Origin of the sequence: Rhodococcus sp. RCBS9, from assembly GCF_029457415.1 — a bacterium.
Lineage (GTDB): Bacteria > Actinomycetota > Actinomycetes > Mycobacteriales > Mycobacteriaceae > Rhodococcus_F > Rhodococcus_F qingshengii.
The window spans coordinates 1,994,782-2,224,846 of sequence record NZ_CP120422.1 but is presented as its reverse complement, the minus strand read 5'-3'; the positions used below and the strand labels follow the sequence as shown (position 1 = coordinate 2,224,846).

The following is a 230,065-nucleotide window of genomic DNA, read 5'->3' as shown; positions in this document are numbered from 1 at the left end:
TGTACGCGTCGATCACCCATTGCAGGGCGCTGACTCCGGTATCGAGATCGGATGCGATCGACGGCAGGGCGGTGTTGACGACGGCGATGTCGAGCATGAGCATTGCGGTGCTCACGCATACTGCCAGCAGAGTGGCTCGTCTTACTGCGGTGTTCTTCGGGGTGATCGGTGCGGTCATGGCCCGTCCTGATGGTCGAAGGGGTGTGGACTCGGAACACCCTGCGCCCCGACGCTTGGGACATATCGGGCGAAATGCTTGGAACCCGCATGGTTGATAACTGCCGTGTTACTCGGAATCCGTCACCACCTGCTCGGTCGAATACGCACTCTCCCAACGGTTAATCTCTGGTCATGGAGACCAGCCAGTGGGTGCGACGGGTGTTGGTGGTGGAAGACCAACCACTGATGCGTGCGCTCGTCGGTGACACGCTCACACACGCCGGGTTCGTGGTCCATACGGCCGGATCGGCGGTCGAAGCGCTCACGGAGTTCGACGGATTCGATCCTGACCTCTTGGTCACGGACATCGACCTTGGCGTGCGGCCGAACGGCGTCGATCTCGCGAACATCGTCACCGTGAAGGCTCCGCATTGCGCGATCGTGTTCCTGACGAACTACCCCAACGCATCGACAGCGCCAGGTTCTGCGGGTGTGCCGCCGAAATCGCTGTTCGTGGACAAGGCGGCTGTCCAGTCGGCGGATCAGTTGATCGGCGTAGTGGAGGCCGCGTTGACGGAAACCGAGCCACCGGCGCTCGGGAGTGATCCGGACTCCGCCTTGTCGAGCCTCACCAGATCACAGCTCGATCTTCTGCGTTACATCTCGCTCGGGTGGTCGAACAGCGCAATCGCAGCGCATCGTGGGTCCTCGATCCGAGGTGTGGAGAAGCTCATCGCGCGCACTCTCGAGAGCCTGGGATTGACGCACGATTCGTCCACCAATCCGCGAGTGCTTGCTGCGAGTATCTTCATCCGCCATTTCGGTGTGCCCGAAGTGACCGACTCGGTGTGAACCCGCGCGAGTGGTGGCTTCGACTCGGTGATCGGAACATCGTCACCAAGTGGTCCTGGATTCTGACGCTGCCGTTCGCGGTGACCGTGATGGCCAACTACTACCTGTGTACCGGGGTGCGCGAAGTAGGCGTGATGGCAGTCGGCGCCTTCGCGACCCACTGCGTTGTCGGGGTGATGCTGCTGATGGCGAGGGCTGTTCTTGCAGCACACCGATCGCAGCTCGCAGCCCTGGCCCTGTTCGCAGTGATCGGCGCGATCCGCCCGTTCGTCCTCGACGCGATCACCCGCGCGCTCGAACTCCCCGTCGACCCCAGACCGATGCTCGTCCGGGTGGCACTCAACGTCGCGTGCAGCGTTGTCTTCTTGTCGTTGACCGCCGTACTGGTAAGCGCTCTCCGTGACCGCCTCGCGCTGCAACGGAGTTTGAAGGTTGCCGGGGCCGCCGTCCAACTCCAGCAGACCCGGGATCGATTCCGCCTCGACCAAACCCGTGCGCAGTGTCGGCGAGAGCTCGAGCGCAGTATCGAGACAGTCATGCACGCGGTTGCTGAAACGGAACTCGAGGGAGTACGAGGAGCAGCGCTCTTGAAGCGAATCTCCGACGACGTGGTTCGCCCGATGAGTCATCGACTGTTCCGGGAGATTCCCCCGATCGAATCACCGACGCCGACTGTGCGGCTGACGGCGAGAGATCGACTGATCGGCGTCGTACGCAGCGTTGAACCGGCGCCACTGTACGTACCGGTGTTCGCGTACACGGCACTGGTGACCGTCTACCTGCTCACGACTTACGGCGTGACGTTCACGGCGGTCCAGCTCGGCGTCGGTTTCTGGCTCTTCGTCGGTGGCAATGCGTGCGCTCGCCGAGTTGTCAGCAGCGGAGACGGCCCTCTGAGACGGATCGCGACTCTTTCTGCGGTGTACTGCTCGAGTGCGCTGATCAGCAGTACCGCGACGTGGCTGCTCCTGACGGTGTTCGGCCGTACCCCGACTTTCTATCTCTCGTCGATGGCCGTCTACCCGTTGGTTGCGCTGTCCGTCTGCCTGATCAGGGCTGCGGATACGCAGCGTCAGGACGAGGAGCGTCAACTCCGCAGTGCCCTGAGCCGGCAAGCGCTCGATGCAGCTCGTATCCATGCCGAGCTCATGCACACCCGACGTGGACTGGCCAGGTTGTTGCACTCGTCGGTGCAGGGCGAACTCGTAGCGGCCGCATGGTCTTCGGGCGCCGTTGCCGGTCGCCCAGTCGATGTTGCGGCAACCATTGCCCACATTCTCGACGGCTTGGAAAGCGACCTGTCTGCGTCATCCGATCAGCCGGCTGACTCCGATGCCCGAAAGCGTATCGATGATCTTGTCACGGTGTGGCGCTACGCAATTCCGGTCGTAAGTCACGTCGACGACGAAGTCTGGGCGGTGATCGGTTCCGGCTCCGCTCGGCTCGACAGCGTGGTGGAGATCCTGTCGGAGGGACTGACCAACGCCGTGAAACACGGTGCAGGAGGGCCCGTCTTCCTCGAGGTGACACTCGCCGATGCTCGGGCGGTAGTAGTGCGGATCAGTTCGCCGGGTCGGATGCCGGTGGCACGGGACTCAGGGATCGGGCTTGAATCGCTCGCCGGTACGGTAACGTCCCTCGAACTTGTCGAAGAGGAAGACCGGGTGGTCCTCACAGCCGTGCTTCTGTGACACCGTGAGTGGCGATGTCGTGGAGGCCGAACGTTTCGCCAATGGCCGGATTGGCCGCTTGTACGGTCGCAGAAATGGAATCGATTACTGCGCAGCTCATCCCACTCGCCACCGGCGTCGTCATCAGCCCGATTCCTCTGGTTGCGATCATCGCGATCCTGCTGTCCACTCGGGCGAAGGCAAATGCATTCGCGTACACCGCGAGCATCGTGCTGGCCGCGGCAGCGATTACAGCAGCGACGGCACTCTCGACCACCGGAGTGGAATCGAAGTCCAGCGGCAGCGCGCATACCGTCCAGACGGTGTTCGCCGTCGTGTTCACTGTCGGTTTTCTGGCGCTCGCGTACTCGAGTTGGCGTGGCCGTCCGAAAGACGATGCCGAGCCGGCGATGCCGTCGTGGCTGGCGCAGATCGACTCGATGCAACCGGCCAAAGCTGCGGTTCTGGGACTGTTGTTGACCGTACCCAACGCGAAGAACCTGCCGCTCGAACTCAAGGCAGGTTCGATCATCGGTGGCGGGCACCTCGGCTGGGTATCAGTGATCGCGTACTCCGTTCTGTTCGCGTTAGCGGCGTCCATCGCTTTGATCGTGCTGTCAGCATTGGCTGCCGTGCCCTCGGCGAAGGTGACCGATGCACTGAGCGCCACCAAAAGCACTCTGATCCGCCACAATGCAGCAATCATGACCGTTTTGTTCCTGATGCTGGCAGCATTGGAACTCTCGCACGTTGTCGAAGCCCTGTCGAAGTAGCAACTTGTTTTCGAGGAGAAATCGAATGACGATCACACCCAGCGAAGCGCCGGTAGTCGAGACAACGTACGGGCCGGTTCGAGGATCGACGGAAGGCTCGGTGTCGAGTTGGAAGGGGATTCGTTACGCGGCACCTCCGGTCGGTCCGCTGCGATTTCGCGCGCCGGTTCCGCCGAAGCCATGGACCGAGGTCCAGGACGCAACAGAATTCGGGCCGTGTGAGCCGCAAAGTCGACTCGCGATGATCCCGCTCGGTGAGAACGTTCCGATGGACGAAGACTGCCTGTTCCTCAACGTGTGGGCACCGGGCCCCGTCGGTTCTGATGCGCCGGGTAAACCGGTGATGGTCTGGATTCACGGCGGAGCGTATTTCCGCGGAGCGTCCAGCCAACCACTTTTCGACGCAACCACATTGGCTGAGAACGGCGACGTTGTCGTCGTCTCGATCAACTACCGCATCGGTGTGTTCGGCTTCGTCGATTTCTCGTCCTTCAATTCGAGTGAACATACCTTCGAGCCCAATGTCGCTCTCCGCGACATGATTGCAGCGCTGCAATGGGTTCAAGGCAACATCGCGGCTTTCGGTGGCGATCCCGACAAAGTGACGTTGTTCGGCGAGTCGGCAGGTGGCGGCGCGGTGACGACGCTGATGACCGTCCCGTCCGCTCGCGGCCTGTTTCATCGCGCTATTGCCGAAAGTTCGCCCGCCACTTCGGTGTACGGTAGTGAACGTGGTGAGATCGTCGCGAAGCTGTTTCTCGAGATCTTCAGCGGCGGAAGCGATCTGGGTCTGTTGCGGTCCACGTCTGCCGAAGACTTGATCGGGCCGTCAGACGAACTGTTTGCTCGCGTCCCCCAGGAGACGCCTGGCACTTTGGCGTTCGCGCCGATCGTCGACGGTGATCTGCTCCCTGACTACCCGGTGCGCGCGTTCCGTCACGGCAATGCACACCCGATTCCGCTGATCATCGGAACCAACAAGGACGAATCTTCGCTCTTCCGGATGATGAAGTCGCCGTTGATGCCGATCGATCCCGTCGTGATCACGTCGATGTTCGCGGAGATCGCCGACGAGCATCCAGGACTCGAGCTACCGGATCATTCTCAAATCGAAGGCGCGTATTCGGGACTGTCCAAGCTGGGCGCCGGTCTCGGTTTGACCCGTGATTTCGGATTCCGGCTGCCTACGTTGTGGATCGCCGAGGCGCACAGCAAGGTTGCGCCGACGTGGTTGTATCGCTTCGACTACGCGCCGCCGATGCTCAAGGCGCTGAAGATCGGTGCGACCCACGGCACCGAACTTGCCTACGTCTTCGGCAACATCAACCACGGGGCACGAGACATTACCTACAAGTTGGGTGGCTTGAGCGCGGCGCGTCATGTCTCTGAGCGCATGCAGGCGAGGTGGTTGGACTTTGCCAGAGCTGCAGGCGATTACGACGCCGGGGACGATCGCGAACTGGGTGCGGACCCGGGGTGGCCCACTTACGACACCGACACACGCTCGACACTGTTGATCGACAAACGCGATGCCGTCGTCGCTGATCTCGACCGCGAGATCCGGGAGGCGTGGGGTGAGACGGTGATTGCATTCACCTGACGGTTCAGCCCTGCTCCAATTCGGCCAGGTAGTGCGAGACGGGTCCCACGGTGAGCATTCCGCTTCCGGCGCCGGCTATTTCGGCGGCGGCAGGTAGGAGCGCCGCTCGCGCACGCTCCTTGACTCGACGGTCGCCGACTGCAGTCGCCGCTGCGGCAGTCAAGCACCACAGTGCCTCGGAGAGTAGGTCTTCGGGCGGGTCCGGCAATGCCTCGACGGCCTTCGCTGCTTCGTTCGTCTGCCCCTGTGCGATGAGCAGGTGTGGCCGGGCCCAGGGTTCGTAGGGGCCCCACTGCGTGGTCGGGTCGAAAATCGCCGGCAGTCCCCGCCATACGCGGAGGGCGAGAATTGCGAGAGGGAGTATGCCGTCCGCGAGACCCGGCATGCCGGCATCGGAAAGATTGACCGCCGCAGCTTCGTACAGCTTCTCGCAGTGCGCGGCCTCCGCGCCGGCAGCGGCAGTACGCATAGCGCGAAACCAGGTGGTGAACACCGCTGCCAACGGGCGTTCGTGACGTCCGGCCAATCGATCAACCGTCTCGGAATGTAGCTCGGCTGCATCGAATTGCCCAAGGGCGCTGAGGGCTTGCATGCGGATCAGATGGCCGAGGATCTCGAAGGTAGCCAGGCCGTGTCGAATGGCGAGGTCGACCAGTTCACGGCCGATGTCGTCGCGCTCGGAGGCCAGACCGTTAGTCCAGAACGTCTGCATGAACAATCCGTTCAGAGCGAAGGCCAGGAGCCCTGGATCGTCGAGAGCGCGACCGATCTGTACTGCGGCACGGGCACATTCGAGACCGTGATGACCGGGCAGTCCGCGCGATTCGAGTGCGATTGTCGCCAACAGTCTCGCCCGAGCGGGTTCGTTGCCGGCCGGAAGTCGATCGAGAGTGCGCTGAGCGGTCTCGACGATCTGCGTAGCCTGCCGAGGATCGTCGGATCGCGTCCAGATCCCGGGCACGTCGTAATTGCCGATGATCCGCGCGGTGAGTTCGACGTCGTCCAATTGTTCAGCGGCGCCGATGATTGTCAGTCGTTGGTTTCGGGCAGTCTCGAGTCCGCTTCCGCCCGCAACTGCCAAACTTCGGAGGAGGCCGACGGTTGACTCCAATCTCGATTTCGATCCTGCCGCTACGGTCCGGTCGTACGCTGCCGAAACCTGACTGAAGATCTGTTCTGCCCCTACAGGATCCAGGCGGGTTTCCCGGCGGAGAATGTCGGACTCGAGGTCGTTCAGTCGTGGACCAGGGTCGATGCCCAACTCTTCGGCGAGTAACTTCCGTGCGCGACGTAGGACTGCCAGAGCATCGCCTTGACGATCGGACCGGTACAGCGCCAGAGCGAGTAGTCGCCAACCCTCCTCGCGCCAAGGGTGTTCCGTCACGTGGGCATCCAGATCGGGAATCGCTTCGGCAGCTCGCCCGAGATCGAGCTGCGCGGATGCCAAGCGTTCGACGGCAGTCAGACGCAGTTCCTCCAAGCGTGATCGCTCCGTTCGGGCCCAAGGCTCGTCGGCGAACTCCGCGTAGGCCGGCCCTCTCCACAGCTGCAGCGCGGTTCGGAGCAGTTCGAGTGATTGCGCCGGCGTCGAATCTGCGGCTTCTCGCACCAGTCTTTCGAATTCCCAAGCGTCGACCGCGTCGGGTGCTGCATGAAAGGCGTAACCGGGCCCTTCGGTGACAATGACTTTCGGCTTCTTTCGCGGCGCGCGATCCGGTTCGAGCGCACGCCTCAAAGCGGAAACGAACGTACGTATTGCGCTGGTAGCGCCGGACGGAGGATCGACCCAGAGGTCGTCGACAATCACGTCCACGGGAACAACACGTCCGCGGGCGACGACGAGACGAGCGAGGACCGCTCGGTGTCGTGGACCCTTCAGATCGATCTGGTGTGAAGACTCGTTCCACGCGACCACGGGTCCGAGCACTCCGAAAGCCGGGGCTTCAAATGTGTGGTCTCGCATTTCCCCACGCTATCGCGCTCATCGAACGCTCATCGACTGCGGCGAAGCTGATTGCCATCACCCCGACCTGCCATCACCCCGACTAACGAGAGCGATCGATGACTATCACCATTCCAGGCTTCGACTACCAGCAGATTTCCACAGCAGACGGAGTGCGGCTCAACGTCGCGGTCGGCGGAAGCGGAACACCACTCGTCCTTCTGCACGGCTTCCCTCAGACTCACCTCATGTGGCGTCACGTAGCCACTGCCTTGGCGTCGGATCACACCGTCATCTGCCCGGATCTACGCGGATACGGAGCCAGCGACAAACCGGTCGAGGAAAACCCGGACACCTACTCCAAACGAACAATGGCTGCCGACATCGTCGAGGTGGCCAGGAAATTGGGACACGAGAAGTTTGCCCTCGTCGGCCACGATCGTGGCGCACTGGTTGCCGTCAGAGCGGGGCTGGATCATCCGGATGTGATCACGCAACTCGGCTCGCTGGACGTGCTCCCCACCCTGGATATGTGGGACATCCTGCATGGATCGAATGCTGCTGTGGCGTTCCATCTCTATCTCATGGCTCAGCCACCTGGTCTTCCCGAGCAGATGATCAGCGCCAGCGCCGATGCGTTCTTCGAGTACTTTCTCGACGTGTGGACGCAGAACCGCGAAGCGATTCCGGTAGACGTGCGGGCGGAATACCTGCGCGCCTCACGGGAGGCGGTGCCGTCGATCGTTGCCGATTACCGGGCGTCGGCAGGCATCGACATCGAACACGATCAGTCCGATCGGGAGGCGGGCAACCAACTGCACATGCCGGTCACGGTCATTCAGCAGGACTGGGGCTCGATGCTCGGCTACGACGCCGAGGCCCTGTGGAAAGCGTGGGCGCCCGATCTCGAGCACCGCACGCTGTCCGCAGGTCACTTCATGGCAGAAGAGGCGCCTGCCGAAGTGGTCGAGGCGATCCGGACCCTACTCGAGAGGTAGTTTTGACGCTTCTCGGCTGTCGAGGTACTGGCGAGCGCATCACGTGCGTCGCGAATGGACGAGGGGGATCGATGGGTTTCTCGCTGCACTTCATGCGGGTGACGAAGGACGTGCAACTCGATGTTGATCGGGCGGCGGTCGCCGCTTTCCTCGATCAGCACGGGCTGCGCGTGGTCGAGAGCCCGTACGGAGGCGAGATCGTCGACCGTGACGACAGGGCATTGACGATCGACGGGGCCTTCTCCGACCTTCATCTCGACTCGCTCGAGCAGAGCGATCCACTCAGTGGTGGAATCTTCCACGCGACGCTGTCGCCTGCCGAGTGCGCGTTCGTCTACGACCTCTGCGCGGCGGCTGGGTTCCTGATCGTCAACCCTCAGGGTGACCCGACGTTTCTCGTTCCCCAGCGCAATCACGAGCCCGACGACGTTTCCGAGTTGGAGGACGTCGTCTGGGTCGACAGCGCCGAGGAACTGGCGCGGGCGCTCACCGGTGGTTTCCAAGCGTTCCGCGAGTTTCGGGACCGCGTGACAGGACGAGCCGCCGGTGCCGAATGATCGGGGCCCCGTCGGGTCGACGAAGGTCGGGTTCTACCGCTTGACCCCGGCCGCCAAGTCGTCGACGAGAACCTTGGCGGTCAAGGCGTATCCCGCGGCCTTGTAGTAGTCGAAGGGAATCACTCGACCAGCCTGCGCGGCGGGCAGACGCTGCCACGTCGGCGAGGTGTACACGCTGCCGGAGGCGCTGCGATCCAAGGCGAAGATGACGTCGGCTTCTTCGAGACGGTTGAACTGCTCCGATCCGAGCATCACGCGAAGGTCGGGGCCTTCACGGAGCACCTCGAATCCCAGGTCCTCGGCGACGGCGGTGCGGAAATCGTTCTGGAACCACGCGATCTGATCCTCCGCGGCGGCGACGAAGGCAACCTTCTTGCCGGCCATCAGCGGTTCGACGGTCGGGCGGACCTGAGCTACATGGGCGTCGTACTCGGCGAGTACTTCTTCGGCGCGATCGCTGCGCCCGATGCCGGTGAGGAAGTCCGACATGACCTTCCGCCACTCCGGGGTGAAGTCCTTGCCGACGGGCAGGACCGGTGCGATCTGCTGCATCCGGTCGTTGCCGTACGACCCGGTGTCCCACCAGCCGGCGCTGAGGACGAGAAGGTCGGCGCCGAGAGTCGAGATGTATTCGAAGTTGGGATCCGAAGCACCTTCGGCGAAGATCTCGACACCCGTGGCATCCGGGACCTCACGGCGCAGGTGATCGGCGGCGCCGGTCGGGTAAGCGGTCACCGGGTATCCGGCGAGGATCGACAATTCGAGGCCGTCCCGCGGGTCGAGGGCAACGACGTTCTGTGGGTCCGTCGGAATGATCAGCTTCTCGTCGCCGCGCGTGAACTCGAAGGTCTCCGCGTTCTCGGGCGTCGAACTTTCCGTGCTGCCGCACGCGGCGAGAAACGCGGCCGCAGCGACGCCCGCGCCGACGCCGAAGAAACCGCGTCGCGTCAGGTTGTCCACGATCGCCCAGTAGTCGCGATCGGTCGTGGAGGGAGAAAGGAGTCGAGTCATGCTTGTTAGGTTAGCCTTAGGGGCTGTCTTCGGGAATGCTGAAACAGCTCCCGCGAACGCCAAGAAATACGGCGAACACGCCAGCACAGAGAGTGTTGTCCGCGTCACCGGCAGGTCTGATTCACAACCCACTTTCGACCTCTGACGTGCATGACGTCACAACCGGCCGCCTCCTCGATCGCGATTTGGCCCTGATCGCGCCGACTATGCTGAGTTGACCAGCAGTACGATTTCGGAGGTTGCAATGCAGATCACCAGCGTCGGCCACGCAGGATTTCACATCCAGACCGAGGCCGGATCCATACTGTGTGATCCATGGGTGACCCCGACGTATTTTGCGTCCTGGGTGCCGTTCCCCGACAACACAGAGTTGGACTGGGACGCGCTGGGCAACTGCGACTACCTCTACGTCTCGCACCTGCACAAGGACCACTTCGATCCGAAGAATCTGATCGCGCACGTCAACAAGGACGCCACAGTCCTGCTCCCCGATTACCCGGTGCCGGACCTCAAGCGTGAACTCGAGAAGCTCGGCTTCCACAAGTTCTTCGAGACGGAAGACTCCGTCAAGCACACCGTCAGCGGTCCCAAGGGCGATCTCGACATCATGATCATCGCTCTGCGCGCTCCCGCGGACGGTCCGATCGGTGACTCGGGCCTCGTCGTCTCGGACGGGGAAACCACCTGTTTCAACATGAATGACGCCAGGCCCGTCGACCTGGACCCGCTGACCGACGCCTTCGGGAAGGTCGACATCCATCTGCTGCAGTACTCGGGCGCGATCTGGTACCCGATGGTCTACGACATCCCGAAGGGCACCAAGCGCAACTTCGGCAAGCAGAAGCGTCAGCGCGGCATGGACCGCTGCCGCAACTACATCTCCCAGGTCGACGCTGCCTGGGTTGTTCCGTCGGCCGGCCCGCCGGTCTTCCTCGACGACGACCTGCGTTACCTCAACGACGATCACGGCGACGAGGGAAACATCTTCCCCGACCAGATCACGTTCCTCGAGCAGATGCGCATCAACGGCAACGATCGTGGTCTGCTGATGATCCCCGGCTCGGCCGTCGAACTTCGCGGAAGCGAGAAGGTCGCGCTGACGCATCCCATCCCGGACGCAGACGTCGACAAGATCTTCTCCAACAAGGCCGAGTACATCGAGAAGATGGCGCAGAAGATGGCACCGGTCATCGCCGCGCAGAAGGCCACGTGGGCTCCGGCCGAAGGCGAGCCGCTGCTCGACGGTCTCAAGGCCAAGTTCGAGCCGATCATGGCTCAGTCCGATCTGATCTGCGACGGAATCGGCTACCCCGTCGGACTCGTGATGGGAGAGGAGACGGTCGTCCTCGACTTCCCGAAGCGGATCGTTCGTGAGCCCATCGACGGAGAAGGTAAGTACCGCTACGGCTTCCGCATCGCTCCCGAACTGGTTCGCACCGTTCTGCGTGACGACGAGCCCGACTGGGTCAACACCATCTTCCTGTCGACACGCTTCACGGCGTGGCGCATCGGTGGGTACAACGAATTCCTCTACACGTTCTTCAAGTGCCTCACCGACGAGCGCATCGCGTACGCCGACGGCTGGTTCGCCGAGGCCCACGACGACAGCGCGTCTATCGAGTTGGGCGGGTACGAGATTCAGCGTCGTTGCCCCCACCTCAAGGCGGACCTGTCGAAGTTCGGTGTCGTCGACGGCACCAACCTCACCTGCGATCTGCACGGCTGGCAGTGGGATCTCGAGACCGGCCGCTGCAAGACGTCCAAGGGCCACGAGCTGCGCACCAGCAAGCTGAGCTGAACCGAGCTCGTCGGGTGACGGGATACAGCAGGTCGCTGATCGGCCTGGCGACAGCGCTCGCCGGGTTGGCCGGTTACGTCGACGCGCTCGGATTCATCACGCTCGGTGGGCCTTTCGTTTCGTTCATGAGCGGCAACATGACGCAGGCGAGCGTCGCATTTGCCGACGGGGTGTGGTCGACCGCGAGAGTTGCCGGCGGAATCATCGTGCTCTTCCTCCTGGGAATCGCGCTGGGAACCGTCGTCACCCACTTCACGGAGCGCTATTCGGTCCGGGCTCGCAAGGTCACGGTGCTCGCGGTTGTAGCCGGGCTGCTGTCCATCGGTTCGGTGATGAGCAGCCTCGACGTCACCCCCGGCGCGATCTCGGCGATGGCTTTGGCGATGGGAGCCGTCAACTCGGTGTTCCAGCGCGACGGCGAGGTGACGATCGGTGTCACGTACATGACCGGTGCGCTGGTCAAGATGGGCCAGCGTCTGACCGGTGCCTTTCTGGGTGGCCCGAAGTGGGCGTGGCTGCAGCACTTCGGGATGTGTGCCGGGTTGATCGCGGGCGCGGTGGTCGGTGCGTTGGTTCACCGATGGATCGGTCTTCACGCTCTGTGGCCCGCATCGGCGTTCACGGTTGTTCTGATCGCCGTTGCCTGGCAGGTCTCGCCCCCGTCTCCGGCAAAGGTGTAGAAAGAGCCAGACACAAATCCGGGGTACAGGGGGAAGCAGTGGATGCTCTGATCATCGTGGTGCTCGGACTGCTCGGAATCGTCGCGGCCTCGACGCTCGGAGCGCGGATCGGAGTCGCAGCACCGTTGATTCTGGTGATGGCCGGGATCGTTGTCAGCCTCTTACCATTTGTCCCAGCAGTGGACATCGACCCGGAATGGATTCTGGCAGGCGTGCTTCCGCCACTGCTGTACTCCGCCTCGGTCTCGATGCCGTCGATGGAGTTTCGGCGTGAGTTCGGTGCCATCGGTGGGCTTTCCGTTCTGCTCGTTGTCGTGAGTGCGCTTGTTCTCGGCGTGTTCTTCTCCTGGGTGATACCAGGACTCGGTATCTGGTGGGGCATTGCACTCGGCGCGATCGTGAGTCCGACGGATGCCGTCGCCACGTCCATCGTCAAGAAACTCCCGGTCTCACCGCGTGTGGTGTCGATCCTCGAAGGCGAAAGCCTGCTCAACGACGCCACCGCTCTGGTTCTGTTGCGTACTGCCATCGCCGGGGCCGCCGCATCGGTGTCGCTGTGGAGTGTGTTGGGCAAGTTCGCTTTTGCCGTCGTCGTGGCCGCGGTCATCGGAGTTGTCGTCGGCAAGGTCAACCTGATGGTTCGCGCCCGTGTCACCGATTCGACGGTCAACACGGTCATCTCGTTCACGGTGCCGTTTCTGGCGGCGATCCCCGCCGAAGAGTTGGGTGCGTCAGGGTTGGTTGCTGCAGTCGTGGCCGGGCTCGTCACCGGCTACGACGCTCCTCGGAAGCTGTCACCGCGACACCGGTTGTCCGACTCCCAGAACTGGCGCACAGTCGAATTGGTCCTCGAAGGTGCGATCTTCCTGGTGATGGGCCTTGAACTCTCGTCGATAGTCGACGATGTCCGGGTCGACCACGAGGGCATATCCACGGCGGTCTTCGTGGCGGCGGGTGCACTGTTCCTCACGATCTTGGTGCGGGCTCTGTACGTGGCCCCGCTCCTGCGAGCGCTCCAAGCGCGGGCGAATTTTCGTGAACGCATGAAACCCAGACTCTCCGACATCGCGAATCGCCTCGACAATCCCGAGGATTACCCGCCAGACGAACGACGCAGCAGGCGCCGGGCACCTTCGGCGAATCAGATGGAAAGGTTCAAGGTTCGGGTTCGGCGGACGGTTGCCGATATCGACTACTACCTTGCTGCGCCGTTGGGATGGCGTGAAGGCACGATCGTCATCTGGGCCGGCATGCGCGGGGCGGTCACTCTGGCTGCAGCGCAGACTCTGCCGGAAGACACCCCGAGTCGATCGCTCCTGATCTTGGTTGCGTTCCTGGTGGCAGCAGGCTCGTTGATCCTTCAGGGAGGAACGTTGAAGCGCGTCGTAGTGGCGACCGGTCCGGCAGCGCAGGACCTCACCGAATCCGAACTAGACGAGCATCGCAGGTTGCTCGACCTCCTCGAAGATGCTGCTGCGAGTGTCGTTCCGCCAGAGGGTCGGTCGAAGAAGAGGATCCGCCTCGACGTGATCGACGCGCAGCGTCAGGCACTGCTCGACGCACGTGACGATGGCGTGTTCGACGCACGGATGCTCGGATCGGCACTTGCCGCGCTGGATGCCGATCAGATCAGCCTCGAACTCAAGGGCGGTCCGGACGGTTGATCACGTGCACAGTCTCTTTCGAGCGGACGTCATCATTGTCCGCGTGATCACGCCGTGCAGTACCTGAACGGGTGCGAAGTAGATTCGGCCCGCGCGGTTCTTCAGCTCCACGGCGGTGACGACGTGCAGGAGGCCGGCGTCGTTGTCGGCCTGAACCGAGGCGACGAATCGTAGGTGTTTCTCGTCCGCTTCGATGAGGGCCTCGCCGTCGGCGATCTTGTCGACGGCAAAGGTGTCGGAGCGTCCCTTGGCGATGCCGAGCAGTCCGACTATCCGCTCCCTGAGCCAGAACATCGCGAGGACGGGTGCGGGGACATTCCTGACGTCGAAGACTGCCTGCGCCCACTCCTCGGATGTATGGGTCGGAACAGCCGGGATGGTGATCGTGGTGGCTTCTGCCCAGTCCGGTGCAGGCATTGCCTTGAAAGCGAGTGTCATTTCGTCCTCCGTACGGTGCCGTATGGAACTTACCCATACGGTACCGTACGGAGGTGACGAATGCCCGCGCCCGACTCTCTCGCGACCAGTGGATCGATGCAGCTTTCCAGGCTCTGACAAGCCATGGGCCTGATGCAGTTGCAGTGGAAAAGGTGGCGCGCACGCTCGGGTCGACCAAGGGTTCCTTTTATTGGCACTTCGCCAACCGCGACGAATTGCTGCAAGCTGCGCTCGGCCGGTGGGAAGTTTTGGCAACCGAGAGACTGATCTCCTCCGTCGAGTCCTCTGGTGAACCGGCGGAGGTGAGGTTGCGTCGTCTGGTGGATTCGGTCACGACCGGATTGGCCGGTCGCCGTGCGGAGTTGGAACTGCTTGCCGGGATCGGCCATCCTTTGGTTTCGGCGGCGGTTCGACGTGTCACCGAGCGTCGAGTTACCTACATCGTGACGTTGTTGGTCGATCTGGGGATGGACAGGCAGAAAGCGGAACATCGTGGCGTACTTGCCTATTCGATGTACCTGGGGCAGATGCAATTGGTACACAGTGCGCCCGATGTGGTTCCTGGCAGCGGTGCGGACGCTCAGGCGCTCGCCGACGAGTTCGTGAACATGGTTCTGGCCAGGTAAGTCCGCCGTCGAACGCAGCGTGATCTGCGCATCACCCTGCGCTTTCAGGTGAGGGACCACACATTGCGCGTAACCCATAGTTACAGATACTTTGAGGTCAGCTGAAGTGGGGTGCCGGATATGTCGACATTTCCTGGAGGCGCAAAACCGTTTCACGACAGGAAGAAAGGTGACTCACCATGAGCGTTGTGCTTATTTCGTTGCTGGTCGCCGCTGGACTCACCGTGCTGGCCACCAGTGACGGTGCCGGTCTGGACTTCGGGAGTCGGCAGCTGAACCGCCAGTTGAAGACCCGCACGCACCGGTAACCCCGGAAATCGGCCGGCTCCACGCGATACGTCGCGGAGCCGGCCGATTGCGTTGCTCCGGTCAGTTCACTCCGAGATCTACCAGCCAGGCCCGGGTGCTGCGGGCGACGATGCCCAAGGCAACGGCAGAACCCGTCGCGGAGTCGAACGCGACGCTGTCGGCAGATTCGAGTCCCGTGTAGAGCTGGGAAACCCCGGCTGCTGCGCCCCCTCCGATGATCGGCGCAATCGACGCACCGAAGGCATCGGGCGTCACGGCTTCGAAAGTTACCGCGCGCGAGAAGTGTTCGGCGAATGCCTCGGCGAGTTCGATGCCGGTGATCGCCGGAATCTGTCCGATGTCGACCGCGTCCGGTGCTACGTCGAGAGTCAGGGCCGCAACGGCTGCATCAGCGACGTCGAGATGTGAACTCCATGCGACCGCGAGATCGGCACGCAGTGGGTAACGCAGGACCCCTTCGTCTTTCACCCCCGACAGCACGGTGGGCAGAAGAAGATTCTCGAGGAACAAACGCGGGGTCAGGACGGTCACCGCGATACCTTCGGCGCGGAGTCCGTCGACGAGCTCGGAGAGAACGGGTGTGTTGGGACCGGCAAGCGGCGAAGTAGCGTCGCCGGTCACCGTGCCGCTGGTAGAGATCACGAACCGCGAAGGACCTGTCACTCTTGCTGCTGCCAGAACGTTGTGGGCGTAACCGGCTAGCGTCTCGGTGTCACCGGCGAGTGGCAGGTGAAAGAACACCCCGTCTACCCCGCGATAAGCGTCGGCGAGAGAGTCGACTGACGCATTGTCCGCGACGACGGTGTTCGCACCCTCGAACGTCTGATCGGGGTTGCGGGTGATTGCTCGGACTTCGGCACCTGTCGATCCGGCGAGAGCCGCGACCAATCCCGCGAGAACGGGAGAACCCTGTGCGCCGGTGGCGCCATGCACTGTGTAAGTCATGACGCCTATAGTTCAGATTGGGAACCAGTTACTTCAAGTGAACTAATGGGGAATCGATGAGTGAATCAGGTCACGTGCTTCCGGAGTGCGGCGTCGCGCGCTTTCTGCTGGTTCTGGACGGACCGTGGGCAACGCTGATCGTTCGTGAGCTCACGCACGGCCCGATGCGCTTCACGGAACTACGACGCGCATTGCCCGGCATCAGTCCCAGGACACTTTCCGCCAGGCTCAAGCGATTCGAGGAGTTCGATCTGGTGACCCGGACTGCCTACGCCGAGGTGCCGCCGCGAGTGGAGTACGAACTCACCGCGACGGGGATGGAACTGCGCTCCGTGCTCGAAGCGATGGTCGAGTGGGCGGATCTGGCACTCCCCGTTTCGTGACCCTGCCCTCAGTGCGGGCCCGAAAGTCCAACCCGCAGAGCGTCGCAGGCCTCGAACATCGCATCTTGACCGGTATGGCCGACACCGGTGGTGTTGACGAAGGCATGGATCAATCCACTGTGACGCCTGAGTGCAACCGGGACTCCGGCCTCTCGCAGCCGGTTCGCGTATTCCTCGCCCTCGTCGCGTAGTGGGTCGAAACCGGCGACGGCAACGTACGCGGGCGGTAGGCCGGCCAGGTCCGGAGTGAGCAGCGGTGAGACTCGCGGGTCGAGAGCCGAAGCGCCGCCCGACAGGTAATGGGCTGCATACCAGTCGAGTTGGGCGTCGGTGAGAAAGAAGTCGGTGCCGAACATCTTGTGCGAAGGGCGCTTCGACGAAAGGTCCACCCAGGGGAAGAAGAGCAGTTGGAATACTGGTTTGACGTCGTCTTCGGTCGTGGACTGCGCGACGACGGCAGCCAGGTTCCCACCCGCGCTGTCTCCGCCTACCGCAATGGATTTCGGATCTGCACCCAGCTCGGTGGCATGCTCGACGCAGTACCGGAATGCGGCGACGGCGTCATCGACCCCGGCGGGGAACGGGAACTCCGGTGCTAACCGGTAGTCCACCGACAACACACTGACCTCGCCGTGGCGGGCCAGGAAGCGGCACACACTGTCGCCGCTCTCGAGGCTGCCGAGGACGAACCCGCCGCCGTGGAAGTACACCAAAAGTGGAGCGGGCGTTGAGACTCCGGCCGGGCGATACAGCCGAGCCGGAATCGCGTGATCCCCGGCCGGGATCTCGAGGTCACGTACCGTCTCGATGTCGATGGGCGTACCGCCGAACAGTCGCGATTCGGCGTCGATCTGAGCCCGTCCCTCTTCGACCGGAAGATGCTCGAAGCTCGTACCTTCGACCGCTGAGAGCAATCTCAGCGCAAGCTGGATCTCGGGGTGCAGAGTCTGCCCGTCGATCTCCTTCGGCTTGCCACCGAGAATGCGCTGCGCGCCGGTCGGTAAGGCGCCGACGACATCGAGCAGCACCCGCGCAACACGATCTTGGACAGACATCTTCTCCGTGGACATACTCGCCTTCCGTCGGCTGATCACCCGTCGCTTGTACGTTACGAAAGAACTGGACAAATATCCAGGAATCTCGACGCCCGCGATCAGCTTGCCGGCGTCACCGTGACCGTGACGGGGCCCGCGTCGTCCGCGGTTTCCACTGTGAGAAGACGGCTTTGGGGGTTCCAGTTCACGATGTCGGCGCCCGCGACGTCGACGCCGCCGGGAAAGCCGCTTTCGGGTAGGTAGATCTCGGTCGGTGCCGTTACCGCGGGGTTCGGGGTGAACGTCAGCTGAAGGCGGTCAACGGTCGAGGACCATTCGGTGGGTGTGCCCGCGACGGCACGCGGATACGGCTTGTTCAGGGTGTCGACGAGGAGTGTCTGCGATCCGTCCGGCAGGTACGGGCCCCAAGGACCTGGATCACTGGACCAGTAGGAGACACCCGCGCCGAGTTCTCGGGCGGTCGTGTAGACGCGGTCGATGTAGTCGGTTGCGCCGGGCAGTGTTGTGTCGAGCCCGAATTCGCCGAGAATGATCGGAACGCCGCCGAGTACGTTGCCTGCGATGTGTTCGACGCTGTCGCGCCAGGTGTCGATGGTCGCGTCGGTGAGTGTGCGTGAGAGACCGGAGTATCCGTCACCGAGGTCGAGGGGCAGCGGGTACAGGTGTGGGCAGTAGGCGATTCGCTGTTCGCCGGCTCGTGGGTCGTTGATCTTCGTGAGTCCGCTGGGGACACCTTGGTTGACGCCGACGGCCTGCGGGGCCACACACACCCAGCTGTCCTGATCAACTTCCCTGATGGCGTTGGTGGTTCGCTGATACAGGGCAGCGAGGGGCCCACCTTCGAAGGCGGGGCCTTGGAGGGAACCGCCCCACGGCTCGTTCATCAGGTCGTATGCCACGACGGTGTCATTGCCTGCAAAACGTTCGGCCACCGCCTGCCAGGCGTTCGCGTAGTGCTCGACCAGTTCGGGGTGTTGGCCGGTGGTGTTCCAGAAGTTGTCGAATGCGCGCATCACGCCGGGTTGGACGTAGTACAGCTCCCAGCGGTCTTGAGGGCTGACCGGAAGGCCGTCCATGTAGGTCGCCCAGGCCGGTGCGCCGTTGCCGATGTTGCCGGCGCCGTTGCCGCTGTTGCCCTCTGGTGTGATCGCGCCGGAGTAGACGTCCTGATGCATGTCGAGCATGACCTTGTACCCGCGTTCGGCGTACCAGCTGACCCGGTCCTCGACGCGGTCCAGATATTTCTGGTCGTACTGTCCCGGCTCTGGCTCCACCGAACGCCAGGAGATCAGGAAACGCACGAAATTTGTTCCCATGTCGGCATGTTCGCGCTCGAGATCGGCTTCGGTGAACTTCGGCATGCCGTCGGGTGCGCTTTTTGCGCTCGACGCCGTGTTGAACCCTCGCAGGATCAAGGAGCGCCCGGCGTCGTCGGTCAGGTACGACGGTGGCACCGACGTGCCATCGGCGCTCCCCGACGTGGGCAGGCTGCCCTGAGCCGCGGCAATTCCGCCGCCCAGTATCAGTGAGCCCGCGACTATCAGTGCTGAGAGCGGGATACGACGCACGGAAACTCCTTCTGGGTGTGTGGATGGATTGACTTGTCCGAATGGGGATTCGGCCCTGGGCTTGAACGCTCGGTGTCGATTCACGTCGGTTGGCTTACGCTGGTCCGCCCGTTTTCGATGTGTCCGACGAGCACGCGCTTGAATTCAGGATCTTCGTCGACCGTCACGGCGGCCTGATACCAGCCGTCCACCGAACGCACCGTCCACCGAGAGTGTGCACCGGCAGCGAGTTTGCGTCGGTTTCCGTCCACATTGACCGTCAGTGCACGACTTCCGGAATTGGTCGCCGTCAGTACAAGCGTGCGCGTCCCTGCGTCGACAGTTGTCGAGACGTCGAGCGAGGCTGCCGCACTGTCTGTAGCTCCGCTGAACTCGCGCCTGAAACCGTTGGGACCCAACAGGGTCAGGCTGTAAACGCGATCACTGAGCGCAACGGTGTCATCGACCTCACCCAGGAGGTCGTAATGCCGTGGCTCGTCGAACTCACCTGCGTACGGGTACAAGGCCAGGTGCGTTGATGCGGCGCCGGTATTGGCCAGATGGACCGCCAACGAGCCGGTTTCCGGGTTCACCGTCGTGTAGGCGTCGGGCTGATAGGGAAGGGCCCGTGCTGGTCGAGTGCCGCTTTCCTGCAGAGGCATTCTCTGTTCGGTGGGAGGTGTTGGCGTCCATCGCGGTTCCAGCGGTGGTGTGGGTTGCGGGCGCGCCAACGTCGGCCGGCTACGCGGGTTGGCGAAGTCGAACGCCGACGTCAGGTCGCCACTCACCGTGCGTCGCCACGGGTCGATTTCCGGTTGCGTGATTCCGAACCGCTTTTCCAGGAACTGCGTGACGGACGTGTGGTCGAACACTTGTGAACAAACGAAACCGCCAACAGTCCACGGCGAGATGATCGTCATCGGCACCCGCGGGCCGAGACCGAGCGGCTGATTACCGACCCATTCGGCTTCGACCCAGCGCGGTGGTCGAGGTGGCGGTACATGGTCGAAGTACCCGTCGTTCTCGTCGAAGTTGACGATCACGGCCGTCTTCGCCCACAGATCCGGATCGGACGCGATGGCGTCGAGTACTTGATAGAGCAGTGTTGCGCTCGCCGCAGGTGACGAACCCGATGGATGCTCCGAATCCACCTCGGACGGAACGAGATAACTGACTTGCGGCAGTCGGCCCGACTCGACGTCCTTCCTGAACTCGGCGGCCAGTGTGCCGGGCCGGGATCGGTACAGCGCGCGATCGTAGAGTTGGCGATCAGCAGGCGACAGTTGGTCTGCGGCATTCGCGAGGGCCAGTACCGCTGCGTCCTGGACCGGCGCCGGCATCGACGGCAGGGCGAGATAGAACCCGGCCAAGGTCTGCAGTTCGTAGGGGAGCAGGCTTGGCCGACCAAGCAGTCCTGCCGCCACTTTCTTGAAGGCAGTGAAGTATTCGAGGTTGTTGTCTCCGAAGTTGTCCCACTCCTGGTAGGTCTTCCAGGAAATGCCGGCGGACTGCAACCGCTCGGGAACCGTCGTCCATCCGTAGCCGGCGTGCCAGGGGTTATAGGCCGCATTGGTTACAGCTCTTCCCTCGGGGCCGGGCGGATCCGAAGGCAAGACCGACTCGGTCGGATTAGGCGAAAGTGGCTCGTATCCGGTGTATCCAGAGACCCAATAGTTCCGGTTGGGGCTCGTCGATGTCGGTACGGAGCAGTGGTAGGCGTCGCAGATCGTGAACGCGTCCGCCAGTTCGTAATGGAACGGGATGTCTTGCCGGTCGTAGTACGCCATTGTCGTACTGGTTTTTGCCGCGATCCAACCGTCGTGCCAGCCGTCGGCGAGTGCGGCATGTCCGCCCGCCCAGCTGTGGTCGAGTCCGGTCACGTTCTGGGTGTCCATGCGTTGTGCCGCAGCGGAATCGCGGATGGGGAAGGGGAGCACAGGACCGGTAGGACCGGGTTGTTCGAAGACGCTGTGGCCGCCGCGCAGACGCAGCGCATTCGGATCCCCGAATCCGCGAACACCCCTCAGTGCGCCGTAGTAGTGATCGAAAGATCGGTTCTCCTGCATGACGAGGACAACATGCTCGATCGAATCGAGCCCGCCGGAGTTGACGGGTGTCGCCAGTACACGCTGAAGCGACGGCGGGAGAAGGGAAGTAGCGGCGACTGCAGTTGCACCGACCCCGGCGGCGAGAAACGACCGTCGAGAAAGAGAATTCCTGGACACTTGTGCTCCATCGATAAATCAATCAGTTCTATGACCACGGCCGCAACAGGCTGCTGCCGCTGCTCCGAATCGGTGCAGCGGCAACAGCGTCGAGAAGAATTCGATCAGGAACCGAAGAGACCGCCCAGTGAACCGAGGCTGCCCGAACCGCCGTTCCCGCCGTCGTCAGGCGCAGCAGAAACCTTGACGACGGATTCGTCCGACGCGGACTGTGTGAATCCACTTCGCCCGGCGTATGCCGCCTTGATCCGATGATCGCCCGTCGATGCGAAAGTGTGCGTCAGTCGCGCCACTCCGTCGACTCCGACGACAACGGGCTGTCCGATGGGTTGGTCGCCGTCGTAGAACTGAACCGAGCCCCCGCCGGGGTTGGGGGTGACCGTCGCGGACAGTTCTGCCGCGACATTCTGCTTGGTCGTCGCGGGAGCTGCCAGTGAGGTCGAGGTGGTGACATCGGACGGTGCGGGATCAGACACGGTGACCGTTTGAGCGGGTGCCATCGACGGCATGAATCCTGTTGCGCCGGAGTAGTAGGCCGAGACGGCATGAGATCCAGCCGAGGTGAAGGCATGTTCCAGAGTGGCTTTGCCGTCAGTGCCCACCGGGACCGGAGCGCCGATATCTGCAGCGCCGTCCTTGAACTGGAGAGTGCCACCGGTGGGTGTCGGCGTGACCTGCGCCCTCAGCGACACCGAAACGCCCGTCTTAGCATCGGTGGGAACGTTCACGGCCGTGTCGGTCTGCTTGACGACAGGTGCGGCAGTCACCGTCACCATCGCCTCGGTCGAGTTGGAACTCTGGAATCCGTTGACGCCCTGGAACGTTGCGGAGACTCGCGCGGTTCCGGCGGTGAAGAAGGTATGCGGTAGCCGGGCAGTGCCGTCGGCACCGGGCGTGACCGGTGTACCGACGTCGGCGCCGTCCACCCTGAACTGCACGTTTCCGTTGACCGGGGCCGGATCCACCTTTGCGACAAGCTCGGTCGGTGTGCTGGCTTGGATCGAGCCGGGCATCTGGATTGTGGTGGTTGTCGGTTGGCTGACGTAGATGGTGGTCAGGGCCTGGCCGCCGGCGTTGAGGCCGGAGTTCCTGTTGTCCCGCGGGGAGCAGTTGTAGCGCTCCCAGTAGTTGACTCCGAAGACATCCTTTTCGCGCTGGACGAATGTGAGCGCATTTCGGTCGTCGTCGTAGTTGGCGGAACCGGGATCGGAAACCCTCAGCGAAGGCTTGATCTCGGTACCGGCCGCACCAGCTTTGACCGTGACGTCGACTGCGGGGAGTCGGAACTTGGTGTTGGCACCGACGATGATGCCGTCACTCGATCGAACTGCGGAGGACGGACCGTTTCCGGTGGTCCGATTCGATCCGGAGATACGCAGGTGCGTACCGGATGCCGATGGATTACCGCCGTCGTCGATCCGTGTGACTGTCGGAGTGGCACTGTCGGATCCGAGGCCGTACGCACTGTCCGCCACAAGCTGGGAACTCACGAATTCGACGCCGGACGGGATGTCGAAGTCGTACTTGATCCGGGCCCAATGCACGACTCCACGGCTGGCATGGCCGCCGCTGTTTGCCTTCATCTCGTTCGGCTGCACGCGGTAGGTGACGGTCTCACCTGGTGCCGCGGTGGTCGGCGCGGTGATGGTGACTCCCGAGCCGAGTGTCTCGTTGAACGTGATCGGGCTTGCCACACCGTCCATCTCGCGCACATGGCATGCAGTTGTGAAGGCCACGCTCTTGGTCTCGGGGGCAGCAGAGGCGATCCCGCCGCCGACGATGGAGAACAAGCCGCCGGCCAGTACCGAGACGGTTGCAATCGCAGAGCCGCGTAGGAGTTTCGAGTTCATCGTCGAATCCTGGTTTCTGTTCACAGTTTTCACGACCCGAATCCGGGGGTACCAAGGCTACCGGTGCCAGGCTCGGGCTCGGACGGTTCGACGACGTTGATCGTCACGGCGCCCGACATCGACTCCATGAAACCGGCCGATCCCGTGTAGTACGCCGTGATGTTGTGGTCGCCCGCTGTTGTCATCGTGCGGTTGGCCTTTGCGACGCCGTTGACGACGGCCACCGGAGCGCCGAGGTCGACCCCTCCGTCACGGAACTGCACTGTTCCTCCCGACGGCCACGGAGTGACCGTTGCCGTCAGTTCCACGGAGTCACCGACGACGGCCTTACCGGGTGCGTCGATTCGCGTCTGTGTCTGAGCGAGGCTGGAGTCGACGTTGATCACGGCGAGCGGCCGGCCGCCGGCGTTCAATCCGGCCGAACGATTGTCGCGTGGTGAGCAATTGGTGGTCAGCCAGTATTTGACGCCGCCGAGCAGGGTCTCCTGCTGCAGGAAGGTCAGGTAGTTGGCGGCACTGTCGTAGGAACCCGAGTTGGAATCGGACACGCGCAGCATGGGCTTGATCTGGGTGCCGACAGCCCCTGACGTGACGGTGACGTCGACTGCCGGGAGCTGGAACGTCTTTCCTCCACCGACCTCGATTCCGCCGCCGCCGTTGTCGTCGGTGTTGGGTCCGTTGCCCGCCGTGATGTTGTTGCCGGAGATACGAAGATGCGTCCCACTCGGATCGGGTGAACCGGCATCGTTCACCCGCGTGATCGTCGGGGCGACCCCACCCAGATTCGAGCTGGTGCCGGCCACGATCTGCGCCCCCACGTAGGAGGTGCCTGCAGGGATGTCGAAATCGAACTTGAGACGCGTCCAGTTCACGACGGACCTGAGGTCGTAACCGTCCTTGGGGACCGTCATCGGCTTGGGCGCGAGGCGGTATGTGAAGGTGGAGTTCGGCGGGACCACGGCCGGCGCACTGATCGTGACGCCGGAATCACGCGTCTCGTTGTGTGTGATCGGTCCGGGGAACTGCCACCCGTGGCACGATGCCGTGAACGGAAGGTCCACATCAGCGGCGGACGAGACTCCGGCTCCGCCGATCACGAGGGCAACGCATCCGGTCAACGACGCGGCCACCCCCACTCCTCGGCGCATCAACGTCGACACCATTCACATTCTCCTTGAGTAGCGCTCGACAAGATCGAGCTCTCGGCTTGAAGCCGGGTCCGGGAACCGGCCTCGAGCTGACAGAGAATCGAATACGTCTCGTCGTTTGCTCACTACCAGCTCAAACCCTGGAGAGGAGTAGAACACAGAGCGAGCCGCAAAATATGCGATTCGGACAAATTGTTGGACAAACGTCCAACCGGTGAAATTTCTCCACTTCTCCGACCGCTCTGCACTGCTTTAACGTGGCGTGAAGTGGGCCCGGTAAACGGTCAGGCGATCGCGCGGCGCATCAGTTCTGCCGTCTCCTTGTTGAATGCCACCAGTGTGACCGTCTCGACCTCGGTCTTCGCCGCGCGAATCGCTGAAACGGCCTGTCGGACGGCATCTTCCTTCGGCCAGCCGTAGACCCCTGCCGAGATCAACGGAAAGGCGGCGGTTCGCGCGTCGATCGAGTCGGCCACGGCGAGGCTGCGGGTGTACGCCGACCGAAGCAATCCGGATCGGTCCTCGGAGCGCGAATACCTCGGGCCGACGGTGTGAATCACGGCCTTGGCGTGCAGCTTTCCCGCGGTGGTGGCCACGGCCGCACCCACCGGCAGGCCGTCGGGAAGGCTGGTGTTGCGCAATACCTCGCAGGCCTTCAGGATCTCCGGTCCTCCGGCTCGGTGGATCGCGCCGTCGACACCGCCACCACCGAGGAGCCTGGAGTTGGCCGCATTGACGATGGCGTCGACCGTCAGCGTCGTGATGTCACCTTCGACGACTGTAATAGCGGGCATGGATCCTCCTGGGTACCCGACGGCTGTGTGTCCGACGGCCGCGTTTCCGACTGCCGTGTTCCAGAGTTCACGCTTCGGGCGAGCCCACGGCATAGCCGAGCGTACGTCGTAGGGATCACGTCCGATCAACATCGAGTATCGCGCTGCAACCGACGGCGTGCGACTGTGCGCCTGAACGCAATGGAGGAGTACGCGCTTTCCCTCGGCCCGCAACGCCTGGACGGTGCGCGCTGCGTCGTCGAGAACGAACTCGAGGTTGGCGTTGGAATCGTGACCGTCGTCGACCAACCAGAACTCGACGTGATCAGGGGCGACCTGTCGTGTTCCCATGCGGCACAGGCTGACCACGGCGTCGTAGTCTGCAGTGGACACCGCATCGACGCCGCCGAGCATGACGCCGTCGTCGTGCGGGTGCGTCGTCAGGTGGTGGGTTCCGCGAAACCTCGAGTAGTCGAGTTCTGCCGTCGACGGCCATCCGTTCTTGTCGTCGGTACCGCCGCGAGCAGTCTTTATTGCCAGGCGAATCAGATCGGAGGAACGGTATCCCGGCCAGCCATGCATGATTCGGCGCCAACGGGCGGGAACCGCCGACGCTCCCCAGCGGGCGCCGAGGAGGCCACCCGCGATGGCCGCCGTCGTGTCGGTGTCCCCGCCGGCTCTTACTGCTGCTTCCAATGCGTACTGGAGGTGGCGAGCATCGCCATTGTCCGTGGAAGTGATTGCCCACCAAGCAGTCTGAAGTGCATGCACCACCCAACCGTTCTTGGAGAAGTCCTGCGGGTTCCCGGTTTCGGCCTGATCGAGCAGCGGGCCCCAGTATTCGGCGACGTCCTGATCGGCAACGGAGAGGAAGCCGCGAACACCGTCGAAGTTGCCGGAGACAACGGCATGGCGGATGGCATGGGTCCACAACTCGCACGCCTGTCCGGCACGCGGGTCGTCGTGCGTGAGTGAACTGATCCGGTGCGCTGCCGACCTGGCACCTTCTGCATCGTCCAAGTAGGAGAGGGCGACGGGAGCAGTCCGCATGAGCGAGCCGTTGCCGGCTTTGCGGCCGCTGATCGCCCGCGCACGATCCGCCATCGCCGCTGCGCTTTCGGAGCGGACGGACAACACTGCTCGCGTCTGGTTGCCGATGTCCGCGGGCTTCGAGTCGTACCACCGGATGAACTGTGCTGCAATGGCATCGAGACCGTCAGCGCTTCCGATGTCGATTCCGGTAGCGGCCACCTCGGCGATCGCAACTGCCATCGAGGCGTCGTCGGTCCATTCTCCCGGCGCCCAGTCGAACGGGCCGCCACCGATCATGTCGATCGTGACCTCGGCCTTCGGGTAGGTGAATTCGTAGCCGGCGCCGAGCGCGTCTCCTGCTGCGGTGCCGAGCAGAACGCCGGCCGCTCGATCGGACTGCTGTGCGGTGAGTTTCATAGCCACCTCTTCGGTTCGCGATGATCGTTTGATCAACTTTGCGCTAACCATAGATCATGTTTGAGATAACATGCAAGGGTGAATAAATGGACAGACACGAGCGGCAAGGGATTGACGGACTATCCGCGTCCGTCTGTGGCAGTGGACGTCGCGGTGCTGACGTACAGCGGTGGATCTCTGAAAGTTCTGGTGGTTCGGCACCGTCTCGGTGCGCTGGCGCTACCGGGAACATTTCTGCACGAACGCGAATTGCTCACGGCCGCAGCCGATCGTGCCCTGTCGGTCAAGGCAGAGTTGGCCCAGACGAGCTTCCACCAGTTGGCGATCTTCGACCGACCGGACCGCGACGACCGTGGATGGGTTTTGTCGGTCGCACACACGGCTTGCCTACCGGAATCGGCACTGCCCGATTCGGCGCTTCTCGTCGATGTGTACGACGACGAGGCAGTGAGCGGACTCGCATTCGATCACGCCGACATGGTGCGACTCGCGGTCACGGACCTACGCACGAGGTATGCGTCGTACGTGGATCCGGACGGATTGTCGGGCGGGACGTTCACCGTCGCCGAACTTCGGGGACTCTACGAGGTGATCTTCGATCGTCCGTTCCAGAAGGACAGCTTCCGCCGGCAGGTGTTCGACGCGCTCGAAAGTACCGGCGAGATGAGCAGACCAGGTAACGGCCGACCCGCCGAGACGTACCGGAGGCGGGGTGACGGCGCACTGACTGCGCAGGCAATGGCATTTTTGACCGGATGAAGTGAAACGAATTCTTGCAGTTCTGCTGACCTGACGCGCTGAGCTGGGTAATGTCCGATTGATGGGTGCAGTTTCGAATGAAGCCGAGTCCAAGATTCCGACTGTCGTGTGGGGTACCGGCAACGTCGGGCGTGCATCGATTCGCGCTGTGACAGCCAATCCGGCCCTCGAACTTGTCGGCGTCATCGTTGCGAACCCCGAGAAGGTCGGGCGCGACGCCGGTGACCTCGCCGATCTGGGAGTGCACCTGGGCGTCGCGGCTACCGACGACGCCGATGCCGTGCTCGCAGCGTCTCCCGGCGCGGTGGTCTACGCGGCGTCCGGCGACATTCGGCCCGACGACGCGGTTGCCGACATCACGCGGGTACTGGCCGCCGGAGCTGTGGTGGTCACGCCGTCGGTATATGCGCTGTACGACCCGAAATCTGCGCCTCCCGAACTTCGTGATCCCGTCGAAGCTGCTGCTAAGGCGGGCGGCGGCGCTCTGTTCGTCTCCGGTATCGACCCAGGCTGGGGCAACGACATCCTGCCGATTCTCGTCAGCGGGCTCGCGGGGACAATCGACCAGATCCGGTGTCAGGAAATCTTCGACTACACGACCTACGAACAGCCGGATTCTGTCCGCTACCTGATCGGGATGGGTCAGCCGATGGACTACGAACCTCCCATGGTCGCGCCGACCGTACCCACCATGGTCTGGGGCGGGCAGATTCGGCTCATCGCCCGGGCACTCGGGGTGGAACTCGACGAGATCCGCGAGACCTTGCTGCGCCGCCCGCTCGAGGAAACCGTGTCGACCGAACATATGGGGGAGTTCGCGGTCGGCACCCAAGGCGCACTGCGATTCGAGGTTCAGGGAATCGTCGGCGGGGAACCCCTGATCGTGATCGAACACGTCACGCGTATTCATCCGTTCTGTGCCCGCGACTGGCCGCTCCCGCCAGACGGAGGCGACGGCGCGCACAAGGTGATCGTCGAAGGACGACCACGAATCGAGATCAACGTCGAAGCCACCGATGAAGGTGGAAATCGCGCGGCCGGTGGAAATGCCACGGCCGTAGGACGTCTCGTCAACGCAATTCCCTGGCTACGTCAGGCTGAACCCGGTCTCTACGACGCGCTGGACGTTCCGCTCACACCCGGCGTCGGCAAGCTCGGTGCCCGAAACTCGGAGGTACTCACATGAATATCGACATACCCGAAGGCAAGAATCCGATCGGCTACGTGTGGGGAGAGATGGTCCCCGGCATCGGACCCGCGGCCGCCGGGTTCTCCCAAAAGGTCTACACAGACGGAACTCTCGGCCTCCGTGAGTTCGAGGCGGCCAGGCTTCGGATCGCTCAGATCAACGGGTGCATCTTCTGTCAGGACTGGCGCACCGAGCGTGACGGCGAGACTGTGGAGTCGACGTTCGATCAGTCTGTCACCGACTGGCGCACCACCGATGCCTTCGACGACAGGACGCGCCTCGCTGCCGAATACGCCGAGAGATACGCCCTCGACCACCACGGACTCGACGACGAGTTCTGGGAACGTATGACCGCTCACTATTCCCAGCGAGAAATCGTCGAGTTGAGCATGTGCCTCGGATCGTGGTTGGCCTTCGGCAGGCTCAACCACGTCCTCGGCCTCGATACTCAATGTGTGTTGCCCGGCAACTGAACTAGTTGCCCAGCGTCGTCAGATCCGGGTAGTTCGAGACCTCCCAGCCGCCGTCGACGACCAGACTGGTTCCGGTGATGTACGAGGCGTCGTCGCTGGCGAGATAGAGGCAGGGGCCCGCGATCTCGTCGGGAGTTGCTGCTCGGGACATGGGGATTCGGCTGAGAAACATGTCGCGGGCGGGTTCGTAGTTCATGACCGGCGCGACCAGTGGCGTGTCGACCAGGCCGGGTAGAACGGCATTGACCCGGATCCCCGACGCAGCCAGTTCGATCGCGGCATTCTTGCTGAACATCTCGACTCCGGCTTTGCCTGTCGCGTATGCGCTCCCGTAGGGGCTCGGCACGTGCGCGTTCAATGAGGACACGTTGACTATCGCACCACCGCGACCATGCTCTCGGATATGCCGCGCTTCATGTTTGGTGCAGAGGAAGACGCCCTTCTGCACCAGGTCGATGGTGAAGTCCCAGTCGGCCTCGTCGAGGTCGACGATCTGCCCCACCCTCGACGCACCGGCAACGTTGAAAGCCAGATCGATACCGCCGAATTCCGCCGCCGCCGCGGCAAGGGCCTCGGCAACATCGGATTCCTTGGTGACGTCAGTGGGAACGGCGAGGAAGGCCCCGCCGTGCTGGGAGGCTATCTCTTTCAAACCCTCTGCAGCGATGTCGATTCCAGCTACCTGTGCGCCTTCGTCGATAAGCCTTAGTGCGATGGCTGCACCGATACCTGATGCTGCTCCAGTGACGACTGCTGTTTTCCCGGCAAATCTGGACGTGTTAATGGGCACCTGCTTTCAAGAACTTTCCGGTTCGGCGGTTGCCGAGAACGGGTGCTGCTTCTCCGTCGCCGAAGACGTACTCGCCGCCGACGAACACTGCGGTGACGGTCTGGTCGTTGCGATTGACCATGCGGGAGAGGTTGTCGTACTCCACAACCGGGCTTTCCGCGTACGCGTCGAGCGAATCGTCGAGATGAGCGGGATCGATCACAACCAGGTCGGCGCGATCACCTAATCGAAGGTGCCCGGCATCGACGTCGTACCACTCGGCGAGTTCACCGGTGAGACGATGCACCGCTGCCTCGACGGTCATGAACGGACGGCCGACCTTTTGGGCATCGTGGACACGTCGTAGTAGGCGTAAGCCGAAGTTGTAGAACGCCATGTTGCGCAAATGCGCTCCGGCGTCGGAGAACCCGAGTTGGACGCCATTGTCCTGGGCGAACTTGTCCAGAACCTCCGGCCGGTGGTTCGAGATGGTTGTGCGCCAACGCACTTTCGTGCCGTGTTCGAGGACCAGATCCAGGAATGCATCGACAGGGTGGAGGCCGCCACGTTCGACGCCGACCTGCCCGAAGCTCTTGCCGACCAGGGATTCGTCGGGGCAGGACACGATCTCGGCGTCGAAGAAATCGCGATGCCAAACTTTGACACCGAACTTCTGGTCGTAGTCCTTGCGGAATTGTCGACGGTAATCCTCGCTCTGCATGAGGACGTTGCGTTCCATCTCGTCGGTCAGATGCAGTGCTGCAGCGCCGGATCCGAACTCCTCGAAGACAACCAGGTCGATGCCGTCGGCATATACCTCGAAGGGAACTGGCAGGTGCTGCCAGCGCAGGTCGCCGCCGAGTCGATTGACCAAGTGTGCCAGTGGGCCGAGTATCACCACGGCCAACTTGTTGGACTTGATGTCGGCCGCCGAAAGCATGCTCGTCTTGAGTCGCTTACGCCAGATACCCGCGCTGGAGAACGCCATCGCTCCGGTACTCATCGGGTTGGAGAGGTCAGGTCCGGCCTGAAATACCCGTCCCCGACGGCGCAGGATCGCATTGAGTCGGCGTCGTTCTTTCGTGGTTGCATACGTCGACGGCAGCGTGCGTGAGCGGCAGGTCTCGCCGTCGAGTTTGTCGAACAACAATTGCTGACTGGACATCCCGACGAATCCTGCGTCGAGAGCTTCGGTCAACTGTGCTTCCATCGACGCGAGTTCGGCGTCCGTGGGATGGACGTCCTTCCTGGTAGCACGATCCAGTCCCATCTCGGCGGCCCGCATATCGGAGTGTCCGATGAAGGCTGCAACGTTGGGACCTAGCGGAAGCGCCTCTAGTGCAGCAACATACTCGCTCGCAGAGTTCCAGGTCTTGGCACGGTTGAGTGCGTCGACGACGTGCTTACGCGGAATTGCCTCTACTCTGCCGAAGAGATCACCCGCGTCGGAGGGGCTGGCGTGAATGGTGGACAGGGAACACGATCCGACAAAGATCGACGTGACCCCGTGTCTGAGAGATTCGCTCAGCGCCGGGCCTTCGAGGATCTCGACGTCGTAGTGAGTGTGGATGTCCACGATGCCCGGGATCACCCACTTGCGCCTGGCGTCGATGACACGGGGACAGTCGGTTTCGTCGAGTGGATCGAGGGAGATGGCAGTAACCAACCCATCGCGGATACCCAGATTGCGGACAGCTGGTTTGGCCCCGGTGCCGTCGAACCACAGACCGTTGTTGATCACGGCGTCGTAGGTCATGAGAGAACCACCTTTGCACGTATCGTTTTTCCGGTTGCATTGCGGGGCAGAGGAGTTGTGCTCAGTTTCCACTTCACCGGCACCTTGAAGTAAGCCAGTCGTTCGGCGACGTAGTCGCGTAGTTCTTCTTCGCCGGCGGCTCCCTCACTCCGCAAAACGACGACGGCTGCAACTTCTTGGCCGAGGTCTGCCGAATCAATGCCGATCACAGCGCATTCGAGTACGGCGGGATGCGCGTCGATGGTCTGCTCGATTTCGAGAGGGTAGACGTTCTCGCCGCCGCGCAGGATCAGGTCGGATCGGCGACCCGTCAGGCGGAGTCGGCCGTCCTCGAATACTCCGAAGTCGCCGGTTCGGAGCCATCGATCAGGACCGATAGCGGCTGCAGTCGCGGTCTCGTCGTTCCAGTACCCCAACATCACATAGGCGCTGCGCGCACAGATCTCACCTTCCTCGCCGTCGGGGACTGCAACACCGAAGGGGTCGCGCACCTCCACGCTCACCCCGATGATCGGCCGGCCGAGAGTTCCGGGGAACGCGGCAAGTTCCGGTGGTGTGGCAACTGAAATGCCGGTGGAGGATTCGGTGAGCCCGTAGCTGTCGACCAAGGTGTGCTGCGCAAAAGGCAGTCGTGCGCGCAGTCGGTCCTGCAAGGCCGGAGATGACGGCGCAGACGCGAGCGCAAAGGCGCTCAGTGAGGTCAGGTCGTACTTCTCGAGACTGCCGTACTCGAGGAGACGGGTTGCCATGGTGGGGACCACCGCCCAGTTTGTGACCTTCTCGCGTTCGACGAGGGAAAGGACTTCGTCGACGTCGAAGGCGCCCTGATGGATGACCACCGCTCCGCCCGTCGCGAGTCGTGGGATCGCCAGGTTATGCAGGCTTGCAATGTGAAACAGCGGCGCGGTCAGCAGATACCGCAAGTCACTCGGTCGGCCGTCGCTGGGTTTGCCGGTGAACGCCGCAGCGAGGCGATCGCTGTAGCGGTGGTAGTCGATGACGGCCAACACGTTTCGATGAGTGTGAACAGCGCCCTTGGGGCGGCCGCTGGTTCCGCTCGTGTACAGGATGACGGCCGGATCGTCCTCGTCGACGGACGTGCGGGGCAGTGCAGAACCCGAATACTTCTCCATCAAGGTAGGTAGATCTTCTTCCATCGTGAGCACGGGAACATCGGTGTTCAGTTCGGAAAGAATCTGCGCGCGTTTGGCGTCGGCGATCACCACTGTGGGGGTGGTGTGATCGATGCCGTACGCCACCTCGCGGGCCACCCACCACGAGTTGAATCCGACGGCGATGGCACCGAGGGACTGAGCCGCCCAGAAGGTCATCACCCATTCCGGCGTATTGGCAGCAAGTATGCCGACCCGATCACCCTTGCGGACGCCGTACCGCTCGCGCAGCGCCGTCGCCAATGCTGCTACGGCCTCGCCGTGCTCGAGGTAGCTGAAGCGTCGGTCCTTGGTCACCAGATAGTCGCGTGATCCGTAGTCGAAGGATGCAGCGAGCACGTCGCCGAGTGCCTTGTCGCGGTTCTTCATGACGGGCATCGAACTGCCCAGTACATCCTCGACTTGCATCTCGAAAGGACCACCGGGGCCGGTCAGCCCGGCCATGACGGACGCGATGAATGCTTGTGTATCAGCGGAAGTAGTCACGTGAAGTGCCTTTCGAAGATTAGGGTACGAGCACTGCGCGTCCGGTGACCTTGCCGTGTTCGAGACGGTCGAGTGCGTCGCGGGCATCAGCGAGGTCGAAGCGGGCTACTTCTACCGTTACCAGACCGGCCTGTGCCAGGGCGATGGAATCGACGAGGTCGTTTCTGGTGCCGCCGTACGACTTCCGGATCGATGCGCCCCACGGCCAGCCTGGTCCGCCGGCAGCTTCGGCAGTGATTCCGGGGTTTCCGCCTCCGAGACCTACCATGCGATACGCGCCGTTCGGCGCAACCGCTTGAACGGACATCTGTGCAGTTGCGTCGATACCGACGAAGTCGAAGATGACTTCTGCGCCTCTGGCCGATGTGAGGTCGAGGATGTGCTGCGCGGTGTCCGGTCCCGATTCGAGCGTGATGTCGGCGCCGCAACGTTTGGCGAGATCGAGTTGATCCTGTCCGACATCGACGGCGATGATGCGCACGGCACTGATTGCGCGAAGTATCTGTACTGCAACGTGACCGAGTCCGCCGACGCCGATCACGACGGCGGTGGCACCGGGCTGGAGATGTTCGCGGGCACCGCGAATGGCGTGGTAGCTCGTCAGTGCCGCATCGGCGAGAGGTGCGGCCTGCAGGAAGTCGAGGTCTCCGATGGGTACGAATGAGCGAGCCGGGATCTTGACGTACTCGGCCATCCCGCCTTCGGGACCAAGCCCGGGGCAGGGCGGCATCGCGGTGCGTCCAGCGGCGAGGCACATATTCTCGTTGCCGCTCACGCATTCTCGGCACTGTCCACATGACCAACAGAGGTAGACGACGCCACGCTCTCCGACGGAACGGCCGTCGACGCCACTCCCGACGGCTTCGATCGTTCCGGCAATTTCGTGGCCGATAGTCAGCGGTTCTTCGCGCATCTTGTACGGAAAGTGCAGGAGATGGAGATCGGAGTGGCAGATTCCCGCTGCGCCCACCCGAATCAGTAGTTCCGACGGGCCGATCTCCGGGACCGGCACGTCGTTGATTTCCAGGAGCCCGGGCCCCATGAGCTGGGCTGCCTTCATGAGCTGACCTCGGAGTTGTATGCGGCGCTCAGGTACGCGTTGCTGCGGTCGGATCCGATCAGGCCCGGTGCCATCTTGTTCATGACGTAGGCGAAGGTCATCCGTCGGTCCAGATCGTTGACCAGCATCGAGCCGCCGATACCTGCCCACCAGCAGGTGCGTCCGTCGGGAATCAGTGGCGCGGTAACCGGATGTGGCAGTCCGTAGCCGATGCCGAACTTGAGTGGTGTCATGATCCCGAGATCGATACCGTCGGCTTGGACCTCGAAGATCAGGTCGATGGTGCTCTGCGAGAGCAGCTTCCGGCCGTCGAGCACACCACCGTTCGAGATCAGGGATTGGACCCGAGCGATAGAACGTGCGTTGCCGTGGCCGTTGACTGCGCCGATCTCGGCTTCCCGCCAGGGTGCGGTGTTGACCTCGGGGTAGTCGAGCAGTGGGCAGGTCAGGGTCTTGATGAAGATGCTGTCCTGGTCGAGCGTGGACAGGTCGAACTCCAACGCGGGCGGCGGAACCATGGTGGCGATTCGACCGAAATGCTCTGCGGACGTGCCGATATGGAAGTCGGCTCCCAGTGGACCGGAAAGCTCTTCGGCAAAGAACCTGCCGAGAGTTCGCCCGTCGATGCGACGAATGACCTCACCGACGAGATGGCCGTAGTTGATCGCGTGATAGCCCGACGCCGTACCCGGGGTCCACCAAGGCTTCTGGGTAGCGAGGCGAGCGGTGGACGCCTCGAGGTCGTAGATGTCCGTCAGTTCGATCGGGCGCTCCCAACCGGAGACGCCAGACGTATGCGACAGGAGGTGGCGAACTTCGATGTCTTCCTTACCGTTTGCCGCAAATTCGGGCCAGTAGTGAGCAACTTTCTGGTACACGTCCAATTGGCCGCGTTCGACCAGCAGGAGCGCACACAGGGCCGTCATGGTCTTGGTGATGGAGAACGTGTTGACGATGGTGTCGCTGCCCCATGGAGTGGTACGGGATTCGTCGGCGTACCCGCCCCAGAGATCGACCACGGATTCTCCGTCGACGGTGATGGCAACGGAGCCGCCGAGTTCTTCACCGGATTCGAGTTGAGCCTCGAAAGCCGCTCGGACGGCGTCGAACTCGTTGTCGCAGTGACCGTTCACCACACTCATGCGCGATCCGCCTTCTCGAGTTCGTGTGCTGCTGCACGCGCGGCAACAGGTAGCTTGTTTCCGGAGGCCGCAGCACGCTTGGTGCCCTTGGCGATTTCCTTGTTCATGTTGCGGACGTAGGGATCGAACTCGAGCTGAATCGTGTGGCGTGGTGACTTGTAATAGGGGGCGAGGAAGTACGCCTCGTCGGCTTTGGTGATCTCCTGCATCTCGTTCGCGGACGGCAGTTGGTATTTACCGGTGAGGTAGGCCGCGACGAGCTTGCTCTGCTGCTCGGCGAAGTTGACGAGCGTCGGCATGGGCTGCGCGAGTCCCATGAAGAAGAGGTTGTCGATTCCGGGCTTCATCATTCGTTTGAACAGTGGGAATCGGTTGTCTTTGTCCGGCAGCAGATTCGGATCACTGAAGAAGGGGAAGCTGATGTTGTAGCCGGTGGCGCAGATGACCACGTCGACGTCCTCGGCGGTGCCGTCCGCGAAGTGAACCTGCTTTCCGTCGAGTTTGGTGATGGCAGGCTTGAAGGTTATGTCGCCTGACCCGGCGCGTCCGAGGAACTCGCCGCTGGCCGAGGGGTGGGCCTCGAAGGGGCGGTGGTCCGGCTTCGGCAGACCGTAGCCTTCCATCGTTCCCAGATTCTTGCCGAGGAATCGACGACTCAGGAACAGTCGTAGACCACGCGGCATCCAGGGCGGGGTGATCAGTTTGTCGCCGGGTACACCGCCGAGATATTTCGGCAGTACCCAGACTCCACGGCGAGCCGACACGATGAGCTTGTCGGCGAGGTATCTCTGGCCCAGTTCGGAGGCAATATCCAAGCCGGAGTTGCCCATTCCGACCACGACTACCTTTTTGCCGCGCATGTCGACCGGGTCGAACGGGTCGTTGTAGCTGTGGCTGTGCATGAGGACCCCGTCGAACTCACCTGGGTAGTCCGGGATGTTGGGATCCCAATGATGTCCGTTGCAGACCATCAGGACGTCGTAGGTGCGAACTTCGCCGTCCGAGCGCGTGATGGTCCACAGCCCGTCTGTATCACGTTCTGCTGCAACAACACTGGTGTTGAAGATGATCGACTCACGCAGTCCGAAGTGCTCGACGTAGTCCTTGAAGTACTGGAAGAGTTCGGAGTGGTGCGGGAAGTCGGGAAGGTCAGCGGAGACCGGGAAGTCCTCGAATGCCAAGCGCCACTTCGACGTGTCGATGTGCAGGCTCTGGTAGCAGGCCGACATCCCGTTGGGATTCTTGTAGTACCAGTTTCCGCCGACCTCGTCGGACGCTTCGTAGCAGTCGAAGGGTATTCCGAATTCCTTCATTCGCTTGGCCGTCGTGATTCCGGTAGGCCCGGCGCCGATGATGCACACGCTCGGCAAGGGGGAGGGGCTCATTCGCCATCGCTTTCTGTTCTGTCTCGGGCGTGCGAGAAGAAGAATCGAAGCCCGAGAAGTGACTTGAGTCATAGTGCGTCATTCGCTGACGTTGTGTCAATGAATGACGCAATGTTTTTTGGTGACGGCGAGTCGGTGATTTGCCAGGAGGTTGAAATGCGAGCAAGGTGGGCGACGTGAGCACGACTACGGACGGCCCGAAGAACAGGCGGGGAACACTTCGCGACGAGCAGAAACGCGCGACGCGGGCCAAACTCGTGGACGCCGCACGCACTCTGTTCGAGGAACGGGGATACGCGGCTGTCACGGTCGACGACATCGCCTCGGTCGTCGGATGCAGTCGAGCCACGTTCTACGTGCATTTCGCCAGCAAGGTGGAGATGCTCAAGACGATCGGCGCGGCCGGGATGGCGGCGAGTGCGTTCGCTTTCTACATCGATCTCGATCGGGTTCTCGACACGAACTCTCGCGTGGAATTCACGGCTTGGCTGGAGCGTGCCTTCGACTGGTTCGACGAGAACAAACGCCTGCTGCCGGCCTGGGACGAGGCCGTGGCACTCGAACCGGAGTTCCGCGAGACAGCGCGAGACGGTATGACCCAACTACCGAATGCCATGCCCAAGTACCTGAGCCGTTGGCCGGAGGAACAGCACGACGAGGCACGGTTGCGCGTCGAACTGCTCGTGAGTCAGTTGGAGCGATTCTTCACACGCTGGGCCGTGCAGGGGACAATCGATGTGACGCGGATTCAGGCCGCCGAAGTTCTGACCGACATCTGGTTCCCGGCTCTGTCTCCGGAATCGAAGGGCGTCGGCGAGCGGTAGAGGCTAGCTCGGATCGATCTCCACACTGATCGCGCCGGTGAGCAGTTCTCTGGCTCGTTCGATGGGGATCGAGCCGCTCAGCCAGCGCTCACTCAAACCCTCGACCAGGGCGGTGAGTCGCTCGGCGGCGTCGGCCGGGCTTGCCTTCGGGTCAGCGAGTCCGGCGTCCTGCGCTTGGCGGATCAAGGATTCGACGTCGTCTGCCCACTCTTGCGTCGTGGTGCTTAGGGGTTCGCGCAGCTCGTCGGCGAAGACTGCGCTTGCTCGGAGTTCACCCCAGGCGATGCTGTTCTCTCGAATCTTCGGGGCATTCTGAAACTCCAGCAGGAGCATCTGCTCGAGCTGCGCACGAGGGTCTGTCTCCGTGAAGGCGCTTTCGGTGTACAGCGCGGCGCGATCGTTGATGTGATCGAGGGCCCGGCGCAGCACACCTGCACGGTTCTGGAAGTGGTAGTAGATGAGTGCCGTCGACACTCCGGCCTCGGCAGCGAGCGTCTCCACCCTCAGCCCGCGTACGCCGTGTTGGGCAATGACGCGGACTGCTGCTTCCAAGATTTGCGTTTGGCGGTTCGACACGAGTCCGAATTCTACGAGGGTGGTCGGGACAGGTTTCTAGTCCGCGGGTTCCTGCTGGGTGGTGCAGTGAATGCCGCCACCACCCGCGGCGATGGCGTCGATGTTGATCTGCACGACACGGCGGTCGGGGAAGAGTCGCTCCAATTCACTTCTGGCGGCCTGGTCGGCCTCGGGGTCACCGAACTCGGGTGCGATGACCGCCCCATTGCATACGTAGAAGTTGATATATCCGGCTGCGAAATCGTCCGATTCGAAGTCGGGCCTGATCGCGACCGGCGCCTCGAGGACCACCACTTCCAGCTTCCGTCCCTGTGCGTCGGTCGCGTTCTGGAGAATCTCGAGGTGACGTGCGGTCACGTCGTGGTCGAACGACTCCGGGTCTGTGTCGAGGCCTGCGACCACGACACCTGGGCGCGCGAAACGGGCGTAGAAGTCCGTGTGGCCGTCCGTGATGTCCTTGCCGGCGATTCCCGGTAGCCAGATGATCTTGTCGAGACCGAGCAGGGGGCCGAGTTCGGCTTCGACGTCCGACTTCGACCATCCCGGGTTGCGGTTGTTGTTGAGTACACAGCTTTCGGTGATGATGGCTGTGCCTTCGCCGTCGACCTCGATGCCGCCGCCTTCGAGGATCAGGTCGGTAGGCAATGATTCGACTCCCGCACGGGCGGCAACGAAAGCTGCGACCTGGACGTCCTTATCAAAATCCTGCTTCTCGCCCCAACCGTTGAAGTTGAAATCGATACCCGCTTTGGTCCCGTTGCCTTTCACGAATACAGGGCCGGTGTCGCGCATCCAGAGGTCGTCGAGAGGCGCGGCGATCAGTTCGACCGATGGGCCGACGAGGGAGCGAGCCAAGTCCAGTTCCTCGGAACGAACAAGCATCGAGACGGGCTCGAACTGCGCGATGGTCTGCGCGATCGTCGCGAGGTTGCGCTGGACTTCGGGCAGGAGGGCTGCTCCCCAGATCGCTTCGCTGGCACCGAACGCCATCCAGGTGCGCTTGTGCGGATCCCCCTCTTCCGGCATCACCCACTCGCGAAGATCGTCGTCTCCATTGCTCCCGCCCGAGGCTGAGTCGGAATCGCCGCAGCCTGCCAAAAAGAGGCCACTGAGCGCAGCGGCGCCTGCCTGAATGAACCGACGTCTTTGCATTGCGGTGACTCCTTGTGCTGTGTGCGTGCGCGCCCGGTCCGCGTCCTGCTTGCATGGAGCGTAAACCTTGACTGAAAATTTAGTCAAGGAAGTAGTGCCAGTTCGAGACCGTTTCGGCGGGCGACACGACGGATCGAAGGACTCATCCGTCGGAAGGTCACGAGTCGATGAGTCCTTCGACCGTTCCCCGCCATCCGCGGCGCTGGTAGTCCCGGGGCGACATGCCGTGGGCACCGATGAAGACCTTGGTGAATCCGGACGCGTGCGCGTAGCCGAGTCGACGGGCGGTCTCTCCGGCCGAGAAGCCCTCCTCGAGATAAGCGCGGGCGAGGGTCATCCGCAACTGACCGCGCCAGCGCGGGAAGCTCTGGCCGGTGGCCGCTACGAAGCGTTTGTGGAGCAGGCCCTCGTCGACGCCGAGTCGAGCGCTCCACTCCGGCAGCGTGCGCGAATCGGTGGGGTCCGCGCGGAGTGCGGTAAGGATCGTTTCGACAGGATCGGTTCGGCCGCCGGGTGTCCGCGTCGCCGCGCTGTTTCGGATCAGCCTCGAGATCCTCGCTGGGTCATGGATTTCGGGGCGCAGAAGGGTGTAATTCGCAACGACCGTGTGCAACAGATACGCCTCCGCTTCGCGCGCGAAGTGCAGCACTCGTGGCGGCGGTGCAGTGACGGGAGAGTCGCCAGGCTGGGATCCGAGCGGAAGTAGAAGCGAACCCTCCGCGATCTCGACGCTGTTGCGTACTCCCGCGGGAAGCCACATCGCGTCGCCCCGCCTCAGATTCCAGGTTCGGTCGCCGAAAGTGACCCGGGCGGAGCCTCGGTAGATCCAGACGACGACGTGAAAGTTGTTGACCCTGGCCCACGTTCCGCTTGCGGGAATCGTCGGCGGTATCGGCGCCGAGCCTGAGTGGGCGCCTTCCTCGGACAAGAGTGCGACGCTCTGTGCCAAGGTCTCGTTCTCATGGATCGGCGCTGAGCCTTGGTTTGCACGTGTGTAGTCACTGGGTGTCACACCGGTGTGTTCACGGAAGGCACGGGTGAATCCCGCGGGCGTCGCGAATCCGACCTGCCCACCCGTCCATCCGATTTCGCGGCCGGAGTTCAGGTATGCGATTGCTGCCGCGATCCGGGCCGAGGTGCGCCAACGCGCGAAAGGCAACCCCGTCTCCTCCGTGAATCGGCGCTGCAGGGTGCGGACGCCGATCTTGAGTTGCCGGGCGAACTGGGAAAGCTCCGTGTCGTCGGCTGGCGTCCGTAGAAGCGTGCGAGCGATCTCGAGGGTCTCGGCCGAGCGTGGCAAATTCGGTGGGGCGTACGACACCGAAGCGTCGGCGTCGTTGGAATGGGCCCCCGCGACAAGCTCGAGTAGTCCGGCCCCCACAGTCGCCCCACCGCGCAGAAATCCCAAGTTGTGCGCGAACTGGTGGACGAGCCAGTCCTGCCAGGCTGCCGGGATCTCGAAATCGATGATCCGGTTCAACGTGGGCGGCAGGTCGGCAGCGGGCATCGGAATGGGAAACGCGACCGCTCCCGGGTCGACTCGGATGCTGTAGGCGATTCCCGCGGGCACCCAGGTTGCCGCCCCAGCGGTCACGCTGCGGGTGCGGTCGCCAATCTGTAGTTCCGCGTGTCCGGTGTGTACCCAGAAGAGCAGTGGCTCACGTGCATTCGCGATCAAGGAGAGTCGGGACGCGGGGATCTCGGGGACTTCGCCCGCGGAGAACACCAACCGTGGTCCCACGTATGCCCTCCCGATTCAGATGCTTTCTCACGCAGCCACCGATGAGTGTAAGAAGTCGGCACGCACGGATAACCGTAGCCGATTAGGGGAGGCTAGCTTTATTCAATGGCCCTTCCGCCGTGATCGAGCGTGGGTCGAACCCCCCCGTCTGTGCGCTTCCGAGGAGTCTTTCCGTGCCCCGAAACACCCGTCCGACAACGGCGTACTCAGTCACCTTGCGTGAACTCGAGGTACGTCGGGTGACAGACGTGACGCCGGGCATGCGGAGAGTGACGCTCACCGGAGCGCAGCTCGACACCTTCACAAACGCCGACGGCTTTGCCGAGCCCGCCTTCGTCAGCACCGGCTTCGACGACGACCTCCGATTGTTGTTCGCCTATCCTGGCGAAACCGATCCGGTCTTGCCGGTGATAGTCGACGGCACTGTGACTTTCGCAGCGGGACGCCGTCCACTTGCCCGCGCGTACACCGTGCGCCGTTACGATCCGCGAACAAGTGAACTCGACGTCGATTTCGTCGTTCACGGCGGTGGAGTTGCTACCACCTGGGCGCGCGACGCCGGCCCGGGCGACCGAATGCACATCGCGGGTCCCTCTGTATCGCAGGGACTCCCGGAAGATTGCGAGTATCTGCTCGTCGTCGGTGACGAGACGGCGCTACCTGCGATCGCACGTCTGCTCGAGGAATTGCCTGCCGATGCCAGGGGGCATGTGTTCGTCGAAATTGCGGACTCGGCTCACATTCAATCGGTGCGCGAGTTGCCCGGGGTGAGTGTCACGTGGTTGCCACGCGAGGGGGCGGAGCCCGGCACTAATTCTTTGTTGCTCGACGCGGTCAGTGCAGTCGAATGGCCTGACGGACGCGTATTCGCTTGGCTTGCAGGCGAACAGGCGACGATTCGCTCGCTTCGGCGTCATTTGATTCGTGATCGAGGAATTGCGAAGACCGACATCGATTTCACCGGCTACTGGAAACGCAGCGACACAGTGCGCACAGATTCCTGACCCGGCTCCATCGCTCGGTAAGACCGAAGCGCTCGATAACACCGAAAGGCAGAAATGACAGTCCTGCGCACCAGACGATCACGGATCATCGGACTGATCGGGGCCGCGCTCGCCGCAGCGCTCCTTGTGTCCGGGTGCTCGGCCTCGGCCGAAGACTCGAAAACGGCGTCCACTCCCGGTTCGGAGGGGAACGCCCTTCCCGCTGCGGAAGGAACGACTACTTACCCGCTGACCCTGGAATCGCCATACGGTACAAGTATTCTCGAGAAGCGCCCGGAGCGGGTTGCCGCAATCGTCCCCAATGCCGTCGACACGGAAATGCTCCTCGCGCTCGGCGTCAAACCCGTTCTCTCCTCGTCGATGGTCAAGGAGTCGGCTTCGCAGTCGTACTTGCTGCCTTACGGCGCAGAGGATCTCGACACCTTCGAGTTCGCGATGGGCGGCACACTTCCCGTCGAAGCGATCGCCGCGAGCGAACCTGACCTCATCGTCGCCGTCGGCTGGGCCGACGGCCTGGGTGGTTTGTCGATGGGCGATTACTACGAACGTTTGTCCTCCATCGCACCGGTGGTGACGAGCCCCGACACGAAGTCGCGGATGCTCGTGCCGTGGAAGGAATCGATCCGCGTACTCGGCGAGACACTCGACCTCTCGAAGGCAGCCGAAAAGATCGTGACCGACCATGATCAATACTTTGCGAAGGTGCGTCAGGAGAACCCTGAACTCACTGGCTTGACTGCAACCTGGGCGATCTTCTACGGAACCGGCAACGGGTTGCAGTACCTTTCAGCTCCCGGCTCGGCGCCGGCAACTTTCTTGGGTGAGCTCGGTTTTGCCGAGAATCCGCGTGCACAGGAGTTCGTCACCCAAAGCACTGTCGGCGAGGAACTTCTCGAGAACATCGATGCGGACTTCCTGCTGATCGGCCGCAGTGCCGCCGGAAGCGAGGAGGATTTCGACAAGCTGACCGGCGGGAAGCTCTTCCAAGCGCTGGGAGCGGTGTCCTCCGGTCGTTGGGTCGCTCTGCCTCCTCGCACCGCCGACGGTGGCGACGTTCTGTGGGCAATCACCAGCGGTGGCCCGATCGGAACGATGTGGGCGGCTGAACATATCGTGCCGCTCATCAGCGCGAAGCTGTAGGCGTACAACTGGAGAACGGAAAGCCCTCACCCGTCGCCACACGATTGTGTGGCGACGGGTCGTTCGTACAGCAGGTGTCCCGGGTTTGAGGGTTGCCTATGGGACGAAGAAGGTTGCGAAACCCGGGGTGACAGGTCCGGCGGCAGGCAATATGGCGACGGCAACTTGCCCGGCTCCAGTCTGCAGGGTTGCCTCTCCCGGGGTTCCTTGGTTGTCGCCAGAAAGCCGACCGGTGCCGGAGGCTCCTGTCGAGAGGTTCATCCAGCGCACTTCCGTCGAAAGCATGCAACCCCACCGCTCGTCTTTGGCGCCGGTGATCGTCACCGTGCCAGGTTGTTCGCCGACTACCGCCACACAGTGGACAGGGGGTGCGTCGAAGCTGCCGTTTGGGTTCCCGAACGGCGCCGGGTTGATTTGGAACGGAACGGTGACCGCAGCGGAGGCAACGGCTGCGGGCGCGAGAACCGATACGGCCACTATGGATACGCAGGCAGATAGTCGGCGTACGAGATTCGTCACGGTAACCTCCGGTAATCGAAGACGGTGTGGTGCCCATGCTCTACCCGGAGCGCAATTACCGCAAGGGGATCCAGTTTTCGAGCCAGCGGCGGTTCATGAATCGCTGAGTGCGTGACCGTTTGTAGAATCGTTGTCCTGCAACGCGTATCGGTATACGAAGCCTGTATTGGGCGGTGAACAGCCCAATCGTGCTGGGCTCCACCGAAAGTACTAACTTTCCAGCCATCGGCCAGCCGGCTTGCGGTGTAGCTCGACAAAGCTGGTGTTGTTCGCAAGGCGGGCTGAACGATTTCTCAGGGAAGGCAATGGATATGGATGATGCGCTCGTTCCGCTCGAAGATGCACTCCCGCAGCTGTTCTCGCATCTTTCGCGGTTTCACGCTGGCGTGAGGGGTCTGCGGCGTGGGCAGCCAAGCCGCGTTTGGGGGTCGAGCCTCTAACTGTCGAATGATTGCGACAGCAGTGGATTTCGTTGGATAGAAGTGCGGAGACCAATCCTGTGGTGGTGGCTGCGGGTCTCGAAATCACGTTTCATCTACTAAACAAATGCTTGATCGCTAGAGTGTGTGCGACATCGAAAGCCCGACAAAGTTCGATTTCGAAGGAGTTCGTATGGTTGCACCTCAGGCTTATGTCGTCGATGCGCTCCGCACTCCGGTGGGTAAACGGCACGGCTCGCTCGCAGGAGAGCACCCAGCGGACATGGGGGCCCACGTGATCACATCGATTCTCGACCGCACTCGACTGGACCCGATGGCCGTCGACGATGTGATCTTCGGTTGTGTCGACGCTATCGGGCCGCAATCGGGCAACATTGCCCGCACCGCCTGGCTTTCAGCAGGCCTACCGTTGGACATCCCAGGAACGACAGTCGACAGACAATGCGGATCTTCACAGCAAGCCGTCCACTTCGCAGCGCAAGCGGTCATGAGCGGGACCCAAGATGTGGTGCTTGTCGGCGGTGTGCAGAACATGTCCTCGATTCCTATCTCGGCGGCGATGCGTGCCGGCAACGAGTACGGATTCGACACGCCCTTCAGCAAGTCCCGGGGGTGGGCAGCACGATTCGGCGAGGCCGAAATCTCACAGTTCGTCGGCGCCGACCTGATTGCCAAGAAATGGGGTATCAGCCGTGAAGACATGGAGGAGTGGGCACTGCAATCGCATCAGCGTGCCCGTGCTGCCATCACAGACGGCCGATTCGAGCGTGAGACAGTGTCATTGGGCCAATGCGTCGTTGACGAATGCCCACGAGAGACATCCATGGAGCAGATGGCTGCACTGCCCGCATTGAGGGATGGCTCGTTGCTGACGGCTGCTGTGGCTTCGCAGATCTGTGACGGCGCATCAGCGGCCCTGATTGTCTCCGAGAAGGCGCTCGAGGTTCATGGATTGAAGCCACGTGCGCGCATTCATCATATGAGCGTGCGCGGCGACGATCCGATGCTGCAGCTCTCGGCGCCGATACCCGCGACGAAGTATGCACTGGCGAAATCCGGCATGGCGATCGGCCAGATGGATACCGTAGAAATGAACGAGGCATTCGCTTCGGTAGTTCTGAGCTGGTTGATCGAGACGGGTGCAGATCCCTCCCGGGTCAATCCCAACGGTGGTGGAATCGCATTGGGCCACCCTCTTGGGGCCACTGGCACCAAGTTGTTCGCCACGATGTTGCACGAGTTGGACCGCATTGATGGACGGTACGGACTCCAAACCATGTGTGAGGGTGGCGGGACCGCGAACGTCACCATCATCGAGCGGCTGAGCTGAAATCGCCGACTGCGGTCATCACCTGGGTGCGACGGGACCGGCAATGTATCCACGCGTGTAAGACAAGCGATGTCAGAGGGTGATCGTGCGGGTGGGCTCCCAGATGGCGGGGTCGCGGTGGGTGACGACGAAGACGGTGGCCGCCAATTCCCGCACGGCGCCGGCGATACGGCGCTCGGTGGCCTCGTCGAGGGCCGAGGTGGCTTCGTCGAGAACCAGGACGGGAGCGTCTTTGAGGAAGGCGCGAGCGATCGCCACCCGCTGACGTTCGCCGCCGGAGAGAGCGGCACCCTGGTGTCCGATGTCCTGATGAATGCCGAGCGTCGAGCGGTCGAGAACGGCGCCGAGGGCAGCGCGCCTGGCGGCGTCCTCGATCTCGATTTCGGTAGTGCCCGGTCTCCCCAGTCCGATGTTCTCGCCGAGGGTGCCCGAGAACACGAGTGGGTCCTGCGGCACGTAGCCGATATGTGCCGCCAGAGCGTCGTAGGGCAAGTCGCGCAATGAAACTCCGCCCAGAGTGACGCTGCCTTCGTCCGGGTCGTCGAAGCGCATGAGCAGCCCGAGAAGGGTGCTCTTCCCCGTACCTGAGCGCCCTGCGACGAGAACACGCTCCCCGGCGGGGATCTCCGCGTTGATACCGCGCAGAACCGGAGCGTGGTCCACTCCTACGACCTTGATGCCAGTTCCAACAGGGCGCGCGGCGTCCTGGGACGCGGGCTCGGGTAGTGCGGGAGCCGAAGTCGCGGCCCGATAATCGCGAACCGTTGCACGCAGTTCATTGACTCCGATTCCGGCCAGAGCGAGTTCGTCGAGCGGCGCAGCGGCGCGAGCGGTGAGGATGACGAGCGCGAGAGCGGCTGCGGGATCGTCGAATCCGGTGGCGGCGAGGAAAATCACTGCACCTGCCAGCGGCACAATGGTGGCGATCGCCGAGATGAATGTCGCTGGTGCCGCGGCGAGATTGGTCCGTGCAAGCGCGGCTTCCTGATTCCGCCAGCTTCGCTCGATTCGTTCGACGGAACGTGTGGGACCGGCTGCCGTACGCAGTAATTCGAGGTGGTCGGTGAGCTCGAGTGTCGACTGAGTTGCTGCGAGCTCGGCTTCGTGTCGGCGCTCGTCCGCTCGGCTGAGCGCACGTTGGGCCAGCGTCTGAGCGACGAGCGACACGGCGAGCAGTCCACCGACGAGCAGCATGACACCTGTCCCCGCGACGACCGCGATCCCAGGAAGCAGGAGCAGCGGGATCAGCGGTGCAACCAGGAAGGTCTGAAGTTGGTGCGCGGGAACACTCATCAGCGACGGGATTCCGCGCCCGGCGACGGTGGCGAGCAGTGCCCGGTTGTCGTCGGTGAACCAGGACAGTTTCGCACGGGCGAAGGCATCGCCGAGAGCGTCGTAGAGATCGCCGACGAGTCGAGCCCCGGTGAAGTAACCGCCCCGCGAGACCAGGACGGTCACGAATAGAGCGATGGTGGCCGTGGCCAGGACGAGAACCGGCGACCGGTGATCAGCGATCGAGAGCGCGAGGGTGGTGTACGCGATCGCTTCGAGGACAGCGACGGACACCCAACCGAGTCCGATGGTGATCAAGCGTCGTCGGGCTGCATTGGCGCTGTTCATTATTCGGCTCCAGTCAGGGCTGCATTGTGCGACGCGGCGTCGTTCACGTTTCGACCGCCGAGGTCGAGTCGATCGTCGGCATCGTCTGCAAGAGCGGGGTCGTGGGTGACGATCACGACCGTCTTTCCTTCGTCGTGCGCGAGGTACCGTAATTCTTTCAGCAGTTCTGCCGCTGTCCGATCGTCGAGTGCACTGGTCGGCTCGTCGAGCAGCAGTACTGCTGCGGGCGAGAGGAACACCCGAGCGATCCCGACTCGCTGACGTTCTCCGCCGGAGAGTGAAGCTGCGTGGGCGTCGAGGCTGACGTCGATCTGTGCCCGGCGTAGTGCGGCGGTGTATTCCGCGTCCGTTGCATCGGGGGCGGCCAGCGCGATGTTCTCGCGCACCGTGGCAGGTAACACGTCTGCGCCCTGGGGTGTGAGCAGAACGGACTGTGGCCGCAGGTTCTCGTCGATCGCGGTGATGCTACGACCTGCGTAGCGGACGGTACCCAGTTCCGGGATCTCGAAGCCGGCCAATGCTTTCAGGAGCGTCGACTTGCCCGCTCCACTCGGTCCCGTGATCGCAGTGATCGCGGCTGGGCGGAATGCATGCGTGACGCCGTCGACGACTCTGCGGTCCGCGATCGTGACAGTCAGGTCGACGATCTCCAGGTGGTCGGACGGACTCGCCGCCGGAACGGTGAGTGCTTCACCGGCAGGGAGAGTGGGTTCGTTCAGGGTAGTGGCGAGCCGGACCGCAGCAGAGCGTCCAGCCGCGACGTAGTCGAGGCCGTGCCCGAGTCGCAGGGCCGGTGTCACGATTGCGAGGCTGAAGAGAATGGTGGCGGCCAACGTCGTTGCATCCCAGTGATATCCGACGGCATAGGCGATCGCGAACGTCGCCGTCGCCTGCATGAGGGCAACGGCGACGGCCGCAGGGGTAGCCACGAGTCGAACGCGCTCCTGCATTCCCCGGGTGAACCGTGCTGTCGATTCTGCATAGTCGGTGGCAGCGCCGGTCTGCGCGCCGTAGATCCGGCAGACGCGGATGCCGCGGGCATAGTCGTCCACGGCAGTCACGATGTCGCCCATGACATCTGCACTTTCGGCGCTGTGCCGAGCGGCCATTCGGGGGATCACGACCAGGTAGAACAGAGCTGCCACGATGCCGGGAGCCAGAGCGAGAAGCGCCACGGGGCCGGCTGAGGCAACCAACGCCGCGATCGTGACCGCGGGGACCACGATGAGTGTGGCGAACTCGGCCGGTAGGTGCGCAGTCATATGGTGCAGCGCCGAGATGTCGTCCGAAACGAGCCTCCTCAGCGCGTCTCCGCTGTAGCGGGACAGCGTGCTTGCCGGTAGGCGAACGAGGTGGGCTGCGAGTTGGCGGCGAACCCTTGCCTCGAAAAGCGATTCCGCGTGGTGCGAGAGCCACGACGATGTGGCAGCGAGCGCGACGCCCACGAGCCATAGCGCACATGCCCACCCGGCCCAGCTCATCGACGGTTCACCGATGAGTTGCACGACGCACCAGAGCGCCCCGAGCATCGCGACCCCCGACGCTGCGGCCGCGACGACCCCGGCAGCCAATGCAGGCAGCGCCGGGCGCAAGGCCGGGACCAGCGACGGTTCGACGAGAGGGCGGGGCATGGATAACTCCTTGAATCAGCTTCAGGGTGCAGGCACGACAAATGACCGAGACCTAAGGTTAGGGGTCGATGGCTCCATGTGGTTATCGCCGTACGCCGATTTCTTACACTTGCCCAGCATCCGTCGGTGTCAGGATGCGGCCGAGATGGAACTCATGACGTCTTCCCACACGCCCATGACTGCGGGTTCGGTTGGACCCGTTTGGGTGAAGACTGCCACGCATTTGCGGCGGAAGTCGTACATCTCGATCGAGCTGGTCAGGCCGTGAACGCCGTGGGTGAGGGTCAGCCAGCACTCCGAGACACCATTCAGGTCGATCATCGTCCGGCAGGTGTCGGACGCCAAAGTCAGCGTCCCCCCGAACATGGCTGCGGCGTCGAGGTCACCACGGTGGATCTGCAGGCATCCGTTCCCGGCGACGACGGTCGTGACGGGCAGTTGGTAGTAGGACAGGTGCTCCATCCCGGCAGCCATGAGGTGAGGATCGACTCGCCGGTAACCGAGGGCGCCCAGAGCGACCAGGCCGCTACGACGTTCGCTGCCGCCGTCCGCGAGGATGAAGTCGAGCTGTGTCAGCTGATCGGCCTGGGCCCAGAATGCGGGCGTATTCGACGTCTGGATGGGAGGGCTTGTTTCCCTCGCAGTGCTCGGCGCAGTTCGCATCGCTTCGAAGGCGAGACGATCCGAGGCCGGGGTCAAATACGTGGTGTGTGAACTTGATCCGTGGATGTCGAACATGCGGAGCGTCGGCGGTAGGTGCTGCTCTGCTTCCGTGGTCACCACCGAGCCGAGGGAGGCAACGTTCAAACGCAGAGAGACGAGCCCGGGCGCGCAGACCAACGGATCGCCGGGAACTGTCGGAACGGAGTACTTGCCCGAGTCGTTGACAGCCACCGGGCCTGCGACGGTGATTGCTACCGTGTCGTCCAAGAGCGGCAACATTTTGCCGACTACGTCAGGTGCGGTGTCGATCAGTCCACCACGGAACCCCGGACGCGCAAGCAGTGCGTCCAGGTCCGACATGCGTGCCAAAGCTGCGCAACGACATTCGCCACGGTGCGGGCACATCTCAGTAGACATCCCTTAGGTACCGCTTCGATCGTTTGAGGTTGTTGACGTAATCCTCGGCGGCGTCCGCATCCAACCCACCGTGCTCGGCGACGACCTCGTGCAATGCGTCGTCGACGTCCTTTGCCATCCGAGTGGCGTCGCCGCAGACGTACACGTGCGCACCGTTTTCGAGCCAGTCGAACAAGTCTCGGCCCTGCTCGCGCATACGAGTCTGGACGTAGATCTTCTCGGACTGATCGCGCGAGAAGGCCAGATCGAGGCGAGTCAGGACACCGTCACGGGTCAGCCCGTTCAACTCGTCCTCGTAGATGAAGTCGCTCGACTGATGCTGATCGCCGAAGAAGAGCCAATTCTGCCCCGACGCGTTGCGCGCGCGACGCTCGTGCAGGAAAGCGCGGAAGGGTGCGATGCCGGTTCCGGGGCCGATCATCACGACGGGAACAGCGTCATCGGCGGGTAGGCGGAACGAATTGTTCTTGGAGACAAAAACTCCGACCCGATCGCCCTCTCCGACGCGGTCCGCCAGGTACGTCGAGCAGACGCCGCCGCGGTCCCGCTCGCCCGAGCGGTAGCGCACACTCGCTACCGTCAGATGGACGGTGCCGTCGTGGGCCAGCGGGCTGGAGGAGATCGAATAGACCCGATGTTGCAGCGGGCGAAGAAGTGTAAGCAGATCCTCGGGATTCAGGCGAATGCTGTTGTCCAACTGGAGGAGATCGAGAACGTCCTTGCCCCACAGCCACGCATCGAGCGCTTCCCGATCTTCCGTGTCGAGAATATGCTGCAGTTCGGCGTCGCCGCTGCGTCGGGCGATGTCTTCGATCAAATCGCGCGAGGGAATGGAGATCTCGTAGTCGCTGGTCAACACCTGGTCCAACAGTGCGGACGAGCCGTCTTTCGCGGTAACCACGTAATCGCCGCTGACACCGAGCTGATGGATGATCGCCTCGACGAGGGCGGGGTCGTTGATCGGGCGGATGCCCAATCCATCTCCGGCCTCGTAGTCCAGACCGTCCTCGCCGAGCGCAAAGGTGAAGTGGCGGACTTCCTTGGCTGAGTCCTCGCCGGACAACAGCCGGTTGGCGAGGACGGTTGCAGGATAGGGGTTCTTGCGAGTCCACTGGGACTTGGTCTTCGTCTGAGCGGGCGCAACCGGCGAGGCAGCGGCCCCCGCATCACCGTCGACACCGGCCACCGCAGCGACGGCCCGAACGATCCACTCGGCCGCCGGATCCTCGTAGTCGACGTCGCAATCGGTGCGGTCGACAACCCGGGTCCCGCCGAGCGCTTCGAAGCGGGCGTCGATGTTCTTTCCCGACTGGCAGTACCCGTCGTAGCTGGTGTCACCGAGTGCGAGTACTCCGAAGTAGAGACCCTCCAGCCGGGGCGCACTCTCGGATTCGACTGCATCCCAGAACAGCTGCGCGTTGTCGGGCATCTCGCCCTCGCCGTAGGTGGAGGTGATGACGAGCACCCGGCGCATGGCGGAAAGTGCATTGATATCCACGGTGTCCAGACCCGCGACAAGTGGTTCGAGACCGTGGGCACGAGCAGCTGCGGCTACGTCTTCAGCCAAGGACTCCGCGTTGCCGGTCTGACTTCCGTAAAGGATGTGCACGGCTGCGCCGGCAGCTCTCTCCACTGTCGCTGTTGCAGTACCGGTTTGACCGGACATGACAGTTCGCGAGTGTAGACCGGCCAGGAATCCGGAAAGCCACGCGCGCTGGTCGCCGGTGAACGGTGCGTATTCGGGGATGTACGGGATTTCCATGATTTGAAGCTCACCTACTTTCGGGGGAGGAGGTCAGGACACCAGGTCGGGGATCGTGCGCGAAGCGAACAGTTCGTCGAAGTTCGGCAGTGATCCGAGCTTGTCCCGATTCTTGTTGTCTTGAAACAGAATCCACCCGTACGTCGCCGGGCTGTCCATGGCCAACACGTTGCGTAGGCTCAGCGCCTGCTTGTAGTCGTCGACCCGCTTGGCTGCAATCAGCGCAGCCAACTGTTCGTCGTCGTAGTCGGCCAGAATCTCTTTCGAGTACTTGACCAAGTGCTGGACGAGGGCGAAGTCCTCGGTCAGCACCAGGTTTCGGGCCGCTTTCTGCACTGCTGGATCGTCGGGTCCGGATGCACCCGGCGTGCGGGCGGTGGCGAGTTGTTGCGCGAAGTGAAGCACGGTGTACTCACTGAGCAGCGCATACATCGTCGCCGTATCGGTCTCGCCGTAGGCAGGGACTGCTCCGTTCAGTGCGGGGCGCCCGTCGCGCACTGCGAGTTTGAAGGTGCGGACCTGACGTGCTGCGATGGCGGACGCCAATTCTTCGAGGAGCTCTTTGTGCGACTTCGCAGCCAGGATTGCATCACTGTCCTGGTAGAGCATCAGTGCCTTGGGCATCGCGTAGACGAACGAGTGCTGTTCGACTTCCCAGTTCTCGAGCAGTCGGGTGCCGAGCGCGGATCCCGTTGCCTCCACATGCAGTTCGAGCAGGAGTTGTACTGCGTGGTTGTGGACGGCGGCAAGAGGGTCGGTCGCAGCGGTGATCGAACCCAGCAGTACGGAATCGGTACTTGCTCGCAGTGCCAATTCGCCACGAGGGTCGTACTGGTAGAAGAAGCCACCACTCATGCCGTTGCCGACACCCTTGCCGAACTCGCCGAGATTCACGACAGCACCGTTAGTCATGTACTCGCCGGCGAAGTCTCCGACACCTTCGACGACAGCACTGGCGCCGGAGTTGCGAACTGCGAAGCGATCGCCTGCTTCACCTTCGACGAACACTCGTCCACCGGTGGCGCCGAAGAGCGCGAAGTTGCCGATCAACACGTTTCCACCGGCGTCACTGGAGCCGCCGCCTGGGCTGCGCACGGCAATCACGCCGCCGCTCATGCTCTTTCCTACGCCGTCGTTACATGTCCCGGTGTGTTCCAGGTGCATGCCGTCGTTGCAGAATGCGCCGAACGACAGGCCCGCAGATCCGGTCGTCAGGACGCGCACGCTGCCCGGCGCCAGGTAGCGTCGCCCACGCTCGTCGGTCAGTACTCCCGGAGCGAGAAGGCCGGCCGCTCCGTAGTTGAGTTCGCGTTCGAGGTCGATCGCCAACTGACCACCGACGCTCTTGTTCCGGTTACCCAGGTGCAGTGCACCTTCGGCGAATTCAGGTCCGGACACGGCGACCGAGGCCTCGCCACGGTTGAAGAACACCGTACGAACCTCGTCCATGATCTTCTCGTCGAGCGCGTACTCACGTTCGAGGTACACAGGATTGTCGATGGTGATGTCCGGGGCGGACTCGAACATCGCGTCCAGCTTCAGATTGCCGACAATAGACGGGTGATCGAGCAGATGCAGGAGATCCGTTCGACCCCGCGCTTCCTGAAGGGACCGCATTCCCAGATTCGCGAGCAGTTCCCGAGTTTCGTGAGCGATGTTGAGAAGGTACTGCGCCATCGCGCGGGGATCGCCGTCGAACAGTTCCGGGTTGGTGGTCAGACCGGCGGGGCACTTGATGTTGCAGTTCTTGGCCATGACGCAGCCCATCATCATCAGCGCCGACGTACCGAATTCGAAGCTGTCTGCGCCGAGTAGGGCGGAAGTGATGATGTCGCTGCCGGTCTGATGCGCGCCCGAGCATCGCAGAACGACTTTCTGGCGAAGGCCGTTGGCACACAGAGCTTGATGGACCTCCGCGATACCGACCTCGGCCGCACGACCCGCGTATTTGAGGCTGGTCACCGAAGCTGCGCCGGTGCCACCGGTATTTCCGGCGACGTTGATGACGTCGGCGCCGGCCTTGGCGACACCGACGGCGATGGTGCCGATTCCTTCCGAGGACACCAACTTCACGATCACCCGAATGCGAGCTGCCTTGCAGTCGTGGATGAGCTGAGCGAGGTCCTCGATGGAGTACGTGTCGTGGTGAGGCGGCGGCGAAACCAGTTCGACCCCGGGCGTTCCGCCGCGGGCGGCAGCGATGTCGACGGTGACCTTGGCGGCCGGAAGCTGCCCGCCCTCACCGGGTTTTGCGCCTTGGCCGAGTTTGATCTCGATCTCTTCGAGCATCGGATCGGCGAGGTAGCCCGCCCAGATTCCGAAGCGTCCGGATGCAAACTGCTTGATGCGCGATGCACGAATCGTGTCGTAGCGCGAAAGGTGTTCGCCGCCTTCGCCGCTGTTGGACATCGCACCGACCATGTTCGTGCCGTGCGCGACGGCTTCGTGCGCCGGAGCGTTCAGTGCGCCATGGCTCATGGCACCCGACGCCAACTTCGGGGTGATGTCGCTTGCACTCTGTACCTCGGAGAGAGGTACACCTGCCGGTGCGACCCTCAGCTTGGACAGGAACTCTGCCGCAATACCGGTTGCATTCAGCACCAGATCCGGGTCGGTGGCCTCGATGGTGACGTCGTCGGCAAAAGCGACGGAAAGAGCATCGCCGAGTGCTACCACCCGAGCGGTGTCGTCGGCCAGTGGACCGTCCAGGCTAAGTGTGTACCGGCCGTCCGCGGCAGATTCACACCGGATTCCACGCATCACGATCGTCTTATTGCCGCGCACCGAGAATCGGCTGATCTGGTCGGTGAACTCGGCTGTCGTCACCGCAAATGTGACATCACCGGGCACGGAGATGACATCGCGCAACGCGGCGGGACGACGCGATCGTTCCGCAGCCATGACAGTGGAAAAGTCCCGGTACCCGGCGGTGATGTCGAAGTCGTCGATCTGCTCGGTGGTCAACCGGTCGAAGCTCGTCGCTCGGTATGCCCCGGCGTCGAGGCGGAAGGCGTCGTCGAGCCGTCCGAGCGGCAGTAGACGTAGAGCCTCGAATTGTTCTGTTCCGGAGGGACTGTCGAACGCGATCTTCTCTTCGGTGAGTTCGACGTACTTACGGACCGCGGTGGTACCGAACGAATGCCCTGCGCCGTCTGCACGCTCCTTGAACAGGCCGAGCAGTGGCAGATCCTTCTCGCCCCCGACTGCGCTCGCACGCTCGTGCCACTGCTTCGAGGTCACCGCGACGGTGTCGAAACCGACGCCACCCACCGGTGACTTCATGTTGGGGAACCACTGGCGCAGAACAGGGTCGGACGTATCGAGGAAGTTGGGTTCGAAAAATTCTCCGCCGATGTAGCTTTCGACGGTGCACAGACCGACGCGTCCCATCGTCTTCATCAGGGACTTCTCGGCGGCCTTCGCGAAGCGTCGGAACGCGGCATCCGGGTCAGCGGCGAACTTCTCCTCGGCTCGCAACTGAACGGACAGCGGGTAGACGGCGGAAGCGCCGAAACCGAGTGCGGCCGCAACGTGGTGTGAGGACTCGATCTGGCCGCTCTCCACGATGAGAGAGACGCGCAATCGCAGGCCCGCGTCGATGAGGCGTTGGTTCAATGCTCCGACGACCATGATCGCGGGAAGTGTTGCGCGCTCGTGAGATACGTGGCGGTCGGTCAGGACTGCGATTCCGCCCTGTTCGGCCGCGAAGGCTACAACAGCGTTGCCGAGCGCGGTCATCGCGTCGACCATTGCCTGCGCGTCACCCTCGGCGGGGTAGAGCATTTCGAAGCGGCGGTGCGGAGTGTGGTTCTGTTCGCGGATCTTGAGCATGTCCAGGTGCCCGAGGATCGGCGAGGCGATGACGATCTGCTTGCCCTGTCCGGGGGACATCTTCGCACCCAATGCAACCCTGAGAGTCATACCGTCCGCTTCCCGGATGCTGTCGAGGGGAGGGTTGGTGACCTGGGCGAATCGCTGCGAAAAGTAACGAGCCACGCCGCCTTCGCGGTCGCTGAATGCGTTGATGGCGTTGCCGTAACCCATGGCGGAGACCTTTTCGGCTCCGTGTGTGAGCATCGGATCCATCAGGAATTTGAAACTTTCCTGATCCAGGGAGTACGCCATGTAGCGCTGATGAACCTCGAAGGTGCCGTTGTAGCGGGTCGGGGAGCTGACTTTCTCCGCTGGCACGGCGGGAATGTCTTCGATCGGGATTCGCGATTGCTCCAGCAACGACTGGTAGTCGCGCTGAGCGGCAATCTTTTCCAGAGCTTCGCGGGCAGTGTAGGTATGGCGGTCTCGATGATCGAAGTACAACATTCCGCCGGCCTCGACGCGGCCACGGTGAATCACCGTCTCGGGTGCGAACGCGATCTGTCCGGCTTCGGAGAATGCGCACACGTAGTCGTGTGTCTCGATCGTGCGTAGTGGACGCAGACCGAGGCGATCCAGGCGCGCACCGATGATGGTGCCGTCGCCGAACACCAGCGCTGCCGGTCCGTCGTTCTTCTCCTCGTACAGCGAGAAGTACTCGAACATCGCACGCACTGCGGGGGAGAGGGTGGTGTCGTTTTCCCAGGCAGGCGGCATCATCGAGACCACAGCCGTCACCAGGTCGACACTGTCCTCGATGACGCGTGCTTCCAGGGTCTGATCGAGTCGGCAACTGTCGGACTGGCCGGGCGGACGGACGATCGCACGTCGTTTTGCACTGGCGACAGCAGCTTCGGAGAGCCGATTCTTCTTGTCCGTGTTCAGTTCTCCGTTGTGAGCCATGAACCGGAACGGCTGCGCCATCGTGGGATGCGGGTCCGTGTTGGTCGAGAACCGCGTATGGAAGTACATCGTGTGCACGGCGTGATCGGGGTCGACCAGGTCGCGGAAGTACGGGATCACTTCGTCGGAGTTCAAGCGACCCTTGAGAACCTGAGTTCGCGCGCTGAGCGAGAGTGGGTACAACCCGCGTAGTGCAGGGGTGTTGTACGCGATTGCCTCGATGGCGAGCAGAGCTTCGTGCACGAGGCGATCGACTACCGCAGGCTCGGGGCGAGGAGTGGGCACCTCGAAAATCCACTGCCTGACCGGAAGTTGATGCGCGATCGCGGCCGGCCGAATCGCCGAGTTGTCGACCGGGACGTCGCGCACTGCGAGAGTGGTGAAACCGCGATCGAGAAGTTCACGTTCGACCAGGGCGGCAGCGCGAGCGTGCTGGGCGTCGTCGTCCGGAAGGAAGAAGTTGCCGACGCAGAAGCGTCCGGCGCGAAGGTCGGAGCGCCCGGTTACCTTGCGGAAGAACCGGAGGGAGAGGTCCACCGAGACGCCGCCGCCGTCGCCGACGCCCTCGGAGGACATACCGCCGCGGTGCGGTACCGAGCAGAGTGCTTCTCGCCCCTTGATCAGGACATCGTGGGTCTGCACGCCGTCCTTGCGCGTGATGAACCCGACCCCGCAACTGCTCTTGTCATCTGAGGGGTCGTACAAACCGACGATGGACGTGCTCACTGCAGCAACCTTCTCCCTGTCCTGGTTGCCCGGAGATTGTTCGACCGGGCAGATACGACGGCATGTATTCCGTCAGGGCAGGGCGTCGCTGCTTCGATGAAGCGGCACCCGAATGGGATCAGACTACTGAGTAGAGGCTTACCTTAGTCAAGTCTACTTGGTGTGACTTGGATCTGAGCAGGTCAGAGGGTTGCTTTGTAGGCAAGTGCGTAGGCGATCTTGCCCGGCTTGTCGTCTGTGTACGGCTTGGACAGCTTTGCGAACTCGCCCTTGGACTCGGCTTTGCCGTCGTTCCAGGCCGACAGGACGCCAAGATCGGTGGCAGTGAATCCGCTGTCGACGACGGCATCGCCCGTCAACGCTGTCTGTGCTTGGGTCACCGACTTCACGGTGCCCAGGTAGCTGGAGAGATCATCGCGATTCCAGTTGGTGAGGTCGACGGGCGCGGTGTCGCGGACCCAGGCGCCCCAGTAGAACTCCTGGAACGGAATCGTGCCTGCGGCGAATCCGATGTCGCGGGAGAAGTACATCAAGCTGCGGTACTTGTCGTCGGCGAAGTTGGCCAGGCCGACGCTCTTCGGCAGAGCCTGGACCGGTACCTGGTTTCCGTCGACGTCACGCGACCAGACCCACTTGTTCTTCTCCATCTCGGTCCAGAAGGCACCTTCACTCAAGCCGCTGAGGTTGCCGAGAACCCGCAGTCGCACGTGCAGGTCGGGACCGCCGTCGGCCGTCTCGATGAAGGAGGTGAGGGTGTGGTGACCGTCGGTCAGATAGAGATCGCCGCGGGGACCGACGACCACGGTCTTCATGGGCGCGATGCTCTCCGCGGTTTCCTGACCCACCGGGAGCTGGCAGGTGAAGGACGACGGGTCCTTCAGTGTCGACGCCGCAGTAGCGGTCGCGGCCTGGATCTGGCCGTTCGCCTCACACCAGTCGTCGAACTTCTTGTTGATCGTGTCTTTTCCGAGCGTGTATCGCCCGAGCTTGTAGTACACCTCGTCGTAGCCGAGGGACGGTTGTGTCGCGTGAACGTCGCCGATGCGCACGTCCAGGAGATCACCTTCCTTGGCGCACAGGTACTCCGATCCGCCGGCGGAGCCTGAGAACGAACCGGTGGAGATTCCGCCACACGCGAGGGGAGCGGCGACAGCGGGAGTGCTGACCAATGTTCCGGCGCCGAGCAGTGCCAGTGTTGTGAGTGCCGAGATGGCGGAACGACGCATGTGGGGATCTCTCCTGATGATGGGTTCGCACGTGAAGAAGCTTGCGTCACAATCGCTCAGGGTGGTTTCGGACTTACTGACAACAGACGTCCGCGCGGTGGCTACCACGTGAATTCACGTCGTAACCACCGCGCGGTGAGCCGGTTAGTTGATCAGCCCTGCAGTTGATCAGCCTTTGTAGTTGTAGAAGCCCTCGCCGACAGCAACGCCGAGCTTGCCCTCGTCGATGTAGTTCTTCTTGATGTAGTCGGCGAATTCGCGCTGCTTCTCGCCGCCCTGGGAGGAGATGTTGTAGACGGTGGTCAACCCGACGACGTCCATGATCTGGAAGGGGCCGAACGGGGCTCCGGTGCCGATACGCCACGTCTTGTCGACCATGTCGGGATCGGCGATGCCGTCGATCAGCAGGTCGGAGGCCGCGTTGAGGAGCGGGACCAGGAGCGAGTTGAGTACGTAGCCCGCCTTCTCCTTCTTGAGTTCGATCGGCACCATGCCGATGTTCTTCGCGAACTCGACGACCTCGCGGTACACGGCGGGGTCGGTGGACTCGGTGCCCATGACCTCGGCAGTGTTGTTGACCCACACGTGATTTGCGAAGTGCAGTGCGAGGAACTTCTCGGGGCGGCCGGTGAACTCCTTGAGATCGCTCGGCAGCAGCGTCGAGGAGTTGGTAGCGAACACCGTGTGCTCAGGAGCAACCGTGGCAAGCTTCTCGTAGGTGTCGCGCTTGATGGCGATGTCCTCGGGAATTGCCTCGATGACCAGGTCGGCCTTGGCGACGGCTTCGCCTAGATCGTACGAGTACGTAATACGTTGCAGCGCTTCGTCAGCCTTGCCTTCCTTGGCACCCTCGACGTTCTCGGCCTTGTAGGCCGCGGCCAACGAGTCGAACCGAGCCTTGGCCTTTTCGATGACCTCGGCGTTGATGTCGTACGCGACGACGTCGAAGCCGTGATAGGCGGTCTGATAGGCGATCTGTGAGCCGAGAACTCCGGTACCCAGAACGGTGATCTGCTTCAGTTCAGTCATTTTCGATCCTCAATCCTATTCGGTGGGTAGTCCGGCAAGCGTCAATCGGACCTGTGCGGCAACGATGTTCGTGAGTTCGTCAGCCGTGATCCGGTCCAATGCCGCGCGGGCTATTTCGAAGTGCAGCACGTTGGAAATCGTTCGCGCTGCAGTGGTGGTTCGGGTGGTGTGGTTGGGGTGTGCCTCGTGCAAGATTTGCGCAATCCGCGTTTGCAGGCGCTGCGAGAGTTCCAGGCCTTCGGCCCGGAAACACTCGCTGGGCTCACCGAACAACACCTCGCGTTGGTAGATGCCGGTGTTCTCGTCGTTTCGGCGACTTGCGATCAGCAGGGGTGAAACCAGCTCGAGCACACGATCTTCTGTGCCGGTCGACTTGGCTTCACGCTCTTCTCCCAATTCGATCTGCTTGCGGTATTCCGCGTTGTACACCATGAGCAGCAACTCGGCTTTGCTTGCGGCGTAACGAAAGAGAGTGCCGCCGGCTACATCGGCGCGGTCGGCAATTTCTTGAGTTGTGACTGCGCTGTAGCCCTTTTCCGCGAACAGTTCGGCAGCGGCGTCGAAGATGCGTGTCTGCTTCTCGAGTTTGTTGCGTTCGCGACGGCCCAGCTCTTGGTCCGGCTTCGTCATCCCGCTCACCTCGTTCCATTTCGGATCACGCTCATAAATGAGTCTACTCCGAAATATCGGGAGGGTGGAGTCTCCTCCGTCACATCACCGCAGTCCGCTGACCCAACCGGCGAACACGTCTGAGAACACGTCCGCTTCGCACGCATGCGCCGATTCGGGATAGGCGCACTCTGGGTATCCGGCGACGACGGCGGCAAGTTCGACGTTGCAACACTGCGCCAAGAGGCCACGCAGGAGATCCGCAACCGACCAGCCCGCGACGGATACCGCAGGGATTCCCTCTTCGTCGTACACCTTCACCAGATCGGCGTGCCTCCAGGACAATTCCTCGGCCACCAGTGCATCAGGGTTGAAAGACATGGCGCGGTCGAGTGATCCGCGCAGAAGTGAGTGCGGATCGTCCTCGCCGCGAAGCCTGGTCGCGAGGTCCGCCGGCGCCTTCTGCATGACGAACATCCAAGGTTTGCCGTCGGGAAAGACTCCACCGAAGCCTGCCACGTTGAACGGTAAGTGGCTACTGAGAAAATCGGTCTCCACGTCGACGTGTTGATCGTCGCCCAGATGAATGAAGTGGCCGGAGGCAATCTCCTCGCCCATTGCCGGCTCAGCCCATGTGTTGTTCCACAGATCGGTCATCCGACTGCCTTCGGGAAAATCGAGAACCTCGAAGAGAAAACCCATGTCTCTACAACTCCCCGTCGAAGTGGGTGGTTACTCCACCGGTCAGTCGAGAAACCGTCTGCGCCGAGGTCGCGAGGACGACTCGGCTTGTCTCGAAGGTCATCTCGTCGCGTTCGGTGTCCTCCGATTCGGGATCCTCGGCGAGTGAGAAGTCGAGTTCCACCTCTCGATCGGTGCTGGAACAGACCGAGATCATCAGCCCGAGTCGTTCGTCGGTTAACGCCGGAAGCGATTTCTCGGGATGGAAGTCTGCGGCCGCGTGAAAGAAGAACGCCGCCAGCCGTTCGACGAATCCGTCGTCCGTATGTCGGCTGAGATACTGATTGAAGCGGTCGGGGCTGAGCAGTCCGACGTCGAAAACGAGTGTGGGCACGTCGGATTCGAAGACAGTGGCGGGAACCGCATGACTGCGAAGGAAGACTGCGGCGCCGCCGTATCCCGGCAACCTGAACCCATCACGCATCTGGTGTACTCCCGTCGCAGTGGTGTCCTGTCCACGCTAGGCCATTGCTCGGCCGCGTGCTGCCTACTCGAGTAGGCAGCTTGATGGAAGAATCACCGCCTATGACTGCTGTCCTGTACCCGCCCGTCGAACCGTACGAGTCCGGTCTGTTGGAAGTGGCGGATGGTCAGAGTCTGTACTGGGAGACAGTCGGCAATCCTGCGGGCATTCCGGTTCTCTACCTCCACGGCGGTCCCGGTTCGGGATGCACTGTCGGCGCCAGGCGTTTCTTCGATCCCGAAGTCTTTCGCGCAGTTCTGTTCGATCAGCGAGGCTGTGGGCGCAGTCTTCCGCTAGCGAGCAGTCCGGACGTCGATCTGACCGTGAACACCACGGCGCACATTGTGGAAGACATCGAGCGTCTTCGTGAGCATCTCGGTATCGAGCGATGGATCGTCACGGGACTTTCCTGGGGCGTGAGTTTGGGTCTGGTGTACGCGCAGGCGTTTCCCGCGCGGGTGCAAGCGATGGCCCTGGGCGCGATCACCGGCGGGACGAGGGTCGAAATCGAGTGGATCACCCGTGCCATGGGCCGGGTATTTCCGCGTGAATGGGAAGAGTTCGTGGCGCCGTTGCCGGTGGACGAGCGTGACGGAAACCTCCCCGCGGCGTACGCGCGACTGCTTGCCGATCCGGATCCTGTTGTGCGCGAGAATGCCGCGTTGCAGTGGTGCCGTTGGGAAGACGTGCACGTGTCGCTGATGCCGGGGTGGACTCCGAGTGTTCGATACCAGAATCCGGACTTCCGCCGGGTGATGACCAGGCTGGTTACGCATTACTGGGGTAACGACTGCTTCCTGGCGCCGAATCAGATATTGGACGGAATGGACCGTCTCGCTGAGATTCCCGCGATTCTCGTGCACGGACGGTATGACATTTCCGGGCCACTCGACACTGCCTGGGCGATCCACCGGCGTTGGCCGGGTAGTGAGTTGGTGGTACTCGACGGCGCCGGGCATGGCGGCAGCGGATTCAACGAGGCAATCGTGGAAGCGCTGAATTCACTGGCTCATTCGGCCTGATCGAGTGCCCCGGCGCGGGCCGCAGCGAGCGCGCCGGCAGCAGCACGATCGGCAACCGACTGGTCGACGGGTAGATCGGCGACCAGCAGGCGATAGTAGATGGGTGCGGCGACGGCCGCCAGAAGATCAGCGGCCGAGACCTTCTCGGAGATCTCCCCGCGCTCGACTGCTCGGCGAACGACGATGTCTGCCAGTTCGTAACGTGCGGAATAGAACTCGCGCTTGAGTCTCGCGACCTCGGGCGTGCGGACCGCGTCGGAGAACAGTGCAGCCACCAACGCGCCGCCCGACTCGCTGGTCACCAGTGCGACTATCGATCTGGCCATCTCGCGCAGGTCGGATTCGATGGAACCGGTATCCGGGATGGGGACGGTGGTTGCCGATACCTCGCTCGCCGCGTCGGCCACCAACTGGGACAGCGTGCTCCACCGCCGGTAGATCGTGGTCTTGTGGACTCCGGAGCGGGCGGCTATGTCCTCGATAGTCATCGCCGCGAATCCGCGTTCGGACAATTCGGCCGCCGTGGCTGCCAGGACGGCCTCGCGCACCCTGGCACTACGCCCTCCGGGCCGTTGTGGTGTCGAAGTCATGAGCCAACCTTATCGCAACAAGGTGTTGTGTTAGCTGGAGGCACGTGGTTCACTGAGCTAATGCAACTGATCGTTGCATTAGAGATAAATTGAGGGGTGTTTTCCCATGTCATACGAATTTCCTGTCGATCACCGAGGCCTCTTCGAAGAGCGCACAGGACAGTTTCTGAGCTTCGGGCTCCCCGTCTCGGATCTCGAGGAACTGCGCGCGTCCATCCACTCGACCTGGGCCGATGCGCCGGGTGGTTGGTCGTACGAGTGGTCGGCGTTGGCAGCAAAGTACTCCGCGGCCGGCAATCATTCACTCGCGGCGATGATCTACGGAATCGCCAAGTTCCCCGTCCTGGCCAACGATTCGCGGCGTCGGGCCCTGCAGAATCAGGTGGACGAATACGTCAAGGCAGCACCGGGATTCGGGCTCGAGTTCGAGCGTCGAATCCTGTCCCTGCCCTACCGAAACGGCGAGATCGAGCTACCGGTACACATTCTCTCCGTGGACGGAAGGTACGAGGATGCACCCGCCCTGTTGCTCAGCGGCGGCGTCGACGGCTGGAAGATGGACATGCATCCGTTGGTCAGTGCGTTCGCGAAGAACGCCGGAGTGACTGTTGTTGCCTTCGACCAGCCGGGAACTGGTGAATCACCGGTTCCTCTCGACGCTTTCGGTGACGAGGTGATCGACGGACTGGTGGCGACGGCTCGCGCCCTCGGCAATGGCCAGGTGGCACACCTGGGAGTCTCCTTCGGTGGCAACTTCGCCGTGCGGTCGGGGTTGACCGGCGCCGTCGATGCGGTGATCAACATCGGCGCCCCGGTCAAGGGCGCGTTCGAGACCGCGAACGCGGAGCGCCTGGTCTACGGCATGGGTGACATCGTCGGAAACGCACTGGGTTTCGATGCGCCGGCAACCAAAGATGCACTGGTACAAGGTCTCCGTGCTTTCGATCGCAGTGCCTTGATGACCGCAGACGACGGCCGGACCCCGATGCTTGTGGTCAACGGGGCCCACGACGTTCACATTCCGCTCTCGGACACCACTCTCTTCGAGGAGCGCCCGAACACTCAGGTACACGTCATCCCGGATGCGGGGCACTGCGCAGTGACCAAGCTGCCCGAGTTGACGCCGATGATGATCGACTGGCTACGAGATGCCCTGTCAGGAACCGCTCCACGAACCGGTCGATGATCCGCCGCCGAAGCTGGCAAAACGATACGTCGCAAGAACGGCTTTGTGATCGGTCGGCCACGGCGTCGGCGAAGCGATGAAGTTGTCCTGGGAGTTCTCTTCCACTCTTTGGTTGTGCACGATCGTCTTTCGGGGTCCGATGATTCCTACAGATCCCAACTTCAGGTCGGAAGCGCGATCGGCGAAGATGTAGTCGATCCGATCGCGTTCGTCTGCCTCGGGTGCCCAGGTGAGCTGTGAGGTGTCGACGTCGGGATTGTCGGACGGCCAGGTGAAGCCCGGGTGTGTGGCCGGGTTCGGGTACTTACTGCGGTAAGCGTCGACGAATCCGGCTTGGTCGAGCAGGCGGGTGGATTCCCAAGGAACGACTACACCGTTGTGGTCGAACAGATTTCGCGTGCCGTCGGTCCAATCCAGGGCCGATGGTTCGTTGAAATCGCCACCGAGGATGACGGATCTGCCCTTGGCCCGTTCTTTTGCCGCATCGTCGACGAACGTCGAAATTGCCTTGGGTCGTCCCGAATTTATGTTCACGCGCTGAACCGTCTCGGGGTCCGTGACCGGACCGGACGGCATCTTGTTCCAGCCGAACTCGGAGAACTCTCCGGGCTTGGGAACACCCGCGCCGTATCCGCGCGGTAGATACGTCGCGTAGGACGTGTAGGCCAGATGTGCCGAGTAGGCGGCGATTTGTTTGCCGTCGACCGTCACGACTGCCTTGATCATCGAGTTCAGGTCGGCTGTTTCCTCGATCGGAAACTTGGAGAGAATCCCCACGTCGGAGGACGCTGCTCCGTAGAAGGTGGTTCCTGATTTGGTCAGCATGTCCGCCAATGCAGTTGTCGCAGTGCCGGCTTCCGACAGGAGAACTATCGACGCCTGTGTCGAGATGATCATGTCGGCGATCAGCTGCAGGCCACCGTTGATCTTGGTTCCGCCGTGCCAGGTGTTGAGGGAGAGCACTTTGATCTCCTGCGCGGGGCTCGCCCCCGCGACGGAGGTATTGGCACCCAATGTAAATGCGCTCGCGGTGACTGTGCCCGCGGCTACCGCCATCGCCTTGACCATCTGGCGGCGCGTCAATCCATTCATCAAATCCCGGCTCTCGTTGTCGTGTGCTCGAACCCCCGGAAGATGATTACCATCGCTACCTAAACGGACAGTTAACCAATTGTAAAATGGCAGATTTCCACAGAACGCCGTGCGGGCAATAGTCTTCTGATCGTGGTACTCAGTGAGCGTTTCCCCGGTAACAAGACCTTCGCGAAGGTTCGTGTCCTGCCGCCGGTGGTGAAGCTGCTCCTCCTCTCGATGGTGCTCTTCAACATCGGGTTCTATCTGGTTGTCCCCTTTCTGGCGGTGCACCTTTCGGAGGACCTCGGATTTGCGGCCTGGATTGTCGGCCTCGTCCTCGGATTGCGGATGTTCAGTCAGCAGGGCATGTTCTTCATCGGTGGAAGCCTCGCCGACAGGTTCGGCAAGCGTCCGATCATCCTGCTGGGCATAGCCGTTCGTGTAGTCGGTTTTCTGATGCTCGGTCTGGCAGAAAGCGTGAGCGCCGTGATCGTCGGCGTGCTCCTGGTCGGCTTTGCTGCCGCGCTCTTCGCGCCCGCAGTGGAGTCGGCCAACGCGGAGTACGGACGCGAACTCGAGTCCGCCGGAGTTATGCGTCGTACCGATTTGTTTGCAGTGGAACAGATGTGCAGCCGCCTGGGAACCGTGATCGGTCCGGCGCTGGGAGCTGCTCTGTTGATGTTTCCGTTCTCGTGGACGGCGTCGAGCGCCGCGTTGCTCTTTGCGATCATGTGGGTCGGGTTCTTCATCTGGTTCCCCCGACCGGGCGATGCCCACGACGGCCCGGTGTCGACCTATACGCTGCGCGATGTCTGGCGAAGCGTCCTGACCAACAACAACTTTCTGCTCTTCGCGACACTCTGCAGTTTTCAGCTGGTTGCGTACAGCCAGCTGTACCTGATGCTTCCGGAACAGCTCGAGCGCGGAATCGGTTCGCAGTCGGCGCTGGGATGGTTCTACGTGGGCGCGGCGGTGTTGGTGATCGTCGGGCAGGGACCGACGGTCGCGGTTGCCCACCGCATCGGGCATCGGCGCGCGATCACCTTCGGGCTTGTGCTCATTTCGGTGTCGTTCCTGGTTCCGCTGGTCACCGGCGTCGACTCCGCAGCTTCGGCGTCGACGCAGATAGTCGGTCTGGCGGTGTGGATCGGGCTGCTGCACCTGGGACAGATGTTGATGGTGCCGCCGATGCGAGACACCATCGCGATCCTCGGTCGTGAAAGCAACCTCGGAGCGCACTTCGGCATGCTCAACACGATCGGCGGTCTGCTCGCGCTCCTGGGAACCGTGGGAGTCGGATTCGTGTACGACCTCGTCGACAACGGCCACGCAGCGCCGGCGTCACCATGGGTGATCGTTGCGCTCTGCGTGGCCGTGTCGGCTGTGGTGTTGTGGGTGTGGTCAGGCCGAACGAAAGTTATCGACCAGCGATCGTCTGATTGATCTTTGCGACGAAATCTTCCAGCACAAACGGAATGGTGAGTGGGTTCGGCATGGACACCGCGTCACTGACGATGGGGTCCAAGCTGATCAGGCCTCCGGTCTCGACCACGTTCAGATTGGTGAACGCCGGCTGCGACTCCATCTCGGCGCGAGCCTTCTCGTAGTTGTCGAAGAGCAGGTAGTCGCACTCGAGGAGGTCGTAGTTCTCGGCGGAGATCTCGTAGTTCAGCTTGCCCGCGAACCGATCCTTCAGTGCGGCAGGCGCCGTGAATCCCAATTGCGTGAGCAGCTGAGCCCGCGCTGCCTCGGGGCTGAACGCTCGCAGATTTCCGTCGCTCCAGCGAATGACGAGAGCTGCTGTCTTGCCTTCGAACTGGGGGTTCTCCGCGCGGGTGCGAACGATGAGGTCTTCGACTTCCTGGACCTCCTTCTTTGCCTGCGCGGGAACGCCCACAGCCGTACCGATGCGGGTCGTGACTTCCTGCCAGGGCAGAACCCAATCCGTCTGATCGGCGGCGTGCAGCACCGTCGGCGCGATGGCGCTGAGCTGCTTGTACAGATCCTCGTCGATCGCGTTGTTGACGGCGATGATCAGGTCAGGCGCTGCAGCCACGATCGTTTCGATGTCGAAATCGGTGGTGGCGTTGGCCAATGGCGTCGGCTCGGCGCCCTGGACTGCGGAGTCGGCCCAGACGCCGATTCCGTCGTCGGTCGATCCCTTCCACACCGGGACCAGGACGGGCGTCAGCCCGAGGGAAAGCAAAACGTCCGCGTCGCCGATACCGACCGCTGCGATGCGGCTGGGTGCCTGCTCGATGGTGGTGGAGCCGAACTTGTGGTCGATCGTCACCGGGAAGGCGTTGGCCTCGGCGTGAGCACCTTCGGTGCCGGGAGTGGATTCGTCCTTCGCGCTGTCGCCACAGGCAGCAAGGGCGAAACCGGCTGCTGTTGCGAAGGTGACGGACAGCATGGCACGGCGGCTCAACATAGGGTTCACGGCAACCTCGGGTTTCATGGTTATGGGACCCTAACCATAGTGGAGTTGCTGTGTCGGCAGTGTTTGTTAACCTCCGCCCATGACGGCGGTTCTCGACTACACATCAGCAGGACCGTTCACCCGCATCGACGGGGTGGACATGCTCGCCCTCGAGTCGCTCTCCACCGACCCCGTGAAAATATGCCGGGTAGTGCCGTACCTGGTGGTCCAACCCACCGATGCTCAGTCGCTGAATCTGCCTGCCGACCGATTCGACGAAAACCAGATCCGGCCGGTAAGCGTTCTGCTCCAACGCCTGCTTGCGCTCGATCCGGCACCGGTGACCTCCGCCCGTGAACCCGACAAGCGGGTCGTCGGAACCTGTCGGCACTTTGCAGTTTCGAGTTGTGCGTTTCTGCGCTACCGCGGTTTTGCCGCCCGGGTCCGTTGTGGTTTTGCCACGTACTTTCAACCGGGACAGGGCGTGGACCACTGGATCACCGAGTACTGGGACGACGCGGGCAAGCGGTGGATCCGCATCGATTCCGAGATCCTCGGACAGAACGTCCTTCCTCACGCCCATGATCTGCAGTCGGGAGAATTCCTCAGTGGTGGTGAGGCGTGGCTGGCGTATCGACGCGGCGAGATCGACGGGTCCCAGTTCGGGGTGTACGGCACCGAGAACTGGGGGCCGGCCGAGATCCGCGGCAACGCTGTGAAGGATCTCGCCGCGATGAACAAGATCGAAACTCTGCCGTGGGACGAGTGGGGTCGTATGACGGACGCCTACGACGGAAAGACCGGCGCCGACTACGACCTACTGTTGGACGATGTCGCCGCGGTGTGCGCCGCCGACGATCCCGTTGCCGTGCGAGCACTGTACGAGCACGATGACTTGCGCGTGCCGGACAAGCTGATTCGTTTCTGAGATGCTGGTGCGATGAATCCGGAGCATCGCCAACTCGATTACGGACTTCGATTCGACTGGGGGTTGCGCGGCGCCGAAGCGATTGCTGCCGGCGTCGATGTGGCAGTGGTGGTAGACGTTCTCTCGTTCACGACGACGCTGAGCGTTGCCGCCGACGCGGGAATCGACGTACTTCCCTTTTCCTGGAACGACGAGCGCGCGTTCGATTACGCGCGTGATGCCGATGCGGTCCTGGCGGTGAGGCGAAGCGTAGCCGCGGAGGGTCAGATCAGTCTGTCTCCCAAGACGATTCGCGAAGCCGAGGTGCCGAGTCGGCTGGTGCTGCCGTCGCCGAACGGGTCGACTATCGCGTTTGCGTTGGCATCTCAGGTTGCGGTGTGTGTCGGCGCTTCGTTGAGGAACGCTTCCGCCGTCGCTGATTGGATTGTGCACGAACATGGTTCGAGATCGAGGGTTGCGATAGTCGCGTCCGGTGAAAAGTGGCCCGGTGGAGAGTTGCGTCCGGCGGTGGAGGATCTGTGGGGCGCCGGTGCGGTTGTCACGGCGTTGACCGTGACTGGTTGGGAAGGGTCCCCATCGCCCGAGGCGCAGATGGCGGCGACTGCCTGGACGGCGGTGTCGGATTCGTACGAGGAACGGTTACGGGACTGCGCCTCAGGGCGCGAGTTGATCGTCATGGGGTTTCCACACGACGTCGCCATCGCCTCGGAACTCGACGACAGCGACACCGTACCTGTTCTCGAAGATCGTGTGTTTCGAGGTCAGCGCACCGGGCGTCGGTTGAACAAACTCCGTGCCCAGAGGTAGGAGAGGAAGGTGATTGCGACGCACCATCCGATCGCGAGTATCGCGTTGTTTCCGATGGCTTCGCCGAGAAGAAGTCCTCGAAGAGTCTCGATGATCGGAGTGAACGGCTGATACTCGGCGAACCATCGCAACACGGTCGGCATCGAGTCGGTGGGGACAAAGCCGCTTCCCAGGAACGGCAAGAGGATCAACACCATTGGAAGGTTGCTGGCCGTCTCGACACTCTTGCTGACGAGGCCGAAGGCGACCGACAACCAGATCATGGCGATGGAGACCAGGACGAGGAGTGCAAACGTCGCGGCCCACTCCACGAAGCCTGCAGTGGGCCGGAAGCCGACGGCTATCGCTACGGCGATGACGACAACGAGGCTCACGATCGTCTGAAGGAGGCTGCCGAGAACGTGACCGGTCAGGACGGACGTGCGCGTGATCGCCATCGTTCGGAATCGTGCAATGATCCCGGCGGTCATATCGGTTGCGACGGAGATGGCAGTACCTTGTGCCGCTGATGCCACGGTCATCAGAATGATCGCCGGTGCAACGTAATTGACGTACTCGGCTCGACCGCCACCGCCGGGGCCGAGGCCGTTCCCGAGCGTTCCGCCGAGCACGTAGACGAACAGCAGTAGGAAAACGACTGGCATTCCGACGAGCATCACCGTCATCGACGGATATCGAAGGATGTGTCGAATGCTGCGACGCAGCATGGTTTTCGAGTCCTGATAGGCAAGCGTCATGGTGGTCATCGCGCGTCGGTCCTTTCGGTGGCGGTCAGAGTCAGGAACACGTCGTCCAGGTCGGGTGTGTGCACGGAGAGTTCCTTGACGTCGATCGAGTGAGCGTCGAGTTGGTCGAGAAGAGAGCGCAGCGAGCGGACACCCCCGTCGCTGGGGACCTGGAGGACATAGGCGGCATCGTCACGTGATGATTCGTCGAAAACAGCTGCAGCAGAATCGAGCTGATCTCGGTCGAAGAAGTGAAGACGAATGTGGCCGCCGGGGATGTGCCGTTTGAGTTCCGCTGCCGTACCTTGGGCGACGATCCGTCCCTGATCGAGGACGGCGATGTGGTCGGCCAGTTGATCAGCTTCCTCGAGGTACTGGGTCGTGAGGAAGATGGTGACACCGCCCTCGACCAACTCCCGGATGATCTGCCACATGGTGCGTCGGCTCCGGGGATCGAGGCCGGTGGTGGGCTCGTCCAGGAAGATGATCTCCGGTCGTCCGATCAACGTCATTGCCAGGTCGAGCCGTCGACGCATGCCGCCCGAGTAGGTCGACGCCAGCTTGTCCGCGGAGTCGATCAGATCGAACTTCTTCAGGAGTTCTTCAGTGCGCGTTCGACGTTCGTCCTTGCCGAGATGGTGCAGGTCGGCCATGAGGAGAAGGTTTTCCTCACCGGACAGATAGTCGTCGACTGCTGAGAACTGCCCGGTGACGCCGATGCGCGAACGCACCGCGTCGGGATCGTCGGAAGGGTTGTACCCGGCGATGCGGATGTCGCCGCCGTCTGCGGGAACGAGGGTCGAGAGGATTTCCACGATGGTGGTCTTGCCGGCGCCGTTGGGGCCGAGGAGTGCAAAGACGGTTCCGCGGTCGACGGAGATGTCGATTCCGTCCAGTACCGTCTTGTCGTCGTAGGCCTTCTTCAGGCCCGTCGCGGTGATGGCTGGTTTACGGGACATCAGCGTTCCTTTCGCTAGATCTTCTTGTTGGATTCTTCTCGGGGCTCCGAACGTCGAATGACGATGTCGCCGTAACTGGTGTGTGCCCGGACGTCTACCCGGCGTTCAGTGGAAGCCGGACCGTGCGTGGCATTCATCTGGTTGTCGACGCGGCCGAAGGACGTATGAGCGTCGAATCGCGCGGCGGTTCCGGATCGAACGCCGATATGGATTCGTCCGGCGGCCGTCTTGGCGGATACGACTCCACTCTCGATGGTCTCGAAACGGATGTCGCCGTTGGCGGTTGCGGCGCTCGCATCGGATTCGGCATGCTCGACGGCGACGCTTCCGTTGGCGGTCTTCGCCTTCAGTGCGCCGGTGATCGTGCCGATGTTGATGTCGCCGTTGGAGTTCTTGACCTCCGCGTTGCCGTCGACGCGGCCGATGCGGATGCTTCCGGACCCGGTGCTCGTGTCGATGTCACCGGCCACGTGCTCGACGATGATCGCGCCGGCCCCGGTGCTGATGTTGAGCGGCCCGGTGGTTTCCAGTGTGCAATCGCCCGCGGAAACCTTCACCCGTGATCGTCCGAGAGTGCCTTCGCTACGGAGGTTGGCAACTGCGGCAGTGCCTTCGAGTTCCGAGCCGGAGGGAAGCTGAACGGAGATGTCCACAGATCCTGTCTTCCCGAAGATGCCGAGGCCGCGCTGTTTCGGAGTCTTGATCTGCAGCCGGCCACCTGCGAATTCGACGCGTGTTTGTTCGGCGACTCGAACGTCGACCTCGCGAGACGAGTTGCTGGGCAACACTTCCACGACAGTGTCGTTGCGGCTGCTCGCCGTGATCCGGATGTGTCCGACTGCCACGTCGAAGTTCAAGGTGATGGGGTCAGGTGTGCTGAATGTAGGCATGGTGATACTCCCGATGAGGTTGTCTCGGTTGATGAAAGAGGGTGGTGCGAAAGATGAAGCCGGTGTCAGTGCACCCAGCCGCTGAAGCTTTCGGAACCTTGGGACGTGCGCTGTCTCGGAGTGCTTCTGTTCGCGCCGCCTTCCAGAGCCGTTGCAGCCGAGCGAACCAGCCACGCGTTGACGGAGATCCCGGCTTCCCGGGCCGCCGCCTCGATCCGGTCTTTGAGGTCTTGCCCCAGCCGCAGGTTGATTCGAGTCATCGAGGCGTCGTCGGACTCCGTGACGGGGCGCGGTGCCGGAGTCGGGTCCTCTTCGACGGGGGCTGGAACCGGTTCACTGATGGCTGGTGCCACCACGAATTCGGGTTCGCGTCCCCGCAGGCGCAGGTCCACCGAACCCGGGGCGAGGTCACGCGTGATCTCGGCGGCTGCCGCAGACAATGCGTCGAGAAGGGTGAGTCGCACTGCTGATTCCAGCGGTGCGGTCAAACGATCGGCGAGTGCCTTTGCGTCTTCTCCGCCTGCTTCGGCCGCCACCGCGAGTTCGTGGCGAAGGTTGTCTACGTACGGTGTCAAGTCCATGGCATCACTATGGCACCACTTTGGTGCCACCGCAATAGTTTGGTGGCACATTCGTGTGAATTTGGTGAGAATTGCCAGGTCATCGGGGTGGTTGGCGATTCGGTCCGCGGCAGGCTGGCACACTCGTAAGGGTGAGTCCTGCCGAATCGAACCGCCGACGCCGCATCGTGCTCTGGATTGCCGGGGTGCTCGGCGTCGTGATCGTGGTTGGGGTGGTGGTCGTCGCGATCGCACCATCGCGGTACCTGCCCTGGGACACGGCTGAGTTCCCGGCGGTGGACGCGAGTGCGCTCACGTCTGATCAAGGTCGGGTGCTCGAGCTACTGCAATCCGAGCATGAGCAGGACCGTCCGGGCACCTTCTATTCCGACGGCATCGACGAAGAGTGGTGCGCCGACTTTGTCAGCTGGATCATGAGGGAAGCCGGTCGACCGTTGTCCAACCCGAACTCCGGAAGTTGGCGCATCCCGGGGGTGTACACCTTGCAGGAGTATTACCAAGGGATCGGCGCGTACGCCGAGAACGGTAGCGGGTACACCCCGAACGTGGGTGATGTGGTGATCTACGACAGTTCGAGATGGGTCGGTCAGCACACCAACATCGTTGTGGCAGTGGACGGCAACTCTGCGATCACGGTTGGCGGCAACGAGTTCGGCAAGGTGCGGGTTCATGATCTGGACTGGCAATCCGACTCTGCCGTCGTGGGATTCGGAAAACTTCACCCCTGATCGTTGCTCTTCGGAGACAAGGCGAACCACCGCGCCGACGCACGTGCCTCGTCGCCTGCGTCGATGTGCAGCGTGTTCGTGCCGGTTCGCACGCTCACCTGCTCACCTCTCTTGATGGGCTGGGTGTACTCGAGGATCGCGCGAAAGGGCCCGCTTCGTAATCTGTCGGGCAGCGCATCTTCCACGGGCTGCCAGTAGATTGCGTTGTTCACGTGATCGAAGGGGTCGAAATCGCTCGAGCGCAACGGGAACGGCGTATCCGCTGACGGCGTCGTGTCCGGGGTCGGGTCGATCCACCGACGCCAGTGAAGATGCTGGTCCACGGCCGTCGATGCGAGGGCGGCGGTGAACTTCTCACTGATGGATGCCGGCATTCCCGTCTTCGGGTCGATGTTGATCCAGAACGCCTCGGTTTCGATCAACCCGCCGCCATCGGATCTGATGCGAACTCGCATCGAACACCACTTGTTCGACAGGCCTGAACACCAGCGCTGCAGGTGAACTCGATCCGGCCAGACGACCGGTTCGAGTACATCGATCACCGTTCTTCGTACCATCCACAGCGGGTGTGTATCCATGGCGCCGCGGTCGACGAGATTGTCGAAGCCCGCGTCTTGGAGGTAGCGCGCGATCGCGTCGAGGCGCAGTTGTTTGTCGGTGTGGATGTCACCCGTACGCACCGGCCACGAGGCCTGGAAGATGCTTCCGGTTGTCGGTAGTTCGGCCATCGCTACGTGGTCGTCGACTTTTGTACGGTTCATCGGATGTGGGCTCCCGGTGTTCGCTTGGTTGGGTGGCTTCACGCTTGCGTTACCCGATGGTGGGATCTTGAACCATCGGAGTTCATCGTTTTCTGAATCCAGTTTTCGATGTACTGTCGCACGTATGGATATCGAGGGCGTAGATGTGGTGACCAACGTGGCGGTGCTTGCGAGGTTCGGGCATGCACTGTCCGACGAGACTCGGACACGGATACTGCTCGAACTGAAGACCGCCCCGCGGTATCCGTCCGACCTCGCTGAAACACTGGCTGTGACCAGGCAGAAGCTGTCCAACCATCTGGCTTGCCTGCGCGGTTGCGGCTTGGTGGTGGCCGTCCCGGAAGGGCGCCGGACCAGATACGAACTCGCCGATGTACATATCGGTCGGGCCCTCGACGACCTGCTCGGGGTCGTACTCGCGGTGGATCCGTCGTACTGCCCGGACAGCGAATCAGAGGGGTGCTGCTGATGGTTGCGCCCGTTGACGGTGTCGGGCTCTCGACTGACCGGCGTGCGCTCTTGTCGAGAAGAATTCGCATCTTCGTGGCGATCACGATCAGCTACAACGTCGTCGAAGCGATCATCGCGCTGGCGGAGGGCACACGGGTGTCGTCCGCAGCACTGTTCGGTTTCGGCCTCGATTCGGTGATCGAAGTGTCCTCGGCGGCAGCTGTTGCCTGGCAGTTCTCGGCGCCGGATCCGACGAGCCGTGAGAAGACGGCACTGCGAGTGATCGCATTCTCGTTCTTCGGGCTCGCTGCGTACGTCTCGTTCGACGCGATTCGGTCGCTGTTCGGTCTGGGGGAAGCTCAGCACACGAGCGTCGGAATACTCTTGGCTGCGGTGAGTTTGGCGATCATGCCGGCCCTGTCCTATGCGCAACGCCGAGCAGGTCGGGAGTTGGGTTCGCTGTCGGCGGTCGCGGATTCGAAGCAGACGCTCCTCTGTACCTACCTTTCTGCGGTCTTGCTGGTCGGTTTGCTGCTCAATTCGGTACTCGGCTGGTCGTGGGCAGATCCGATTGCTGCACTGGTCATCGCCGTCATCGCGGTGAAAGAAGGCATCAACGCGTGGAAGGGTGATCCGTGCTGCCCGGTTGTGGCTGTGCCCGAGAGCGGTGACGAGTGCGACTGCTGCTGAGTGAACACAGGTTTTGTCGAGTGAGCACTCGCTGCGGTGCGTCAGAGCGGGTGTTCACTCGATGAAAGGCGTGCCGACTTCTGCGCGGCCCTTGATGTGCGCGGCGCGTTGCTCGAGAAGGCGCCGCAGATACGGGCCGACAGCCAACCTCAGTGCCAGGTGTCCGAGCGCCCCGAAGGGGGCCGTAACCGTGAAGCGGTCATGCATCCGCGTCCACCCACCCGGCTGAACGTCGAAGACGTGTCGGAGAGCGATGACGAGTGCGGCTGCTGCTGAGTGAGCACAGGTTCAGTTGAGTGAACACCGTCTGCAGCGCGTCAGAGAGGGTGCTCACTCGGTGAAAGGGGTGCTCGGTTAGGTTTGCGATCCCGGCAAGCGGGTACGGGTCGGTGACCTGCGGTTCATCCGCGACGGGTGATGTTTTCGCCTTCCAGCCCCTCGAGACTGAGTAAGGGAAGTGCATTCTGTCGAAAGGAACGCTGATGACTGCTCCACCGCGGGAACCCGCGAATCACCCTGTCCGGCAGGGTTTCGCGGTAGGTACGACGTTTGCAGCAGCAATTCTGCTGCTCACCGCAGGCATTGTCGCTCTGCTTCAGGGCATCGCGGCCGTTGCCGACAACAATCTGTTTGTCGTGGGTATCAACTACACGTACAAGTTCGACATCACGACGTGGGGTTGGATCCACATCATCTTGGGCATCATCGGGATCGTGGTGGCCCTCGGCCTCTTCACCGGTGCAGTGTGGGCCAGGGCGGCGGCAATCGTCATTGCGTCGCTCTCGATCATCGCCAACTTCTTGTGGATGCCGTATTACCCACTGTGGTCGATCCTGGTCATCGCGCTCGATGTCGTTGTGATCTGGGCGGTCGCGACCTGGGACAGGGACAGAGTCTAGGCACCGAACAACCCGAGAGCAGTTGGTCCCGACCGAGTCGACTCGGTCGGGACCATCGCTCGTGCGTGGGACATTTCGACAGGGTGTGGCTCGGATCAGTCTGGGAGTCGACGCATTTCGGCGACGGTCAGGCCGAGGGAATCGAGACGGGCCATGATGCTCCGCATAGCCGTGTGGTCCGCGACGGGTCCGTACAAACTGGTGAACCCGCCGGCGGCACTGGCGACACTGAGTTCAGGAAATGCGGCCTTGACGCGGTCCGACACTTCGCCGTCGATGAGGAATTGATACCGAGTGGGAGCATTCATCAGTATCCGCTCCATTTCGTAGGGCCATGAGGTTCGAGAAGGCAGCGCTCCGAGCCTCGAAATCGCATGTCGTCAAGTGCAATCGGCGTCGCTGCCCGATCCAGGACTCCGCATCCGTGGGATCCAGTCTTACTCCCGTACGCGCTCGGGGCGTCATCCCCTACGGGTGAATGTCGTCGCGGGTCCGTTCATCCCTTTTGTGTGAGGCTCCGTAGAGTCGCCACCCCTAGTGTCGACCGGGAGAGAGAGAAGAGGTCGGCATGGGATCTGTCATCGGGGATCTGTTACCCCTCGCGGTCGGCGTTGCGGTATCGCCGATCCCGATCATCGCGGCAATCTTGATGTTGTTGTCCAAGCGTGCCGGCAGCACGAGCGTCGGGTTCGCGCTGGGCTGGATACTGGGAATCGTCGTCGCCACCGTGATCTTCGTGCTTCTGTCCAGCAAGCTCGGTGACTCCGAAGGTGATCCGTCAGCGACAGTGTCGTGGATCAAGCTGGCGTTGGGTGTATTGCTTCTTGCGTTCGGAGTCAAGCAATGGCGCGGACGCGGAGGCGAGCACGAAACCCCGAAGTGGATGCACGCCATCGATGACATGACCGCTGTCAAAGGCCTCGGCTTGGGCTTCGCTCTGGCTGCGATCAATCCGAAGAATCTGATGATGTGTATCGCGGCCGGAATCTCTATCGGATCCGCGTCATTGGGCTCCGGAGAAGTTGTTGTCGCCATTCTGGTTTTCACGATCATCGCGGCCTGCACAGTGTGCGTGCCCGTGATCGGCTACCTCGTTGCCGCGGAGCGACTGCGTGGTCCGCTGGCCAAGCTGAAGGTGTGGTTGCAGGACAACAACGCCACGGTGATGAGTGTGTTGATCCTGGTTATCGGTGTTGTTCTCATCGGCAAGGGCATCGGCGGTCTCTGACAACTGGAGGTAGTTATGGGATCGCTGCTACTGCAACAGATCCCGCTGGCGCTCGGGATCATCATGAGCCCGCTGGCGGTTGTCGCCGTTGTGGCCGTACTCTTTTCCGAACGAGCGCGTATCAACAGCATTGCGTACCTGATCGGGTGGTATCTCGGAATAGTTGTCGCGCTGGCCGGTTCGTACGTCATCTTGACCGCACTCCAGGTTCATCAGCGCACACACCCTCCGCTGTGGGTGCCCATCATCCATCTCGTTCTCGGGGCAACTCTGCTGGCGGGTGCCTGGTTCGTCTACTCACGCAGTCGTCGCGGGGTTCATGCGATGGCGGCTGCAGTTGCCCCTGGCGACGTTGTGGCTGCGGCCCCTCAGCTGCCGAAGATGCTGCAATCGGTTGAGCACTTCCAACCAATGCGATCCGGTGTGCTCGGTTTCGCGCTGTTCGTTCTCAACCCCATCGACATGTCGTGTGCCATCGCAGCAGCGATGAACCTTCGTCTCAGCACCGTGGCACCGACGTCGCAGATCGTCTCGGCCGTGATCTTCTCGCTGGTGTCCGTGACCTCGGTCGCGGTACCTGTTGCCCTCCTGCTGATCAAGAAGGACGAGGCAACCGAACCGCTGCTGAAGATCCGCACCTGGATAGCCACCAACACGCACTTGCTGAACGTCGGGCTCCTCGTCCTGATCGCGGCGATGCAGATCAGTAAAGGGGTGCAAGGACTATGAGTGCTCCGCACACGCGGACCTGGTGGGTCTTCGGATCGTTGTCCGACTATCAACGCGCTTGGCTTCGCCCCGACATCATTGCGGGCCTTACGGTGTGGGCTGTCCTTGTTCCGGAAGCGCTCGCGTACGCCACCATCGCCGGAGTTCCGCCGGTGGTCGGGCTTTATGCTGCGGTTCCGTCATTGATTCTGTATGCAGCAGCCGGCAGTTCGCGCCATCTGATCGTCGGGCCGATGTCGGCGACCGCAGCGTTGTCCGCGGCGATGATTGCGCCATTGGCTTCAGGAAACGACGGCCGATTCATCGCGCTGTCGGCGGCATTGGCGATCGTGACCGGGCTCGTCGGATTGCTCGCAGGATTCATGCGCCTCGGATTCATCGCGTCCTTCATCTCCGAGCCGGTTCTCAAGGGATTCATCGTCGGTCTGGCGCTCACGATCATCATCGGTCAAGTACCCAAACTCCTGGGCGTGGACAAGGGGGAGGGAAACTTCTTCGTCCAGACGTGGACAGTGGTGAAGGAACTGGGTGAGGTCGACCTACCGACCGTGATCATCGGATTGCTCAGCCTGGCAATGGTCCTGGGCGTCAAGCGATGGCTTCCGCTCGTACCGGGTTCGCTCCTCGTCGTGCTGCTGGGCATTACCGCAGTAGCGTTGTTCGGCCTCGACGATCGTGGCATCGACATTGTCGGACACATCGACTCGGGCCTGCCGTCGATGGGTCTGCCGAGTGGTGTGGGAGCCGAGGACTACCTCGACCTGGTCGGACCGGCGGTCGGCGTTCTGCTCATCGGTTTCGCCGAAGGTCTTGGCGCTGCAAAGACATACGCGGCCAAGGCCGGCTACACCATCGACGCCAATCGTGAACTGGCAGGACTGGGTGCGGCCAATCTCGGATCGGGTCTCTGCTCGGGAATGGTGGTCAACGGCAGCCTGTCGAAGACCGCCGTCAACGGAGGAGCGGGCGCCAAATCTCAGGTCAGCGGACTGGTGGTCGCGGCGCTGACGCTGGTGACACTGCTGTTTCTCACCGGCCTGTTCGAGAAGTTGCCAGAGGCGACGCTCTCGGCTGTGGTCATCGCAGCAGTGATCGAACTGGTCGATTTCTCCTCCCTCGCAGCGCTGTACCGGGTGTGGACGAAGAGGTTGGGCAGTATCTACGGGCACGCTGCCCGGGCCGATTTCGCGGCGGCGATCGCGGCGATGTTCGGGGTTCTCCTCTTCGACACGTTGCCCGGTCTGATCATCGGAATCGCCGTCTCGATGTTGCTGCTCCTGTATCGGGTCTCCAAACCGCACGTGGCCGCTCTGGCCAAGGACGGCACGCGCTGGGTCGACATCAGTGGGCATCCTGATCTGAAAACACTCGACGGCGTCGTAGTGGTCAGGGTCGAAGCGGGGATGTTCTTCGCCAATGCCGATCACGTGCGTGATCAGATCACCGGTCTGGTGACCGCCGACACCACCATGGTTGTTCTCGACGCCGAGACGTCACCGTTCATCGACGTCAGCGCTGCGCAGATGTTGGCTCAGCTTCGAGATTCGTTGGCACGCAGGAATGTGAGCTTCCGAGTGGCACGCGACATCGGGCAGTTCCGCGACGTTCTGTCCGGTGCCGACCAGGGCGCGCTGAAGGTCGACGTCTATCCGACCGTCTCGCAAGCGCTTGCAGGTCGAGACAACACCTCAGCGTGATGTCCGTAGCCAGATTCCCAGGGGACCGGAATCTTTGGCCACTGATCCGACGATCGACGACGCGACAACCACGATGGCCGAGAAGATGAACAGCCAGCCGATGACGGTGAACATCACGCCCAGAAGACCGAACTCGTCCTGCGACGTCTTTGTCATTCGGGGGAGGAAAAGAGTGCCGGCCACGTGCAGTCCGGTCAGGCCCGTCGCGGTGAGCAATCCCGACCCGACGCACATTCGAGTGGTCATGCGATTGGCCGTCAGCAGCATGGGCACGGCTGTCCACACGAGTGCCCACACGACGTAGACCGCTGTGAATTCCAGGACTCTGCCTACTCCCGGAACACCATTCAGTTCACGGCACAGGGCCGCACCGACCACCGACGCGGCCACGACGCACACTACCGCGAACCACCGCCACGCCTGACGGAGTGTCGCCGTCGGCACGCTCCAGATCCGTCCGTACATCCGGCCGAGAGCGCGAGCGTAGGACGTGGAACTGATCAGCAGCATGAGCAAGCCGACAATCCCGAACGCTGCCGCGGTAGAGGTACTGGTCAATACGGTGTCGGGGAGTTGGACGCCGAGGTCGTCTTTGGCGGCATCAGCCAACGGCTTCAGCTTCTCCAAGGTCGACGCTGCAATCATGACCGGGAGCAATGACGTAAAGGCCTGGGCCGCCAAAGTCATGGCGCTGTCCACGAGCCCGACTTCGAAGACCCCGATGGTTGCATCAGTCGCCAACCGTCGACTGGGTGTACGTCTCGCCCACACGGTCAATCGATCGCGCGTATCGGAATACAGCTTCGGGGGCATGGAAGCAGTCTTGCTCAGATGAGTCCGCCGCGTCGCGCAGCCTTGAGCGCGTCGCGTCGGTTGCTCACTTCCAACTTGCGATAGATCCCGCGAAGATGCGTCTTGATGGTGTTGACGGAAAGGAACAGCGTGTCGGCAATGGACTCGGTGGTGTCTCCGGAAGCCAGTTCACGGAGCACGGTGTATTCGCCTGGCGTGAGGATCGGTGCACTCACCAATTCTTGTGGGCGAATGCGGCTACGTACCTGTTCGGCAAATGCTTCCTGATCGCCGAAATGTCCACTGAACTCGTCGAACACCGGCCGCAGGGATGCGCCGTAGTCGAGGAAGGGGCGTAGCAGGCTACCGGCTTCCGCGGCGCGCAGCGCTTTGTGGAGGGAGCGAAACGACTTGCGCTCGTGACCTGTTGCAGCGTGGATCCCGGCTTCGAGTGTCCAGGCGTAGACGTGATGTGCGAGCAACGGGATTTCGGAGGACCCGAGAGCTTCGGAAACTTCGACGAGTGCTTCCGCGAACTTGTTGGACGAGAAGGCGACGGCACCCCGTGCGAGATGTATCTCCGACGTTTCTCCGAATTGATCGGCTGCGTCACGCACGAGTCTCGCTGCCCATTCCACCTCGCCGACGGAAAGGCATGCGTGGACGACGGGTGGTAGAAGAGCCAAGGTCGCGAACGCGAAGGTACGTAATTCGATCGCGCTGAGCATCGCGTCGCGGACATCGGCGGCGGTCGAGCGTCGGTCGGTCGAGCCGTCGAGACTGTGAAGGCCGAAGGTTACGACGGAGTGCCACCCGAACACCGGCGCGCTGGCGCCGAGAACGTCTGTGCTCCGGTAGTTTCCGATTGTCGGGATGCGGTACGGGAGTTCGCTCGAAGCGCAGAGATATGTGGCAAAGGCGGCCACCGACGCGGACAACTCGTACTCCGCAGTCGTCGTGATGCGATGTTCGACCGCGTAGTCGAGAGCGTAGACGGAGTGAGCCCTCATCGCCCCGATGTCTCCGCTGAGAGAAGCTACGTAGCCCAGTCCGGTCAGCGACTTCAAGACGAATCGCGCCCTGCCCCGTATTGTCCCGAGTGCGACGGCTTGAGTGTATTCGACAGTCGCCCTGTCGAACTCACGTCGCAGTAAGTGTGCCGTCGCCAATTCCATGTGTGCGTAGGCTTCGATGTCGGAGTGGGTGCTTTTCTGGCGCCGCTCCAGACGTGCCGCCAGCGGCTCGTTGTCGGAAGTCGCCGTAACGCAGGAGATTTCCAGGCTCATCGCCAGGAACAATGGATCTTCTGCAATCGGTGGATGAGTTGCCTCGAGAAGATCGAGGCACGTGGTCGCCGAGGTCACGTCACCGGAGTGGAGGGCGGCCGCCGCCAGCACCAGTCGGGTGATCGGGGATTCCGAGACCTGCGTCGACACGGATTCCAGGACTCGCACGACGTCCCCGCAGTGCCCGTCGAGTACGAGGCCCAGCCCGCAGCGTTCGAGAAACGCGAGAATGCGGCATGGGTCTCCGATCGACACCTCGAGTTCGAGCGCCTCGAGTTCGAAGTGATTGCTTTCGAACCAGCTTGCTGCTCGCAGGTGTACGCGGTTTCTCTCGACGTGATCGACGCGACGGAACTCTGCCCGAAGGTGCTCGCGCAAGAGAGGGTGATAGCTGAACCACGTTGTGTGGTCGGCGGAATCGGTGCGGGTCACGGGGAAGTTGAACTGAATCAGCGAGTCGATCTCGGATCGAGCGTTCGAGTCCGTCAGAGTTTCCGCCAGTTGGGCGGAGAAAGAATCGACTACCGATGTTCGCAACATGAACGAGGTGACATGTTCGGGCAAGGACGTCAGTACCTCGTCGACGAGAAAGTCGGCGATCGGGCGGGGTGTGTGCGTGAACTCGTCCAGTGCATCGCCGATGTCACTGCGGCCGGCCAGAAACGCGGCGGTCAGGCGAACGACGGCGCCCCACCCCTTGGTGAAGTTCTCGACGATTGCGAGTTCGTCGTCGCGCAGCGTGATGTCGTACTCGCCGAATATCGCGGTGATCTCGGAGCGATCGAAAGCGAGATCGGTGGATGCAAAGCGGGTGAGTCGGCCGTCGAGAGCCAGACGATGCCACGTGAGCGGTGGTTCGTAGCGGGCGGCAACGATAATCGACAGGTTGCCCGGGGTCTGTGTGAGTATCCGATCGAGGAGACCGATCGACATCGGATCGTGGAGGGTGTGAACGTCGTCGAGGATCAACGTTGTTCGGCGCTCGTGCGTTTCGAGGGTTTCCGCAAAGTGCGCGAGCCACTGCTCGACGGGCGGCCTGGATCCGGTCTGCACGGGGAGCCTCTGGCCGGCCGCATGGGCGGAGGTCGCGATCGCCTCGGCGAGGGATTCACACAGTATCGACACGTTGTTGTCGCGCTCGGCCAACGTCAGCCAGGCCAGCGCAACATCAGGGGAGGCTCGAGAATATTCGCGAGCCCAATCGGCCAGAAGTAGGGTCTTCCCCGCACCGGCCGGAGCCGAGAGCAACCCGACAGGCCCGGGGCCTGAGCCTTTGGTGGCAGTGGATGCGGTGAGTTTGCGGTGCAGGCGCGGACGCGCGACCAGTCCTTTCACGGCAGTTGGCGGGTGAAAACGACCGTTGAGTGCGGCGCCTGGCACGTGTGCTTGCCCGACGCGGTGAGACGCGTCGAGCGTTACTGCAGCGGCATCACGAAATGGGCTGCTCATCCGACTCCTGTTCGACTGGCTGCACTGGACGTGACCGCTGGATCGAAATTTTGAACGAGTTAGATGATGTGAAACTACCCAATTCGGACACCAAATAAGCGTCCAAGTCGAATATTCGGACCAAAGTCCCTGATTTAGCGGAGTGAATTTCGAACAATGAATGGTGTCGCCAGTTCTACCGCCCGAACGGCGGGGTGCGAGCAAACCTCGAATAGCGGTCGAATACCTTTTCCAGGCCCACGAGATCCGGATCTGACAACAAGGCTGCCAGAAGTACACGTGCCTGCCCGGCTCGAAGATCGGTGGAAAATACAGCGCCTGCGGCGATCAAGTCGTGCCCGCCACCACCGCCACCGTAAACCGGGGAGATTGGCCCCGAGGGCACCCGAGTTGTCACGGCTACCGGAATGTGAGCGCCTACGCAGTCTCGTACGGCCTCGACTATCGTCGGATTGGCATTTCCCGAACCGAGTCCGTCGAGAACAAGTCCCTGCGCCCCGGCGTGCACGCAGGCGTCGATCTGTACGCGGTCTGCCCCGGGATATACGGCGATGATGTCGACGCGGGTATCCGAAATCGGATGCCACGGCAATGGTTCTGGCGTGCGCAGCAGGAGCGGATCGATGTGCACGCGGCGGAAGGCATCGAGTGCCGTCGTATCGGACTTTCGCGTACCTGCGGCTGGATGGACCGAACCGCCGAAGGCGATGAGGACACCACGCCCGTGTGACGAGATGTCCAGTCCGGCTGAGATCGCCGCGGCGAGATTCGAACGAGCGTCGGATTCGGGATGGTCGAAAGTGCGCTGCGCGCCGGTGAAGACCACCGGGCGTTGGTCGTCGTGGTGCAGGTCCAACAAGAACGCAGTTTCCTCCATCGTGTCGGTGCCGTGAAGCACGACCACCGAGTCGAGTCCGGGATCTTTCAATTGATCGGCTACGGCGTCGCGAACACGATCCATGTCCGCGAAGGTCATGCTCGAGCTGTCCTTCGACATCACGTCGACGACTCGAAGCTCGATGTCGGTCTGCTCGTTGCCGACCAGATCTGCACCGGTGATTGCGGGCCGGCTGATTCCATGCGCATCCCGGGTGCTGGCGATGGTGCCACCGGTAGTGACAACTGCGACTTTCGACACTGTGGTCCTTTCACGTCAAGCTGCGGGGTGGTGGATGGCCAACTCGCGAATACGATTCCTGGCGGCGTACCAACCAATCATCAAGAGCGGTGCGATGATCGCGATGGATCCGACGGTCCACGTTCCAACAGGGTTGTCGAATGCCATCAACACGATAACGACCGCAAGAAAGACCAGTGTCGCGATCCCGGTGTACGGTGCGCCGAATATGCGGAAGGAAGGGCGAGTGACTTTGCCTTGTTTCGCAAGTTGCCAGAGCCTCAACTGGCACAGCACAATTACCGCCCATGCACTGATGATGCCCAGTGCCGCAAGATTGAGGACTATTTCGAAGGCTTGCGCTGGGACAACAGCATTGAGCCCGACGCCGAACAGGATGACCACGCCGGTGAGTGCGATTCCCCCGTACGGCACTCCGGCTTTGTTCATTCTGGCAGCGAAGGCAGGCGCCGAACCGGCCGTCGCCATCGAATGGAGTATTCGTCCGGTCGAATACAATCCGGCATTGAGGGAAGACAACGCCGCCGTGAGAACGACCAGATTCATGATCGCATCTGCGCCTTGGATGTTGATCGAACCGAAGAATGTGACGAATGGACTTTCACCGGCGTGGTATTCGGTGTACGGGAGCAACAGTGAGAGCAGCAGGACCGACCCCACGTAGAAGACGAGGATCCGAATGATCACTGTGTTGATCGCCTTGGGTATCACCTTCCGGGGATTTTCGGTCTCTCCAGCCGTGGTCCCCACGAGTTCAATTGAAGCGTAGGCGAACACGACGCCCTGAATCACCACGACTGCCGGCAGTATTCCGTTGGGGAACAGCCCACCGTTGTCGGCGATCAGGCTGAATCCGGAGGAATGCCCTTCGATGGGCGTGCCGAAGAGTACGAAATAGACACCGAACCCGAGGAATGCGGTCAAGGCCACGACCTTGATCAACGCGAACCAGAACTCCAACTCTCCGAAGACTTTCACGGACACGAGATTCAGTCCGAGAACCAGCAACACCGCGATCAGAGCGAACATCCACTGATCGATGTGTCCCAGTGGCGCCCAGTACTTTTTGAAGAAGTTCATGTACAACGCCACAGCCGTGACGTCGACCACGGCAGTCATTGCCCAGTTCATCCAGTACAACCAGCCCGCAGCGAAAGCCATCTTTTCGCCGAAGAATTCGCGTGCGTAGGAAACGAAGGATCCGGAGGTCGGTCGGTGCATCACCAGTTCGCCGAGTGCCCTCAGGATCAGGAACGCGAAGAATCCGCACAGCGCGTACACGAGAACCAAGGCCGGGCCCGCCTGTTGTAGTCGCCCTCCCGCCCCCATGAAAAGGCCGGTTCCGATCGCACCACCGATCGCGATCATCTGAATTTGTCTGGGGCCGAGCGCTTTCTGATATCCGAGATCCTCCTCAGTGGCAACTTCGGCGCGGCCTGTCTCTTCCCGTTCGACGGTCATCAAACCTCCTCCGCAACAGCGGTGGCATGAGGCTTCTCCCCCGAAACGCGGAGATTGGCGAGATGTTCGGGGCTGAGCAACCGATCGAGTTCCTCGCGGTCGAGCAGGCCGGCTTCGATTACGAGATCTGCGACGCGACGCCCGGAAATCAACGCCTCCTGGGCGATCCGAGTGGACGCGGTATATCCGATGTAGGGGTTGAGCGCGGTGACGAGGCCGATGGAGTCTTCGACTCGGGCGCGCAGCAGTTCAGTGTTAGCCGTGATGCCGAGTACGCACCGGTCCGCCAAAATGCGGCAAGCCGCACCGAGGTGTCGCATTCCTTCGGACAGTGAGTGCACGATGATCGGCTCGAAAGCGTTGAGTTGGAGCTGACCGGATTCCGCAGCCATCGTGATCGTCACGTCGTTGCCGATGACTTCGTACGCGACCTGATTGAGGACTTCGGGAATGACAGGATTGACCTTGCCCGGCATGATCGACGAACCTGCCTGCACCGGTGGAAGATTGATCTCGTTCAATCCGGCTCGCGGGCCCGAAGAGAGCAGCCGGAGATCGTTGCACACCTTGGACAACTTCACAGCGACCCGCTTGAGGACGCCGGAGAGGTGGACGAACTGGCCCACGTCTTGGGTCGCTTCGACAAGATCCGTTGCCAACACCAGCGGCAGTCCGGTCAGTGCGCCCAGGTCGGAACAGGCCACCTCGGCGTAGCCGGCGGGTGCGTTGAGGCCAGTGCCGATAGCAGTCGCACCGAGGTTGATCTCGTGAACGAGAAGAGCGGCCTCAGCCAGACGCGCCCGATCCTCCTCGATCATGACCGCGTAGGTCCCGAACTCCTGACCCAGGGTCATCGGCACGGCGTCCTGCAGTTGGGTGCGTCCCATCTTCACTGTGTCGGCGAACTGAAGAGATTTGGTCGTGAATGCGTTCTGGAGTGTAAGAAGTGCATCCAGCAGGTCATCGATCGCGAAGATCGTCGAGATATTCACGGCCGTGGGGTAGACGTCGTTGGTCGATTGGCTCAGGTTCACGTGTTCATTGGGGTGAAGCCGTTCGTAGTCGCCGCGCTGGTGGCCGAGGATTTCCAACGCGCGATTGGCGATGACCTCGTTCGCATTCATGTTCGTCGACGTGCCGGCGCCACCCTGGATGACGTCCACCACGAACTGTTCGTGCCACCGCCCGTCCACGATCTCCTTGCATGCCTGTGAGATGGCCTCCGCGCGCGGGCGGTCGAGGATGCCCAGCTTTTCGTTTGCGCTGGCTGCGGCCCACTTGACGTAAGCGATGCCGCGGATCAGATGCGGGTTCGTGGAGATTGTTCGACCAGTGATCGGGAAGTTCTCCATTGCGCGCAAGGTGTGGATACCCCAGTACGAATCGGCTGGAACCTCGCGATCGCCGAGCAGATCGTGTTCTGTTCGCGTTTCGAGCACTTGATCAATTCCTCGTGTCTCTTCGCGCAAGCATCACTCTGCGCGGTGGGTGTATTTCGGGATCGCAGCGCTGACGGTCGAGTAGTAGTCCCGCCCTGCTATCGGGCTATCAGGCTGTCTGACAGGTGTAATTGTTACCTCGCTCACTCCGGCACGTCAACCCTTCATCAGGTGCGATGTTTGACGCGGGTCTTCGGCAGTCGCAACAATGACGGCATGAACCTGTCAGACAGCTGGGCCACCAGGCGACCCGTCGCCTCGCGGGTGAGTGCTGCCGAGGCGGTTCTCGCCGACCTCCGTGCCGCAATAACCTCCGGCGAACTGGCAGTCGGAGAGCGTCTCCCGTCCGAGGCGTCCCTGGCCGAAAGACACGGGGTCAGTCGATCGGTCATCCGTGAAGCCCTGCGCTCGTGCCATGCCCTCGGGCTCACCGAGACGAAATCCGGGCTCGGCACCTTCGTCGTCAGCGATTCGATAGCGCGAGACCTCGACTTCGGCAGCTACGCGGCCAACGAGTTGGTCGAAGCGCGGCCGCATGTCGAAATTCCGGCCGCAGGGTGGGCTGCCCAACGGCACACAGCGGAGGAGTTGACGGCCCTCCGCGGACTGGTCCAGCAGATGCGTGACGAGGATGATCCGCTCGTATGGGTCGCACTCGATGCGCAGTTCCACGGACTGATCGCGAAAGCCAGTAGGAATCGGGTCTTCGAGTCGGTAATCGTCGATATTCGTGAAGCGTTGACAAGGCAGTCCGAGACACTCAATCTTGTTGCAGGTCGCCAGGAAAGGTCGAACGAGGAACACGAACGAATAGTCGAAGGAATCGCATCCGGCAGTTACGACCACGCCTCCAGGGCGATGGCCGAACATCTGGACGCCGTCAGGATGACGCTTGAAACTCTTGTCCAAGAAAGTAATCCGCCGTGACGGCGCTTCCGGGTAGGTCTGTCCTCGTCTGCGTTATCCTCGCGGTATCAGTGACCGGGGCGTTGGCCGGCTGCAGTTCGTCCGACACCCCGGTGACGTCGACGATCGCCGCGTCAGCGACGACAACGGCAGCTGTATCGATTACGGGCGTAAAGCCGCCATCGACGCCGGAATCCGAACGGGCACTCTTCGATGCGGTGGACCGCAATGATCCGGCAGCGATCACCGCGGCCCTGGCTTCGGGCGCGAACATCGAAGCTCGCGGCGAGGGCGAACGGACTCCACTCGTCGAGGCCACCAAGAACGACGCCGTCGCCGCGGCTTCTACGTTGATTCTTGCCGGAGCAGACGTGAACGCGAAGGATTCCATGCAGGATTCGGCCTTCCTGTATTCCGGAGCCGAGGGTTTGAACGAGATTCTGGCGCTCACGCTCGCCCACGGCGCGGACGTCGACAGCGTGAACCGTTACGGCGGTACGGCGCTGATTCCCGCGAGTGAACACGCGCATGTCGAGAGCGTCCGGATGCTGATCGCTGCCGGGGTTCCGGTCAATCACGTCAACGATCCCGGGTGGACGGCGCTACTCGAAGCCGTTGTGTACGGCGATGGTTCGGCGCGCTATATCGACGTGATCACTCAGCTTCTCGACGCGGGGGCAGATCCCTCGATCCGGGATGCATCGGGGAAGACCGCGTTGGACAATGCCGAAAGTCGTGGTCAGTCAGACGTTGTGGCGCTGCTTCAATCGCGGAGCTGACGCCAACGAGTCGGGCTCAGCCCGTAGGCCTGTCGAAAGCGTCGGCTGAAGTGTCCGGCGTCGACAAACCCCGCCCGGTGCGCAACGGTCGCGATCGGCAGATCGACGGTAGCGGGTCGAGCCAGTTCGTCCCGAGCCTTCTGCAGGCGCTGGGTGATGATCCACTGTTCGAGCCGGAATTCGTTGTCCGAGCAGATCTTGTACAGCTGTCGCAGTGAGATGTTGTGGGCGTGAGCAATTCGTGCGGGATTCAGTGTCGGATCGTGAAGGTGTTCACGGATGTATCGACGGATCGAAGTCATGGCAAGGGCCGATCTCGGAGCGGATGCGTCAGGATTCGCAAGTGCGATCGAAGCGACCAAAGCACGTGCGAGTTCGATCGAGGCCTCGCCCAATTGTTCGGCGGCAGGATCGGTCTCCAACAGAGCGGCGCTGCGGAACAATTCACGAACGTGCGCGATCATCACGGGGTACAGATTGCTGTGATGAGGCCGGGTAGCTGCGTCCCGCACGGTGTCGATCGGCAGTCCCAGCCGATCCATCGGAACGTAGAGGCACTGGGAAGCGCCCGTTCCCGGCCAGGAGAAATCGTAGGTCGACGTCAGGTCCGTCATCAACAGCTCCCCGGCGGGCACTCTGCGTTGTTCGTCGTGCTGATCTAGATGGCCGATCCCGATCTCCTGCAGGGCAATCGCAAGGACGGGCATCGACGCGGACCGGACGTGACGTGGTGTTCGGGTCAACCGCATACCGGTCGACTCGGAGCGGAACAGTGATGCTGCACCGAGGTTCCACACGTTCATTCTCGCGCTCACCCGTTCCGGGTTCTCCAAGTGGATTGCACACGGGACCGAGGCACGACCCATCGCGTCGACAAAGGCGTCCGCGCGTTGGTCAGGCTCCAACACGGAAGTATCCAGGAGCAAAGCCATGCAGCCCTGATACCCCGCGATGCGGACGCTCAACCAGAAGTTGTGCAGTGTGAGCTCAAAAGTCTGCACGGACAGTCACGTCCGTCGCAGCAGGTATTTCTAGGATCGAAACGGGCGTGTCCCGGCTTACCGCAGTTTCTCGCTTTTCGACGAGAGTGAAGGAAACGCATGAAGATCTCACGTGTATTCACCGCAGTTCTGGCGTTGCTCATGACAGTCGCGGCCGGAGTGATCTTCGGCTCCGGCGCTGCGGTGGCGAGCCCCAAGCCAACCGTCGTTCTCGTCCACGGCGCTTTTGCCGACGCGACCAGTTGGGACGGCGTTGCCGCCGACCTACGTTCGCGTGGCTATCGCGTCGTGGCGCCGGACAATCCTCTACGCGGGCCCGCTTACGACGCGTCCGTGATCGAGAAGACGGTTGCGGACATCGACGGACCTGTCGTGCTCGTCGGTCACTCGTACGGCGGCGCGGTGATCACCAATGTTCACGACCCGAAGGTGCAGTCGTTGGTGTACATCGCGGCGTTTGCTCCGGTTCAGGGTGAGCCGGTGCAGATCACGATCGATCCCATCAGGTTTCCTGGCAGCCAATTGCTTCCTCCGGCTCTGGGATTGAAGATCGTCGACGATCCTCACGCGATCGGCGGGAAGAACGTCGACGGCTACGTCACGGACGAGTATTTCCATTCCGTCTTCGCTCAGGATGTTTCCGACGAGACAGCGGCAACGATGTTGGCGCATCAGAAGTCTGCGGCTTTGTGGGCGAACCTCGAGCTCGGCGGGCCACCGTCGTGGGCGAACACACCGAGCTGGTATCTGGTTGCCGGTGAGGATCGCGTGATCCCAGCATCGGCGCAGCGGTTCATGGCAAACCGGATGGGCGCGAACACCAGCGAACTCCCGACCTCGCACGCATCGCTGGTTTCCCGGCCAGGGGCAGTGGCAGACGTGATCGTGGCGGCCGCTCACGGGTGAGTGTGCGACCGCCACGAAAGTAGAACAGGGTCAGGCGGAAACGATTACCGAGGAGCCGTGTCCGAACAGACCTTGGTTGGCGGTGATACCGATGCGGGCGCCTTCGACCTGACGGCCTTCGGCCTGTCCACGAAGCTGCCAAGTGAGCTCGCACACCTGCGCAAGTGCCTGTGCGGGAACGGCTTCGCCGAAGCACGCGAGACCACCGGACGGATTGACCGGGATGCGGCCTCCGATACTGGTGTCACCCGCACGCAGAAGGTGCTCGGCCTCGCCCCGCTTGCACAGCGCGAGGTCTTCGATCCAGTCCAGTTCCACCGAGGTAGCGAGGTCGTAGACCTCGGCGACGTCGACGTCCTCGGGAGAGATCCCGGCTTCTTCGTATGCGGCGTAGCCGATGGATTCCTTGAACGTGCGCTCCGGAGCGGGAACGGCGGAACTGGAATCGGTGGAGAAGTTCGGCATGTCCATGATCGTCTGGGGGAACGTCGGCGTGACCGTCGAAATAGCCTTGATGCGAACAGGTTCCGCGATGCCCATCTTGCGGGCGTATTCCATCGACGTCAGCAAGATTGCGGCGCCGCCGTCGGACGTCGCGCAGATGTCGAGCAGGTGAAGGGGATTGGACACCACGGGGGAGGCCAACACGTTCTCGACGGTGACTTCCTTGCGGTAGCGCGCATTCGGATTGCTCAGCCCGTGCCTGGCGTTCTTGACCTTCACGTTGGCGAAATCCTCCGCGGTGGCGCCGTAGAGGTCGATGCGACGACGCGCGTTGAGCGCGAAGTACGCCGGGTTGGTCATACCCATGAGGCGGAAGCGCAGCCAGTCCGGGTCGTCCCAACGCTCACCGGCGACGGGAGCGAGGAAGCCCTTCGGCGTGGTGTCGGCGCCGACGACCAGGGCAACTTCGCTGAGGCCGGCCAGGATTCGTGCGCGAGCGGTGTCGAGTGCCTGGGCTCCCGTCGCACACGCGGCGTACGACGTGGCGACGCGAGCGCCGTTCCAGCCGAGTGCCTGCGCGAAGGTGGCTCCGGCGACGTATCCGCCGTACCCGTTGCGGACGGTCTCGCCGCCGACGATGAAGTCGACATCCTGCCAATTCACACCCGAATCGGCGAGCGCGGCGCGAGCGGCCGCAACGCCGTATTTCACGAACGACTGCCCCCACTTGCCCCAGGGGTGCATACCGACACCGAGTACTGCGACGTCCTTGCTCATGACTGCAACTCCTGATCAGCTGCGGCGACAGGCTTCCAGCGCCACGTCGTACGTACTCCGGTTTCGTCGGTGTACAGCGGCTCGACAACCAATTCGACGGTATTGCCGACCTTGAGATCGTCGACGCCGAATCCGTCGGCCACCTGGCCGAGGATGACGATCCCCTCGGGCAGCTCGACTGCTGCGAGAGCAAAAGGCTCGTACGGATCCGAGCGCGGGATGTACGGCGGCGGGGGCTGGTACTGCGCGTCGGTGTACGACCAGACAGTGCCGCGGCGGGAGAGTTCCACGTCGTCGAACTCCTCGCTGAAGCAGCTCGGGTTCTTGCAGAACGTCGCCTCACGAGGGAAGGAAATGGTGCCGCAGGATTGGCACTTCGTGCCGATCAGAGCAGGTTCGTCGCCGGTGGTGAACCAACCCTCTACTGCAGGCGTCACACTCCCGTTCGGCGCCGGCGTTGCAGTCTCGCTCATGCAATCCTCATCTGGTTGGCGAGCCTGATCCGGGGGATCGTGGGCCCGCTGTGCCGCTTACTGGAACAGGTTGCAGTATTACACGATTTCGGCCGCTGACGGGCAAAAATTTTCGCTGAGTGGGACGCTGCCGGAACGCAGACGGCCCCGCCGGGCAGACGAGTCTGCAGGCGGGGCCGTGTGCGTGAAAGTAGCTGTTTACCTGTAGCGGATCAGCGAGCGCGAACGGGTCGACCGAATCGACGCGTCGGTTTCACCCGGGCCGCAGCGTCGAGGATGGAGGTGATCTCGACCTGATCCAGAACCTTCTCGCGGACACGGTCGTGCGCAGCGCCGCGTTCCAGTTCCGCCTTGTCGATGGCATGCCAGCCCTCGCGGTCGACGACGTCGGACTGTCGCGCCCGGACCAGACGATCGACTGCGGAGTCGTCGGCGACCGGGTTGGTCAGGCGTCCGTCGTTGAAGTCGTCGACGAGCATCCTGATCGTTTCCTGCGCGCAGGACTTGTTGGTGCCGATGAACCCGCTCGGTCCGCGCTTGATCCAACCGGTCGCGTAGACCCCGGTGGCGGGATCTCCGTTCGGAGCTTCGAGGACTCGCCCGTTCTCGTTCGGAATGACCGACGCACGCTCGTCGAACGGGACGCCGGGGATGGGCACTCCGCGGTAGCCGATCGAGGTGAGGACCAAGCCGGTATCGATGGTCTCGGTATCGCCGGTTGCTTCGATCTGCACGGTTCCGTTGGCGTCGACAAGAGCGTTGCGCGCGAACTCGATTCCGCTGACCTGATCGTCGCCGGTGATCGAGGTCGGCGTGAGCAGGTAGCGCAACGTGATGCGCTTGTTGCCGACGTCGACGTGATCGCGGTTCTTCAGGGCTTCGAGGAGACGCAACTTCTGCTCGACGGCATGCGGGAGTTCGCCGCGTTTTGCCAGTTCTTCGGTGGCCGAGTCGAGAACCATGTCGTCGGGTCCGACAGAGAGTTCGATGTCCGGCAGTGCCATCAGGCCGGTGAACTCGGGGACCGTGAACGCGGACTGCGCGATTCCGCGTCGACCCACGATGACAACTTCTTCGACGCGACTCTTCCGCAGAGCGGCGAGTGCGTGAGCGGAGATGTCGGTACCGGCCAACTTCTCGGGATCGGCCGTCAGAATGCGAGCGACGTCGAGCGCGACATTTCCGTTTCCGATGATGACCGCGCGGCGATGTGAGAGGTCGAAGACGTCGTCGGCGTGATCGGGGTGGCCGTTGTACCAGGCTACGAAGTCGGTGGCCGAGGCCGTGCCAGGCAGATCAGCGCCCGGAATGCCGAGACCACGGTCGGACGAAGCGCCGACTGCGTAGAGCACCGCATGGTGATTTTCGAGCAGTTCGCTGTGCGAGATGTGCTTGCCGATCTCGACGTTGAGGTAGAACTCGAAACCCTTTTGTGCGGCGATCTTGTCGAACAAGCGAGTGACCTGCTTGGTCTTCTGATGGTCCGGAGCAACGCCGGCGCGAACCAAGCCGTAAGGCACAGGAAGGCGATCGAAGACGTTGACCTGCACGTCAGGCTGAGTCAGCAACTCGTCCGCGGCGTACATCGCCGACGGTCCGGAACCGACGATCGCAACGCGCAACGGCGGTCGGCCCTTGTCGACGTGGGCTGCCGGGATGACCTTGGCGAGAAGCGGCCTGGGTCGCTCTTCCTTGTAGAAGTCCGCATTGATGGACAGGAAGACTCGCTGCGGGTCGGTCAGCTTCGACTCGGGGACGATGGCGTCGACCGGGCAGGCCGAGACGCATGCGCCACAGTCGACGCAGGCCTGCGGATCGATGTGCAGCATCTCGGCGGTGAGGAAGTCCGGCTCGTCCGGCGTCGGATGGATGCAGTTGACCGGGCAGGCGTAGACGCACGAGGCGTCGCTGCAACAGGACTGCGTGACTACGTGTGGCATGGCGCTATGAGTCCGATCTCGACTGTCCGGGAGCTACGCGGCGGCGTTGTGCGAGCTGCGGTGAGGTTCGCTACGGAAGCGTGATGCGCGGCCGTCCATCTTGCAGGCCTTCCACACCAGGCGCGAGGCACGGTTCATCAGGCCGGTGTCGGTGGCCAGCATGCGGACGTCACCGAAGTAGTTGCGCAGGGTCTGGCGCGACTCGGGCAGATCCCAGAACAGGTCCTTCTTCACGGACTTCGGGATGTCGAACTGCTTCCAGAAGGACTTCGGCGGGATGACGATGGCGTCACAGAGAATGCGCATGACGATCGGGAACAGCAGCGAGAGGACAAACCGGTTCGGGCGTGACATCAGCGGGATGCGACGGCTCAGCAGCTTGTGCGCGAACGAGATGTGACGCGCTTCCTCGGCTACGTGGATGGCCATGACCGACTGCATGATCGGGTGAATCTGGCCGCCGGCGCGCAGGATGCTCTTCTGAATGTGGTCGATCGGCTCTTCACCGGCGAGGACACCGACGAAGAACAGTTCGGGGAACGGACCCGCAGCGAGGGGGATGAAGGGTGCAAGCATCTTCATCGGACGGCTCATCCCGGGAGCGTCGGCACCGATGCGGTTGACCATCTCCTGGAACATCATCGTGTGGTTGCACTCTTCGACCGACTCGTGCGTGCAGTAGCGCGCCTCGGCCGAATCGTTGGGCAGTGAGAAGACGTACTGCATCATGCCGCGGATCAGAATGTTCTCGAACTGGAGACCGACCTTCGCGACATTGGCCTGGCGCCACATGCCGATTTCGATCTGCCTGGCCTCGGACTGCGACTGGTACCACGGGTGTGCGCCCAGCGGGTCAGTCTCGGCCGGGAGGATCCAGCGGCGATCGTTCGGGACGACGGCAAACTCGGGGGAGTCCCAGTCGATGTCGAGGTACGGGTCGAAGTGCTTGTGCACCGAGCCCTCGGACAGGAGTCGAAGCGTCTCGTTGTACGAGTCGTCGGATGCTTCTCCGCGCTTGTCGAGCGGCGATGTGAGCGTCATGGCGTCTCCTCTTCGTTTCGGTCACCGCTGGTATTTCTCGCGGTGTTCGGTGGAATCGAGGGCCGGTTGTGTGATCACTGGCACTCGGTCTGGATTTAATGTAACCCGAGGTATCAGGAAAAGCTAGTGGCAGATACTCCTGAATCCCGACGAATTCTTGACACGGCCGAAACGGCGCCATAACTTACTTTTGAGTAATTTCCGCGGTGCGTCCGAAGTGGGCTGTTCAGGGACGGGTTCGCACCGAATCGCACGCGAAGATCGAACCGAGGCCGACGTGATCAGATCGATTCTCAGCAATCTTGCATTGAGTCCGCCGACGCGTCTGCGCTCCCTTGTTCCGTCACGCGGCGTCACGCTCTCCGACAAGACGATCGTTCTGACAGGAGCTTCCTCGGGGATAGGTGAGGCGACAGCTCATCTCTTGGCTCGTCGGGGAGCCGAGATGATCCTGGTCGCGCGCGGTGAGGAAAACCTCGAACACGTACGGGACGAGATTCACCGCAGGGGAGGATGGGCACACATCGTGCCTGCGGACCTCTCCCGCGGTGAAGCCGTCGACGAACTCGCGGAGACGATCGCGGATCGATTCGGGTCGGTCGACATCCTCGTCAACAATGCGGGTCGCTCGATCCGGCGTACCGCGTTGGATTCGGTCGACCGATTCCATGACTACGAGCGCACCATGGCGCTGAACTACTTCGGGCCGACAAGACTGACGTTGCGGCTACTGCCCGCGATGCTCGAGGCGAAGTCCGGACACATCATCAACGTCGGAACCTGGGGAGTCACTGCGGGCGTGATGCCGAGGTTCAGTGCCTATCACGCGTCGAAGTCTGCTCTCAGTGCATTCGGCCGAAGCCTCGGCGCGGAATGTCACGGCACCGGTGTCGATGTCACCACAGTGCAATTCCCACTCATACGAACACCGATGATCGCGCCGACGGCGGATTACGTGAGCCAGCCGGCGCTGACGGCCGATCAAGCTGCATCGTGGATCTTGAGGGCGATCAATACGCGTCCCGTCGAGCTGTATCCGCGGTACGCGGGGCTGTTACGAGCGATTGACGTTGTATCCCCTTCTGCCACTGACGCTCTCGTGCGAAGGGCTGGGATCTGAGGGGCTGGGATCTGAGGGGTTGGGATTTGAGGGGTTGGGATCTGACCAGAAACGTGCACCAGCACCGGGGCATGGTTCGTCCCCGGTGCTGATGTATTCGATTGTCGCGGTTCAGGCGGCTGTGGGTGGGCTGTTCCCGCCGATCGGCTGTTGATACGGATCGATCGACATCGGTGGATAGAACACCGTCTTCCGATCCGGGCCGATCTCGACCCGCCACTCGGTGTGATGCAGCGTCCGATGGTGATGACCGCACAACAGAATCAGATTGTCGAGATCTGTTGGGCCGCCATCGTTCCAGTGAACAATATGGTGGGCATCGCACCACCCCGACGGTGTCCCGCACCCCGGAAACGCACACCCACCATCCCGAACCGCAAGAGCCTGCCGCTGCGGAACGGTCGCCGTTCTCGCTTCCTTACCGCAGTCGAGCGGAACACCATTCTCATCCAGGAGGATCCGGGTGACTGTGCAGTCGCACGCCAACATCCGTGCGGTGTCGATGCTGATCGGGCCCACCCAATCCGTCCACGCAAATCCCAACTCCTCGGTCGACGGCAGCAAGTCCTTCAACGCTTGGAGGTCGGTCATGTCTTTTGCGCTGGCGGTGACCGTGATGTGCGGTTTCACCCCGCCTTCGATCGGACCCAACCCCGCCCGCTCATACCGCCGCAACAATTCGCAAAACCCGTCCGCCCGCCGTAATGCCGGCGTACGCGTGTCCTTCACGCCGTCCTTCTCCGGTGTCGGCGCAGACAGGCTCGACAACAACGTGATCAGACGCGCCCCGTTCACAGCATCCAAGTCACCCTTCACAGACACACGCCCGTACAAGCCTTTCGAGGCGTAGAACTCGTTACGTTCGGAATCCTCACCCACCGGAACGCCGTCCTCACGCTTGCCGTACTGCTTCTCGATCCGCCGAATCGCCGCCCGCACCGCATCACAATCAGCAATGTTCTTCGACGCCAAACCCAACAGAATCCCGCGAGCCTTGTCCACATCCGCCAGGGTCATGTTCTTCGGCGGATGCTGACAAAACGACGCCACCTGCCGCGCCTTCAACGCATCCACGTCACCACGATGAAACGCATCCGCGACAACAGGTTCGAGCATCAACAACCGCGCCAACCCGACCAGCAGGCTGCACTCACCGATCTCCAGATTCGTCGAACCATGCAACCACTGCGCGATCGCCCGAAAACCCTTCCCGCCGAGAACCTCACGGGAAAACATCTCCACGATCAGCAACACCAACCGCGACTGCAACTCGTGCCGGACACGCACCAGATCCAGAACCTCCCCCTTGAGGCTCTCGCCATCCAGCTGCCACGCATCCCGACTGTCCATGCCGAAAGCATAATCGAACAAAGTTTCGAACACAAGAGAATGTGGGTCGAAAATTGCTGCTATCAAATCGATTTCGACATTTCGGACAGTCGGCTATAGGCGGGTCGCCGACGTAGTCCACGTGCGCCGACGAGTGCGAGCGCCACCATCAACCCGGAGCGCAACAGCATCACGTCGGAATTGTCTGAGCCCCAGCACATTGTGTAATCGGCGTCGATCATGTTGCCGCCTGTCCCCGGCAAGCGCATGGGTCCAGCCGAGCACCAGGCCCAGGAGTGTCATCGCCAGCGTGATGGGAACGAAGACCACCAGGACCCGCAAGAAATGCCCTCGAACAAGGCTGGTGGATTCGCGAAGATCGACGAGTAGTGGAAGCGCCGGACACGACGGACACCGATTTATTACTCATCGGTCTGGTGTCGAGTGCGCATCTGCAGTCCCGAGCCAAAACCAATCTTCAGCGCTTCCGGCGGCCGAACAATACGCCGACAGCCGAGATCATGATCAGCGCCACAAGAACGACGACGATGTACGACCTGTCCGCGGCCGGTGCCACCGTTTCGCTTTCTTTGGTCACTGCATCAGTGAATGTACAGCTTATGCCTGGAGGGAACCATCCCCAGAAGTCTGTAATTCCTGCCGCTACCCTCTCCGCCCGGTCGGGAAGGAGATAATTGAATCGTGATGGGATTCCATAGTGATCAATGCACCAGCTGGGCTGATGTTGGAGGCGCAAAGAAAATGCGTCCAACAAATAGACCAAGGTTAGTGCGATCAGCGCTATTGCTAAAGACGCTTGGCTTGCTCGTAATAATCGAATCTTCACGACTCGCCCGCAACAGTCACGTCATCATGGGGTGACGATGGTATTGGTTGCTGCGATCCACCGAATCCAGCCGTGCTCAAAATTGACCTGTCGACTTTGGGAGTCGCCGAGCTCTCCTGACATCGGTAGTTCAAATCGACCATCCTCGCAGCCCTGCCTCCCATAGTCAGCAAAGATGGCACCGTGGACACTTTCTCCGTGCCGAGAAACAATCGATCGTGAGATCGGGGAAGTGGTTACTGCTAGTCCGCGACAAACAGCTCGCTATTCTCATCGAATGGATCAGGCAGTGTCGAACTCGCAGGCAACGAGAAGGTCCGGTGCTCTTCGTTGGGTTGTTTTGGTAAACGCACTTATCGCAGCGTCGGCGTCGGCGATGTATGTCGCAGCGAAATGCCATCTCGCCTGGCCCGAACCTGCGGATAGTGCACTCTCGATCGCCGGTGCGGTCGTTCTCTGGGTCCTCACGGCGAGTGTTGCAATCGTGCTGCTAGGAGTGTGCTGGTGGCAGCGACGCCGATGGTTGTGGTCCGATGTCGCTGTTCCGGTTCTCGCGGTGATCGCACTCGGGATCGCGGCCGCGGGGCAGCCACATTTCGATCAGTATCGGGCAGACTTCGAAACCGTTGCACAGCAACTACTTCAAGAACCTGACGATCCCTATTCCGATGGGTATCATCGTGATCTACGAATCGGCAGATTCGATATCTCCTATGCCAACGTCAGCAGTGAAGGCCACGTCTATTTCTATGACGCACGAGATGGATTGGACATCTTGGACAATCCCGGCTGGGTGTACGCACCCGATGGTGTGTCCGACAAGACCTTCAATCAGCTCCGGCTGGAAGACATCGGGGGCGGATGGTACCGATTCCCTCATCTTGTCGTTGACAGCTATTGAAACTCAAACCACCAGACCCTCCGCTCGAAGTCTCGGGCGAATGTGGTGACGCCGACCAGCATTCCTGAGGCGAAGGGAAGTAGGAGTACGAAAAGCGTCGTGAAGGTCAAGGCGGTGGCGGCGCGGCAACCGCCACCCCCCGTCGTACCAGCGCGAGCAGATGTCCCCGAAGTCCCAACTCTCGCCCCAACGCTGCACGAACCAGCCCGAAAGTGCGGCTGTCAGGATCAGTAGGAATATCGTCGCCAGTGACCATGCGATCTACCCTCGGCATTGCCGCCAGGTCGCACACATCATCGGCGAATACAGCTCGGTGAAGTGCGGATGCGTCTCATGATGAAACAATATTGTTCGTCTGATGATCCGCACGGATTCCGAAAGCCGATACCCCGGACTTGCTCCGAGGTATCGGCCTGAGGTCAGAGGCAGAAGAAACTGAGGGAACTGATTGCCGCGTTCTGCTCGAGTTGGCCGGCATCTCCGACGTTGCCGGCGGCGACTGACAGATCTTGAAGGGAGAGAATAGCGTCCATTGTCATTTCCTTTGTTGATCGGCGTTCTTGCCGATGGATTTGATCGATCGAGTTTGCTTGCGGTGTTGATTTAATTCCAGGTTTTTCGCCTGGTACTTCTGTGCTCCAATCTGCCGTGGGTGATAACTTCCGAACAATTAGGCGATGTGGCAGTTCGACGCGCACATCAGTGGAAACGACTGTCGGGCAGTTGCCGATCCGGTATATCGGAGCAACGCCAGTATTCCTGCAGATCCGGTTGCCCAGTCTGTCGAGAGTCTCAGGTTCTGTTCACCTGGAAAGTGCAGGCCTCCTGCGTGATTGAGGCTGTGCAAGCCCAGAAGCTGAAACTGCTGTGCAAGCGTCTGTTCACAATCGGCGCCGGCGTATGGAGTCTTGGAGAGTTCGCTGAGAAACAGAATCAGCCCGGCTCGCCCGTTGAGTAGTCCGGCTTGGGCAGTGAATTCGACTGTGGCGGCGCGGGATATCGCACGCACCGCAGCTGCGTAACGCGGTTCGTCGACATGGCGCAGAAGTTGTAGAAGTACCAGGCCCACACCGACAGACCCGGATCCGAGATACGGCATCGTCCGGCGCTCCTCTCTCAGCTGCATCGACCCGTCAGGGCACATCGACATCACAGACAGATCGATGTCGACGAGCTGGCGTGCGTGTTCCAGCGATCGAGGATCACCACTCAGTTCGTAGTGGCGAGTCCAGAACAGTGCTTGTCCGCTCGGTCCCCGCATCAGCCCACCTCGGCCGGCCACTGCCCAAGGTGTTCCGCCGGCGTCGCGGACATGCAAGCGAGCAGCTGAAATTCGTTCGCGCAGAGTCTCGGTCACGACAGCGAGAGTGGGTGACACAGTCGGTCGTGAAACCGATTCCTCGAGTAGGAGGCAACCGATTCCGGAAAGGCCGCTGAAAAGGCTGGAGTCGATGTCGTCGAGTGGGGCTCGACGCAAAGTCTCGACCCACCTGTCGGCTGTCGAATGTCGCCCGTGATGCCGAAAGGTGTGCACCGCACCCGCGAGCCCGTCGAAGAAACCGAACTGTGGTTGCGTATCCGAATCAACCTGATGTTCAGTCCATTCCAGGACTGACTCCAAGGTGTCGGTGGGAAGATCATCGGCGAGCAGGTTTCCGCACGAGCCGTGCGCAATGCCGTAGCCGTTCACCTCGAACTGGGCGATGTCGCCGGGAAAGAGTCGATCAGCGCGGGCGAGATCAAGCGAGGCGAGGATGCCGCAGCGCAATAGAGCGGCCGTGCGTTGCAAGGTTTCGTTCGACGACGTGTCCCAACGATGCGGGCGATTCTTCGGCGCCGGCGCCTGTACGTCGAGCATCGAATAGAGCGAGGCACCGAAGGCGCGGGGAAGATCGAATCGAGACACCGCATAGTCGATGAGTTCGGGAATCTTGTTGCGATCGAGAGGGAACAATGTAGTAAGTGGAACAAAGAGTCCCAGCTCGATGCAGCCCAACGAGTATCGATCCGCCGCGATTCCTGTCAACTGTCGAGGTGCTGTGTATCCGGGGGCTCCGGTGGACCGGGGCGGATGCTCGTCGATGTTGTGGGCCATCTCGAAGTCGATGATCCGAATACCGGACGGTGAGCACATGACGTTGCCAGGGTGAAGATCGGCATGAACGATTCCGGCGTTGTGGAAGCTCTCGACTGCGGTAGTCAACTGTTGTGCAATGTCGAGTGCCCAGGTTCTGTATTCCGTTCGGGAACTGAGTGTCTGGTCCGCGCGTATCAGTGGGTGGCGGAGCGCAACTTCCTGATTCAGGGGAGTGCCGGCAGCGCGCTCGGTGACAAGGAAGTGGTGTCCCTCGCGCTCGAACAAGCTGATCGCAGAAGGTGTGTACGGGTTGTCGGCAAGGTGAGTCAACTTGTCGTACTCGTTACGGATGCGGTCGATTGCGTACCGGCCGTTTGCGTCCGGGGCGGTAAAGGGACGGCCTTCTTTGATGACCAGATCGATGCCGGCGTCGTCGAATGCGGAGTAGATCCCCCCGCTGTTGCTGAAGTGCAGGGCTTCATTGATCGAATAGGGGAATTCGTCATGTGATTTCAGCTTGTCTTGCTGCGCGCGAACGAAGTCCGGGATTTGTACCCAGTCCGGAGTTCTGAAGGAAGTGCCGCGCACATCGGGTTCGAGCGATCCGTCAGGACGCCGAATTGCGGGGACGCGATCGCCGAATGAATCGTAGGTCTGCATGGGCAGATACGCGCCGTACCGTAAGTAGAGCGGTCCCCGGTTCCATCGCACATCGCTGAGGATGTACGGCCCGTCGGCACCGGCGACAAGCTTGTCCAGTTCGGTGATGACATGTTGTGTGGCAACACCATCCGCCGGATAGATCGTGATGAATTTTCCGCTGGAAGTTCGATTGGCCTGCTTGCTGTTGGACAACATGAGGTCTGCTGCCGTCCGAAGAAATTTGAACGGCACATGATTGTGACCGCAATACACGGAAACGGTATCGAGCAGCTCCTGCGCGTTGGCTCGGGTAGCGGAGCAGTGAATCTTCCATCCTTGTTCTGGCAGCAGACCGTCGGGCGGTTGGAAGTAGTTCCACGGTCCACTTTGGGGACCGCGCCGCCAGAGCGACCAATCCACCGACTTCGCGGGGATAAAGTGCTGGTCAGTTGATGTATCTAGTCGGGTGACCGTTCTGATTCGGTCGTAGAAATGCGGGTCGGCACGCGTGAAGGCAACGTATCGCAGGTCCACGCCAAACCTCCCGGTCAGTCCCCCTGCGGTTGTCATCGATTGGTGCCACGCCCCGAATCCCCTGTGGCTTGGATTGCTTGTGGCGGAAGGTTATCCGATTCCGGACATTTCGGGCGAAGATTGAAAACCTATCATTCGAAAGTACTAATGAATGGCGTGGGCCAGGCGAGGTCACTGATCGCCCAGCTTTTAGTCGGCCGCATTTGTTTCGAGTTCGGAGGCCCCCTGTTGACGAGAGGATCAAGTCGGTGGTAATTCTTTAGCGAGCGCTAAGTCAGGGTGCTCCCTCGATCTCGGTCCGGTACCCGGCGCCACGAAACTCGGGTGCCGGACCGCCCCAGCAATGCACGTCCTCGAAGGGAACGAAGATGACCAAGGCAGTGATCGTCGATGTAGTCCGGATCGCGTCCGGCAAGGGAAAGCCGGGCGGAGCACTGTCCGGGACGCACCCTGTCGAACTGATGGCCCACGTTCTGCGTTCCATCACCTCGCGAAACGGCCTCGACCCCGCCCTGGTGGACGACGTGATCGGCGGTTGCGTCGGCCAGGCCGGTGAGCAGGCGCTCAACATCACCCGCAGCGCGGTCCTGTCGGCAGGGTTCCCCGAGTCGGTACCCGCCACCACGATTGATCGCCAGTGCGGATCAAGTCAGCAAGCTGCGCACTTTGCGGCGCAGGGCGTGATCGCCGGGGCCTACGACATCGTGATCGCGGCAGGCGTCGAATCCATGAGTCGTGTCCCGATGGGTACCACGACGATGGGGAAGGACGCTTCCGGTCCGGGCGTCGCGGCTCGCTACCCCGAAGGCCTGGTCAACCAGGGAATCTCTGCAGAATTGATCGCCGCCAAGTGGAAGCTTGACCGCGACGCTCTCGACGCATTCTCCGCGCAGTCCCACCAGCGGGCAGCAGAGGCAGCGGCGAAGGGGCTCTTCGACAAGGAGATTCTGCCGATCTCGGTGACCAACGCCGCCGGTGAGACCGTCTCGCATATCGTTGACGAGACGGTTCGCGCGTCTACTACCGCCGAGGGACTCGCCGGTTTGAAGCCGTCGTTCTACTCGGAGAAGTACGCGCAGCGCTTCCCCGAGGCGCAGTGGTCGATCACTCCCGGTAACTCGTCGCCGCTCACCGACGGCGCGTCCGCAGCACTGATCATGAGCGAAGAAACGGCGTCGAAGCTGGGGCTGACGCCGCGAGCTCGTTTCCATTCCTTCTCCGTTGCGGGCGATGACCCGATCTTCATGCTCACCGCACCCATCCCAGCCACCCACAAGGTGCTCGCTCGCGCGGGTCTGAGCATCGACGACATCGACACCTACGAGGTCAACGAAGCCTTCGCTCCCGTTCCACTCGCCTGGGCTCACGAGTTCGGCGCCGACCCGGCAAAGCTCAACCCGTGGGGCGGCGCGATTGCCCTCGGACACGCCCTGGGGTCCTCGGGTACTCGACTGCTGACCACGATGGTCAACCACCTCGAGGCCACCGGCGGACGCTACGGATTGCAGACCATGTGCGAGGGCGCCGGCATGGCCAACGCGACCATCATCGAACGCATCTGAAACACAAAACCTTTCGAAAGGAACTCTCATGATCGTCAACGACAGCGTCGCCGTCGTCACCGGTGGAGCATCCGGCCTCGGCCTGGCCACCACCAAAGCCCTTCTTGCCGACGGCGCCAGCGTCGTCATCATCGACCTTCCGTCGTCCAACGGTGAAGCCATCGCCAAGGAGCTCGGCGACCGGGTCCGCTTCGCGGCGGCAGACGTCACCGACGAGGCTGCGGTCACCGCTGCACTCGACGTGGCCGAATCCCTCGGACCCCTGCGGGTGGCGGTCAACTGCGCCGGAATCGGCAACGCAGTCAAGACGGTCAGCAAGAAGGGCGCTTTCCCGCTCGACGCGTTCAAGAAGGTCATCGACGTCAATCTGATCGGCACCTTCAACGTCCTTCGTCTTGCTGCGGAACGTATTTCGAAGACCGAGCCGATCGACGGTGAACGCGGCGTCATCATCAACACCGCTTCGGTCGCCGCGTATGACGGCCAGATCGGGCAGGCTGCGTACTCCGCGTCGAAGGGCGGCGTCGTCGGTATGACGCTTCCCATCGCCCGTGACCTCGCGTCGCTGCTGATCCGCGTCAACACCATTGCACCCGGCTTGTTCAAGACCCCGTTGCTGGCTGGGCTGCCCGAAGCAGCCCAGGCGTCGTTGGGTCAGCAGGTGCCTCACCCCTCTCGCCTGGGTGATCCCAGCGAGTACGGCGCGCTTGCTGCGCACATCGTTTCCAACCCCATGCTCAATGGTGAGACGATCCGCCTCGACGGTGCAATCCGTATGGCACCGCGGTAATTTCGGCTATCACATGACTGGCGAGGTGGAGTCGGTGAGCTCGGTGGCAGTGGACTGGAGGTCCTTCCCGCCGCTGGTGATGACCGACATCCTGACGGCTTCGCTCGAACTGTTCGACGAGAACGGTTACCACGGCACGACGGTGCGCCAGATTGCCAATCGTGTCGGGGTAACCGTTCCCGCGCTCTACTATCACCACGCGAACAAAGAGGCAGTTCTCGTCGCTTTGTTCGAGGTCTCGATGAGTGAGCTGAATACCAGAACCGAAGCGGCAGAAGCGGAGGCCGGCGAAAATCCGGTACGACGCTTCGCCTTGGTGGTGGAGGCGATTGTTCTCTATATGACCCACCGGTCGCGGCATGCTGCGTTGGACACCGAGATCCGGCATGTCTCACCGGAAAGTCGAAGTCGGTACGCCGCCAGTCGTAAGCGGCTCGAGTTGCTGATGCGCAGGATCGTCGACGACGGTGTGGCATCGGGAGATTTCGCGGTCACCGATACCGAAGAGACCGTCCGGGCAATACTCGGTATGGCGCAGTCACTGCCGCGTTGGTTCCAGACCGGCGGTCCGATGTCACCGTCGCAATTGGCGGAGAAGTACGTCGACATCGCTTTTCACACGGTCGGCTATCGGCCGTAAAGTGCATCGCTCGTGAACGAAGGTGGGCAACAGGTCGAAAACCTGTTGCCCACCTTCAGTATTCATACTTCGGCATTCACTCGGTGTCAGAGTCTCGTGACTTCGAGTCCGCCCTCGTGGTAGTCGGCGCGAAGGCGTTTCTTGTCGAACTTGCCGACGCTCGTCTTCGGGACTTCCTGGACCACGGCCCAGTTCTCGGGCAGCTGCCACTTGGCAACCTTGTCCGAAAGGTACTGTTGCAGTTCGGACATGGTGGTTTCGGAACCAGCGCGAAGAACAACCGCAACCAACGGGCGCTCGTCCCACTTCTCGTCCGGCACGCCGATGACGGCAGCTTCGGTGACGTCAGGGTGACCCATGACGGCGTTCTCGAGGTCGACCGAGGAGATCCATTCGCCGCCGGACTTGATGATGTCCTTGGAGCGGTCGGACAGGCTCAGGAAGCCGTCGGCCGTGATGGATCCGACGTCACCGGTCTTGAGCCAGCCGTCGTTGAACTTGTCTTCCGCATCGACGCCGTAGTACGACCCGGTGATCCAAGGGCCGCGCACTTCGAGCTCGCCGACGGAAACTCCGTCGTGTGCAACAACTTTGCCGTCGTCGTCGATGAGACGTGCCTCGACGGATGCCGGGAATCGACCCTGGGAGTAGCGGTACTTCCACATCGCGTCGCCGGTGACGCCGGCCGGCGGGCGGGCAACGGATCCGAGCGGGGAGGTTTCGGTCATGCCCCAGGCATGCAGGACCGAGACGTTGTGATCGGCTTCGAATGCGTGCATGAGGGCCGGCGGTACCGCGGACCCACCGATCAGAACCTCGCGCATCGAGGAGATGTCCTGCGGGTTCTGCTCGAGGTAGAGGTGCAGGCCCTGCCAGATGGTGGGGACGGCTGCGGCGAACGTCGGCTTCTCGCTGGCGATGATCGCAGCCAACGGGGCAGGCTGGAGGAAGCGGTCGGGCATGATCAGCGAAGCACCGATCATGAATGCGGCGTAGGGAAGTCCCCACGACATGGCGTGGAACTGAGGCACCACGGCGAGTGCACGATCGCCCTGCGCGAGGTTGGGGCCGTCGCTCATGCAGACCTGCATGGAGTGCAGGTAGATCGAACGGTGGGAGTAGACGACGCCCTTGGGGTCACCCGTGGTGCCGGACGTGTAACACATTGCGGCAGCGCTCAGTTCGTCGACCTCGGGCCAGTCGAACTCGGTGGGCTGATCGGCGATCAAGCCCTCGTAGGTGTGAACCTGCACTCCCTCGGGAGCTTCGAGTCCTGCAGTGGAGGAGCCGGTGACGACGATGTGTTTGACGGTGGTCAGCGACGGAAGCTGCGGAGAGAGAAGCGGAATCAGGGACGGGTCGACGATGATCACGCGGTCCTCGGCGTGATTGGCGACATGGATCAACTGCTCGGGGAACAGACGAATGTTCAGGGTGTGGAGCACAGCGCCCATCGAGGGGATCGCCAGGTACGCCTCGAGGTGCTCGGAGTTGTTCCACATGAACGTGGCGACTCGCTCGTCGCCCTCGACGCCGAGCCCGCGCAGGGCGTGCGCAAGCTGAGCACAGCGCTTGCCGACGTCAGCGTAGGACACACGGCGCGGGCCGGACTCGGTCCACGTGACAACCTCGGAGGCGCCGTGAACGGAGGCACCGTGGCGGAGAAGTTGAGCAATGGAGAGGGGGGCGTCTTGCATGGTGCTCAGCATGGGCTGCTCCTGTGTGGTGTGTGAGACCGGTGCTTTTGCCCACGGGTCGTCACAAACGATGTGCTGTGGCTGCCAGATTAGTCACAGCCCCGAAGTGCTCGCTAGTGACCCACTGCACTGGCGAAGAACCACGCTATGAGTAGCGCTCCCGGATCGACTACTCCGCGAGCGGCTTCGCCCACATAACTTGCACGTCCGCGGTTCGCGAGCATGGTTTCGGTCGACTCCGCCCCGGCCGCTGCGGCTTCCGCTGCGCTCGCCAGCGCAGCATCTCGATCGGCTTCCGAGCTCACGGATTGCTCCAACGACTCGACCGCCGGAACTATCGCGTCGACCATCGTCTTGTCGCCGACGCGTGCGCCGCCGAGCGAGGTGATGTTGTCGAGTCCCGCTCGCGCTGCAGCCGCGATCGCGCCGAGGTCGAGTTCGGAGTCCGCCGAGTCTGCGGCAACGCGGAAGAAATGCCGGAACCAGATGCCGAACAATGCGCCGGAGGTGCCACCGGCGTGGCCGAGGTACGCCTGTGAGACTGCATCGAATATCGTTGCGGTGGAGTACGTGTCACGGATCGCCGAGATGTCGAGTTGATCCAGTGCGGCCACCATGTTGGTCCCGAAATCGCCGTCGCCCGCTCGTCGGTCGAGATCGGTCAGTGCCGGTTCCTGATCCAGTACCTTCTCGGCCCAGTCCGCAATCCAGCTTCCGACGAAGCTGCTTTCGGCGGTGCGTGAGGTGTCGGGTGTGAATGTGGGACCGAAAGATTCGCGCGTGCCCATGCCGGTGTACTCACGCGCTATAGCATTCGGCCAGGCGGGCGCTTTTGTTGGTGCGTCCCATAATTCGAGGATTTCTTTGTCTGTGCGAACAAGGGTGATGGACGCGCCTGCCATGTTCAATGCAGTGACGAAGGTTCCGATCAGTGTCCGCGCGATGTGAATTCCCTGTTCGTCCAGATAATCTCCGAGTTCGGCGAACAGAAGTTGCAACTCCAGCGGGTGGGTGGCGCCGAGACCGTTGACGACGGCGATGACGCGGTCGCCTTCGGCGAGACTCAGGGACTTGATGATCGGGTCCGTCAGCCGCCGCACCAATTCCGGTGCGGGCAGGGCGTCCACGCGTTCTGTGCCGCGTTCGCCGTGGATGCCGATACCGAGTTCCATCTGACCCGCCGGCAAGTCGAACGACGGCTCGTCAGCCCCCGGCAAAGTGCATGAGCGAAGGGCGACGGCCATGCTCCGAGCGGAGTGCGCGACGTGTTGTCCGATCCGGGTCACCTCGGCCAGGTCGTCGCCGCGGGCGGCGGATGCGCCGCAGACCTTCTCCACCACGATGGTTGCCGCAGTACCGCGTCGCCCCGGGCCACTGCCGTCTGCGCGTTCGGTCGCGACGTCGTCGTCGACCAGGACGACGTCCGTATCGATCTTGTCCTCGCGTAGCAACTCTCGGGCGATACCGAAGTTCATCACGTCGCCGGTGTAGTTCTTCACGATGTGAAGGACGCCGCCGCCGGCGTCGGCAGCCTTGGACCCCTCGTGGATCTGAAGTGCATTGGGTGAGCTGAAGACCAATCCGGGGCAGACGGCTGTGAGCATTCCTTCGCCGATGAATCCGGCGTGCATGGGTTCGTGGCCTGATCCGCCGCCGGAGACGAGCGCGACCCGTCCGCGGGGAAGTGGCCTTGCGCGTGTGAGGTACCCAGGGTCGGGATTCCACGCGATGTCGTCGGTGGATGCGATCAACCCACGGAGTGCGTCGGGAACAAATGTCTTTGCGCTGCGCATGAACATCACTTCAGAGTAGGTCTAACGTCGACTTCGGGCACGGATCACGATCGACGAGAGGTGGACGGCGTGAAATTGGGGTTGGTACTTGCCGGTGGCGGCGTCGCGGGAATCGCCTGGGAAACAGGTTTTCTGTTGGGCCTTCAGGACAAATCACCGGACACTGCCGCTGCGCTGCTGACGGCGGACGTGTTGATCGGCACTTCCGCAGGTTCCACGGTGAGCGCTCAGATAGCGAGCGGCGTGACACTGCAAGAACTTTTCGACGCACAAACAGCGGAGGCGACCGGCGAAATCGACCCGAAGGTCGATGTCGAGGTACTCGGTCAGATGTTCGTCGACGCGATCGCAGGATCGCAGGACCGGGCCGAGCAGCTCCGTTTGCTCGGCGAAGCAGCGATGAGAGCCGATACCGTCGAACCTGCCGTGCGTCGCGCGGTCATCGAGGCGAGGCTGCCCAATCGGTTGTGGCCCGACCGGGAGTTGCGCATCCCGGCGATCAACGCACAGACCGGTGAGTTGAGGGTGTTCGGCAACGCTGACGGCGTAGAACTGATCGACGCAGTCGGAGCAAGTTGCGCCGTACCAGGGGTGTGGCCGGTAGTCGTGATCGAGGGCGAGCGGTACATGGACGGCGGAATGGCGAGTGGCTCGAATGTTCATCTGGCTGCCGACTGCGATGTGGTCGTGGTTCTTTCACCCGCAGCCGACCCCGCCCCGAATCTTCTGGGCGGCAGTCTACGAGAGGAAATCGACGTGATGACGCCCTTGCCCGTGCTGCCTGTCTTCGCCGACGACGCCGTCGTCGAAGCGATCGGAACGAACTCGCTTTCACCGACAACCAGGCGCCCCGCAGCCGAACTCGGCCGCGAACAGGGCCGTCGAACCGCCGACGAGATCGCCGCGTTTCTGGTGACGGCATGAGCGCCGCACGGATTGCCGTCGTCGTGCGCCCGGAGCAATCTCCGGAAGATCTGGTTCGACATGCCAGGTATGCCGACGAAGTCGGTATCGACGAGGTCTGGTTGTGGGAAGACTGCTTCTTCGGCGGAGGAATAGCCACTGCTGCAACTGTATTGGCTGAGGCCGATCGCGTGGGTGTGGCGATCGGTGTGCTGCCGACCCCGATGCGCAACACCGCGATCACGGCGATGGAGATTTCAGCGCTGGCCAGAGTTCATCCGGATCGACTACGGGTTGGCTTCGGTCACGGCGTTCAGAGTTGGATGCGGCAGATCGGGGCCAAAGCCGAATCGCCGTTGACCCTCCTGCGGGAGCAGTTCGGAGCGGTGGAGAGGCTACTGCGCGGTGAGTCGGTGACGGTGTCCGGTCGATACGTGAATCTCACGGACGTGACGCTGGCGTGGCCACCGGAGACGGTGCCGCAGTTGCTCGTCGGCGCCACGGGGCCAAAGACTTTGGCACTCAGTGGCGAGTTGGCGCAGGGCACCGTGCTCTCGGGTGGGACGACCCCGGACGGCGTGCGTCGGGCGATCGCTCACATCGGGGCGTCGGATCACGAGGTTGTCGTCTACGTCATCTGTGCTTTCGGTTCCGGCGGTCGTGAGCGCGCCCTTGCCGAGGCCGCAGCGTCCGGTAGCGAGTCGCCGGAGGATGCGATTGCCGTGGGCAACGCGGCCGAAGTCGCGGCAGCAGCACGGCGATGGGTTGCAGCAGGTGCAACCACCGTGGTACTCCAACCGACTGTTGACGAGCCGGATGTCCGCGAGTTCATTCGCTTTGTCGCGCAGGAGGTTCAACCCCTGGTGGCGTAGTTCAGAAGGTTACTCTGGACAGAACCGCGTCGATGTCGGCAGTGCTCACGTCGCGATGTGTCACGAACCGAACCTTCCCGGCAACGGTGACCGCGCCGACGTCGACAGCGGCGAGCTGAGCAACGGTGACCGACGGATCAGCTGTCGCGGCCAGAACGATGTTGGTGGCAGGTTCGTCGACGGCCCAACCGCGTTCACGAAGCCCCGACGCGAGGCGCTGCGCGTTGTCGTGATCGTCGGAGAGGCGAGCTTGTGAGCGCAACGCGACGATGCCGGCTGCGGCCAGCACTCCGCCCTGACGAACGCCGCCGCCGAGCATCTTGCGGATCCTTCGGGCTTCGGTGATCAATTCGGGTGATGCGGCGAGTATCGAGCCGACCGGCGCACCGAGTCCCTTACTCAGGCACACCTGAACGGTATCGGCGCCGGAAGTCAATTCGGTGGGCGAAACATCGAGTGCAGCAGCGGCATTCCAGAGACGGGCGCCGTCGAGGTGAATCTTCAAGCCGCGTGATCGGGCTGCGTCGACCAGCTTCGTCCATTCGGTCGGATTCATGACGGCACCGCCGGCGAAGTTATGAGTGTTCTCGAGACAGAGCAGCGTGGTGTTCAACGCGAAGTACGGGCCGGGGGAGCCCGCCGCCTTCACAACAGTCTCGGGGGTGGGACGTCCGGGTCCGCCGTCGTGCGGCAACGCCATCGGCATTCCCTGGGCGAGCCAGGCAGCGGTGCCCAATTCGGAGCCCAAGACGTGAGAGTGTTCCGGTGCCAGGAACTGATCGCCGCGGTGAAGGTGCAGCATCAGCGCAATCAGGTTGCCCATCGATCCGCTCGGCACCCACAGTGCCGCCGGTAAACCCAGAGTGTGCGCCACCTCTTCCTCGAGCGCCGCCATGGTCGGGTCGTGATCGAGGACGTCGTCACCGACCTCGGCGTCGGCCATCGCCTTCCGCATCTCCGCATCAGGCTTGGTGACGGTGTCCGAGCGTAGGTCGATGTACGACGAAGTCATGGCTCATTCGATCAAGCCGCGTGTTCCGGCGTCAAACCGCGGTATTTCCAGGACGGCTCTTCCGGCCTGATAAATCGATATCGCTGAGGATGCCTTCCGTGTGATGATGAGCGTCGGCAATAGCCGGTGACGAGAACAAGAAGTGGAAGGGGACAGGCATGCGCGACTGGAAGCAAGCGTTGCACCTGCGCGGGCACTCACCCCGCGGTATTTCCCATCCCGCATTCGGGGAACAGAGCGGCGCTGGATATATGCCGTTCCCCATTTCTTGCATTTGCTCCTGACCCGTCTTCGTGTCCAGGAGTTTCACTCCTCGACACGAACTGAGAACTCTCATGCGGAACCCGAACCGCGCACTTGCTCACAGTTGGATGAACCGCCCCGTCCGGGTACTCAACGCCACGTACGAGTACCTCGGTGAAGTGAGCGCCGATCGTGCGGTCGTCCTGATCGCCACCGGCTCCGCGCAGTCCGCCGAAGACGTGATCCCGATATTTCCGGTGCGCTCCAAGCACGTCGAAATCCCACTGCCGAGGACGATCCTGCTCGCCGAGTACGTGTACGTTGCTCACCGGGTGACGGTCACCGATTCCAGTCGGGCCACTTTTGCCGGTGTCTTCGACCGGGACGGTCGTCAATGTGCGTACTGCGCCGCCCGGGCAACGACCATCGACCATGTCCAGCCGCGGAGCCGTAACGGGCCCAACACGTGGGGAAATCTGGTGGCGTGCTGCAGTTCCTGCAATCAGCGCAAAGCGGATCGCACACCGGCCGAGGCCGGTATGCGGCTGCTGTGGGAGCCGAAGGCACCTCGGCGCATCGAGAAAGTGCAGCAGGAGATCTGGCGTCAATTGAGTCGGACGTGACGGTCGGAAGGAGTAAGTGATGTGCGCTGACGAAATCTCGAATCTAGCTGAGCTTCTGCCGATCTCGGACGACCGAACCTGGTGGCAGGCGGAATGTCGAGGAGACCCCGAGCCGGACCGCTGGTTTCCCTTTCCGTCCGAGGGATACGACTACGCGACCGACGTGTGCAACAGGTGCCCGATTGCGGAATCGTGTCGCGAATTCGCCTCTGCCACTGGCCAGACCGGAATCTGGGGAGGAGTGAAGTTCGAGCAGGGCAGGATCGTCGCGGCGTGAGGGATCAGATTCCCGGCTCCGCGGCGATCGTACCGGCCGATACCGTCCGGCACAGAGCGTCGTGGTCACGTTCGGTCTGATCGGCGTAGAGCCGAGCAAACCGGGTGAGGGCGGTGTCGACCGTGTCCGAGGTTCCCAGGTAACCGGAAATCAGTGACGCGCCACTGGTTCGTGCGTGTCCCTTGGCCAGTAGGCGACCGCAGATCGCGACATAGTCGGTCAAGGCTGCTGCATCGATGTTGTTCAGGTCCACAGAACCTTTCATGTTCCGGAACTGACGGACGTAGTACTGGCGGTCGTCCACGGTGCACCACCCGAGCAGTGGATCACTGACCGTCTGGAGAGCTTGCTGGTATTCCGCGACGCGTCGTCCTTGGTGGTCGTGCCAGGCCGAGTCGCCGTGCACGAAGGGCGCAACTACGGATCGGCGAGCCTGTTTGAGCTGCAAGAAGATGACGTCGTCCGGGATGCTCCCTTCGCACAGGGCGACATAGGCGCGCAGAGCGACACTCCCGACTCCGACAACCCGGTGCGCGACGTCGATGACGTTGTATCCCGAGACGACTCGGCGCCAGTGTGGTGCAAGGGTTTCGAGATACTCGTCCAGACCCTCCAGGAGGAAGTCGGTGTCCTGTGGCGTGAGTCGTGTTGTGAGCGGCGGGTTCTCGACCAACTGGCGCCGTCCGTGATCCTCGACGGTGAACCGCGGCACCGCATGGTCACTCGTACGCCGCCGGGCGCGCTCCGCGGCGCGCCTGATCTCGGCCAGCAACCCAGGATCGGTGACGTGGTCGGTGAGTCCGTCGAGATCGACCCGGTCGAAGGAGCGATCGAACAGCGGACGCTCGGACAGCTTCGCCAAGTGGAGGCGATACGCGGACACACACGAGGTTGTTGCTGTTTCGCATTGAGCTTCGGTGAGACCGTTCTGCCGACCGGCCACCCAGATGCTCGCAGCCAGCCTTCGTAGATCCCATTCCCAGGGGCCGGGATGTGCTTCGTCGAAATCGTTGAGGTCTATGACAAGTTCGCGTTCCGGAGATCCGTAGAACCCGAAGTTTCCGACGTGCGCATCTCCACAGATGACGGGAGTGATGCCGGTGGACGGCAGCTGCGCCATGTCCTCTGCCATCAATCCGGCGGTACCGCGCAGGAATCCGTATGGCGAAGCGACCATTCGCCCCACACGGATCGGAACCAACCAGTCGAGTCTTCCCTCGTGTGCCGTGTTGACCTGATCGACCGGGTCACGTCGATCGGATGGGGGCGTCCAGTCGCCGAGCGACGATCGCGCCACTCGCTTGCGCAGGCCTTTCCCGATCTTGCGACGCTCACTGCGGGGCGTCTGACGCGCCCGCAAAGTCGCCCTGCCGTCCGGTTCGTTCTCGAGAGCCAGCTGACCGGCAGGCCTGTTCAGCGGGTCCATGTCGGGCTCTCTTTCGTCGGGCGTGCGAAACTCGCGCTCGATCTTATGCCCGCCGGATTGTGCGCCGCGCGACGAGTTCCTTAACTACCCGCCTGGGCAATCAACTCGACAGCGCGGTCGGCGCACAGTTCAGGATCCGGCATTCTCCCGATACCGAGGCATTCGACAACGGCGAACGACGCACCCGGTGTGGTTTCCACGCCGAGCGCCCACCCGAAGTAGTGATTCCAGGCGAGTACGGCTCGGTGGCCACTGTGCTGCGGAATCTCGCTGCCCAGAACGAGTACTGCGTCGAACGCGGGGCCGTCGCACCAGATGACCGATTCGGCGAAGGTGGAGCTGGCGACGGCGACTACGTACCTGTGACAAGTCGATTCACTCGGAATGGCGATGTGTGCACGCATGGTCGCTCCTCCGGCTCGGTTGCGATCGGAGGGTTCCCCGTTGCCGGCGCCGAAAAAACGCTTGTCAGATTACGTCCCGGCCACAGATCTACGACGCAGACGGTGCCTGAGATGTTTTTGTGCTGCCCGCGCGACCGAGCGAGTCGAGAGATACTGTTCGGCCGGTATCAACCGGGAACCGAACAAGTAGAACCTTCGGGCTTCGTCGTGGTCGTGGGTGGCCGCGGAGATGAGCAGACGTTCGATCGCGGTGAACTTTCGCCCACCGGCGTAACCACTCATGTAGTCGATGTGATTCGTCATACTCGCTCTGGCGCTACGGTATTCGGTCAATGCAGCGTTCACGTTCCGATGTGAGTCGAGTGTGTCTGCCGGCGTCTCCGTCAGCATGTGCGCGGTCGCATCGACCAGCATCTGAGCGGTCTCGAGTGCCCACGAGCATCCGATACCCCACAACGGGTCGTTGGTTGCCGCAGCGTCGCCGATGAGTGCGAACCCGTTACCTACGGGTTCGGTGAGGGTTGTGGAGAAGTGTTTGGTACCAACGATCTTTCCGACGATGTGCTCTCGCCGAACAAGCGGAGCGCCGGGTAATGCGTTGGCGTACTCGAGGAAAGCAGTAGACAGGTCGTCAGCGAACGAGCCGAGCTTGTCGAGGGCAGGGAAGACCACCAGCACGCTGATTCCGCCGTCGTTGGGGAGCAGATAGGCGACGTCGGGATCCATGAACCACGACAATGACGTTTCTCCGCCGGGTCGTTCAAGTCCGGAGAGTTGGGCGAAATAGCTGAAACGCCCGTTGGATGCAGTCACGGAGTCACAACGAGCGGATCGTGCGACGGTCGAATCCTTGCCGTCCGCTCCGACGGTCAATCGTGCTTCGACAGTGAAGACCGAACCCTGTTCGGTGCCGTAGACGCCTGCAGTAGTGCCGTTCTCGGTCAGTAGTCCGGAAACGCGATGCCCGAGAAGAAGGTCGACGTTCGGGTAGTCGTTCGCGAGTTGGCGCAGTAGGGGGTCGAGAGTTTCCCTTCGGACGTTGAACCCAGGTGGCGGTGAGTTCTCTGCGGCATCAGGGGTGATCATTCCCCACGGGGTCCAGAATGTCGGAACGGTTTCCACCATTCCCAGGGCGAGCAGTTTTTCCGTGGCGCCGAGTCGTTGCAAGATCGGGGCACCGCACGGTTGCAGGTGGTGAGTGCACAGGACTTTGTGCGCCCGGATGTCGGAGCGAGCGTCGAGAAGCGCTATCCGCAGACCTTGCTGGGCGTACATGATGGCGGCCGCGCATCCCGCGATGCTCGCGCCGACAATCACAACGTCATACTTTTCCCGTGCCTTCGAAGTCACTCGATCAGCTTAATGCATAAGGTTATAACTTAAATATGACTGGATTCAGTCATCGTGTTCGGGCGTTAAGTCCCGAACTGCGGCCCGGATGGACTGTTCACGAAGCTCGTTCTCTCTGCGCAGTTCACGACGCCGACGCCCGGCCTCGAATCGCTGCCTCGCGATTGTTCCGGTCGGCCGGAGTTGGGGTACCTCAGCCGGTTTCCCGTCGCTTCCCATCGCCACCATCGTGAAATAGCAACTATTGGTGTGTCGAGATTTTCCGAGAAGAATGTCTTCGGTTTCGACTCGAATTCCGATTTCCATCGAGGTGCGCCCGGTGTAATTGACGGAAGCGCTGAACGTGACGAGTTCGCCGACATGCACCGGTTCGCGGAACACCACACGATCCACCGACAGAGTCACGACGTAGGTCTGGGCATATCGACTCGCGCACGCATAGGCAACCTGGTCGAGAAACTTCAGAATCGTTCCGCCGTGCACGTTGCCCGAGAAGTTTGACATGTCCGGCGTCATGAGGACGGACATGGACAAGGTTTGTTTCGATGCTTGCTGCGATGCTTGCTTCAATTCAGGTAGGGAGTTCGATTCAGACATCAAGCGGGCCTCTTCGGTTCGGTGGACGGTGAAGAGACCGTATCCGGCAAAGAGGGTTACCCGCGCGTTCGGAAGAGCGCGGTGTCAGAGTTCGGGACAGTGCCCGTGTGGAGGACGTATTCGCTGGTGGCGACGGGGCCGGCCGCGCTCGACCTGAGATAGGGTGCGAGCGTCGAGCGGAGGTGCGCTGACATCGAAGCCCAATTCCCTGCGCCTCGAACCGCCTCGCGAAAGTTCTTCAACGCCGGCGCCTGGTCGCACAGTTCCTCGGCGGGATCCGAACCGGCTGGTAGTTGCCACTCGAGCAGGTGCGAGGCCGAGCTCACCGACTCCAATCCAGCTGCTGCCTTCTCGAATTCGCTCGGGCTCGACCATGTCGTCGGTAGTGGTGTGATGCCATTCCACGCAGAGGCGGCCTCCCTTCGGAGTGCTGCTGCCCACCCGTTCTCCGACCATGTTGCGACACAAATGCTTCCACCCGGGCGGGTCACCCGCATCATCTCTGCGAGGGCGATCGCAGGGTTGGGACAGAAGATGATCCCGAAGATGCTGACACAGGCGTCGGCGCTCGAATCCGACCACGGCAGAGACTGTGCATCGCCGATCGTGAAAGTGGGTTCGGTAGTTCCGGGGCGAGGAATCCAGCGTTCGCGCGCGACCACCAGCTGGCTGGCGGAGAGGTCGAGTGCGTGGACCGCGATCCCGGACTGGGCCGCCGGGAGCGTAAAGTTCCCCGTTCCGGCGCAGACGTCGTACGCCGTGCTCACGTGCCCGATCGAGCGCAGTGCCTCTGTCGATGCAGGTGAGAGTTGTTCGGCAAGAGGGGAATATGCCGCACCGTTCCAGTTTCCCCGATTCACGACAAGCTCCTTTCGACTGCGTCGATGACCGTATCGAGCGCTGCGCCTGCCGCACGCGCTGCTTCGCCGGGGTTGCGTTCCTCGATGGCAGCGATCAAGGGTCGGTGCTCGTCGACGTGGAAACCTGGACCGACACTGACGGCGGACAGCGAATCCGTCACGGCGGCAAGGACTCCCCGGTAGACGTCGATCAGTGCGGAATTGTGGGACGCCTCGACGATCGAAAGGTGCAAGGCCATGCCGGCTTCGACAGTGAAGCCGCCGACGTGACCGGGGTGGGCATTCCAGGCTGCATGTATCCGCGCGAGATCTTCGGGGGTGTGGCGCTGCGCTGCAAGTCGCGCGGCTTCGACCTCGAGTCCGCGTCGCAGGCTCAGTACGTCGAGAACGTCACCTCTGGCGAGCCTGCGCCCGAGTAGTCCTTCGACCGGCGACGCCGCCATGACGTACACGCCGCCACCGTGACGAACGGACAGAACTCCGGCGTGGGCAAGCGCCCGTACCGCTTCGCGCATGGTGTTTCGGGCGACTCCCAATTCTTCGACCAATGCGGTCTCCGGCGGGAGTTTTGATCCGACGGGCCATCGACCGGTCGAGATCGCCTCCTCGATCGCCGCGGCGACGATGTCTACCTTGCGTCCGGAATCGGCCATGTATGTCACCTCGGATAAGTGGGTCAATGACTTGATCGAGGTTAGCGTGCCCGACCAAGTGGGTCAATGACTCGGAAATTACCCGCGTACGTCCAGGCTGCGGGCGTAGTGCTCCTTGAATACCTCGAGATGTGCCCAAGATTCCAAGCCGCTGACACCGTCGATCCCGCGGATTCGTTCGGACAGCGCATGCAGGTCGCTCGAGGAGTTGGCGGCAACCGTCGCGATCACGTCGTATCGTCCGAGGGTCCGGGCGAGGAATTCGATTCCGGGCAGCGACTCGATCTCCGATACCGCGTTGTCGTCCCGTGAGCCCAGATTGACGCCGATGCCCATTGCCAGCGTTCGGCCACCACCTCGCCGCTTGACGACAGCGCCGACGCGCAGTGCCGTGCTCGCGATCAGATGATTGACCCGGTTGCGCACGGCGCTCGGCGACAGTCCGGTGTGTTCGGCCAGCTCGAGAAAGGGCATTCGCCCGTTGCGCTCGAGCAGTTCGATCAACGCGACATCTGTCGAGTCGAGTCGGATATCGGCTTGTAAAGCGGTCTCGGGCATGAAGATTCCCTTGATGACGTCGACGTAGACCAGCGTGCTCACGGATCGAACGCCACGTTGTGAGCGGAGTTCGGCGATGGCACGGTACAGATCGTCGTGACTGGGCACCCGAAGTTCCGCAATCACGTTGTACTGCCCGCTGACTGCCGAGATGTAGACGGCGGCCTCGGATGCGATCAACGCGTCCAGCACCGGGGTCATCGGTCCGGACACTGCGATCGAGACGTGTGCAAGCGCCTTCAGCCCGAGAAGTTCGGGGTGCGCGACGGCCACTACGGACACCGTTCCCGAGTCGAGTAGCGCCTGCACTCTGGTGGACACCGCCGCTCGTGGGGCGTCGACCGCCACGGACAGTTCGCGGTACGTCGCTCGCCCGTTGCGCTGAAGTGCGGCAATGAGCTTGGAATCGAGATCGACCGTCATGGTTGCCCCAACTTTTCCAGAGATTTTTCTGTATGAGCTTCCTATTAGAACAGTCGCATGTGGCCATGAATGATGTGGATAAGTGCAGAAATGCTCGAAAACTCATACAAAAAAGTTGTATACCGCCTGGTCTGAAACTTTGATGCATTGCATAGCTCCAGGTCAGGGCGTAGTTTTCGCTCAACACGCAGTGACCTGCACCACCATCTCGACGAAGGACCACCATGCGCAAGTTGCACACGCACGAAGCCTCGCCTCTCGACGCCACCGGCACGATCTTCACCGGCGCCAAGATCCACACCGTTGACGACAGCACGGTGGGAGCCGAAGCGTTCCTGGTGTTCGGAAACCGCTTTGCAGCGGTGGGAACGCTCGAGGAATGCCGCACGGAGGCGCGTCGGCTGAGCACTCGCACAACCGCGGTGGTCGAACTCGACGGCGCCACCGTCGTCCCCGGCTTCGTCGATCCACATGCACACCCGTTGATGTACGGGCAGATGCTCAGCTGGGTGGACTGTGGGCCGGAGAAGGCACATTCCATCCCCGGAATCATTGCGCTACTTCAGGAAGCGGCGCTCACAGCACCTGCGGGTGTCCCGATTCGCGGATACGGCTACGAGCACCGCAACCTGATCGAAGGGCGTCACCCGCTCAAGGAAGAGCTCGATCAGGTGGCCACCGATCGCGAGGTCTACCTCATGAACGCGAGCGGTCACGGCGGCGTCGTCAACTCCTTCACTTTCGACAAGCACGGTATCGACGCGAGCACCGAGAATCCGGCCGGTGGCGAGTTCTTCCGAGATGAAGACGGCGAACTCACCGGTGAGCTCTCCGACGCCGCGTGCAACATTCTCACCGGCGTCAACGGAGTGAAGGTCGGCCATCACGGCCCCAACTTCCATCTCGAGGACGAGCCGGAAGAGCACCTTCGCCAGCTGTCGGTCGCTCAGGACAAGTTCCTGGCCGGTGGCGTCACCACCATCGGTGACTGCCAGGTGACCCGGCGTGAATTCGACATGTACCTGCGTCTGGCCGAGCAGGATCAGCTCAAGACCCGCGTCAGCATGTACATGCTCAGCCACCTCCTCGATCACGTCATCGACACGGGAATGCACGGCGCCTTCGGCAATTCGCGGCTCGCGTTCGGCGGCATCAAGTTCTACGCCGACGGCACACTCGGAGGCTGGACCGCATACTTCCCCGACGGCTACGTGGGCGACCCGTGCCGCACCGGGCAGCTCTACCACGAGCCGGCGGACTACTCGGAGCTGATTGCCAAGGCACATTCGGTGGGTCTGCAGACCGCCACGCACGCTCAGTCACCGACCGCCATCGACATGGTGCTCGATGCCATCGAAGCTGCGCAGAAGGCTCACCCCGACGCCGACGCTCGTCACCGCATCGAGCATTGCGGACTCCCGACGGCCGAGCAGATCGCAAGGATGAACCTGGCCGGTGTCTACCCGGTGAACCAGCCACAGCACTACTACAACTGGGGCGAGGGCGTCACCGCTGCGATCGGCACTCCGGGCGAGCGGTTCAACCCGCTCGGCGAGTTCATCGCTGCCGAAGTTCCCGTGACCATCAGCTCCGACGCCCCCGTCGCAGAGCCGAAGCCGCTCGAAGCAATTCAGGCAGCCGTTACTCGTGTGACGCGTCAGGGTCATCAGCTCGGCTCCGATGCACTCCGCATCACCGCCGACCAGGCATTGCAGGCTCATACCCTCAACGGTGCGCGTGCGCTGGGCCGCGAAGCAGAGCTGGGCAGCATCTCGGTCGGCAAGCGGGCCGACTTCGTCATTCTGGGCGCGGATCCCCTCGAGGTTCCGGCCGACGCGATTGCGCAGATCGAGGTCCGAGAGACCTGGATCGACGGCGAACTCGCACATTCAGGTCATAACCACCTATTGTCGAGCACTTCGACCACCGAGGAAAAGTAATGAACCGAGAGCAACAGATCGTGAAGGCCCGCAAGGCGGGATTTGCAGCCTTCGTCGGTACAACTATCGAGTGGTACGACTTCTACGTGTATGCCACGGCAGCCGCCCTGGTGTTCGGTGACATCTTCTTCCCACCCGGAACCGACCGCCTGACCGGCGTTGCGGCGGCGTTCGCGACATACGCCGTCGGTTTCTTCGCTCGCCCGCTCGGCGGAATCGTGTTCGGCCATGTCGGTGACAAGATGGGCCGACGCACCGCATTGGTGGTGACTTTGACGCTGATGGGTGCAGGCACGTTCCTCATCGGCATGTTGCCCACTTACGCGTCGATCGGGTTCTGGGCGCCGTTACTGCTGGTACTGCTCCGCTTCGTCCAGGGCTTTGCCGTCGGCGGCGAATGGGGCGGCGCGGTCCTGATGGCCGTCGAGCATGCACCCGAGGACAAGAAGACCTTCTACGGCGGTTTCGCTCAGCTGGGCAACCCGGCCGGCGCGCTCCTGGCCACAGGTTTCTTCAGCATTCTCTCCACCTTCGGCGACGACGCTCTGCGCGAGTGGGCTTGGCGACTGCCGTTCCTCTGCTCGGCGCTGCTGATTCTCGTCGGCTTGGTCGTTCGCCTGAAGGTCGAAGAGTCCCCGGTTTTCGAATCCGAGGTGAAGTCCGCGGACGTACCGGAAATGCTCCCGCTCAAGTACGCGCTGGTGACCAACTGGCGCCCGATCATCCTGGGCATCGGCATTCTGCCCGTCGCAGTCGGCGGCTACTACCTCGTGACGACCTTCATCACGGCATACGCAACCGACCCCGACGTCGGATTGTCGGAGACGTTGATTCTCAACGCGCTCAGTGTCGCTGCAGTGGTCGAGTTGATCGCGACTCTCGGCGTGGCGTGGCTCGGCGACAAGGTGGGACGCGTCCGCGTGGTCATCTGGGGCCTTGCGGCAGTCGCGATTCTCGCAGCGCCGCAGTTCCTGGTGCTGAAGTCCGGATCCGTGTTCCTGATCTTCCTGACCTTCGCTGTCATGCGACTGGTGCTGGCGGCCACGTACGGCCCGATCGCCGCCGTCCTGTCACAGATGTTCAAGCCGCAGGCCCGCTACACGAGCATTTCGTTGGCGTACCAGGGTGCGGGCGCGATCTTCGGTGGGTTGTCTCCGCTGGTGTCGACGCTGATGTACAAGGCAACCGGCAGCATCTGGCCGGTCATCGCACTGCTGATCGGCATGTGCGTCCTGAGCATCGTCTGCCTGCTCTTCGCTCCGCAGCATGTGGACGAGGCGACAGATACCGACGGTGCTCCGCAGGGCCTGAACAAGGAATCGGCTTCCGCCTGATTGCCGAGAGTCGGCTTCCGCCTGACTGCCGAGAGTCGGCTTCCGCCTGACAACTGAAAACACGACAGCCGGGGCAGTACACGATTTCCGTGTACTGCCCCAGCTGTCGTTTCAGGTCAGTTGTCGTTCAGCGCCGGTTACGCGCCGACGAGATGGCGATGAAAATGATCGCTGCGTCGGTGGGCCTGGCTGAGATTTCTGATCTCACGCAGCCAGAAGTGAGACGCCAGCGTGTTACTGCTTCCGTAACCAGTGCCGGACGTGTCTTCGTCGATCAGGGCGACAAGCGCTTTGATCAGGCTGGTGACCTTGAGGTTGTTGGTCTGAGAATGTCGGAGCAAGAGCTCGGCGGCTTCGTCGGTGCTGCAACGGTAGAGGGTGCAGACGATTTCGATACCGCGCTCGCGGATCCGGCCCGAAGTAGTCGGGATCCGTAGACCGTTCGTCGAGTTGCTGTTCGTCTGGTTGTTCGTGTCGTCGGGGTGAATCATGGTGTTGATCAAGGTATTCCTTTGAACCGCAGGGTCTTTGGGCCCGTGCGGTGTGTAGCGCATGTTGATACTGGTGCAGTCGGTACGCGATTGGCGGCGGACTCCGTCGGAGCCTTCGGCCTGGTCAACAATCTGCGGGACTGATGAAAGTGCGTAGTGATCAAAGGCGCGGATTTGCACCGAACTGGAAGTCTGCCCCTGGAACGAATACTGGAACTGTTGTTCCGGGCGAAGCGACCGGCTGCCTGACTGACGGCTGCCCTCTGATAACCCCACCGTACGTCATCGTTGGAGTTTCAGCTAATTCTATTTCGAGCGGCTGAGAGCACTGTGGCCCGTATTACCTGCTCAAGAGGCATTTATGTGGCCGATTATTGCTTGCTTGGTGGTAGCCCAGGCGTCGGTCGTCGGGTTGCCGAACTCGCCGTGGCCGACGCCGGGAAGTTCGATCAGATCGACCACGTCGCCTGCTGCTCGGGCGGCACGGGCATAGCGCCGACTCTGTTCGACCGACACGACCTTGTCTCCGAGTCCGTGGATCACCGTGACGGGGAGGCCGGTGGGGAGGTGCTCGATCGGTGATGCGATGCGGTAGCGATCGGGATGATCGGTAGGCATGCCGCCCAGAAGATTTCGAACAAATCGATCTTTGCCCGCGGTTGCGGCGAGCGTCATGTCGAAGACGCCGGCCATGATCGTCGTCGAGCGAACCGGCACCGAGAGGTTTGGTTCCGGGGCGTCTGCACCCTGTTGGGATCGCGATGCGACCCAGGCGGCAAGTTGTCCACCCGCGGAGTAGCCGGCGATGTGTATACGGCTCAAATCCAGTCGCCCGGAGGCCTTTTCCTGAACGATGCCGGCCAGGGCGTTGGTGGCCGTAACGGTATCGGAGAGCGTGGTCGGCCAACCACCCTGACCGCCGACGCGTCTGTATTCGATGTTCCAGACCGCAATTCCGTACGGGGTCAGGGTTTTTGCCCACGCGCCCGCGTATTCGAGATTGCTCTTCTGGGCCCATCCACCGCCGTGAATGAGTACGACGACCGGCAGGTCACCGTCCGATCCTTCTGGAAGATACAGATCGCCGAAAGTGTCTGCGGCCGCGGCGTAGGCGATGCGGACCGGAGCGACGTCGCGGTCGAGGCCGGTCGCACTGCTGACAGATGCGAGGAGGGCGAGTGCACAGACCAGCACTACGGCGAGATACCCGGCCAAGCGGTCGCGGGAGCGGTGCGCGATGACCTGATTCCTCTCGGCAGGCGACGGACGATAATTCGGAAATCAGTCTATCGGTGCCAGGTGAATTTATGGTGTGAGCGAATGGGCCGTGCTCGCTCGCACGCGGAGTTCGCTACGCGTATAGCTCTGAACTGGGGGTTCGTCACCGTTGACCAGAGCCAACAGTGCATCTACGGCCGCTGCCGCCTGTTCTTGGGGGAAGAAGTCGAAGGCAGTGATCGGGGGCTGGGAAACCAGCAGGGCAGGTTCGTCGCTGTCCTGTGCAATCAAGACGTCACCCGGAATCGACAGCCCGAGATCGAGGGCCGCTCGCGCCGCTGCCGGGGCGCAACCGAGAATCAACGACAGGATCGCGTCCGGCGGAGTCGAGGAGTCGAGGGCCTCGCGGGTGGCCGCATACGCGGCCCCGATGAGGCCTCCGACGGTGCTGGCGCCCGGAAACGACGTCAATTCCTCGCTGGTGCGTGGTGCCACGCCTCGGGCGCGGCACCACTCGAAGTAAGCGAAAGTCGTTGCGCGGGTCCACTCCGAATGCATTCCGGGAGTGAGGACGAAAATGTCCCTTGCGCCACGTTCGGCGAGGTGGTTCAGAAGAGTCTCCGTGGTGGAGACGAGGTCCGGTGAGGTGGAGTATCCGAACTGCCCGGATTGTCCAGGACCCACTGCGACAGAGGGGATTCCGATCTTCTGCAGAACTTCGACGCGCGGGTCGTCGACCATCGGGTCGACGACCAGTACGCCGTCCATCTCGATGCGCCGCAGTCCGTTCGGATCTTTCATCGACGGCAGTAGGAGGAGTGAGTGATCGGCGTGGAATGCAGCCTGGGTCGCGGCGGTCGCCACGCGCCCGTACCAGTCGAAATTGAGGTACTCGGCCGATGACAGTTGGTCGGGAGCGGGGAGCATCAGTCCGAGGGTGGCAGTCCGGCCTGACCTGAGATTCTGGGCCGACCGATTGGCACGGTATCCAAGGCGGTCGGCAACCTCTCGAACCCGAGCGCGAGTGGCCGCGTCGACCCGGCCCTTGCCGTTGAGTGCATAGGAGACCGTGGACACCGCGACGCCGGCGGCGTTGGCGACATCACGAAGCGTCGGCGAAACAGGGGTAGCCACTGCGGATCGTTTCTACTCGTTGGTCGGTTTGTCTCCAGCCTATCGATCAATCGTTTCGGCATGTTGCGTGCACCGGTGAGGGGCACCTCAGAACAAAACGTCGAATCGTTTCAGCGCAGGTATTGACACTGATGAAACGATTCGGCACTCTCTTAGGAACACCGGGCGAACGTCGAGAGAAATTCGGGCGAACCTCGGGAAACCTGACCAGGCAGGCGCATACTTGCCTTAACTCGCGGAGCCTCCCCATGACCGAAAAAACCGACCCTCCCGGTGCAGGAACGCATTCTGAATCCGGTTCTCCCACGTCATCCTCGGGCCTGCGCGCCGGAACTATCAACAGCCGTCATCTGGTCTTCTTCGTCATCGCCGCAGCGGCGCCACTGACGATCCTGGTGGGATTCGCGCCACTGGGCCTGATGGTTTCCGGCGCTGCGCTTCCGGTGGGGTACGTCGTTCCCGGGATCGTCTATCTACTGTTCGCCGTCGGCTTCACGGCGATGAGCAGGCATATCCGCGGCGCGGGCGCGTTCTACGCCTACATCACCGAAGGGCTCGGAAAAACAGTCGGCGCAGGCGCCTCTGTGCTGGCTTACATCGGCTATCTCGGTGGCCAGATCGGATTCGTCGTCGCTTGCGGCATCTTTCTCTCGTCGACGATCGAGTTGTTCCTGGGAGTAACCGTTTCCGTCTACACCTGCGCATTGGCGGTCGCCGTTCTGGTCGTGGTGGTGGGATATCGCAGGGTCGATATCGGCGCGAAGGTGCTGGCCGTTTTGATGGCGCTCGAGCTCGGCGTCCTCGCAGTCTTCTGTGTGGCGGTTCTGTTGAAAGGCGGCCACGAAGGACTGTCGCTCGACAGTTTTTCGCCGTCGACCTTCATGACATCCGGACTGGCGAGCGTCTTCGTGTTGACCTTCACCTCCTTCGTCGGTTTCGAGCAGACGGCGATCTACAGCGAGGAAGTTGTCGATTCCAAACGCACAGTGTCGCGTGCGACCTACACAGCAGTCACTGTTCTGGCCGTGGTCTACGCATTCTGTGCTTGGGTGATCGTGCAGGCCGTCGGCCCGAGTCGGATGGGCGACCTACTCGGCGGTGACCCGTCCGAGCTGATCTTCGATCTCAACAATGAATTTGCCGGCTCCATGATGACCGACGTGATGCATCTGTTGATCGTCACGAGCTTCTTCGCGGGTTGCCTTGCCCTCCACAATGCTTGCAGTCGCTATCTGCTCACCATGGGGCGCGCGAAAGTCTTTCCTGCCGCGCTTGCACGGGTTTCGCCGACCACTGGAACGCCGAGCGTCGCCGGAATCACACAAGGCGCACTGGTATTCGCGGCAATCGCCGGCTTTGCGCTGACGCCCGCAGACCCGTACACCCAAGTAGTCGTGTGGACGAATACACCAACGATCATCGGTGTGCTGGTGTTGCAGGTTCTCACTTCCGTCGCCGTGCTCAGGTTCTTCTCGCAGGATTCTCGCGGTGAAGGTCTGTGGCAGAGGTTGATTGCACCCTCGCTCGCTGCAGTGGCGTTGATCGTCGCGCTCGGATACCTCTTGATGAACATGAGTGACCTGACCGGGTTGACCACCGCGCAAAACTTCTTGTTGGCAGTGCCATTGCTGTTGGCTTTCGCATTCGGCGTGGGACGCGGGATGCGCGTACGTGAACACTCGGTCGAGGAGTTGTCGGCATGAGCGAATACGCATGGTCGGTCCCCGGAGGGTTGGTCGAACGTCCCGGAATTGTTCCGGGCGCTCCCGAGATATGGGTCTATGCGGACAGGTTCTCGTACTTCGGTGGTGACACCGTCTCGATCCGAGTGCATACCACCGCAGAAGAATACGACCTCGAAATTGTTCGAGACGGCGCCCGGCCGCAACAGGTCGCGCAATACGTCGGTCTGCCGGGCAAGCAGCAGCAGACGCCTGCCGACGCGTACGCAGTGGGCTGCGACTGGTCGGAATCCCTTGCCGTCGAGATAGATCCGAAGTGGACGTCCGGCATGTACTTGGTTCTGGTCCGGATGCTCCACGAAGGGGTGACTATTGAGCGGGAGGGCTTCTTCGTCGTCAAGGCGCGCGAACCCGAGCATGCCGACTTCGTACTCATTCACACCACCAGCACGATGTTGGCCTACAACGACTGGGGTGGGGCAAACCACTACCGAGGTGTTCCGGACGGCTCCGGCGATGTGCCGACACCGATTTCCTCGACGCAGCGTCCCGTCGCGCGGGGGATGTTGCGCAAACCCGAGGGCGCAGCACGCAACATCCACACCGACACACCGGGAATCGGATGGATACCCCGTCACCCGCCGTACGAATGGGCGTGGGTGAACGGCTACTCGCGTCACCATGCGGACGCCTTCTGGGCCACTTACGAGAGGCCGTTCACGGTCTGGGCGGAAGAGCAGGGGTTCCGCGTCCACCACGTGACACAACACGATCTGCATAACGATCCGTCAGCGCTGCATGGATATTCATGCGCAGTTGTCGTCGGTCACGACGAGTACTGGTCCTGGGAGATGCGTGACCGCATAGATGATTTCGTCGAAGAGGGTGGTGGTCTGGCGCGATTCGGCGGGAACTTCCTGTGGCAGGTACGCCTCGAAAACGACGCACAAGTCTGTTACAAGAATCCGTTCGACGATCCGATGCGAGAAGTCGACCCGACCCGGGTGACGACGGCGTGGGATTCGCCCGAGGTTGCCCGACCGGGGGCGTGGACGATGGGATTGACCGGCATGGCCGGTGTCTACAATCGTTACGGTGCAACAACTCCCAGGTCTTCGGGCGGTTTCACGGTATACCGGCCGGATCATTGGGCGTTGAACGGAACCGACCTGTACTACGGAGACAACTTCGGGATCGCCCCGATCTGTGTTGCCGGATTCGAGATGGACGGCGTGGATTTCACGTTCCGGAAGGGCCAGCCGTATGCGACGGGCGTCGACGGCGCTCCCGAGGATCTGGAGATCATCGCGATGGCGCCGGCAGTTTCGGGTTCGCGGGACAAATGGAACGGGAAAGTTCCGATCGGTGCGCCTTTCGCCGAAGTGCAGGGAATCATCGAATGCTTCTATGGCAGTGAGCCTCCAGATCACCTTCGTGATCTCGAATACGGATCGGGAATGGTCGCCTGTCACAAGCGAGGTCTCGGCTCCGTGTTCAACGCAGGTTCCACCGAATGGGTGAACGGGCTGACCCATCACGATCCGTTCACCGAACGAATAACTGCAAACGTACTGAATCTGTTTGCTGCACGAATTTCCAGCTCCAACACGAAGGAAAAATGACATGAGTGTCAACGACATTCGAATGTTCGGGCCAGGGCAGGGGACGCGGTTCATCCCGGAGTGGGGTGACGACGCGAGCCCGAACTGGTCGGAATCCGAATGGAGGTCATTCGGAAATCCGAACGGGGAATACTTCGGCGGTGGTTGGGAAGGCGAGCCCGGCACGCTCTTGTGCGACCCGTATCCGTACGACGAGGTCTGCATCATGATCAGCGGCCGGGTGGCGCTGATCGACCTCGATGGAAACCGTCGCGAATTCTCCGCTGGGGAAGCATTTTTCGTGCCGCAGTCGTTTCGCGGTACCTGGGAGACGGTTGAGCCGTCGAGAAGTTCTTCGTCGCGCTCCCCGGATCGCGCTCATGACGGTGGAAACTTCGATGACTGTCGCAGCGTTTGGTCACGTGATCAACGGAACGTGCGAGAGCCCGGCAGGTAGACTTTCCGTGCTGGTCGATCCGGTGACCGACAATGTATACGCCCGTGCTGCCGTCGGTTCCGCCGATGACGTCGACCGAGCCTGCCGTTCGTCCGAGAAGGCTGCGCGGTCCTGGCGCCGGTCCACCCCTGCGCGCCGTCAGGAGTTGCTGCTGGCCCTCGCGGACGCGCTGGAAGCAAACGCGAAATATTTCCTCGAGGTCGAATGCCGCAGTACCGGCAAGCCTCTCAGGCAGGTGCGAGACGACGAGATCCCGCAGTGTGTTGACTTTCTGCGGTACTTCGCGGGTATTGCCCGCTCTCTGCCGGGCGTTGCCGCAATGGAGTACACGGAGGGTGCTACGTCTTATGTCAGACGTGAACCCATTGGCGTGATCGGTGCGATCGCTCCTTGGAACTACCCGTTGATGATGGCGATCTGGAAGATCGCGCCGGCACTCGCGACGGGAAACGCCCTCGTGCTCAAGCCGGCCGAGGAGACGCCGGAAACCGCGGTGATGCTGGGAGTGCTTGCAGCGCAGATCTATCCGCCCGGGGTGTTGAACGTAGTGTGCGGCGATCGCGATACCGGAGCCGCGCTCGTCGCTCATCCGGTTCCTCGGATGATTGCGCTGACGGGATCGACGAGAGCGGGGATTTCGGTCGCAAAGGCCGCATCGGAAGACGTCAAGCTGTTGCATCTCGAACTCGGAGGCAAGGCACCCGCCGTTGTTTTCGCCGACGCGGACCTCGACGGCGCAGTCGCGGGGATTGTTGCCGGAGCCTTTTACAACAGCGGTCAAGATTGCACCGCTGCGACGAGGATTCTCGTTCAAGAGGAGGTTGCGGAGGAGTTCACCGAGAAGTTGACGGCTGCGGCCGCGGACTTGAGGTTGGGCGGACCGGAATCGGGCGATTGTCTCGGCCCCCTGGTCAGCCGCGCTCACCGTGATCGAGTGGCGGAGTTGGTAGAGAGACGCTCATCAAATACGAACGTATGTATTGGCGGGGGAAAGCCGGCTGGACCAGGGTTTTTCTATCTGCCGACTGTTATTTCCGGGGTGCAGCAGGAAGATGAGCTGGTCCAGGAAGAGATATTCGGGCCGGTTGTCACCGTACAGTCGTTCTCCACCGAGGCTGAAGCGATCGAACTTGCGAACGGGACCAAGTACGCTCTCGCGTCGAGCGTGTGGACGTCCGACCACGGCACCGCGATGAGGATGACGGCCGAACTGGACTTCGGCTGCGTCTGGGTGGGAGCCCACGGAATGCTCGCCGCTGAGATGCCTCACGGTGGCTTCGCCGGGTCGGGTTACGGCAAGGATCTGTCGGAGCTCGCACTGGCGGAGTACACGAGGGCCAAGCACGTCATGCATGTGACGAGCGTCTGACTCCTCGGCAGTATCCAACGACGGCCATCTGCCCGCGCTGCGGGCAGATGGCCGTCGTCGTGTCTCGGTGGACCTGCGAGCTACTGTTTAAATATGTTGCAGTGCAACGTATGTGGAGACAGTTTTCGTTGATCCGGGTCGCGAATGCCGGTAAAGTGACGTGTGCAACATTGCGCACTTCGGCGCACATTCAACCCCACTTTCAATTCTGACTCCAGGAGACTGCCATGGGTTCATCCGACACCGATCTCAAAGCGCTCGACAGCGTTATCACCGTCGCCGGTGCATTGGCGGCGATATTCGGCGGAATCGCCGGAGTTGCCGGGCTGGCCACTTTTCTCGGAACCGGCGGCGGTTCTTAGGTTTTCAGCTGACATCAGTGAGGCTCGGACCGTTCGATTCTGACGATCAGATCCGCGCGTGGCCTGACTGCGCTGATCAACTCGGCGTTCGGCTGATCTACCCGTTTCACCCACTCTGCAGCCGCTTCGGAACTCTTTCCGAAGCGGCTGTGGCGTTTCACCAAGCGCTTCGTCCGAGTTTCCTCCGGAACGTCGAGATACCAGACCTCGTCGAGTGCTGCTCGCACTTCCTGCCATCCACCACTGGGTAGGAGCAGATAGTTCCCCTCGGTGACTATCAGCGGTGTACATGGGTCGACAGCCGTTGTGCTGCCTATTGATTCGTCGAACTCGCGATCGAAGACCGGGGCATAGACCGTCGAGTTCGAGGCTCGGAGTCGGCGTAGTAGAGCCGCGTAGCCGTCGACGTCGAAGGTGTCCGGTGCGCCTTTGCGTTCATGCCTGCCGAGTCGGTCGAGTTCCCGATTGGCAAGATGAAAACCGTCCATCTCGACGATGGAGCAACGAGAACCTAATTTCCGCACAATTGCCTGTGACACCGTCGACTTTCCGGCTCCCGGTGCGCCCGTGATGCCGAGGATTCTCCGACCGTCGTCGGTGATCAGGGAAGCAGCGCGTGAAGCAAGTTGGTCGAGCGTCAGCGAGACGGTCGGCGGTGAGGTCGTCACGTGTTGCTCCGATCAGTCCGAAGGGCCGGTGCATCGAGAGTACGCCGGAGGCTTTCGGCCATTGACAGTCTGAATGGACTGTGAAACTGTGAGCCATGCCACTCGAGAAGTTGGAGGTGAGACCGTGACCCTGCGCGATGCGCAGCGCGAAGCGACGCGCCACCGGATTCTCGATGCGGCAACGGATTTACTGATAGCGGACGGTTATTCATCTCTGACGGCGCAGTCGGTGCAAACCGCTGCCGGAGTCAGTCGGGGCGCTCTGCTGCACCACTTTCCGAACATGCAGGAGCTCACTGCGGCGTTGGTGTCGAACATCGTCGTACGGAACGAGGTGGCGGTAAGAGCTGCCATGTCTCGGCAGGATTCGTCGGTAGACACGATCGAGAACTCGATCTCCGCTCTGTATTCGGCGTTGACTCAGCCGCCATTTCAAGCGGAACTCGAACTGTGGTCCGCAGCGCGGACGGATCCGGTGTTGGCCGAGGTGCTCCGGGAATCGGAGCGAATCGCCGGACGGGATCTGCGGCGAGTTGTCCACGACGCTTTCGGTCCCGAAATTGTTGCTTCCGAGAACTATTCGCAGATTGCAGATCTGACGGTGCTGATGCTCCGTGGTTTGGCGCTGTCCCGGGCAGTGCAGAAGAGCGACGCGTCTGCGCGTCGTTCGATCAGTCAATGGGCAGGCGTCGTTCGCCTGCTCCTCACCCAGAACTAGCGCAACTCGTTCCGAGCGAGGCGCGCTCTGTCGACAGGACCGATGATGACGGATTTTGCGACCCTGAAGTACGAGACGTCCGGTGGTAAAGCGTATATCACGCTCAACCGTCCCGATCGGCTCAACGCGATCGACGACCGGATGCCGTCGGACATTCGAAACGCGGTGGCAGCAGCCAATGACGACGACGAGGTCCGTGTGATCGTCTTGCAAGGTGCGGGCAAGGCGTTTTGTGCCGGGTACGACCTCAAGAAGTTTGCCGAAGGCGACCTTGACGGAAAGTGGAACCAGGGCCCGGTCTGGGACCCCATCAAGGACTTTCGCGGGATGAAGCAGAACACCGACGACTTCTTCACGCTCTGGCGATCGCTCAAGCCGACGATCTGCAAGGTTCAGGGATATGCGATTGCCGGTGGGAGTGACATCGCGCTGTCCTGCGACATGCTGATCATGGCCGACGACGCTCGCATCGGATACCCGCCTGCGCGTGTGTGGGGTTGCCCGACGACGGCGATGTGGGTGTACCGGCTCGGCGCCCAGCGTGCCAAGCGAATGCTGTTGACGGGAGACACCATTGACGGTGTCACTGCGGCTGACTGGGGATTGGCGCTCGAAGCGGTGCCGGCCGACGAATTGGACTCGGCGGTGGAAGCGTTGGCGGATCGCATCGCCGGTGTTCCGCTCAATCAGTTGGCCATGCAGAAGATGATGATCAACCAGGCGTACGACAACATGGGATTGCAAGGCACCCAGGTACTGGCAACCCTGTTCGACGGAATTACGCGTCACTCCCCGGAGGGGCGCTGGTTCAAGGATTTTGCCGAGCGCGACGGATTCCATGCCGCGGTTCAGTACCGCGATTCCGGACGCAAGATTCCAGACGGAGGCGGGCCGCTCCCCGCGTCCGACACCCCTCCTCGATAGAAAGTGGATGTGAGATGAGCAGTGTTCTCGAAACGTCGTACTTCCCCGCTGACGTGTCTGACCCGATAGAGGAGCAAACGGTGGGTGGGCTGCTGCGAGAGTGCGCCGCGGACTCGCCGAATCTGATTGCAATCAGAGAAGTGGTTCCGACGCAATCGCATTCGCTTTCCGGGGCGGCTGAAACCGATCGCACGTGGACCTTCGCGCAACTGCTGGACGAAGCGGAGGGGTGTGCGCACTACCTCTTGTCCCAGTTCGATCGCGGAGACAGGATCACCGTCTGGGCTCCGAACGTTCCGGAATGGATGATTCTGCAATACGGCGCCGCGCTCGCCGGGATGGTTCTGGTGACCGCCAATCCTGCGTTGGGTGCGGAGGAGCTGGCGTACGTCTTGTCGCAGTCCCAGTCTCGGGGGCTCTTCCACACCGGAAAGTTTCGCGGTGGCGATATGGCAGCGGTTGCATCCGAGGCGATTTCGATTTCGGGAGAAGAAGTTCTTGCAGTCAACTTCGAGGAGTGGGATCGCCAGGTTCGAGGTTGGGCGGGCGAACGGGGCGCTCTGCCCGAAGTCTCGCCTGACGACAATGCGCAGATCCAGTACACGTCGGGAACCACCGGGGTTCCCAAAGGTGCTCTGTTGCATCACCGAGGATTGGTCAACAATGCCGATTTCGTGAGTCGGAGAGGCCGATTCCCTGAGCGGGGTTCGGTTGTGTCGGCCATGCCGCTGTTCCACACCGCCGGGTGCGGCATCCTGGTTCTCGGCGCCGCGCAGCGAAGAATGTCCATCGGCCTGATCCAGTACTTCGATCCGACTGCGGTTCTCGATGCGGCGGAACGCTTTCACGCTGACGTGATCAGTGGAGTGCCGACGATGCTGATCGCGATGATCAACGACGCCAGCTTCGCGAGCCGCGACTTCTCGGCCTGTTCGGTGGTCGTATCCGGCGGGTCGTCGGTCCCGCCCGAACTCGTCAGCACGGTGGAGTCGGCCTTCGGGGCGGGGTTCAGCATCGTCTACGGACAAACCGAGGCCAGCCCCGTCATCACACAGACCAGCCCGGCCGACACCCACGAAGACAAGTCGGAGACGGTCGGACTCGCGTTGCCGCAGGTCGAGGTGAAGATCTCCGACGTCGTGACCGGGGACAGCGTGCCGCTCGGCGAACAAGGCGAGATCTGCGCGCGCGGGTACCTCGTCATGACCGAGTACTTCCGTAATCCGGAGGCTTCGGCCGACACCGTGGACAAGGACGGTTGGTTGCATACCGGCGATTTGGGGACGATGGACGAACGTGGATACGTCCGGGTTACCGGCCGCCTCAAGGACATGATCATCCGCGGCGGTGAGAACATCTATCCGCGTGAGGTCGAGTCCGTGATCTTCACACATCCGAAGATTCTCGACGTGGCGGTCGTGGGTGTGCCCGACGAGGTGTGGGGTGAGCGAGTTGTCGCCGTCATCCGCTGGAAGGACGAGTCCGACCAACCGACCGCCGCTGAACTGGTCGAGTTCTGCACCGAGCGACTGGCGCGCCACAAGGCGCCCAAGGAGTGGTTCAGCGCGGAGGCGTTCCCACTGACAGGGTCGGGCAAGATCCAGAAATATCGAATTGCGAGCCTGGTCGGCGAAGGCGTGTACGGCGTCGTCAACTGATCGGTGCTCATAGCACGTCGGAGCGATTCTGTCTGGGTTATCCCCGTAAATCGCTTCGACGTGCCCTGTTTATCCTGGTGCCGTGAGTTCAACCTTCGGTGAGACCGGACACAACGCCACCTCCAACCGCATTCGCGCCACAGCGTTTGCGTCGAAGGTGATGTCCGCGTCCGACGCCGTGAAGTTCATCAACCCGGGCGACACCGTCGCGATCAGCGGTTTCGCAAGCGCCGGTACACCAAAGGTTGTCATTCCGGCCCTGGCCGAGCGCATTCACCGGACCCGCGGCAACGGATCGAACTTCACGATCAATCTCCTGACCGGCGCTTCTGTGTCCACCGAGACCGAAAGGCTGCTCGCGGAGGTCGACGGAATCGCGCTGCGCATGCCGTATCAGTCCGAGGCCACCGCACGTCGCCGGATCAACGACGGTCGTATGGACTACGTGGACATCCATCTCTCCCACGTGGCTCAGCAGGTGTGGGAGGGCTACTACGGCAACGTAGACGTCGCGGTGGTCGAGGTCGCCGGTATCACCGAATCGGGGGAACTGATTCCCTCCGCGTCGATTGGCAACAACAAGACCTGGCTGGACGTCGCCGACAGGGTCATCCTCGAAGTCAACTCGTGGGTGCCCGAGGCGATGGAAGGTATTCACGACGTCTATTACGGCACCGCGCTGCCGCCGCATCGCAAGCCGCTCGAGATCATTCGTGTCGAGGACCGGATCGGCCAGACCACGTTCCGAGTGGATCCCACGAAGGTTGTGGCCGTTGTCGAGACCAACTGCCGTGACAGCGCGAGCCCTCTCACTGCACCCGATGCCGTCAGTGAGGCGATCGCCGGCCACGTCCTGGAATTCTTCGACTTCGAGGTGCGCGCCGGACGGATGCCGGCCGATACGTTGCTTCCGCTGCAGGCGGGCATCGGCAATGTCGCCAACGCGGTGCTCGGAGGGCTCGATCGGGGGCCGTATCGCGGCCTGACCTGCTACTCCGAGGTCATCCAGGACGGGATGCTGAAGCTGATCAAGGACGGAACCGTCGCGCATGCGTCGTCGACGGCTTTGGCGCTCACCGAAGAGGGCATCGAAGAACTGACCGCGAACATCGACTTCTACCGCCACCACATCACGCTCCGTCCGCAGGAGATCAGCAACCACCCGGAGGTGGTGCGCAGGCTCGGAATCATCGCCATGAACGGCATGCTCGAGGCCGACATCTACGGCAACGTGAACTCGACGCACGTCATGGGGACGAAGATCATGAACGGAATCGGCGGCTCGGGGGACTTCGCCCGCAACGGCTACGTGTCCATGTTCCTGAGCCCGTCGACGGCCCGCGGCGGTGAGATCTCGGCGATCGTGCCGATGGTTCCGCACGTCGACCACACCGAGCACGACACGCAGGTGTTGGTGACCGAGCAGGGGTTGGCGGATCTGCGCGGTCTGTCGCCGCGGCGACGCGCGCGCCTGATCGTCGACAAGTGTGCTCACCCGGAATTCCGGCCACTGCTCCACGATTACATCGCTCGCGCCGACGCTCAACCGGGTGCGGGGCAGACGCCGCACATCCTGGGCGAGGCATTCTCGTTCCATCAGCGGTACATCGACACGGGTTCGATGCGCCTTTCGTGACGCCAGGCAATGCTGCCGGCAGTGAGAGAATGCGAGGGTGAGCCGAACCGGGGTACCTGACGACGCCATACGCCGGGTTGCCGCGGCGGGGGCCGATGACGCCGGTGGCCTGCCCGTCGAACTGCTGGGTGATTTCCTCGACGTGCTCAGCGACGCTGTCTGTGAAGGGAAACCGCTGCAGCGTCGTCAGCTGCACCGCTTCCGCGCTCGCGGGGAAGAAGCAGCGCAGCAAGGTGTGGCCCTGCGAGCCCTGCTCGATCTGTATCTCTCCTCGGCCTGGCGTCTGTGGCGTGAACTGCCTGCTGTTATTGCGGCACAATCGGATCCGAACGCCGTCGTCGCGGCCGGCGAAGTGATGCTGCGTGCCGTCGACGATGCCGTCGCCGAACTGGCCGAAGGTTTTCAGTTGGCCAGGCGTTCTCTGGTCCGCTCGCAGGTATCGGCACGCCGCGAGTTCGTCGACGACTTGTTGACCGGCGGCGCTGACGTCGTCGGATTGTTGGATCGCGCTTCAGGATTCGGTCTCCACCTCAGTGGTCCGCATGCCGTGGCGGTAGTGACCGCCGCCCGTGAGTTCACCGACGACAACCCTTTGGTGCGCGCCGTCGAACGTGCCGTTCTGGGTAGCAAGGGTGACGCCGATGCGTTGGTCGCCAGCAAGAGCGGCAAACTGGTGGTCGTTTTCGCGGCGCCGGATCGCGATGCCGTCGACCACGTGCTGGCAGGGATTCGGTCGGCTCTCGGGCCGGGGACCGATGACGACGGGCGAGTGCAGTTGCAGCGGCGTCCTTTGGACGGCACGTGGCAGATCGCTGTCGGGCGCCCTCGAACCACCGCTTCGGGCGTGGTGGCGTCGTACCGGGAGGCGCTGGACGCACTGGACCTGGCGCAGCGCCTGTCGTTGACCGCACCGATCATCGATGCTCGTGACCTGCTGGTCTACCGGGTTCTGGTCAACGACAGACCGGCGGTCACCGACCTGATCCACACCCTTCTCACACCGCTGCTCGAGGCGCGTGGTGGCGCTGGACCGATGATCGACACGCTGCTCGCGTACTTTTCCGCCGGCGGCAATACGGCTAAGACCGCCCGAGACCTGCATTTGTCCGTCCGCGCCGTGACGTACCGGTTGGACCGCATCCGTGAACTCACCGGTCAGAACGTCAACGATCCCAACGACAGCTTCGCGCTCCACGCTGCCGTACTGGGTGCGAAGCTGCTCGACTGGCCGGCCACCGAGCTGACCTGATCAGCTTGCGCGGGCGCGTTCTTCGTAGGCAGCACGTGCCGCGGTGTCGACGTCGCCGAGAAACTGCGTCTCGACGCCGAACAGTCGGCTCAATGCCTCGTACGGCCGCCGGGGGAAGAAGCCCTGTGCCTGCACGAGCAGCCCGGACACCCGCGTAATGCGTACGCGTGGACGCGGTTTGGTGATCAAACCGACGACGGCTTCGGCGATTTCCTCCGGCTGAACTTCTCGGAATCCCTTCATTCCCGAAGTGCCCGAGGTGAGTTGGGTGTTGGTGAGCGTCGGCAGCACGGACGAGATGTGAACTCCGGTGCCACGAACTTCCTTGCGGACAGAATCGGTGAAGCCCAACACCGCATGCTTGGCGCCGCAGTACGTCGACAAACCGGGGCACGGGAGTTCGCCTGCAAGCGAAGCGATGTTGATGACGTGTCCACGTCCGCGCGGAAGCATCCGTCGCAATGCGAGCTTGGTTCCCGTGATCACGCCGAGGACGTCGATCTCGATGATGCGTCTGGTCACGGAGTCGTCCTCGTCGACGATCCGTCCGACCGGCATGATGCCCGCATTGTTGACCAGCACGTCGATCGGGCCGAGTTCACCTTCGACGGTGTCGAGGAAGTCGAAGAACGAGGCGGGGTCGGTGACGTCGAGGCGCCCGAACGTGCGGATGCCCAAATCCTTGGCTGCTCGCGCGAGAGTGGCTTCGTCGATGTCGCCGATCGCGACCGTCGCACCCAGGCTGATCAGCCGCTTCGCGGTGGCGTATCCGATGCCCCGGGCGCCGCCGGTGATGACCACTACCTGACCGTCGAAAGGTTTGTTCATTTACTCCAGCGTCTCCAAAGATAGGGGTTGGTTGCAGTGAGATGTGATTGTGGACCAGTCGAAACCGGGTTGCTAGGGCTTCTTGGCCGAAGTGGGACGATAGATTTGTGACTAAGTCACAATCAGGGTGACAAGTCGGGGAGGCGCCATGGACACATCGGAGTTGGACGGCTGGATTGCAAATCTCGCGCCCATCTATCTCCAGCCGGAGGTGATCGACGGTTTCGTTCAACGCATCGACGACGCCATTGCGGTGGCCAATCCTGAAGTGGCGGGTGATCGGGAGCTACGACGCGATGTGGATGCGAGCACTGCGGCGCAGCTTCGAGTCATCGTGGCCGCGATCGCGGGCGGTTCCCAGGAGGTCACGCCGCCGCCGGAGTCGGTTGCGCTTGCACTCACCGTTGCCAGGCGCGGTATGGATCTTCGAGTCCTGCTCAAGATCTACGGTGCCGGACGCCTCGCGATGCTGGGCTTCGTCGACGAGTCGATAGAAGCACTCCCGATCGGTCCGGAACTCAAGCGCGCACTTCTGGTCCGAGTGTGGGGTTCGGCGATGAGATGGCTGGAAGTGACCACCGAATTGTTGGTGGCAACGTATGCGAAGGAGCGTGAGAGCTTGGCGCGCGGCGCTTTTGCGCGTCGGTCCGAGACGGTGCACGCGATTGTCGCAGGCGAAGCACTTCACTCCGATGAGGTGTCGCAGATTCTCGACTACCCGATGCGGCGCCACCACACTGCGTTTGTTCTCTGGACGGACGACACCGATCCGGCCGCCGACGTATTGGCCCGATTGGACTCGTATGCGCGTTCCTTTGTGGACGAGTCGAATGCCGAGCGCGTGCTGACGCTGCCTTCGGGGGCGCGCGAGGTGTGGTCGTGGGTCGCGCATTTCGACGACCATGAGTGGGCGGCGCTCGATCGTGCTCGGAATTCGGATCTTCGTGTCGCGGTGGGGGCCAGCGGTTACGGAATGGAAGGATTCGCGCGCAGTCACCGCGAGGCTCTCGCCGCGCAGCGCATCGCGGTCCGTTCCACGGGTTCGCCGGGGGTCACCGTCTACGAAGATGTTCAGGTTCCCTGTCTGCTCACCGAAGATCTGGACGAACTGCGTGCGTTGGTGGCTCGGGAATTGAAAGGCCTCGCCGGCGCGGACGGTGTCACGACGCGTATCCGTGACACCGTTCGGGTCTATTACGAGAACAATTGCACTGCAGCCGCTACCGCCGTGGCGCTCGGTCTGCACAAGAACACCGTGCGGTATCGACTCGATCAGGCCGAAAAGCTGTTAGACCGCAGCGTGGACCAGCGTCGGCTGCCAACAGAGTTGGCGCTCATCGCGCTGGAGAGCTACGGAGCCGCCCTCCTGGCGAACCCGTGACTCGCTACTGCATGTCGTCGAGCCCGGGGAGCGAATAGCCGGAGCTGTCATCCCAATCGGCGGGGGTGTCGTCGAGTGAAACGTCCCAGTCTGCGTCGGGCACCGCTCGCCGGAGTTCGGTCAGAGCGTTGAACCAGTAGACGAGCGAAGGGATTACCTCGGTCGGGTCGCTCGAGATCTTTGTCGAACCGTTGAGCAGAGTGTTGGGGATATCCGACGGATAGAGGTCCAGGACCTCGTAGTCGAACGGAAATTCGTCGTTGTGGACGGCGATGAGTCGGTCGACTTCGGCCTTCTCGTCGTCGGTCAGCGGTGTGGTGCGGACGGCGGAGTAGTACAACGAGGTGCTCATGCTTGCCAGGCTAGAACAAGATGCCGTCCAGCGGCGGTTTCGGACGCAACACCCTCAGATTGCATGGTTTCGGCAACTTCAGATGTGAAAGTCGTCGATATTTCGACCGGGATGGATAGAAGTCGGCAAGGAACACTGGAGAAGACGGCGAGACGGCCGTCCGAACCCAGTGAAGGAGCTCCCCGTGACCGCAGTCATCAGTGCCATTCGGGTAGGTGGTCAGCGATGAACGTTCCCATGTGGGCGTGGGCCGCGTTCGCCGCAGTCATCGTCGTCATGTTGCTCATCGACCTGCTCGCCCACCGCGGCGCGCACGTCATCGGCTTCAAGGAAGCGGCCTGGTGGAGTGCACTCTGGGTCGGTTTGTCTCTCGTATTCGCGGTGGTCGTCACCCTGACCTTGGGGGTGAACTCGGGCGTCGAATTCACCACGGCCTGGCTGTTGGAGAAGAGCCTCTCCGTCGACAACCTCTTCGTGTTCGCCCTGATCTTCGGTTACTTCAAGGTGCCCCGTGAATACCAGCACCGCGTGTTGTTCTTCGGTGTCATCGGCGCCCTGATCTTCCGCGGTATCTTCCTCGCCGCCGGCGTTGCCGTGGTCAGCAAGTTCACGGCCGTTCTGTTCGTCTTCGCCGCCATCCTGCTCTACAGCGCCTACAAGCTGCTCAAGGACGACGACGAGAACTTCGATCCGGGAACCTCGCTGGCGGTTCGCTTGCTGCGCAAGATCATGCCGGTCCGTGAGGAATACGCAGGAACCAAGTTCTTCGTCAAGGAAGCCGGAAAGCGCGTCGCAACACCACTGTTCGCCGTCGTCGTCGCCATCGAAGCTGCCGACCTCGTGTTCGCAGTCGACAGTGTCCCGGCAGTGCTGGCAGTGAGTGACGATCCATTCATCGTCTACTCCAGCAACGCGTTTGCGATCTTGGGTCTGCGTGCCCTGTACTTCCTGCTCTCGGGCCTGCTCGAGAAGTTCCACTACCTGTCCAAGGGTCTGTCGATCATCCTCGCCTTCATCGGCGTGAAGCTGATCATGCAGGCCAGCCACAAGGTGATCAGCACGTCGATCCCCGAGATTCCCTCACTGGTCAGCCTCGCGGTGATCATCGTGGTGTTGGCAGGCTCGATCATCCTGAGTCTCAAGAAGCCGCTACCGGAAGAGCCTGAGGCCGAAGAGGTTGCGACCGGTGATGCACCGATCGACCTCGAGAAGTCAGGTGCTGACGGCAGCATCGAGAAATCCGGCGTCCAGCTCGCAACCGGCGAGCGCGACGACGATGACGACAAGGTAGATGCTCGGCCCAGAGGCTGACGCCTGATCGGCTGAACGAATCGAAAAGGGAGACCACACAACGACGTGTGGTCTCCCTTTGTCAAATCATCACCAACTGCTTCCCCCGGTTGTGGCCCGAAAGCTGCCCGATCAAGGCCGCTGGGGCATTTTCGATGCCCTCGGTGACATCGTTGCGGTAGCGCAGTCCACCTTCGGCGATTCGAGCGGACGCCCACGCCCGGTACTCCGGGTACCGGTCGTAGTGGTCGTAGCAGACGAACCCTTCGATGCGTAGACGTTTGCGTAGTACAGGGCGTAGGGGAGGCCCGACTTCGCTTTCATCCTGGTTGTATTCGCTGATCATTCCGCACACGACGACCCTTCCGAAATCGGCCATGCGATCGAAAACCGCTCGCGTGATCGAGCCTCCGACGTTGTCGAAATAGACGTCGACGCCCTTCGGACACAATTCGTCCAACTGCTCGCCGATGTTCGCCGTCTTCCTATCTATGCAGGCGTCGAACCCCAATTCCTCCACAACGTATTCGGTCTTCTCACCCCCGGCGATTCCGATCACCCGGGCGCCCGCCAGCTTCGCGATTTGGCCTGCAACCATGCCGACTGCTCCGCCGGCCGCCGAAACCACGACTGTGTCTCGCTCTCGGACGTCGGCGACCAACCGCATTCCGCAGTGTGCGACAAATCCTGGCTGTCCTAGAATTCCGAGTTCATCTCCTAGGGAAGCTCGATTCTCCCTCGGTATGCGGTCCAGGGCAGCGCCTTTGATTGTGTGATAAACCTGCCAGTGCGTGCCGCCTCGAACCAAATCACCTGCCGCAAAGTCAGGATGCCGCGAAGAAATCACTTCGCCGACTGCGATGCCGTCCAAACCGGAGTGCGCAGGCACTACTCCAGCCAAGACGACGTCGCCGATACCGGCAACAGCTCCCAACGGCCCGGGGGCAGAGCTGGTGGACGGTAGGCGTCTTCGTATCGCCGGATCGATCGAAAGATAGTGGGCGCGGAACAGAACTTCGCCGTCCGCGGGCGGCCGGATCGGAACCTCGTCGATCCGAAAATCTTCTACGACAGGCAAGCCGCGGGGAGCTCGAACGACTCGCACAGCGCGGTTCACATATTCGGTCATGCGCAATTTCCAATCTGCTTCGACACCGGTTCGCATCACTTCTCGGGACGATTGCCCGGAATTGATCTCGCCGCCTTACTGATTCACGGCGAAGACGTCTGGGAATTCTGTCCTCGAGCAGCAAGGAGCGCACCTTCCCGCCCGCTCAGTGAGAATGTGGCAACCCGACGTCCGGAGCGCGACTTCATTTCCCATACAGCGGGCGGTTTGTTGGTTGCCTCGTAGTCCGACTGTGAAGCTCTGCGCAGTTCAGTTCAGCGCAGCGCTGACGCTCGTCACCAGTGGTATTCGGCTGTGGATTTTTACGAGGGCGTCAATGATCTGCCAGATCTTGTGTGAGTGATTTTGTCGAGGACGAGAGGTTGACTATGACTTCGCCGGTGGGTTCGGAGCGTGCGGTTCATGACACAACGGATTGGCTCAGAACGGGATTGGTCGATCCAACGGAGCCAGGCTTCCTGTCCGATCCGTACGCGCGGTACGCGATTGCGCGAGAAGTTGCTCCGGTACAACAGCATTCGAATGGCGTATACATGCTTTTCGCCTACGACGACGTGAAACGCGCACTGGCGGACAAGTCGCTGAGTTCGTCGGAACAGTATGCACTCGAGGCACCGCGCAATATGCGGATCAAGGCGGCCGGTGGCAGCGACGCCTACTTGTTGCGCCCATCGTTGTCGAAGCTGGATCCGCCGGACCATCTGGCATTGCGCAAGCTACTGGCGCGCCCGTTCACGCCCAGGGCAATCAAGCGTTACGACGCGCGGGCGAAGGAAATCGTCGACGAGTTGCTTGCCGATCATGGACGGGGCTCCGAGATCGAGCTGGTGACGGAAGTTGCTCATCCGCTACCGATTCGCCTTGTCTGCGAAATTTTCGGTATCCCCGTACCTGCCGACACCGATACGATGTTCGAGTGGACCCGTAAGGGACTCAACCTACTCGATCCGTTTCTGACTGCCGAGCAGACCAGCGACTACATTTCCGCTCAACGTGATTTCTCGGCACACCTTCAGGACGTTATCGCTTGGAAGCGCAACAATCTTGGCGACGACATCCTGTCGGACTTCATCTCCGCCGGCGACGAAGGCGAGATAATCGGGCCGGATCAAGTTGCCGCTACCGTGCAGACTTTGGTCATCGCCGGACTGGACACCACAGTCAATCAGGTCGGTCTCACCATGAATGCACTTATGGGCCATCGTGATCAGTGGGAACGACTCGTCGACGACAGGGCACTGCTCGATCACGCGGTAGAAGAAGTCCTGCGCTATGAGCCGACGGCGCAGTTGATGATTCGCATTGCTCCCGAGGATTACGCGGTGGGAGATGCGGTGATTCCGGCCGGAAATCACATTGTGACGTGGCTGGCGTCGGCAAACCGCGATGAAACTCGATTCGGTCCGAACGCGGACAGATTGGACTGGTCGAGGTCAAATGTCCGGGACCACATCACGTTCGGTCACGGTGCGCACGCTTGCCTCGGTGCGTGGTTGGCCCGGCTGGAGATCAAGACCATCCTGAATGCGTTGATCGACAAAGCGCCGAAGACCGAGCTCGTCGACGGTGGAGTGACGTGGGGTGGCACGGCCTTTATCCGCGGTGTCTCCGAACTGCGATTGAACCTTTTCTGATTGCACGAATTCGTGAACAGACCACTCGGTGGGCAAGTCGGTGTCAGATGGTCGACGTCTTGTTAGTCTGGGCCGGTGCCTGATCCCGCAACTGCGTGTTACCCGGCATTGCCCGCGACAAGTTGGGCAGTGCTGGGAATGCTCACATTCGGAGAAGAACTCAGTGGCAGCGATCTGAAAAGCTGGGCCGACTGGAGCATCGGGTTCTATTACTGGAGCCCGTCGGTGAGCCAGGTCTATACCGAGCTCAAAAAGCTGGAAACGCTGGGATTCGTCAGTTCGCGGGAGGTTTCGGAATCGGGTGGGCGTCGTCGACGAGTGTTCACGATAACCGAATCCGGTATCGAGGCTCTCAGATCATGGTCACGCCGATCGGAGATCGAAACCCCCGTTCTCAAACATGGAGTGATGTTGAGACTGTGGGTCGGCCACCTCAACGACCCCGATCAGCTCAAGTCGATAGTGCTCGATCACATCGACAACCTCGAGGCAAAGAAGCTCAATGCAATCGAACACGCCGATAACTCGGAGAATGAACCCGCCTGGGCATTTACCGAGATGAGTCTGCGATGGATAGGCCGCCATTTTCAGATGGAGATCGACCTCGCCGCTCAGTTGCTCGATGACATCGATGAGGCCGCCGCTCGATTCGCGCAAGGCGACGCCAACGCTCTCGGCTTGCCGCAGCCCGTCAATGCCGGTAGTTGGAAGTTGATCTGAGCGTGCGGAGGTACAACTCCCCAGATTCTGCCCCACGCCAATAGAATTGTGCTGTCGAGGTTTTCGTGCCCAATCTTCGTGCCTAGTCTTCGTGCCCAATCTTCGTGCCTAGTCTTCGTGCCTACTGAGCTCGCATGCTTTCGGTGGTCCGGACGCCCGCATTTCGCCACAGGGAAGCGGCTGTTTCCCGAAGAAGCCCGGTGAGAGGCGAGTTCCGCTCGTCGAGCGGCATTTGTCGGAGCGGTCCGCAGATCGACAGCGCGGAGGTCGCGACGCCGATCGGGCCGATCGGAGTGGCGATCGTGCCGAATCCGTCGATCGGCGTGTCACGGCCGTATCCCACGCCGGTTTTTCGGACCTCGTCGGCCGCCTCTCCTCGCTCGTTGTTGAAGGTGTGGAGGACCCTGCCGACGAGAGTTCCGTCTGCGCGTGTGCTGAAACCGATCCGATTCGGAATCATGCTGGCGAAACGACCTGCCATGTGGGCGCGGCACACCACATTTGAGCCGTCGAGAATCGTCATCTCGACGATCAGTCCGGTACGCCGGTGCAATTCGTACAGGTGCGGATGCGCAGCTGAGTGAAGTCTGTCCTGGTACACGGCCAACGAGCCGAGTTCCACGAGCCGCAACCCGAGCGTGTAATCGCGGCCGCTGCGGTGCAGCCACCGAAGTTGGACCAGATGGTCGAGTATGCGGTGGGCTGAAGACCTTGGAAGCCCGGTTCGTCGGACAATCTCGGCGAGGGTGAGACGATCTCGACCGCCGAACGCATCCAGTAGCAGAGAGACTCGGTCGAGGAAGGCGTTCGGCGTTGCGGGATCGACCTCGAGCTGGAGCGACATGTGTTCCCTCTGCTATCCCGTAGTCAAGTTGGACAACTGCCCTGGACAAGGCTATTTCGATTAGGAATGATGACATGTTTTTTCTGCTTTGTGAAGAAGGCCACCCTGTGGATCGGACGCCTCCGGTGCTCGTCGGCGGAAACGGACCACTGATCGGGAGAGCGGGTTCCTTGCTTGGTGGTGGGCGATCTACGTTGACGTGATCACACGCCAAGTGGACAAACGCGGATGCCGGCGCAGACGTAGCGCCACCCGCCGGGCTGAGAGACCAGGAGACGATATGACGATTCAAGCGGAAGTCACCACGATGCTTGCAACCCTCAACGCTGGATTCCCGGATGTCACCAGTGTCCCGCCGTCGGAGCTACGAACTCTGATTCGGAACCGACGTGCGCCGCTGACGGGTCTTCCCGACATGCTTTCAGTCGAGAATCACGTAATCGACGGTCCCGGTGGAGATCTGGCAATTCGCGTCTTTCGTCCGCATGGAACCTCGAACGACGTTCCCCTCGTGGTCTTCGCTCACGGGGGCGGTTTCGTGTTCTGCGATCTGGACAGTCACGACGAATTCTGTCGATCGATGGCGCAGGGAGTCGGCGCAGTAGTGGTTGCCGTCGACTATCGGTTGGCGCCGGAGCATCCGGCACCGGCAGCCCACGACGACGTCTACGCCGCGGTGGCGTGGGCCAGCGAGCATGCTGCCGAATACGGTTCCGACGCAGGTAAAATCGCACTTGTGGGCGACAGTGCGGGAGGGAACCTCGCGGCGACCGTGGCTATTGCCGCTCGGGATCGGGGTGGTCCGGAAATCGCCCTTCAGGTTCTCATCTACCCCGTGATCGACGACGACTTCGAAACCGAGTCGTATCGGCTCTACGGCACGGGTCACTACAACACCACCGCAGCGATGGAATGGTACTGGCAGCAGTACGCGCCTGAAGGTCGCGACGACGCCCGTGTGATTCCTACGCGTGCGGAGACGCTCGCCGGTCTTCCGTCTGCTGTCGTCGTGACAGCCGAACTCGATCCGCCGTGTTCGTCAGGTGACGCGTATGCGCAGATGCTCGCGACGGCTGGCGTTTCGGTGCGCCATCATCGCTTCGAAGGATTGTTCCACGGCTTCCTCACTATTCCGTCTTTGTCACTGACCGAGCCTGCGCGACAGAAGCTTTGGGCGATGACGCGCGAGGCGCTCGGTAGCGAGTAGGCAGATCACTTCACTGTCAGGAGTCTCTCGGTGAGATTGCCGAACGTGTGACAGATTCTGTCGTGGACCACGGCCTCGGGACATTCGGGGTCGAACCACCGGTCCACCACTGCCCAGTGAATCGGATGATCGAGGTACTGGGTCTGCAGTGAGCCGAGGTCGGTGAACTCCTGCTCCCAGACATGAGTCCATGGTGTGTGCCCGATCGCTGCGTCGACTCGGCTGAGACGCCAGGCGCAGATCGACGAGATATGGGTAGGCATCCTGAGCAGATCCCGTTCGAATTCCTCGAGTACGTCCTGGGGTGTGCTGGGGGATACCCGGATGAACAGCGCTCGGTACACCTGACCGGCGGCTTCGGCGCCGGAACGTCCCGTGGTCCCGGACGAGTACTCGGCACCGTGGAAGTGGTCGACGGCGGCGCAGCGCAGGCTGTCGTCGACCGCATCTCGGGCTGTCTGCCAAGCCATCTCGTCTTCGAACTGAAGATGGACGATCAGATCTCCGCCGTTGATGACGCCGGGAAGTGTCGTACAGACGAGACGACGCAGCGCGTTCGACGATTCGGCAACTGCGGCAATGTTCTTCACTGCAGCGGTCCACTCGTCGGCGCCCGCCCCGTTGGCGGCGTGCACGACTCTTGTCACGTTATACATTGCTCAGTCCTTCGATGTCCTTTGCTGCGGCGGCCATGGAGCGACTCCGTTCGATTATGAGCGGAGCCATTGCATCCCACCACTGCCTGAGGGTGGAGTCTCTGCGGCCCTGGCGCGTCATCGACCACCAGCCGGCCGTGCCGTCGACCGTCCAGGTGACGGTCAAGGTGTTCGGGTCTTGATCGCACCACAACGGAGGGCTGACGAGTACGTCGGCGAGTGTCATGCCGCGACGCTGTGCACTCGGCAAATACTGGTCGAGTAGCGCGTCGACGAACTGTCGACCGCATCCCGGTTTCGTGACTATCCGATCGATCACGTAGAGCGTTTCATCTGCCATTGGTGAAGATTACTTTCCCCTAACCCGTTGTGATGCTTTCGATCTCACACAGCGGGAGATAGCGGATTTGGTCATGTGCCCGGCATTTCGACACCTCCCGTCAGGCGGGAATCGTTGCTGTGCAACAGAATCGGATGATGCAACATGGCGGACAACGATTGCGTGAAATGCAGTCGAACTCAGGTCGAACACATACGTCATGTGTTCGATGTCGTGAAGTGGAAGAGCCTTGGAGGAGCAGTTGAATCACTCGCTGGTAGGGAAGACCGCGCTGGTGACCGGGAGCAGTCGAGGCATCGGCAGGGCGATCGCCAGGCGACTGGCGGCAGAGGGGGCAACCGTGGTCGTCACCGCACGGTCGACTCGGCCTACCGCGGCAGTCCGTGCCGACAGTAATGTCGTCATCGGCGGTACGTTGTCCGAGACCGTCGAGATGATCGAGTCGCAACACGGTCGTGCACTTGCCATTCCGGCCGATCTCGAGGATTCCGAGGCTCGCGACGGATTGATCGAGAAGGTCGTCTCGCGGACCGGAGGTATCGACATCCTCGTGAACAATGCCGGGTTTGCCGACTACGCGCCGATCGAGAAGATGTCGCTGGCGACGTTCGATCGGACCCTCGACCACTACATTCGCGCGCCGTTCGCCCTGTCGAAGGCAGCCATCCCCTACATGCGAGAGCGCGGCGCAGGCTGGATCGTGAACATCGGTTCCTCGACGGGACTGAATCCGATCAGGCCCTTCCGCGACTACAACAAGACGTCGGGTGACGTGATTTACGCGTCGATGAAGGCAGCACTGCACAGGTTCACACAGGGCCTCGCCGCGGAGGTGCTGGACGACAATATCGCGGTCAACTCGGTGGGGCCTTCCACTGCGATCTCGACTCCCGGCGCCGACGCACTCATTCCGGATGGATACGAAACCGAGCCCGTCGAGTATCTTGCCGAGACGGTACTGGCCATGTGTTCTCTTCCCGCGGCCGAGCGGACCGGCCTTGTAGCGTTCAGTCTTCATTTTCCCTGGTATCAGGATCTGGTCGTGAAGGCGCTCGACGGGCAAGGGCTGATGCCCAGACGTGAGCCACCGACGTGGTGCAATCCCAACATTCTGCCCGAAGGAATCTGAAGTCTTTGTCGAGCAATAGTTTCGGCGACACAACCCGAGGAGTGGAGATGTCCCACGCTGAACGCCGGTTCGGTACCGGCACGGCCGTCGTGACCGGTGCGGGGGCCGGTATCGGTGCAGGGTTCGCCCGACACCTTGCGCGGCTGGGAATGACGGTGGTAGTTGCCGACATCGACGAGGAGCGTGCGTCGCTCGTCGCCGAGGACATTCGCGCGGCCGGTGGGAGGGCTGACGTCCATGGAGTGGACGTAGCGGATGCAGATGCCGTGAAGAGGATGGCGGACAATGTGTTCGATCGTCACGGCAGCGTCGAGTTGCTGGTCAACAATGCCGGAGTGGAGACGGCCGGGTTGCTGTGGGAAGTCAGTGGTGCGCGGTGGAGACGGTTGATGGAGATCAACGTCGACGGCGTCTTCTATTGCCTTCGTGCTTTCGTGCCATTGATGTTGAAGGTGGGTAAGCCGGCGTGTGTGGCCAATCTGTCTTCTGTCGGCGGGATCAACAGCGCCGCGGTGCAAGGACCGTACATCGTCAGTAAGTTCGCGGTGCTGGCGATGACCGAGAGCTTGCACCAAGATCTGTCGTTGGTCGACTCTCCGATTCAGGTCAGTGCTGTTGTTCCACACTCGATCCGGAGTGAGATCTTTCGTGCGGCCCAGCGTGACGCGCCGACTACGAACGTCACGGCAAACGCTGTCTTCGATGCAATGCAACAGGCGAACGTCGAATCCGGACTCGACCCGCTCGATGCCGCCGAGCACATGACCGAAGCAATAGCGCGTGGGGACTTCTGGGTGTTCTCCGACGACGACGCGTGTCGGCAGTTCACCGACCGCCGAGCCGCTCAGCTTCGAGACCTGCTACCTCCCGCCGATCCTCGCACAATGCTCACACGCATGGGCATCTCGTGAATGCGGAGCTGTTCGGAGCAGGCCTGTTCACGCGCTGCCGTTGACAGACGTCGACGCACTCTTGGGGAGGCCTGACCAACCCACCAGGCCGACCAGAGCGAAAGCTACGGCGGCAGTGACGAAGGTGACGGTGAAGGCGGATTCGCTGGGCAGAGCGGATACGCCCTCTGGCAGGTTCGCGATGGTCATCGAGGCGAGAATCGTAGTCACCACTGCACTGCCCATGGCGCTGCCGGTGGAACGGGAGATCGAGTTGATGCCGTTGGCTATTCCACTCTGGTGTCGCGGAACGCTCGACATGATGATCGCGGGCATGGCCGCGTAGCCCAGGCTCACGGCGGCGCCGATCACGATGCCGGCACCGATGACCGACGCGGTGTGCGTGTGGTCGTACGCGAGCCAGGCGAACGGCACCGCACCACAGATGGCGGTGAGTCCCAGGACGAAGCGTGGCCCACGCACTCTGATGAGCCGCCCACCGATCGGTGCTGCGATCAGCGAGGCAATCGCACCCGGCAGCAGGAATTCCACCGACGCACGCAGAATGCTGGCGTCGAATCCGTATCCCGTGAGGGCGTGGGGAAGCTGCACGAGATAGGAGATGCCCAGGAAGTTGGCGAACATTCCGAAGCCCAGCATGACCCCCGCCAGATTCGCCATCATCACGGGCCGGTGGACGAACATTCGCATGTCGACCAGTGGTTCGTCGACGATCTTCTCGATCCAGACCCAGACTGCGAACATCACGATCGAGCCCAGGAAAACACCGATGGTCACGGGTGAGAACCAACCCCATTGGTGGCCTTGCGAAATCGACAACAGGAGCAGAAGGAGTGCAGCGCCCAGGCTCAGCGCGCCGATTACGTCGACGCGCCCGCCGCTCTTGTGCTTGGTTGCCGGAACCAGCGTGATGACGGCGACGAGGGCAAGCAACGCGAACCCGGTGGCCATCCAGAAGGCGTTGCGGTAGTCGGCATCCGGAGCCGATGTGAGAAGTCCGGTGGCTACGAGGGCGAGCCCGCTGCCGAATGCGAGAGTTCCGCTGACCAATGCCATCGCGCCGGGAAGCTTGTGTGGGCGGACCTCTTCGCGCAGGACCGACAGAGCCAGCGGGAAGATGGCGGTGGCGGTCCCCTGGAGGACGCGTCCGAGGATGAGAAGTGGCAGATTGTGTGCCAGTGCGGCGACGATCGAACCGATGACCATGACGACCAGAACGCCGACCAGCGTGCGCTTCTTGCCGTGCTGATCGCCGTAGCGGCCCAACAGGGGAGTGAAAACGGCGGCCGACAGCAACGTCGCCGTCGTCACCCAACTGATGCCGGCCGCGGATGCGCCCAGATCGGACTGAATACGCCCCAAAATCGGGACGGGCAGTGTCTGCATCATCGAGACGATCATCGCGGCCAGGCTGAGCGCCCCGATGATGACGGCCTCGCGGCGCGGCGATGTTACGACGGATACATCCGGGGTGTCGTGGACCGTTGGCTGCGCAGCGCTGTCGGTCGTCACTGAATTCGTCAAGTGGGTCCTTCTCGGGAATTACAAGAGAAATTGCTTAATGTGCCGAAGTAATTTTCTCTGGATGGTAAGTCCGCGAGATCGATCCCGTCAATGCTGGTCAGTGAGCCCCTGGGGCCAGCTCGGTGTATTCAGGACCAACTCGGCGTGTTCCGGACTAGAAGGGGTAGACCGGGAGTGCGCTCTGCGCAGTCACCCACTGCGTTTCGGTGAAGGCGTCGAGGTTTGCGCCGATACCGCCGACGCGGCCACCGTTACCCGAAGACGCCATACCGCCGAACGGGATGACTGCTTCGTCGCCGACGGTCTGATCGTTGATGTGTACGAGGCCGGTGGGGATTTGTTGGGCGAGCTCGAGCCCTCGCATGGCGTCGGAGGTCAGAATGCCCAGTGACAGTCCGTACTCGGAATCGTTGGCTATGGCGACGGCCTGTTCGACGGTGGCGAAGGAGGTGACCGGTGCGACTGGCCCGAAGACTTCGTCGGCGAATGCCGGCGCGGTGAGTGGGGTGTCGGCCAGCACGGTGGGCCGGTAGAAGAGATCCTCGTAGGTGCCGCCGGCCGCCAGTTTTGCTCCGGCCGCGATGCTTCCGGTGACCAGGGAGTGGATGTGGTCGCGTTGTCCGGCGTCGATGATGGGTCCGAGTGCGACCTGACCGGTGAACGGGTCGCCTACCGGAAGCTTGTCGGCGTGTTCGGCAAGGAGTGCGGTGTAGTCGGCGGCGATACTTTCGTGGACGAGCTGGCGGCCGGTGGTCATGCAGATCTGCCCCTGGTGCATGAAGGATCCGAAAGCGCCTACAGATGCGGCCTTTTCGAGGTCGACGTCGTCCATGACGATCAGTGCGTTGTTTCCCCCGAGTTCGAGGTGTGCTCGTTTGAGATGGCGGCCCGCCAGTTCACCGACAGCGCGTCCTGCCCGGGTCGACCCGGTGAATGCGATGACGCGAACGCTCGGATGAACCACGATTGCCTCACCGGCGTCAGCGCCACCCGGCAGCATGCCGAACACTCCGGCAGGCAGACCGGCTTCTTCGAAGATGCGGGCAAGAACCACACCGCCACAGATCGCCGTGCGCGGATCAGGCTTGAGGATCACCGAATTGCCCAGTGCCAGTGCGGGAGCGACTGCACGGATCGACAGAATGATCGGGAAGTTGAACGGTGCGATGACGCCGACGGTGCCGACGGGGACGCGACGAGAGAAGCTCAGCCGCGGTTGCTCCGAGCGCAGCACCTCGCCGATGGGGTGTGCGGCCAAAGCTGCTGCGTTGTAGCACTCTTCGGCAGCGGTGTGGGTTTCCAGTCCGGCTTTGGCGGGAATGCTGCCGGCCTCGCGGATTACCCATTCGCCGATTTCGTCGGCGTACTGCTCGAACAGTTGACCGGCGCGGCGTAGAACGGCGGCTCGTTCGGTGTACGGCCTTGCTGCCCAATCCTTCTGAGCGGCAGTAGCTTTTGTTGCAGCGGCTGCCACGTCGTCTGGTGTTGCCATGCCGACCGTCGTCAACTGCTTGCCGGTGGCCGGTTCGACGACAATACGATCGTCGGCGCTACCGAGAACCCATTCGCCGTCGAAGATCTTCGATTCCCACACAGGTTCGCTCAGCAAACGCGTCATGGCCGCTCCTCGGTAAAGGGATGCAACCGCGCGCCGCATCACATGGTTGTGGACCACGTTGCTCCGTGAGGGGAGTCGATCGCCATCGCACTTTCACTCAGTGAAAGACGGATTCATGGCGTCCTTGAGCGCTTGGATCAGATCGGCGAACTCGGTCGAGTGGGTGGCGCCGCTGCGGGTCACTCCCGAGACGGGAATTCGCAAGCGGCCGTGCGATTCTCGCATGAAGCTGATGCCGGCGCGTGGAGATTCGCCTGCGGTGATCGAATACAGCAGGGTCCAGGCGCGCGGGTTGGTGATCACGTCCAGCGTGGCTGTGTGATCGCTCGGAATTGCAGGGCCCAGTTGGACGCGTCGATCTATCTCGCGGAACGCGTCCTCGACCACCTTGTGAATGAGCACCTGGCTTTGGCGCGGCGGCAGGAGCAGGGGGTATGCGGCCAGATCATTGAGGTCGACGCTTTGCTGGCCGGCCAGGGGGTGCCGGCTCGACATGACGACCAGCAGATCTTCGACGCCGAGGTCCAAGGGTTCGAGTCCGGGGCGGTCGACGCCGCCGCGAATCAGCGCGATGTCGGCGTCACCGGAGGCTACGGCGTCCATGCGGTGGGCAAAACTCTTGATGACGAACTCGACGTCCAGGTCCGGATGAAGTTCGCGCACGTGTGCGATGGCGTCCAGCGTCTGAGCGGCGAAGCTCATGTTTCCGGTGATCCGGATCCGGGCTCGTGGGTCGCGTGCGACGGAGTAGGCCATCGTTTCGAGGCTGAGGACTTGCTGCGCAATGGGCACGAGTCGCGATCCTGCCGGGGCAAGGCGAACGGCTCGGGTCGAGCGTTCGAAGAGTGTCGCGCCAAGCTCCTTCTCCAGTCGGGCGACCTGATGGCTGATCGCCGACTGCGAGATGAAGCAGCGCTCGGCAGCGCGACTGAAGCTCAGTTCCTCGCTCACGACGAGGAAGTACTTGAGTTGGCGGAAGTCCATGAGGACAGCTTACTTATGAGCAATCGAGATAACAGTCTTGCGAATACTCCAGCTAGCTGGACCCGACCCATGATCAGTCCATACCGTAATAGTCATACTTTCAATTTGGTTGAGGAGATTTGTTGTGGATAGAACAGCTGCGGGTCGCGCTGACATCGACGCGACTGGACACGAGCAGACTCAGGTAGTCATCGTCGGTTCGGGATTCGGAGCCCTCGCCGCGGCCAAGACCCTCGCGAAGTCCAAGACGCCGTTCGTCCTCATCTCCGCCACCACCGAGCACCTCTTCCAGCCGCTGCTCTACCAGGTGGCGACTGGTGTTCTGTCGGCAGGCGAAGTTGCTCCGCCCATCCGCACGATCCTGCAGAAGTACCCCAACGCCGACGTGCGTCTCGGTCGCGTCGTCGAGGTCAACGCCGAAGAGAACACCGTCGTCTACGAGGCTTCAGGCACCCGCCACACTCTCGGATACCGCTCGCTCATCGCAGCCACCGGTGCCACCCAGGCGTACTTCGGTCATGACGAGTTCGAAAAGGTCACCTACAAGCTCAAGACCGTCGAGGATGCCGAGGTCCTGCGTAAGCAGATCCTGCGTTGCTTCGAAGAGGCTCACACCACCAACGACGCGCTGGTTCGCCGCAACCTGCTCAGCTTCGTTGTCGTCGGTGCAGGCGCGACCGGCGTCGAGCTCGCCGGACAGATCAAGGAACTGGCGCGTCGCTACTTCGCCAAGTCCATCAACAACATCAGCGCCGACGAGGTCACGGTCACCATGGTCGAGGGCGCGGGCGTTGCGCTTCCGGCCTTCGGCGGCAAGCTCAGTGAGTACACACAGGCCTCGCTCGAGAAGTCGGGTGTCGAGGTTGTTCTCAACACCATGGTCACCGCCATCGACGAGCACGGTGTCACCGTCTCTTCGGCAAAGACCAAGGAAGAGAAGCGCATCGACGCCGAGACCGTCATCTGGTCGGCCGGTGTTCGCGCCAACGACTTCGCAGCAGTGCTCGGCGAGGCGACCGGTTGTGAGAGTGACCGTGCAGGTCGTCTGCTCATCAATCCGGACTTGACCGTCGGCGGGTTCGCCAATGTCTTTGCCATCGGCGACATGACTTCGCTGAACGGTCTGCCGGGTCAGTCGCCCGTTGCAATGCAGGGTGGCCGTCATGCAGCGAAGACTGTGAACGGAAAGGTCAAGGCCGGAACGCCTTTCAAATACTTCGACAAGGGCAGCATGTCGATCATCAGCCGATTCAGCGCTGTGTGTCGCGTCCGCAAGGTCGAGTTCAAGGGCACGATCGCCTGGTTCATGTGGCTGGCCGTGCACGTGATGTATCTGGTGGGCTTCCGCAACCGGTATGTCGCTGTGATGTCGTGGTTCGGTTCGTTCATCGGTCACCGTCGTCCGCACTTCCACTACGCGCAGGAGCCGATGAAGATCGAGGCCACGCCGCCGGTGACCGAACGCGAACCGGAATTGGCGCACTCCGCGTAGCTTCGCACCGCCTGAACACGTTTCGCCTGATGTCAGTCACACTGTGTGAATGGCATCAGGCGAGCGTTCGTTGATCGGCCGGGCATTTATCGTGCTCGGTGCCTTCGACGCGAAATCGCCGCGGTTGACGCAGTCGGAGATCAGTCGTCGCAGCGGTTTGCCTCTGCCCACCGTCCACCGACTGTGTGGGCAGTTGGTGGCTGAGGGCGCACTCGAGCGTCGGAGTGACGGCAAGTACCAGGTCGGAGTCCGGTTGTGGGAGATCGGCGCTCTTGCTCCCGGCGCTCACGGCCTACGGCAGGTGGCGTTGCCGTTCCTCGAGGACCTGTACGAGGTCACCCGAGAGAACGTGCAGTTGGTCGTTCGTGAGGGCACCGAGGCTCTGTACCTCGAGCGCTTGTCCTCGCGTAGCGCCGTCACCGTGGTCGGCCGTGCCGGCGGAAGATTGCCGTTGCACGCGTCCAGCGGTGGATTGATTCTCCTCGCGCACGGCGGAACCGAGCTTCTCGACGACGTCCTTCGCGCCGGCCTCGAGTCGTTCACTCCCAAAACCATTACTTCCGAGCGGATTTTGCGAGCAACTCTCGACGAGATCAGGCGCGCCGGATTCGTGGTCTGTCGTGAGTATCTGAACGTCGGAACCCTTGCCGTCGCCGCTCCTGTCCGCGAAGCCGGGGGCAGTGTCGTGGCAGCGGTCTCGACAGTTGTTCCGGTGGAGCAGGATCCAGCTCCTTTACTGCCCGCGTTGGTCGCGGCCGCCCGTGGAATATCACGCGGGCTTGGTAGCGGTGGGTTTCGATAGCTCGTTTCGGTCTTTCACTGAGTGAAATTGCAGCTGTTCAGAGGAGTGATCGTGGTCGAGGGTGGTCTCAATCGTCACTCACCTCAGGAGCTCTCTGTATGTCTTCTTCACGCACCCAGGTCGGAATCGTCGGTGGTGGTCCCGCCGGGTTGATGCTCTCGCATCTGTTGCACCTGAAGGGAATCGATTCGGTTGTCCTGGAATGCCGCACCCGCGAAGAGGTAGAAGGCACCATTCGTGCCGGCGTGCTCGAACAGAACACGGTTGATCTCATGGTCGAGACCGGACTCGGTGATCGACTGAAGCGGGAGGGCCTCGAACATCACGGAATCGAGTTGCGATTCGGTGGACGAGGGCACCGAATCGCGTTCGACGAACTGACCGACGGGCGAGCAGTCACGGTGTATCCGCAACACGAGGTGCTCAAGGATCTGATCGCGCGGCGTCTCGCTGACGGCGGGGACATTCGATTCGGAGTGTCCGACGCGCAAGTACACGATCACGAATCGGATCGCCCGAGTATCACTTTTGTCGACTCGGACGGAAATGATCAGAAGCTCGAGTGCGCCCTGGTGGCCGGTTGCGACGGTTCACGCACCGGAACGCGAAAGCTGATTCCCGAACCGTCGATCCGAACGGATCATTTCCGCCAGTATCCCTTCGCGTGGTTCGGCATCCTGGCCGAGGCGCCGCCGTCGTCCGAAGAACTGATTTATGCCAACCATGAGCGCGGGTTTGCACTGATCAGCACACGGACGCCCGAGGTACAGCGTCATTACCTTCAGGTCGATCCGGACGACTCCGTGGACAACTGGTCCGACGATCGAATCTGGGACGAGCTGCACATGCGCGTCGACGGTGAGGGGGCGGAGATCAAGGACGGCAGGATCTTTCAGAAGTCGATCCTCCAGTTCCGCAGCTTCGTGTGTGAGCCGATGCAGCACGGCAACCTGTTTCTTGCAGGGGATGCGGCGCACACCGTGCCGCCGACCGGCGCGAAGGGAATGAATCTCGCGATCGCCGACGTCTACGCACTGGCGAAGGCAATGGACGGTTTCTTCACCTCGTCCGACCGAAAGATGCTGGACGGGTACACCGAAACGGTGTTGCCGCGTGTGTGGCGGACGCAGCACTTCTCGTGGTGGATGTCGTCGATGCTCCATCGCTTGCCAGACGACAGCGGTTTCGGGCATCGCCGACAGTTGGCCGAGTTGGACATGGTCACGCGTTCCGTGGCGGGACGAACGCTGATCGCCGAGAACTACGTCGGAACTCCCTTGCATCAGTAGGCCGATTCGCAGGTTGCACGGTGCGAAATCAGGGGGAGTGGGGTGCCAGGTGTCACCAGGACCCCGAAGTTCTTGGTATGTGTCCGCCTGGCGGGAAGCCGCCGAGCCGAAGTAGCGGGAGCTTTGTAACCTCGAACACGTCCTTGTCCAACCGAGGGTGGCTGATGCTTCGACCGCACTGCGGGGGAGTTGTCGTATGACTGAGCGTTGCAAGAAGTGACTGTTCAGGATCCACTGTCTCCCAAGCCGATCGGTGCGAACCGACGTCGAGCTCATCGAGGCACTTCAGTCGCTCCGGTCAACTGAACAGAGGGATCTTCCGATGAAGTTCAGCCTCGCCGTGGCGATGATTCCCCTCTCTCAACTCGTTGCACTTGCGAAAGTGGCCGAAGAATGCGGCTTTTCTTCGATCACGATGCCCGACTCACTGTTCTTTCCCGAGCGGGGCGCTACCGGGTATCCGTATACCGCTGACGGTGTGCGGATGTGGGACGCGAAGACACCATTTGTAGACCCCATGATTGCCGCGGCCTTCATGGGACCCGGAACGTCGAAGATTCGCTTTTATCCGCAGGTGCTCGAGCTCAGCTCACGCAATCCTCTGCTGCTGGCAAGCCAGGTGGGGTCGGTCGCGAATCTGACAGGAGGCCGCTTCGGTCTCGGGGTCGGTGTGGGCTGGGCGCCAGAGGAATTCGAGTGGTGCGGCGCTTCCCCCAAGGATCGAGGCCCGCGAGTCGACGAGATGCTCGAGGTACTGCGACTGGTTCTAGGCGGCGGTATGGTCGAACATCACGGCAAGTTCTTCGACTTCGACAGGCTGCAGATGAGCCCGGCGCCGATCGATCCCGTCCCCATCTACATCGGAGGACATTCCGCGGCCGCATTGCGCCGTGCAGCGCGAGTGGGTGACGGTTGGACCTCGGCTACAGTCTCTTTCGCTGATCTGCAAGCTCTCATCGCGAGGATCGGCGTCCTGCGGGTCGAGTACGGGCGCGCCGAGTCCCCGTTCGAAATTCAGGCCGTCTGCGCCGATCGCTTCGGTCTCGACGGCTCCTTGGAACTGGCCGATAGCGGAGTGACGGAATCGATCGTCATTCCTTGGGCCATGTACGGCCTCGGGTTCGACTGCGACCTGGAAGCGAAGAAAGATGCGGTACGCAGGTTCTCCGAGGAAGTCATCTGCAAATTCTGAATTCACATAGCGCGCCCGTGCTGCAATGACCCGTGTGCGGGGATCAATCCGTATGCGGGCGTTGCGGCTCCAACATCCGTTCGCGCAGACTGTCGTAGATAGGTGCCGACCCTGCCGACGTGGTGACGAATACCGCTGCCGCAGTGGCAGCGAGCATCGGGACCAGCGTCGACGTCACCGCGGTCATTTCGACCACGATCACGATGCCGGTGAACGGTGCGCGTACTACGGCGCCGAAGAAGGCAGCCATACCGACGGTGGCCATGGTGACCGTGAGCCCGGCGTCCACTCCGGGCACGAAGCTCGACAGTCCGGTGAAGATCGACCCCCAGAGCGCGCCGAGAGCGAGTAAGGGAGCGAACAGTCCGCCGGGAGTTCCAGCGGCATACGAGAGCGGGCCGGTGAAGAACCGAACCACCAAGTACAGCAGCAGGATCGGCAGTACGAAGGTCCTTCCGCCGACGATCATCTGTGCAAGAACGTCGCCGCCCCCACTGGCCAACGGGTCGAGGAACAGCGTCAGGCCGATGACGGCGCCGATCGTTGCGCCGATGACAGTCGGTGGGATCTTGTCGAGCCGTGCCACGATGTCGAGTAGTCCTAGAATCAGGCGGTTGTACGCAATACCCAGTAGCCCCGTGAGGATTCCGAAGACGACGAACAGTGGCAAGAATGCGAGTTGCGGTGTCGGGACGGTGCCGACCTCGAAATCGGGTTGATCACCGATGACGATCCGTGCACAGCCCACCGCCACTGAAACACCGAAAAGCGTTGGCAGCACGGTGCGCAGCCGGAACGAGTGCGTCACCTCCTCGCAGACGAACAGTGCCCCCGCGATCGGCGCGTTGAATGCGACAGCGAGACCTGCTCCGGCCGCGGATGTTTGCAGCATGGCGACGTCGGGTTCGGTGAGGCGGGCTCGCCGTCCCGCTTCTGCTCCGATCTCCGCACCCATGTGTACGGTGGGGCCTTCACGGCCGAGAACCAGACCGGAGCCGATCGCCAAGAGGCCGCCGATGAATCTGGCGGGCACGAGATTGATTCCCGGCGGTTTCGCTTCACCGCGGGACACCGCCTCGACGTGCTGGATGCCGCTTCCCTTTGCGAGGGGCACTCGTCTGACGATCAGTACGGCAAGTACGGTACACAGGGCCACCAGGAGGACCGGCACGAGCCACCCGACGTACGGAACGTGATGCGCCCAGTTCACGATCGCCTGACGAAGTTCGTCGGCCCTGATCAGACACCAACGGAACGCGCCGCCGACAAATCCGACCCCGACGCCGGCGACCGCAGCGAGTAGACACAGCAAACCCAGTCCGCGGTTGGAGTCACGCGGTTCGGTGCCGCCATCGTCCTCGGTCATCGTGATCAGCCCTACCTGATGGTCACAACTCGCGACAGGTGAATTGAGCTTCCTCACCTTGGACGGTAACCCATCGCGCTACCCGCAGGGTCGGATCGAGGTTGTGCAGCCTGGTCACAATTCGACAAGCAGGCTGATTCCGAGAACCGCCATCATCACGGCGATCAGAGCATCGAGAACCCGCCAGGCGTTGGGTTTCGCAAAAAGCGGCGTCAGCAGACGTGCGCCGTAACCGAGGGCGCCGAACCAGACCACACTTGCCGTGATGGCACCGGCGGCAAACCACCAACGTCCGATCTCGCCGCGACCGTTGGCGATGGAACCCATGAGCACGACGGTGTCGAGGTACACGTGTGGATTGAGCCAGGTGAGAGCCAATGCCATCGTGACGGCGGCAAGCCTCGACCCGTTGCCATGTCGATCCGGCGCCAACGTCTGGGGGTGAAGTGCCCGCTTGGCGGCGAAGAGCGCATAGCTGAGGAGGAAAACGGCGCCGGCGATACGAACGAACGTGATCATCGACGGTGCGTGTTCGAGGAGGGTCCCGATTCCGCTGACGCCCGCGAGGATGAGAATTGCGTCTGACAACGCGCACACTGCGACGATCGGGAGTACGTGTGATCGCGTCAGGCCTTGACGAAGAACAAACGCATTCTGGGCGCCGATTGCGACGATCAAAGACAGTCCGACCCCGAAACCGACGAGGGCCGACGCAGGGTCGTTGTTGCTGAGCATGTCGTCGAGCCTGCCGCTCGGATTTCAGTCAGTCCAGCTAATGATTCTTAGGATGCATCAGAGTAGCTTCAGATTATGTTGGATTTCGAGCAACTGAGGGCATTGCACGCCGCGGTCGACGAGGGAACCTTCGAGGCGGCGGCGCGGAAGTTACACATCACGCCTTCGGCGGTCAGCCAACGAATCAAAGGTCTCGAGACCTCGGTTGGCCGGATCCTGGTGCAGCGCACCAAACCCATCCGGGTCACCGATTCGGGGAGAGAAGTCCTGCGTCTTGCCCGTCAGATAGACGCACTGTCGCGTGACACCGTGCGAGAACTCGGCCTTGAAAATGGTTCAGGGATGTTTGCACGCGTCTCGATCGCGGTCAATGCCGATTCGCTGTCCACCTGGGTTCTCGGGGCCCTCGCGGAGTTCACGCAAGAAGTCAGTTTCGATTTTCATCTCGACGATCAAGACCACACCACTGAACTACTGCGCGACGGTTCGGTCATGGCTGCCGTCACCTCTGTTGCGTCACCGATTCAAGGGTGTACCTCCAGCCGTTTGGGCATCATGCGGTATCGGCCGATGGCGAGTGCGGAGTTCTGCCGTCGTTGGTTCGCAGACGGTGTCACGGTCGAATCCCTTTCGGAGGCGCCGCTGGTTGTGTTCAATCGCAAGGATCTACTGCAGGATCGCTACCTCGATCAAAAGGTCGGCCACCCCGCCGATCCGCCCCGTCATCTTGTTCCTTCATCGGCAGACTTCGCGGACGCCGTCAGACGGGGATACGGCTGGGGATTGATACCGGACCTGCAGCGCGGCGACGACGATCGCTCCGGCGTGCTGATCGGATTCGATCCGGACTTCGTGGACGACGTTCCGCTGTACTGGCAGCAGTGGAAACTGTCGTCACCTGTCTTGCGCCGGATCTCCGAGGTGGTGACCAGACGCGCCCACGAGGTGTTGCATCAGCCGTCGAACTGATGCATACCGTACGTGTGGTGTTGTGCTCAGGGAACAAAGAACCTGGACAAGTTGATCCCCTGGGACCGTTTCTTCGGCCGCAGGACGCCGATAGTGTTTTGAGTCACACACGAATGAAAGGTGCTGACTCTCGTGGCGAACATCGGATATCTGGCTTGGGATCTTGCAGAGAAGTACGGGCAGAAGCCGTGCTTGCGGGACGACCACGTCGAACTCACGTATGAAGAGTTCGCAGATCGCACGGAAGCTGTTGCCGCGCAATTGGCCGGACTCGGAATCGGCCTCGGTGACGTGGTGGCGATCATGCTGCCCAATCGCGTCGAGTTGCTGATCGCGATCATGGCTGCCTGGCGCATCGGTGCTGCGGCTACACCCATCAATCCGATGTTCACCGCGAACGAAGCGGACTACCAGATCGCGGACTCCGGGGCCGAGTTGGTCATCACCGCCACTGCCGACGCACCCTCGGGCGGCCGAGCAGTGCTGGCCGTCGAAGATCTGGCGACAGTGCCGCCGACCGATCCCCGACCCGGAATCGATGTTGCAGCAGACGATCTGGCGTTGCTCATCTACACCAGCGGCTCCACCGGACGGCCCAAGGGAGTGATGCTCACGCATGCCAACCTGCAGTTCATGGCTTCGTCGATGGGCAAGAACATCGGTGTTACCGGCGCGGATCACTGCCTGCTGATTCTGCCGCTGTTCCATGTCAACGCGATCTGCGTCAGCGTCTTGACGCCCTTACTTGTCGGCGGGCAGGTGAGTGTCACCGGGAAGTTCTCGGTTTCGAGATTCTTCGACGACGTCGCGCGGCTTCGCCCCACGTATTTCTCGGCGGTGCCGGCAATCTACGCGATGCTGACCTCACAGCCGGAAGACCCTTCGATCGACACGTCGTCCTTGAGGTTTGCCGTGTGCGGTGCGGCGCCGATCAGCAAGGAACTCCTCGAACGCGCTGAGCAGCGTTTCGGTTTCGTGATCGTGGAAGGTTACGGACTCACCGAGGGGACCTGTGCGTCGGCCTGCAATCCTGTGGACGGCGTGCGCAAACTCGGTACGGTCGGCCCGGCGTTGCCCGGCCAGCAGATTGCCATTCTTGCCGAGGACGGAACCTTTGCGCCCGCCGGGACTGCCGGAGAGGTGGTCATCAAGGGTGGCAACGTGATGCGTGGCTATCTGGGGAAGCCGGAGGAGACTGCGAAGACCGTCAAGGATGGTTGGTTGCATACCGGTGACGTCGGAGTCCTCGACGAGGACGGCTACCTGACCCTGGTCGATCGCATCAAGGACATGATCATCCGTGGGGGAGAGAACATCTACCCCAAGGAGATCGAAAATTCGCTCGCTACACATCCTTCCGTGCTCGAGGCAGCCGTCATCGGCGCTCCGCACCAGGTCTACGGAGAGGTGCCAGTTGCCTATGTCGTTGCCTACCCCGATGCACCCGTCACCGAAGACGAACTGCTCGAACATGTCACGGCCTTGCTCACCCGAGTAAAGGTGCCAGTGGCGATCTACGTCGTCGATGCGCTTCCCCGAAACCCGGTGGGCAAGATCGACAAACCTGGAATGAGACGAGCTTTGAGCGCAACTCCCGCTCACTAGTCACTTCCCCGTAATACCAGCACAGCTCGACGACGTCCGTCGAGTCGATCCGTCATGCCCACATTCCGTATTTCAGGAGCACATCATGGGATTCAAAGAAGGAAACTTCCCTCCCGTCGATCCGGCAACGTTCATGGACAAGCCGTTTCTCGAGCGTCTGCGTGACATGTCCACGCACTGGGTGGATTACGGCTTCGGTACGCCGAAGATGGTCCACACCGTCTACATCATGAAACTGTTGTTCCTCTACCTGGCAGCTGGAACAGCCGTTGCCACTTTGACTTCCGGCCTCTCGTGGTTCGACATCGGATCGTGGTGGAACCAGCCGATCGTCTACCAGAAACTCATCATCTGGACGATGATGCTCGAGATGCTGGGCTTGGCAGGATCCTGGGGACCGCTCGCCGGCCACTTCAAGCCGATGACCGGTGGAGTTCTCTACTGGCTCCGCCCCGGCACGATTCGTCTGCCACCGTGGCCGGGCAAAGTGCCGCTCACCTCGGGTGACACCCGCACGGTGTTCGACGTCTTCATCTATGCCGCCGCAGTCGCCAATCTCCTTGTTGCCGCTGTTCTCCCCGGTGTTCACACCACAGGAATCGATTCGGCAATCGCTGACAATGCCGGACTGGTGCGCCCGACGGTCTTGTACTCCTTCCTGGTACTCATGGTGATTCTCGGGTTGCGGGACAAGGTGCCCTTCATCGCTGCCCGTAGTGAGCAGTACCTGCCGGCGATCTTCTTCTTCACATTCCTGCCGTTCGTCGACATGATCCTGGCGCTCAAACTGCTGATCGTCATGGTGTGGATCGGTGCCGGTGTCTCGAAGTTCGGTCGCCATTTCTCGCTGGTGGTTCCTCCGATGCTCAGCAATACCCCGTGGATCCCGTCGAAGAAGATCAAGCGCGCCCACTACCGGAATTTCCCGGAGGATCTGCGGCCTTCACACCTGGGCGGCGGCGTCGCACACGTGGCCGGAACGATGGTCGAAATCGTCACCCCGTTGATACTGCTGTTCTCGACGAACAAAACCCTCACGATCCTCGCCGTGATCCTCATGGTCGGATTCCATCTGTTCATCGCGTCGACCTTCCCGCTTGCCGTCCCACTCGAATGGAATCTTCTGTTCGCCTACGCCTCGGTCTTTCTGTTCCTGGGATTCCCGGCATGGGACGGCTACGGACTCGGCGCCATGTCCTCACCGTGGATTACCGCGGGAATTGTTGCAGCCCTTGCCTTCTTCCCCATTCTCGGAAACCTTCGACCGGATCTGGTGTCCTTCCTGCCGTCGATGCGTCAGTACGCCGGCAACTGGGCATCCGCGACGTGGGCATTCGCGCCGGGCGCTGAAGCCAAGATCGACCAGTTCATCAAGCGTCCGTCGCCGGATACGCGCAATCAGTTGATGACGATGTACCCCGAAGATGTGTCCGATGTCGTTCTGCATCAGCTGTTGGGCTGGCGTTCCATGCACAGCCAGGGGCGTGCGCTGTTCTCTCTGATGATCAGGCACCTCGGCGACGACATCAACACGTACTCACTGCGGGAAGCAGAGTTCATGTGCAACTCCATCGTCGCCTTCAACTTCGGTGACGGGCACCTGCACGACGCGAAGTTGATCGCAGCCATTCAGCGTCGCTGCAATTTCGCACCCGGTGAGTTCCTGGTGACCTGGATCGAATCGCAGCCCATCCACAAGGGAACGCAGGAGTACCAGGTGATCGATGCCGCTCTCGGTGTCATCGAACGAGGTACTTTCAAGGTCGCCGACGCAGTCGCCGAACAGCCGTGGTTGCCGAACGGGCCCATTCCGTTCGACGTTCAGTGGACACTGGACGTACGGGCCGACCGCGCGGCAACGGATCCGCAGGTTGTCTCCGAACCGAAGATGCGTACGAGGGTCAGCGGTAGCGAGCAAGAGGTGAGTAAGTGACAAAGGCCGTAGTCGTCGGCAGCGGGCCCAATGGGCTCGCTGCCGCGGTACACCTCGCACGTAGCGGTGTGGACGTGCAGGTGCTCGAGGCTGCCGACCAGATCGGCGGAGGCACCCGCTCCGGTCCGATCGACGTGCCGGGGTTGATCCATGATCACTGCTCGGCGTTTCACCCGATGGGTATCGGCTCGCCGTACCTGTCCAAGCTGGACCTCGAGCGATACGGGCTGATCTGGAGATGGGCAGACGTGGACTGCGCGCATCCGCTCGACAACGGGGACGCCGGGGTTCTGTACCGCTCGCTGGAGCAGACGGCTGCGGGACTCGGCGCTGACGGGCCTCGATGGCAACGCACGTTCGGTGACTTGTCGACCGGGTTCGATGCGCTGGCGTCCGATCTGATGCGCCCGATCGTCAATGTTCCGCACCATCCGCTGCGGCTCGCAGCTTTCGGTCCGCGAGCGCTGCTTCCGGCAACGGTGACCGCCAAACTGTGGAAGACGGACAAGGGGAAGGCGCTGTTCGGCGGGGTTGCCGCACACGCCTTCTATCCACTCAACCGTCCGGCCACCTCGGCGGTGGGATTGATGATCACTGCTGCTGGTCACCGCTACGGTTGGCCGGTTGCCGAGGGAGGTTCGCGGTCGATCACCGACGCGATGGCTGCGATGCTCCTCGATCACGGCGGCAAGATCGACACCGGCGTTCGGGTTCGTACGGCCTCCGAGATTCCGGACGCCGATGTTGTTCTGCTGGATGTCAATCCGGGGGGTGCGCTCGAAATTCTGGGCGATCGACTCCCTGGCCGAGTGGCGAGGGCCTATCGAAAGTTCAAGCAGGCTCCTGGAGCATTCAAGGTCGATTTTGCGATCGAAGGTCATGTGCCGTGGACCAATCCGGACTGTGTTCGGGCCGGAACTGTCCATCTGGCAGGTGGTTTCGACGAAATCGTGGCCGCTGAGCGTGAGACGAATTCAGGCCGCATGCCGGACCGGCCGTTCGTGCTGCTAGGTCAGCAATACCTGGCTGATCCCACCCGATCTGCCGGGAACGTTCATCCGCTGTATGCCTATGCGCACGTGCCTCACGGTTACGCCGGCGACGCTACGGAGGCGATCATCCGTCAGATCGAGAGGTTTGCGCCAGGATTCCGGGAGCAGATTGTCGCGACGTCGAGCAGTGGTACAGCTGACCTGGCAGAGGACAATCCGAATCAGGTAGGCGGCGACATCATCGGAGGTGCCAACACCGAACTGCAGGTTGTCTTGCGTCCGCGCGTCGCAGTCGATCCGTACAGCACGGGGATCGCGGGCACTTACCTGTGCTCGGCCTCGACCCCGCCGGGTGCCGGAGCACATGGAATGTGCGGGTACAACGCAGCCGAATCGGCTCTGAAGTACCTGCGACGAAAGGGTGCGGAAGTTCTGTGAGTAGTCCATCGCACAAGGAACGAGGCGCCGGTGCGATGCGGCGCCTCGCCCGAGTGCCTGCAGCCGCGGAGCCGGAAGTGCTTGCGGTGGTTGCCGAGTTGGCACGACGACTCGACGAGCGCAGCGCCGATATCGCGCGCGAGATGGCCTTCATGATGGCTCACGAAATCGACCAATTGGATGCAGACGCCAAATTGCTCGAAATGCTCGAGGCCAGCGTGCAGGGAAACATCACGACGATCATCCACGTATTGGCCAACGACATTCCGATCGATCATCTCCAACCCACCACTGCTGCAGTGGAATACGCTCTGCGTCTGGCGCAGCGGGATGTCCCGTCCAACTCCCTTGTCCGGGCCTATCACATGGGCCAAGGCGATCTGATGCGGATCTGCCACGACGAGATCAGCACACTGGATATTCCGGCGCGACTCACTTTGGCTGTCCTGAAACACACTTCGGACGTGGTCTACAGCTACATCGACTGGATCACGCTCTACGTCTTCGACGCGTACGAGCGGGAACGCAGTCGATGGATGGCAGCGCAGGGAAACCTCCATTCGGCCGCAATCCACGCCCTCCTGTCCGGCGCCAACGCAGATACCGCTGCTTTCGAAGCGGAGACCGGGTACCGCCTCGGTCAGAACCACGTCGCCCTGGTGGTCTGGTCGACGTGGGATGCCGACGTCATGGGCATCAATACGCTGGACCGACTCGTACGTGATCTCGGCGCAGCGGCGGGAGCGGACAAGCCGCCGATCATCACCGCCATCGATCGGCGCACGGTGTGGGCGTGGCTGCCGTTCGGTCGCCGGGTGCCTGCGCCGGATCCGGAGGTTCTCGCGGCGGCAGTGCCGTTGGACGGCGGGGCGCGGGTGGCAATCGGACTGCCGGGGTCAGGGGTCGACGGTTTCAAACGGTCCCACGAACAGGCAACCGCCGCCTATTCGGTTGCTGCCGTCCCGGATACACCGCAGCGACCTGTGGTGAGCTTCGGAGACCGCGGCGTCGCTGTGGTTTCACTTCTGTCCGAGAACATCGATTCGACGAAGTCATGGGTCTGGGAGGTGCTTGGCCCGTTGGCGGAAGATACGCCCTCTGCTGCATCCTTGCGGACGACGTTGAGTGTGTACTTTGCACATGGTGAAAGTCATCTGCACACTGCCAATCACATGAATCTGCACCGGAATACGGTGAAGTATCGCATCAACAAGGCGCTCGGCGATCCAGTTGCTGCCGGCCGAGACAAGTTGGATCTTGCTCTGGCCCTGCAGGTTTGTGAGTTGTTGGGCAGATCGGTCTTGCGCCCCGCGCGAACGTCGTGAGTTGTGGAAAGTTGTGGACGCGCCACGGCCTGTGGGCTCCGTATCGGGTTTTGATGTCCGATGCGGAGCCTGGCCGTGTTCTGTTGTCGCCAAAGAGGTTTGACCCCTCAGGTTTTGAAGGTGGTGTTCGCGGGCCGTGGGTGCTGGCCGGGGTCGATCGAGGGCGGCGGGACGAACCAGGGTTTGTTGTCGGCGCCGATTCGGATTTCCCATTTGCCGACGAACCCGGATTTCCGGTGCATCAGTCGGTGATGTGAACGGCACAGCAGGACCAGGTTGTTCATCACCGTCGGGCCGCCGTTCGCCCAGTGCCGGATATGGTGCGCATCCGTCCAGGCAGGCACACATGAACACCCCGGGAACGCGCAGCCTCTGTCTCGGGCGATCAACGCCACTCGCTGTTCGGGGGTGACCAATCGTTTTCCGGGTTTCGCATCGAGCGGTGCGCCGTGATCGTCGAGCAGGACGGTGGAGAGGAAGCAGTCGCAGCCGAGGAGTCTGGTCTGTGACACGGACAGTGGTCCGAGCCAGGGCATGTGCCCGACATCAAGATCGGCCAGGTCCAGAGAGTCGTCATCACCCGAATCCGAAGACTGTGCGGCACAATCCCGATGCTCCGCCAGATCCCGAGCATTGATGTGCACGTTCACATGCGGACGCTGACCACCATCGGTACCGGTTTTCGCGCAGTCCAGATACCGGCGGATCAGTTCGGTGAACCCGTCCGCGGTGCGTTTCGCCGCCGACCGGGCATCCGGCGTCCCATCCGGTGCTGGGGTCGGCATCGTCAGACTCGACAACGCCGACAACAGCATTTCGCCGGTGAGGGCGTCGAAATCACCACGCACCACCACTCGACCGTTCAAGGTCGACGCGATCCGCAACTCGTTGAGATCGACATCTTCGGCGGGCGGGATCTCATCCGATTCGAACAACCGCTCCAAGGTCGCGATCACGTTCCGCACCTTCGTCGTCGTCGCCTCCACCCCCGACGCAGCAGCGAGCAACAAATCGATGCACTTCGGTAATGCCTCCTCCGGCATGCCTTTCGGCGGTGACTCGCAGAACGCCACGATCAACACGGCATGATCGAACGAGCAGTCCCCGCCATCGAACCGAGCCGCCACCGCCGGAAACGGCCGCAAAGCAGCACCCAACGCGGCGATCTTCTTCCCGTCCCGAACCTGCAGCATCGTGTTGGCCGCCAACCAGGACCCCACTCCGCGGCTGGCAATCACCTGATCATCCGGCCGCAACGACAACTCGTCCACCACGGCCACCCGCACGGCTTCCAGGCGCAGAATCTCCGCACTCGCCTCGACAGCAGCAGCGCGCAACTCGGCAGCAGTCAACCGCCACAACCGTCCGCGTAACCCCACCGCAGAACCCGACACCACGTCCGACAACAAGACACTCATTGAATCCCCCGATCCCCTCCCCAAATCATATTCGAATATGTGTTCGAGTCAAGGGGTTATTCACCAACGAATCGGCCTGACTCTGTGATGTCAGCGGGTTGTCATACTGTGGTCGAGTGACTTCGCCGTGGACAGCTGGGCAGGTGGCGTCGGTAGCTCCGGACGCCGCATCGCTGGCCGCTGCGCGCAAGTTGGCTGGTTCGTGGAGCCATGCCGGCAACAGGGGTCTCGCGCTCTGGGGGCTGTGTCAGGGCAGCGGCTCGAAGCCGTATCAAGCAGTGGTCGACCTGCGGGGCCCTGCATACAAGTGCTCGTGCCCCAGTCGAAAGTTTCCGTGCAAACATGCTCTGGGGCTGTTGGTGGAATGGTCGGAAGGGCGTGTGCCGTCGGCGGACGAGCCCGCCGACTTCGCGGCAGAGTGGTTGTTGCGCCGCGAGGAGAAGGCCGAGACCCGCGGCGAAAGGGCTGAGACCGGCGACGAGGCTCCCAAGAGGGCTCCCGACCCGGCGACAGCGCAGAAGCGCGCCGACCGCGTTGCGAGCGGTCTCGTCGAATTGGACCTGTGGATCACCGATCAGATTCGCAGTGGTCTGGCAGCGATGGACACATCCTGGGCGGGCTTCGACGCAGTAGCTGCTCGAATGGTGGATGCTCAGGCGCCTGGTGTCGCAGGCACACTTCGAGCCTTGGCGGGCACCGTTGCGTCTACCGAGAACTGGCCCGAGAAAGTCCTCGACGAGTTGGCTCGGTTGCACCTGCTGGTTGCTGCGCATCAGAAGCTGTCCGAGTTGCCGGAAGATCTTGCCGATTCGGTGAAAGCACACGTCGGCTATCCGGTCTCAACCGAGAGTGTGATGGAATCGATTCCGGTGAAAGAGAACTGGATGATTCTCGGTTCCGGGATCACCGAGGAGAAGCGACTGTTCACCCGAACGGTGTGGATGCTCGGCAGGAATTCGAAGCGGTGGGCCATGCTGCTCGACTTCTCCCACGGGTCGGCCAATTTTGCCACCGAAACGCCGCCAGTCGGGTTTCTGCTCAACGCCGATGTTCATTTCTATCCTGGTGCCGCGGCATTGCGGGCGCGGATAGGGGTCACGCACGGAGAACCGGAGCCCTTCACAACCATGCCGTTCGGAAGCATCGACACTGCGTTGCAGCAGTTTACCGATGCCCTCGCCGCGGATCCATGGTTGCGCTCGTGGCCGGCAGTGATCAGTTCGGTGGTCCCGTCGTTCGTCGACGGATCATGGTTTGTCGTCGACGAATCGGGCACAGCGCTTCGGGCAGAGGGTGATTCGGATCTTCTGTGGAAGTTGCTCGGCATTTCCGGCGGTTACCCGGTCACAGTCTGCGGAACGTGGAACGCGCTGGCTCTTACTCCGATCTCGGTTTTCACGGGAGGGCAGGTGATCGTGCTGTGAGTACATTGATCTCAGCGGCGCTCCTTGGGACAGCCAGAACAGCAACAACATTCGAGGAGCTGCCGGCTGAAGTGCGTGGCTACGCTCGCGAACTCGACGGCGATCCTGCCGAGATGCTTCTCGCAGGAGCAGCGTTGGAGAGGGCGTACCGCCGTGGCGGTGCGGGCTCCACCACGGCGGCGGTGCCGACACCTGCGCCAGACGATGTTCGATTCACGCTGCCGGAATCCTCATCGGCGCATCTGCTGTCGATGCTCGCGGCCAAGGCGACCTTGCTCGACGAATGGTTCGCAGTCGCGTTGGAGCACAATTACCGTGCGCCTGATCATCTGGTCGCCGAGTTGCTTTCCTTTGCACGTGCAAGTGAAGCTCACCGGGAGAGCATCCTGCAGATTGTCGGCGAGCGTGGTCGATGGCTTGCCGCGCAAAACCCCGAGTGGAGCAAACTCGTCCGAACCAGGGATGCCAACCCGGACGTGTGGCGTCACGGAAGTTCGTCGCAGCGCACACAGTGGCTGATAGACACTCGTCGAACAGATCCCGCGCTGGCGCTGGCCGAACTCCGAATGTCCTGGGGCACCGAGCGGGGCGAACAGAAGGCTGCCTTCGTCGCGGCGCTGGCAAACGGACTGAGTGCGGATGATCAACCATTGTTGGAGGAAGCCCTCGACGACCGTCGCAAGGACGTGCGACGCGCGGCAGTGGAAGTACTCGGACAACTCCCCGAATCGGAGTTCGGGGAGAGAATGGCTGCTCGGGTTCGGAAATGGGTGCGGGTGGAACGGAAACTCGTTCGGTCCACGCTCGTCATCGTCCCGCCTGAGGAAGTCGATTCAGCGGCGAGGCGAGACGGCATCGAAGACCGGCCGAATCCACACACCGACTATCGTGCCGAGTATGTGCGTCAGGCGATCGGTTCTGCGCCGTTGTCTCTGTGGAACAACATGATCGGTGGACCAGGCAAGGTCTTGGGGATGAGCGTTGACGAAAGCTGGGAACCGATCCTTCACGACGCGTGGTCCACCGCCGCAGTCGCGCAGAACAATACGGAATGGGCGCTGGAACTCTTTCGTATGCGCGGCACCGCCACCGGTCGACGCGTGCTCCCGTTGGTGCCGGCCAAGGCGCTGGCTGATCTGTTGAGGTCCGGAAACGGCGACGCCAACGTTCTGCACCCGGGCCGGGCAGCGATCTACGACGCTCTGCGAGGTCCATGGCCCGAGGACATCACCCGGGCAGTGGTAGCCCAGTGGGAACGAGTTGCGGCCAGACGTGCCGACGGAGGCGCCAAGGCCGGCGAATTCTCACGCTACAAGTACGTCGCATCGCTGCGCCTGGCCGAGACTCGATTTCCTTACAGCGCAGTAACTTTGCTGGAGCGTGCGGCGGAGCGTGCTCGTGACCCCGACTGGCGGCAAACCTTCGCCAGAACTGCCAGTGCCATCACCCACCGCAAGACTCTGCTCGAGGAGCTCAAGTGACTGACAGCGTAACCGTGCCCACCACGGAACCGGAAAAGCTCGCGCAACCGGCAAAGCTGATGCGGCCCCACGCAGAGCAGGAGTACGCGCTCGAACTCGAAGCACTGGCCGCGCAGGATGCTCGTCCGCGTCCACCGTCGTGGAACTTGTCGCCCTGGGCCGTCGTGACGTATCTGTTGGGTGGCACTCTCGACGACGGAACCGTCATTTCACCGAAGTACGTCGGTCCACGGCGGTTGATGGAAGTGGCCGTCGCAACTCTTGCCACCGACCGGGCGCTACTGCTGTTGGGGGTTCCCGGTACGGCCAAGACCTGGGTCTCCGAACACCTTTCGGCCGCAATCTCGGGTGCGTCGACGCTCCTGGTCCAGGGCACGTCGGGTACGCCCGAGGAAGCTATCCGCTACGGCTGGAACTACGCACGTCTTCTCTCCGAGGGGCCGACCGCCGGTGCGCTGGTGCCTTCTCCCGTGATGACGGCGATGGAAACCGGGAAGATCGCCCGCGTCGAAGAGTTGACGCGTATCCCGGCCGACGTGCAGGACGCTCTCATCACCATTCTCTCCGAGAAGACGTTGCCGGTGCCGGAACTGGGCATCGAGGTGCAGGCAGCCAAGGGCTTCAATCTGATCGCTACCGCCAACGATCGCGATCGCGGTGTCAACGATCTGTCGTCCGCACTGCGTCGACGGTTCAATACCGTAGTCCTCCCTTTGCCGGCCAGCGAGGAAGACGAGGTGGCCATCGTGGCACGTCGAGTCGAACAGCTGGGCGCAGCACTGGAATTGCCGACAACCCCCGCTGCAGCCGAGGAAATTCGCCGGGTCGTCACCGTGTTCCGGGAACTGCGATCAGGCGCGACCACCGACGGCCGCACCAAGTTGAAGTCCCCGTCCGGAACTCTGTCGACGGCGGAGGCGATCTCGGTGGTCACCAACGGTTTGGCGTTGTCTGCGCATTTCGGGGACGGCGTACTGCGGGCATCCGACGTCGCTGCCGGAATCCTGGGTTCGGTGATCAAGGATCCGGTCGCAGACAAGGTGGTGTGGAACGAGTACCTCGAGGCAGTAGTGCGTGAACGCGGCGAGTGGTCCGACTTCTACCGGGCGTGCCGCGAGGTCACCGGGTGACCATCGTGATTCCGGACCTGCGTGTCCGGGTCTTCGGTATCCGTCACCACGGCCCGGGATCTGCTCGTTCGGTTCGGCAGGGTCTGGAAGAGTTCTCGCCTGACGTCGTCCTGATCGAAGGGCCTTCGGACGCAGACCCGTTGGTGATGCTGGCGGCGTCGGAATCGATGGAACCACCGATTGCGTTGCTCGCGTACGCCACTGGCGAACCGTCGAAGGCGGCCTTCTGGCCGTTTGCGGTGTTCTCACCCGAATGGCAAGCGCTGCAGTGGGCTGCGAAGAACGGTGTGCAGGCACGGTTCTGCGATCTGCCCGCCTTCAACGTGTTGGCGGGTCAGGGGATTCGTACTGTCCGCGAGGGCGATCCTCTGTCGGAACTGGCCGCGGCCGCGGGTTTCGACGACACCGAGCGCTGGTGGGATTCGGTGATCGAATCGAGCTCGGGCGCAGATTCTTTCGATGCGATCACCGAGGCGATGGAGGCGCTGCGTGAGACAGTGCCGATCGACGAGGAGACAGCGCATCGCGAAGCGTACATGCGTCAGGTGCTGCGAAAGACGTTGAAAGATGGCGCTGAGCGGGTAGCGGTCGTCTGCGGAGCCTGGCACGCGCCGGCGTTGGTCGGAGCCTTGGGGCCGGCGGCACCCGATGCTCGCATCCTCAAAGGAATGTCCAAGGTCAAGACCTCGCTGACCTGGGTTCCCTGGACACATTCACGCCTGGCGTCGGCATCGGGTTACGGCGCCGGAATCACCTCGCCGGGCTGGTATCACCACCTGTTCACCGCGAACGACAAGACGATCACGCGGTGGCTCACCAAAGTTGCGCGGGTGCTCAGGGACGAGGACCTTCCGATCTCGAGTGCTCACGTCATCGAAGCTGTCCGGTTGGCAGATACGTTGGCGGCACTGCGTTCTCGACCCTTGGCGGGATTGTCGGAGGTCACCGAGGCAACGAGGTCGGTGATGTGCGACGGGAACGACGTTCTTCTGGATCTGATCACGCGAAGATTGGTTGTGGGCGAAGCGCTGGGCGCGGTGCCCGAGGAAACGCCGACAGTCCCACTCGAAGCAGACCTGCGCGCACGCTCGAAGACCTTGCGGCTCAGACAACAAGCGGGAGCAAAGACTCTCGATCTGGACCTGCGACGCGACATCGACGTCGAGCGTTCCCAGTTCCTGCACCGACTGGGGATCCTCGAGATCGATTGGGGAACCCCGGCCGACAGTGAGGTCCGTTCCACCGGAACGTTCCGGGAGACTTGGGCGCTGCAATGGAAGCCCGAATTCTCGGTCTCGGTGATCGAGGCGTCGCTGTGGGGCACGACGGTGGTTGCAGCGGCAACATCATGTGTCGTCTCGAAGATCAACGAGCCGGACATTTCTCTCGCGTCACTGATCGGACTACTGGAGAACTCGCTCCTGGCGAACCTGCCGGCAGCGTTGTCCGCTGTGCTGGAAAGTGTGAAAACGGTTGCGGCACTGGATCATGACGTGTCGCACCTGATGGCGGCGCTGCCCACGCTGACGCGAACGCTGCGGTACGGCGATGTGCGCGGAACCGACGTGTCGGCATTGGTCGACGTCGCCGACAGCCTGTTGATCCGCATTTGCACCGGCCTCGCAGTCGCCGTCACGGGCCTGGACGATCCCAGTGCCGAGGAGTTTCGCGAACACCTCGACAAGGTTCACTCGGCAGTCATGGTTCGTGACGATCGCGATGCGAGCGCACGGTGGCTGCAGGCCATGGCCGGCGTGATCGACCGTGACGACGTCAACGGATTACTCGTCGGACGGTTGGTGCGGCTACTGCGCGACAGCGGTTCGATCACGGAAACCGCTGCAGCCCAGCGCTTGTCTCGGGCCCTGTCCGTGGGAAGCACGCCGACCGCCAAAGCCGGGTGGGTCGACGGGTTTCTCGGTGGAGGAGGGCTTGTGCTCGTTCACGATCGAGCGTTGCTCACGCTGATCGACACGTGGGTTCGCCAACTTCGTGAGCAGGACTTCATCGACACGCTTCCACTGCTTCGACGTACGTTCGGAGCGTTCGAGGCGGGGGAGCGTCGAGCGATCGGTCAGGCGGTCAGAGGTGGACGACGCGTCGAAACGACAGTGGAGACCGATGCTCGACGCGGCAGAGCGGCAATGGCGGTCGTTGCGGACATCTTGGGGGTGGGCGCATGAGCGACGACGATCAGCGCCTTCGACGCTGGAGACTGATGCTCGGGGAATCCGCCGAAGAATCGACGGGTGGGCTGGGCCAACCGGGCGAGCGTCGAATGGATGCAGCTCTTGCCGCACTCTACGATTCGTCCGGCCCGACCAAGGGGCGACGCCGCTCAGCCGGATTGGGGGCGTCGGCTCCGTCCGTCGCCAGATGGCTCGGCGATATCCGGACGTACTTTCCCAGCACGGTGGTGCAGGTGATGCAGAAGGACGCGATCGACCGACTGGGTTTGGCGCAGTTGCTGCTCGAACCGGAACTGCTCGATGCCGTCGAGCCCGATGTGCATCTGGTCGGGACGCTGCTGAGCCTCAACCAGGTCATGCCGGAGGCAAGCAAGGCCACTGCTCGAATGGTCGTCGGCAAGGTGGTTCGGGAAGTCGAAGAGCGAATCGCGCAGAAAACGAAGGCCGCGGTGACCGGGGCTCTCAATCGTTCGGCCAGAACGTCGAATCCGAAGTTGCGTGACATCGACTGGGACCGAACCATCCGAGCAAATCTGTCGCACTACCTTCCGGAGTATCGAACCGTCGTCCCCGAGCGGCTCGTCGGATACGGCCGCAAGTCGAAATCCGTGCAGCGCGACGTAGTCCTGGCGATCGACCAATCGGGTTCGATGGCGTCCAGCGTCGTCTACGCATCCGTGTTCGGCGCGGTGTTGGGGTCGATACAGGCGCTGAAGACTTCGCTCGTGGTTTTCGACACTGCCGTCGTCGACCTGACGGACAAACTGTCCGATCCAGTCGACGTCCTTTTCGGGACCCAACTTGGTGGGGGCACGGACATCACCCGCGCTATCGCGTACAGCCAGTCGCTGATCTCGCGTCCTGCCGAGTCGATGTTCGTTCTGATCTCGGACCTCTACGAGGGCGGTATTCGCAACGAGATGTTGCGCCGGATGGCCGCCATGAAGAACTCCGGCGTTCAAGTCGTGGTTCTACTGGCACTCTCGGACGACGGGGCACCGTCGTTCGATCACGACAATGCAGCGTCGCTGAGTGCCCTCGGGATTCCCGCGTTTGCGTGCACGCCGGACAAGTTTCCGGAACTGCTGGCGGTGGCTCTGGAACGCGGGGACGTGTCGGCTTGGGCGGATCAGCTCAGCCTCGAACAGCACTGACCGGTCTGCTTCGAGAACCTGAACACCGGGTACACCCGCACGATGGGTGACGGACAGGTTGCTGGTTCGACGACGCAAGCGGGTTCAGGACTGGTTCTCACGGTGTTGGCATCCAGCCAATTCCTGATGACCTTGGACAGTTCGGTCATGAACGTTTCGATGGCAACCGTCGCCGAGGACGTCGGCACGAGCATCACCGGCATTCAAACCGCGATCACGCTGTACACCCTGGTCATGGCGACGCTGATGATCACGGGCAGCAAGCTGGGGTCGATGATGGGTCGTCGCCGGGCCTTCGCGCTCGGCTTGATCATCTACGGCGCAGGTTCTCTGACAACGGCGCTCGCTCCCAATCTTGCGGTCCTGCTGATCGGATGGTCGTTCCTCGAAGGCGTCGGTGCGGCACTCATCATGCCCGCGATCGTCGCGCTCGTCGCCACCAACTTTCCGGCGCAGAAGCGCCCGGCTGCCTACGGTCTGGTCGCTGCCGCCGGCGCGATGGCCGTGGCGGTCGGGCCGCTGATCGGCGGCGCCGCGACGACATTTGCGTCATGGCGTTACGTGTTCGTCGGCGAAGTCGTGATCGTTGTCCTGATCTTGCTGGTGCTGAGCAAGGTGGTCGACGTCCCACCGTCGAAGTCGCGCCTCGACTACGTCGGATCGATCTTGTCCGTGGTGGGACTGGGCATGATCGTCTTCGGTGTACTGCGCTCGAGCGAGTGGGGTTGGGTGCAGGCCAAACCCGACGGACCGCAGTTGGTCGGGCTTTCCCCGGTGGTGTGGCTGCTGATCGCCGGGCTCCTGGTCGTGTACGGATTCCTGCGCTGGGAGGGACGCCTGGCCGCTGCGGGGAAGGAGCCGTTGCTTGATCCGGCGATGCTGCGAAACCGCGAGCTCAGTGGCGGACTTTCCATGTTCTTCGCGCAGTTTCTGGTCCAGGCGGGCGTGTTCTTCGCGGTCCCGTTGTTCTTGTCCGTAGTTCTGGAGCTCAGTGCCCTGGAGACGGGAGTTCGCATCCTGCCGTTGTCGGCGGCGCTCGTCGTGGCGGCGATCGGTATTCCGAAGCTACGGCCTACCGCGAACCCGCGACGCGTGGTCCGAGTCGGATTGTTGGTCATGGTCGTCGGCATTCTGATGCTCGTTGCAGGCATGGACCCCGGCGCCAATGCGGCGATCGTGATGATTCCCATGCTGTTCATGGGTTTCGGCTTGGGGTGCCTGTCTTCGCAGCTCGGAGCCGTCACGGTGTCCTCGGTCCCGGACGAGCGCAGCACCGAGGTCGGCGGGTTGCAGAACACCGCCACCAACCTCGGCGCTTCCTTGGGAACTGCCCTGATCGGATCGGTTCTCATTGCCACTCTCACGACGTCGGCGATCGCCGGAATCGAAGACAATCCGGCGGTTCCGACATCGGTGCAGCAGCAAGCGAGCACCGACATGGCCTCGGGCGTGCCGTTCCTGTCGACGACGCAACTCCGATCCGCTCTCGATGACGCCGGCGTCGCCGAGTCCACGGCGGATGCGATCGTGGACGTGAACGAAGAAGCCAGGCTGGACGCGTTGCGTGTCGCTTTTGCCGTGGCAGCGCTGCTCGCAATCGCCGCGTTGTTCCCGACCGCTCGAATCCCCCGCGTCGCGGTCGGCGACAAACGTGGTTCGAGCTAAGAATCAGCAATCGCGGATCGACCTGGACGATCGACGGAACGACCTCTGGATATAGTGATCTGCGCACAATCGATTCGTCAGATGGCTACCGTTGTGAAGGAAACAAGCAGCGAGTCTGAAACACTGACGTTTCACCGGATAAGGGTTCGGTGGGGAGCCAGGGGAGGTTCGGATGGCCAGGCGAGCGGATTCGACGCCCGCTGATGGCGCCTGCGCAGATGTCGGGATGCCTCGCTGATGAGCCGTCCGAGTCGATTGGGCAGGCAAGATCCTGCTTCGGAGGCCGACTGCAACAGCCTGTTTCGCCGTCAGATAGACGAAGCTGCCGCCGTCGCGCCGTTCGCCAATCTTGCGTACATGGCGAGTTTGGTCGTGATTCTGACCTACACCGTCCCGCCCGGACGTCAGACGCTCAGGTGGTTGGGTGGCGCCCTCATCTTTCTCGTCCTCGCGAATTCGATCCGAGTATGGATTCCCCTTCGCTGGCGGCCGTCGAAGCACACCCCGCGCTACGACTACGTGGGTCTGCTCGTCGAAGTGATCGTGGTCGCGACCCTCGACGTCACACTTTTCGCTCTGCTCTTTCACGACATGGACGTCTTCCGCGACTTGGTTCTGATCGCGACGATGGCCGGGATCATGGGCGCCGGGACCGTGACGTTCTCGAGTCTGAGATCGGTGAGCCTGACCTGGATCTACATTCACGGCCTCGGCGTCTTCACTGTTCTCGTCGTCCACGCCGAACCCCACTTTCGCATTCTTGCGATTCAGTTGTGCATCTACATGTTTGCGCTCACCGTAGGGGCGGTCTATCTGTCGGCCTCTTTCCAGAGACGTTGTCTCGCAGAGTTTCAGGCGGAATCCGAGCGTCAGACTGTGGCGTTGTTGCTCGACGGTTTCGAGGGCGGTTCCCGCGACTGGCTGTGGGAGTGCGACACCAACGGCCGGTTCTCCCACACCTCGGCACGTCTCGCCGAGGTCGCAGGTATGACGGTGGACGAGTTGCAGCAACTCACCTTCGGACAACTCCTCACCAGACTCCAGATCGCATCGAGTCCGGAGGGGCGTGCGGCCGCGGCCCAGATGATCGACAAACTCGAATCGAGTGCTCCCTTCCGGGACACTGTCGTGCCGGTGCATGTCGACGGTAGGCGACGCTGGTGGTCTCTTTCCGGCAATCCACGGGTCCTCGAATCCGGCGTGATTCTGGGTTGGCGCGGTGTCGGTTCCGACATCACGGAGAGGTATGTCCACGAGCAGGAGATCCTTCGCCTTGCGGCCACCGACTCGTTGACCGGGTTACCGAACCGTCGTGCGTTCGGAGTGGCGCTCGAGGAAGCGATCGATTCCCGCGTGCCGGAGAAGCAGGTTCTCGTCGGGATTCTCGACCTCGACAACTTCAAATCGGTGAACGACACCCTTGGCCATCCGATCGGGGACCAATTACTTCTCGAAGTCACGAAACGCCTTCGCGACGTGATCGGTTCGGACATGTGCTCGCGGATGGGCGGTGACGAATTCGGGCTGATCGTCTGCACCTCTTCGCGCGACGATCCCGGTGTGATCTTCGATCGGTACCTGGAAGTGCTGCACGAACCATTCTTCGTCGAAGGCAATCGGATCGAAGTGCGGGCCACGATCGGTTACTCGAGCGCGCCCGAGGATTCGACGGACGCCGACGGATTGGTGATGCTGGCGGATCTGGCTCTGTACGAGGCGAAGTCGACGGGACGCAATCGAGTGGGTAAGTTCTCACCGCTGCTGCGGGCGAGGGCATCGGCGCGGGCGACGGCGTTGCACGAGCTGGACAGAGGGATCGAGGAAGGGCAGTTCGATCTCCATTACCAGCCTCAGGTCGACACTCAGACCGGTGAAGTGGTGGCCTTCGAGGCTCTTCTTCGGTGGAACCATCCCAGCCGCGGCCTCATCGGGCCCAGCCAGTTCATCTCGGTGGCGGAGGAAACCGGAATGATCATTCCCCTCGGCGCGCAGGCAATGGCGATGGCGACCGCCGCTGCTGCGGGGTGGCCGACCGGAATTGGCGTCTCGGTCAACGTTTCACCAGTGCAGTTGGTGTCGCGAGAGTTCGGTGCGATGGTGAAGAAAGCGCTGACGGATTCGGGCTTGCCTCCGCAACTGCTGCAGCTCGAAATCACCGAGACAGGTGTTGTGGACGATCGCGCGATCCGGGATCTCTACAAGCTGCGTGAGCTCGGGGTCACCGTCGCACTCGACGATTTCGGCACCGGCTATTCGTCCTTTGCCACGCTCCAGAGACTTCCAATCGACGTTCTCAAGATCGATCGCATGCTGGTCACCGACTCGGACGATCCGAAGATGTCCGTGGTGAAGTCCATTGTCGAATTGGCCGCGGCCCTCGGTATGAAATCGTTGGCCGAGGGCGTGGAGACCATCGAGCAGTTCCGCCGCGTCCAGTGGGTCGGGTGTGACCTGGTCCAGGGTTACCACATCAGCAAGGCTCTGACCGCTGAGCGCGTCGATGTGTATCTTGCCGCGACGGACACGGAAACTGGGCGCAGCGTCCACCCACTTACGTGGCTGTGAATCAGATCTGAGCCGAGCGGATCGTATTACCGCCTGCCGCTTTCGCTTGATACATCATCGAATCCGCGACATTTGTCGCCGCCAGGATTGCGGAAGCACCGCCGCTCCACGCCTTCGATTCGGCGGTCATCATCACCGCTCCGACGCTCACCGTTGTGGGGATCGCGTCGGAACAATCCGACAGCGCCGCGTTTATCCCTTCGATCAACAGGGTTGTCGATTCGGGATTGCCGGCGATGACGGCCAGGTATTCTTCCCCGCCGGTTCGAGCGATGACTCCGCGTTCGCCGAGATGTGTGCTCAATCGGTTCGCGGTTCTCCTGATGACATGATCGCCTTCGGCATGACCGTGAAGATCATTCACCGTTTTGAATTTGTCGATATCGACGACGATGAAGGCGAGAGATGAAGAATCGTCTCGGGCGCTCTCGAAGAGATCGCCGACTGCCCCTTCCAGTCCCCGACGGTTGAACAGTCCAGTGAGGGGATCCCGGTCCGAATACTGGGCATCGCGGTAGAGAGTGCGCCAAGTCAGGTGCGCAAAAATGGGAACGAGTGTGACAGCTCCGAAAAGAACGGTGCCGCGGGCCAGAAGCGTCGTGATATCGACGTCGCCTTCCATATATGCAAGAACGAAAACGGTAGTCGTGACGGTCGTCGACCAAATGACATGAGCGACAAGCCACTTTGCGCTGACAAAAAGCGTCGCAAAGGTTCCGGTGACCGCGAAGACGATGCAACCGAACGTCCCGGACGAGCGATCCGGCACCAGGAGGACGGCAGCCGCGATCCCGAGATCTGCGAATATTCCGAATGCAAGCAACCCCCGGCGTCCGGGAAACGGTTGTGTGAACCAGCATGCGGCGATGCCCACACACGTACAGATCATGAAAATCGAAAGAGCTTTGCCGGGTGTGGTCGGCGGCGTATCCGGACCGATCAATTTGTAGAAAGCGGACAGTCCGAAGATGATCGTCATCATTCCGAGCAAGGTTCGGAAGATCGGAATGATTGCCCGGCCGGATCTCTGGTGCTTTATCCACTCGTAGTCGTGTGGTTCGTTGAACCATTCGTGAAGTGTTCGCCAAGAACTGTGCCCCTCGGAGGTGATGACAGGGCTCGGCATGCTGTCCATTTTGCCTTGAATTTAGGTAAAGAGAAAATCTATGTTCGACCGCTTCCATCGGATCGGCTCTTTTCGGGGAAGAGGTTCAATTATCGAGTCGAGCGCTTACTCGATGCTTGTTTCAAGCCTTCTTCGAACTGCTGTGTGCGTTGTTCGAGGCGTTCGCGAACGATCCGACTTTTCGCGTACGAGACTTTCTCACGCCGTAAGCGGCGAGGATGACCCCCAGCGCGACCAGGCTTTGGACGAATTCCGCGCGCGTGGGTTCGTTGAGACCCATTCCCACCAGGATCACGAGAATCAGACCAGTGACCACTATCGGCAGGCCGGGATACAACCAGACACGGAATTTCAGAATCTCGGGGCTTTCGCGTTCCCATCGGCGTCGGAGGCGTAGTTCGGATACACAGATCAGGATGTAAACGAACAAGCAGATTGCGCCCGACGAATTCACGAGGAACAAGAAAATCGTATCCGGCCAGATGTAGCCGGCCGCGATACAGAAGTACCCGGCCACGGTGCAGGCGAGTACGCCCTTCACCGGCACGCCGCGGCTGTTGGTCCGTGTCATCCAGGCCGGCGCGTCGTTGTAGACGGAGAGTGCGAAGAGCATCCGTGACGCCGTGTACAGGCCGGAATTGAGGCAGGACAGCACCGCGACCAGAACCACGAGATTGAGAATGTCGGCGGCGCCGGGAATTCCGAGCAGGTCGAGTGCGGAGATGAACGGAGAATCGCCGACGACGAACGAATCCCACGGCAGCATCGTCACGAGGAGGAAGGTGGCGACAACGAAGAAGGCGAGAATGCGGAAGACGACCGTGTTCGTGGCCCGCCTGATCGCTCCGGCGGGTTCGGCGGATTCCGCTGCGGCGATCGTGACAAGCTCGGCTCCGGTCATGGAGAAGATCACGGCGACAACGCCCACCAGTACGGGGGTGAAGCCGTTCGGCAGAAATCCTCCGTGGCCGGTCAGATTGCTGAAATCGACTTCACTGCCGGGCCAGATGCCGAAGACGAACAGACTGCCGAGCACGATGAAGCCGATGATGACGGCGACCTTGATACCCGCAAACCAGTACTCGGCCTCGCCGAAGTTGCTGACGGAGAGAAGATTGACCCCGGTCATCACCAACAGGAGTACCGCTGACATGAGCCAGAGCGGGACACCATGGATCCACCGGGAGAGCAAGGTTGCTCCGACGACGGATTCGATGCCGACGACGATCACCCAGAAATACCAGTAGAGCCAGCCAGTGGTGAAACCCGCCCAGTCGCCCAACGCCATGCGGGCGTATTCGGTGAACGATCCCGTACACGGCTTGGCCACGGCCATTTCGCCGAGCATGCGCATCACCAGGAACACGATGATCCCGCAGATCGCGCACGTGATGACTGCGCCGGGGCCGGCCTGGTTGATGATTCCGCTCAGACCGACGAAGAAACCGGCGCCGATGACGCCGCCCATGGAAAGCATGGTCAGGTGGCGCTTCTTCAAGCCTGTTTTGAGTGTCGAATGAACGCTGGCGGCTTCGGCTGTTTCGGTGCTGCTGTCGGGCATCTGGGCTCAGCTCCTATTGCATGACGCGATCAGTTCTTTCGGAGAGACGCTAAGCTCATCGTGTGATCCAGAACATGGACTTGATGTACAAATCTGAACTGGAAACTGTCAGTTCTGTCCACTGCCTTTCTATTCACTGCCCTCGGAGGTTCCGGTAATGCCGATGACTGTCCGGCGCCTGGCGGCCACCACCTCGCTCGGCCTCACGATCGTTGCCGGTCACGACGACGTGGATCTGTCGATCAGCTGGGCGCACGCAATCGAATTGCAGGATCCGACCCGTTGGCTCGCCGGTGGAGAGCTTGTCATGACGACGGGGCTGCATCTACCGCGTTCGGCGACAAAGCAATACGAGTACGTCGAGCGCATCGCGCAGACCGGTGCGGTGGCACTGGCGTTCGACACCGGCACCGTGCACGAGAGGGTGCCGGACGCGATCATCAGGGCCGGCGACGAACTGGGTTTTGCCGTGCTTTCCGTCGCCAAGGAGACGCCGTTCATCGCCATTTCGCGGGCCGTGATCGACGAACTGACCGCCGACCAGATACGAACGGTGCAGGCGGTGGTCGACGCGCAGGAGAAGTTGGCGCGTGCCCTGCTCGACGGGGTGCCGGCTCTGATCACTGCCCTGGGTCGAGCCGTTCACGCAGCAGTCTGTGTTCTCGATCGGGACGGCGCGGTGCTGGCTCTGACGGAAGGTGCGAGTTCGTCTCTGCCCGAACGCATCAGGGAGCGATCAGGTAAGGAGCGCAGCCGGATCGTGGTGGACGACGACGGTCACCTGGCCATTCACCGCCTTGCTGTGAGCGGCACGCTGGCCGTGGCGTCCGAGGCCGCCTTGGATCAGTCCGAGCGATTGTTGGTGGGCCACACGGTGTCGCTGTTGACCATCGAGCTTGCCAAGCCGTTGCGGGTTGTCGATGCCGAACAGCGGCTGAGGTTGGCCGTTACGACGATGGTGCGCCAGGCCGGCGGTGACGTCGACGAAAGTCTGTTGCGGTACTTCGGATTCGAATCCGAAACCACGGTGGTGGCAACCGCCTTGACCGATGTCGGACCTTTGCTTGCGGCCACCGACATCACTTCAGCGGCCCTGGAAGAAGAGTCGGTGCCGTACCTGTTGGCCCCGCTGACTGACGGAACCGGTGTGTGGTTCGTCGTGAAAAGTGAAGTTGCGGAGAAGGTCACACGCAGTGTGTACGCGAGAGTGCGGGAGAATTCACGCCGGAGTATCAACGGTGGAATCGGTGGCGTCCGGCCGATGAGCGGTGTTGCGGCCAGTCTGCGCGAGGCCGTCTCTGCTGCCAAAGTGGGGCAGGTCGAAGGACACACGCTCGTTCCGTTCTCGGAGCTCGGGACTTTCAGTCTCTTGTTGAGTGTGCAGTCGAGCGAAGTTCTGCAGTCGATCGCGGCCGGTGGTCTCGGTGTGCTGGAAGGCTACGACGCCGAGAACGGTTCCCGTCTGGTGGACTCGATCGAAGCGTTCCTGCACCACAATGGTCAATGGGAATCCGCTGCAGCGCAATTGGGTGTTCACCGGCACACGCTGCGTAACCGCATGGACAAGGCTGCCGAGTTGATCGGCCGAGATCTCGATTCCGCCCACACCCGGTCCGAGTTGTGGATCGCACTCAAAGCTCGTGAACTGCTGCAGGCGGAATCGAATTCAGATCACGCTCGGCCGCCCCTGAGATAGACGGTGGTGGTGTGAGTGAAGAACTCTCGTGCCGCGTCGCCTTGTTCCTTGGGCCCGTATCCACTCCTCTTCGCACCGCCGAAAGGTACGTGGGGATCAGCGCCCGCCGATTCCGAATTGACGTGCAGGATCCCCACGTCCAGATCGTCGACACCGGCAAGTGCACTGGTCAGGTCTTGCGTGAACAATGCTGCGGACAAACCGAATTCGCCCTCGTTCGCCAAGCGGAATGCGTCTGCGGTTGTTGCTGCCCGCTGCACCGCCAGTACCGGGCCGAAGAGTTCCTCGAACCACAGTTCGGTGCTCGACGGTAGTTCCAGCACTGTCGGTTGGACGTAGTAGCCCGACTGCGGCGCTTCGGCGGTGGCCACAACCCTGGCGCCGCCGTCGACGGCTCGATTGATCCCCTCGATGATCGACTGCTGCGCGTATGCGCTGACCACGGGACCTGTCGTGACGTCGGGATCGAGTGGATCTCCGACTCTCAGTTGCTTGACTTCAACGGTCAGCCTGGCCAGGAATTCCTCGGCGATGGATTCATGGAGCACCAGACGTGAAGTGGCCGTGCATTTCTGGCCGCTTGACCGAAATGCGCCCAGCATCACCTGCTCGACCGCAAGCTCGAGATCTGCGTCGGCAAGTACGACGGCTGCGTTCTTTCCACCCATTTCCGCCTGTACCGGAACTCCGCGCGCCGCAGCAGATCCCGCGATCTTTCGGCCGACGCCGGTGGAACCGGTGAAGGTGACGGCGTCGAGGTCCGGGTGATCGACCAGCGCTTCACCGGCCGCGCTGTCGGCGAGGATCATGTTCAGGACTCCGTCGGGTAGGCCCGCTTCGGTCAGTGCCTGCGCGAGACGGAAGGCCAGAAGGGGCACCGCGGCAGCCGGTTTCCAGACGACGGTGTTTCCGTACACCAAGGCAGGCGCAATCTTCCATGCCGGGATCGCGATCGGGAAGTTGAACGGCGTGACGACGCCTACCACGCCGAGAGGTTTGCGAGTGACGAGAATCTGCTCGCTGCTACGTGGGGAGGAATACACCGTTCCGGTCTCGCGGTCGGCGGCGTTGCCGTAGTAACGCAGAATCTGCGCTGCGCGGCGCACCTCTCCGATACCCTCGGCCAGCGTTTTCCCTTCTTCGCGGGTGAGTTCTTCGCCCCAGGCCTCAGCGTTGGATTCGATGATTTCCGCTGCGCGAGTGAGGTATGCGCCGCGTGCGGACATCGGCAGGCGGGCCCAGTCATTCGCGGCGATGCGGGCGACGCGAACACCGGTCGCCATTTCGGAGGCACCGGCGCGGCCTCCGGTGGCGACAACCTCGTCGGGACGGGCCGGGTTGGTGTCCGTCAGTGTGCCGTCGCTGCCCGTGACCCAAGCTCCGCCGATCAAGCTGCGCACTGCGACGCTCATCGGACTGCGGCCACAGCGTCGCGAAGAATACCGAGTCCTTCGGTCAGCAACTCGTCGGAGATGCTCAGCGGTGGGAGGAAACGGACGACGTTTCCATAGGTGCCGGCGGTGAGCAGAAGGAGACCGTGCGCGTGGGCGTAGCTGACGATCTGGGCGACGGCCTCGCGATTCGGAGCCTTGTCCTCGTCGTGGACGAGTTCGATTGCAATCATGGCGCCGCGTCCGCGAATGTCGCCGATTATGTCTGTGTCCGAAGCGATTTCGGACAAACTTGTGGTCAGAATGTCGCCGATGTCCTTGGCGCGGTCGAGGAGCCCTTCCATCTCGATCGTCTCGAAAACTGCCAGGGCGGCCTCGCAGGCAACGGGATTGCCGCTGTACGTACCGCCGATACCACCGGGATGCGCGGCGTCCATGACGTCGGCACGGCCGGTCACGGCGGCGAGTGGCATTCCGCCGGCGAGACCTTTTGCGGTTGTGATGATGTCGGGGACGAAGTCCTCACTCTCGCTGGCGAACCAGGATCCGGTTCGTGCGATACCGGTCTGGACCTCGTCCGCGACGACGAGAATGCCGCGCTCACGGCAGAATTCCGAGATTCGCTTCAGGAATCCCGGAGCGGGAACGATGAAACCGCCCTCACCCTGAATCGGTTCCACGACCACAGCGGCTACCGATTCGGCGCCGATCTGAGTGTCGATCGCAAGACGGAACTGGGCGAATGCTTCGTCGGCCGCGTTTTCGGGGCCGCTCGGCCAACGGTAGGGGTATGCCATCGGAACCCGGTAGACCTCTGGTGCGAACGGGCCGAATGTGGCCTTGTACGGCTGGTTCTTGGCTGTCATCGTCATGGTCATCAACGTGCGACCGTGGAATGCGTGGTCGAAGACGACAACTGCCGGGCGACCGGTGGCGGCACGTGCGTATTTCACGGCGTTCTCGAGCGCTTCGCTGCCGGTGTTGAACAGCGCTGTTCGCTTCTCGTGATCTCCCGGGGTCAGGCGGTTGAGCGCTTCGCAGACCTCGAGGTACCCCTCGTAGGGGTTTGCGAGGAAACACGTATGGGTGAACTGACCGAGCTGGCGCGTGGTGCGTTCGACCACGCGCGGCGCACTGTTTCCGACGGTGGTCACGGCGATGCCGCTGCCGAAGTCGATGAACGAGTTGTCGTCGACGTCGACGACAACTCCTCCGCCCGCTGCGGCAACGTAAATGCTGGATCCGCTGGTCAGCCCGGCCGGCAGTGCGGCGCTCCGGCGCTTTGCCAAAGCGCGCGAGTTGGGGCCGGGCACTTCGGTGACGAGGCGTCGTATCTGGGGAAGGGTCGGTCCACCGATGCACGTTTCCGTGCCGTGCTCGAGAATGGTCATCGCAGTGCCTCCAGTCGTTTTCCGAACTGTAGGACGGCGATGAATGATCCGGACATGGCCGGATTGTCGAGTGGCTTCTATCTCATAGGACGCCGCGTCCAGCAGGTTGTCCAGCAGGTTACTGTGCGAAACTGCCGAGGAATCGTTGCAACAGTGGGTTGTACACCTCAGGGGCTTCCCAGAACGCTGCATGCCCCACACCGGGAATCACGTGATACGTGCCCTCCCAGAGATTCGCGAAGGTCAACGACGCGACATACGACGTGTTCACGAACGGGTCCTCGGCGCCGTCGATCACCGCGAGAGGCACAGACGCCGTTGCAACCAGAGCCTTCTGATCCGATTCGCGGCCGGCGCCGAATGCGTCGAACATGATCTTGCGAGCGCGTCCGTCCGTGCGTATCGCGGCGTCGAGTGCAGCCTGCTCGAAGGGAACGGCGGTCATTCGTGCGTAGAGTTCGGCTTCTTGCGCGGTGATGACCTCGGTGCCGCCGATGGACAATCCGTCGCCGGCTTTGAAGGCGTCGCCGAGCGTCTCGGGATTTGCCGGCGGCGTACCGGTGATGACGATTCCGGTGAGCCCGGGGAATTTCGCGATCAACTCGAGAGCGATGTGTCCGCCGAGCGACCAGCCGACGACAACGGCTCTTTCGACGCCGAGTTCGGTCAGAACATCGACGATGGCGTCGGCGTAACCGTTCTGCGTGTATGCGGCTTCGGGATCGCTCGCGTCCTCGGAGTCGCCGTGGCCGAGTAGGTCCAGAGTGATCATGCGGTAGTCGCCGGCCCAGTCGGCGTCGACCTGATGACGGAAGATGGAGCGGCTGGCCGAGTTCCCGTGGATGAAGACAACCGGAAAACCGTCGGTGGCACTGTCGTCGACTGCCATGACGCCATGCCGGGTTTCGATCTTGGTGGTTGTCATCGGAATCCTCATCGTTCGAAGTGCACGGTCAGCGGGTATCCACGCTACCGGGCATATGCGGCATAGAGTTCACCCGTGGACTTCGCATTGCGCTCGTGCAGTTGGCACGGTCACGAGACCTACGCTCCGGACGAACCGGAACTGCGGGATCGACTACATGTGGACACTGCGGTGGGTCAGGCGTGGCGGTGCCTACGTTGCGGCAACTTCGTCCCGGGAGCGCCCCGAGCATCGGGACCGGCGGACGCCGCCCCCGAGGTTCCGCGGGGGAGGCTGCTTCGCGACCGGTTGATCATGCGACTTCTCGCCACCGAGAGAATGTTCCGCGCTCTGGGTTTGGTTCTTCTGGCGATCGGTGTGTTCGAACTGAGATCGTCGAAGGGTCGCGCCGAGGACGCCTTCGAGAACGAATTGCCGTTGATCAGGCCACTTGCCCGTCAATTGGGCTGGAACATCGACGATTCCAAACTGGTCCATCACATCGAGCAGGCGTTTTCGTTGTCCGCTACGACGCTCACCTGGATCGCAGTCGGGCTGTTGGTCTACGCCGGCCTTCAAGTGATCGAGGCAGTCGGCCTGTGGATGGTCGAACGCTGGGGCGAGTACTTCGCGGTGGTGGCGACCAGTTTGTTCCTGCCCCTCGAAATCTACGAATTGACCGAGAAGATCACGTGGTTGAGGGCCGGGTTGCTGCTGGTGAACATCGCTGCCGTCGTATGGCTGATCTGGAGCAAGCGACTCTTCGGTGTCCGCGGCGGCGGCGCGGCGTATCACGCCGAACATTCGGAGGAGAGCTTGCTGACGGTGGAGAGGGCCGCGGTCAAGCAGGCTTCGTGAGACCAGCTTTCGACGCGGCAGCACCCGCCAGCGTTGCTGCACCGATCGTGATCATGGCGGCGAGGAGGATGGCTGCGGGTTCACCGTCGCCCATCACCCCCAATTGAGTGCCCACCGTAACTGCGGCAACCGGTACTCCCAGTTGTGCGGCGGACAGCACGCCGAGAGGGAGCGGGAGACCGAGGGCGCGTGTCGCGGCGTGAACCACGAGAGTTGCTCCGCCCAAGACCAATCCGAGCCAGATGGCGGACGGATGGGTGACGAGGTCGCGCAGATTGATCGCCGCTCCCAACCAGACGAAGAAGAGGGGAGCGAAGAAGCCGTCGGTGATGGCGAAGAGCTGTTTGGCGAGGCGGCGGGGTTCACCGATCGCGGCAAGAACGAGCCCGAAGGCGAAGCCCGCGAGCATGATAGACACGTGCGTGCTCGACGCCAGCGCTGCCAGAGAAAAGAGGATCACCAGATTGATCCGGAGTTCGAGTGCAAACTTTCTTTTCTCCGAGAATTTGTGGAGCCTTCGCCAATGGCCGGACCGGTGGAAGGCTCGCAGTACGAAGAACAAGGCAACCGCACACGCCGCCACAGCCAGTGCGCCGACACCGGCACGAGGGGCATTGTCCGGATCGATCACCAAAGGCAGCGCAACAATGCAGACGGTGTCCGCGATCGCGACCTGGGCAGTCATCTGCAGAACCGAGGTTCCACCGAGCCCCAGCGAATCGACGATGGGGAGAATCAACGCCGCGGACGACGACGCGATCAGGACCGCGTACAGCGCGGCGTGACCGGTGCCGAATGCCGTCGCCGCACCGTAGCCGGCAACAACCGACAGGAGCCCGACGACAACCGAGCGAACGGCACCCTTGCCGATTGCCGCACGAACTGCCGGATCGCGGACCGGGACGTGCGAGCCGGCCACCATCATCGTGAGCGCGAACCCGATATCGGCCAGGAAGGTGAAAGTCCGGTCGGAAGAGTCCAGCAGCCCGAAACCTGTGACACCGAAGACGACGCCCGCGGCAAGTTCGCCGACCACCACGGGGACATGCCAACTGACGCGAGCGCCGAGCAGCGGGCCGAGAATGCCGGCCAGCGCGACGAGGGCAAGGATGCCGAAGGTCATCGACGACCTACGACGTCACTGTCGAGGGAGCGATCTTTGCAGGGATGCCGGTGTTCTCGTCCACGTGGTAGCTCGCACACACACGGTGGTAGCCGTCGGCGATCTGCGCCGGTACTCCGGCGCGGAAGTCTCCCTGCACCAGCAGGATCGGAGACAGCGCGATCCCCTTGCGGATCTTCTTCAGGTCCGCGGCAACGTGCGGGTTGTCGACAGGCAGCAGGGGTAGCCCGGCAGCCCGCAGGATGTCCTTGGCCTTCTTCGAGACCAGCGTCGCCGTCTTGAGGGCGTACACGAGAGCCTGGACCTGGACCGGCGTCGCGCCCAACTGGAGGTAATCGCGGGCTGCCGGGTAGTCGTGCTCGTCCGGCAGGTCCTTCCAGAGAACGGCAGGAGCCTTCTCGGCTACCTTCGGCTCTGCTGTCTTGGGAGCCTTCGGCTGGGCTGCCTTCGACGTTTTGATCTTGGCCATCTGTGCTGTGTCCTTCAGTGTCGGTCCGCGAGCGGAGCTGGTGCAGAAATCGTGCACCATCAGCGCCGCAGGCACCACATCGGAGCTGTTTGGCCCCCTAGGCGGCGGGTAATCAGCAGACTGCGGGGGAACGAGCAGGAGGCGAAGCAATGAAGCGGATTCTCGCAGTGCTCGCAGCGCTGATCCTGGCGGTGTTCGCACTGACCGCGTGCAGTGACAACAACGATTCGTCGGACAACGATTCGGCCGATCACGACGGCATGGCGATGACCAGCATGCCGACCAGTATGTCGATGCCGAGCATGCCTCTGGGTATGTCGACGCCGGGAGCGTCGTCGATGGGAATCGTGATCAGCGGTTTCGAATACTCGACGCCGGAGTCGGTGATGCCCGGACAGGTACTGACCATTCAGAACAACGACACCGTCGAGCACTCGGTCACGTCCGATACCGCGGGGTTGTTCAACGAGGACATCGAAGCGGGTGAGACGGAAACCATCACGGTGCCGAACGAGCCTGGAACGTACACGTTCCACTGCACCTACCACCCGAGCATGCACGGCACCTTGACGGTCAAGTAGAGGTCGGCCCGTCCGGCGTAGCTTTTGCTCCGGAAACTTCGGCGGCGCGCAGCCGATCAGGCTGGTGGAGAACAGATCCGGGTGTACGGTTTTCAGGTGCGCCGGAGAATTGCGATCAGTGTCGTCACGCTCGTGGTTTGCGCCCTCGGCTTTTCGCCGCCTGCGCTCGCGGATTCACCGAACGGCTCGTATTCGTCACAGCTGCTGTACTTCTCGGTCGATGTCGGGCCTGAACTCTCGACGCCGTGCACCGTCGTCGGTGAACTCTTTGTTCCCGATGGTGTCGACGCTGACAACCCAGCTCCCGCGATCCTGACCACCAACGGGTTCGGCGGTTCGTACAAGGACCAGATTCCTGCCCTGCAGAACTTCGCCGAGAACGGGTATGTCGGACTGACGTATTCGGGATTGGGTTTCGGCGGCACGAGTTGCAAGATCACACTCGACTCTCCCGCATACGACGGTGTCGCCGCTTCCCAGTTGGTCAGCTTCCTCGGCGGCCAAGAAGGGATTGCCTTCACGGATCAGGCTCTGACGCAGCCCTATCCGGCGCTCACCACGGTCGTTCAGGACTCCGTCGATCACACCGGTGCACCGTCGACGAACGACCCGCGGGTCGGAATGACGGGTGGCTCTTACGGCGGCGGGATTCAATTCGCCGCCGCGAGTGTCGATCCCCGTATCGACACGATCATCCCCATGATCACCTGGAACGATCTCTCGTATTCTCTGGCGCCCAACAGCACCGGGATCATCTCCGGAGTGTCGACTGCGGAGCCGGGAGCCGCGAAGGTGCTCTTTGCATCGCTGCTCTTCGGCGCGGGCATCGCGAATCCCGGTGTGGACGGTTACATCGCAGATCCCGCACGGCTACCCGGCTGCCCGAACTACGTCCCTTACATGTGCAACGCGATCGCCGAGGCGGTGGTGACCGGCGACATCGGACCGCAAGTAGTGAGTGAGCTCCGAGCGTCGTCGGTCTCGTCGTTCGTCGACCGGATCAACATTCCGGTACTGCTTGCTCAGGGGCAACAGGACACCCTGTTCGATCTGAACGAGGCAACCGCGACTTACGACGCGCTGAAGGATCGTGGCGTCGAAGCCAAGATGATCTGGCATTCGTGGGGGCACAGCCACTTGGCCGCTGCGCCGGGCGAGTTCAGCTTCTCCGCACCCGACGAGGATACCCAGTACGAGACCGGTCGCTTCATGGACTGGTTCGATCACTACCTCAAGGACGAGAACACGGAGACCGGCCCGGAATTCGCGTATTTCCGCAACTGGATCGACTACGAGGGAAACGCGGCACCGGCCTACGCGACGTCCGACACCGTCGATGTCGGGACCGCTCGCGCCTTCCATCTGTCCGCTGACGGGGGACTGCTACCGGACGGCACGCCGGTGATACCGGGTTCGAAGACGATCGTCACCGCACCGGCTGGGCTGCCGACGGGCGTAGAGCCACTCAATATCAATCCGGCCGGAAACATTCCGAATGCACAGATTCCGGGAACCGAGGCGCTCTGGACCACTGCGCCGATGACCGAGGCTATGGACGTGGTGGGAGCCCCCACTGTGACGCTGCGTGTTGCGGCGCCCGGACAGCCGGTGGTGTTCGCGAAACTCTACGACGTGGCTCCGGACGGAACTTCCTCGCTGATCAACGGACTCATCGCGCCCATACGCATCAGTGATCCGTCGCAGCCGGTGCCGGTGACGATGCCGGCGATAGTGCACCGATTCGAGCCAGGGCATTCCGTGCGTCTCGCGATCACCGGTGGCGACATCAGTTTCCGTGGGGGATTGCAGGGCATGCCGGTGACGATCTTCGCCGACGGGTCCGGCCCCCTCGAACTTCCCGTCGTGGGCTGATACACCGTGGGCTGATACACCGTGGGCTGAATTTCAGCGGGTGATGGTTCGACTGTCGCCGCGGAACTCGGCCACGACGGCGTCGCCATTGCGAACGGTCACGTCGTAGATCCCACTTCGGCCGCCTCGAGCCTTCTCGGTGGCGACCGCGGTCAAGGTGTCGCCCAGACGGGTCGGACGCAGAAATCTGATGTCCGCGCGCGCTGCAACGGCTGAATCCTCGTAGCCGTTGCAGGCGAGCGCAAACGCGGTGTCCGCGAGCAGGAAAACATAACCGCCGTGTGTGATTCCGTGACCGTTCACCATGGTTTCGCCCACGGTGACGGTCACGGTTGCGCTACCGGGCGCCAGCTCGGAAATCTCGATACCGAGTGCCTGCGATGCCTGGTCCGCGTCGAACATCTCTCTGGCGGTGATGCTTCCTGTACTCACGAGACAACTCCTGTGTGATCGGGAAATTGCAGGGGTCTAGAGGACCGAGACAACTTCCTGGACATACATGTCGACCGTGCCGGTGGCAAAGTTTGCGACATCTTTTCCAGCGGCGCCCATCTCCGGGGACTTCAGGCCGCTCTGCATAGTCTCGAGATCGGGAAACTCGAGGTTGGCGACGGCATAGAAGACTGGATCGGAGCCGTCCAGCGTCGAGCACTTGCTGAACGTGAAGTCCGAGAGCCCTGGCACTGCGCTGGCGAGCGGGACGTGGATCTCGTTGTAGTACTTGTCGAAAGCCTCCGGATCGGTGGGGCGTCCGTAACACACTGCTACTCGATAGGTCATGTGCTTTCAATTCCCTTCGGGGCGAGTCTTGGCTACCAGAGTCAGGACGTCGTATGTCGCGACCGGATCGTTGTCCTGGTTCGTCACCACGGCGTCCCAACGAACCTCACCGTAGTCGGCGCTGCTGCGAGGTGTGATGGTCTTGGCTGTGAGGGTGACCGTCAGGCTGTCTTCGGCCTTGACCGGAGTCAGGAACCTGAGGCTGTCCACGCCGAAGTTCGCGAGAACCGGGCCGGGAGCCGGGTCGACGAACAGGCCCGCAGCGAGTGAGACAACAAGATAGCCGTGCGCGACGATGCCGCCGAAGAGTGGATTCGCCGCAGCGGCCACCGGATCGGTGTGAGCGTAGAAGGTGTCACCGGTGAACTCTGCAAAATGATCGATGTCTGCGAGTGTGACCTGGCGCGGACCGCCGACAACAGTGTCACCGATCTTCAACTCGGCGAGACTCTTTCGGAATGGATGTTCGGATCCGGTCGTGCGCTGCGATCCGGTGAACCAGCGCTCGCCGACTGCGGTGAGGACGTCGGGTGTGCCCTGTACGGCGGTCCGCTGCATGTGGTGCAGAACTCCGCGGATGCCACCCAGCTCCTCACCGCCGCCGGCACGGCCGGGACCGCCGTGTACGAGGACTGGAAGGGGAGAGCCGTGGCCGGTGGATTCCTTGGCGTCGTCGCGGTTCAGCACGAGCACTCTGCCGTGAAAAGCTGCGAGACCCAGCACCAGTCGACGTGCGATGTCGGTGTCGGCAGTGACCACCGAGGCGACGAGGCTTCCCTCGCCACGGGCCGCGAGTTCGATCGCATGATCGATGCCGTCGTATCCGATGACGGTGCTGACGGGTCCGAAGGCCTCCAGTTCGTGTACCTCGTGCGCATTCTCTTCCGCCCGGAGAAGGACTGGGGAAAGGAAGGCTCCTGACTGGCCGTCGGCACCGACCACGTCGACGTTGTCCGGGTCTCCGAATACGATAGTTGCCGACTTCGTCAGACCGCGAATGGATTTCAAGACCTCATCACGCTGTTCGATGCTGGCGAGAGCTCCCATAGTGACGCCATCAGCATCGGGGTGTCCCACGACCACTTTGTTCAGTCGCTCGGATGCGGCATCGACAACGGCGTCGACCAGCGAGAGCGGGACCAGGGCGCGCCGGATCGCCGTGCACTTCTGGCCCGCCTTGACCGTCATCTCGGTGACGAGTTGTTTGACGTACAAATCGAATTCGGGCGTTCCTGGTACGGCGTCCTCGCCGAGGATCGACGCGTTGAGTGAATCGGCTTCGGCATTGAAATGGACGCCCTTGCCGACGACGTTCGGGTGAGCACGCAGCGTTGCCGCGGTGTCGGCGGATCCGGTGAATGCCACTGAGTCCTGCCCGCCGAGGTGATCGAGGAGGCCGCGTGCACTACCGGAGAGCAGTTGGACGGAACCCTCTGGGAGCAAGCCTGACTCGATGATGCGCCGGAAGACGAGTTCGGTGAGATATGCCGTGGAACTGGCAGGTTTGACGATGGACGGCACCCCCGCGATGAATGCCGGTGCCAGCTTCTCCAGGAACCCCCACACCGGGAAATTGAAGGCGTTGATCTGCACGGCGACGCCGCGACGTGATGTATAGATGTGTTGCCCGAGGAAGGTTCCGCCCTTGCCGAGAGGCTCGACGTTTCCGTCCAGAAAGACTGTGCTGTCGGGCAATTCGCGCCGAGCCTTGCTCGCGTAGCTCAGCAGGGTCCCGAATCCGCCGTCGATGTCCACCCCGGAATCTCGCGTCGTCGCACCGGTGGCAGTGGAGAGTGTGTAGAACTCGGCTTTTCCTGCCATCAACGTGAGGGCGAGAGCCTTGAGCGCGCCGGCACGTTCGTGGAAGGTCATCGCGGACAGTGCAGGCCCGCCGACCTCGCGGGCGTACGTAACCATCTCGGCGAGGTCGATGCCGGTTGCGGAGATCCGGGCCACCTCCGATCCGTCCACTGCGCTCGGCAACGGGGTACCTGCGTCCGGTGCGGCGTACCACTGACCGGCCACATAGCTTTCCAACAGTCTGCTCACGACAACTCCATCTCACCGTACGTTCGGTCGGTAATTACGATCGCCCGGTAACGCCGCGTTGTCAAGGATTCGGCAGAACTGCCTGGAGTCAGGCCTTGCGAAGTCCGTCGAAAGTGACGGCGACGACCGCGTCGGCGATGTCGGAGACGGACTCACCCGCTCGGGGTTTGTACCACTCGATCAGTGAGTTGACGGTGCCGAACATCAGCTTGCTGGCGAGGGCTGGTTCGATGTCCGGGCGCAAGTCTCCCTCCGCTGCGGCGGACGCGACGAGACCTCCGACGAAGTTGTCGAATTCGCGTCGACGAGCTAGCGCGGCGCGCTCGACCGTCGTGTTGCCGCGGACGCGCAGGAGCAGGGTGACGTATGGAAGCTCTGCGACCAGCACCTCTACGCTGCGCCGGACCAGGTATTCGAGCCGGTCGATGTACGGACCGGTGGTGGCGCCCTCTTCGGTCGTGACCGCAAACAGGGCGTTGAGTGCACGCGAAAGGGCGAGTTCGAGAAGTTCTGACTTTCCGGACACATGGTGGTAGATCGAGGACTTCGTGATGCCGAGTTTCTTGGCGAGCACCTCCATGCTGGCGCCGTCGTAGCCCTTGTCGTTGAACACCTTCACGGCCACGGCCAGGAGCGAATCGAGGTCGTAGCCGGGACGTCCGGGGAGGCCGGTGCGTCGAGTGGGGCGTGCCGTAGTCATGTCCCCATCTTCTCAGTTCGGGCAAAGCTGTGCACCATCCTCGTTCTCACCCTTGCCAAACGACCGAATGTTCGGTTACTAATGGAGAAGAGTGAGAAGGAGCGAATGTGAACACCCTGCACGTGGACGAGCGCGAGGATCGCGTCGTGGTCACCCTCGACAGGCCCGCGCAATGCAATGCGATCAACGCGGAAATGATCGACGAACTGCATCAGGTTTGTGGACGCCTCGAACGGGATCCGAAGCTGCTCCTGCTTGCGGGGCGCGGCGACCACTTCGCAGGCGGCGCTGACATCGCGGAGCTCCGAGAGCGCGGACGAGAGGAAGCGTTCGCGGGTATCAACCGCACGCTGTTCGACCGAATCGGAAAGCTCCCGCTTCCCACCGTGGCCGCCGTGAGCGGCTACGCGCTCGGCGGTGGGGCAGAGTTGACCTACGCCTGCGACATTCGCATCGCGACAACGACGGCGGTCTTCGGGAATCCGGAGCCCAATCTCGGCATAATGGCAGCCGCCGGCGCCAGCTATCGACTGCCGAAGCTCGTCGGCGTCTCGATCGCGAAGCAGGTGCTCCTCGGTGCCAGGAACCTCGACGCCGAGCAGGCGCTACGAGCGGGCCTGGTTGTCGAGGTAACCGAACCGAACTGCCACGTCGACGCAGCGCATCGGCTGCTCGACCGCATTTCCCGACTGTCCCCGCTGGCACTGCGATTGACCAAGATCATCGTCGATGCGCCGGGATCGCATCCGTTTGCCGACGACATCGCCCAGGCCGTCCTGTTCGAGAGTTCGGACAAGCGCGATCGCATGACGGCCTTCCTGGAGAAGAAATTATGACTGAAGCAGTTGCACCGAAGACCGTCGGAGTCATCGGCGGTGGACGCATGGGTGCGGGTATCGCCCAGGTGTTCGCCAGTCTCGGCGGGGCGGTCACCATCGCGGAGAGTGGCGACACCGCGGCCGCGTTGCAGCGTGTTTCCGCCGGCCTCGACAGAGCTCACGAGCGAGGGAAACTCGACGACCAGGACCCCGCGACGGTGCTGGCGCGCGTGAGCACCGTGGACGCAGTGACCTCGTTGCCACCGTCGCTCGACCTGATCGTCGAGGCGGTCCCGGAAATTGCGGCCCTCAAGGTCGAGGTGCTCGCCGCTGCGGAAACCGTTGCCGGAGAAAGCACCGTGATCGCCAGCAACACCAGTTCCATGTCGATCGCCGAACTCGGCGCAGCGCTGACGGATCCGGGCCGGTTCATCGGTATGCACTTCTTCAATCCAGTCCCGGCGTCGCTGTTGGTCGAGATCGTCCGGGCGCCTCAGACCCGCCCCGAGGTTGTCGACTCGGTACGAGCATGGGTGTCGATGCTCGGCAAAGCCGAGGTGCTCGTCAACGACTCACCTGGTTTTGCAACCAGCCGGCTTGGTGTCGGTCTCGGGCTCGAAGCCATCCGCATGCTCGAAGAGGGTGTGGCGGACGCGGAATCGATCGACCGAGCAATGGAATTGGGGTATCGGCATCCGATGGGCCCGCTGCGTTCGACAGATCTGGTCGGGTTGGATGTGCGCCTGGCGATCGCCGAACACCTCGCGAGCACGCTCGGTGATCGATTTGCACCTCCAGCACTGCTGCGAGAGAAGGTGGCTCGCGGCGAGTTGGGGCGCAAGACGGGACAGGGTTTTCACACATGGAGCTGAACCGAACTGCCTGCGAAAGGAACATCGATGACTGACGTGATTCGCTTGGAGATCGAGCGAGGTTTGGCGACAATCACTCTCGACCGACCCAAGGCCGCCAATGCCGTCAACGGCGAAATGAAGTCTCAGCTGCTCGAAGCGTTGCTGCAGGTCCACGCGGACGCAGAGGTTCGAGCGGTGTTGATTCTCGCCGAAGGCAAGAACTTCTGCGTCGGTCAGGATCTGGGCGAGCACGCCGCAGCGTTGGATGCTGATCCGGCGCACGCGATGGATACCGTCGAGGCGCACTACAACCCCATCGTCACGGCGCTGTCGACGCTCTCTGTCCCGGTGGTGGTGGGTATCGGCGGTGCCTGCGTCGGGGCCGGGTTGGGAATCGCGTTGGCCGGAGACATCCGTGTCGTGGGGGCTCGCGCGAGCTTTGCGACGGCATTCACCGGCATCGGTCTGGCCAGTGACTCCGGGCTCAGTCATGCGCTCGTGCACGCGCTCGGACCTAGCCGCGCCAGTGGCCTGATGTTGCTCGGCGACAAGTTCGACGCGCAGAGCGCGCTGGAGTGGGGCTTGGTTCATCGCGTGGTGGCCGACGAGGACGTCGCAGCTGAGGCTCGGGTACTCGCGCGTCGGCTTGCCGACGGACCCACCGCGGCCTTCGCCCACGTGAAATCGCTGATCCGTGCCGTTGCTCCTGGGCTTTCCCGGACTCTGGCGGCCGAGGCGAACGCACAGGTGGAGCTGGGTTCCACGGCAGATCATCGAGGCGCAGTCACGGCTTTCCTGTCGAAGCAGAAGCCGGTTTTCGGGGGCCGCTGATTTCTGGTGCGGCGAAAGATTCTCTTGTGTGCTGGGACACCTCGGTGCATACTAGTTACCAACCGATCATTCGGTAATAAAAGGTAGGTACGATGACCAACGTGGAAGCTCCACAAGACCTGCAGAACCTGTTCGACGAGACGATCGCGGCAGACCAGCGCATCGAGCCTCGCGACTGGATGCCGGACGGCTACCGCAAGACTCTGATCCGTCAGGTTGCCCAGCATGCGCACTCCGAAATCATCGGAATGCAGCCCGAGGGAAACTGGCTCACCCGTGCGCCTTCGTTGCGACGCAAGGCGATCCTGATGGCGAAGGTCCAGGACGAAGCCGGGCACGGTCTGTATCTCTACTCCGCGGCCGAGACACTCGGTGCCGATCGTGGCGATCTGACCACCAAACTGATCGAGGGAAAGCAGAAGTACTCCTCGATCTTCAACTATCCGACGCTGACATACGCCGACGTGGGTGTGATCGGCTGGCTGGTCGACGGAGCTGCTATCTGCAATCAGGTTCCGCTGTGCCGCAGCTCCTTCGGGCCGTATGCGCGCGCGATGATCCGTGTGTGCAAGGAGGAATCGTTCCATCAGCGGCAAGGCTTCGAGCTGTTGGCGACGATGATGCGCGGCACGGAAGCTCAACGGGCAATGGTGCAGGAAGCCGTCGACCGATGGTGGTGGCCCGCTCTGATGATGTTCGGACCGCCGGACGACGAATCGCCGAACACCGAGCAGTCGATGAAGTGGCGCATCAAGCGGCACACGAACGACGAACTGCGGCAACGATTCGTGGACATGTCGATACCGCAGGCCGAGATACTCGGTGTGACCTTCCCTGATCCCGACCTGCGCTGGAACCCCGAGCGTGGCGCACACGATTTCGGCGAGCCGGACTGGAGCGAATTCATGGACGTGGTCCGCGGCAACGGAGCGGCGAGCGTCGAGCGGATCACCAATCGGAAAGCCGCACACGACAACGGGGCCTGGGTTCGCGACGCCGCGTACGCCTTTGCACAGCGCGAGAGACTCGCGCACGATCGCACGACTGGGGAAACATCATGAGCGAGAACGATCAGGTACAGCGCGATCAGGTGCGGGGCGAATGGCCTTTGTACGAGGTATTTCTGAGGGGAAAGCGCGGACTGAACCACGTGCATGTCGGATCCCTGCGCGCGGCAGACGATCAGATGGCCCTACGCCACGCGCGCGACGTCTACACCAGACGTAACGAAGGCGTGAGCATCTGGGTCGTGCCGTCAGCGAACATCGTGGCTTCGAGTCCGGCAGAAAAGGATCCGTTCTTCGCGCCGAGCGGCGACAAGGTCTACCGGCACCCGACTTTCTACGACATCCCGGACTCCGTTCCGCACATGTGAGAATCACTTCGACTTCGAGGACCAACAGATGAACGATCACGACAGTGCCTACGACGGCCTGGTCGACGGCGACGGCCACGGTCAGTGGGCGTTCGGAACCAGCTTCGACGACCCCCTCGCCGGAGTCGACACCACGGTGCCGGATGACGTCGATCTCGGTGCGCTGGCGCACTACTGCCTCATGCTCGGCGACGACGCGCTCGTCAGTTCGCAGCGCCTCGCCGAATGGTCGACGCGGGCACCGGAACTCGAAGAAGAGGTAGCTCTCGCGAATGTCGGTCTGGATCTGATCGGACAGGCCAGGCTGCTGCTGGCTCGCGCGGCAGCAGCCGATTCCACTGTCGTTCCGTTCATCTCGGACACGTCGCCGGTGCCGGCTGAAGATGCGCTTGCCTTCTTTCGTGATCAGTTCCGTTTCCGCAACGTGAGACTGGTGGAGCTCGCCAACGGCGACTTCGCGCACACGGTCGTTCGGCTACTCGTGTTCTCGACCTGGCGGCTGGCGCTGTTCGATCGGCTCCGCACATCGCGGGACCCGGTCCTCGCGGCCGTGGCGAACAAGGGCGTCAAAGAACTGACCTACCACCGCGACTACGCGGCAAGATGGGTCGTCACGTTGGGCGCCGGCACGGCAGAATCCAAGCGTCGGACTGCCGCGGCCCTGCTCGAGATCTTCCCGTTCGTGGACGAACTCTTTGTTCCCACCCAGGACGAACTCGTTTTGGCAGAAGTTGGCGTCGGAGTGGATCCGCGTACTGTTCGGCCGGAGTTCGACGCTGTTCTTGCCCAGGTCCTCCATGCAGCCGAAATGGAAGAGCCCCCTTCGCGTTTCTCCGGTTTCGTCGGCGGCCGCGGCGGGCGTGCCGGACTGCACACCGGGGCACTGGGGCTACTTCTCGCCGAAATGCAGAGCGTCGCTCGGGAGCATCCGGAAGGGGTGTGGTGACCGTGACTGCCGCTACCGTCTCTTCCGCTACTGTCTCTTCGGCGCAGGAGATCGTCGCCTCGGTGATGGATCCGGAGATGCCACTGTTGACCTTGGCCGATCTCGGCGTCATCCGATCGGTCGACGTCGAAGCGAACTTGGTCTGTGTGACAATCACTCCCACCTATTCCGGGTGTCCGGCGATGGCGACGATGCGAGACGACATCGAGCACAAGCTGACCGACGCGGGGTACGGCAGCGTCCAGATCAAGACTCAACTGTCGCCGCCTTGGAGTTCGGATTGGATCAGCGAAGAGGGGCTCGCGAAACTTCGGACGGCCGGGTACTCGGTGCCGGGGGCCGCGCCGCGTCGCACCTCCGGCCCAATCGCCTTGACCTTGACGGCCAAGCCGCGCGACATCCTGTGCCCCCAGTGCGGTTCGGCAAACACCAGACTGAGTTCGGAATTCGGTGCGACCCTGTGCAAAGCGCTCTATCGCTGCCTCGACTGCCTCGAGCCGTTCGATCACGTGAAGGAGATCTGAACAGATGAGTACTGCAACGACGAACCGGAACAAACCATTTCACCCGTTGACGGTCGCCGGTGTCGAATCACTGTGCGACGACGCAGTTGCCGTCACCTTCGACGTGCCTGCCGATATCGCCGATCAATTCGACTTCGGCGCCGGGCAGTCACTGACACTGCGGCGGATGATCGACGGCGTCGAACACCGTCGCTCCTACTCGATCTGTGCACCGGTAGGGGCGTCTCCACGGGTGGGGGTTCGCGAAGTGGCAGACGGACTCTTCTCCTCCTGGTTGGTGCGAGACGTCAAGGCCGGGGATCGAATCGACGTCCAGGGCCCTTCGGGCAATTTTGTCGCCGATCCGGCATTGGGTGGACGGCACGTTCTGATCGCGGCGGGCTCCGGAATCACGCCCATGTTGTCCATCGCTGCAACACTGCTGGTGAACCCCGAGGCCGATGTCACCCTGCTGTACGGGAACAGGCGCACCCGTTCAGTCATGTTCGCCGAAGAGATCGCCGACCTGAAGGACCGGTACGGTGCGCGCCTGGACGTTATTCATGTCCTCTCTCGCGAGCCGCGCGAGGTCGAGTTGTTCTCGGGCCGTCTCGACGCCGACCGGTTGCGTGAGATCTTCACCTCTCTCGTTCCGTGCGACCAGGTCGACGGCTTCTGGTTGTGTGGTCCGTTCGGGATGGTCAACGACGCCCAGGAAGTACTGGCCGGCTTGGGAATTGCCAAGGATCGCATCCATCACGAGCTGTTCTACGTCGACGACGTCGCTCCGCCGGTTGCAGTGCATCGTGAGCGCGGAATTGTCGGACCGAGCAGCGAGGTGACTATTACTCTCGACGGTCGATCGACCACCGCGACACTTCCGCGAGACCAGTCGATTCTCGATGCAGCGGAACAGTACCGATCGGATCTGCCCTTCGCGTGCAAGGGCGGGGTCTGTGGAACGTGTCGCGCCAAGGTCACCTGCGGTGACGTCGAGATGCGCAGGAACTACGCACTCGAAGACTACGAAGTCGACGCGGGTTTCGTACTGACCTGCCAGACCTTCCCTGTCGGTGAACAGATAACAGTCGATTTCGACGCCTGACCGCCCGCACAGCGCCCTCACTGAGCCCACCGGAGACAATCATGACCGAACTCGCCACTGCTACATCGCAAGACATCGAATTTGCCAGTCGGGACCGCATTTCGACGCTCCAACTCGAGCGGATGCAATGGTCCCTGATGCACGCGTACACCAATGTTCCGCACTACCGCAAAGCTTTCGACGACGCCGGCGTCCACCCGAGCGACTTGAAGGATCTGAGCGATCTCGCGAAGTTCCCCTTCACCACCAAAGCGGATCTACGTGAGAACTATCCGTTCAAGATGTTTGCAGTGCCCCAGGACCGGGTCTCGCGAATTCACGCGTCTTCGGGGACCACCGGTCGCCCGACGGTGGTGGGGTACACGAGCAACGACCTGAACAACTGGGCCGATCTCATCGCGCGCAGTCTCTCGGCCGGCGGCGTGCGGTCTTCGGACAAGGTTCACGTGGCTTACGGGTACGGTCTGTTCACCGGTGGATTGGGAGCACACTACGGTGCGGAGCGCTTGGGCTGCACGGTCATTCCCATGTCCGGTGGCATGACCGAGCGGCAGATTCAACTGATCGAGGACTTCGAGCCCGACGCCATCATGGTGACTCCGTCGTACATGTTGACCATCGTGGATGCGATGATCAAGAAAGGCATCGATCCCTCGAAGACCTCACTGAGGGTGGGAGTTTTCGGAGCGGAGCCGTGGACCGAACAGATGCGTACCGAGCTGGAACAGCAACTCGACATGCATGCGGTCGACATCTACGGACTCTCCGAGATCATGGGCCCGGGTGTGGCAATGGAATGTGTGGAAACCAAAGACGGGCTCCATATCTGGGAAGACCACTTCTACCCGGAGATCATCGATCCGGTCACGGGCGAAGTGCTGCCGGACGGTGAAGAAGGTGAGCTGGTTTTCACCTCTCTCACCAAGGAAGCGCTGCCCATCATTCGCTACCGAACCAGGGACCTGACCCGTCTGTTGCCCGGTACGGCGCGCTCGATGCGTCGGATGCAGAAGGTCACCGGCCGGACCGACGACATGATCATCCTGCGTGGGGTCAATCTGTTCCCCACACAGATCGAAGAGCTGATCCTGACCGTCCCCGCCCTGGCACCCCAATTCCAGTGTGTGCTGGAGCGTCCGGGCCGGATGGATACTCTGACAGTGCGCGTCGAGGCTCGCCCTGACGCGGCAATTTCCGATCATGCGGCAGCGTCTTCGGCGTTGCAGAAGCTGGTGAAGAACAAGATCGGTGTCACGGTCGAGGTGAGCGTTCTCGAACCCGGCGGACTCGAACGCTCGATCGGCAAAGCGCGTCGTCTGATCGACCAACGTCCGAAGGACTGAAACTACTCCAGGGCCATGCGGGTGGCGAAGATTCCGAGAATGCCACCAGCTAGCCATTTCTGAGCCCGCATCCACACCGGACGCGCCATGAGGAAGGTCGACACGGCTGCCGCACAGCACACGATCAACGCGTTGACGGTGACTGCGACCAGGATCTGCACGCCGCCGAGTACGAGTGCCTGTTGCCAGACCGGACCCGCAGTGGGATCGACGAACTGGGGGATCAGGGCCGCGTACATCAGCGCAATCTTGGGATTGAGCAGATTGGTGGTCAACCCCATCCCGAACAGACGGCCGCTACCGTGGCGGTCGACCTCGCCCACCTCGAAAGCGGACTTCCCACCTGGTCGGAGTGTCGACCAGGCGAGATAGGCCAGGTACAGGGCACCACCGATTTTCACCGCGGTGAACACCGTTGGTACGGCGAAGAGAACCGCCGTCAGCCCTGCACACGTGGCGGCGAGGTAGACCAGGAAACCGGTTGCGACTCCGCCGAGCGAGATCAAACCCGCCCGGCGGCCCTGGCTGATGCTGCGGGACACCAGATAGATCATGTTGGGGCCCGGTGTCAGAACCATCGCCAGGGCGATCAGCGCGACTCCCGTCATCGACGCTGACGTGATCATGTCGGTCTCCCACTACTCGATGCGTATGTTTCGTCGAGTACACAAGGGTTTGCAGTCGCGCGCCAAGGTCCAGTTCGCAGGCAGTGGTCCGCTCAGGTGTTGGCCCAGCTGTCGGGCCCGAAGACCTCGTAGTGGATATTCTGTGCCGGGACGTCCCTTTCGAGCAACGATGCGCGCATCGCCAACATGAACGGCATCGGCCCGCAAAGGAAGGCTTGGGTATCGGGCTCCACTGCAATACCTTGCAAATCCGCCCGTCCTTCGTGAACCGATCCGAACGCAACGTGCGTGCCGAGATCCTCGTACCAACGGTGCAGGGTTGCGGCGGGGATCTGGTCGACGAGTGTGCTGAGTTCTGCGCGGTGCGCGTGATCCGCAATGGATCGATCCGCATGGATGACAGATACCGAACGGTCAGCGCCGGTGTCCACGAGATGATTGAGCATCCCGATCATCGGTGTGCAACCGATTCCGGCCGACGCGAGCAGGAGCGGTGAGTTGTCGTCCGGCATGGTGAGATCGCCGAAAGGTGTGGTGACGGAGAGTTCTTGACCTTCGAATACGTTGTTGTAGAGGAAGTTCGACACTTCGCCATCGGGAGTTCCGGAGATTCGCTTGACGCTGATCCGCCAGTCTGCGCTGCTCGGTATCGAACACAGGCTGTATTGACGGATCTGGCGGGCGCCGTCGGGCAGCGTAACCCCGACCGAAAGGTACTGTCCGGGAGCGAAGGTGGGGAGTGCGCTACCGTCGAGCGACGTGAGTGTCAGTGAGACCGTGTCGGCGGACTGAAGAACTCGTTCACTGATCCTGACTGTGCGCCAGACGTCACCGGCGTCCACGCCGGCGAGTTGGTAGAGGCCACGCTCCATCGTGATGAGGGTTTCCGCCATCAGCCAGTAGACCTCGTCCCAGGCTGCTGCGACGTCGGGAGTGACTGCATCGCCGAGTATTTCGACGATCGCGGCAAAGAGGTGTTCGTGCACGATTGCGTACTGGTCGGGTGTGATTCCCAGCGACGCATGCTTGTGGGCGATACGTGAAAGTATGAGATCGACCTTGGCGCTGTCCGGCTCGAGCTGAAGCGTCGCGAATGCCGCGATGGCGCCGGCGAGAGCCTTCTGCTGTTCGCCCTGCTTCTGATTGCCGCGATTGAACAAATCGCGTTCGAGTTCAGGATGCGCGTCGAACATCCTGCGGTAGAACAGGGTTGTGATATCGCCGATGGCAGCGCCGACCACGGGAAGGGTGGCGCGAATGACCTCGGTTGACTGTGGGGAAAGCATGAGCTGCTCCGTTCGGTCGAAATTCGATTGATCAGCCTGCTTCGTCGCTCCGGGTGGTGAGGCGTAGCAGGACAGTTTTGGACGGCTGCCGGATGACGTCTTCGATCGTGACCGCGTCGAGTGAAACGAAGAACGCTTCCTGTGCTTCGCGCAAAGCGCTCCGAAGGAGGCAACCTCCGCGCAGTGGGCACGGTTTGTCGCCTTCGCAGTCGACGACTTCACCCGGGCCTTCGAGGCGTCTGGCCAGCCAGCCGATGGTGGCGGTGCGGCCGAGTTCGGTGATGGAAAGCCCACCGCCGCGGCCGCGCCTGGTTGTCACGATGCCGAGCTCACCGAGCCGTGTAACCACCTTGGTGGCATGGGAATACGACACGTTGAGCTGCTGCGCAACATCCCGAGTGCTGGGGGAGGCATCCGCGTCGAGTACGGCCAACCGCATGACGACGCGCAATCCCAGATCGGTGAACTGCGTCAGTTGCATGATCTGAACCTACATAATTCGCATCTGAGATGACTATTTATGTGAGGGGGATCTCGAGGTGCCCCAACCAGGGCGAACGGTACGTTCGGCGCCTCCAGTGCGCTGAACGTGCCGTTCGCTCAGAGGCGGGCGGCCGAACCCCCGGCAACGACGCCGAGAAAGTGGGGTGCTCGCCAACCTCGCGCCGCAAAGTCGCGGCTCACCGACGCGATGACCTCCGCTCCGCTTCCTTCCGGAACCAGCGCGATGGCCGAGCCTCCGAATCCGCCGCCGGTCATCCGCGCACCGATCGCGCCGCCGCGTCGTGCTGCAGCAACGGCGACGTCGAGTTCATCGCACGAGACCTCGAAGTCGTCGCGCAACGAGGCGTGCGAGTTGTCGAACAGCTCGCCGACGTCACTGAATCTGCTGTTGCGCACAAGTTCTGCGGTCTTCCGCGTCCTCTCGATCTCGGTCACGACGTGCCGTGCCCGCGCCCGGAGGATCGGGTCTCGCACTGTCTCGGCCTGGCCTGCTGTAGCCTCTCGCAAGCTGCCGACGCCGAGAGCTGCTGCTGCAGCGACGCATTGAGAGCGCCGCATTCCGTACTGTCCGTCTGCGAGTGAGTGTTTGACCCGGGTGTCGATGACGATCAGGTCGTAACCTGCACCGTGGAGTTCGAAAGGTATGGGTTCGGTGGATCCGTCCTGGCAGTCCAGCAGGAGCGCAGTCGAGGGCTGAGCAAAGAGGGCAATGGTTTGATCCATCCCTCCGGTCGGTGCGCCGACGCCGTCGTTCTCGGCCTGGATGCACACCTGTACCAGCTCATCGCGGGCGAAAGGTGAATCATGAAGTTCGTTGACGGCCAACGCAACCGAACAGGTGAGGGCAGCGGAGCTCGACAGCCCGGCCCCGACCGGTACCGACGAGTCGACGGCAAGATCGATTCCTTCGATCGGGAGGCCTCTGCGCGCAAGAGACCACAGAACGGCTGTGGGGTAGGCGGCCCACCCTGTGGCGATGTCGCCGAGGGGCCCGGTGTACGTCTTGGCGGATTGCCGACTGTGCACGCGGACGACCCCGTCGCTGCGCAGTGCGACGGCAACCAGTGTTCGCTGCTCGAGAGCGACCGGTAGGCACAATCCACCGTTGTAGTCCGTGTGTTCACCGATCAGGTTGACTCGACCGGGTGCCGCCCACACTCCGGTTGCCGGATAGCCGTAGGTGGCGTGAAACTGTTGGAGCACAGAATTGTTCGAGACCGTATCCACTATTTCAACTCCCGTAGGCGGGCCGCGACTGCCTCGGGAACGGTGTCGTTCACCCAGGCGCCCATGGCGGACTCGGACCCGGCGAGGTATTTGAGTTTGCCCGGTGCGCGCAAGATCGAGAACAGCTGAAGATGCAGTCGGCCCAGAGGTCGGTCGATGCGGACGGGAGCTTGGTGCCAGGCCGCGATGTACGGTACCCGGTCGACGCCCGGATAGAAGCGATCGATACGGCGTAGGAGATCTTGGTAGACGACCGCAAGCTCGTCGCGCTCTTGGTCGTTCAGCGAGGGAAGGTCCGGGACGTCTCGGTGCGGTGCCAGGTGAATCTCGATGGGCCATCGTGCGGCGGTCGGGACGTAGGCGCTCCAGTGATCGCCGTCGTAGATCAACCGGGCCTTGTCCTCGCGCTCGAACGCCAGAACATCGGCGAGTAGTGAGCGACCGGTGCGCTCGAAGTGTTTGTGCGCCTGCGTCAGCATCGATCGGGTGCGTGGCGTGACATACGGGTATGCGTAGATCTGTCCGTGTGGATGGGTGAGTGTCACCCCGATTTCTTCGCCGCGGTTCTCGAAGCAGAACACTTGTTCCACAAGCGGATCCGCCGACAACTCTTCGGTCCGAGAAATCCAGGCACCCACAATCGTGCGCATGCGTTCGAGTGGAAGCTCGGCGACGGACGCCGTGTGATCGCTCGAGAAGCACATCACTTCGCAGTGACCGGCCGCTGGGCGATCGCCCGCACCGTCTCCGGGACTGTCAATGGCTTCCTCGGGCGCCGCGGCAAAGCTCGGAAACCGATTCTCGAACACCGCGACGTCGTAGTCTCCGTCGGGTATCTCTGTGGGCGTGCGTGTTTCGTCGGTCGGGCACAATGGACATTCGGCGGCGGAGGGGAGATGTGTCCGTGTCATGCGATGCGAAGCCATGGTGATCCACTCCCCGGTGAGAACGTCGAATCTCATCCGAGACGAGTGGTCGAGAGCCGGCAATTCGCGGGAATCTCGCGCAGAGTGGGCGCGGGCACTGCCGGCATCGTCGAAGTAGAAGATCTGACGCCCGTCGGCGAGGGTGCGACGGGTCGGATCCTGCTTGGGTGTCATGCGTCGACTTCCCATTCCAGAACACCCTTGCTGACAACGGGTTTCCACACTCCGATCGTTGATCCTGTTTCCAGCGCTACGGCATGGGCGGCCAGCATTACCGAGATGGACGCCCAGATCGGACCGCCGTTGTCAGTGGCGTCCGAGGCATACTCGGTCACACAATGGTGGAGTGCGCCGCTGCGGGTGTCCACGAAGTAGTGGTACTCGTCCAGTCCGGCGAAGGGAACGAACGAGGGGATGAACATGGTTGCGGCAGTGCCTGCGTCGCGTTGATCGTGTCGATCCATCTCGTCCTCGGCGTAGAGGTCTGGATTCTCGTAGATCGTCTCATCCCACGTTTCGAGCAGAGTGAGACGAACTTCTGTTGCGACGTCGATGGGGTAGAAGAATTTGTCCGGGAGCACGCTGCCGAGAAAGAGGCCGGTCCGGTCGTCGTGGGTCAGGCTGCCGTTGTGGACCCGATACAGGTCGCGAAGTTCCTGGGGCCACGTGACGCCGGTCGAGGCTTCGAATTCCTCGATAACGGCGTCACCGAGTCCTGGTTGAAACGCTGCAGCCGTCACCGGTGCGTGTGTACGGCACCACGCTTCGATTCGGCTCCATTCGTTTGCAACGCTCATGGGCTTTACGATACGTCCGAGTCAGGACCCGTGAATCAGGTACTGCAGTGTGTCCACGAGCTTTCGGTCCGAAGCCTCGGACTTTCGGCCGGTGATTCCCGATCGGAGAATTGCGGAACCCTCGAGCAGGCTCACGATGGTCTGCGCTGTCGCGCCAAGTTCAGTCGCATCCAGCTCCGGTTGTGCACACGCGACTGCGCGCTCTACGTGTGCGATGTACTGGGCGTAGAAGTCTCGAAGCACGACCGCGACTTCTTGGTCCGCCGCTGCAATGGCCCATACTTCGACGTACAGACGCACCGTGGCCTGGTCGTCCTGTTCTCCGAGCAGGACTCCGATGAAGTGTTCGGATTCCTCGCGGGAAAGGCTCTGATCCGTATCGGGGACGACGGCAAGGCGATCCAGTGAGCGGGTCAATGCACGTGACATCACTGCGCGTATCAGATCTGCACGGGTGGGGTAGTAGTGCTGCAGATGTCCTACCCGCACTCCGGCCGCGGCTGCGAAATCGCGCATTGCCGAGTTGGCATTGCCCTGAGTAGTGAGGACCTGTTCTGCTGCGTCGAGAAGTGCTGCCGCACGGGCGGCGCCCTTGGAGAGGGTCATGGTCGCAATACTGCCACCCCGAAGCTCTCCAACTCGGAGACGGTGCGGCGAGGGTTCGGAAGCGATTCGGGGAAAGTGACTCCAGGCCGGGCATCGTCGGCCAAGGCTCGTCTGACGGCCAGCGCGCCGCCCACCGCGGTGAGGTGAGCCTGGCCCTGCCGGTCGACGATTGTCGCGCTTGTCGTGCCGCTCGGGCCGGTGACATCGATGCGTACTTGCGCGCTCCCGCCCTTGCCCGGCGAGTACAGGAGTCCGCGTCGTAGCGGTGTGAAGCGGTCGCCGCGACCCCAATGGAACAGACCCACCTTCTTGGCGGCGAGCAGCGCAGTTGTGGATGCATTCGAACTGAAACCTATTCGAGTGCTGGCAGTTTCGGCGCCCAAGGTCATGGGGAACGTGAATTGTTCCGGAGTGTCGATTCTTCCGACCTTGGTGCGCGATCCGGGGAAGTCGACCCAGCGTGTATCCGTCAACGGGCTGACGGTGATCGGGTTTCCTTGCTGCATCACCTCGAAATCCTGCCCGAGCCGATCGATGAAGTCGACGGAGTCCAGCCCGGCAATGTCGTTGACGTCGTAGCGAATCGAGACGTCGATCGTGCTCGCGCCACCCAGTTCCTCGGCCAGCGCTGCGGCGACGATATTGGTGACTCCGCCCATCCATCCGGACGACAGGTACACCGGTGCGCTCGGCGACTTCTGACCCGCCAGAGTGGCGGCGCGAGCGACGCGGGTTGTCCAGCGGGTGATGTCCACGTACGGAATGCCGGCCTCGACGGCGGCGGACAGGACACGATCGTGGGGATCGTTGACCGTCGAAACGACCGCGCGTACGGACGCGTCGAAGGGTGTCGGGTCGAGGAGGTCCCAGCGGCGGACGGAAGCGCCGTGACGGCCGGCCAGTTCGTCGCCTCGCTCGGGGGTGCGTCCGGTGAGGAGTAGTGGGAAGTCGGGGGCGAGCAACGCTGTCAGGGCGCTGCCCACGGTTCCGTATCCGCCGGCCACGAGGATCGGGCCGTCGGCTGAATACTGCAATGAATCGGTCATGCACCTAACTCTAGGTCAAATGACCTAAAACGTCGAATGGGGTTCTTTCCGCTGCTCAGTCCCGGTGTCGCACGATGTTGACGACGTTGCCATCGGGTGCCCGGACGAGGAATCGGCGAACACCCCACTCTTCGGTCGTTATGGGGTGCACGATTTCGTAGCCGAGCCTGCGGGCCTCTTCGTAGGCGCCGTCGACGTCGTCCGTGTGGACTGAGATGACCGAGTCCTCGGCTGCAGTGGCGTCGTGCGTGACGAGCTGTACGTTCGCGCCGGTGTCGGGAGAGGTGTAGCGAGCGACCCACCCCATGTTGAACTCTTCGGTGCTCAGGCCGAGAAAGTCGGAGTAGAAGCTCTTGGCGGTTCCGACATCGGCGACTTTGAGATTGGCGGTGATGCGTCGAGCGCGCATGTGGTTCTCCTACCCTCGGTAACAGATGCGCTCGATGATCGTCCGAAAGCGGAGCCATGTCGACTGTGCCGTCCGAAGATGCGGGCCGCCTGGTTGATTCGATCTGTCACTGCGGATCGAACGAGCTCACAGTTCCCCACCGTGAGAAGGGAAGGACGATCAATTGAACCTTGCCGATGACATTGTCGATCGGCACCGTTCCACTGTGTTCGTCATCGAGATGGAAACGTGAATCCTTCGAATGGGCGCGGTTGTCGCCCATCACCCACAGGTTCCCGTCGGGAACCGTGACCGGCCCGAAATACCTTCCTTGACAAGAGGTATCGTTGCCCGGAATGCGCTTGTCGATGTACGGCTCGGTCAGCGGCTTGCCGTTCACCCGAAGCCCCTCTTCCTCGGACAGACACTGTACGGTTTGGCCACCGACCGCGACTACCCGCTTCACGAGGTCGTTTTCGTCCGGCGGGACCAAGCCGACGATGGACCCGAGTCCCTGAAACGCGCGAACAATCGAATTGTCGGATCGAATGGATTTGTACTCGTCGTTCCAGGACTCGGGTCCCTTGAACACGACCACATCCCCAGGTTGCGGATCCCCGAATCGATAGCTGATTCTGTCGACGAGGATCTTGTCTCCCGTGCAGCCGGTGCATCCGTGAAGTGTCGGTTCCATGGACTCCGACGGGATCAGAAAGATGCGTCCGACGAAGTTCTGAATGACAACACTCAGGACAAGTGCGACGACAACGAGGATCAGAATCTCACGCCACAGTGGACGTTTCCTCGGGTGATCGGCCACTGCCGATTCAGTGGAGTCGGTCGAGTCCTCGTGGGCGTCGGATTCCGTCACACTCCCGACAATAGATGGCGCAACCAGTCGTCGGCCCGATACGAATCTTCTCGGTTCGTGGGTCTGTCTGTCGGCTGACATGCTTCGGAATTGGATCACATCACGCGCGAAGATCCGGTCGAGGTCGGCAATCCGCGCAGTCCTGACCCAAACATCTTGCCGACGAATACCTTTCGAAGAAGCAGGTTGAACAACTCTCCGAGATTCAAGCGTGCAGCACGCCCGCGCCTCTGTTGATCGATTGGCACAATCTTTTGCGAGATGGGCATTCTCCCACTGAAGCGTCGGTGCGAGACAGCGCCTCGTGAGGACGACTGTACTTCCGGGCATTTTCTCTCGAACTTGGATTGACCGCACGAAAACCTGATGTTTGGGGGGACAATCATCTGGGGCGATCACCTGGGGCGACAAGTCGAGGAGATGCAAATGTCCGAGGCCAAATCCGAAAGCACTGAGTCTTTTTCTGAGACGACACCGCCGGCGGAGCCGTCGAAACAATCGGTGCTCAGGCGGTACTACCCGGCTGCGGTGCCCGTCGTCCTCGGCCTGATCATCTATTTCATGCCTGTTCCGGACGGTGTGGATCCCAAGGGCATGCACATGCTCGGAATCTTCGTCGGCACCATCGTGGCGTTGATCTTGCAGCCTCTGCCGACGGGTTCTGTGGCGCTGGTAGGCCTGTCGATCGCCATGATCACCCAGACCGAGACGCCGACGGAAGCGTTGTCCGGCTTCAGCAATACCACGATCTGGCTGATCGTCGCGTCGTTCTTCATTGCCGAAGGCTTCCTGGTCACCGGACTCGGGAAACGGGTTGCACTCATGTTCGTGACCAAGCTCGGCAAGTCGAGCCTCGGTTTGTCCTACGGAATGGCGTTGACGGACTTGATACTTGCTCCGGCGACACCGTCGAACACCGCCCGCGCTGGTGGCGTCGTCTATCCGATCATCGTCTCACTGAGCAAGTTGGAGGACTCCAATCCCGAGCCCGAGGACTCTCGCAAGAAGCTCGGAGCATATCTGCTGCTCACGTCGCTGCAAGTCAACGTCGTGACCTCCGCGATGTTCATCACCGCCATGGCGGGTAACCCCGTCGCCGTCGATGCGGCTGCCAAGATCGGCATCGACATCTCGTGGGGCAAATGGGCGCTGGCAGCATCGGTTCCGGGAATTGCGAGTCTCATCGCGATCCCGTGGGTGATGTCGAAGATCTTCCCGCCCACGATGTTGAAGACTCCGAAAGCACCCGAGCAAGCCAGGGAGGAACTGCGCAAGGCAGGTCCGATCAGCCGCAACGAGAAGATCATGGCCGCCACCTTCGTTCTGCTGCTGGTGCTCTGGTGCCTGGGCTCGCAGCTCAACGTCAACGCCACTACAACAGCATTCGTCGGAATCGGCATCCTGTTGGTGACCAAGGTGCTGACGTGGAACAACCTGGTCCACGACACCGGGGCGTGGCAGACGCTCGTGTTCTTTGCCGTTCTGGTCGGTATGGCAAGCCATCTCGAAGAACTCGGCGTGATCTCGTGGATCGGAACCCAGGTCTCCTCGAGCGTCGACGGTTTGCCGTGGATCTGGGCTTTTGCGATCCTGACCTTGGTGTACTTCTACGCGCACTATCTGTTTGCGTCGAACACCGCGCAGATCATCGCGATGTACGCGGTGTTTCTCGGCGCGGCGGTGGCAACCGGTGCGCCGCCGCTGTTCTCGGCCCTGGTGTTCGGCTTCATCGGCAGCCTGTTCGGCGGTATCTCGCACTACGCGTCCGGTCCGGCCGGAGTGATCTACGGTTCCGGATACATCAAGACCTCGGAGTGGTTCCGAATCGGTTTCGTGATGAGCGTCGTGATCATCCTGATCTGGACGATTATCGGCGGCGCGTGGATGAAGCTGATCGGCGCCTGGTGACGATCAGTTGTCCTTGCGCCGCAATCCGAATCGCATCGATTCCTTGTTGACAGCGGCAATCGCGGTCAGCGGTATCTCCGCGGGACACACCTGCGCACATTCACCGTAGGTCGAGCACGGCCCGAAATCGGCCTCCATCTGGTGCGACATCGCTCGGGCCCGCTTGCCACGTTCGTTGCGGCCCTGCGTGACGAGAGACAGGTGGGTCAGTTTGGACCCGGTGAAGAGGTGCGCGGCACCGTTCGGGCAGGCTGCCACGCAAGCGCCGCAGCCGATGCACGCGGCGAAGTCCAGTGCAGCTTCGGCACTTTGATGCGAGAGCGGCTGACTGTCTGCGTCCGGCGCGGTTCCTGCATTGACCGAAACGTATCCACCGGCTTCGAGTACCCGGTCGAGCGCAGAGCGATCGACGACGAGGTCTCGGACCACGGGAAAGGCTGCGGAGCGGAATGGCTCCAGTTTGATTCGGTCCCCGTCGGAGAAGCTGCGCAGGTGCTGACGGCACGTGGGAGTGTTCGCAACCGGTCCATGGGGAACATTGTCGACCGTGATGCCGCAGGACCCGCAGATCCCTTCTCGGCAGTCGGAATCGAAGGCGATGGGTTCGTTGCCGCTCTCCACGAGTTGGTCGTTGAGTCGGTCGAGGAGCTCCAGCAGCGACATCTCCACCGTCGCGTCGTCTATTTGGTAGGTGTCGAATGCGCCGGACGACTCAGGTCCGGATTGGCGCCACACGTCCACGGTGATTTTCATACGTAGTTCCTCGTCTGCAGTGGAACAGCGGTGAAGGACAACGGCTCGTCGTGTCGAACGTGTCTGCCGTCCTGGGCGGTTTCCCACGCGGAGACGAAGCACCAGTCCTGATCGTTTCGCTGCGCTTCGCCGTCGGGAGTCTGATGTTCGGCACGAAAGTGCGCTCCACAGGACTCGTCACGATCGAGAGCATCGACGCACATCAGTTCGGCGAGCTCGAGGAAATCGGCTACCCTGCCGGCCCTTTCCAACTCCTGGTTGAACTGGTTTCCGCTGCCGGCAACTCGCAGGTTCGACCAGAAATCGGTTCGCAGTGCGCGGATTTCGGCGATCGCCTTGGTCAAGCCCTCGGCCGTTCGGGTGACACCGCAACCCGCATAGAGGATCTCTCCCAGTTGTCGATGGAACCTGTCGGGGCCGTGTGTTCCGCCGACCGAGAGCAGCAGGTCCACCCGACCCCTCACGTCAGTGAGCGTCGACGTCACAGCGGGATCGGACAGTTCGAGTGGAGTGGATCCGAGTAGCGGCGCAAGATAATTCGGAATCGCGTACGGGAGGGTGAACCAGCCGTCGACGCATGCCGAGAGCAACGAATTGGCGCCGAGGCGGTTGGCTCCGTGGTATCCCCAGCCTGCCTCACCACCGACGAACAAGCCGGGGATGGAGGTCATCTGGTCGTAGTCGTTCCACAGTCCGCCCATGGTGAAGTGGGCTCCGGGGGCGATGCGCATCGGCACCGTATAGGGGTCTTCGCTGGTGGCGTCGCGATACATCGAGAACAGATTTCCGTATCGCTCCTCGATGGTCTTGCGGCCGAGCCGTGCCAATGCGTCGCGGAAATCCAGGTACACACTGTTTTTCAGAGGGCCGACGCCGTGACCGGAGTCGATTTGCTCGCGGGCGGCCCGTGAAGAGACGTCGCGGGGAGAGAGGTTCCCGAACGCCGGATATTTGCGCTCGAGGTAGTAGTCGCGTTCGTTTTCGGGAATGTCGCCGGGCTCACGATCGTCTCCGGGCTTGGCCGGTACCCAGATCCGGCCGTCGTTGCGCAGGGATTCGCTCATCAGAATGGTTTTCGACTGCCACTCGGAGTTGACGGGAAGTGCCGTTGGATGGAATTGGATGAACGAGGGTGAAGCCATCAACGCACCGCGTCGGTGCGCTCGCCAGGCGGCCGTGGCGTTGGAATTCTTCGCAAGTGTGGACTTGTGGAATACGGTTCCGTAGCCGCCGGATGCCAGTACGACGGCATGGCCTGTGGTGGCGCCGATCTCACCGGTCACGAGATCGCGTGTGACTATCCCTTGTGCTCGCCCGTCCGAAACGATGAGATCGAGCATCTCGGTTCGGGTGTGGAGGTTGACCGTTCCGGCTGCGATCTGACGTTGCAGTGCCTGCGACGACGCTATCTGCAACTGCTGGCCTGTCTGCCCGCGCGTGTAGTACGTGCGCGACACCTGAACGCCGCCGAAGGATCGGGTGGCCAGAGTGCCGCCGTACTCGCGAGCAAACGGTGCCCCGATGGCATTCATGTGATCGATGACGCGTACGGATTCTTCGGCGAGACGGAAACAGTCGGCCTCACGGCCCCGGAAATCACCGCCCTTCACCGTGTCCTTCACGAAGCGGGCGAGACTGTCGTTGTCCACTTTTCGAGCGCGAGCGGCGTTGATGCCTCCTTGCGCGGCGACGCTGTGTGCACGGCGGGGTGCATCGTGGAAGGTGAAGGACTCGACGTGGTAGCCCAGTTCACCGAGGGAGGCGGCGCAGGCCGCGCCGGCGAGGCCGGTACCGACGACGATGACCGTGAACTTGCGCCGGTTGAGTGGGCTGACGAGCTTGTAGTCGAGTTTGCGAGTGGGCCAGGCCGTCGCCGGATCGCCGGCCGGGACCTTACCGTCCACCGGTGTCCCGATGCTGCGCAGATCGTCGAGTTCGAAGCTGTTCACTTATGACGCTCCTGTCTTCGAGATGGCGCCGGTCATGACCGCGATGGGGATCGACATGTTTCCGACCATCACGACGAGCGCAAAGATTCCGGAGAGTGCAACGCCAATCTGGCGCAGTCGTTGGCCGGTCACGCCGAGATCGTTGACCGCGCTCCAGAGTCCGTGCGCGAGGTGCATTGCCAGCAGAGCCATCGCGACGATGTAGAACGCTGCCCCCAGCGGACGCTCGAAGCTGGCAATCAGATTGTCGTATGCGTAACTCTGTGTGCGCGTGGCCGCTTCGTACTCGCTGCTGCCGATGGGTCGGGTTCCGGTCGTGAGGTCGAGTATGTGGAAAATGACGAATAGCAGCAGCACAGCTCCGGTGACGGGCATCGTGCGCGCTGTAAAGGACTTGATTCCCAGACCTTTACGTCGAAATTTTCCTCGAGCTCGGCGTCCGCGGACGGTGAGCAGCCAGGCACACCAGACGTGTGCGACCAATGACGCGAGCAAGACGATGCGAAGAATCCACAGAAGTCCCTCGTAGGGCAGGAAGGGTTCGAACACCGTTCGTAGCCAGTGTGCGTAGTCGTCGAAGTGATCGGCACCGGTGTAGACCTTCAGGTTTCCGATCATGTGGACGAGAACGAAAGCGGCGAAGATCAGTCCTGTCACGGCCATCAGAATCTTGCACGTGATGTTGGACGGCCGCGGTCGAGCTTGGAGTGAATCGCCGGTAGCTCGCGATACACGGGTCGGAGCACTCACAGACAAACCTCCCACGCCAGACTTGCCGGACAGGTGCCGTCAGCCTAAGCCCGATCGAGGTTTTCGGCCAACGGATGGGTGCCCGACTTGTCTGTTAATGCAGGTGAATGGGAGTGTAGGGGTGCTCATTACCCGAAAGTAAGGAACTCGTGAACGATGTTTGACTCGACGTGGCGACGGTGGTCATGGCGCGCCGGAACGGCATCGGCCCTGGCAGTGGCCTTGTTTGCGGTGGGGTCGCCGGCTGGTGCGCAGGAGACCGTCGACCTGGCCGACGTGTTCAACCCGTTGGTCGTGAAGGCACTCCAAGGCGCTGACATTTCCACCGAATTGACTCCACTCGGGCTCTCGTCCGATGATCCGTGGTTCGACGAACCTGAAATCGAGCCGGGTACCGCCCCCGGCACACTTCTCAAAGCGCGTCCGGTCAGCGTGCAGGTCTACCAGGTCCGTCCCGACGTGGTCTCGGCTCACCAACTCATGTACACCACCACTGATCACTTCGGTCGGCAGGTGATCAGCACCGGAATTCTGATGATTCCCGAGGACGGAACTGCGCCAGGTGATCGCAAGATCATCGGATACGCCGAGGCGAACGACAGCCTCGGCGCGAACTGCGCACCAAGTCACCAGTGGACCGGCGGCAATCAGAGCGACCCGGCGATGTTCTCGGCGCTCGGCCCGGTGGCTCAGATGTTCGGCCACGGCTGGGCAGTGATGATGAGCGACGTCGGCAACGACGGCGACACTGCTCCCCATCCGTTCTCGATCGGACAGTTTTCAGGGAAGGCAACGCTCGACGGCGTCCGGGCAGCACTCGCGCTTCCGGAAGCCGGCCTCGAATCAGACACCCCTGTCGGCATCTACGGTGTCGCCGGAGGCGGTGTCGCAGCGGGCTTTGCCGCGGAACAAGCCCATGATTATGCGCCGGAACTGAACGTCCAGGCCAGTGCCATTCAGGCGATGATGATCGACCCCGCAACGTTCGAGGAAACAGCGGCCGGTGGGATCGGTTCCGGATTCGTCTTCTCGAGCATTCTCGGATTCGACGCGGGCTACCCCGACGTTCGGCTCGACGACCATCTGACTCCGATCGGTCACAACGTCGCCGCAGCCTTCCGCGCGTCCTGCCAGGCGCTCTACCTCGGACTCCCATTCGTTCCGTTCGACGTCCTACTCACCAACCCTTCGCCCCGAACGATCCCTGCGCTGGCCGCGGCGTACGCGGACAACACGTTGGGAAAGCAGGCGCCGGCTTCCAAGCTTCTGATTTCTTCCTGTGAGGACGACTTTCTCGTTCCCTTCAGTGAGGCAGAGCAATTGGCGCAGACATATCGAGCAGACGGCGGCAGCGTGGACCTGCTCCCGTCGCAGTGCGGGCCGCTCGATTACGTGACCAACCTGTACAAGACGGTGACCGATCAGCTGGGTATGCAGGACATCGCCTGGCTGGCAAAGACGTTCGACGAAGCCGAGGGACGATGAGCTTGCGGAAGTCTCTGACGCGCAGGGATTTTGCGCGCACGGTTCTCGTTGCTTCGGCAGGTATCGGCGGTGCCGTCGTACTGGGAGGCAGGGCGTCCGCGGGTACTGGTGAGCTCGACAGGTACCTCGACCTGGAAGCAGTGAACGCAAACGCCGAAGCCACGGGCGGCCTGCATCCTTCTCTGCCATCGGATTCCGCGACGCTGCGGTCTTTGGTGGATACCGCCCGAGCCTCGGGAGTGGATCCGCATCGCTATCAGACACTGCTCAAGCAGTACTGGCTCGCGGTCGGGACGGAGTCGGCAGGTATCGATCTCGCTTCGTGGACTCCGTTCGACGGTGTGCACGCGAATCTCGGAAACCTCACCAACACTTTCCAGTTCTACGAGCGACTCCAGCTCGAGCATCGAGAGCTGCAGTGGGCAGGTATGGGAGGAATGGTCGGGCCCGCTTTCGCCGGTGGACTCCTCGACTTGGACTACGGGCGGGTTGTGCTGGAAGTCCAAGCGATCAGCGAGGCGATGGCACTGGTCTGGCGAGAGATCGACCGCATCGGGTCGCCGGTTGCATCGTCGATGGGAGCACCCGAGGACATTGCGGCACTTCTCGAGGTCGGCCACGAGATTCGCCCCGAGGACGTGATGTGGTTCCAGGGGAAAGTGATTGCGATGAGCAAACACATCTTCTCGGACCTGATTCCCATGCACATGGCGTGGGTTCACGACGGTGTCGACGGCATCGCCGAACTCGATCGCGCAGGGCTGCTCGACGAGAACGCCCGTATCGCGTGGAACAACATTGCTTCGGGGACACCGGAATCGGTCTTCGACGGCAATGTGCGTCTGCTGCGAAGGGAGCAGTACCAGTCGGTGGGTGATCAGTGGGACGAGGCGAAGGCCTACCGCGGCAGCGTTGGTCGCTCGTTGACTTACCTGACCACCTTCGCCGCATCACCGTCGATGCCTGGCGTCGTGCCGCCACGCGAGTCGAACCCGCTCTCGTTCGCGGTGGGCAATGCTGTTGTGCAAACGCCGCTTCCGGACTTCAACTGGGCGGACCGGGATGGTCGTTGGACCTACATCAACGATCAGTTGCTCCCGGTCTACAACAACCTGATGAAGAATCAACCGGAACTGTGGCGAGCGACGCTGGCCGCGCCCGTCTCCGTTCGGATAACCGAGCAGCGAATGATCGCTCGCTTGCCGGACATGTTGCGGTCCATGTTGTCGACTCTGGCGATTACGGTCAACTGAACTCGGCGGTGGCGGGGCCTCAGGGTCCCGCCACCGCCCGTGAACTTGTCGGTCAGGCCTGGCTCAGCTCCGCTTGCATGCGCGCGGAGTCCTTGCCTACAGTGCGGGTAGCCAGGTAGATGAATACCGCGGTGAGTGCCAACATGATCGGCACGAGATACATGGCCGAGTTCAACCCGTCGCCGGCGTACTGAGCCAACTTCCCGGTACCGGCATCTGCAAGCGCACGCTTGGCGAACCAGTCCGAGATCGCTCCAACGGCAACCGGTCCGGAGAATCCGCCGAGAAGGTACATGGCAGCGAAGAACAGCGCCGTCGCAGTGCCGCGGAGCCTGGGAACCACGACGTCGTGAATGGCAGGGTAGACGCTGATGTAGAAGCCGTAGGCCAGAAGCCACCCGGCCGAGAACAAGAGCGTGAACATCACGACGTTTCCGCCGTGTTGCAACAGTGCCAGCGCCGTCAAAGGTGCCGCCAATGCCGAGGTTCCGACACCGATCATCAACCGTGCGCGCGGTGAGCGTGCGCTGGCCTTGTCCGCGTAGCGAGCGCCGAGAAGCAATCCGATCAGGCCCGTGATTCCGACGATGATGCCCGTGACCGATGCCGCCGCAGTCAGCTTCAGGTGGTACTGGCGCATGAGCAGTGGGACGACAAACGAATTCACTGCGTAGGCGGCGAAGTTGAACGTCAGCCCGGCAAGGATGAGCCAACGAAGCGTGGGAATTGCGAGCAGACGACGGATCGGGCGGGTGATCGGTGCCTGTGAAACAGCGGCTGCGCGGGCCTCCGGACTTTCGGAACCACCACGAACCGGATCTGCCATGCGGTAGAGCACGACTGCAAGCAGGACACCGGGAATCGCCGCGAGGAAGAACGGTGCACGCCAGCTGTCGAATGCCTCGGCGATCTTGCCGACGGTGAAGTAGGCGAGCATGAGGCCAATTGGCAAACCGAGCATGAAGACACCAAGTGCGCGTGAGCGTCGTTCCGCCGGGTAGATATCGCCGATCATCGAGTTTGCTGCGGGTGTGAAGGTTGCTTCGCCCACACCGACGCCGAGACGCGCGAGGATGAACAGCACGTAGCTGCCGGCGGCACCGGTTGCTGCCGTCAGTCCGCTCCACACCAGGAGTCCGATCCCGATGATCTTGGGACGGTTCTTCGTGTCGGCCAACCGGCCCAGAGGCAGTCCTGCGACTGCGTAGACGAGGGTGAATGCAGAGGTGATCAATCCCAATTGCAAGTCACTGAGCGAAAACTCGTTCTTGATCGGCTCGGCAACGACCGAGGGGATCGCCCGGTCGAAGAAGTTGAGCATGTTCGCGAGAAACAGGGCGACGAGTGTGCCGCCGAGAAGTTTGTCACGTGTTCCGACAGGGGCGCCGTCGACGGACGGCAGCGGCGGAGCGTCTCGTTGAATTGACATGATTGTTCCACCCTTTTCGCGAGTGCTGAATGAATTGTGCTGGGGGAGAAGCTCAGGACAGAGCGTCGGCGACCGTTTTCCCGATCGCCTGCATCCCGGCCGCAGTGGGATGCAGTGGAACCGCCGGCTGGGTAGGGACGATTCCCGTGTAGTAAGCAGTGGCAGGGTCCGTGCAGATGTCATGCCCGGCAGTGGTTTCGGTGATGTCGATGTACTCGACGCCGTGACGGGCCGCAGTTGCTGCCATGACCGTGTTGCCGTAGTCGATCACACTCTGGAGATAGTCGGCGTCGCGCGGCCAGAACGGCTGAGTGCCGGGGCAGCCGCCACCACGGATGTATGTTCCGTATCCGACCACGACGATGCGCGCCGAAGGTGCTCGATCCTGCGCGACTTCGATCATGGAACTCCAACCTGTGGACGCATTTTCGATCATTTGTCGCTGTTGATCGACGCCACCGGAGGTGAACTTGTCACGGCAGGACGTTCCGGCGGGTTCGGGGAGTGGATTGACGCAACTCAGAACTGTCGGGAACAACGAGATGTCGTTGGCACCGATGGTGATGGTGACGAGGTCGGTATCAGGCCCCAATGCTGTTGCCTGCGGTGATACTTGACCGGAGAACGTCGATTGTGCGGTGTCCGTGACGTTGGCGGATCGCGCCGACGAGCAGGTCATATCCGTGAGTTGAGCGCCGAGTTCTCGCGCCACCACGGACGGGTAGTTGTCGAGTGATCGTAGACAGCCCGGTGACGACGAGTCCTGCGCGGTGACCAGTGGGCCGGCCGCCGCGGAATCGCCGAGTGCGACGTACTGGATAGTGCTGACCGGTGTCTCGGCACTCGACACACCGGTCCCGAGAGCCGCGATCGAACCGGCAGCCACGACGCCTGCCAGAATGGCTGCGCTGCGCGTTTTCCACGTCACTCGAGGCTCCTCTTGGTCGAAGGTGGGACTTCCAGTTACGCCGCTGATTGTGAATTCGTGAGTGGCGTGGGTTACATAGTGATAGGAAAAAGGCAGGTCGGCCTTGTGGTGGCAATTCAATTCTGTGGAGGGTTTTGTGTCAGGAAACAAAAATCTGCCGTTCGAGCCGATCCTGGTTGGTGGCAGATCTCTGGCCGACCGACTGGCGCAACGCACCCATCCACTGGTCATTGAGACAGTCGATCTGGTCCACCGCGACGTCACCTTCTACCGGTTGCTCCCTGACGAGGCATTGCGTAACGACGTCACCACCATCGTGAGGCGCAATCTGGAACTGTTCATTTCGATGCTGCGGACCGGCGCCGATCTGACGCCCGAGTTGCTCGCCGACATCAGCGAATCGGCTCGCCAACGGGCTCAGGAATTGGTTCCACTCGGTGAGGTGCTGCGGGCATATCACCTGGCAGCCGGGCTGTGGTGGGAGACCATCAGCGAATGGGCGGTCCCGGAAGACGGTGTCGCACTTGCCCGCACCGGACGACTCCTGAATGCATACACCGCGGCCTCCGCGTCGGCGGTTCTTGCCGGCTACGGTTCCGACCATGCCACCCAGACGGACGAGGATTCTGCGCGAAGGTCATTGTTCGTAGCACTTTCGACGGGTGTCGATGTTGATCGGGTCTCCGACGATGTGGGCATCAGGTTGGCGCGCCTGTACTGGGTGGTGGCGCTGCACGTCGAACGGAATGACGACGAGTCCTCGACCGAGGTGGACACTGCCGTCGCCGAGCGGAGAAAGGTGCGCCACCTGCAACGAGAGCTCGATCAGGTGGGGCGTGACAAAGCGCTCGGGGTGCTCGGGAGCAGTGGCGGAGCCGTACTGATTCCTATTGTGGAATCGGAACCCGCTGAGGGGAACTGGGCGTCGAGTCCGCAATATCTTTCATTGTGTCGACGATTGGGTGATCTCGAGAAGGTCATCGGTGCATCGACGGTTGCCGCCGTACATGTCGCGGCACCGCCCGCAATTCCCGCAGCGGTGTCGCAGGCGCGCGAGGTGCTGAACGTTGCCCGAAAGTACGGCCGTACAAGTGGGGTCGTGCGTCTCGAGGATCTTGCAGTCGAGTATCAACTGACCCGCCCGAGCGCTGCGCTGCCGATCCTCGCAGATGTGTTGTCGCCGTTGGAGTCCGATCCTGCCGTGCTCGAGACGCTCGAATCTTTCATCGACTCCGGATTCGATCGAGCTACCACCGCTCGGCAGTTGCACGTACACCCGAACACGGTCGTGTACCGCCTGCGTAAAGCGAGTTCGCTGACGGGACTTGACCTGTCGTCACCGAAAGATCTTGTACAGGTCACCATGGCGCTGGGAGCGCGTCGCGCGCTCGGAATGGAGGCGGACTCTTCCCAAACGTGATGCGTCTGTGGTTCTCTGTGAACGTGTCTGATTCTCGGATTGGCAATCCGGCCGGGAGACATGGCCAGACTGGGTCAGCTGATGGTGCAACGAGGCGCGTGGCGTGATCAGACGTTGATCGGCTCCGCCTACCTCGACGAGTTGTCCGCGCCCTCTCCGTCCAATGGGGGGTACGGCTTCTTGACCTGGGTGAACGCGGGCGAGGACTTCTACTCCGTGAATGCGCCGGTGAGCAAGTATGTTTCGCATCCGGTGTGGCAGAACGCGCCTCGGGATCTCTATCTCCAGGAGTTCTTGCGGCTTGTCGTCGCTTCGATCGTGGACGTTCCACCGCCGCCGTACGTCGAGCCTCCCGTGCATGGGTCGGGTGGTCCGCTCATCGACGATCCGTCACAGCTCGTCGGCTTCGCGAACCCCGAATTGATCTTCGACACGATGGTCGGGACGGGGCGAGCAGGAACACCCGGATGCAACATCGTGATCTGCAACAACGAATTGTTGCCGTTCAGTGTCGCCGGCCTGCTCGGGGATGCTGCAGCTCAGATCGGTAACGCGGCAGGCGCGTCGATTCGAGATGCTGGTAGATGACGGTTTCGAACCCGAATTGTTGCCCAATATTTATGTTTAATCTGTGTGACGGTCAGTGAACAGTAAATTTGAGTCAAATGATGCAATCGCGACGAAATGTTCGTTACCGTGGGCTGGACAATCGACAATCTGGGGGTTCGGCTACATGGCAAATGTTCGTAGGTCTCTGACGAAGGGATTGATTGCTGCTTCGGTAATCGCCGCAGCCGGAGTGGGATTGTCGCCGGCGACAGCGAGTGCCGACATCACTCCGACGACGGTCGTCAACGGCATCCTGTCGACGGTGGGCGGCTGCCAAACACCGGTGCGGTCTCTCATTCTTGCGTGCACGAGTGCTGAGACGCTGACACGCCAGTCGCCCGTGCTGCTCGACCTCAACCCCGTGGGCACGAACATCGTCGTCTTGGGTGCCGGCCTCTTCGACGACGGCACGATGCGTCCGATGTTGGTCGACCGGCTTCAGGCGGCGCTCCAGCTGGCCCGTCAGTACCCGCAGTCTCCGATCATCACAAGCGGTGGGGCTCCGAAGGCCGGAGTAACGGAAGCCAGGGCGATGCGCGAATGGCTCGTTGCCAACGGCGTCAACCCGGGCCGGATCACCGAAGAGGGAACTTCGTGGTCGACAGTCGAGAATGCGATCAACTCTGCGCGGATTCTCGCCGATCGAGGCGCGACCGGCGTGGTTGTGGTCTCGAGCGCCAATCACGTGGAGCGCGCGATGGTGGACTTCCGCGTTGCAGTTCTCGGCCGGATCCCGGTCGCAGGTGTAATCGCTGCGACCTGACGTCAGTGATTGTGGGAGTTGGACTTTCGCCAGTTCAACGGCGAGGCGTCGAATCGTCGACGGAAGGCGCGGCTGAACGCGGCATCGGATTCGTAGCCGACAGTTATCGCAATGGTTCCGACCGGCTCGGTGGTTTGCACGAGTAGTTCGGCGGCACGGTCGAGTCGGCGCTCGGTGATGTAAGCGCCGGGCGTCTGGCCGACCAGTCGCGAGAAGCGCTCCGCAAAAGACGATCTCGACAGGGTGGACAGCGTCGCCAGTTCGTCGATGGTCCAGTTGCGTGACGGGTCGTTGTGGACGGCCTCGAGGGCCTGCCCGATTCGTGGATCCATTGCTGCGGTCAACCATCCGCCGTTCGATCCGTCCGCTCGAGCCCACGCTCTGAGGATCTGGACGAAGAGAAGGTCGAGAATCCGGGAAACCATCACGGAGGAACCAGGTTTCGGATCGTCCACCTCGGCGCCCAACAGTCGGCTGCTCACATCGAGCCACTCGACCGGGGTCCCTTGTGTCGCGCGCAGTTCGACGAAGTCCGGCAGAACGGACAGCAGTCGCTGCGCTGCGACGTCGTCGAGTGTGAAAGTACCGAAAAGCCAACATGTTTCGTTTTTCGGGTGCATCGGCATCGCATTCTCGATCGTATGAGCATGCCCATGGGGTAACAGTACGAGTTCCCCGGGGCCGAGTTCGATCGGGGCTTTGCCCTGCGTTCTGATCACGATGTCACCGTGCTCGGCAATGTGAAGTGCTCGCACCCCAGTGGGTACCTCCACGGTGAAGTTCTCGCCGTGGACGCAGCGATGAATCTGATCACCGCGAAGGTGGACGACTTCGAGAACGTGCGAGAGGGTGTCCCGGGTTCGACTCTCGTCGGTGGTGGGTACGTACCGCTGTGATGATGTTGTCCTCATGGATCGATCACTCCGATGGTCTCGAGCATTCGGCGTTTCTGCACAAAAACTTGGCAATCTGGTCATGGTTATTGATCCAGGATCCCCTTAACGTGGGTAACAGGCAAGGCCTGGGTTTCGAAGGCTTGCCGATCGTCGGAGTATTCGTCGCACTGCGTATCTGGAGGAGTTGGTCATGGCAGAGAAGGTAAACATCGTTCTGGTGCATGGAGCCTGGGGAGACGGTTCTCATTGGCGTCACGTCATACCCACCCTGCACAACGCCGGGCATCGAGTGGTTGCGGTCCAGAATCCACTTACTTCGCTCGCCGACGACGTGGACCGGACCAGGAAGTTGGCCGAATCGATGGACGGCCCGACCCTGCTGGTCGGACACTCGTACGGCGGCGCGGTGATCACAGGCGCGGGTCATGCGGAAAACGTTGTGGGACTGGTATATATCGCTGCCTTTGCGCCGGACGAGGGTGACAGCCTGGGAAGTATCTTCGCCCGCACGGATCAGCCGGCGGGCGCGGCGAACATCGCGCCGGACGCCGAGGGCTTCTTGTGGATCGCCCCGGACAAGTTTCAGGAGAGTTTCAGTCAGGATCTCGACGACACGGAAGCATTGGTCATGGCGCTGACGCAGAAACCCATTGCGGGTCAGTGCTTCTCGGACCCGTCAGGGCCGCCGGCATGGCGTGGGAAGCCCAGTTGGTATCAGGTTTCAGGGCAGGACCGAATGATTCCGCCGGAAACCGAGCGATGGATGGCAGAGCGTATCGGTGCCCGCGAGATCGAGGAACTCGACGCAGGCCATGCATCCTTGGCGTCCCACCCGCACGAGGTCACCCAGTTGATTCTGCGTGCTGCTGCAGAATTGTCGTGACGGCGTAAATCGTCCGGCTGTTCGAGTGGGCTGCCCATCACGACTAATTTGTCGTCAGTCCTCGGAACTGCCCAGTCGGTGAAGCAGCGCTGTCAGCGTGGTGATGTCGTCCGTATCCCATTTCGCGAGTCGGGCGCGCCAGCGATCTATCTGGTGATTGCGGATGGTCGTGAGCTTCGTTCGCGCCTCAGGGGTCAGAGCTACCAACTTGGCGCGAGCGTCGTCGGGATCGGGGATTCGTTCCACCAGGCCGAGTCGAGCTGCGGCGTCGATTTGCCTGGTCAAGGTGGACTTCTCGATATCGAGGGTGCAGATCAGGTCGGACATCCGCACCGCATCCGAACGGTTCAGGATGACCAGAACCGGGTAGAGCGCCGGATCGAGTTTGGGATGAATTGCGCGCGCATAGGTGCGCGCCTGGGCGCGTCCTCGTTGCCACATGTCGGCAAGTTCCATCTCCAGGCCCGTGATCGGATCTGAAACCACTGTCGTTTCCCCTTTGGTGCGATTCGTTCGGTGTTCATCAAACCAGAAGGGGGCCGAAGTGATTTGGGTGAAGTCACGCTGAGCGAAAGGTACGTTCGGCGTACTGAAGGCGCCGGGCGTACCTTTCGCTCGCAAAAGTGCGTGGGTCAAGCCACCGCATACGCCCGCACGCACGTGTTCAGGTCGCGGGTGAGATCGGCCGCGGTACTGGTCGGAGAACCGAATTTCACGACGGACCCGTCGCTCCCGTGGAACAACAGCGTCGGAAACGAAGTGGCGCCGAGCCTGCGTGCTCGGACGAAATCAGCGCGGGCGGCATCCTTCGAGGCGGCGGTGAACAGGGAAGACACCGCGGCAGATGGGTCGAGTTGGAGGGATTCCGCGATGGATCGGTACGTCTCGGGATCGGAAAGGCTGCGACCGTCTCGGTAGAATGCGATCTGCATGGCCTCCGCGATGTCGAGGGCGCGTGTCGGATCTTGCGCGCG

The 230,065-nt window shown here is 62.0% G+C and carries 207 protein-coding genes (2 of these 207 running past the window's edge); 99 read left to right on the top strand and 108 right to left on the bottom strand.

Going from position 1 to position 230,065, the window contains the following annotated elements; genetic code table 11:
- On the bottom strand, window positions 1–178 hold the beginning of the coding sequence (locus tag P0M12_RS10595; RefSeq protein WP_083954726.1) for an MFS transporter. It extends 1,268 nt beyond the left edge of the window; only the first 178 of its 1,446 coding nucleotides appear in the window; its start codon is at window positions 176–178; the stop codon falls past the left edge of the window.
- 173 nt (window positions 179–351) lie between these two features.
- Here P0M12_RS10595 and P0M12_RS10590 point away from each other — a divergent pair, with 173 nt between their 5' ends.
- The 4 genes from P0M12_RS10590 (at window position 352) to P0M12_RS10575 (ending at window position 5,054) form a co-directional block, all read left to right on the top strand.
- Window positions 352–1,011, top strand: coding sequence for a response regulator (locus P0M12_RS10590; RefSeq protein WP_058038412.1), 660 nt, complete (start codon window positions 352–354; stop codon window positions 1,009–1,011).
- Window positions 1,008–2,702, top strand: a complete 1,695-nt coding sequence (locus tag P0M12_RS10585) for a two-component system, sensor protein (protein WP_158170343.1) — start codon at window positions 1,008–1,010, stop codon at window positions 2,700–2,702. Before P0M12_RS10590 ends, P0M12_RS10585 begins: the two co-directional genes overlap by 4 nt.
- 74 nt (window positions 2,703–2,776) lie before the next feature.
- On the top strand, window positions 2,777–3,454 hold the full coding sequence (locus P0M12_RS10580) for a GAP family protein (protein WP_277377681.1): 678 nt from the start codon (window positions 2,777–2,779) through the stop codon (window positions 3,452–3,454).
- Between the two features lie 25 nt (window positions 3,455–3,479).
- Window positions 3,480–5,054 carry a carboxylesterase/lipase family protein gene (locus tag P0M12_RS10575; RefSeq protein WP_030536200.1) on the top strand — a complete coding sequence of 525 codons (1,575 nt, stop codon included), beginning with the start codon at window positions 3,480–3,482 and terminating at the stop codon, window positions 5,052–5,054.
- A gap of 4 nt (window positions 5,055–5,058) precedes the next feature.
- On the opposite strand, the gene P0M12_RS10570 is transcribed toward P0M12_RS10575, so the two are convergent.
- On the bottom strand, window positions 5,059–7,017 hold the full coding sequence (locus P0M12_RS10570; protein WP_151098434.1) for a BTAD domain-containing putative transcriptional regulator: 1,959 nt from the start codon (window positions 7,015–7,017) through the stop codon (window positions 5,059–5,061).
- A 98-nt stretch (window positions 7,018–7,115) separates the two neighbouring features.
- Between P0M12_RS10570 and P0M12_RS10565 the strand changes: the two genes are divergently transcribed.
- Window positions 7,116–7,994, top strand: a complete 879-nt coding sequence (locus P0M12_RS10565) for an alpha/beta hydrolase (RefSeq protein ID WP_003942926.1) — start codon at window positions 7,116–7,118, stop codon at window positions 7,992–7,994.
- Between the two features lie 71 nt (window positions 7,995–8,065).
- A complete protein-coding gene (locus P0M12_RS10560; protein WP_042922885.1) occupies window positions 8,066–8,551 on the top strand; it encodes a hypothetical protein in 486 nt (161 codons plus the stop codon).
- 33 nt (window positions 8,552–8,584) lie between these two features.
- Here P0M12_RS10560 and P0M12_RS10555 read toward each other — a convergent pair whose 3' ends face one another.
- The gene (locus P0M12_RS10555) at window positions 8,585–9,562 is read right to left on the bottom strand and encodes an ABC transporter substrate-binding protein (RefSeq protein ID WP_030536198.1); all 978 of its coding nucleotides are present in this window, start codon (window positions 9,560–9,562) and stop codon (window positions 8,585–8,587) included.
- Window positions 9,563–9,806: 244 nt separating this feature from the next.
- Between P0M12_RS10555 and P0M12_RS10550 the strand changes: the two genes are divergently transcribed.
- From P0M12_RS10550 to P0M12_RS10540, 3 genes are read left to right on the top strand one after another with little or no spacing between them, the layout of a single operon-like run.
- On the top strand, window positions 9,807–11,360 hold the full coding sequence (locus P0M12_RS10550) for an MBL fold metallo-hydrolase (protein WP_003942885.1): 1,554 nt from the start codon (window positions 9,807–9,809) through the stop codon (window positions 11,358–11,360).
- A gap of 14 nt (window positions 11,361–11,374) precedes the next feature.
- Window positions 11,375–12,040: a YoaK family protein gene (locus P0M12_RS10545; protein WP_003943143.1), complete on the top strand. Its 666-nt coding sequence runs from the start codon at window positions 11,375–11,377 to the stop codon at window positions 12,038–12,040.
- Between the two features lie 38 nt (window positions 12,041–12,078).
- A complete protein-coding gene (locus tag P0M12_RS10540; protein ID WP_003943093.1) occupies window positions 12,079–13,704 on the top strand; it encodes a sodium:proton antiporter in 1,626 nt (541 codons plus the stop codon).
- Here the strand turns inward: P0M12_RS10540 and P0M12_RS10535 are convergent, their stop codons facing one another.
- Complete coding sequence (locus tag P0M12_RS10535) at window positions 13,705–14,142, bottom strand: DUF2867 domain-containing protein (protein WP_277377680.1); 438 nt, start codon at window positions 14,140–14,142, stop codon at window positions 13,705–13,707.
- Window positions 14,143–14,195: 53 nt separating this feature from the next.
- Between P0M12_RS10535 and P0M12_RS10530 the strand changes: the two genes are divergently transcribed.
- The gene (locus P0M12_RS10530; protein ID WP_050654987.1) at window positions 14,196–14,768 is read left to right on the top strand and encodes a TetR/AcrR family transcriptional regulator; all 573 of its coding nucleotides are present in this window, start codon (window positions 14,196–14,198) and stop codon (window positions 14,766–14,768) included.
- A gap of 179 nt (window positions 14,769–14,947) precedes the next feature.
- Complete coding sequence (locus tag P0M12_RS10525; protein ID WP_003943237.1) at window positions 14,948–15,076, top strand: hypothetical protein; 129 nt, start codon at window positions 14,948–14,950, stop codon at window positions 15,074–15,076.
- Window positions 15,077–15,137: 61 nt separating this feature from the next.
- Here the strand turns inward: P0M12_RS10525 and P0M12_RS10520 are convergent, their stop codons facing one another.
- Window positions 15,138–16,022 carry an NAD(P)H-binding protein gene (locus P0M12_RS10520; protein ID WP_065456508.1) on the bottom strand — a complete coding sequence of 295 codons (885 nt, stop codon included), beginning with the start codon at window positions 16,020–16,022 and terminating at the stop codon, window positions 15,138–15,140.
- 56 nt (window positions 16,023–16,078) lie between these two features.
- Here P0M12_RS10520 and P0M12_RS10515 point away from each other — a divergent pair, with 56 nt between their 5' ends.
- Window positions 16,079–16,405 (top strand): helix-turn-helix domain-containing protein, encoded by a 327-nt coding sequence (locus P0M12_RS10515; protein WP_019745900.1) that lies wholly within the window; start codon window positions 16,079–16,081, stop codon window positions 16,403–16,405.
- A gap of 8 nt (window positions 16,406–16,413) precedes the next feature.
- Here P0M12_RS10515 and P0M12_RS10510 read toward each other — a convergent pair whose 3' ends face one another.
- From P0M12_RS10510 to P0M12_RS10485, 6 genes are all read right to left on the bottom strand, one after another.
- Window positions 16,414–17,475, bottom strand: a complete 1,062-nt coding sequence (locus tag P0M12_RS10510; RefSeq protein ID WP_346772265.1) for an alpha/beta hydrolase — start codon at window positions 17,473–17,475, stop codon at window positions 16,414–16,416.
- Window positions 17,476–17,558: 83 nt separating this feature from the next.
- Window positions 17,559–19,028, bottom strand: coding sequence for a cellulase family glycosylhydrolase (locus tag P0M12_RS10505; protein WP_277377678.1), 1,470 nt, complete (start codon window positions 19,026–19,028; stop codon window positions 17,559–17,561).
- Window positions 19,029–19,108: 80 nt separating this feature from the next.
- Entirely contained in the window at window positions 19,109–21,232 is a 2,124-nt protein-coding gene (locus tag P0M12_RS10500) for a phospholipase C, phosphocholine-specific (protein WP_277377677.1), read from the bottom strand.
- Window positions 21,233–21,336: 104 nt separating this feature from the next.
- A complete protein-coding gene (locus P0M12_RS10495; RefSeq protein ID WP_277377676.1) occupies window positions 21,337–23,082 on the bottom strand; it encodes an Ig-like domain-containing protein in 1,746 nt (581 codons plus the stop codon).
- A 29-nt stretch (window positions 23,083–23,111) separates the two neighbouring features.
- Window positions 23,112–24,245: an Ig-like domain-containing protein gene (locus P0M12_RS10490; protein WP_277377675.1), complete on the bottom strand. Its 1,134-nt coding sequence runs from the start codon at window positions 24,243–24,245 to the stop codon at window positions 23,112–23,114.
- Window positions 24,246–24,514: 269 nt separating this feature from the next.
- The gene (locus P0M12_RS10485) at window positions 24,515–26,452 is read right to left on the bottom strand and encodes an O-acetyl-ADP-ribose deacetylase (protein WP_277377674.1); all 1,938 of its coding nucleotides are present in this window, start codon (window positions 26,450–26,452) and stop codon (window positions 24,515–24,517) included.
- A 78-nt stretch (window positions 26,453–26,530) separates the two neighbouring features.
- Between P0M12_RS10485 and P0M12_RS10480 the strand changes: the two genes are divergently transcribed.
- The 3 genes from P0M12_RS10480 (at window position 26,531) to P0M12_RS10470 (ending at window position 28,873) form a co-directional block, all read left to right on the top strand.
- Window positions 26,531–27,211, top strand: coding sequence for an NUDIX hydrolase (locus tag P0M12_RS10480; protein WP_003943269.1), 681 nt, complete (start codon window positions 26,531–26,533; stop codon window positions 27,209–27,211).
- Between the two features lie 61 nt (window positions 27,212–27,272).
- Complete coding sequence (locus P0M12_RS10475; RefSeq protein WP_277377673.1) at window positions 27,273–28,397, top strand: dihydrodipicolinate reductase; 1,125 nt, start codon at window positions 27,273–27,275, stop codon at window positions 28,395–28,397.
- Window positions 28,394–28,873 (top strand): carboxymuconolactone decarboxylase family protein, encoded by a 480-nt coding sequence (locus P0M12_RS10470; RefSeq protein ID WP_003943220.1) that lies wholly within the window; start codon window positions 28,394–28,396, stop codon window positions 28,871–28,873. The genes P0M12_RS10475 and P0M12_RS10470 overlap by 4 nt, the downstream gene beginning before the upstream one ends.
- A gap of 1 nt (window position 28,874) precedes the next feature.
- Here the strand turns inward: P0M12_RS10470 and P0M12_RS10465 are convergent, their stop codons facing one another.
- The 6 genes from P0M12_RS10465 to P0M12_RS10440 are packed head-to-tail and all read right to left on the bottom strand — an operon-like array spanning window position 28,875 to window position 36,643.
- Complete coding sequence (locus tag P0M12_RS10465) at window positions 28,875–29,663, bottom strand: SDR family NAD(P)-dependent oxidoreductase (RefSeq protein WP_030536188.1); 789 nt, start codon at window positions 29,661–29,663, stop codon at window positions 28,875–28,877.
- Window positions 29,653–31,398 carry a hypothetical protein gene (locus P0M12_RS10460; protein WP_277377672.1) on the bottom strand — a complete coding sequence of 582 codons (1,746 nt, stop codon included), beginning with the start codon at window positions 31,396–31,398 and terminating at the stop codon, window positions 29,653–29,655. Before P0M12_RS10460 ends, P0M12_RS10465 begins: the two co-directional genes overlap by 11 nt.
- Window positions 31,395–33,056 carry a class I adenylate-forming enzyme family protein gene (locus P0M12_RS10455; protein ID WP_277377671.1) on the bottom strand — a complete coding sequence of 554 codons (1,662 nt, stop codon included), beginning with the start codon at window positions 33,054–33,056 and terminating at the stop codon, window positions 31,395–31,397. Before P0M12_RS10455 ends, P0M12_RS10460 begins: the two co-directional genes overlap by 4 nt.
- A gap of 19 nt (window positions 33,057–33,075) precedes the next feature.
- Window positions 33,076–34,116, bottom strand: a complete 1,041-nt coding sequence (locus P0M12_RS10450; RefSeq protein WP_277377670.1) for an NAD(P)-dependent alcohol dehydrogenase — start codon at window positions 34,114–34,116, stop codon at window positions 33,076–33,078.
- Window positions 34,113–35,258 (bottom strand): serine hydrolase domain-containing protein, encoded by a 1,146-nt coding sequence (locus P0M12_RS10445; protein WP_277377669.1) that lies wholly within the window; start codon window positions 35,256–35,258, stop codon window positions 34,113–34,115. The genes P0M12_RS10450 and P0M12_RS10445 overlap by 4 nt, the downstream gene beginning before the upstream one ends.
- Complete coding sequence (locus P0M12_RS10440; RefSeq protein ID WP_007730290.1) at window positions 35,255–36,643, bottom strand: NAD(P)-binding domain-containing protein; 1,389 nt, start codon at window positions 36,641–36,643, stop codon at window positions 35,255–35,257. The genes P0M12_RS10445 and P0M12_RS10440 overlap by 4 nt, the downstream gene beginning before the upstream one ends.
- Window positions 36,644–36,810: 167 nt before the next feature.
- Here P0M12_RS10440 and P0M12_RS10435 point away from each other — a divergent pair, with 167 nt between their 5' ends.
- Window positions 36,811–37,467 (top strand): TetR/AcrR family transcriptional regulator, encoded by a 657-nt coding sequence (locus P0M12_RS10435; protein WP_161120519.1) that lies wholly within the window; start codon window positions 36,811–36,813, stop codon window positions 37,465–37,467.
- A gap of 3 nt (window positions 37,468–37,470) precedes the next feature.
- On the opposite strand, the gene P0M12_RS10430 is transcribed toward P0M12_RS10435, so the two are convergent.
- The 3 genes from P0M12_RS10430 to P0M12_RS10420 form a co-directional block, all read right to left on the bottom strand.
- Window positions 37,471–38,043, bottom strand: a complete 573-nt coding sequence (locus P0M12_RS10430; RefSeq protein ID WP_277377668.1) for a TetR/AcrR family transcriptional regulator — start codon at window positions 38,041–38,043, stop codon at window positions 37,471–37,473.
- A gap of 36 nt (window positions 38,044–38,079) precedes the next feature.
- Window positions 38,080–39,195 (bottom strand): agmatine deiminase family protein, encoded by a 1,116-nt coding sequence (locus P0M12_RS10425; protein WP_277377667.1) that lies wholly within the window; start codon window positions 39,193–39,195, stop codon window positions 38,080–38,082.
- A gap of 157 nt (window positions 39,196–39,352) precedes the next feature.
- Window positions 39,353–40,936: a helix-turn-helix domain-containing protein gene (locus P0M12_RS10420; RefSeq protein WP_030536181.1), complete on the bottom strand. Its 1,584-nt coding sequence runs from the start codon at window positions 40,934–40,936 to the stop codon at window positions 39,353–39,355.
- Between the two features lie 173 nt (window positions 40,937–41,109).
- Between P0M12_RS10420 and P0M12_RS10415 the strand changes: the two genes are divergently transcribed.
- A complete protein-coding gene (locus tag P0M12_RS10415; protein WP_042451620.1) occupies window positions 41,110–41,940 on the top strand; it encodes a siderophore-interacting protein in 831 nt (276 codons plus the stop codon).
- A gap of 54 nt (window positions 41,941–41,994) precedes the next feature.
- Entirely contained in the window at window positions 41,995–43,080 is a 1,086-nt protein-coding gene (locus P0M12_RS10410) for an ABC transporter substrate-binding protein (RefSeq protein ID WP_277377666.1), read from the top strand.
- Between the two features lie 96 nt (window positions 43,081–43,176).
- Here P0M12_RS10410 and P0M12_RS10405 read toward each other — a convergent pair whose 3' ends face one another.
- The gene (locus P0M12_RS10405; RefSeq protein ID WP_003943006.1) at window positions 43,177–43,557 is read right to left on the bottom strand and encodes a hypothetical protein; all 381 of its coding nucleotides are present in this window, start codon (window positions 43,555–43,557) and stop codon (window positions 43,177–43,179) included.
- Window positions 43,558–44,211: 654 nt separating this feature from the next.
- On the opposite strand from P0M12_RS10405, the gene P0M12_RS10400 reads away from it, so the two are divergent.
- Window positions 44,212–45,369: an acetyl-CoA C-acetyltransferase gene (locus P0M12_RS10400; protein ID WP_030536178.1), complete on the top strand. Its 1,158-nt coding sequence runs from the start codon at window positions 44,212–44,214 to the stop codon at window positions 45,367–45,369.
- A 72-nt stretch (window positions 45,370–45,441) separates the two neighbouring features.
- On the opposite strand, the gene P0M12_RS10395 is transcribed toward P0M12_RS10400, so the two are convergent.
- From P0M12_RS10395 to P0M12_RS10350, 10 genes are all read right to left on the bottom strand, one after another.
- Window positions 45,442–46,989: an ABC transporter ATP-binding protein gene (locus P0M12_RS10395; RefSeq protein ID WP_277377664.1), complete on the bottom strand. Its 1,548-nt coding sequence runs from the start codon at window positions 46,987–46,989 to the stop codon at window positions 45,442–45,444.
- A complete protein-coding gene (locus P0M12_RS10390) occupies window positions 46,989–48,620 on the bottom strand; it encodes an ABC transporter ATP-binding protein (protein ID WP_277377663.1) in 1,632 nt (543 codons plus the stop codon). Before P0M12_RS10390 ends, P0M12_RS10395 begins: the two co-directional genes overlap by 1 nt.
- Before the next feature lie 129 nt (window positions 48,621–48,749).
- Window positions 48,750–49,643, bottom strand: coding sequence for a hypothetical protein (locus tag P0M12_RS10385; RefSeq protein WP_277377662.1), 894 nt, complete (start codon window positions 49,641–49,643; stop codon window positions 48,750–48,752).
- Between the two features lie 46 nt (window positions 49,644–49,689).
- On the bottom strand, window positions 49,690–51,462 hold the full coding sequence (locus P0M12_RS10380; protein ID WP_277377661.1) for a sulfite reductase subunit alpha: 1,773 nt from the start codon (window positions 51,460–51,462) through the stop codon (window positions 49,690–49,692).
- Between the two features lie 33 nt (window positions 51,463–51,495).
- Window positions 51,496–56,964 carry a glutamate synthase-related protein gene (locus P0M12_RS10375; protein WP_277377660.1) on the bottom strand — a complete coding sequence of 1,823 codons (5,469 nt, stop codon included), beginning with the start codon at window positions 56,962–56,964 and terminating at the stop codon, window positions 51,496–51,498.
- A gap of 182 nt (window positions 56,965–57,146) precedes the next feature.
- Complete coding sequence (locus tag P0M12_RS10370) at window positions 57,147–58,190, bottom strand: ParB/Srx family N-terminal domain-containing protein (RefSeq protein ID WP_064687904.1); 1,044 nt, start codon at window positions 58,188–58,190, stop codon at window positions 57,147–57,149.
- Window positions 58,191–58,358: 168 nt separating this feature from the next.
- Window positions 58,359–59,219 (bottom strand): 3-hydroxyacyl-CoA dehydrogenase, encoded by an 861-nt coding sequence (locus tag P0M12_RS10365; protein WP_030536170.1) that lies wholly within the window; start codon window positions 59,217–59,219, stop codon window positions 58,359–58,361.
- A 15-nt stretch (window positions 59,220–59,234) separates the two neighbouring features.
- Window positions 59,235–59,849, bottom strand: a complete 615-nt coding sequence (locus P0M12_RS10360) for a TetR/AcrR family transcriptional regulator (protein WP_030536169.1) — start codon at window positions 59,847–59,849, stop codon at window positions 59,235–59,237.
- Between the two features lie 84 nt (window positions 59,850–59,933).
- Window positions 59,934–60,530 (bottom strand): hypothetical protein, encoded by a 597-nt coding sequence (locus tag P0M12_RS10355; protein WP_003943061.1) that lies wholly within the window; start codon window positions 60,528–60,530, stop codon window positions 59,934–59,936.
- 4 nt (window positions 60,531–60,534) lie between these two features.
- Window positions 60,535–60,993 (bottom strand): hypothetical protein, encoded by a 459-nt coding sequence (locus tag P0M12_RS10350; RefSeq protein ID WP_277377658.1) that lies wholly within the window; start codon window positions 60,991–60,993, stop codon window positions 60,535–60,537.
- A 101-nt stretch (window positions 60,994–61,094) separates the two neighbouring features.
- Between P0M12_RS10350 and pip the strand changes: the two genes are divergently transcribed.
- The gene (pip, locus tag P0M12_RS10345; RefSeq protein WP_007730337.1) at window positions 61,095–62,054 is read left to right on the top strand and encodes a prolyl aminopeptidase; all 960 of its coding nucleotides are present in this window, start codon (window positions 61,095–61,097) and stop codon (window positions 62,052–62,054) included.
- On the opposite strand, the gene P0M12_RS10340 is transcribed toward pip, so the two are convergent.
- Window positions 62,042–62,644: a TetR/AcrR family transcriptional regulator gene (locus tag P0M12_RS10340; RefSeq protein ID WP_277377657.1), complete on the bottom strand. Its 603-nt coding sequence runs from the start codon at window positions 62,642–62,644 to the stop codon at window positions 62,042–62,044. The two genes, pip and P0M12_RS10340, sit on opposite strands and share 13 nt — an antisense overlap.
- Before the next feature lie 106 nt (window positions 62,645–62,750).
- Between P0M12_RS10340 and P0M12_RS10335 the strand changes: the two genes are divergently transcribed.
- On the top strand, window positions 62,751–63,830 hold the full coding sequence (locus P0M12_RS10335; protein ID WP_277377656.1) for an alpha/beta fold hydrolase: 1,080 nt from the start codon (window positions 62,751–62,753) through the stop codon (window positions 63,828–63,830).
- Here P0M12_RS10335 and P0M12_RS10330 read toward each other — a convergent pair.
- On the bottom strand, window positions 63,801–64,922 hold the full coding sequence (locus P0M12_RS10330) for an endonuclease/exonuclease/phosphatase family protein (RefSeq protein ID WP_064075055.1): 1,122 nt from the start codon (window positions 64,920–64,922) through the stop codon (window positions 63,801–63,803). The genes P0M12_RS10335 and P0M12_RS10330 overlap by 30 nt on opposite strands.
- A 132-nt stretch (window positions 64,923–65,054) precedes the next feature.
- On the opposite strand from P0M12_RS10330, the gene P0M12_RS10325 reads away from it, so the two are divergent.
- Complete coding sequence (locus tag P0M12_RS10325; protein WP_118605975.1) at window positions 65,055–66,347, top strand: MFS transporter; 1,293 nt, start codon at window positions 65,055–65,057, stop codon at window positions 66,345–66,347.
- Here the strand turns inward: P0M12_RS10325 and P0M12_RS10320 are convergent.
- Window positions 66,322–67,335 carry an ABC transporter substrate-binding protein gene (locus P0M12_RS10320; protein ID WP_007730352.1) on the bottom strand — a complete coding sequence of 338 codons (1,014 nt, stop codon included), beginning with the start codon at window positions 67,333–67,335 and terminating at the stop codon, window positions 66,322–66,324. The two genes, P0M12_RS10325 and P0M12_RS10320, sit on opposite strands and share 26 nt — an antisense overlap.
- 88 nt (window positions 67,336–67,423) lie before the next feature.
- Between P0M12_RS10320 and P0M12_RS10315 the strand changes: the two genes are divergently transcribed.
- Together P0M12_RS10315 and P0M12_RS10310 are read left to right on the top strand one after the other, a co-directional pair.
- Window positions 67,424–68,251, top strand: a complete 828-nt coding sequence (locus P0M12_RS10315) for a transglutaminase domain-containing protein (RefSeq protein ID WP_277377655.1) — start codon at window positions 67,424–67,426, stop codon at window positions 68,249–68,251.
- A 12-nt stretch (window positions 68,252–68,263) separates the two neighbouring features.
- Entirely contained in the window at window positions 68,264–69,058 is a 795-nt protein-coding gene (locus P0M12_RS10310; protein WP_218747941.1) for a 2-phosphosulfolactate phosphatase, read from the top strand.
- On the opposite strand, the gene P0M12_RS10305 is transcribed toward P0M12_RS10310, so the two are convergent.
- The 4 genes from P0M12_RS10305 to P0M12_RS10290 all read right to left on the bottom strand — a co-directional run bounded on the left by P0M12_RS10305 (window position 69,013) and on the right by P0M12_RS10290 (window position 72,213).
- Complete coding sequence (locus P0M12_RS10305; protein ID WP_054780764.1) at window positions 69,013–69,804, bottom strand: ABC transporter permease; 792 nt, start codon at window positions 69,802–69,804, stop codon at window positions 69,013–69,015. The two genes, P0M12_RS10310 and P0M12_RS10305, sit on opposite strands and share 46 nt — an antisense overlap.
- Window positions 69,801–70,742 (bottom strand): ATP-binding cassette domain-containing protein, encoded by a 942-nt coding sequence (locus P0M12_RS10300; RefSeq protein ID WP_064443578.1) that lies wholly within the window; start codon window positions 70,740–70,742, stop codon window positions 69,801–69,803. Before P0M12_RS10300 ends, P0M12_RS10305 begins: the two co-directional genes overlap by 4 nt.
- 14 nt (window positions 70,743–70,756) lie before the next feature.
- On the bottom strand, window positions 70,757–71,632 hold the full coding sequence (locus P0M12_RS10295; RefSeq protein WP_277377654.1) for a hypothetical protein: 876 nt from the start codon (window positions 71,630–71,632) through the stop codon (window positions 70,757–70,759).
- 65 nt (window positions 71,633–71,697) lie between these two features.
- A complete protein-coding gene (locus P0M12_RS10290) occupies window positions 71,698–72,213 on the bottom strand; it encodes a toxin-antitoxin system HicB family antitoxin (protein WP_007730367.1) in 516 nt (171 codons plus the stop codon).
- Window positions 72,214–72,344: 131 nt separating this feature from the next.
- Here P0M12_RS10290 and P0M12_RS10285 point away from each other — a divergent pair, with 131 nt between their 5' ends.
- Window positions 72,345–72,941: a CHAP domain-containing protein gene (locus P0M12_RS10285; RefSeq protein WP_030536161.1), complete on the top strand. Its 597-nt coding sequence runs from the start codon at window positions 72,345–72,347 to the stop codon at window positions 72,939–72,941.
- On the opposite strand, the gene P0M12_RS10280 is transcribed toward P0M12_RS10285, so the two are convergent.
- Window positions 72,932–73,702: an acyl-ACP thioesterase domain-containing protein gene (locus P0M12_RS10280; RefSeq protein ID WP_003943026.1), complete on the bottom strand. Its 771-nt coding sequence runs from the start codon at window positions 73,700–73,702 to the stop codon at window positions 72,932–72,934. The two genes, P0M12_RS10285 and P0M12_RS10280, sit on opposite strands and share 10 nt — an antisense overlap.
- 124 nt (window positions 73,703–73,826) lie before the next feature.
- Between P0M12_RS10280 and P0M12_RS10275 the strand changes: the two genes are divergently transcribed.
- Both P0M12_RS10275 and P0M12_RS10270 read left to right on the top strand, forming a co-directional pair.
- Window positions 73,827–74,171, top strand: a complete 345-nt coding sequence (locus tag P0M12_RS10275) for a metalloregulator ArsR/SmtB family transcription factor (RefSeq protein ID WP_007730375.1) — start codon at window positions 73,827–73,829, stop codon at window positions 74,169–74,171.
- The gene (locus tag P0M12_RS10270) at window positions 74,171–74,842 is read left to right on the top strand and encodes a cation transporter (protein ID WP_230793198.1); all 672 of its coding nucleotides are present in this window, start codon (window positions 74,171–74,173) and stop codon (window positions 74,840–74,842) included. Before P0M12_RS10275 ends, P0M12_RS10270 begins: the two co-directional genes overlap by 1 nt.
- Before the next feature lie 54 nt (window positions 74,843–74,896).
- Here P0M12_RS10270 and P0M12_RS10265 read toward each other — a convergent pair whose 3' ends face one another.
- Window positions 74,897–75,049, bottom strand: coding sequence for a hypothetical protein (locus P0M12_RS10265; RefSeq protein ID WP_007730382.1), 153 nt, complete (start codon window positions 75,047–75,049; stop codon window positions 74,897–74,899).
- 275 nt (window positions 75,050–75,324) lie between these two features.
- Here P0M12_RS10265 and P0M12_RS10260 point away from each other — a divergent pair, with 275 nt between their 5' ends.
- A complete protein-coding gene (locus P0M12_RS10260; RefSeq protein WP_003943077.1) occupies window positions 75,325–75,741 on the top strand; it encodes a hypothetical protein in 417 nt (138 codons plus the stop codon).
- Between the two features lie 95 nt (window positions 75,742–75,836).
- Here the strand turns inward: P0M12_RS10260 and P0M12_RS10255 are convergent, their stop codons facing one another.
- Window positions 75,837–76,049: a hypothetical protein gene (locus tag P0M12_RS10255; RefSeq protein ID WP_003943015.1), complete on the bottom strand. Its 213-nt coding sequence runs from the start codon at window positions 76,047–76,049 to the stop codon at window positions 75,837–75,839.
- Between the two features lie 260 nt (window positions 76,050–76,309).
- Here P0M12_RS10255 and P0M12_RS10250 point away from each other — a divergent pair, with 260 nt between their 5' ends.
- The 3 genes from P0M12_RS10250 to P0M12_RS10240 are packed head-to-tail and all read left to right on the top strand — an operon-like array spanning window position 76,310 to window position 79,395.
- Window positions 76,310–76,969, top strand: a complete 660-nt coding sequence (locus P0M12_RS10250; RefSeq protein ID WP_003942903.1) for a GAP family protein — start codon at window positions 76,310–76,312, stop codon at window positions 76,967–76,969.
- Between the two features lie 15 nt (window positions 76,970–76,984).
- Window positions 76,985–77,698 (top strand): GAP family protein, encoded by a 714-nt coding sequence (locus P0M12_RS10245; RefSeq protein WP_277377653.1) that lies wholly within the window; start codon window positions 76,985–76,987, stop codon window positions 77,696–77,698.
- Complete coding sequence (locus P0M12_RS10240) at window positions 77,695–79,395, top strand: SulP family inorganic anion transporter (protein ID WP_221742254.1); 1,701 nt, start codon at window positions 77,695–77,697, stop codon at window positions 79,393–79,395. Before P0M12_RS10245 ends, P0M12_RS10240 begins: the two co-directional genes overlap by 4 nt.
- Here the strand turns inward: P0M12_RS10240 and P0M12_RS10235 are convergent.
- The 5 genes from P0M12_RS10235 to P0M12_RS10215 form a co-directional block, all read right to left on the bottom strand.
- Window positions 79,387–80,208 (bottom strand): hypothetical protein, encoded by an 822-nt coding sequence (locus tag P0M12_RS10235; protein WP_003942972.1) that lies wholly within the window; start codon window positions 80,206–80,208, stop codon window positions 79,387–79,389. The genes P0M12_RS10240 and P0M12_RS10235 overlap by 9 nt on opposite strands.
- Before the next feature lie 14 nt (window positions 80,209–80,222).
- Window positions 80,223–82,922 carry a LuxR C-terminal-related transcriptional regulator gene (locus P0M12_RS10230; protein WP_231782659.1) on the bottom strand — a complete coding sequence of 900 codons (2,700 nt, stop codon included), beginning with the start codon at window positions 82,920–82,922 and terminating at the stop codon, window positions 80,223–80,225.
- Window positions 82,923–83,097: 175 nt separating this feature from the next.
- Window positions 83,098–84,060, bottom strand: coding sequence for an asparaginase (locus P0M12_RS10225; RefSeq protein WP_007730395.1), 963 nt, complete (start codon window positions 84,058–84,060; stop codon window positions 83,098–83,100).
- 15 nt (window positions 84,061–84,075) lie between these two features.
- A complete protein-coding gene (locus tag P0M12_RS10220) occupies window positions 84,076–85,521 on the bottom strand; it encodes an amino acid permease (RefSeq protein ID WP_007730398.1) in 1,446 nt (481 codons plus the stop codon).
- A complete protein-coding gene (locus P0M12_RS10215) occupies window positions 85,521–86,960 on the bottom strand; it encodes an aspartate ammonia-lyase (protein ID WP_058038379.1) in 1,440 nt (479 codons plus the stop codon). The genes P0M12_RS10220 and P0M12_RS10215 overlap by 1 nt, the downstream gene beginning before the upstream one ends.
- 216 nt (window positions 86,961–87,176) lie before the next feature.
- Here P0M12_RS10215 and P0M12_RS10210 point away from each other — a divergent pair, with 216 nt between their 5' ends.
- Both P0M12_RS10210 and P0M12_RS10205 read left to right on the top strand, forming a co-directional pair.
- Window positions 87,177–87,887, top strand: a complete 711-nt coding sequence (locus tag P0M12_RS10210; protein ID WP_231782657.1) for a FadR/GntR family transcriptional regulator — start codon at window positions 87,177–87,179, stop codon at window positions 87,885–87,887.
- 50 nt (window positions 87,888–87,937) lie between these two features.
- The gene (locus P0M12_RS10205) at window positions 87,938–88,645 is read left to right on the top strand and encodes an ankyrin repeat domain-containing protein (RefSeq protein ID WP_277377651.1); all 708 of its coding nucleotides are present in this window, start codon (window positions 87,938–87,940) and stop codon (window positions 88,643–88,645) included.
- Here P0M12_RS10205 and P0M12_RS10200 read toward each other — a convergent pair.
- Window positions 88,630–89,646: a helix-turn-helix domain-containing protein gene (locus P0M12_RS10200; protein WP_277377650.1), complete on the bottom strand. Its 1,017-nt coding sequence runs from the start codon at window positions 89,644–89,646 to the stop codon at window positions 88,630–88,632. The genes P0M12_RS10205 and P0M12_RS10200 overlap by 16 nt on opposite strands.
- A 99-nt stretch (window positions 89,647–89,745) precedes the next feature.
- On the opposite strand from P0M12_RS10200, the gene P0M12_RS10195 reads away from it, so the two are divergent.
- A complete protein-coding gene (locus P0M12_RS10195) occupies window positions 89,746–90,552 on the top strand; it encodes an alpha/beta hydrolase (RefSeq protein WP_064075045.1) in 807 nt (268 codons plus the stop codon).
- A gap of 30 nt (window positions 90,553–90,582) precedes the next feature.
- On the opposite strand, the gene P0M12_RS10190 is transcribed toward P0M12_RS10195, so the two are convergent.
- From P0M12_RS10190 to P0M12_RS10175, 4 genes are all read right to left on the bottom strand, one after another.
- Window positions 90,583–91,773 (bottom strand): lipid-transfer protein, encoded by a 1,191-nt coding sequence (locus P0M12_RS10190; protein ID WP_030536146.1) that lies wholly within the window; start codon window positions 91,771–91,773, stop codon window positions 90,583–90,585.
- A complete protein-coding gene (locus P0M12_RS10185) occupies window positions 91,770–92,246 on the bottom strand; it encodes an OB-fold domain-containing protein (protein ID WP_003943075.1) in 477 nt (158 codons plus the stop codon). The genes P0M12_RS10190 and P0M12_RS10185 overlap by 4 nt, the downstream gene beginning before the upstream one ends.
- Window positions 92,247–92,458: 212 nt before the next feature.
- Window positions 92,459–94,186 (bottom strand): FAD-dependent oxidoreductase, encoded by a 1,728-nt coding sequence (locus P0M12_RS10180; RefSeq protein WP_042921466.1) that lies wholly within the window; start codon window positions 94,184–94,186, stop codon window positions 92,459–92,461.
- A 33-nt stretch (window positions 94,187–94,219) separates the two neighbouring features.
- Window positions 94,220–95,227: a diiron oxygenase gene (locus P0M12_RS10175; RefSeq protein ID WP_003943163.1), complete on the bottom strand. Its 1,008-nt coding sequence runs from the start codon at window positions 95,225–95,227 to the stop codon at window positions 94,220–94,222.
- A gap of 217 nt (window positions 95,228–95,444) precedes the next feature.
- Here P0M12_RS10175 and P0M12_RS10170 point away from each other — a divergent pair, with 217 nt between their 5' ends.
- Window positions 95,445–96,347: an SDR family oxidoreductase gene (locus tag P0M12_RS10170; protein WP_003943031.1), complete on the top strand. Its 903-nt coding sequence runs from the start codon at window positions 95,445–95,447 to the stop codon at window positions 96,345–96,347.
- 111 nt (window positions 96,348–96,458) lie between these two features.
- Here P0M12_RS10170 and P0M12_RS10165 read toward each other — a convergent pair whose 3' ends face one another.
- On the bottom strand, window positions 96,459–97,697 hold the full coding sequence (locus P0M12_RS10165; protein ID WP_277377648.1) for an HNH endonuclease signature motif containing protein: 1,239 nt from the start codon (window positions 97,695–97,697) through the stop codon (window positions 96,459–96,461).
- 1,103 nt (window positions 97,698–98,800) lie between these two features.
- Between P0M12_RS10165 and P0M12_RS10160 the strand changes: the two genes are divergently transcribed.
- Window positions 98,801–99,424 carry a hypothetical protein gene (locus P0M12_RS10160; protein WP_277377647.1) on the top strand — a complete coding sequence of 208 codons (624 nt, stop codon included), beginning with the start codon at window positions 98,801–98,803 and terminating at the stop codon, window positions 99,422–99,424.
- Between the two features lie 670 nt (window positions 99,425–100,094).
- On the opposite strand, the gene lanKC is transcribed toward P0M12_RS10160, so the two are convergent.
- Window positions 100,095–102,713, bottom strand: coding sequence for a class III lanthionine synthetase LanKC (gene lanKC, locus P0M12_RS10155; RefSeq protein WP_277377646.1), 2,619 nt, complete (start codon window positions 102,711–102,713; stop codon window positions 100,095–100,097).
- A 332-nt stretch (window positions 102,714–103,045) separates the two neighbouring features.
- On the opposite strand from lanKC, the gene P0M12_RS10150 reads away from it, so the two are divergent.
- From P0M12_RS10150 to P0M12_RS10140, 3 genes are read left to right on the top strand one after another with little or no spacing between them, the layout of a single operon-like run.
- Window positions 103,046–104,239 (top strand): acetyl-CoA C-acyltransferase, encoded by a 1,194-nt coding sequence (locus tag P0M12_RS10150; protein WP_054826928.1) that lies wholly within the window; start codon window positions 103,046–103,048, stop codon window positions 104,237–104,239.
- A gap of 28 nt (window positions 104,240–104,267) precedes the next feature.
- A complete protein-coding gene (locus P0M12_RS10145) occupies window positions 104,268–105,029 on the top strand; it encodes a 3-hydroxyacyl-CoA dehydrogenase (RefSeq protein ID WP_003942978.1) in 762 nt (253 codons plus the stop codon).
- 13 nt (window positions 105,030–105,042) lie between these two features.
- Window positions 105,043–105,669, top strand: a complete 627-nt coding sequence (locus tag P0M12_RS10140) for a TetR/AcrR family transcriptional regulator (RefSeq protein WP_218747929.1) — start codon at window positions 105,043–105,045, stop codon at window positions 105,667–105,669.
- A gap of 86 nt (window positions 105,670–105,755) precedes the next feature.
- On the opposite strand, the gene P0M12_RS10135 is transcribed toward P0M12_RS10140, so the two are convergent.
- Both P0M12_RS10135 and P0M12_RS10130 read right to left on the bottom strand, forming a co-directional pair.
- A complete protein-coding gene (locus tag P0M12_RS10135) occupies window positions 105,756–107,378 on the bottom strand; it encodes a long-chain fatty acid--CoA ligase (RefSeq protein WP_003943212.1) in 1,623 nt (540 codons plus the stop codon).
- Window positions 107,379–107,479: 101 nt separating this feature from the next.
- Entirely contained in the window at window positions 107,480–109,165 is a 1,686-nt protein-coding gene (locus P0M12_RS10130) for a dihydroxyacetone kinase family protein (RefSeq protein WP_277377644.1), read from the bottom strand.
- A gap of 54 nt (window positions 109,166–109,219) precedes the next feature.
- On the opposite strand from P0M12_RS10130, the gene P0M12_RS10125 reads away from it, so the two are divergent.
- On the top strand, window positions 109,220–110,083 hold the full coding sequence (locus tag P0M12_RS10125; protein ID WP_047269365.1) for a patatin-like phospholipase family protein: 864 nt from the start codon (window positions 109,220–109,222) through the stop codon (window positions 110,081–110,083).
- Complete coding sequence (locus P0M12_RS10120; protein WP_058226851.1) at window positions 110,080–110,934, top strand: LLM class flavin-dependent oxidoreductase; 855 nt, start codon at window positions 110,080–110,082, stop codon at window positions 110,932–110,934. The genes P0M12_RS10125 and P0M12_RS10120 overlap by 4 nt, the downstream gene beginning before the upstream one ends.
- A 1-nt stretch (window position 110,935) precedes the next feature.
- Here P0M12_RS10120 and P0M12_RS10115 read toward each other — a convergent pair whose 3' ends face one another.
- Window positions 110,936–111,946: a GntG family PLP-dependent aldolase gene (locus P0M12_RS10115; RefSeq protein WP_003942934.1), complete on the bottom strand. Its 1,011-nt coding sequence runs from the start codon at window positions 111,944–111,946 to the stop codon at window positions 110,936–110,938.
- A gap of 335 nt (window positions 111,947–112,281) precedes the next feature.
- Here P0M12_RS10115 and P0M12_RS10110 point away from each other — a divergent pair, with 335 nt between their 5' ends.
- Both P0M12_RS10110 and P0M12_RS10105 read left to right on the top strand, forming a co-directional pair.
- The gene (locus tag P0M12_RS10110) at window positions 112,282–112,812 is read left to right on the top strand and encodes an HNH endonuclease (protein ID WP_141695755.1); all 531 of its coding nucleotides are present in this window, start codon (window positions 112,282–112,284) and stop codon (window positions 112,810–112,812) included.
- 19 nt (window positions 112,813–112,831) lie between these two features.
- Entirely contained in the window at window positions 112,832–113,089 is a 258-nt protein-coding gene (locus P0M12_RS10105; protein WP_003943196.1) for a WhiB family transcriptional regulator, read from the top strand.
- Between the two features lie 4 nt (window positions 113,090–113,093).
- Here P0M12_RS10105 and P0M12_RS10100 read toward each other — a convergent pair whose 3' ends face one another.
- The 7 genes from P0M12_RS10100 to P0M12_RS10070 form a co-directional block, all read right to left on the bottom strand.
- Window positions 113,094–114,515, bottom strand: a complete 1,422-nt coding sequence (locus tag P0M12_RS10100) for a DUF2252 domain-containing protein (RefSeq protein WP_277377643.1) — start codon at window positions 114,513–114,515, stop codon at window positions 113,094–113,096.
- 80 nt (window positions 114,516–114,595) lie between these two features.
- Window positions 114,596–114,919: a DUF6292 family protein gene (locus tag P0M12_RS10095; protein ID WP_277377642.1), complete on the bottom strand. Its 324-nt coding sequence runs from the start codon at window positions 114,917–114,919 to the stop codon at window positions 114,596–114,598.
- A 69-nt stretch (window positions 114,920–114,988) separates the two neighbouring features.
- Window positions 114,989–116,269 carry an NAD(P)/FAD-dependent oxidoreductase gene (locus P0M12_RS10090; protein ID WP_030536131.1) on the bottom strand — a complete coding sequence of 427 codons (1,281 nt, stop codon included), beginning with the start codon at window positions 116,267–116,269 and terminating at the stop codon, window positions 114,989–114,991.
- 45 nt (window positions 116,270–116,314) lie between these two features.
- Window positions 116,315–116,797, bottom strand: coding sequence for an acyl-CoA thioesterase (locus P0M12_RS10085; protein ID WP_030536130.1), 483 nt, complete (start codon window positions 116,795–116,797; stop codon window positions 116,315–116,317).
- Window positions 116,798–116,922: 125 nt separating this feature from the next.
- The gene (locus P0M12_RS10080) at window positions 116,923–117,726 is read right to left on the bottom strand and encodes a class I SAM-dependent methyltransferase (protein ID WP_058226852.1); all 804 of its coding nucleotides are present in this window, start codon (window positions 117,724–117,726) and stop codon (window positions 116,923–116,925) included.
- A complete protein-coding gene (locus tag P0M12_RS10075; protein ID WP_125052245.1) occupies window positions 117,723–118,379 on the bottom strand; it encodes a FadR/GntR family transcriptional regulator in 657 nt (218 codons plus the stop codon). The genes P0M12_RS10080 and P0M12_RS10075 overlap by 4 nt, the downstream gene beginning before the upstream one ends.
- 78 nt (window positions 118,380–118,457) lie before the next feature.
- Entirely contained in the window at window positions 118,458–119,360 is a 903-nt protein-coding gene (locus tag P0M12_RS10070; protein ID WP_007730473.1) for an Lrp/AsnC family transcriptional regulator, read from the bottom strand.
- A 224-nt stretch (window positions 119,361–119,584) separates the two neighbouring features.
- Between P0M12_RS10070 and P0M12_RS10065 the strand changes: the two genes are divergently transcribed.
- The gene (locus P0M12_RS10065) at window positions 119,585–121,300 is read left to right on the top strand and encodes an amidohydrolase (protein ID WP_030536127.1); all 1,716 of its coding nucleotides are present in this window, start codon (window positions 119,585–119,587) and stop codon (window positions 121,298–121,300) included.
- Window positions 121,300–122,634 (top strand): MFS transporter, encoded by a 1,335-nt coding sequence (locus P0M12_RS10060; protein ID WP_003942898.1) that lies wholly within the window; start codon window positions 121,300–121,302, stop codon window positions 122,632–122,634. Before P0M12_RS10065 ends, P0M12_RS10060 begins: the two co-directional genes overlap by 1 nt.
- Before the next feature lie 137 nt (window positions 122,635–122,771).
- On the opposite strand, the gene P0M12_RS10055 is transcribed toward P0M12_RS10060, so the two are convergent.
- The 3 genes from P0M12_RS10055 to P0M12_RS10045 form a co-directional block, all read right to left on the bottom strand.
- A complete protein-coding gene (locus P0M12_RS10055; RefSeq protein WP_007730475.1) occupies window positions 122,772–123,137 on the bottom strand; it encodes a hypothetical protein in 366 nt (121 codons plus the stop codon).
- Between the two features lie 336 nt (window positions 123,138–123,473).
- On the bottom strand, window positions 123,474–124,340 hold the full coding sequence (locus P0M12_RS10050; RefSeq protein WP_225320177.1) for an alpha/beta hydrolase fold domain-containing protein: 867 nt from the start codon (window positions 124,338–124,340) through the stop codon (window positions 123,474–123,476).
- Window positions 124,341–124,430: 90 nt separating this feature from the next.
- Window positions 124,431–125,477, bottom strand: coding sequence for a LacI family DNA-binding transcriptional regulator (locus tag P0M12_RS10045; protein ID WP_030536125.1), 1,047 nt, complete (start codon window positions 125,475–125,477; stop codon window positions 124,431–124,433).
- 248 nt (window positions 125,478–125,725) lie between these two features.
- On the opposite strand from P0M12_RS10045, the gene P0M12_RS10040 reads away from it, so the two are divergent.
- The 5 genes from P0M12_RS10040 (at window position 125,726) to P0M12_RS10020 (ending at window position 130,948) form a co-directional block, all read left to right on the top strand.
- Window positions 125,726–127,180 (top strand): APC family permease, encoded by a 1,455-nt coding sequence (locus P0M12_RS10040; RefSeq protein WP_210377821.1) that lies wholly within the window; start codon window positions 125,726–125,728, stop codon window positions 127,178–127,180.
- Window positions 127,177–128,781 carry a N,N-dimethylformamidase beta subunit family domain-containing protein gene (locus P0M12_RS10035; protein WP_210377820.1) on the top strand — a complete coding sequence of 535 codons (1,605 nt, stop codon included), beginning with the start codon at window positions 127,177–127,179 and terminating at the stop codon, window positions 128,779–128,781. The genes P0M12_RS10040 and P0M12_RS10035 overlap by 4 nt, the downstream gene beginning before the upstream one ends.
- 1 nt (window position 128,782) lies before the next feature.
- Window positions 128,783–129,217, top strand: coding sequence for a cupin domain-containing protein (locus P0M12_RS10030; protein ID WP_277377640.1), 435 nt, complete (start codon window positions 128,783–128,785; stop codon window positions 129,215–129,217).
- Window positions 129,141–130,586 carry an aminobutyraldehyde dehydrogenase gene (locus P0M12_RS10025; protein ID WP_210377818.1) on the top strand — a complete coding sequence of 482 codons (1,446 nt, stop codon included), beginning with the start codon at window positions 129,141–129,143 and terminating at the stop codon, window positions 130,584–130,586. The genes P0M12_RS10030 and P0M12_RS10025 overlap by 77 nt, the downstream gene beginning before the upstream one ends.
- A gap of 227 nt (window positions 130,587–130,813) precedes the next feature.
- Window positions 130,814–130,948: a hypothetical protein gene (locus P0M12_RS10020; protein ID WP_003942853.1), complete on the top strand. Its 135-nt coding sequence runs from the start codon at window positions 130,814–130,816 to the stop codon at window positions 130,946–130,948.
- A 14-nt stretch (window positions 130,949–130,962) separates the two neighbouring features.
- Here the strand turns inward: P0M12_RS10020 and P0M12_RS10015 are convergent, their stop codons facing one another.
- Window positions 130,963–131,616, bottom strand: a complete 654-nt coding sequence (locus P0M12_RS10015) for a nucleoside/nucleotide kinase family protein (protein ID WP_007730507.1) — start codon at window positions 131,614–131,616, stop codon at window positions 130,963–130,965.
- Between the two features lie 124 nt (window positions 131,617–131,740).
- Between P0M12_RS10015 and P0M12_RS10010 the strand changes: the two genes are divergently transcribed.
- The 5 genes from P0M12_RS10010 to P0M12_RS09990 all read left to right on the top strand — a co-directional run bounded on the left by P0M12_RS10010 (window position 131,741) and on the right by P0M12_RS09990 (window position 137,801).
- Complete coding sequence (locus P0M12_RS10010) at window positions 131,741–132,334, top strand: TetR/AcrR family transcriptional regulator (RefSeq protein WP_007730510.1); 594 nt, start codon at window positions 131,741–131,743, stop codon at window positions 132,332–132,334.
- A gap of 45 nt (window positions 132,335–132,379) precedes the next feature.
- Window positions 132,380–133,258, top strand: coding sequence for a crotonase/enoyl-CoA hydratase family protein (locus P0M12_RS10005; RefSeq protein ID WP_223304467.1), 879 nt, complete (start codon window positions 132,380–132,382; stop codon window positions 133,256–133,258).
- A 14-nt stretch (window positions 133,259–133,272) separates the two neighbouring features.
- Window positions 133,273–134,916 carry an AMP-binding protein gene (locus P0M12_RS10000; protein ID WP_210377816.1) on the top strand — a complete coding sequence of 548 codons (1,644 nt, stop codon included), beginning with the start codon at window positions 133,273–133,275 and terminating at the stop codon, window positions 134,914–134,916.
- Between the two features lie 82 nt (window positions 134,917–134,998).
- The gene (locus P0M12_RS09995) at window positions 134,999–136,552 is read left to right on the top strand and encodes an acetyl-CoA hydrolase/transferase family protein (RefSeq protein ID WP_007730514.1); all 1,554 of its coding nucleotides are present in this window, start codon (window positions 134,999–135,001) and stop codon (window positions 136,550–136,552) included.
- A gap of 37 nt (window positions 136,553–136,589) precedes the next feature.
- A complete protein-coding gene (locus tag P0M12_RS09990; RefSeq protein WP_007730515.1) occupies window positions 136,590–137,801 on the top strand; it encodes a helix-turn-helix domain-containing protein in 1,212 nt (403 codons plus the stop codon).
- Here P0M12_RS09990 and P0M12_RS09985 read toward each other — a convergent pair whose 3' ends face one another.
- Window positions 137,802–138,629 carry an SDR family oxidoreductase gene (locus tag P0M12_RS09985; protein WP_003942902.1) on the bottom strand — a complete coding sequence of 276 codons (828 nt, stop codon included), beginning with the start codon at window positions 138,627–138,629 and terminating at the stop codon, window positions 137,802–137,804.
- Window positions 138,630–138,777: 148 nt separating this feature from the next.
- Here P0M12_RS09985 and P0M12_RS09980 point away from each other — a divergent pair, with 148 nt between their 5' ends.
- Window positions 138,778–140,010, top strand: a complete 1,233-nt coding sequence (locus tag P0M12_RS09980; protein WP_042451555.1) for a helix-turn-helix domain-containing protein — start codon at window positions 138,778–138,780, stop codon at window positions 140,008–140,010.
- A gap of 4 nt (window positions 140,011–140,014) precedes the next feature.
- Here P0M12_RS09980 and P0M12_RS09975 read toward each other — a convergent pair whose 3' ends face one another.
- Window positions 140,015–140,362 (bottom strand): hypothetical protein, encoded by a 348-nt coding sequence (locus tag P0M12_RS09975; RefSeq protein ID WP_003943172.1) that lies wholly within the window; start codon window positions 140,360–140,362, stop codon window positions 140,015–140,017.
- A 225-nt stretch (window positions 140,363–140,587) separates the two neighbouring features.
- Between P0M12_RS09975 and P0M12_RS09970 the strand changes: the two genes are divergently transcribed.
- Entirely contained in the window at window positions 140,588–141,673 is a 1,086-nt protein-coding gene (locus P0M12_RS09970; protein WP_003942925.1) for a TerC family protein, read from the top strand.
- Window positions 141,674–141,734: 61 nt separating this feature from the next.
- Here P0M12_RS09970 and P0M12_RS09965 read toward each other — a convergent pair whose 3' ends face one another.
- A complete protein-coding gene (locus tag P0M12_RS09965; RefSeq protein WP_030536117.1) occupies window positions 141,735–142,781 on the bottom strand; it encodes an NADP-dependent oxidoreductase in 1,047 nt (348 codons plus the stop codon).
- A 368-nt stretch (window positions 142,782–143,149) separates the two neighbouring features.
- On the opposite strand from P0M12_RS09965, the gene P0M12_RS09960 reads away from it, so the two are divergent.
- Both P0M12_RS09960 and P0M12_RS09955 read left to right on the top strand, forming a co-directional pair.
- Window positions 143,150–144,415: a cytochrome P450 gene (locus P0M12_RS09960; RefSeq protein WP_007730518.1), complete on the top strand. Its 1,266-nt coding sequence runs from the start codon at window positions 143,150–143,152 to the stop codon at window positions 144,413–144,415.
- Window positions 144,416–144,553: 138 nt separating this feature from the next.
- A complete protein-coding gene (locus P0M12_RS09955; protein ID WP_081604840.1) occupies window positions 144,554–145,135 on the top strand; it encodes a PadR family transcriptional regulator in 582 nt (193 codons plus the stop codon).
- A 121-nt stretch (window positions 145,136–145,256) separates the two neighbouring features.
- Here P0M12_RS09955 and P0M12_RS09950 read toward each other — a convergent pair whose 3' ends face one another.
- Window positions 145,257–145,979, bottom strand: coding sequence for a helix-turn-helix domain-containing protein (locus P0M12_RS09950; RefSeq protein WP_007730520.1), 723 nt, complete (start codon window positions 145,977–145,979; stop codon window positions 145,257–145,259).
- Between the two features lie 280 nt (window positions 145,980–146,259).
- On the opposite strand from P0M12_RS09950, the gene P0M12_RS09945 reads away from it, so the two are divergent.
- The gene (locus P0M12_RS09945; protein WP_007730522.1) at window positions 146,260–147,186 is read left to right on the top strand and encodes an alpha/beta hydrolase; all 927 of its coding nucleotides are present in this window, start codon (window positions 146,260–146,262) and stop codon (window positions 147,184–147,186) included.
- 5 nt (window positions 147,187–147,191) lie between these two features.
- On the opposite strand, the gene P0M12_RS09940 is transcribed toward P0M12_RS09945, so the two are convergent.
- Window positions 147,192–147,842: a Dabb family protein gene (locus tag P0M12_RS09940; RefSeq protein WP_030536113.1), complete on the bottom strand. Its 651-nt coding sequence runs from the start codon at window positions 147,840–147,842 to the stop codon at window positions 147,192–147,194.
- Entirely contained in the window at window positions 147,835–148,182 is a 348-nt protein-coding gene (locus tag P0M12_RS09935) for a hypothetical protein (RefSeq protein ID WP_007730530.1), read from the bottom strand. The genes P0M12_RS09940 and P0M12_RS09935 overlap by 8 nt, the downstream gene beginning before the upstream one ends.
- A gap of 241 nt (window positions 148,183–148,423) precedes the next feature.
- On the opposite strand from P0M12_RS09935, the gene P0M12_RS09930 reads away from it, so the two are divergent.
- Window positions 148,424–149,311 (top strand): SDR family NAD(P)-dependent oxidoreductase, encoded by an 888-nt coding sequence (locus P0M12_RS09930; RefSeq protein WP_042921616.1) that lies wholly within the window; start codon window positions 148,424–148,426, stop codon window positions 149,309–149,311.
- Between the two features lie 47 nt (window positions 149,312–149,358).
- Window positions 149,359–150,222, top strand: a complete 864-nt coding sequence (locus P0M12_RS09925; protein WP_007730535.1) for an SDR family NAD(P)-dependent oxidoreductase — start codon at window positions 149,359–149,361, stop codon at window positions 150,220–150,222.
- A 27-nt stretch (window positions 150,223–150,249) separates the two neighbouring features.
- Here the strand turns inward: P0M12_RS09925 and P0M12_RS09920 are convergent, their stop codons facing one another.
- The 3 genes from P0M12_RS09920 to P0M12_RS09910 form a co-directional block, all read right to left on the bottom strand.
- Complete coding sequence (locus tag P0M12_RS09920) at window positions 150,250–151,746, bottom strand: MFS transporter (RefSeq protein WP_202426560.1); 1,497 nt, start codon at window positions 151,744–151,746, stop codon at window positions 150,250–150,252.
- Window positions 151,747–151,900: 154 nt separating this feature from the next.
- Window positions 151,901–153,364, bottom strand: a complete 1,464-nt coding sequence (locus P0M12_RS09915; RefSeq protein WP_007730539.1) for a benzaldehyde dehydrogenase — start codon at window positions 153,362–153,364, stop codon at window positions 151,901–151,903.
- A gap of 93 nt (window positions 153,365–153,457) precedes the next feature.
- Window positions 153,458–154,348, bottom strand: coding sequence for a LysR family transcriptional regulator (locus tag P0M12_RS09910; protein ID WP_003943104.1), 891 nt, complete (start codon window positions 154,346–154,348; stop codon window positions 153,458–153,460).
- A gap of 124 nt (window positions 154,349–154,472) precedes the next feature.
- On the opposite strand from P0M12_RS09910, the gene P0M12_RS09905 reads away from it, so the two are divergent.
- The 4 genes from P0M12_RS09905 to P0M12_RS09890 all read left to right on the top strand — a co-directional run bounded on the left by P0M12_RS09905 (window position 154,473) and on the right by P0M12_RS09890 (window position 159,123).
- Window positions 154,473–155,840, top strand: a complete 1,368-nt coding sequence (locus P0M12_RS09905) for an NAD(P)/FAD-dependent oxidoreductase (protein ID WP_003942969.1) — start codon at window positions 154,473–154,475, stop codon at window positions 155,838–155,840.
- A 49-nt stretch (window positions 155,841–155,889) separates the two neighbouring features.
- Window positions 155,890–156,642: an IclR family transcriptional regulator gene (locus P0M12_RS09900; RefSeq protein WP_003943227.1), complete on the top strand. Its 753-nt coding sequence runs from the start codon at window positions 155,890–155,892 to the stop codon at window positions 156,640–156,642.
- 98 nt (window positions 156,643–156,740) lie between these two features.
- Window positions 156,741–157,931: a 4-hydroxybenzoate 3-monooxygenase gene (locus P0M12_RS09895; protein WP_007730544.1), complete on the top strand. Its 1,191-nt coding sequence runs from the start codon at window positions 156,741–156,743 to the stop codon at window positions 157,929–157,931.
- A 322-nt stretch (window positions 157,932–158,253) separates the two neighbouring features.
- Window positions 158,254–159,123 carry a TIGR03619 family F420-dependent LLM class oxidoreductase gene (locus P0M12_RS09890; RefSeq protein ID WP_007730547.1) on the top strand — a complete coding sequence of 290 codons (870 nt, stop codon included), beginning with the start codon at window positions 158,254–158,256 and terminating at the stop codon, window positions 159,121–159,123.
- 43 nt (window positions 159,124–159,166) lie between these two features.
- Here P0M12_RS09890 and P0M12_RS09885 read toward each other — a convergent pair whose 3' ends face one another.
- Window positions 159,167–160,489 (bottom strand): ClC family H(+)/Cl(-) exchange transporter, encoded by a 1,323-nt coding sequence (locus tag P0M12_RS09885; RefSeq protein ID WP_277377639.1) that lies wholly within the window; start codon window positions 160,487–160,489, stop codon window positions 159,167–159,169.
- A 114-nt stretch (window positions 160,490–160,603) separates the two neighbouring features.
- Window positions 160,604–161,224 (bottom strand): LysE/ArgO family amino acid transporter, encoded by a 621-nt coding sequence (locus P0M12_RS09880; RefSeq protein WP_277377638.1) that lies wholly within the window; start codon window positions 161,222–161,224, stop codon window positions 160,604–160,606.
- 75 nt (window positions 161,225–161,299) lie between these two features.
- On the opposite strand from P0M12_RS09880, the gene P0M12_RS09875 reads away from it, so the two are divergent.
- The 5 genes from P0M12_RS09875 to P0M12_RS09855 all read left to right on the top strand — a co-directional run bounded on the left by P0M12_RS09875 (window position 161,300) and on the right by P0M12_RS09855 (window position 168,486).
- Complete coding sequence (locus P0M12_RS09875) at window positions 161,300–162,193, top strand: LysR family transcriptional regulator ArgP (protein ID WP_277377637.1); 894 nt, start codon at window positions 161,300–161,302, stop codon at window positions 162,191–162,193.
- Window positions 162,194–162,325: 132 nt separating this feature from the next.
- On the top strand, window positions 162,326–163,798 hold the full coding sequence (locus P0M12_RS09870) for an AMP-binding protein (protein WP_042451673.1): 1,473 nt from the start codon (window positions 162,326–162,328) through the stop codon (window positions 163,796–163,798).
- An 85-nt stretch (window positions 163,799–163,883) separates the two neighbouring features.
- Entirely contained in the window at window positions 163,884–165,731 is a 1,848-nt protein-coding gene (locus P0M12_RS09865) for a DUF3556 domain-containing protein (RefSeq protein WP_064075024.1), read from the top strand.
- On the top strand, window positions 165,728–167,161 hold the full coding sequence (locus P0M12_RS09860; RefSeq protein WP_277377636.1) for an NAD(P)/FAD-dependent oxidoreductase: 1,434 nt from the start codon (window positions 165,728–165,730) through the stop codon (window positions 167,159–167,161). Before P0M12_RS09865 ends, P0M12_RS09860 begins: the two co-directional genes overlap by 4 nt.
- A gap of 35 nt (window positions 167,162–167,196) precedes the next feature.
- Window positions 167,197–168,486 carry a helix-turn-helix domain-containing protein gene (locus P0M12_RS09855; protein WP_042921507.1) on the top strand — a complete coding sequence of 430 codons (1,290 nt, stop codon included), beginning with the start codon at window positions 167,197–167,199 and terminating at the stop codon, window positions 168,484–168,486.
- Window positions 168,487–168,593: 107 nt separating this feature from the next.
- On the opposite strand, the gene P0M12_RS09850 is transcribed toward P0M12_RS09855, so the two are convergent.
- Window positions 168,594–169,904, bottom strand: a complete 1,311-nt coding sequence (locus P0M12_RS09850) for an HNH endonuclease signature motif containing protein (protein WP_075834695.1) — start codon at window positions 169,902–169,904, stop codon at window positions 168,594–168,596.
- Between the two features lie 116 nt (window positions 169,905–170,020).
- Here P0M12_RS09850 and P0M12_RS09845 point away from each other — a divergent pair, with 116 nt between their 5' ends.
- The 7 genes from P0M12_RS09845 to P0M12_RS09815 all read left to right on the top strand — a co-directional run bounded on the left by P0M12_RS09845 (window position 170,021) and on the right by P0M12_RS09815 (window position 181,512).
- A complete protein-coding gene (locus P0M12_RS09845; RefSeq protein ID WP_277377635.1) occupies window positions 170,021–171,328 on the top strand; it encodes an SWIM zinc finger family protein in 1,308 nt (435 codons plus the stop codon).
- Window positions 171,325–172,809, top strand: a complete 1,485-nt coding sequence (locus tag P0M12_RS09840; RefSeq protein ID WP_277377634.1) for a DUF5691 domain-containing protein — start codon at window positions 171,325–171,327, stop codon at window positions 172,807–172,809. The genes P0M12_RS09845 and P0M12_RS09840 overlap by 4 nt, the downstream gene beginning before the upstream one ends.
- A gap of 59 nt (window positions 172,810–172,868) precedes the next feature.
- Window positions 172,869–173,939 carry an AAA family ATPase gene (locus tag P0M12_RS09835; protein WP_030536085.1) on the top strand — a complete coding sequence of 357 codons (1,071 nt, stop codon included), beginning with the start codon at window positions 172,869–172,871 and terminating at the stop codon, window positions 173,937–173,939.
- Window positions 173,936–176,122 (top strand): DUF5682 family protein, encoded by a 2,187-nt coding sequence (locus tag P0M12_RS09830; RefSeq protein ID WP_277377633.1) that lies wholly within the window; start codon window positions 173,936–173,938, stop codon window positions 176,120–176,122. The genes P0M12_RS09835 and P0M12_RS09830 overlap by 4 nt, the downstream gene beginning before the upstream one ends.
- Entirely contained in the window at window positions 176,119–177,282 is a 1,164-nt protein-coding gene (locus tag P0M12_RS09825; protein WP_277377632.1) for a VWA domain-containing protein, read from the top strand. Before P0M12_RS09830 ends, P0M12_RS09825 begins: the two co-directional genes overlap by 4 nt.
- A 42-nt stretch (window positions 177,283–177,324) precedes the next feature.
- Complete coding sequence (locus P0M12_RS09820) at window positions 177,325–178,947, top strand: MFS transporter (protein WP_042446444.1); 1,623 nt, start codon at window positions 177,325–177,327, stop codon at window positions 178,945–178,947.
- 237 nt (window positions 178,948–179,184) lie between these two features.
- Complete coding sequence (locus P0M12_RS09815) at window positions 179,185–181,512, top strand: EAL domain-containing protein (protein WP_007730571.1); 2,328 nt, start codon at window positions 179,185–179,187, stop codon at window positions 181,510–181,512.
- A gap of 1 nt (window position 181,513) precedes the next feature.
- Here P0M12_RS09815 and P0M12_RS09810 read toward each other — a convergent pair whose 3' ends face one another.
- Window positions 181,514–182,638, bottom strand: coding sequence for a GGDEF domain-containing protein (locus tag P0M12_RS09810; RefSeq protein ID WP_238565200.1), 1,125 nt, complete (start codon window positions 182,636–182,638; stop codon window positions 181,514–181,516).
- 121 nt (window positions 182,639–182,759) lie between these two features.
- Window positions 182,760–184,199, bottom strand: coding sequence for an amino acid permease (locus P0M12_RS09805; protein ID WP_007730577.1), 1,440 nt, complete (start codon window positions 184,197–184,199; stop codon window positions 182,760–182,762).
- A 163-nt stretch (window positions 184,200–184,362) separates the two neighbouring features.
- On the opposite strand from P0M12_RS09805, the gene P0M12_RS09800 reads away from it, so the two are divergent.
- A complete protein-coding gene (locus tag P0M12_RS09800) occupies window positions 184,363–185,895 on the top strand; it encodes a PucR family transcriptional regulator (protein ID WP_230793203.1) in 1,533 nt (510 codons plus the stop codon).
- Here P0M12_RS09800 and P0M12_RS09795 read toward each other — a convergent pair.
- The 3 genes from P0M12_RS09795 to P0M12_RS09785 all read right to left on the bottom strand — a co-directional run bounded on the left by P0M12_RS09795 (window position 185,871) and on the right by P0M12_RS09785 (window position 189,602).
- Window positions 185,871–187,307, bottom strand: coding sequence for an aldehyde dehydrogenase family protein (locus P0M12_RS09795; RefSeq protein WP_007730582.1), 1,437 nt, complete (start codon window positions 187,305–187,307; stop codon window positions 185,871–185,873). The two genes, P0M12_RS09800 and P0M12_RS09795, sit on opposite strands and share 25 nt — an antisense overlap.
- Window positions 187,304–188,677: a 4-aminobutyrate--2-oxoglutarate transaminase gene (gene gabT, locus P0M12_RS09790; RefSeq protein ID WP_007730584.1), complete on the bottom strand. Its 1,374-nt coding sequence runs from the start codon at window positions 188,675–188,677 to the stop codon at window positions 187,304–187,306. Before gabT ends, P0M12_RS09795 begins: the two co-directional genes overlap by 4 nt.
- A gap of 118 nt (window positions 188,678–188,795) precedes the next feature.
- Window positions 188,796–189,602: an alpha/beta hydrolase gene (locus P0M12_RS09785; protein WP_063316016.1), complete on the bottom strand. Its 807-nt coding sequence runs from the start codon at window positions 189,600–189,602 to the stop codon at window positions 188,796–188,798.
- 75 nt (window positions 189,603–189,677) lie between these two features.
- On the opposite strand from P0M12_RS09785, the gene P0M12_RS09780 reads away from it, so the two are divergent.
- Window positions 189,678–190,439, top strand: coding sequence for a DUF2127 domain-containing protein (locus P0M12_RS09780; protein WP_003943067.1), 762 nt, complete (start codon window positions 189,678–189,680; stop codon window positions 190,437–190,439).
- Here P0M12_RS09780 and P0M12_RS09775 read toward each other — a convergent pair.
- Both P0M12_RS09775 and P0M12_RS09770 read right to left on the bottom strand, forming a co-directional pair.
- The gene (locus tag P0M12_RS09775) at window positions 190,423–191,562 is read right to left on the bottom strand and encodes a cation:proton antiporter (protein ID WP_256520082.1); all 1,140 of its coding nucleotides are present in this window, start codon (window positions 191,560–191,562) and stop codon (window positions 190,423–190,425) included. The genes P0M12_RS09780 and P0M12_RS09775 overlap by 17 nt on opposite strands.
- A gap of 7 nt (window positions 191,563–191,569) precedes the next feature.
- A complete protein-coding gene (locus P0M12_RS09770) occupies window positions 191,570–192,031 on the bottom strand; it encodes a hypothetical protein (RefSeq protein ID WP_231915062.1) in 462 nt (153 codons plus the stop codon).
- 149 nt (window positions 192,032–192,180) lie between these two features.
- Between P0M12_RS09770 and P0M12_RS09765 the strand changes: the two genes are divergently transcribed.
- Together P0M12_RS09765 and P0M12_RS09760 are read left to right on the top strand one after the other, a co-directional pair.
- Complete coding sequence (locus P0M12_RS09765) at window positions 192,181–192,612, top strand: cupredoxin domain-containing protein (protein ID WP_007730597.1); 432 nt, start codon at window positions 192,181–192,183, stop codon at window positions 192,610–192,612.
- A gap of 96 nt (window positions 192,613–192,708) precedes the next feature.
- Window positions 192,709–194,484, top strand: coding sequence for a CocE/NonD family hydrolase (locus P0M12_RS09760; protein WP_277377629.1), 1,776 nt, complete (start codon window positions 192,709–192,711; stop codon window positions 194,482–194,484).
- Between the two features lie 33 nt (window positions 194,485–194,517).
- Here P0M12_RS09760 and paaI read toward each other — a convergent pair whose 3' ends face one another.
- From paaI to P0M12_RS09740, 4 genes are all read right to left on the bottom strand, one after another.
- The gene (gene paaI, locus P0M12_RS09755; protein WP_047269444.1) at window positions 194,518–194,886 is read right to left on the bottom strand and encodes a hydroxyphenylacetyl-CoA thioesterase PaaI; all 369 of its coding nucleotides are present in this window, start codon (window positions 194,884–194,886) and stop codon (window positions 194,518–194,520) included.
- A 66-nt stretch (window positions 194,887–194,952) separates the two neighbouring features.
- On the bottom strand, window positions 194,953–195,264 hold the full coding sequence (locus P0M12_RS09750; protein WP_007730606.1) for an EthD family reductase: 312 nt from the start codon (window positions 195,262–195,264) through the stop codon (window positions 194,953–194,955).
- 6 nt (window positions 195,265–195,270) lie between these two features.
- Window positions 195,271–197,313 carry a phenylacetic acid degradation bifunctional protein PaaZ gene (gene paaZ, locus P0M12_RS09745; RefSeq protein WP_030536074.1) on the bottom strand — a complete coding sequence of 681 codons (2,043 nt, stop codon included), beginning with the start codon at window positions 197,311–197,313 and terminating at the stop codon, window positions 195,271–195,273.
- Between the two features lie 88 nt (window positions 197,314–197,401).
- Window positions 197,402–198,013, bottom strand: coding sequence for a TetR/AcrR family transcriptional regulator (locus P0M12_RS09740; protein ID WP_007730612.1), 612 nt, complete (start codon window positions 198,011–198,013; stop codon window positions 197,402–197,404).
- Between the two features lie 107 nt (window positions 198,014–198,120).
- On the opposite strand from P0M12_RS09740, the gene P0M12_RS09735 reads away from it, so the two are divergent.
- The 9 genes from P0M12_RS09735 to paaK all read left to right on the top strand — a co-directional run bounded on the left by P0M12_RS09735 (window position 198,121) and on the right by paaK (window position 205,788).
- A complete protein-coding gene (locus tag P0M12_RS09735) occupies window positions 198,121–198,849 on the top strand; it encodes an enoyl-CoA hydratase/isomerase family protein (RefSeq protein ID WP_277377628.1) in 729 nt (242 codons plus the stop codon).
- The gene (locus tag P0M12_RS09730; RefSeq protein WP_007730617.1) at window positions 198,846–199,703 is read left to right on the top strand and encodes a 3-hydroxyacyl-CoA dehydrogenase family protein; all 858 of its coding nucleotides are present in this window, start codon (window positions 198,846–198,848) and stop codon (window positions 199,701–199,703) included. Before P0M12_RS09735 ends, P0M12_RS09730 begins: the two co-directional genes overlap by 4 nt.
- Before the next feature lie 27 nt (window positions 199,704–199,730).
- Window positions 199,731–200,516 carry an enoyl-CoA hydratase-related protein gene (locus tag P0M12_RS09725; RefSeq protein ID WP_277377626.1) on the top strand — a complete coding sequence of 262 codons (786 nt, stop codon included), beginning with the start codon at window positions 199,731–199,733 and terminating at the stop codon, window positions 200,514–200,516.
- Window positions 200,517–200,608: 92 nt separating this feature from the next.
- A complete protein-coding gene (gene paaA / locus P0M12_RS09720; protein ID WP_007730621.1) occupies window positions 200,609–201,577 on the top strand; it encodes a 1,2-phenylacetyl-CoA epoxidase subunit PaaA in 969 nt (322 codons plus the stop codon).
- Window positions 201,574–201,891: a 1,2-phenylacetyl-CoA epoxidase subunit PaaB gene (gene paaB, locus P0M12_RS09715; protein WP_007730622.1), complete on the top strand. Its 318-nt coding sequence runs from the start codon at window positions 201,574–201,576 to the stop codon at window positions 201,889–201,891. The genes paaA and paaB overlap by 4 nt, the downstream gene beginning before the upstream one ends.
- A 28-nt stretch (window positions 201,892–201,919) precedes the next feature.
- Window positions 201,920–202,837 (top strand): 1,2-phenylacetyl-CoA epoxidase subunit PaaC, encoded by a 918-nt coding sequence (gene paaC, locus P0M12_RS09710; protein ID WP_042446423.1) that lies wholly within the window; start codon window positions 201,920–201,922, stop codon window positions 202,835–202,837.
- 65 nt (window positions 202,838–202,902) lie between these two features.
- A complete protein-coding gene (paaD, locus tag P0M12_RS09705; protein ID WP_047269445.1) occupies window positions 202,903–203,361 on the top strand; it encodes a 1,2-phenylacetyl-CoA epoxidase subunit PaaD in 459 nt (152 codons plus the stop codon).
- A gap of 4 nt (window positions 203,362–203,365) precedes the next feature.
- Window positions 203,366–204,445 (top strand): 1,2-phenylacetyl-CoA epoxidase subunit PaaE, encoded by a 1,080-nt coding sequence (gene paaE, locus P0M12_RS09700; RefSeq protein WP_064687859.1) that lies wholly within the window; start codon window positions 203,366–203,368, stop codon window positions 204,443–204,445.
- A gap of 41 nt (window positions 204,446–204,486) precedes the next feature.
- Window positions 204,487–205,788, top strand: a complete 1,302-nt coding sequence (gene paaK / locus P0M12_RS09695) for a phenylacetate--CoA ligase PaaK (RefSeq protein WP_042446417.1) — start codon at window positions 204,487–204,489, stop codon at window positions 205,786–205,788.
- 2 nt (window positions 205,789–205,790) lie between these two features.
- On the opposite strand, the gene P0M12_RS09690 is transcribed toward paaK, so the two are convergent.
- The 10 genes from P0M12_RS09690 to lepB form a co-directional block, all read right to left on the bottom strand.
- Window positions 205,791–206,414 carry a LysE family translocator gene (locus P0M12_RS09690; RefSeq protein WP_042446415.1) on the bottom strand — a complete coding sequence of 208 codons (624 nt, stop codon included), beginning with the start codon at window positions 206,412–206,414 and terminating at the stop codon, window positions 205,791–205,793.
- Window positions 206,415–206,506: 92 nt separating this feature from the next.
- On the bottom strand, window positions 206,507–207,700 hold the full coding sequence (locus tag P0M12_RS09685) for a globin domain-containing protein (protein ID WP_003942968.1): 1,194 nt from the start codon (window positions 207,698–207,700) through the stop codon (window positions 206,507–206,509).
- A 31-nt stretch (window positions 207,701–207,731) separates the two neighbouring features.
- On the bottom strand, window positions 207,732–208,181 hold the full coding sequence (locus P0M12_RS09680; protein ID WP_003943059.1) for an Rrf2 family transcriptional regulator: 450 nt from the start codon (window positions 208,179–208,181) through the stop codon (window positions 207,732–207,734).
- Between the two features lie 119 nt (window positions 208,182–208,300).
- Window positions 208,301–209,431, bottom strand: a complete 1,131-nt coding sequence (gene galK / locus P0M12_RS09675; RefSeq protein ID WP_277377625.1) for a galactokinase — start codon at window positions 209,429–209,431, stop codon at window positions 208,301–208,303.
- The gene (gene galT / locus P0M12_RS09670) at window positions 209,431–210,531 is read right to left on the bottom strand and encodes a galactose-1-phosphate uridylyltransferase (protein ID WP_065455024.1); all 1,101 of its coding nucleotides are present in this window, start codon (window positions 210,529–210,531) and stop codon (window positions 209,431–209,433) included. Before galT ends, galK begins: the two co-directional genes overlap by 1 nt.
- Window positions 210,528–211,154 (bottom strand): SMI1/KNR4 family protein, encoded by a 627-nt coding sequence (locus P0M12_RS09665; RefSeq protein ID WP_042446400.1) that lies wholly within the window; start codon window positions 211,152–211,154, stop codon window positions 210,528–210,530. Before P0M12_RS09665 ends, galT begins: the two co-directional genes overlap by 4 nt.
- Before the next feature lie 21 nt (window positions 211,155–211,175).
- Window positions 211,176–211,760: a TetR/AcrR family transcriptional regulator gene (locus P0M12_RS09660; RefSeq protein ID WP_007730752.1), complete on the bottom strand. Its 585-nt coding sequence runs from the start codon at window positions 211,758–211,760 to the stop codon at window positions 211,176–211,178.
- Window positions 211,757–212,806, bottom strand: coding sequence for a saccharopine dehydrogenase (locus P0M12_RS09655; RefSeq protein WP_221742270.1), 1,050 nt, complete (start codon window positions 212,804–212,806; stop codon window positions 211,757–211,759). The genes P0M12_RS09660 and P0M12_RS09655 overlap by 4 nt, the downstream gene beginning before the upstream one ends.
- A gap of 55 nt (window positions 212,807–212,861) precedes the next feature.
- Entirely contained in the window at window positions 212,862–213,215 is a 354-nt protein-coding gene (locus P0M12_RS09650) for a glyoxalase superfamily protein (RefSeq protein WP_003942961.1), read from the bottom strand.
- A gap of 106 nt (window positions 213,216–213,321) precedes the next feature.
- Window positions 213,322–214,065: a signal peptidase I gene (lepB, locus tag P0M12_RS09645; RefSeq protein WP_042446389.1), complete on the bottom strand. Its 744-nt coding sequence runs from the start codon at window positions 214,063–214,065 to the stop codon at window positions 213,322–213,324.
- A 426-nt stretch (window positions 214,066–214,491) separates the two neighbouring features.
- Between lepB and P0M12_RS09640 the strand changes: the two genes are divergently transcribed.
- Entirely contained in the window at window positions 214,492–215,973 is a 1,482-nt protein-coding gene (locus tag P0M12_RS09640) for an anion permease (protein ID WP_047269403.1), read from the top strand.
- Between the two features lie 3 nt (window positions 215,974–215,976).
- On the opposite strand, the gene P0M12_RS09635 is transcribed toward P0M12_RS09640, so the two are convergent.
- From P0M12_RS09635 to P0M12_RS09625, 3 genes are read right to left on the bottom strand one after another with little or no spacing between them, the layout of a single operon-like run.
- Entirely contained in the window at window positions 215,977–216,726 is a 750-nt protein-coding gene (locus tag P0M12_RS09635; RefSeq protein WP_003943253.1) for a succinate dehydrogenase/fumarate reductase iron-sulfur subunit, read from the bottom strand.
- Window positions 216,723–218,675: a fumarate reductase/succinate dehydrogenase flavoprotein subunit gene (locus P0M12_RS09630; RefSeq protein ID WP_007730764.1), complete on the bottom strand. Its 1,953-nt coding sequence runs from the start codon at window positions 218,673–218,675 to the stop codon at window positions 216,723–216,725. Before P0M12_RS09630 ends, P0M12_RS09635 begins: the two co-directional genes overlap by 4 nt.
- On the bottom strand, window positions 218,676–219,425 hold the full coding sequence (locus P0M12_RS09625; protein WP_277377623.1) for a succinate dehydrogenase cytochrome b subunit: 750 nt from the start codon (window positions 219,423–219,425) through the stop codon (window positions 218,676–218,678).
- Between the two features lie 156 nt (window positions 219,426–219,581).
- Here P0M12_RS09625 and P0M12_RS09620 point away from each other — a divergent pair, with 156 nt between their 5' ends.
- Window positions 219,582–220,910, top strand: a complete 1,329-nt coding sequence (locus P0M12_RS09620; protein WP_047269405.1) for a lipase family protein — start codon at window positions 219,582–219,584, stop codon at window positions 220,908–220,910.
- Window positions 220,907–222,163: a hypothetical protein gene (locus P0M12_RS09615; RefSeq protein ID WP_052959792.1), complete on the top strand. Its 1,257-nt coding sequence runs from the start codon at window positions 220,907–220,909 to the stop codon at window positions 222,161–222,163. Before P0M12_RS09620 ends, P0M12_RS09615 begins: the two co-directional genes overlap by 4 nt.
- Before the next feature lie 52 nt (window positions 222,164–222,215).
- Here P0M12_RS09615 and P0M12_RS09610 read toward each other — a convergent pair whose 3' ends face one another.
- Entirely contained in the window at window positions 222,216–223,592 is a 1,377-nt protein-coding gene (locus P0M12_RS09610; RefSeq protein ID WP_003942962.1) for an MFS transporter, read from the bottom strand.
- Between the two features lie 52 nt (window positions 223,593–223,644).
- Entirely contained in the window at window positions 223,645–224,520 is an 876-nt protein-coding gene (locus tag P0M12_RS09605) for an SGNH/GDSL hydrolase family protein (protein WP_042446375.1), read from the bottom strand.
- Between the two features lie 136 nt (window positions 224,521–224,656).
- Between P0M12_RS09605 and P0M12_RS09600 the strand changes: the two genes are divergently transcribed.
- Genes P0M12_RS09600 through P0M12_RS09590 form a run of 3 tightly spaced genes read left to right on the top strand, consistent with a single transcriptional unit; the run spans window position 224,657 to window position 227,312 of the window.
- The gene (locus P0M12_RS09600; protein ID WP_047269447.1) at window positions 224,657–225,940 is read left to right on the top strand and encodes a PucR family transcriptional regulator; all 1,284 of its coding nucleotides are present in this window, start codon (window positions 224,657–224,659) and stop codon (window positions 225,938–225,940) included.
- A 60-nt stretch (window positions 225,941–226,000) separates the two neighbouring features.
- Window positions 226,001–226,528 carry a hypothetical protein gene (locus P0M12_RS09595; RefSeq protein WP_047269406.1) on the top strand — a complete coding sequence of 176 codons (528 nt, stop codon included), beginning with the start codon at window positions 226,001–226,003 and terminating at the stop codon, window positions 226,526–226,528.
- Between the two features lie 55 nt (window positions 226,529–226,583).
- Window positions 226,584–227,312, top strand: coding sequence for a YdcF family protein (locus P0M12_RS09590; RefSeq protein ID WP_030536059.1), 729 nt, complete (start codon window positions 226,584–226,586; stop codon window positions 227,310–227,312).
- 2 nt (window positions 227,313–227,314) lie between these two features.
- On the opposite strand, the gene P0M12_RS09585 is transcribed toward P0M12_RS09590, so the two are convergent.
- Complete coding sequence (locus P0M12_RS09585) at window positions 227,315–228,118, bottom strand: AraC family transcriptional regulator (RefSeq protein WP_228402304.1); 804 nt, start codon at window positions 228,116–228,118, stop codon at window positions 227,315–227,317.
- Between P0M12_RS09585 and P0M12_RS09580 the strand changes: the two genes are divergently transcribed.
- Both P0M12_RS09580 and P0M12_RS09575 read left to right on the top strand, forming a co-directional pair.
- The gene (locus tag P0M12_RS09580) at window positions 228,041–228,208 is read left to right on the top strand and encodes a hypothetical protein (protein ID WP_228402310.1); all 168 of its coding nucleotides are present in this window, start codon (window positions 228,041–228,043) and stop codon (window positions 228,206–228,208) included. The genes P0M12_RS09585 and P0M12_RS09580 overlap by 78 nt on opposite strands.
- 190 nt (window positions 228,209–228,398) lie before the next feature.
- Complete coding sequence (locus tag P0M12_RS09575) at window positions 228,399–229,091, top strand: alpha/beta hydrolase (RefSeq protein ID WP_047269408.1); 693 nt, start codon at window positions 228,399–228,401, stop codon at window positions 229,089–229,091.
- A gap of 54 nt (window positions 229,092–229,145) precedes the next feature.
- On the opposite strand, the gene P0M12_RS09570 is transcribed toward P0M12_RS09575, so the two are convergent.
- A complete protein-coding gene (locus P0M12_RS09570) occupies window positions 229,146–229,577 on the bottom strand; it encodes a MarR family transcriptional regulator (RefSeq protein WP_003942924.1) in 432 nt (143 codons plus the stop codon).
- A gap of 146 nt (window positions 229,578–229,723) precedes the next feature.
- A protein-coding gene (locus P0M12_RS09565; protein ID WP_007730785.1) for a DsbA family protein crosses the window boundary here: on the bottom strand, window positions 229,724–230,065 show its 3' portion. Its footprint extends 327 nt past the window's final position; the window shows 342 of its 669 coding nt (coding positions 328–669); its start codon lies beyond the right edge, outside the window; it ends in the stop codon at window positions 229,724–229,726.

What these genes read in the sequence shown, in the direction of transcription:
- P0M12_RS09890 (WP_007730547.1), top strand. Translation starts at nt 158,254, where the DNA reads ATGAAGTTCAGCCTCGCCGTGGCGATGATTCCCCTCTCTCAACTCGTT.
- P0M12_RS10320 (WP_007730352.1), bottom strand. Translation starts at nt 67,335, where the DNA reads ATGTTGAGCCGCCGTGCCATGCTGTCCGTCACCTTCGCAACAGCAGCC.
- P0M12_RS09900 (WP_003943227.1), top strand. Translation starts at nt 155,890, where the DNA reads ATGGCATCAGGCGAGCGTTCGTTGATCGGCCGGGCATTTATCGTGCTC.
- P0M12_RS09895 (WP_007730544.1), top strand. Translation starts at nt 156,741, where the DNA reads ATGTCTTCTTCACGCACCCAGGTCGGAATCGTCGGTGGTGGTCCCGCC.
- P0M12_RS10260 (WP_003943077.1), top strand. Translation starts at nt 75,325, where the DNA reads ATGACTGCTCCACCGCGGGAACCCGCGAATCACCCTGTCCGGCAGGGT.
- P0M12_RS10515 (WP_019745900.1), top strand. Translation starts at nt 16,079, where the DNA reads ATGAGTGAATCAGGTCACGTGCTTCCGGAGTGCGGCGTCGCGCGCTTT.
- P0M12_RS09690 (WP_042446415.1), bottom strand. Translation starts at nt 206,414, where the DNA reads ATGATCACGTCAGCGTCGATGACGGGAGTCGCGCTGATCGCCCTGGCG.
- P0M12_RS10410 (WP_277377666.1), top strand. Translation starts at nt 41,995, where the DNA reads ATGACAGTCCTGCGCACCAGACGATCACGGATCATCGGACTGATCGGG.
- P0M12_RS09825 (WP_277377632.1), top strand. Translation starts at nt 176,119, where the DNA reads ATGAGCGACGACGATCAGCGCCTTCGACGCTGGAGACTGATGCTCGGG.
- galT (WP_065455024.1), bottom strand. Translation starts at nt 210,531, where the DNA reads ATGACACCCAAGCAGGATCCGACCCGTCGCACCCTCGCCGACGGGCGT.
- P0M12_RS10330 (WP_064075055.1), bottom strand. Translation starts at nt 64,922, where the DNA reads ATGAATGGATTGACGCGCCGCCAGATGGTCAAGGCGATGGCGGTAGCC.
- P0M12_RS10065 (WP_030536127.1), top strand. Translation starts at nt 119,585, where the DNA reads ATGCGCAAGTTGCACACGCACGAAGCCTCGCCTCTCGACGCCACCGGC.
- P0M12_RS10160 (WP_277377647.1), top strand. Translation starts at nt 98,801, where the DNA reads ATGGATCAGGCAGTGTCGAACTCGCAGGCAACGAGAAGGTCCGGTGCT.
- paaK (WP_042446417.1), top strand. Translation starts at nt 204,487, where the DNA reads ATGACCGAACTCGCCACTGCTACATCGCAAGACATCGAATTTGCCAGT.
- P0M12_RS10115 (WP_003942934.1), bottom strand. Translation starts at nt 111,946, where the DNA reads ATGACTTCGTCGTACATCGACCTACGCTCGGACACCGTCACCAAGCCT.
- paaI (WP_047269444.1), bottom strand. Translation starts at nt 194,886, where the DNA reads ATGTTCGACGCGGACCAGGCATCGCAGGCACTCGGTATCGAGATTTCC.
- P0M12_RS10355 (WP_003943061.1), bottom strand. Translation starts at nt 60,530, where the DNA reads ATGGGTTTTCTCTTCGAGGTTCTCGATTTTCCCGAAGGCAGTCGGATG.
- P0M12_RS10095 (WP_277377642.1), bottom strand. Translation starts at nt 114,919, where the DNA reads ATGCGTGCACACATCGCCATTCCGAGTGAATCGACTTGTCACAGGTAC.
- P0M12_RS09885 (WP_277377639.1), bottom strand. Translation starts at nt 160,489, where the DNA reads ATGACCGAGGACGATGGCGGCACCGAACCGCGTGACTCCAACCGCGGA.
- P0M12_RS09785 (WP_063316016.1), bottom strand. Translation starts at nt 189,602, where the DNA reads ATGACAACCACCAAGATCGAAACCCGGCATGGCGTCATGGCAGTCGAC.
- P0M12_RS09815 (WP_007730571.1), top strand. Translation starts at nt 179,185, where the DNA reads ATGAGCCGTCCGAGTCGATTGGGCAGGCAAGATCCTGCTTCGGAGGCC.
- P0M12_RS10020 (WP_003942853.1), top strand. Translation starts at nt 130,814, where the DNA reads ATGGGTTCATCCGACACCGATCTCAAAGCGCTCGACAGCGTTATCACC.
- P0M12_RS10250 (WP_003942903.1), top strand. Translation starts at nt 76,310, where the DNA reads ATGGGATCTGTCATCGGGGATCTGTTACCCCTCGCGGTCGGCGTTGCG.
- paaA (WP_007730621.1), top strand. Translation starts at nt 200,609, where the DNA reads ATGACCAACGTGGAAGCTCCACAAGACCTGCAGAACCTGTTCGACGAG.
- P0M12_RS09950 (WP_007730520.1), bottom strand. Translation starts at nt 145,979, where the DNA reads ATGTCGCTCCAGCTCGAGGTCGATCCCGCAACGCCGAACGCCTTCCTC.
- P0M12_RS10240 (WP_221742254.1), top strand. Translation starts at nt 77,695, where the DNA reads ATGAGTGCTCCGCACACGCGGACCTGGTGGGTCTTCGGATCGTTGTCC.
- P0M12_RS09935 (WP_007730530.1), bottom strand. Translation starts at nt 148,182, where the DNA reads ATGGCAGATGAAACGCTCTACGTGATCGATCGGATAGTCACGAAACCG.
- P0M12_RS09880 (WP_277377638.1), bottom strand. Translation starts at nt 161,224, where the DNA reads ATGCTCAGCAACAACGACCCTGCGTCGGCCCTCGTCGGTTTCGGGGTC.
- P0M12_RS10130 (WP_277377644.1), bottom strand. Translation starts at nt 109,165, where the DNA reads ATGTTCATGCGCAGCGCAAAGACATTTGTTCCCGACGCACTCCGTGGG.
- paaD (WP_047269445.1), top strand. Translation starts at nt 202,903, where the DNA reads ATGGATCCGGAGATGCCACTGTTGACCTTGGCCGATCTCGGCGTCATC.
- P0M12_RS10220 (WP_007730398.1), bottom strand. Translation starts at nt 85,521, where the DNA reads ATGACCGTCGAACGGGAAGAGACAGGCCGCGCCGAAGTTGCCACTGAG.
- P0M12_RS09800 (WP_230793203.1), top strand. Translation starts at nt 184,363, where the DNA reads ATGACTGTCCGGCGCCTGGCGGCCACCACCTCGCTCGGCCTCACGATC.
- P0M12_RS09925 (WP_007730535.1), top strand. Translation starts at nt 149,359, where the DNA reads ATGTCCCACGCTGAACGCCGGTTCGGTACCGGCACGGCCGTCGTGACC.
- P0M12_RS10085 (WP_030536130.1), bottom strand. Translation starts at nt 116,797, where the DNA reads ATGTCCGTCCTCATGACGCCGGACATGTCAAACTTCTCGGGCAACGTG.
- P0M12_RS10060 (WP_003942898.1), top strand. Translation starts at nt 121,300, where the DNA reads ATGAACCGAGAGCAACAGATCGTGAAGGCCCGCAAGGCGGGATTTGCA.
- P0M12_RS09770 (WP_231915062.1), bottom strand. Translation starts at nt 192,031, where the DNA reads ATGGCCAAGATCAAAACGTCGAAGGCAGCCCAGCCGAAGGCTCCCAAG.
- P0M12_RS10470 (WP_003943220.1), top strand. Translation starts at nt 28,394, where the DNA reads ATGAATATCGACATACCCGAAGGCAAGAATCCGATCGGCTACGTGTGG.
- P0M12_RS10145 (WP_003942978.1), top strand. Translation starts at nt 104,268, where the DNA reads ATGATCGTCAACGACAGCGTCGCCGTCGTCACCGGTGGAGCATCCGGC.
- P0M12_RS09765 (WP_007730597.1), top strand. Translation starts at nt 192,181, where the DNA reads ATGAAGCGGATTCTCGCAGTGCTCGCAGCGCTGATCCTGGCGGTGTTC.
- paaC (WP_042446423.1), top strand. Translation starts at nt 201,920, where the DNA reads ATGAACGATCACGACAGTGCCTACGACGGCCTGGTCGACGGCGACGGC.
- P0M12_RS10535 (WP_277377680.1), bottom strand. Translation starts at nt 14,142, where the DNA reads ATGACACTCGCTTTCAAGGCAATGCCTGCACCGGACTGGGCAGAAGCC.
- P0M12_RS10510 (WP_346772265.1), bottom strand. Translation starts at nt 17,475, where the DNA reads ATGTCCACGGAGAAGATGTCTGTCCAAGATCGTGTTGCGCGGGTGCTG.
- P0M12_RS10135 (WP_003943212.1), bottom strand. Translation starts at nt 107,378, where the DNA reads ATGCTGAGCACCATGCAAGACGCCCCCCTCTCCATTGCTCAACTTCTC.
- P0M12_RS10105 (WP_003943196.1), top strand. Translation starts at nt 112,832, where the DNA reads ATGTGCGCTGACGAAATCTCGAATCTAGCTGAGCTTCTGCCGATCTCG.
- P0M12_RS10255 (WP_003943015.1), bottom strand. Translation starts at nt 76,049, where the DNA reads ATGAATGCTCCCACTCGGTATCAATTCCTCATCGACGGCGAAGTGTCG.
- P0M12_RS10565 (WP_003942926.1), top strand. Translation starts at nt 7,116, where the DNA reads ATGACTATCACCATTCCAGGCTTCGACTACCAGCAGATTTCCACAGCA.
- P0M12_RS09740 (WP_007730612.1), bottom strand. Translation starts at nt 198,013, where the DNA reads ATGACTACGGCACGCCCCACTCGACGCACCGGCCTCCCCGGACGTCCC.
- P0M12_RS10180 (WP_042921466.1), bottom strand. Translation starts at nt 94,186, where the DNA reads ATGCCACACGTAGTCACGCAGTCCTGTTGCAGCGACGCCTCGTGCGTC.
- P0M12_RS10485 (WP_277377674.1), bottom strand. Translation starts at nt 26,452, where the DNA reads ATGAAACTCACCGCACAGCAGTCCGATCGAGCGGCCGGCGTTCTGCTC.
- P0M12_RS10335 (WP_277377656.1), top strand. Translation starts at nt 62,751, where the DNA reads ATGTCATACGAATTTCCTGTCGATCACCGAGGCCTCTTCGAAGAGCGC.
- P0M12_RS09810 (WP_238565200.1), bottom strand. Translation starts at nt 182,638, where the DNA reads ATGCCGAGCCCTGTCATCACCTCCGAGGGGCACAGTTCTTGGCGAACA.
- P0M12_RS10190 (WP_030536146.1), bottom strand. Translation starts at nt 91,773, where the DNA reads ATGAGCAAGGACGTCGCAGTACTCGGTGTCGGTATGCACCCCTGGGGC.
- P0M12_RS09615 (WP_052959792.1), top strand. Translation starts at nt 220,907, where the DNA reads ATGAGCTTGCGGAAGTCTCTGACGCGCAGGGATTTTGCGCGCACGGTT.
- P0M12_RS10040 (WP_210377821.1), top strand. Translation starts at nt 125,726, where the DNA reads ATGACCGAAAAAACCGACCCTCCCGGTGCAGGAACGCATTCTGAATCC.
- P0M12_RS09940 (WP_030536113.1), bottom strand. Translation starts at nt 147,842, where the DNA reads ATGTATAACGTGACAAGAGTCGTGCACGCCGCCAACGGGGCGGGCGCC.
- P0M12_RS10380 (WP_277377661.1), bottom strand. Translation starts at nt 51,462, where the DNA reads ATGGAAATCCCGTACATCCCCGAATACGCACCGTTCACCGGCGACCAG.
- P0M12_RS09775 (WP_256520082.1), bottom strand. Translation starts at nt 191,562, where the DNA reads ATGACCTTCGGCATCCTTGCCCTCGTCGCGCTGGCCGGCATTCTCGGC.
- pip (WP_007730337.1), top strand. Translation starts at nt 61,095, where the DNA reads ATGACTGCTGTCCTGTACCCGCCCGTCGAACCGTACGAGTCCGGTCTG.
- P0M12_RS09955 (WP_081604840.1), top strand. Translation starts at nt 144,554, where the DNA reads ATGCTCACATTCGGAGAAGAACTCAGTGGCAGCGATCTGAAAAGCTGG.
- paaE (WP_064687859.1), top strand. Translation starts at nt 203,366, where the DNA reads ATGAGTACTGCAACGACGAACCGGAACAAACCATTTCACCCGTTGACG.
- P0M12_RS10560 (WP_042922885.1), top strand. Translation starts at nt 8,066, where the DNA reads ATGGGTTTCTCGCTGCACTTCATGCGGGTGACGAAGGACGTGCAACTC.
- P0M12_RS10520 (WP_065456508.1), bottom strand. Translation starts at nt 16,022, where the DNA reads ATGACTTACACAGTGCATGGCGCCACCGGCGCACAGGGTTCTCCCGTT.
- P0M12_RS09650 (WP_003942961.1), bottom strand. Translation starts at nt 213,215, where the DNA reads ATGCGCGCTCGACGCATCACCGCCAATCTCAAAGTCGCCGATGTCGGA.
- P0M12_RS09795 (WP_007730582.1), bottom strand. Translation starts at nt 187,307, where the DNA reads ATGAGCGTCGCAGTGCGCAGCTTGATCGGCGGAGCTTGGGTCACGGGC.
- P0M12_RS09875 (WP_277377637.1), top strand. Translation starts at nt 161,300, where the DNA reads ATGTTGGATTTCGAGCAACTGAGGGCATTGCACGCCGCGGTCGACGAG.
- P0M12_RS10005 (WP_223304467.1), top strand. Translation starts at nt 132,380, where the DNA reads ATGACGGATTTTGCGACCCTGAAGTACGAGACGTCCGGTGGTAAAGCG.
- P0M12_RS10310 (WP_218747941.1), top strand. Translation starts at nt 68,264, where the DNA reads ATGAATCCGGAGCATCGCCAACTCGATTACGGACTTCGATTCGACTGG.
- P0M12_RS09725 (WP_277377626.1), top strand. Translation starts at nt 199,731, where the DNA reads ATGACTGACGTGATTCGCTTGGAGATCGAGCGAGGTTTGGCGACAATC.
- P0M12_RS09655 (WP_221742270.1), bottom strand. Translation starts at nt 212,806, where the DNA reads ATGACCGATTCATTGCAGTATTCAGCCGACGGCCCGATCCTCGTGGCC.
- P0M12_RS10280 (WP_003943026.1), bottom strand. Translation starts at nt 73,702, where the DNA reads ATGAACCGTACAAAAGTCGACGACCACGTAGCGATGGCCGAACTACCG.
- P0M12_RS09960 (WP_007730518.1), top strand. Translation starts at nt 143,150, where the DNA reads ATGACTTCGCCGGTGGGTTCGGAGCGTGCGGTTCATGACACAACGGAT.
- P0M12_RS10575 (WP_030536200.1), top strand. Translation starts at nt 3,480, where the DNA reads ATGACGATCACACCCAGCGAAGCGCCGGTAGTCGAGACAACGTACGGG.
- P0M12_RS10350 (WP_277377658.1), bottom strand. Translation starts at nt 60,993, where the DNA reads ATGCGTGATGGGTTCAGGTTGCCGGGATACGGCGGCGCCGCAGTCTTC.
- P0M12_RS09575 (WP_047269408.1), top strand. Translation starts at nt 228,399, where the DNA reads ATGGCAGAGAAGGTAAACATCGTTCTGGTGCATGGAGCCTGGGGAGAC.
- P0M12_RS09610 (WP_003942962.1), bottom strand. Translation starts at nt 223,592, where the DNA reads ATGTCAATTCAACGAGACGCTCCGCCGCTGCCGTCCGTCGACGGCGCC.
- P0M12_RS09730 (WP_007730617.1), top strand. Translation starts at nt 198,846, where the DNA reads ATGACTGAAGCAGTTGCACCGAAGACCGTCGGAGTCATCGGCGGTGGA.
- P0M12_RS10370 (WP_064687904.1), bottom strand. Translation starts at nt 58,190, where the DNA reads ATGCGTCGTTCCGCCATCTCGGCACTCACAACACTGGCACTGCTCGGC.
- P0M12_RS09945 (WP_007730522.1), top strand. Translation starts at nt 146,260, where the DNA reads ATGACGATTCAAGCGGAAGTCACCACGATGCTTGCAACCCTCAACGCT.
- P0M12_RS10290 (WP_007730367.1), bottom strand. Translation starts at nt 72,213, where the DNA reads ATGGACTTGACACCGTACGTAGACAACCTTCGCCACGAACTCGCGGTG.
- P0M12_RS10475 (WP_277377673.1), top strand. Translation starts at nt 27,273, where the DNA reads ATGGGTGCAGTTTCGAATGAAGCCGAGTCCAAGATTCCGACTGTCGTG.
- P0M12_RS10555 (WP_030536198.1), bottom strand. Translation starts at nt 9,562, where the DNA reads ATGACTCGACTCCTTTCTCCCTCCACGACCGATCGCGACTACTGGGCG.
- P0M12_RS10275 (WP_007730375.1), top strand. Translation starts at nt 73,827, where the DNA reads ATGGATATCGAGGGCGTAGATGTGGTGACCAACGTGGCGGTGCTTGCG.
- P0M12_RS09665 (WP_042446400.1), bottom strand. Translation starts at nt 211,154, where the DNA reads ATGAGCGTTGCAAACGAATGGAGCCGAATCGAAGCGTGGTGCCGTACA.
- P0M12_RS10030 (WP_277377640.1), top strand. Translation starts at nt 128,783, where the DNA reads ATGAGTGTCAACGACATTCGAATGTTCGGGCCAGGGCAGGGGACGCGG.
- P0M12_RS09595 (WP_047269406.1), top strand. Translation starts at nt 226,001, where the DNA reads ATGGCCAGACTGGGTCAGCTGATGGTGCAACGAGGCGCGTGGCGTGAT.
- P0M12_RS10550 (WP_003942885.1), top strand. Translation starts at nt 9,807, where the DNA reads ATGCAGATCACCAGCGTCGGCCACGCAGGATTTCACATCCAGACCGAG.
- P0M12_RS10235 (WP_003942972.1), bottom strand. Translation starts at nt 80,208, where the DNA reads ATGCCCCCGAAGCTGTATTCCGATACGCGCGATCGATTGACCGTGTGG.
- P0M12_RS09835 (WP_030536085.1), top strand. Translation starts at nt 172,869, where the DNA reads ATGCGGCCCCACGCAGAGCAGGAGTACGCGCTCGAACTCGAAGCACTG.
- P0M12_RS09970 (WP_003942925.1), top strand. Translation starts at nt 140,588, where the DNA reads ATGAACGTTCCCATGTGGGCGTGGGCCGCGTTCGCCGCAGTCATCGTC.
- P0M12_RS09750 (WP_007730606.1), bottom strand. Translation starts at nt 195,264, where the DNA reads ATGACCTATCGAGTAGCAGTGTGTTACGGACGCCCCACCGATCCGGAG.
- P0M12_RS10305 (WP_054780764.1), bottom strand. Translation starts at nt 69,804, where the DNA reads ATGACCACCATGACGCTTGCCTATCAGGACTCGAAAACCATGCTGCGT.
- P0M12_RS10035 (WP_210377820.1), top strand. Translation starts at nt 127,177, where the DNA reads ATGAGCGAATACGCATGGTCGGTCCCCGGAGGGTTGGTCGAACGTCCC.
- P0M12_RS10000 (WP_210377816.1), top strand. Translation starts at nt 133,273, where the DNA reads ATGAGCAGTGTTCTCGAAACGTCGTACTTCCCCGCTGACGTGTCTGAC.
- lanKC (WP_277377646.1), bottom strand. Translation starts at nt 102,713, where the DNA reads ATGACAACCGCAGGGGGACTGACCGGGAGGTTTGGCGTGGACCTGCGA.
- P0M12_RS09850 (WP_075834695.1), bottom strand. Translation starts at nt 169,904, where the DNA reads ATGAGTGTCTTGTTGTCGGACGTGGTGTCGGGTTCTGCGGTGGGGTTA.
- P0M12_RS09660 (WP_007730752.1), bottom strand. Translation starts at nt 211,760, where the DNA reads ATGACCCTCTCCAAGGGCGCCGCCCGTGCGGCAGCACTTCTCGACGCA.
- P0M12_RS09680 (WP_003943059.1), bottom strand. Translation starts at nt 208,181, where the DNA reads ATGCAACTGACGCAGTTCACCGATCTGGGATTGCGCGTCGTCATGCGG.
- P0M12_RS09855 (WP_042921507.1), top strand. Translation starts at nt 167,197, where the DNA reads ATGCGGCGCCTCGCCCGAGTGCCTGCAGCCGCGGAGCCGGAAGTGCTT.
- P0M12_RS10570 (WP_151098434.1), bottom strand. Translation starts at nt 7,017, where the DNA reads ATGCGAGACCACACATTTGAAGCCCCGGCTTTCGGAGTGCTCGGACCC.
- P0M12_RS10445 (WP_277377669.1), bottom strand. Translation starts at nt 35,258, where the DNA reads ATGAGTGTGGTGAACGGTCACTGCGACAACGAGTTCGACGCCGTCCGA.
- P0M12_RS09620 (WP_047269405.1), top strand. Translation starts at nt 219,582, where the DNA reads ATGTTTGACTCGACGTGGCGACGGTGGTCATGGCGCGCCGGAACGGCA.
- P0M12_RS10450 (WP_277377670.1), bottom strand. Translation starts at nt 34,116, where the DNA reads ATGAAGGCAGCCCAGCTCATGGGGCCCGGGCTCCTGGAAATCAACGAC.
- P0M12_RS10075 (WP_125052245.1), bottom strand. Translation starts at nt 118,379, where the DNA reads ATGGCCGATTCCGGACGCAAGGTAGACATCGTCGCCGCGGCGATCGAG.
- P0M12_RS10315 (WP_277377655.1), top strand. Translation starts at nt 67,424, where the DNA reads ATGACGGCGGTTCTCGACTACACATCAGCAGGACCGTTCACCCGCATC.
- P0M12_RS09980 (WP_042451555.1), top strand. Translation starts at nt 138,778, where the DNA reads ATGGACACATCGGAGTTGGACGGCTGGATTGCAAATCTCGCGCCCATC.
- P0M12_RS10150 (WP_054826928.1), top strand. Translation starts at nt 103,046, where the DNA reads ATGACCAAGGCAGTGATCGTCGATGTAGTCCGGATCGCGTCCGGCAAG.
- P0M12_RS09965 (WP_030536117.1), bottom strand. Translation starts at nt 142,781, where the DNA reads ATGACCGAATATGTGAACCGCGCTGTGCGAGTCGTTCGAGCTCCCCGC.
- P0M12_RS09820 (WP_042446444.1), top strand. Translation starts at nt 177,325, where the DNA reads ATGGGTGACGGACAGGTTGCTGGTTCGACGACGCAAGCGGGTTCAGGA.
- P0M12_RS10110 (WP_141695755.1), top strand. Translation starts at nt 112,282, where the DNA reads ATGCGGAACCCGAACCGCGCACTTGCTCACAGTTGGATGAACCGCCCC.
- P0M12_RS09910 (WP_003943104.1), bottom strand. Translation starts at nt 154,348, where the DNA reads ATGGACTTCCGCCAACTCAAGTACTTCCTCGTCGTGAGCGAGGAACTG.
- P0M12_RS10270 (WP_230793198.1), top strand. Translation starts at nt 74,171, where the DNA reads ATGGTTGCGCCCGTTGACGGTGTCGGGCTCTCGACTGACCGGCGTGCG.
- P0M12_RS10385 (WP_277377662.1), bottom strand. Translation starts at nt 49,643, where the DNA reads ATGTCGGACCTGGACGCACTGCTTGCGCGTCCGGGGTTCCGTGGTGGA.
- P0M12_RS10230 (WP_231782659.1), bottom strand. Translation starts at nt 82,922, where the DNA reads ATGAGCAGCCCATTTCGTGATGCCGCTGCAGTAACGCTCGACGCGTCT.
- P0M12_RS10360 (WP_030536169.1), bottom strand. Translation starts at nt 59,849, where the DNA reads ATGACGAAGCCGGACCAAGAGCTGGGCCGTCGCGAACGCAACAAACTC.
- P0M12_RS10025 (WP_210377818.1), top strand. Translation starts at nt 129,141, where the DNA reads ATGACGGTGGAAACTTCGATGACTGTCGCAGCGTTTGGTCACGTGATC.
- P0M12_RS09805 (WP_007730577.1), bottom strand. Translation starts at nt 184,199, where the DNA reads ATGCCCGACAGCAGCACCGAAACAGCCGAAGCCGCCAGCGTTCATTCG.
- P0M12_RS10525 (WP_003943237.1), top strand. Translation starts at nt 14,948, where the DNA reads ATGAGCGTTGTGCTTATTTCGTTGCTGGTCGCCGCTGGACTCACCGTG.
- P0M12_RS10440 (WP_007730290.1), bottom strand. Translation starts at nt 36,643, where the DNA reads ATGAGCCCCTCCCCCTTGCCGAGCGTGTGCATCATCGGCGCCGGGCCT.
- P0M12_RS09985 (WP_003942902.1), bottom strand. Translation starts at nt 138,629, where the DNA reads ATGAACAAACCTTTCGACGGTCAGGTAGTGGTCATCACCGGCGGCGCC.
- P0M12_RS10175 (WP_003943163.1), bottom strand. Translation starts at nt 95,227, where the DNA reads ATGACGCTCACATCGCCGCTCGACAAGCGCGGAGAAGCATCCGACGAC.
- P0M12_RS09865 (WP_064075024.1), top strand. Translation starts at nt 163,884, where the DNA reads ATGGGATTCAAAGAAGGAAACTTCCCTCCCGTCGATCCGGCAACGTTC.
- P0M12_RS10070 (WP_007730473.1), bottom strand. Translation starts at nt 119,360, where the DNA reads ATGACGGTCGATCTCGATTCCAAGCTCATTGCCGCACTTCAGCGCAAC.
- P0M12_RS10340 (WP_277377657.1), bottom strand. Translation starts at nt 62,644, where the DNA reads ATGACTTCGACACCACAACGGCCCGGAGGGCGTAGTGCCAGGGTGCGC.
- P0M12_RS09640 (WP_047269403.1), top strand. Translation starts at nt 214,492, where the DNA reads ATGTCCGAGGCCAAATCCGAAAGCACTGAGTCTTTTTCTGAGACGACA.
- P0M12_RS10460 (WP_277377672.1), bottom strand. Translation starts at nt 31,398, where the DNA reads ATGACCTACGACGCCGTGATCAACAACGGTCTGTGGTTCGACGGCACC.
- P0M12_RS10185 (WP_003943075.1), bottom strand. Translation starts at nt 92,246, where the DNA reads ATGAGCGAGACTGCAACGCCGGCGCCGAACGGGAGTGTGACGCCTGCA.
- P0M12_RS09635 (WP_003943253.1), bottom strand. Translation starts at nt 216,726, where the DNA reads ATGAAAATCACCGTGGACGTGTGGCGCCAATCCGGACCTGAGTCGTCC.
- P0M12_RS10495 (WP_277377676.1), bottom strand. Translation starts at nt 23,082, where the DNA reads ATGAACTCGAAACTCCTACGCGGCTCTGCGATTGCAACCGTCTCGGTA.
- P0M12_RS10245 (WP_277377653.1), top strand. Translation starts at nt 76,985, where the DNA reads ATGGGATCGCTGCTACTGCAACAGATCCCGCTGGCGCTCGGGATCATC.
- gabT (WP_007730584.1), bottom strand. Translation starts at nt 188,677, where the DNA reads ATGACCATTCTCGAGCACGGCACGGAAACGTGCATCGGTGGACCGACC.
- P0M12_RS10210 (WP_231782657.1), top strand. Translation starts at nt 87,177, where the DNA reads ATGAACCTGTCAGACAGCTGGGCCACCAGGCGACCCGTCGCCTCGCGG.
- P0M12_RS10300 (WP_064443578.1), bottom strand. Translation starts at nt 70,742, where the DNA reads ATGTCCCGTAAACCAGCCATCACCGCGACGGGCCTGAAGAAGGCCTAC.
- P0M12_RS10395 (WP_277377664.1), bottom strand. Translation starts at nt 46,989, where the DNA reads ATGAACAGCGCCAATGCAGCCCGACGACGCTTGATCACCATCGGACTC.
- P0M12_RS09685 (WP_003942968.1), bottom strand. Translation starts at nt 207,700, where the DNA reads ATGCTTTCCCCACAGTCAACCGAGGTCATTCGCGCCACCCTTCCCGTG.
- P0M12_RS10100 (WP_277377643.1), bottom strand. Translation starts at nt 114,515, where the DNA reads ATGGACCCGCTGAACAGGCCTGCCGGTCAGCTGGCTCTCGAGAACGAA.
- P0M12_RS10425 (WP_277377667.1), bottom strand. Translation starts at nt 39,195, where the DNA reads ATGCAAAGACGTCGGTTCATTCAGGCAGGCGCCGCTGCGCTCAGTGGC.
- P0M12_RS10165 (WP_277377648.1), bottom strand. Translation starts at nt 97,697, where the DNA reads ATGGACAGTCGGGATGCGTGGCAGCTGGATGGCGAGAGCCTCAAGGGG.
- P0M12_RS10120 (WP_058226851.1), top strand. Translation starts at nt 110,080, where the DNA reads ATGAGCGCCGCACGGATTGCCGTCGTCGTGCGCCCGGAGCAATCTCCG.
- P0M12_RS10400 (WP_030536178.1), top strand. Translation starts at nt 44,212, where the DNA reads ATGGTTGCACCTCAGGCTTATGTCGTCGATGCGCTCCGCACTCCGGTG.
- P0M12_RS10265 (WP_007730382.1), bottom strand. Translation starts at nt 75,049, where the DNA reads ATGCATGACCGCTTCACGGTTACGGCCCCCTTCGGGGCGCTCGGACAC.
- P0M12_RS10580 (WP_277377681.1), top strand. Translation starts at nt 2,777, where the DNA reads ATGGAATCGATTACTGCGCAGCTCATCCCACTCGCCACCGGCGTCGTC.
- P0M12_RS09975 (WP_003943172.1), bottom strand. Translation starts at nt 140,362, where the DNA reads ATGAGCACCTCGTTGTACTACTCCGCCGTCCGCACCACACCGCTGACC.
- P0M12_RS10590 (WP_058038412.1), top strand. Translation starts at nt 352, where the DNA reads ATGGAGACCAGCCAGTGGGTGCGACGGGTGTTGGTGGTGGAAGACCAA.
- P0M12_RS10490 (WP_277377675.1), bottom strand. Translation starts at nt 24,245, where the DNA reads ATGGTGTCGACGTTGATGCGCCGAGGAGTGGGGGTGGCCGCGTCGTTG.
- paaB (WP_007730622.1), top strand. Translation starts at nt 201,574, where the DNA reads ATGAGCGAGAACGATCAGGTACAGCGCGATCAGGTGCGGGGCGAATGG.
- P0M12_RS10390 (WP_277377663.1), bottom strand. Translation starts at nt 48,620, where the DNA reads ATGCCCCGCCCTCTCGTCGAACCGTCGCTGGTCCCGGCCTTGCGCCCG.
- P0M12_RS10140 (WP_218747929.1), top strand. Translation starts at nt 105,043, where the DNA reads ATGACTGGCGAGGTGGAGTCGGTGAGCTCGGTGGCAGTGGACTGGAGG.
- P0M12_RS09915 (WP_007730539.1), bottom strand. Translation starts at nt 153,364, where the DNA reads ATGACGCGTTTGCTGAGCGAACCTGTGTGGGAATCGAAGATCTTCGAC.
- P0M12_RS10365 (WP_030536170.1), bottom strand. Translation starts at nt 59,219, where the DNA reads ATGACTGAACTGAAGCAGATCACCGTTCTGGGTACCGGAGTTCTCGGC.
- P0M12_RS10195 (WP_064075045.1), top strand. Translation starts at nt 89,746, where the DNA reads ATGAAGATCTCACGTGTATTCACCGCAGTTCTGGCGTTGCTCATGACA.
- P0M12_RS10295 (WP_277377654.1), bottom strand. Translation starts at nt 71,632, where the DNA reads ATGCCTACATTCAGCACACCTGACCCCATCACCTTGAACTTCGACGTG.